The 173,914-nt window shown below is 62.0% G+C and carries 169 protein-coding genes, 6 tRNA genes, 1 rRNA gene and 2 pseudogenes; 120 read left to right on the top strand and 58 right to left on the bottom strand.

Translation table 11 applies throughout. The annotated features are described in order from the left end of the window. The 4 genes and pseudogenes from HMPREF1219_RS07310 to HMPREF1219_RS07295 form a co-directional block, all read left to right on the top strand. Positions 1-759 (top strand): annotated as a pseudogene (locus HMPREF1219_RS07310) (Rib/alpha-like domain-containing protein); the annotation flags it as partial. 640 nt (positions 760-1,399) lie between these two features. After that, positions 1,400-4,924 carry a Rib/alpha-like domain-containing protein gene (locus HMPREF1219_RS07305; RefSeq protein WP_016458254.1) on the top strand — a complete coding sequence of 1,175 codons (3,525 nt, stop codon included), beginning with the start codon at positions 1,400-1,402 and terminating at the stop codon, positions 4,922-4,924. A 71-nt stretch (positions 4,925-4,995) separates the two neighbouring features. Beyond that, positions 4,996-5,721: a hypothetical protein gene (locus HMPREF1219_RS07300; protein ID WP_016458253.1), complete on the top strand. Its 726-nt coding sequence runs from the start codon at positions 4,996-4,998 to the stop codon at positions 5,719-5,721. A 491-nt stretch (positions 5,722-6,212) separates the two neighbouring features. After that, positions 6,213-9,614, top strand: coding sequence for a Rib/alpha-like domain-containing protein (locus HMPREF1219_RS07295; protein WP_016458252.1), 3,402 nt, complete (start codon positions 6,213-6,215; stop codon positions 9,612-9,614). A gap of 146 nt (positions 9,615-9,760) precedes the next feature. Here HMPREF1219_RS07295 and HMPREF1219_RS07290 read toward each other — a convergent pair whose 3' ends face one another. From HMPREF1219_RS07290 to HMPREF1219_RS07280, 3 genes are read right to left on the bottom strand one after another with little or no spacing between them, the layout of a single operon-like run. After that, on the bottom strand, positions 9,761-12,082 hold the full coding sequence (locus HMPREF1219_RS07290) for a serine/threonine protein kinase (RefSeq protein ID WP_016458251.1): 2,322 nt from the start codon (positions 12,080-12,082) through the stop codon (positions 9,761-9,763). Further along, positions 12,075-13,136 carry a transporter substrate-binding domain-containing protein gene (locus tag HMPREF1219_RS07285; protein ID WP_016458250.1) on the bottom strand — a complete coding sequence of 354 codons (1,062 nt, stop codon included), beginning with the start codon at positions 13,134-13,136 and terminating at the stop codon, positions 12,075-12,077. Before HMPREF1219_RS07285 ends, HMPREF1219_RS07290 begins: the two co-directional genes overlap by 8 nt. Next, on the bottom strand, positions 13,136-14,503 hold the full coding sequence (locus tag HMPREF1219_RS07280; protein WP_040427430.1) for a hypothetical protein: 1,368 nt from the start codon (positions 14,501-14,503) through the stop codon (positions 13,136-13,138). The genes HMPREF1219_RS07285 and HMPREF1219_RS07280 overlap by 1 nt, the downstream gene beginning before the upstream one ends. A 360-nt stretch (positions 14,504-14,863) precedes the next feature. On the opposite strand from HMPREF1219_RS07280, the gene HMPREF1219_RS07275 reads away from it, so the two are divergent. The 6 genes from HMPREF1219_RS07275 to HMPREF1219_RS07250 all read left to right on the top strand — a co-directional run bounded on the left by HMPREF1219_RS07275 (position 14,864) and on the right by HMPREF1219_RS07250 (position 18,491). Continuing rightward, the gene (locus HMPREF1219_RS07275; RefSeq protein ID WP_016458247.1) at positions 14,864-15,166 is read left to right on the top strand and encodes a type II toxin-antitoxin system RelE/ParE family toxin; all 303 of its coding nucleotides are present in this window, start codon (positions 14,864-14,866) and stop codon (positions 15,164-15,166) included. An 82-nt stretch (positions 15,167-15,248) separates the two neighbouring features. Beyond that, positions 15,249-15,692, top strand: a complete 444-nt coding sequence (locus HMPREF1219_RS12220) for a helix-turn-helix domain-containing protein (protein WP_016458246.1) — start codon at positions 15,249-15,251, stop codon at positions 15,690-15,692. A 26-nt stretch (positions 15,693-15,718) separates the two neighbouring features. Beyond that, positions 15,719-16,207 carry a protein-export chaperone SecB gene (locus HMPREF1219_RS07265; protein WP_016458245.1) on the top strand — a complete coding sequence of 163 codons (489 nt, stop codon included), beginning with the start codon at positions 15,719-15,721 and terminating at the stop codon, positions 16,205-16,207. 84 nt (positions 16,208-16,291) lie between these two features. Continuing rightward, positions 16,292-16,750, top strand: a complete 459-nt coding sequence (locus tag HMPREF1219_RS07260) for an NUDIX domain-containing protein (protein ID WP_016458244.1) — start codon at positions 16,292-16,294, stop codon at positions 16,748-16,750. Positions 16,751-16,762: 12 nt separating this feature from the next. Continuing rightward, positions 16,763-17,710 carry an ABC transporter ATP-binding protein gene (locus tag HMPREF1219_RS07255; protein WP_016458243.1) on the top strand — a complete coding sequence of 316 codons (948 nt, stop codon included), beginning with the start codon at positions 16,763-16,765 and terminating at the stop codon, positions 17,708-17,710. Positions 17,711-17,714: 4 nt separating this feature from the next. Continuing rightward, positions 17,715-18,491, top strand: a complete 777-nt coding sequence (locus tag HMPREF1219_RS07250; RefSeq protein WP_016458242.1) for an ABC transporter permease — start codon at positions 17,715-17,717, stop codon at positions 18,489-18,491. Between the two features lie 61 nt (positions 18,492-18,552). Here the strand turns inward: HMPREF1219_RS07250 and HMPREF1219_RS07245 are convergent, their stop codons facing one another. From HMPREF1219_RS07245 to HMPREF1219_RS07220, 6 genes are all read right to left on the bottom strand, one after another. Further along, a complete protein-coding gene (locus HMPREF1219_RS07245) occupies positions 18,553-19,386 on the bottom strand; it encodes a hypothetical protein (protein ID WP_016458241.1) in 834 nt (277 codons plus the stop codon). 4 nt (positions 19,387-19,390) lie between these two features. Continuing rightward, positions 19,391-19,735 carry a hypothetical protein gene (locus HMPREF1219_RS12215; protein ID WP_016458240.1) on the bottom strand — a complete coding sequence of 115 codons (345 nt, stop codon included), beginning with the start codon at positions 19,733-19,735 and terminating at the stop codon, positions 19,391-19,393. A gap of 13 nt (positions 19,736-19,748) precedes the next feature. Then, entirely contained in the window at positions 19,749-20,669 is a 921-nt protein-coding gene (locus tag HMPREF1219_RS07235; protein WP_016458239.1) for a Na/Pi cotransporter family protein, read from the bottom strand. A 21-nt stretch (positions 20,670-20,690) separates the two neighbouring features. After that, positions 20,691-22,163, bottom strand: a complete 1,473-nt coding sequence (locus HMPREF1219_RS07230) for a phospholipase D-like domain-containing protein (RefSeq protein WP_016458238.1) — start codon at positions 22,161-22,163, stop codon at positions 20,691-20,693. 116 nt (positions 22,164-22,279) lie between these two features. Further along, entirely contained in the window at positions 22,280-22,981 is a 702-nt protein-coding gene (locus HMPREF1219_RS07225; protein WP_016458237.1) for an exodeoxyribonuclease III, read from the bottom strand. A 17-nt stretch (positions 22,982-22,998) separates the two neighbouring features. After that, positions 22,999-23,535, bottom strand: a complete 537-nt coding sequence (locus HMPREF1219_RS07220; RefSeq protein WP_016458236.1) for a peptide deformylase — start codon at positions 23,533-23,535, stop codon at positions 22,999-23,001. A 40-nt stretch (positions 23,536-23,575) separates the two neighbouring features. Between HMPREF1219_RS07220 and HMPREF1219_RS07215 the strand changes: the two genes are divergently transcribed. The 3 genes from HMPREF1219_RS07215 to HMPREF1219_RS07205 are packed head-to-tail and all read left to right on the top strand — an operon-like array spanning position 23,576 to position 25,658. Next, entirely contained in the window at positions 23,576-23,818 is a 243-nt protein-coding gene (locus tag HMPREF1219_RS07215; RefSeq protein ID WP_016458235.1) for a DUF3263 domain-containing protein, read from the top strand. A gap of 3 nt (positions 23,819-23,821) precedes the next feature. Beyond that, positions 23,822-24,580 carry a LytR C-terminal domain-containing protein gene (locus HMPREF1219_RS07210; RefSeq protein ID WP_016458234.1) on the top strand — a complete coding sequence of 253 codons (759 nt, stop codon included), beginning with the start codon at positions 23,822-23,824 and terminating at the stop codon, positions 24,578-24,580. A gap of 7 nt (positions 24,581-24,587) precedes the next feature. Further along, complete coding sequence (locus HMPREF1219_RS07205; RefSeq protein ID WP_016458233.1) at positions 24,588-25,658, top strand: glutamate--cysteine ligase; 1,071 nt, start codon at positions 24,588-24,590, stop codon at positions 25,656-25,658. A 278-nt stretch (positions 25,659-25,936) separates the two neighbouring features. Here the strand turns inward: HMPREF1219_RS07205 and HMPREF1219_RS07200 are convergent, their stop codons facing one another. The 8 genes from HMPREF1219_RS07200 to HMPREF1219_RS07165 form a co-directional block, all read right to left on the bottom strand. Further along, positions 25,937-27,133, bottom strand: a complete 1,197-nt coding sequence (locus tag HMPREF1219_RS07200) for an amidohydrolase (RefSeq protein WP_016458232.1) — start codon at positions 27,131-27,133, stop codon at positions 25,937-25,939. 86 nt (positions 27,134-27,219) lie between these two features. Further along, a complete protein-coding gene (locus tag HMPREF1219_RS07195; RefSeq protein ID WP_156823263.1) occupies positions 27,220-28,080 on the bottom strand; it encodes a hypothetical protein in 861 nt (286 codons plus the stop codon). 512 nt (positions 28,081-28,592) lie between these two features. After that, positions 28,593-29,147 (bottom strand): monovalent cation/H(+) antiporter subunit G, encoded by a 555-nt coding sequence (locus tag HMPREF1219_RS12210; protein ID WP_016458230.1) that lies wholly within the window; start codon positions 29,145-29,147, stop codon positions 28,593-28,595. After that, complete coding sequence (locus HMPREF1219_RS07185) at positions 29,147-29,410, bottom strand: monovalent cation/H+ antiporter complex subunit F (RefSeq protein ID WP_016458229.1); 264 nt, start codon at positions 29,408-29,410, stop codon at positions 29,147-29,149. Before HMPREF1219_RS07185 ends, HMPREF1219_RS12210 begins: the two co-directional genes overlap by 1 nt. Further along, a complete protein-coding gene (locus HMPREF1219_RS07180; protein WP_016458228.1) occupies positions 29,407-30,000 on the bottom strand; it encodes a Na+/H+ antiporter subunit E in 594 nt (197 codons plus the stop codon). The genes HMPREF1219_RS07185 and HMPREF1219_RS07180 overlap by 4 nt, the downstream gene beginning before the upstream one ends. Then, positions 29,997-31,697, bottom strand: a complete 1,701-nt coding sequence (locus HMPREF1219_RS07175) for a Na+/H+ antiporter subunit D (protein WP_016458227.1) — start codon at positions 31,695-31,697, stop codon at positions 29,997-29,999. The genes HMPREF1219_RS07180 and HMPREF1219_RS07175 overlap by 4 nt, the downstream gene beginning before the upstream one ends. Next, on the bottom strand, positions 31,694-32,224 hold the full coding sequence (locus tag HMPREF1219_RS07170) for a Na(+)/H(+) antiporter subunit C (RefSeq protein ID WP_016458226.1): 531 nt from the start codon (positions 32,222-32,224) through the stop codon (positions 31,694-31,696). The genes HMPREF1219_RS07175 and HMPREF1219_RS07170 overlap by 4 nt, the downstream gene beginning before the upstream one ends. Further along, a complete protein-coding gene (locus HMPREF1219_RS07165; protein ID WP_016458225.1) occupies positions 32,224-35,190 on the bottom strand; it encodes a Na+/H+ antiporter subunit A in 2,967 nt (988 codons plus the stop codon). The genes HMPREF1219_RS07170 and HMPREF1219_RS07165 overlap by 1 nt, the downstream gene beginning before the upstream one ends. A gap of 334 nt (positions 35,191-35,524) precedes the next feature. Between HMPREF1219_RS07165 and HMPREF1219_RS07160 the strand changes: the two genes are divergently transcribed. Next, on the top strand, positions 35,525-36,142 hold the full coding sequence (locus HMPREF1219_RS07160; RefSeq protein ID WP_016458224.1) for an Ltp family lipoprotein: 618 nt from the start codon (positions 35,525-35,527) through the stop codon (positions 36,140-36,142). A 123-nt stretch (positions 36,143-36,265) separates the two neighbouring features. Here HMPREF1219_RS07160 and HMPREF1219_RS07155 read toward each other — a convergent pair whose 3' ends face one another. Next, entirely contained in the window at positions 36,266-37,612 is a 1,347-nt protein-coding gene (locus HMPREF1219_RS07155) for a M20/M25/M40 family metallo-hydrolase (protein ID WP_040427426.1), read from the bottom strand. A 238-nt stretch (positions 37,613-37,850) separates the two neighbouring features. On the opposite strand from HMPREF1219_RS07155, the gene groL reads away from it, so the two are divergent. The 4 genes from groL (at position 37,851) to ppk2 (ending at position 41,452) form a co-directional block, all read left to right on the top strand. Continuing rightward, the gene (groL, locus tag HMPREF1219_RS07150; RefSeq protein ID WP_016458222.1) at positions 37,851-39,497 is read left to right on the top strand and encodes a chaperonin GroEL; all 1,647 of its coding nucleotides are present in this window, start codon (positions 37,851-37,853) and stop codon (positions 39,495-39,497) included. A gap of 495 nt (positions 39,498-39,992) precedes the next feature. Further along, on the top strand, positions 39,993-40,202 hold the full coding sequence (locus HMPREF1219_RS07145) for a hypothetical protein (RefSeq protein WP_016458221.1): 210 nt from the start codon (positions 39,993-39,995) through the stop codon (positions 40,200-40,202). Between the two features lie 42 nt (positions 40,203-40,244). Further along, positions 40,245-40,430 (top strand): hypothetical protein, encoded by a 186-nt coding sequence (locus tag HMPREF1219_RS07140; RefSeq protein ID WP_016458220.1) that lies wholly within the window; start codon positions 40,245-40,247, stop codon positions 40,428-40,430. Between the two features lie 125 nt (positions 40,431-40,555). Further along, positions 40,556-41,452, top strand: coding sequence for a polyphosphate kinase 2 (gene ppk2, locus HMPREF1219_RS07135; protein ID WP_016458219.1), 897 nt, complete (start codon positions 40,556-40,558; stop codon positions 41,450-41,452). A gap of 20 nt (positions 41,453-41,472) precedes the next feature. On the opposite strand, the gene HMPREF1219_RS07130 is transcribed toward ppk2, so the two are convergent. Further along, positions 41,473-41,895, bottom strand: a complete 423-nt coding sequence (locus HMPREF1219_RS07130) for a MarR family winged helix-turn-helix transcriptional regulator (RefSeq protein WP_016458218.1) — start codon at positions 41,893-41,895, stop codon at positions 41,473-41,475. Positions 41,896-41,993: 98 nt separating this feature from the next. Next, positions 41,994-42,476 carry an inorganic diphosphatase gene (locus HMPREF1219_RS07125; RefSeq protein WP_016458217.1) on the bottom strand — a complete coding sequence of 161 codons (483 nt, stop codon included), beginning with the start codon at positions 42,474-42,476 and terminating at the stop codon, positions 41,994-41,996. 130 nt (positions 42,477-42,606) lie between these two features. Between HMPREF1219_RS07125 and dacB the strand changes: the two genes are divergently transcribed. The 9 genes and pseudogenes from dacB to HMPREF1219_RS07085 all read left to right on the top strand — a co-directional run bounded on the left by dacB (position 42,607) and on the right by HMPREF1219_RS07085 (position 50,595). After that, positions 42,607-43,851 (top strand): D-alanyl-D-alanine carboxypeptidase/D-alanyl-D-alanine endopeptidase, encoded by a 1,245-nt coding sequence (gene dacB / locus HMPREF1219_RS07120; RefSeq protein WP_040427424.1) that lies wholly within the window; start codon positions 42,607-42,609, stop codon positions 43,849-43,851. A gap of 129 nt (positions 43,852-43,980) precedes the next feature. Then, on the top strand, positions 43,981-44,889 hold the full coding sequence (gene tilS, locus HMPREF1219_RS07115; protein ID WP_016458215.1) for a tRNA lysidine(34) synthetase TilS: 909 nt from the start codon (positions 43,981-43,983) through the stop codon (positions 44,887-44,889). Further along, positions 44,882-45,454 carry a hypoxanthine phosphoribosyltransferase gene (gene hpt / locus HMPREF1219_RS07110; RefSeq protein WP_016458214.1) on the top strand — a complete coding sequence of 191 codons (573 nt, stop codon included), beginning with the start codon at positions 44,882-44,884 and terminating at the stop codon, positions 45,452-45,454. Before tilS ends, hpt begins: the two co-directional genes overlap by 8 nt. A gap of 53 nt (positions 45,455-45,507) precedes the next feature. Further along, entirely contained in the window at positions 45,508-47,946 is a 2,439-nt protein-coding gene (ftsH, locus tag HMPREF1219_RS07105; RefSeq protein ID WP_425387095.1) for an ATP-dependent zinc metalloprotease FtsH, read from the top strand. 3 nt (positions 47,947-47,949) lie between these two features. Further along, a complete protein-coding gene (gene folE / locus HMPREF1219_RS07100; protein ID WP_016458212.1) occupies positions 47,950-48,519 on the top strand; it encodes a GTP cyclohydrolase I FolE in 570 nt (189 codons plus the stop codon). Between the two features lie 3 nt (positions 48,520-48,522). Then, positions 48,523-49,362: a dihydropteroate synthase gene (gene folP / locus HMPREF1219_RS07095; RefSeq protein WP_016458211.1), complete on the top strand. Its 840-nt coding sequence runs from the start codon at positions 48,523-48,525 to the stop codon at positions 49,360-49,362. Further along, positions 49,355-49,708 (top strand): annotated as a pseudogene (gene folB, locus HMPREF1219_RS13225) (dihydroneopterin aldolase); the annotation flags it as partial. The gene folP and the pseudogene folB, both read left to right, overlap by 8 nt. 15 nt (positions 49,709-49,723) lie before the next feature. Beyond that, entirely contained in the window at positions 49,724-50,134 is a 411-nt protein-coding gene (folK, locus tag HMPREF1219_RS13220; protein WP_245554447.1) for a 2-amino-4-hydroxy-6-hydroxymethyldihydropteridine diphosphokinase, read from the top strand. Beyond that, positions 50,131-50,595 (top strand): DUF3180 domain-containing protein, encoded by a 465-nt coding sequence (locus HMPREF1219_RS07085; RefSeq protein WP_016458209.1) that lies wholly within the window; start codon positions 50,131-50,133, stop codon positions 50,593-50,595. Before folK ends, HMPREF1219_RS07085 begins: the two co-directional genes overlap by 4 nt. A gap of 22 nt (positions 50,596-50,617) precedes the next feature. On the opposite strand, the gene HMPREF1219_RS07080 is transcribed toward HMPREF1219_RS07085, so the two are convergent. Beyond that, the gene (locus tag HMPREF1219_RS07080; protein WP_016458208.1) at positions 50,618-51,286 is read right to left on the bottom strand and encodes a pantoate--beta-alanine ligase; all 669 of its coding nucleotides are present in this window, start codon (positions 51,284-51,286) and stop codon (positions 50,618-50,620) included. A gap of 81 nt (positions 51,287-51,367) precedes the next feature. Between HMPREF1219_RS07080 and HMPREF1219_RS07075 the strand changes: the two genes are divergently transcribed. The 3 genes from HMPREF1219_RS07075 (at position 51,368) to HMPREF1219_RS07065 (ending at position 53,978) form a co-directional block, all read left to right on the top strand. After that, on the top strand, positions 51,368-52,291 hold the full coding sequence (locus tag HMPREF1219_RS07075; RefSeq protein WP_016458207.1) for a DUF6779 domain-containing protein: 924 nt from the start codon (positions 51,368-51,370) through the stop codon (positions 52,289-52,291). Positions 52,292-52,295: 4 nt separating this feature from the next. Continuing rightward, positions 52,296-52,838 (top strand): enolase-like domain-containing protein, encoded by a 543-nt coding sequence (locus HMPREF1219_RS07070; protein ID WP_016458206.1) that lies wholly within the window; start codon positions 52,296-52,298, stop codon positions 52,836-52,838. A gap of 123 nt (positions 52,839-52,961) precedes the next feature. Continuing rightward, positions 52,962-53,978, top strand: a complete 1,017-nt coding sequence (locus HMPREF1219_RS07065; protein ID WP_016458205.1) for an HNH endonuclease signature motif containing protein — start codon at positions 52,962-52,964, stop codon at positions 53,976-53,978. A gap of 96 nt (positions 53,979-54,074) precedes the next feature. Here the strand turns inward: HMPREF1219_RS07065 and HMPREF1219_RS07060 are convergent, their stop codons facing one another. Together HMPREF1219_RS07060 and HMPREF1219_RS07055 are read right to left on the bottom strand one after the other, a co-directional pair. Beyond that, positions 54,075-54,272: a type II toxin-antitoxin system antitoxin gene (locus HMPREF1219_RS07060; protein WP_016458204.1), complete on the bottom strand. Its 198-nt coding sequence runs from the start codon at positions 54,270-54,272 to the stop codon at positions 54,075-54,077. Next, positions 54,272-55,156: an SPFH domain-containing protein gene (locus tag HMPREF1219_RS07055; protein ID WP_016458203.1), complete on the bottom strand. Its 885-nt coding sequence runs from the start codon at positions 55,154-55,156 to the stop codon at positions 54,272-54,274. Before HMPREF1219_RS07055 ends, HMPREF1219_RS07060 begins: the two co-directional genes overlap by 1 nt. 141 nt (positions 55,157-55,297) lie before the next feature. Between HMPREF1219_RS07055 and lysS the strand changes: the two genes are divergently transcribed. Genes lysS through HMPREF1219_RS07040 form a run of 3 tightly spaced genes read left to right on the top strand, consistent with a single transcriptional unit; the run spans position 55,298 to position 57,657 of the window. Further along, positions 55,298-56,842, top strand: a complete 1,545-nt coding sequence (gene lysS / locus HMPREF1219_RS07050; protein ID WP_016458202.1) for a lysine--tRNA ligase — start codon at positions 55,298-55,300, stop codon at positions 56,840-56,842. A 42-nt stretch (positions 56,843-56,884) separates the two neighbouring features. After that, on the top strand, positions 56,885-57,451 hold the full coding sequence (locus HMPREF1219_RS07045) for a hypothetical protein (protein WP_040427421.1): 567 nt from the start codon (positions 56,885-56,887) through the stop codon (positions 57,449-57,451). Continuing rightward, positions 57,448-57,657, top strand: a complete 210-nt coding sequence (locus tag HMPREF1219_RS07040) for a type II toxin-antitoxin system Y4mF family antitoxin (RefSeq protein WP_016458200.1) — start codon at positions 57,448-57,450, stop codon at positions 57,655-57,657. The genes HMPREF1219_RS07045 and HMPREF1219_RS07040 overlap by 4 nt, the downstream gene beginning before the upstream one ends. Here the strand turns inward: HMPREF1219_RS07040 and HMPREF1219_RS07035 are convergent. Continuing rightward, positions 57,629-58,576, bottom strand: a complete 948-nt coding sequence (locus HMPREF1219_RS07035) for a Sir2 family NAD-dependent protein deacetylase (protein ID WP_016458199.1) — start codon at positions 58,574-58,576, stop codon at positions 57,629-57,631. The genes HMPREF1219_RS07040 and HMPREF1219_RS07035 overlap by 29 nt on opposite strands. A gap of 33 nt (positions 58,577-58,609) precedes the next feature. Here HMPREF1219_RS07035 and HMPREF1219_RS07030 point away from each other — a divergent pair, with 33 nt between their 5' ends. The 23 genes from HMPREF1219_RS07030 to HMPREF1219_RS06910 all read left to right on the top strand — a co-directional run bounded on the left by HMPREF1219_RS07030 (position 58,610) and on the right by HMPREF1219_RS06910 (position 88,279). Then, a complete protein-coding gene (locus HMPREF1219_RS07030) occupies positions 58,610-59,521 on the top strand; it encodes a nucleoside hydrolase (protein ID WP_016458198.1) in 912 nt (303 codons plus the stop codon). 39 nt (positions 59,522-59,560) lie between these two features. After that, a complete protein-coding gene (locus HMPREF1219_RS07025) occupies positions 59,561-60,292 on the top strand; it encodes a hypothetical protein (protein ID WP_016458197.1) in 732 nt (243 codons plus the stop codon). Then, positions 60,289-60,930, top strand: coding sequence for an energy-coupling factor transporter transmembrane component T family protein (locus HMPREF1219_RS07020; RefSeq protein WP_040427419.1), 642 nt, complete (start codon positions 60,289-60,291; stop codon positions 60,928-60,930). Before HMPREF1219_RS07025 ends, HMPREF1219_RS07020 begins: the two co-directional genes overlap by 4 nt. Beyond that, a complete protein-coding gene (locus tag HMPREF1219_RS07015; RefSeq protein WP_016458195.1) occupies positions 60,927-61,784 on the top strand; it encodes a P-loop NTPase family protein in 858 nt (285 codons plus the stop codon). Before HMPREF1219_RS07020 ends, HMPREF1219_RS07015 begins: the two co-directional genes overlap by 4 nt. A gap of 82 nt (positions 61,785-61,866) precedes the next feature. Further along, entirely contained in the window at positions 61,867-62,817 is a 951-nt protein-coding gene (locus HMPREF1219_RS07010) for an L-lactate dehydrogenase (RefSeq protein ID WP_016458194.1), read from the top strand. Between the two features lie 85 nt (positions 62,818-62,902). Further along, positions 62,903-63,568 carry a mismatch-specific DNA-glycosylase gene (locus tag HMPREF1219_RS07005; RefSeq protein ID WP_016458193.1) on the top strand — a complete coding sequence of 222 codons (666 nt, stop codon included), beginning with the start codon at positions 62,903-62,905 and terminating at the stop codon, positions 63,566-63,568. A gap of 119 nt (positions 63,569-63,687) precedes the next feature. Continuing rightward, positions 63,688-65,364 carry an LGFP repeat-containing protein gene (locus HMPREF1219_RS12205; RefSeq protein ID WP_051120521.1) on the top strand — a complete coding sequence of 559 codons (1,677 nt, stop codon included), beginning with the start codon at positions 63,688-63,690 and terminating at the stop codon, positions 65,362-65,364. Positions 65,365-65,484: 120 nt separating this feature from the next. Continuing rightward, positions 65,485-66,114: a hypothetical protein gene (locus HMPREF1219_RS06995; RefSeq protein ID WP_245554426.1), complete on the top strand. Its 630-nt coding sequence runs from the start codon at positions 65,485-65,487 to the stop codon at positions 66,112-66,114. Positions 66,115-66,355: 241 nt separating this feature from the next. Next, positions 66,356-68,461: a glucose PTS transporter subunit IIA gene (locus HMPREF1219_RS06990; protein ID WP_245554425.1), complete on the top strand. Its 2,106-nt coding sequence runs from the start codon at positions 66,356-66,358 to the stop codon at positions 68,459-68,461. Between the two features lie 38 nt (positions 68,462-68,499). After that, positions 68,500-69,348, top strand: coding sequence for a PRD domain-containing protein (locus tag HMPREF1219_RS06985; RefSeq protein ID WP_016458189.1), 849 nt, complete (start codon positions 68,500-68,502; stop codon positions 69,346-69,348). Beyond that, on the top strand, positions 69,341-71,026 hold the full coding sequence (gene ptsP, locus HMPREF1219_RS06980; protein ID WP_016458188.1) for a phosphoenolpyruvate--protein phosphotransferase: 1,686 nt from the start codon (positions 69,341-69,343) through the stop codon (positions 71,024-71,026). Before HMPREF1219_RS06985 ends, ptsP begins: the two co-directional genes overlap by 8 nt. Positions 71,027-71,821: 795 nt before the next feature. Next, positions 71,822-71,959, top strand: a complete 138-nt coding sequence (locus HMPREF1219_RS12815; protein WP_156823261.1) for a hypothetical protein — start codon at positions 71,822-71,824, stop codon at positions 71,957-71,959. 237 nt (positions 71,960-72,196) lie between these two features. Further along, a complete protein-coding gene (locus HMPREF1219_RS06965) occupies positions 72,197-72,589 on the top strand; it encodes a hypothetical protein (protein WP_016458186.1) in 393 nt (130 codons plus the stop codon). A 124-nt stretch (positions 72,590-72,713) separates the two neighbouring features. After that, a complete protein-coding gene (locus HMPREF1219_RS06960) occupies positions 72,714-73,298 on the top strand; it encodes a hypothetical protein (protein WP_016458185.1) in 585 nt (194 codons plus the stop codon). A gap of 179 nt (positions 73,299-73,477) precedes the next feature. Then, positions 73,478-76,096: an ATP-dependent Clp protease ATP-binding subunit gene (locus tag HMPREF1219_RS06955; protein WP_016458184.1), complete on the top strand. Its 2,619-nt coding sequence runs from the start codon at positions 73,478-73,480 to the stop codon at positions 76,094-76,096. 756 nt (positions 76,097-76,852) lie between these two features. Then, the gene (locus tag HMPREF1219_RS06945) at positions 76,853-77,449 is read left to right on the top strand and encodes a peroxiredoxin (protein ID WP_016458182.1); all 597 of its coding nucleotides are present in this window, start codon (positions 76,853-76,855) and stop codon (positions 77,447-77,449) included. Between the two features lie 4 nt (positions 77,450-77,453). Next, positions 77,454-77,978, top strand: coding sequence for an alkylhydroperoxidase, AhpD family (gene ahpD, locus HMPREF1219_RS06940; RefSeq protein WP_016458181.1), 525 nt, complete (start codon positions 77,454-77,456; stop codon positions 77,976-77,978). 165 nt (positions 77,979-78,143) lie between these two features. Further along, entirely contained in the window at positions 78,144-81,086 is a 2,943-nt protein-coding gene (locus HMPREF1219_RS06935) for a DNA methyltransferase (RefSeq protein WP_016458180.1), read from the top strand. Positions 81,087-81,185: 99 nt separating this feature from the next. Further along, on the top strand, positions 81,186-81,467 hold the full coding sequence (locus HMPREF1219_RS06930) for a hypothetical protein (protein ID WP_245554424.1): 282 nt from the start codon (positions 81,186-81,188) through the stop codon (positions 81,465-81,467). 251 nt (positions 81,468-81,718) lie between these two features. Next, positions 81,719-83,224, top strand: a complete 1,506-nt coding sequence (locus HMPREF1219_RS06925) for a DUF3375 domain-containing protein (RefSeq protein ID WP_156823260.1) — start codon at positions 81,719-81,721, stop codon at positions 83,222-83,224. Then, positions 83,217-83,819, top strand: a complete 603-nt coding sequence (locus HMPREF1219_RS06920; RefSeq protein WP_016458177.1) for a DUF4194 domain-containing protein — start codon at positions 83,217-83,219, stop codon at positions 83,817-83,819. The genes HMPREF1219_RS06925 and HMPREF1219_RS06920 overlap by 8 nt, the downstream gene beginning before the upstream one ends. Next, entirely contained in the window at positions 83,812-87,165 is a 3,354-nt protein-coding gene (locus HMPREF1219_RS06915) for an ATP-binding protein (RefSeq protein ID WP_016458176.1), read from the top strand. The genes HMPREF1219_RS06920 and HMPREF1219_RS06915 overlap by 8 nt, the downstream gene beginning before the upstream one ends. After that, positions 87,158-88,279, top strand: a complete 1,122-nt coding sequence (locus HMPREF1219_RS06910) for a Wadjet anti-phage system protein JetD domain-containing protein (protein ID WP_016458175.1) — start codon at positions 87,158-87,160, stop codon at positions 88,277-88,279. Before HMPREF1219_RS06915 ends, HMPREF1219_RS06910 begins: the two co-directional genes overlap by 8 nt. A gap of 170 nt (positions 88,280-88,449) precedes the next feature. On the opposite strand, the gene HMPREF1219_RS06905 is transcribed toward HMPREF1219_RS06910, so the two are convergent. Next, positions 88,450-88,662 (bottom strand): toxin, encoded by a 213-nt coding sequence (locus HMPREF1219_RS06905; protein ID WP_425387094.1) that lies wholly within the window; start codon positions 88,660-88,662, stop codon positions 88,450-88,452. Positions 88,663-88,724: 62 nt separating this feature from the next. Then, entirely contained in the window at positions 88,725-88,973 is a 249-nt protein-coding gene (locus HMPREF1219_RS06900) for a ribbon-helix-helix domain-containing protein (protein WP_016458173.1), read from the bottom strand. Between the two features lie 243 nt (positions 88,974-89,216). Between HMPREF1219_RS06900 and HMPREF1219_RS06895 the strand changes: the two genes are divergently transcribed. Both HMPREF1219_RS06895 and HMPREF1219_RS12520 read left to right on the top strand, forming a co-directional pair. After that, entirely contained in the window at positions 89,217-89,642 is a 426-nt protein-coding gene (locus tag HMPREF1219_RS06895) for a pyrimidine dimer DNA glycosylase/endonuclease V (protein ID WP_016458172.1), read from the top strand. A 10-nt stretch (positions 89,643-89,652) separates the two neighbouring features. Next, entirely contained in the window at positions 89,653-89,826 is a 174-nt protein-coding gene (locus HMPREF1219_RS12520; RefSeq protein WP_016458171.1) for a DUF4236 domain-containing protein, read from the top strand. Positions 89,827-89,830: 4 nt separating this feature from the next. On the opposite strand, the gene HMPREF1219_RS06890 is transcribed toward HMPREF1219_RS12520, so the two are convergent. Continuing rightward, positions 89,831-90,676: an HhH-GPD family protein gene (locus tag HMPREF1219_RS06890; RefSeq protein WP_016458170.1), complete on the bottom strand. Its 846-nt coding sequence runs from the start codon at positions 90,674-90,676 to the stop codon at positions 89,831-89,833. 24 nt (positions 90,677-90,700) lie between these two features. Here HMPREF1219_RS06890 and HMPREF1219_RS06885 point away from each other — a divergent pair, with 24 nt between their 5' ends. Both HMPREF1219_RS06885 and HMPREF1219_RS06880 read left to right on the top strand, forming a co-directional pair. Next, entirely contained in the window at positions 90,701-91,285 is a 585-nt protein-coding gene (locus HMPREF1219_RS06885) for a carbonic anhydrase (protein ID WP_016458169.1), read from the top strand. A 57-nt stretch (positions 91,286-91,342) separates the two neighbouring features. Beyond that, positions 91,343-92,014, top strand: a complete 672-nt coding sequence (locus tag HMPREF1219_RS06880; RefSeq protein ID WP_016458168.1) for a hypothetical protein — start codon at positions 91,343-91,345, stop codon at positions 92,012-92,014. Here HMPREF1219_RS06880 and HMPREF1219_RS06875 read toward each other — a convergent pair. The 3 genes from HMPREF1219_RS06875 to HMPREF1219_RS06865 form a co-directional block, all read right to left on the bottom strand. Then, positions 92,001-92,567, bottom strand: coding sequence for a hypothetical protein (locus HMPREF1219_RS06875; protein WP_016458167.1), 567 nt, complete (start codon positions 92,565-92,567; stop codon positions 92,001-92,003). The two genes, HMPREF1219_RS06880 and HMPREF1219_RS06875, sit on opposite strands and share 14 nt — an antisense overlap. 210 nt (positions 92,568-92,777) lie before the next feature. Beyond that, positions 92,778-94,154: a DNA repair protein RadA gene (gene radA, locus HMPREF1219_RS06870; protein WP_016458166.1), complete on the bottom strand. Its 1,377-nt coding sequence runs from the start codon at positions 94,152-94,154 to the stop codon at positions 92,778-92,780. A gap of 148 nt (positions 94,155-94,302) precedes the next feature. After that, positions 94,303-94,806, bottom strand: a complete 504-nt coding sequence (locus HMPREF1219_RS06865) for a hypothetical protein (RefSeq protein ID WP_016458165.1) — start codon at positions 94,804-94,806, stop codon at positions 94,303-94,305. Between the two features lie 187 nt (positions 94,807-94,993). On the opposite strand from HMPREF1219_RS06865, the gene HMPREF1219_RS06860 reads away from it, so the two are divergent. Genes HMPREF1219_RS06860 through rlmB form a run of 5 tightly spaced genes read left to right on the top strand, consistent with a single transcriptional unit; the run spans position 94,994 to position 99,001 of the window. Further along, positions 94,994-95,578 carry a CarD family transcriptional regulator gene (locus HMPREF1219_RS06860; RefSeq protein WP_016458164.1) on the top strand — a complete coding sequence of 195 codons (585 nt, stop codon included), beginning with the start codon at positions 94,994-94,996 and terminating at the stop codon, positions 95,576-95,578. A 6-nt stretch (positions 95,579-95,584) separates the two neighbouring features. Continuing rightward, entirely contained in the window at positions 95,585-96,292 is a 708-nt protein-coding gene (gene ispD, locus HMPREF1219_RS06855; RefSeq protein ID WP_016458163.1) for a 2-C-methyl-D-erythritol 4-phosphate cytidylyltransferase, read from the top strand. After that, the gene (gene ispF / locus HMPREF1219_RS06850; RefSeq protein ID WP_016458162.1) at positions 96,279-96,746 is read left to right on the top strand and encodes a 2-C-methyl-D-erythritol 2,4-cyclodiphosphate synthase; all 468 of its coding nucleotides are present in this window, start codon (positions 96,279-96,281) and stop codon (positions 96,744-96,746) included. Before ispD ends, ispF begins: the two co-directional genes overlap by 14 nt. Positions 96,747-96,756: 10 nt before the next feature. Further along, entirely contained in the window at positions 96,757-98,115 is a 1,359-nt protein-coding gene (gene cysS, locus HMPREF1219_RS06845; protein WP_016458161.1) for a cysteine--tRNA ligase, read from the top strand. After that, positions 98,108-99,001 (top strand): 23S rRNA (guanosine(2251)-2'-O)-methyltransferase RlmB, encoded by an 894-nt coding sequence (rlmB, locus tag HMPREF1219_RS06840; RefSeq protein WP_016458160.1) that lies wholly within the window; start codon positions 98,108-98,110, stop codon positions 98,999-99,001. Before cysS ends, rlmB begins: the two co-directional genes overlap by 8 nt. A 44-nt stretch (positions 99,002-99,045) precedes the next feature. Here the strand turns inward: rlmB and HMPREF1219_RS06835 are convergent, their stop codons facing one another. From HMPREF1219_RS06835 to HMPREF1219_RS06825, 3 genes are read right to left on the bottom strand one after another with little or no spacing between them, the layout of a single operon-like run. Further along, positions 99,046-99,879 carry a metal ABC transporter permease gene (locus HMPREF1219_RS06835; RefSeq protein WP_016458159.1) on the bottom strand — a complete coding sequence of 278 codons (834 nt, stop codon included), beginning with the start codon at positions 99,877-99,879 and terminating at the stop codon, positions 99,046-99,048. Beyond that, a complete protein-coding gene (locus tag HMPREF1219_RS06830) occupies positions 99,876-100,535 on the bottom strand; it encodes a metal ABC transporter ATP-binding protein (protein WP_016458158.1) in 660 nt (219 codons plus the stop codon). The genes HMPREF1219_RS06835 and HMPREF1219_RS06830 overlap by 4 nt, the downstream gene beginning before the upstream one ends. A gap of 1 nt (position 100,536) precedes the next feature. Next, positions 100,537-101,436 (bottom strand): metal ABC transporter solute-binding protein, Zn/Mn family, encoded by a 900-nt coding sequence (locus tag HMPREF1219_RS06825; RefSeq protein WP_016458157.1) that lies wholly within the window; start codon positions 101,434-101,436, stop codon positions 100,537-100,539. Between the two features lie 69 nt (positions 101,437-101,505). Between HMPREF1219_RS06825 and HMPREF1219_RS06820 the strand changes: the two genes are divergently transcribed. Then, positions 101,506-102,528 carry a LacI family DNA-binding transcriptional regulator gene (locus HMPREF1219_RS06820; RefSeq protein ID WP_040427405.1) on the top strand — a complete coding sequence of 341 codons (1,023 nt, stop codon included), beginning with the start codon at positions 101,506-101,508 and terminating at the stop codon, positions 102,526-102,528. Here HMPREF1219_RS06820 and otsB read toward each other — a convergent pair. From otsB to thrE, 5 genes are read right to left on the bottom strand one after another with little or no spacing between them, the layout of a single operon-like run. Further along, positions 102,488-103,171, bottom strand: coding sequence for a trehalose-phosphatase (gene otsB, locus HMPREF1219_RS06815; RefSeq protein WP_016458155.1), 684 nt, complete (start codon positions 103,169-103,171; stop codon positions 102,488-102,490). The genes HMPREF1219_RS06820 and otsB overlap by 41 nt on opposite strands. Beyond that, entirely contained in the window at positions 103,171-103,581 is a 411-nt protein-coding gene (locus HMPREF1219_RS06810; protein ID WP_016458154.1) for an META domain-containing protein, read from the bottom strand. The genes otsB and HMPREF1219_RS06810 overlap by 1 nt, the downstream gene beginning before the upstream one ends. Then, a complete protein-coding gene (locus HMPREF1219_RS06805; RefSeq protein WP_016458153.1) occupies positions 103,575-104,900 on the bottom strand; it encodes an alpha,alpha-trehalose-phosphate synthase (UDP-forming) in 1,326 nt (441 codons plus the stop codon). The genes HMPREF1219_RS06810 and HMPREF1219_RS06805 overlap by 7 nt, the downstream gene beginning before the upstream one ends. Before the next feature lie 14 nt (positions 104,901-104,914). After that, complete coding sequence (locus HMPREF1219_RS12810; RefSeq protein ID WP_211212636.1) at positions 104,915-105,307, bottom strand: histone; 393 nt, start codon at positions 105,305-105,307, stop codon at positions 104,915-104,917. A gap of 39 nt (positions 105,308-105,346) precedes the next feature. After that, positions 105,347-106,819, bottom strand: coding sequence for a threonine/serine exporter ThrE (gene thrE, locus HMPREF1219_RS06795; protein ID WP_016458151.1), 1,473 nt, complete (start codon positions 106,817-106,819; stop codon positions 105,347-105,349). Between the two features lie 38 nt (positions 106,820-106,857). Between thrE and HMPREF1219_RS06790 the strand changes: the two genes are divergently transcribed. The 7 genes from HMPREF1219_RS06790 to HMPREF1219_RS06760 all read left to right on the top strand — a co-directional run bounded on the left by HMPREF1219_RS06790 (position 106,858) and on the right by HMPREF1219_RS06760 (position 114,203). Beyond that, positions 106,858-106,930 (top strand) — tRNA-Thr (locus HMPREF1219_RS06790). Positions 106,931-107,135: 205 nt separating this feature from the next. Further along, entirely contained in the window at positions 107,136-108,350 is a 1,215-nt protein-coding gene (locus tag HMPREF1219_RS06785; protein WP_016458150.1) for an ABC transporter substrate-binding protein, read from the top strand. Positions 108,351-108,353: 3 nt separating this feature from the next. Further along, positions 108,354-109,400 carry a FecCD family ABC transporter permease gene (locus HMPREF1219_RS06780; protein ID WP_016458149.1) on the top strand — a complete coding sequence of 349 codons (1,047 nt, stop codon included), beginning with the start codon at positions 108,354-108,356 and terminating at the stop codon, positions 109,398-109,400. After that, positions 109,391-110,191, top strand: a complete 801-nt coding sequence (locus tag HMPREF1219_RS06775) for an ABC transporter ATP-binding protein (RefSeq protein WP_016458148.1) — start codon at positions 109,391-109,393, stop codon at positions 110,189-110,191. Before HMPREF1219_RS06780 ends, HMPREF1219_RS06775 begins: the two co-directional genes overlap by 10 nt. Further along, entirely contained in the window at positions 110,191-111,942 is a 1,752-nt protein-coding gene (locus tag HMPREF1219_RS06770; protein ID WP_016458147.1) for a pyruvate dehydrogenase, read from the top strand. The genes HMPREF1219_RS06775 and HMPREF1219_RS06770 overlap by 1 nt, the downstream gene beginning before the upstream one ends. 173 nt (positions 111,943-112,115) lie before the next feature. Continuing rightward, a complete protein-coding gene (locus HMPREF1219_RS06765) occupies positions 112,116-112,817 on the top strand; it encodes a response regulator transcription factor (protein WP_016458146.1) in 702 nt (233 codons plus the stop codon). A 6-nt stretch (positions 112,818-112,823) separates the two neighbouring features. Next, positions 112,824-114,203 carry a sensor histidine kinase gene (locus HMPREF1219_RS06760; protein ID WP_016458145.1) on the top strand — a complete coding sequence of 460 codons (1,380 nt, stop codon included), beginning with the start codon at positions 112,824-112,826 and terminating at the stop codon, positions 114,201-114,203. Here the strand turns inward: HMPREF1219_RS06760 and HMPREF1219_RS06755 are convergent. Together HMPREF1219_RS06755 and HMPREF1219_RS06750 are read right to left on the bottom strand one after the other, a co-directional pair. Beyond that, the gene (locus HMPREF1219_RS06755; RefSeq protein WP_016458144.1) at positions 114,200-114,460 is read right to left on the bottom strand and encodes a 2Fe-2S iron-sulfur cluster-binding protein; all 261 of its coding nucleotides are present in this window, start codon (positions 114,458-114,460) and stop codon (positions 114,200-114,202) included. The two genes, HMPREF1219_RS06760 and HMPREF1219_RS06755, sit on opposite strands and share 4 nt — an antisense overlap. After that, positions 114,442-114,840, bottom strand: a complete 399-nt coding sequence (locus tag HMPREF1219_RS06750) for an HIT family protein (protein WP_016458143.1) — start codon at positions 114,838-114,840, stop codon at positions 114,442-114,444. Before HMPREF1219_RS06750 ends, HMPREF1219_RS06755 begins: the two co-directional genes overlap by 19 nt. A gap of 27 nt (positions 114,841-114,867) precedes the next feature. Between HMPREF1219_RS06750 and purD the strand changes: the two genes are divergently transcribed. Continuing rightward, on the top strand, positions 114,868-116,103 hold the full coding sequence (purD, locus tag HMPREF1219_RS06745) for a phosphoribosylamine--glycine ligase (RefSeq protein ID WP_040427538.1): 1,236 nt from the start codon (positions 114,868-114,870) through the stop codon (positions 116,101-116,103). Further along, positions 116,103-117,530 carry an adenylosuccinate lyase gene (gene purB, locus HMPREF1219_RS06740; RefSeq protein ID WP_016458141.1) on the top strand — a complete coding sequence of 476 codons (1,428 nt, stop codon included), beginning with the start codon at positions 116,103-116,105 and terminating at the stop codon, positions 117,528-117,530. The genes purD and purB overlap by 1 nt, the downstream gene beginning before the upstream one ends. A gap of 36 nt (positions 117,531-117,566) precedes the next feature. On the opposite strand, the gene HMPREF1219_RS06735 is transcribed toward purB, so the two are convergent. Together HMPREF1219_RS06735 and HMPREF1219_RS06730 are read right to left on the bottom strand one after the other, a co-directional pair. Next, a complete protein-coding gene (locus tag HMPREF1219_RS06735) occupies positions 117,567-117,929 on the bottom strand; it encodes a hypothetical protein (protein ID WP_016458140.1) in 363 nt (120 codons plus the stop codon). Further along, positions 117,926-118,741, bottom strand: coding sequence for a hypothetical protein (locus HMPREF1219_RS06730; RefSeq protein ID WP_016458139.1), 816 nt, complete (start codon positions 118,739-118,741; stop codon positions 117,926-117,928). The genes HMPREF1219_RS06735 and HMPREF1219_RS06730 overlap by 4 nt, the downstream gene beginning before the upstream one ends. A gap of 93 nt (positions 118,742-118,834) precedes the next feature. Here HMPREF1219_RS06730 and HMPREF1219_RS06725 point away from each other — a divergent pair, with 93 nt between their 5' ends. The 10 genes from HMPREF1219_RS06725 (at position 118,835) to HMPREF1219_RS06680 (ending at position 129,325) form a co-directional block, all read left to right on the top strand. After that, positions 118,835-119,728, top strand: a complete 894-nt coding sequence (locus tag HMPREF1219_RS06725) for a phosphoribosylaminoimidazolesuccinocarboxamide synthase (protein ID WP_016458138.1) — start codon at positions 118,835-118,837, stop codon at positions 119,726-119,728. 160 nt (positions 119,729-119,888) lie between these two features. Beyond that, positions 119,889-121,967, top strand: coding sequence for a S9 family peptidase (locus tag HMPREF1219_RS06720; RefSeq protein ID WP_016458137.1), 2,079 nt, complete (start codon positions 119,889-119,891; stop codon positions 121,965-121,967). 46 nt (positions 121,968-122,013) lie between these two features. Then, the gene (locus HMPREF1219_RS06715) at positions 122,014-122,691 is read left to right on the top strand and encodes a DUF2334 domain-containing protein (RefSeq protein WP_016458136.1); all 678 of its coding nucleotides are present in this window, start codon (positions 122,014-122,016) and stop codon (positions 122,689-122,691) included. Further along, positions 122,691-122,933, top strand: a complete 243-nt coding sequence (locus HMPREF1219_RS06710) for a hypothetical protein (RefSeq protein WP_016458135.1) — start codon at positions 122,691-122,693, stop codon at positions 122,931-122,933. The genes HMPREF1219_RS06715 and HMPREF1219_RS06710 overlap by 1 nt, the downstream gene beginning before the upstream one ends. A 152-nt stretch (positions 122,934-123,085) precedes the next feature. Further along, positions 123,086-124,204: an ABC transporter ATP-binding protein gene (locus tag HMPREF1219_RS06705; protein ID WP_016458134.1), complete on the top strand. Its 1,119-nt coding sequence runs from the start codon at positions 123,086-123,088 to the stop codon at positions 124,202-124,204. A gap of 5 nt (positions 124,205-124,209) precedes the next feature. Continuing rightward, positions 124,210-125,430: a DUF4032 domain-containing protein gene (locus HMPREF1219_RS06700; RefSeq protein WP_016458133.1), complete on the top strand. Its 1,221-nt coding sequence runs from the start codon at positions 124,210-124,212 to the stop codon at positions 125,428-125,430. Between the two features lie 198 nt (positions 125,431-125,628). Then, complete coding sequence (locus tag HMPREF1219_RS06695; protein ID WP_016458132.1) at positions 125,629-126,966, top strand: ABC transporter substrate-binding protein; 1,338 nt, start codon at positions 125,629-125,631, stop codon at positions 126,964-126,966. Positions 126,967-127,021: 55 nt separating this feature from the next. After that, complete coding sequence (locus tag HMPREF1219_RS06690) at positions 127,022-127,867, top strand: carbohydrate ABC transporter permease (RefSeq protein WP_016458131.1); 846 nt, start codon at positions 127,022-127,024, stop codon at positions 127,865-127,867. Beyond that, positions 127,868-128,743, top strand: a complete 876-nt coding sequence (locus tag HMPREF1219_RS06685; protein ID WP_016458130.1) for a carbohydrate ABC transporter permease — start codon at positions 127,868-127,870, stop codon at positions 128,741-128,743. Further along, on the top strand, positions 128,744-129,325 hold the full coding sequence (locus tag HMPREF1219_RS06680; protein ID WP_016458129.1) for a MusI family membrane protein: 582 nt from the start codon (positions 128,744-128,746) through the stop codon (positions 129,323-129,325). A 41-nt stretch (positions 129,326-129,366) separates the two neighbouring features. Here the strand turns inward: HMPREF1219_RS06680 and trpD are convergent, their stop codons facing one another. Beyond that, a complete protein-coding gene (gene trpD / locus HMPREF1219_RS06675) occupies positions 129,367-130,395 on the bottom strand; it encodes an anthranilate phosphoribosyltransferase (protein WP_040427402.1) in 1,029 nt (342 codons plus the stop codon). Positions 130,396-130,505: 110 nt separating this feature from the next. Continuing rightward, a complete protein-coding gene (locus HMPREF1219_RS06670; protein ID WP_016458127.1) occupies positions 130,506-131,153 on the bottom strand; it encodes a TetR/AcrR family transcriptional regulator in 648 nt (215 codons plus the stop codon). A 219-nt stretch (positions 131,154-131,372) separates the two neighbouring features. On the opposite strand from HMPREF1219_RS06670, the gene HMPREF1219_RS06665 reads away from it, so the two are divergent. From HMPREF1219_RS06665 to purM, 7 genes are all read left to right on the top strand, one after another. Then, positions 131,373-132,500, top strand: a complete 1,128-nt coding sequence (locus HMPREF1219_RS06665) for an alpha/beta hydrolase (RefSeq protein ID WP_016458126.1) — start codon at positions 131,373-131,375, stop codon at positions 132,498-132,500. Further along, positions 132,493-134,754, top strand: a complete 2,262-nt coding sequence (locus HMPREF1219_RS06660; RefSeq protein WP_016458125.1) for a bifunctional lysylphosphatidylglycerol flippase/synthetase MprF — start codon at positions 132,493-132,495, stop codon at positions 134,752-134,754. The genes HMPREF1219_RS06665 and HMPREF1219_RS06660 overlap by 8 nt, the downstream gene beginning before the upstream one ends. A gap of 108 nt (positions 134,755-134,862) precedes the next feature. Further along, the gene (locus HMPREF1219_RS06655) at positions 134,863-135,990 is read left to right on the top strand and encodes an HNH endonuclease signature motif containing protein (protein WP_051120520.1); all 1,128 of its coding nucleotides are present in this window, start codon (positions 134,863-134,865) and stop codon (positions 135,988-135,990) included. Positions 135,991-136,030: 40 nt separating this feature from the next. Beyond that, positions 136,031-136,399 (top strand): sterol carrier family protein, encoded by a 369-nt coding sequence (locus HMPREF1219_RS06650; protein WP_016458123.1) that lies wholly within the window; start codon positions 136,031-136,033, stop codon positions 136,397-136,399. Positions 136,400-136,451: 52 nt separating this feature from the next. Then, positions 136,452-137,141 (top strand): VIT1/CCC1 transporter family protein, encoded by a 690-nt coding sequence (locus HMPREF1219_RS06645; protein WP_016458122.1) that lies wholly within the window; start codon positions 136,452-136,454, stop codon positions 137,139-137,141. A gap of 17 nt (positions 137,142-137,158) precedes the next feature. After that, complete coding sequence (gene purF, locus HMPREF1219_RS06640) at positions 137,159-138,667, top strand: amidophosphoribosyltransferase (protein ID WP_016458121.1); 1,509 nt, start codon at positions 137,159-137,161, stop codon at positions 138,665-138,667. 17 nt (positions 138,668-138,684) lie between these two features. Further along, positions 138,685-139,731 carry a phosphoribosylformylglycinamidine cyclo-ligase gene (purM, locus tag HMPREF1219_RS06635; RefSeq protein ID WP_016458120.1) on the top strand — a complete coding sequence of 349 codons (1,047 nt, stop codon included), beginning with the start codon at positions 138,685-138,687 and terminating at the stop codon, positions 139,729-139,731. A 100-nt stretch (positions 139,732-139,831) separates the two neighbouring features. Here purM and HMPREF1219_RS06630 read toward each other — a convergent pair whose 3' ends face one another. Together HMPREF1219_RS06630 and ygfZ are read right to left on the bottom strand one after the other, a co-directional pair. Then, positions 139,832-140,017: a DUF3073 domain-containing protein gene (locus HMPREF1219_RS06630; protein ID WP_016458119.1), complete on the bottom strand. Its 186-nt coding sequence runs from the start codon at positions 140,015-140,017 to the stop codon at positions 139,832-139,834. A gap of 127 nt (positions 140,018-140,144) precedes the next feature. Further along, positions 140,145-141,179 carry a CAF17-like 4Fe-4S cluster assembly/insertion protein YgfZ gene (gene ygfZ / locus HMPREF1219_RS06625; protein WP_169455911.1) on the bottom strand — a complete coding sequence of 345 codons (1,035 nt, stop codon included), beginning with the start codon at positions 141,177-141,179 and terminating at the stop codon, positions 140,145-140,147. A 33-nt stretch (positions 141,180-141,212) separates the two neighbouring features. On the opposite strand from ygfZ, the gene HMPREF1219_RS06620 reads away from it, so the two are divergent. Further along, the gene (locus HMPREF1219_RS06620) at positions 141,213-142,085 is read left to right on the top strand and encodes an aminodeoxychorismate lyase (protein ID WP_084594751.1); all 873 of its coding nucleotides are present in this window, start codon (positions 141,213-141,215) and stop codon (positions 142,083-142,085) included. Here the strand turns inward: HMPREF1219_RS06620 and HMPREF1219_RS06615 are convergent. Together HMPREF1219_RS06615 and HMPREF1219_RS06610 are read right to left on the bottom strand one after the other, a co-directional pair. After that, positions 142,082-142,708 carry a heme-binding beta-barrel domain-containing protein gene (locus tag HMPREF1219_RS06615; protein WP_016458116.1) on the bottom strand — a complete coding sequence of 209 codons (627 nt, stop codon included), beginning with the start codon at positions 142,706-142,708 and terminating at the stop codon, positions 142,082-142,084. The genes HMPREF1219_RS06620 and HMPREF1219_RS06615 overlap by 4 nt on opposite strands. Before the next feature lie 11 nt (positions 142,709-142,719). Next, positions 142,720-143,418, bottom strand: a complete 699-nt coding sequence (locus tag HMPREF1219_RS06610; RefSeq protein ID WP_016458115.1) for an LmeA family phospholipid-binding protein — start codon at positions 143,416-143,418, stop codon at positions 142,720-142,722. A 16-nt stretch (positions 143,419-143,434) separates the two neighbouring features. On the opposite strand from HMPREF1219_RS06610, the gene mshD reads away from it, so the two are divergent. The 5 genes from mshD to pstB all read left to right on the top strand — a co-directional run bounded on the left by mshD (position 143,435) and on the right by pstB (position 148,665). Next, on the top strand, positions 143,435-144,220 hold the full coding sequence (mshD, locus tag HMPREF1219_RS06605; RefSeq protein ID WP_016458114.1) for a mycothiol synthase: 786 nt from the start codon (positions 143,435-143,437) through the stop codon (positions 144,218-144,220). A gap of 302 nt (positions 144,221-144,522) precedes the next feature. After that, entirely contained in the window at positions 144,523-145,659 is a 1,137-nt protein-coding gene (gene pstS, locus HMPREF1219_RS06600; protein ID WP_016458113.1) for a phosphate ABC transporter substrate-binding protein PstS, read from the top strand. Between the two features lie 156 nt (positions 145,660-145,815). After that, positions 145,816-146,946 (top strand): phosphate ABC transporter permease subunit PstC, encoded by a 1,131-nt coding sequence (pstC, locus tag HMPREF1219_RS06595; RefSeq protein WP_016458112.1) that lies wholly within the window; start codon positions 145,816-145,818, stop codon positions 146,944-146,946. A 15-nt stretch (positions 146,947-146,961) separates the two neighbouring features. After that, positions 146,962-147,873, top strand: a complete 912-nt coding sequence (pstA, locus tag HMPREF1219_RS13060) for a phosphate ABC transporter permease PstA (RefSeq protein WP_016458111.1) — start codon at positions 146,962-146,964, stop codon at positions 147,871-147,873. 15 nt (positions 147,874-147,888) lie between these two features. After that, entirely contained in the window at positions 147,889-148,665 is a 777-nt protein-coding gene (gene pstB, locus HMPREF1219_RS13055; RefSeq protein ID WP_016458110.1) for a phosphate ABC transporter ATP-binding protein PstB, read from the top strand. Positions 148,666-148,719: 54 nt separating this feature from the next. Here pstB and phoU read toward each other — a convergent pair whose 3' ends face one another. Both phoU and dusB read right to left on the bottom strand, forming a co-directional pair. Further along, the gene (phoU, locus tag HMPREF1219_RS06580; RefSeq protein WP_016458109.1) at positions 148,720-149,448 is read right to left on the bottom strand and encodes a phosphate signaling complex protein PhoU; all 729 of its coding nucleotides are present in this window, start codon (positions 149,446-149,448) and stop codon (positions 148,720-148,722) included. A 55-nt stretch (positions 149,449-149,503) separates the two neighbouring features. Then, complete coding sequence (gene dusB, locus HMPREF1219_RS06575; protein ID WP_040427532.1) at positions 149,504-150,616, bottom strand: tRNA dihydrouridine synthase DusB; 1,113 nt, start codon at positions 150,614-150,616, stop codon at positions 149,504-149,506. A 184-nt stretch (positions 150,617-150,800) separates the two neighbouring features. Between dusB and scpC the strand changes: the two genes are divergently transcribed. Next, positions 150,801-152,309 carry a succinyl-CoA:acetate CoA-transferase ScpC gene (gene scpC / locus HMPREF1219_RS06570; RefSeq protein WP_016458107.1) on the top strand — a complete coding sequence of 503 codons (1,509 nt, stop codon included), beginning with the start codon at positions 150,801-150,803 and terminating at the stop codon, positions 152,307-152,309. Positions 152,310-152,362: 53 nt separating this feature from the next. Here scpC and HMPREF1219_RS06565 read toward each other — a convergent pair. Then, a tRNA-Lys gene (locus HMPREF1219_RS06565) sits at positions 152,363-152,435 on the bottom strand. A gap of 74 nt (positions 152,436-152,509) precedes the next feature. Between HMPREF1219_RS06565 and HMPREF1219_RS06560 the strand changes: the two genes are divergently transcribed. The 6 genes from HMPREF1219_RS06560 to HMPREF1219_RS06535 all read left to right on the top strand — a co-directional run bounded on the left by HMPREF1219_RS06560 (position 152,510) and on the right by HMPREF1219_RS06535 (position 153,987). Then, positions 152,510-153,070, top strand: a complete 561-nt coding sequence (locus HMPREF1219_RS06560; RefSeq protein ID WP_016458106.1) for a GNAT family N-acetyltransferase — start codon at positions 152,510-152,512, stop codon at positions 153,068-153,070. Between the two features lie 43 nt (positions 153,071-153,113). Beyond that, positions 153,114-153,189, top strand: a tRNA-Glu gene (locus HMPREF1219_RS06555). A 22-nt stretch (positions 153,190-153,211) separates the two neighbouring features. Further along, positions 153,212-153,288, top strand: a tRNA-Asp gene (locus HMPREF1219_RS06550). Positions 153,289-153,451: 163 nt separating this feature from the next. Next, positions 153,452-153,525, top strand: a tRNA-Asp gene (locus HMPREF1219_RS06545). Between the two features lies 1 nt (position 153,526). After that, positions 153,527-153,599: transfer RNA gene (locus HMPREF1219_RS06540), tRNA-Phe, on the top strand. Between the two features lie 79 nt (positions 153,600-153,678). Then, on the top strand, positions 153,679-153,987 hold the full coding sequence (locus HMPREF1219_RS06535) for a GNAT family N-acetyltransferase (RefSeq protein WP_016458105.1): 309 nt from the start codon (positions 153,679-153,681) through the stop codon (positions 153,985-153,987). Between the two features lie 99 nt (positions 153,988-154,086). Here the strand turns inward: HMPREF1219_RS06535 and epsC are convergent, their stop codons facing one another. Further along, on the bottom strand, positions 154,087-154,680 hold the full coding sequence (gene epsC, locus HMPREF1219_RS06530; protein WP_040427394.1) for a serine O-acetyltransferase EpsC: 594 nt from the start codon (positions 154,678-154,680) through the stop codon (positions 154,087-154,089). Between the two features lie 89 nt (positions 154,681-154,769). After that, complete coding sequence (gene cysK, locus HMPREF1219_RS06525; RefSeq protein ID WP_016458103.1) at positions 154,770-155,711, bottom strand: cysteine synthase A; 942 nt, start codon at positions 155,709-155,711, stop codon at positions 154,770-154,772. Between the two features lie 158 nt (positions 155,712-155,869). On the opposite strand from cysK, the gene HMPREF1219_RS06520 reads away from it, so the two are divergent. Both HMPREF1219_RS06520 and ramA read left to right on the top strand, forming a co-directional pair. Continuing rightward, positions 155,870-156,328 (top strand): hypothetical protein, encoded by a 459-nt coding sequence (locus tag HMPREF1219_RS06520; RefSeq protein WP_016458102.1) that lies wholly within the window; start codon positions 155,870-155,872, stop codon positions 156,326-156,328. A gap of 107 nt (positions 156,329-156,435) precedes the next feature. Further along, positions 156,436-157,278 carry an acetate metabolism transcriptional regulator RamA gene (gene ramA / locus HMPREF1219_RS06515; protein WP_016458101.1) on the top strand — a complete coding sequence of 281 codons (843 nt, stop codon included), beginning with the start codon at positions 156,436-156,438 and terminating at the stop codon, positions 157,276-157,278. A gap of 331 nt (positions 157,279-157,609) precedes the next feature. On the opposite strand, the gene HMPREF1219_RS06510 is transcribed toward ramA, so the two are convergent. Both HMPREF1219_RS06510 and mscL read right to left on the bottom strand, forming a co-directional pair. Beyond that, complete coding sequence (locus HMPREF1219_RS06510; protein WP_016458100.1) at positions 157,610-158,182, bottom strand: cob(I)yrinic acid a,c-diamide adenosyltransferase; 573 nt, start codon at positions 158,180-158,182, stop codon at positions 157,610-157,612. Positions 158,183-158,241: 59 nt separating this feature from the next. After that, on the bottom strand, positions 158,242-158,625 hold the full coding sequence (mscL, locus tag HMPREF1219_RS06505; protein WP_040427530.1) for a large conductance mechanosensitive channel protein MscL: 384 nt from the start codon (positions 158,623-158,625) through the stop codon (positions 158,242-158,244). Positions 158,626-158,801: 176 nt separating this feature from the next. Here mscL and murA point away from each other — a divergent pair, with 176 nt between their 5' ends. From murA to hypE, 4 genes are read left to right on the top strand one after another with little or no spacing between them, the layout of a single operon-like run. After that, a complete protein-coding gene (gene murA / locus HMPREF1219_RS06500; RefSeq protein WP_040427392.1) occupies positions 158,802-160,058 on the top strand; it encodes a UDP-N-acetylglucosamine 1-carboxyvinyltransferase in 1,257 nt (418 codons plus the stop codon). A gap of 5 nt (positions 160,059-160,063) precedes the next feature. Continuing rightward, positions 160,064-160,330, top strand: coding sequence for a HypC/HybG/HupF family hydrogenase formation chaperone (locus tag HMPREF1219_RS06495; RefSeq protein WP_016458097.1), 267 nt, complete (start codon positions 160,064-160,066; stop codon positions 160,328-160,330). Continuing rightward, on the top strand, positions 160,327-161,469 hold the full coding sequence (gene hypD, locus HMPREF1219_RS06490) for a hydrogenase formation protein HypD (RefSeq protein ID WP_016458096.1): 1,143 nt from the start codon (positions 160,327-160,329) through the stop codon (positions 161,467-161,469). The genes HMPREF1219_RS06495 and hypD overlap by 4 nt, the downstream gene beginning before the upstream one ends. A gap of 1 nt (position 161,470) precedes the next feature. Beyond that, positions 161,471-162,538, top strand: a complete 1,068-nt coding sequence (hypE, locus tag HMPREF1219_RS06485; RefSeq protein ID WP_016458095.1) for a hydrogenase expression/formation protein HypE — start codon at positions 161,471-161,473, stop codon at positions 162,536-162,538. Between the two features lie 49 nt (positions 162,539-162,587). Here the strand turns inward: hypE and HMPREF1219_RS06480 are convergent, their stop codons facing one another. Together HMPREF1219_RS06480 and HMPREF1219_RS06475 are read right to left on the bottom strand one after the other, a co-directional pair. Further along, complete coding sequence (locus HMPREF1219_RS06480; RefSeq protein ID WP_016458094.1) at positions 162,588-162,929, bottom strand: hypothetical protein; 342 nt, start codon at positions 162,927-162,929, stop codon at positions 162,588-162,590. A gap of 109 nt (positions 162,930-163,038) precedes the next feature. Further along, positions 163,039-165,378, bottom strand: coding sequence for a carbamoyltransferase HypF (locus HMPREF1219_RS06475; protein ID WP_016458093.1), 2,340 nt, complete (start codon positions 165,376-165,378; stop codon positions 163,039-163,041). An 89-nt stretch (positions 165,379-165,467) separates the two neighbouring features. Here HMPREF1219_RS06475 and HMPREF1219_RS12510 point away from each other — a divergent pair, with 89 nt between their 5' ends. From HMPREF1219_RS12510 to HMPREF1219_RS06450, 6 genes are read left to right on the top strand one after another with little or no spacing between them, the layout of a single operon-like run. Next, positions 165,468-165,800 carry a hydrogenase maturation nickel metallochaperone HypA gene (locus HMPREF1219_RS12510; protein WP_084594712.1) on the top strand — a complete coding sequence of 111 codons (333 nt, stop codon included), beginning with the start codon at positions 165,468-165,470 and terminating at the stop codon, positions 165,798-165,800. Between the two features lie 24 nt (positions 165,801-165,824). Next, positions 165,825-166,694 (top strand): hydrogenase nickel incorporation protein HypB, encoded by an 870-nt coding sequence (hypB, locus tag HMPREF1219_RS06470; protein WP_051120517.1) that lies wholly within the window; start codon positions 165,825-165,827, stop codon positions 166,692-166,694. Continuing rightward, entirely contained in the window at positions 166,691-167,911 is a 1,221-nt protein-coding gene (locus HMPREF1219_RS06465; RefSeq protein WP_016458089.1) for a hydrogenase small subunit, read from the top strand. Before hypB ends, HMPREF1219_RS06465 begins: the two co-directional genes overlap by 4 nt. After that, complete coding sequence (locus HMPREF1219_RS06460; protein ID WP_016458088.1) at positions 167,912-169,666, top strand: nickel-dependent hydrogenase large subunit; 1,755 nt, start codon at positions 167,912-167,914, stop codon at positions 169,664-169,666. Further along, positions 169,666-170,571, top strand: coding sequence for a Ni/Fe-hydrogenase, b-type cytochrome subunit (gene cybH, locus HMPREF1219_RS06455; RefSeq protein ID WP_016458087.1), 906 nt, complete (start codon positions 169,666-169,668; stop codon positions 170,569-170,571). The genes HMPREF1219_RS06460 and cybH overlap by 1 nt, the downstream gene beginning before the upstream one ends. Beyond that, positions 170,568-171,071, top strand: coding sequence for a HyaD/HybD family hydrogenase maturation endopeptidase (locus tag HMPREF1219_RS06450; RefSeq protein WP_040427390.1), 504 nt, complete (start codon positions 170,568-170,570; stop codon positions 171,069-171,071). Before cybH ends, HMPREF1219_RS06450 begins: the two co-directional genes overlap by 4 nt. Here HMPREF1219_RS06450 and HMPREF1219_RS06445 read toward each other — a convergent pair. Then, positions 171,052-171,390, bottom strand: coding sequence for a hydrogenase maturation nickel metallochaperone HypA/HybF (locus HMPREF1219_RS06445; protein WP_016458085.1), 339 nt, complete (start codon positions 171,388-171,390; stop codon positions 171,052-171,054). The two genes, HMPREF1219_RS06450 and HMPREF1219_RS06445, sit on opposite strands and share 20 nt — an antisense overlap. 43 nt (positions 171,391-171,433) lie before the next feature. On the opposite strand from HMPREF1219_RS06445, the gene HMPREF1219_RS06440 reads away from it, so the two are divergent. The 3 genes from HMPREF1219_RS06440 to HMPREF1219_RS06430 all read left to right on the top strand — a co-directional run. Further along, positions 171,434-172,546 carry a hypothetical protein gene (locus HMPREF1219_RS06440; RefSeq protein ID WP_016458084.1) on the top strand — a complete coding sequence of 371 codons (1,113 nt, stop codon included), beginning with the start codon at positions 171,434-171,436 and terminating at the stop codon, positions 172,544-172,546. 3 nt (positions 172,547-172,549) lie between these two features. Beyond that, on the top strand, positions 172,550-172,801 hold the full coding sequence (locus HMPREF1219_RS06435; RefSeq protein WP_016458083.1) for a HypC/HybG/HupF family hydrogenase formation chaperone: 252 nt from the start codon (positions 172,550-172,552) through the stop codon (positions 172,799-172,801). 537 nt (positions 172,802-173,338) lie between these two features. Beyond that, a 16S ribosomal RNA gene (locus tag HMPREF1219_RS06430) occupies positions 173,339-173,914 on the top strand; the annotation flags it as partial.

Genomic DNA, 173,914 nt, shown 5'->3' with positions numbered 1-173,914 from the left:
ACTCCTGGTACCAAGGTTGATGGTCCGATTACGGTGACTGTGACGGATCCGGATCTTAAGGATGGTTCGCAGACGTTCACGGTTCCGGTGAAGGGCCATGAGGCTGGTAAGGATGACAACAATTCTGATACCTCCACCTCCAAGGTTCCTGCGGACAACAAGGATCACGGCATCGATGGTCAGGTCACTGGAGACACCACTGGTGTGACAGGTAAGGTCGTCGATGGGAATGGCAACACTGTTCCTGGCACCGTCAAGATCGACAAGGACGGCAAGGTCACGGTTAAGGTCCCTGAAACGACTAAGCCTGGCAAATACGACGTAGTCATCGAGAAGGGCGGCAAGGAAATCGACCGGTTCCCGATCGAGGTCACCAAGCCTGGTACCGCAGAGGGCTCCATCCCGGGTCTCACCGAAGAGCAGGCTCAGGTCTGTGTCGGTGCGTCTGCTGCCTCGGCTGTGCCGCTGCTGCTCCTCACCCCGATTGCCCTTGGTCTGGCCATGGACAACCAGCAGGTGAAGGATCTCACGGCTGGCTTCGGTAAGACGCTCGAGGATATCAACACTGGTATCCAGAAGACTCTGGGTATCTACAACCCGGCTCTTGCTCAGCAGTTCAAGGTTCAGGTTGCACCGCACCTGCAGAACCTCGCTCTCGCGGCAGGGTTCATCGCAGCCATCGGCCTGCTGGCTGGTGTCGCGGCAACGCAGTGCACCCCGAACGGTGGCAGCTCCAACGGCTCCACCACCAACAAGTAAAAACTTCCTCTTTGGAGGAGAAATAGGCTCCTTTCCTTGGGAGAACAGTCGCTAGATCTTCTGCGAAGAAGCTAGAGACTACCGTCAAGGATGGCCTCACGTGGCAACGCGTGGGGCCATCTTGGTGTCTGTGGGGGTGATGTTCATGTCCTGGCGTGCAGCGGTCCGCTTCATGAGTGGCTATCAGTCTTGCTGCGGTGTGTGTTCGGGTTTGGACTCCGTGTGCAGGCAGCGCTCGTATTCTCCTTGTTTTGTGGGGCGTGGTTGCTCGTTGTGAAGTGGGGGAGGAACTCATGAATATGGGGATTCAATTAGTGCCGAGTGTGTGCAATTCCCTCGATGTGGGGTAGTAGTCTGGCTGATACTGAGGAACTCTGAGAGGGATGGGGATCTGGGGTGCTGTTTAATTTTTAGGTGTGACCTCGGATGATGCGGTCCAGTGCGTCGCCGCTGGAGTGCTATTGCGTGGAAAAGTAAATAATTTACTGAGTAGAAGATAGACAAAAGGGTAAGAAAACCTTAGAATTAAGTACATACAAATCAAGAGGGCTGGTAAAATGCACGTGAATCGCGGGTTGTCTTAACAGGCTCTTAGGGTTTGAAAAACTCCACAGATAAGTCATTTGAAAGGACCAGACTAATGGCTACCATCCGTACCCGTCACGGGCGTATTCGCCGTGGCATCTCCATCGCTGCGGCCGCATTTTCCCTCGCCGTCGTAGCCCCCACCATTCAGCCCGTCGTAGCACCCCAGTTCGCCGCCGTCGCCAATGCTGAAACCACCCTCACCTACGACGAGGCCGTGAAGATCAAGGACGAGGCCATCGAGGCCGACGGCATCGCCAGCGGCAAGATCACCAGCGCCGCCCAGCTCGGATACGGGCTCAAGTACGCAGGCCAAATCAACGGTCACATCTACGAGGCACACCCGAACGGCAACCCGGGCGCCACTTACGATAACGGCAACATCCCGGTCACCGGCCAGACCGTGTACCTGCAGCTGCGGGAGAAGGATGCGGGCGGAGAGCTCTCCGAGTCGCCGTGGTTCAAGGCTAAGACCCATGACCTCAAGGACGTTGTTGCCGGCAACGGCGGCAAGGGTACCTTCTCCTTCAATAACCCCGACGGCGGCCGGCTGAGCTGGGTGGATAAACTCGGCGATAAGCACGAGTACCGTGCCCACCGCGGCCAGGAGTACCGCCTGTGGATCGATAACTACACCAACCCCGCCACGGGCAACACCATGATCCCCATGCGTCAGGCCGGCGGCCTCACCGTGGGTGAGTGGGTCAAGTCGGGCGACCAGCTCCTCGGCTCGTTCCAGTACGCGGGCGTGTCCATGCAGAAGGTGGCCCTGTTCATGTACGAGGCCCCGCACGATAAATTCGTGGCCAAGAATGTGTCCAAGAGCGCAGGCGAGGCGTTCAACCGCTCCCAGGCGCAGACGACGGGCGAGAACGATTTCATCGCCGGCCGCGTGTGGTTGGAAAACGGCGCGGGTGACCAGAACCTGTCCGCCGCCAACGGCCCCCGCTATGACGGCGTGACCAAGGGTGGCGAGGTGCTCGCCAACGGCTACAAGGTGTGGGCTACCACCCTCAACAACGAGGGCTACACCCGCCTGTCGCAGCTCATAGAATCCGAGCCGAAGGAAACCCAGGTCGCAGAGACGCAGAAGATTCTCAAAGATCACCCCGAGTACCTGCAGCAGACGAAGGTCGCCACCGTCAACGCGGACGGCTTCTACACCCTCCGCTTTGATGAGGTCAACGGCCAGCGCCCCAACATGGAGCGCGTGTACATGTGGGTGACGGACCCGGACGGCAACATCGTTCCTGCCTACTCCAACTTTGTTAAGCCGATTTTCGTTGCGCCGAACAACGTCGTCATCGGCTCGTGGCGCACCTCCTCCCTCGAGGCGCAGTGGCGCGATGAGCGCAAGGCCTGGGCTGCCATCGACTTCGCGGTTGCACCGCAGGACATCAAGAGCGAGCTTCCCGCGATGGACACCAAGGTAGGGGAGACCGAGGCGGATAAGCACGCACCGGAATCTACCCCGCAGACCGTCCGCGTGGGCGAGACCCCGGATGCGGCGAAGTCCATCAAGAATGCTGCATCCCTGCTCGAGGGCACCACGATCGCCTACGCCACGGATGTGGATACCTCCACTCCTGGTGTCAAGGATGTCACCGTCGTGGTGACCTACCCGGATGGTTCCACCGACAGGGTTCCGGCCACGGTCACCGTCGCTGACAGCGACGCCGCCACGTACGCCCCCGGGTACTCCCCGGCATCCGGCGAGGCCGGCCAGCCAGTGGAGGTTTCCCCGAACGGTGCCGAGGACCTGCCGGAGGGCACCGTGTACTCCATCGATCAGTCCAAGGTTCCGGCTGGTTTCACCGCCAAGGTGGATCCCACCACCGGTGTGGTCACCGTGACCCCGGGGCCGGATGTTGCGAACAACACGACGGTGGAGATTCCGGTCACCGTCACCTACCCGGATGGGTCCACCGACGCTGCCCCGCTGAAGTTCACCGTGGGCACGGACAGTGACAACGACGGTGTCACCGACGCCGACGAGGCTTCCGGTGCGCTCAACGCCCATTTTGGTAACAAGCCCACCGACCCTGCGAAGGCTGACACTGACGGTGATGGGCTTTCCGACGGTGAGGAGCTGGCCGGTAACCCCCAGGTTCCCTCCCCCACCGTGACTGATAAGGACGGCAACGTCAAGGTCGTTGCCGGCCCGTTCTTCACGGACCCGAACAAGGCTGATACCGACGGCGACGGCGTGTCCGATGCCGATGAGCTTGCCCAGGGCACCGACCCCACCAACGAGGACACCGACGGTGACGGCGTGAAAGACGGCGACGATGCAAACCCCGCCGATGCCACCAATGGTAAGGCCACCGTGGCTAAGGATTCCGATGGTGACGGCTTGACCGATAACCAGGAAAAGTCCGGCAACCCGCAGGTACCGTCGATCTCGTTCGTGGATAAGAACGGCAACGAGGTGGAAAAGCAGGGACCGTTCGCGACCGAACCGAACAAGTCGGACACCGACGGCGACGGCCTCGACGATGGCTACGAGCTCTCCAAGGGCCTCGATCCCACCAACCCGGACACTGACGGCGACGGCGTGCCGGACAGCGAGGATGCTTTCCCGCTGGACGGAACCAAGACCAGTACCTCCGACGGTGAAAACGACCCGCGCCTCATGGATTCCGATAACGACGGCTTGTCGGACGCCGAGGAGACCGGCGGCAACGCCGGCTACCCATCCATCACCATCACGGATACCAACGGCAACAAGAAGGTCATCTCCGGGCCGTTCAAGACCGACCCGAACAATGCTGACACCGACGGCGACGGCCTGTCCGATGCCTACGAGCTTCAGCTCGGCTACAACCCGACTGTGAAGGACACCGATGGCGACGGCGTCAACGACGGTGATGATGCCTACCCGGCGGACGGCACCCGCACCACCTTCGAGGGTGATGAGATTGCCTCGGATGCTCCCAGCTGGGACAACTCAACGGTGAAGGAGGGTGGCTCCGTCGAGGTGAAGAACAACGGCGGTAAGCTCCCCGCAGGTTACACGGTTACCGTGACCAAGGGCGGCAAGGCCGTGGACAAGCCAGGCGATTACGTCACCTTTGATAAGGACGGCAATATGACCGTCAAGGCCGGCGATTCCAAGGCCGGCGAGACCATCACCGTGACGGTGAAGGGCAAGGACGGTAAGACCATTGGTAACCCCGTGGAAATCTCCGTGGGCCTCTCCGAGCAGCAGGAAGGCGTGTGCATCGGCGCCTCCGCCGCCTCGGCTGTGCCGCTGTTGCTTCTCATCCCGCTGGCGCTCGGCATCGGCCTGGCCGGCCAGAGCCCCGAGGCGCGCGCTGTGGCCGACGGCTTCAACAAGCAAATCGAGCAGATCAACGTCGGCATCCAAAAGTCCCTCGGGATCTTCAACCCGGAGCTTGCCGCGACATTCCGCAATTACATCGCACCGCACCTGGGCAACCTCGCCCTCGGTGCAGGCTTCATCGCCGCCATTGCGCTCCTGGCTGGCCTCGCCACCACGCAGTGCATTCCCGGTGCTAACACGAGCTCGGAGCTTCCGTCCAAGGACGCTTCCACCACAACCCCGAACAAGGAGGCGTAACGCTGGGATTCACACTGTAATTTCATAACTCTCTCGCTTCGGCCCGCACGTTCGCGTGCGGGCCGTTCGCGTTGTGTGAGCACTGCACTACCGAGGGCAACCCGGCCTGGGACGACACCACTGCGTCTGAGGGTGGCAAGTCCGATCCGATCAAGAACGTCGGCGAGAAGGTTCCGGATGGTGCGAAGTTCTTCGTTGAGAAGAACGGCACGAAGGTTCCGGGTCTGGCAGGTGATGTCAAGGACTTCGCTACCAAGGACGGCAAGATTTACTTCGACCCGGCTACCGGCGATATCACCTTGGACACCAAGGATTTCAAGTACGGTGACACCATCAAGGTGACGGTGACTGACAAGGACGGCAACAAGCTCGACGATGTCACGATCACGATCGGCATGTCCGACGATCACCTCGGCATCTGCATCGGCGCTTCCGCTGCCTCCGCCATCCCATTGCTGCTCCTGTTCCCGGTTGCTCTCGGCCTGGCCGGCAACAACCCGCAGGTAAAGCAGATCGCCGATGGCTTTGCTAAGCAGGTTGAGGATATCAACACCGGTATCCAGAAGACTCTGGGCACTTACAACCCTGAGCTTGCTCTCGCCTTCAAGCAGAACGTTGCTCCACACATGCAGAACCTGGCTCTGGCCGCCGCGTTCATCGCATCGCTCGGCCTGCTTGCCGGCGTTGCCGCGACGCGGTGCGCACCTGGTGGAGATCAGTTGAGCTCCAACCTGTCGAGCGACAAGGGCACGACGAATACGACGAGAACTACGCGGAATGAGAATTCCGGTACGTAGTACATCGAGTCGCTGGACTTGGTAACAACTAAATAGCAAGTGCCCCGTCCTCCTTAGAGGAGACGGGGAACTTCTTGTTGTGTGGTACCTCACTCGTGGTCACGCGAAGGGAACCTGATAGAAGCATGAGAAGAGCTACGGCTTTGGTCATCTCCAATAAAATCTTGCAGAGTCGATGCACCCCCGCACGGGGGTAGCTGAAGGTCTTATGTAAGAATGCAATTTAGGCCCCTGACCTAATTATGTTGCATATAAACGTACGTTATTCCCGCAGGGAGTTCAACAATTTTGAGACTTATTGGGGTGTGAATAACCTATGGAAGGGTAACTTAATCATTAATGTATTTTGGTCTTTTGCTTAGGGAACTTTAAGATAGGTGCCGTTGCGAACTTTGTGTTCCGATTTTGGGACTCGAAGGTGTGGTTTTGAAGGTGAAAACTCAACCGTCGTAATGAACGAAAATCTCTTTCAAGCTGAGAGGACCAGTTACATGGCTATCCACATGAAGAACGGAAAGATCCGCCGCGGCGTTTCGCTCGCCGCTGCCGCTCTTTCCCTGGCGCTCGTTGCGCCGACTATCCAGCCCGTTGTTGCGCCGCAGTTCGCTGCGACTGCAGCTGCAGATGAGGCTACCAATGTAAACCTTGACAAGAAGCACTTCTACGGCAGCGTAGACAAGCCGGGCCTGACGCAGCCGAAGCTGCAGGCCGATGGCTCCTACAATGTCGATGCGATTGCATCTGGCCAGATCGCTAAGGCTGTTGATCTCACCAGCGCTCAGACCGCCGGTAAGGACGTAGTTTCCGGCCGTGCGCAAATTCTCACCCCTAAGGGTGGCGCCCTGTTGACGGCGAACTGGGGTGGATTCGATTCCATTCCAGCTGGCACCCCGGTTTACATGCAGTGGATGGATAGCGATGGAGCTGTTTCTCCCGTGTACTCCACCAAGACGTCCGATACCATTGCTGAGGAAAGCGATGGAAAGGGCGGTACCGTCGGTGGCAAGGGTACTTACGCGTTCGCTCTTCCCCAGTGGGTAGATGCCGCTGGCAAGACGCACCGTTTTAAGACTCAAGGAGACCAGCGCTACCGCATCTGGGTCGAGCCGACCCAGAACCCGCAGACCGGAAATACCCTGGTTCCGCTGCGCACCGCTCCTGGCATGGTTCCGTTCGCTTACGATCGTGGCAACGGTGGCGGCATCGGCGAATTCCCGGGTGGCGTTGAGACCAATGGCAACATGGCCAAGACCGGTGTGTGGATGTTCGAGATTCCGGATGCCGACGGTGTCAACTACATGAAAGCAACGGGCGACAAGCTTGTCGAGGATCCGGCCCACGGCGACTACAACGCTGATGTCCCCGGTTACCTGACTCGTACCGTTTCCGGCAACGTGTGGCTGGAGACGGGCAATGAGCGTCAACTGCTCAATGGTGCTACGGCTGTCGCTGACCCGAAGGCTCAGGGCTACACCGTGTACGCCTCTGCGCTCACCCCGGATGCCATCCAGAAGTACGAACGCGATGTGCGTTCCCTGCCGGCTGAGAAGCAGGCGGCTGCCACCAAGAAGTTCCTTGCTGAAAACCCGGATGCCATCGCCGGTACCGTGTACGGCAAGACCGATAAGGATGGCAACTACAAGCTCCGCTTCTCCGACAAGATGTTTACCCATGAGAAGACCCTGGGTGCTGCAGACAGCTTCCAGAAGAACCTCTACATGTGGGTCGAGGATCCGCAGGGTAACGTCGTTCCCTCCTACTCCACTTACCTGCAGCCTGTTTTCCAGGCTTACGATCAGGTGAACCAGTGGCGTCCTTCCCCGATCAGCGCAATTAACAACGCTTGGTCAGCTGGTGCAGGTAGCACCCGCATGAGCCGTCTGTACAACGTGCGCTTCGCTGGTGTTCCTTACACTCAGGTGAAGCTGGACATCACCAACTTTGACGCGACTGAGCACCCCGCAGCTCCTGGTGATATTGCTGAGGCTAAGCTCACCGGTGAGCTCCCCGTTACCGGTGCCACCATGGAGTGGCGCGATGGTAGCGGCAAGGTGCTGAAGTCTTGCAAGATTACCTCCATCTCCAACCTCACCGATGGTGACAAGGACTGCTCCAAGTTCGAGGTTCCTGCCGATGCTAAGGACGGCGACTTCTTCTACGCTGTTGTGAATAATGGCTACAACGACATCGCTTCTGACTCCTTCATCGTCACCTCCACCCCGAGGATCGCAGACGTTGCAGATCAGGAAGGCACCGTTGGCAAGACCATCGATCCGGTCAAGGTCAACACCACCAACCTCCCTGAGGGTGGCAAGGTTGTTGCAGAGGGCTTGCCTGAGGGCCTCAAGCTCGTCGAGTCCAAGGATGAGAACGGCAAGCCGGTGTACACCATCGAGGGCACCCCGACGAAGGCTGGTAACTACGATGTCACACTGAAGGCTGTGGACAAGGACGGCAAGCCGATCACCGATAAGGACGGCAAGCCGGTCGAGCAGTCCTTCAAGTACACCATCTCCGATAAGGAGACGGACGCCTCCAAGTACGAGCCTCAGGGCAAGGATCAGACCGTCAACAAGGGTGAGACCCCGAAGGCTGACGACTCCATCGCTAACCTTAACGAGCTCCCCGAGGGCACCAAGACCGAGTTCAAGGAGCCGGTTGACACCACAAGCGAGGGTGACAAGGATGCCACCGTCGTTGTGACCTACCCGGATGGCTCCAAGGATGAGGTTCCGGTTGTTGTCCACGTTGGCACCGATTCCGATAAGGACGGCATCACCGACAAGGACGAAGAGAGCGGCGCAAAGAACCCGTTCAACAACGACCCCACCGATCCGAACAAGGCCGACACCGATGGCGACGGCATCAAGGACGGCGACGAGGTTGACGGTTCCAAGAACGTTCACTTTGGCAACAAGCCGACCAACCCCAACAAGGCTGACACCGATGACGATGGCCTCACCGACGGCGAGGAAATCAACGGTAACCCGCAGGTTCCGTCCATCACCGTCAAGGACAAGGACGGCAACACCAAGGTCATCTCTGGCCCCTTCTACACCGATCCGAACAACGCTGACACCGATGGCGACGGCATCTCCGACGGTGACGAGCTGAAGAACGGCACCGACCCGACCAACAAGGACACCGATGGAGACGGTATCCCGGATGGCCAGGACAAGTACCCGACCGATGCCACCAACGGCGGCAACATCAACCCGAACCCGATCGCTGAGGGCACCCCGGATTGGGACAACGGCTCCACCCCTGCTGGCAAGGACATCACCCTGCCTAACAAGGGCGACAAGTACGATCCGAACGCCGGCTACACGGTTGACGTGAAGAACAGCAACCCGGCCAACGGTGGCGCAACCGCGTCCATCGATAAGGACGGCAACCTCACGGTTAAGCCCGGTAGCGCCAAGTACGGCGATACCATCACCGTGACTGTTAAGGACAAGACCGGCAAGGTCATCGACACGGTGACCATCAAGGTTGGTATGTCTGACGATCAGCTCGGCGTGTGCGTCGGCGCTTCCGCCGCCTCCGCAGTGCCGCTGCTGCTCCTCCTCCCGGTCGCTCTCGGCCTGGTTGGAAACGTCCCCGAGGTTCGCGATATTGCCGGCGCCTTTGGCAAGAAGGTTGAGGAGATCAACACCGGTATCCAGAAGACCCTGGGTATCTACAACCCTGAGCTGGCCACCCAGTTCAAGTACAACGTTGCTCCGCACATGCAGAACGCCGCTCTCGCAGCTGCCTTCCTCGCATCGCTCGGCCTGCTCGCAGGCGTTGCCGCAACGCAGTGCGCTCCCGGTGGGGATCAGCTGAGCTCCAACCTGTCCAGCGACAAGGATGCGTCCGGCACCACTACCACTACGACCACTTCCAACAAGTAGTCACAGGTAGTAGTTAGGAAACATAACTTCATCTGGTTTACCGAACCCCCAGCCACCTCCGTGGAGGTAGGCTGGGGGTTCGGTTTGTCGGTGGGGTCGGTGCGTGTGCGCCGATGGGCCTGGATCGGCGGGGAGTGCAAACCTTCCTAAAACGTGGTGGAGGGGCGCACCGCGTTGGCAAGGTCAACGAGGGTGTAGCGGTGGCGGGCGAACGGGGCGGTGCGGGCCAGGGCGCGGAGGGTGGTGGACAAGCCAGTGCGAATGCCGGTTTGGGTGAACGGGTACTCAAAGAGGGGATTGGTGCTCGCCGCGGCGTCGAGGCCGTGGTTGCGCAGGAACAGGAGAGCAGCGGAGAGAACCGCCACTTTCACCTGCATGAGCCGGGGCTCGTTGGTGGGGATCTCCTCTAGCCGACGGGCGGCGCGGCGGATGCGGGACTCGGTGGGATCGTCGGAAATAAGCGTGACGATGGTGGTGAGTTTGCTCATCCGGTGGTGCCGGGAGCTGGCGTTGAGCCTGTCGAGCACGCGGACGGCGAGCTCCACCTGGTTTTCCACCACCAGCAGACGGGAAAGCCCAAAGGCGCTGGACACGGTCGTGGGGTTGGTCATCCACACGAGTGCGTACAGGCGCATGGTGTGGAACCGGAGGGCGGCGGGGTCTGTGGTGATGTGCGACCATGTGTCGCTCATGATCTCCAGCTTGAGGTCGTTCATCTGCTGGTTGAGGACGGCGGCCGCGCGGGTGATCGTGTCGTTGAGCAGCGGAGTGCGCGCCATCCCCATGCGTTGGAGGATAAGCTCATCGGTGGCCGCGAGCGCCAGTTTCGGTGCGGCCTCTCCGGGGAGAATGGCGAGTACGGTGTCGAAGTGACGCTGGGCGGCCGGGAGGTTATCAAGAAGCAAACTGGTGATGCCGGACAACCAGGCGATCTGCCAGTTGGTGCCGAGCTCCGCCTCGAGTGCGGTGAGCCATGTCTGTGCCTCGCCGGTGAGCCCCATATCGAGGAGGATGCGGACGATGTTGTACGGGATCTCCCGTGAGGAGCGGTATTCTTCCACCTGGAGGGCCTGCTGCATAGATTCAAGTTCTTCGGCGGGTTCGGAGTACACGGCCGAGTTGATGATGGGCGCGCCGATGTCAGAGGAGTCGATGTTGGGGATGGGGAGCGCGGACACGATCTCCTGGGGTGTGAGGTAGACGGTGCGGTTGATGCCGTCGATAAGCTGATCGGTGCGAAAGATTCGATGCTTGGTGCCGAAGGTGGCGCGCTGGGGGGAGAACATCGAGTGCTGCGCGGGAAAGAAGGTGTGATCGCGGACGGCGCGAATTTCGCGCAGCACCCCGTAGAGCTGGGTGGATAGTTCGTCCACGCTTGCCATCCGTTTGCTGGGGTCCGGGTTGGTGGCCCGCTGCAGCAATCGGTAGAGGGAGAGGTGGCGCCGGAAGAGGGGCTCGTTCTTGGGGGAGGGGATGCCGGGAAGGTAGCGGCCGTCGTAGCCCTTGGGCATGTCCACGATGAGGCTGGCGAGCGTGCGGCCGATGGAGTAAATGTCGCTGGCGATACTTGGTCCCTCGGTGGGGACCTCAGGGGCTGCGAAGCCCTTGGTGCCGTAGATGTAGCCGTACGCGCCGATGCCGGAGACGGCACCCAGGTCAATGAGCTTGACCTGGTCCTCGGTCAAAATGATGTTGGAGGGCTTGACATCGTTGTACACCACCCCGCGGGAGTGCAGGTAGTCAAGGGCGGGGAGGAGTTCGAGGATATAGCCGATGGCGAGGTCGGCGGGGTAGAGCCGGTTCTCGTACGTTTTGCGCCGCTCCTTCAAAGAGGGACCACCGACGTACTCCATGACGATAAAGCCGTCCTCCACCCGCGGATCATCGACGAAGTTGTAAATCCGCACGATCTCGGGGTGGGTGATATCGGCGAGGAACTCGCGCTCGGCAACGGCGGCGCCCTTGTCCTCGGCCTTGGCGTCCCCGCGCATGCCCTTGAGCACTACCCAGCGGCCGGACACGTTGCGGTCTTGGGCGAGGTAGATCCATCCCAGCCCGCCGTGGGCGAGCACCCCTTTGACATCGTACTGGCCGGCAACCACGTCGCCCTTGTGCAAAGTCGGTGGTTCCACACCGGTGAAGGTGGTGGGGTCCACGCACGCGGTGAGTGGGTCCGTGAGCGGCACGAAGGGGAGGGTGACCATGCCGTCGGCGACGATCCGGCCCGACCTGCTATCGGTGCGCCGCTTCCGAAATTCTTCGAGCGCGATCTTGCGGTACTTGGCGGAGGGATCGGCGGTGGCACCGGGCGCGTCGTCGGCGTTGGGCTGCGCCATGGTAGCCATGGTGGCGGGGTAATCGATGCCGGCGAGGTTATCTATGAGCGCCTGTAGCTCGGTGCCGCCGTATTCGTCCTCGTCGTCATCATCGTCAAACGGGTTGAAGGCGATTGCTTCGGTTTCAGCCACGGTGTTCCTCCTTTGTGCCCGCCTCGTTGTGTTGGTCCTCGGCGTAGAGCGGTGCGGGCGGGCCGGGGGTGGCAAGGTACTGCCCGAACCAGCGGTTGAACATGGTGCGCCACGTGCCGTCGGCGATGATCCGCTGCACGGTCTTGTTCACCTGCCGGGTGAGGTTATCGTTGCCCTGCTTGATACCAATGCCGTAGTAATCACTGTCGCCGTTCACGGCGGTGATCCGCGTGTACGCGTCCTGGGCGGCCATGCCCGCGAGCAGTGCGGTATCGCTGAACACGGCATCCACCTGTTGTTTCTGCAGCGCCATGAGGCAATCGGACCAGCTGAGCGTGGTGACGAGCGTGGAGTCAGGTGCGAGCCGGGCGACCCGGTACTGGTTGATGGACCCCTGCGCCACGCACACGGTGGCGTGGTCGAGCTCCTCCACCGTATCGATGATGGAATCCCGGTCGGTGATGAAACCGGCGGAGGTGGAAAAATAGGGGGCGGAGAAGTCGATGTTGTCCGCGCGCGAGCGTGTCATCGTCATGGCGCGGATGACCATGTCCACCCGGGCGCCAGCCGGTGCGCTGAGCGCCGCCTCGCGTCCGGCGGCATCCACGTACCGGAACGCCACCTTGGAGGGGTCACCGAAGATATCGCGGGCGATTTCGTGCGCGAGGTCGATCTCGAACCCGATGAGTTCGCCGGTGGTGAGGTCGCGGTAGCTCATGAGGTTTTGTGATTGCTCCACGCCGACGATGATGTAGCCGCGCTCGTAGATCTCGGGGATGAGCTCGGCCGGCGGGGTGGGCACGGGCCGAAGCGATGGTTCGAGGAGGCCGGCGGGGGTGTCTACCTGGTCCACGTCCCGCGCGGAGAGGATCTCCGCCCCCTGGGGGAGGCCCTCGTTGTGGGTGAGTTCCTCGTTGTTCCACAGGGGCTCGGCGGGTTGGGGCTCGTTGGCGCACCCGGCGGCGAGGAGCGCGAGCGCGATAACAGGTGGCGCGCACACTGTGCGTGCCGCGCGTACGAAACGTTCCGCGCGCATGAAACGTGCCGCGCGCATCACAGATACTCCTGCAACCGGGGGCGGATGCCGAGCCACACGGCGACGATGGCGAGGAGCGAAAGGCTGAGCACGCCCAGCCCGGTGCCGGTGGTGGACCGAAAGCCCTGGGAAATGTAGGAGCGGGTGCCGGCGCGGGAGGCGTCGATAAGCGTGGTGAGAGAGCTATCGAGCGCGGTGAACGCCTCGCCGGTGGAGTTCCCGGGCGCCAGCGCCAGCCGGGTCGATGCCTCGTAATCGCCGCGCTCAAGGGCAGCAACAAAATCGTCGTGCACGCTCTCCCAGTAGTACAGCGCCGCCCGCGCGGCGGCCGCCTCGTCGCGCCCCGGGGTGTTGAGCCGCGAGTGGTCGAACTGAGTGATCGCCGCGTCCACCTGGTCCGTTGCCTCTGTGAAGCTTATCGACGCCTCGTTCCCGGCCCCCCTTCTCACTAGCGCGAGCGTCTCAGCCGTGCGGGCCTGCTGCGCCTCAATCCGCGCATCCGTCAGGGCCGTGTACGGCGCCGCCGCCTCCTGCGCGCCCACGCTCGCCGCGCGCCAGGCCACCACGTTGCCACCGCCGAGCCACACGAGCGCGAGCGCGACGAGCACGTTGGCAGTGAGGAACCCGGCGTTGAGACGGCGCCGGGTGCGCCGGGCGAGCCACAGCTGCACGAGGACAAGCCCCACAAACGAGAGCCCGAGCAGGCCGATGGACCACCACTGCGGCTTGGTGAGGTCCGTGAGCTGCCGCTGCACGCGCTGCGTGGAGGAGGTGAATACTTCGCCGGCGGCGGGCAGCAGCTGCTCCCGCATGAGGGAGTTGGCCTGCGCCATGTACGCCGAGCCGATGGGGTTGCCGGCGCGCACGTTCATCCGCGCCGTCATGACGAGCCCGGCGTAGGTGGGCAGGTTCTGGTTGACGCGCGCCACGGCGGCGAGTTCGCCGGGGCCGGTGGCGTTGGCGGCGGTCTCCGTCCCGGCGAGCGTCGCCTTGTTGAGAGGATCCACGTAGGCCGTCTTCACGTCGCGGGAGCTGGAGGAGAACTCCGCCAGACCCGTCACGGCGAGCGTATCGGTGAGCGCCAGCGAGGTGTACATGTTGTGGGCGGAGTAGCTGGCGGGCTCCGCCGTCTGCGCGAGCTCCTGGTAGGCGGCCCGCCGGTCGGTGGTGGAGTTGAGGGTGACCACCCCGCCGAGCAGCACCAAGATTGAGATGAGGAGCGTGGCCACCACCATGATGCCTGGGGTGGTGCGGGAGAATTCCGCCGCCGAGGAGAACCACTGGATCGGCTGCCCGATCCATGCAAGGATTTTGTCGCGCCGTCGCACGGCGGCTGTGCGTGGCACATCCAGCCAGCTATCGTCGGCACCCTCAATCCTTGCCATTCTTTTTAGTGTAGTGGCTGGAAAGGATCTGGGGTAGGGGTGCACAGTTCTCCGCAATCAACTTTGAAGAAGATACCTTTTCTAGAGGAGTTCTTCACCTATGAGACCACAGGTTGGCGAGAGATTTAAGAACTACCTTCCCGAGGATAACTGGTATAGGTGCACCGAAAGACACCAGAGTAAAGGTTCGAATTGAAATAGAGAACCTCACAATGAGTAAATGCGGAGCCAATGAGCAAGTAGAAAATTGCTACAAGAGCTGGTGTGGGGGTGGTAACGTCGAGAAAAAGAAATGGAGCGAATCGGAGGGGAAAGTTGCCGCACAATCAAATCCGATGGTTTCGCCCCGGAGGGGAGGGGATGGCTGTAACGAAGCGTGAGTTTTACGATTTAGAAAAAGAGGGACAAGCTGCGCTTGCGGTGCAACTGAAGCAGCTAGAGCGTGCTGAAATAACTACTCGCGAAATGCGAAGTCTAGGCGATGGCGTGTACGAGATTCGGGCGTCGGTTCGGGGGAATCAGTATCGGATAGCGCTCTTTCAGGATTCTCCCGTCCATTACATTATTCTCGCCTGCTTTTTTAAGAATCAGAATCGCGCAATGAACGAGGTAAAAAAGGCTAAGAAGCGGGCGAAGGAATGGCGAGCGGCGAAACCGGGTTAGGTGATCACTTGCACATCTGTAGGTTTAATTCTATGCTTCAGTGGAGATATCGGTTAATACCGATAAGTGAGATGAGGTAAAGATGACAGAGCAGCACTTGACTGAGGATTTTGATCTCGATGAGTTTCTCGTGGATGACGAGTTTCGCGAGGCATTCGAGGACGCAGAGTTCCGCGCTACTGTCTTATCCGCACTGCGCTCCGTTCGTAAGGGGCAAAAACTTACTCAGCGTGACGTTGCGCAGGCGATGGGCACGTCACAGTCTGCTGTGTCAGATCTGGAAAATGGTGGAGATCCTTATTTTTCCACCCTCCAGAGGTATGCGCGCGCAGTGGGAGCGCAGCTGCGGATCGTTGTCGACAGCACGAGCTCTAATGTAACTTCGCTGACCAGCACGTTGCCCTATGCGAACAGGGCACCATCCTCGGTGAAGTTTCAGCCCAAAGAACAACGGTCTACTCCGTTGCACTCTGTGGAACGGGCAGCGCGAACTGCTAGCGAGATGACCTTTGTGCGGGCAAGTTAAAACAATTTTCCAGAAGGGGAGAGCAGGTGTCTGAAAAGAAATCCGTTGAAGTTCCGGAGGAATTCAGATTACGTGCCGCTAAAATCGCGGCGGGTGCAAGTCTACGAGATCTGAGGCTAGTTCAATCTGACTTTCAACTAGTTAACGTAGTTGAACCGAGCGATGAGCTTTCTATTCAAATGAATATTGAGCTTTCAGCCGGAGAAACAGAGGAACCAAACGTTCTGGTAGTTTCTGCCAAGTTCGGCGTTGTCATATTCGTCGCCGACGAATCCGAACATACTTCAGACAAATCGAGTGACTCTGAACAACCTAGTAATGTGGCGACAATCAACTTCGCTTACAACACTGCGTTCGTGGTGAACGATGACTGCGAATGGAATGAGGAGTCGTTGGAAGCTTTTGCAAAGACGACGGGTATTTTTGCGATTTACCCCTATGCACGAGAGTTTGTGACAGATGTGACTACTCGTGCCGGACTGCCTCCTTTGATTCTCGATTTCCTAAAAGCGTAGATAGCCGAAAAGCGTTCTCGAATATCGGAGCAGATAGACGCGCCCGACACGCCACCTGTACCGCCGATTCACTAGTCTGGGGGTATGCGTGGTGATGGCAACGGTTTTGTGAGCGGCTCCGATGGCGTGCGGCGGTGGGGAAAATTCGGCTCGGCGGGGCTCTTCTTGGTCAGCCGCGCGGGCACCGTCCTCATGCAGCACCGGGCGGCGTGGACCAACGCGGGCGGCACGTGGGCGCTGCCCGGCGGGGCGCGTGATTCCCACGAAACGGCCCGGGAGGCGGCGCTGCGGGAGGCGCAGGAAGAGACGGGGATCGACGTGGATCAGGTGCGCATCGTCTCTGAGGTGGTCACCACCCGCGTGGACGGGTGGACGTACACCACCGTCATCGGCCACTGCGACGATGAGCTTGAGGTCACACCCAACGCAGAAAGTGAGGAACTTGCCTGGGTGAATGTGAACAACCTGAAAAAGCTCCCGTTATTGTCACCATTTGCTAACAGTCTGCCCATACTTATACAACGAGGTATGCACGAAGGTTAGCAACGTGTAAAGATGGTTGACATGATCGAAGTCAACGGATTGACAAAAGTCTACGGGTCCACCGTTGCTGTCGATGACCTGACCTTTACCGTCAAGCCCGGTGTTGTCACCGGCTTCCTCGGGCCTAACGGGGCGGGTAAATCGACCACCATGCGGATGATCCTCGGGCTTGATAATCCCACGAAGGGCTACGCCACCATCAACGGCGTGCCCTACCACAAGATTAAGAACCCCCTGCGCACGGTGGGTGCCCTCCTGGACGCCAAGGCCGTGCACCGCAAGCGCTCCGCCAAGGCGCATCTGACGTGGATCGCCGATAGTAACGGTATCCCCCGCTCCCGTGTGGACGAGGTCCTCGCGCTTGTGGGGCTGACGGAGGTGGCCAAGCGCCCGGCTGGGAAGTTCTCCCTCGGTATGGGGCAGCGCCTGGGGCTCGCCGTCGCGATGCTCGGGGACCCGGAGGTGTTGCTTTTCGACGAGCCGGTTAACGGCCTTGACCCCGAAGGCATCCGGTGGGTGCGCGGGTTCCTGCGCAACCTCGCCGCCGAGGGGCGCACCGTGCTGGTGAGCTCCCACCTGCTCAGCGAGATGGCGCAAACCGCCGATCGCCTCATCGTCATCGGCCAGGGCAAGCTCGTGGCTGATACCACCACGCATGACTTCCTCAAGCAGTCCTCCACCGTCTCCGTCCGCGTACGTTCCCCGTACCTGGAGCAGTTCAAGAGCGCGCTGGCCATGGAGTCGATCCCGTTTACCGACGGCACCGACGAGGACGAGCGCCCGTTCGTCATGGTGAAGGACAAAACCTCCGACGAGGTGGGCGCGCTCGCTTTCTCCACCGGCGTGCTCATCAGCGAGCTCACCGAGGTACACGATTCGCTGGAAGACGTCTTTATGAAGGCTACCTCCACTGCCGTGCAGTACCACGGTGAGGAGCTTGAGCAGGAAAAGGAGCACTAGGAAAATGTTTCTCCAAACAATGAAATCCGAGTGGTCCAAGCTGTGGTCCACCTCGTCCATCTACTGGACCACCGGCATCTACCTCGTGCTGTGCGTGGGCTTCTCCTCGCTCACCGCACTTCTGGTGCGCATGGACCCCAACGCCGTCATGCAGTTCTCCGTTGACAGCCTGCTCGCTCTCGTGGGTCAGGCCGGCTACCTCGTCCTCGCCATCCAGGCGGTGCTCGTGGTGACCAACGAGTACGGCAACCGCTACCAGTCCGCCACGTTCCTCGCCACGCCCAACCGGCCACTCGTGGCGCTGGCCAAGTGGCTCATCTACGCGCTGCTGGCAGCACTCCTCACCTTTGTGACGGTGCTGTTGTGCCTGTACCTGGCCAAGTTCATCGTCGGCGGGCCGATCGGCCAGTCCCTCGACGTGTGGGGCGACGAGCGCTCACAGCGCTTCATGTGGCTCTACCCGTTCCAGGCCATCGTGTACGTCACCGTCGGCCAGGCGCTGGGGTGGCTCACCCGCTCGACGGCGGGTTCCATTGCCATCGTGCTGCTCACCTCCATGATCGAGGGCCTGCTCGGTCTGCTGCCCAAGATCGGCGAGCACATCTTCTACCTCATGCCGTTTACCAACTTCAACGCCTTCATGTCGAGGCACGACGTGACCCACATGATGACGGGCAAGACGGCCCCGTGGGGCTGGGAAGGCTCCCTGTGGTACTTCCTCGCGCTGCTGTCAGTTCTGGTCATCTGCTCGATGATCTCCCTGGAAAAGCGGGACGTCTAGAGGGTGACCTAAAGGTCACCCTGCAGCTAATGGTCACCCTGCAGCTAATGGTCACCGGCGTTTAGGTGGCAGGCCGATCGGCCTGCCACTTTTTCTTTGTCTCCTCCGAGCGGCGGTAGTTGCGCAGCGCGATAATCCCCACGCCGATGCCGATGACGATGGGAAGCCACATCTTGCGGTATTCCATGACGGTGTCCACCCACGCCGGGAGCTCCGGAAGCGGCGGCACATTGAGGTGGGGGACGGGGAGATAAAGATCCGGGTAGGAAGGCACCGGCAGGTACAGGTCCGGCAGCGGGGGAATAGTGAAGTCCGGGAAGAGGCGGGCAAGCCACTCAATCACCGGTTGCAACAGTCGTCCGAGGATAGGCGCAAGGATGAACACAGCGATCGCCCAGCCGGCCTTCCCCAACCCGGAGAGCATGGGGAAGAGCGCGCGCTTGACGGGCGATGATTCGAGCGAGGCGGCGCGCTTGGCGGCCCGGGACCCTGCCGGGGGTTCGAACTGCACAACGGTGTCCTCGTCCCTGTAGGTCACGTGGATGACCTCGCGTAGTGTGTTGGAATCCACCGTGACGCGTGGTTGCGTGCGCGACACCGTCCCCATCAATTGGAATTTGTGGGGGTCTTCCGCTTTCTTGAGCGGGATGGCCTTCTCGTCTGCGTCCCCGTATCGCGACAGGCTCTCACCGTCCAGGCTTAGCTGGAGCCGCACCGTGTTGCCGGAAAAACGCCAGCGGGCCCGCTCCAGTATCGTGGCCTCTCTCGTGGGCGGGGGCGTGGTGAGTTGTTCCTCGCCCGGCCAATCGGGGTAGAGATCGCGAAACTCGTCGTCGTAGCCGCACTCGAGGGTGATGGTTCCGTGTTCCGGGTGCTCCAGGCTCCACGTTTCCATGCGCCTAGTCCTTCGTTTCCTTGGCGGATGGAAGGCGCCCGCCAAGCCAGGCGAGAACGCCCATGCCCACGGCGTAAATCCACGTGCCATCGTTGAAGTACATGGCCGTGGAAATCCACATGAACACCGTGCACATGATGGGGAACGATGCGGTGGGGCGGAAGAGGTGAACGTCGACAAGCCCAAGAGCCAGCGACCCCAAGGGCAGAACAACGAGGAGCACGGTGGTGCGGGCGGAGGTTGAACTGACGGCGACGGCCACCAGCAGCGGTACCAGCAGGTACAACGCGGCGGCGACCACAAGGGAGAGGTACTGGCGGCCTCGACGGCCGGTAGGTTCGTCGGACATAGGCCTAGGGTACCTACACAATGAAGATGGACGCGAGGGGAAGAGCGAAGAAGAACACGGCGAGGAACACGCCCAGGCGCAGCGGGGTGGAGTAGCGGGCGCACACGCAGGCCAGCGCGAGGAACAGCTCGGGGAACAGGAACACGCACACAGCCGTGACCAGGTTGAACACCAGGTGCAGGGTGGCGCCCTCCGTGTTGCCCGTGCTGCCCAAAAACAGCAGCGCCGTGGTGCACGTGCCCAGGTTCGCCCCTGAGATGAAGCGCAGCAGCCGATGGGCGGACACCGCCCGCACCGCCGCCACCGGGATCGCGGCCGCTGTGATCGCCGTGGACGATTGCAAAACCGCCGCCAGCGCAAACCCCACCCAGAAGCCCACGTGGCCCGTCTGCCCTGCGGAGATGAGCACCCTCAGCTGCACCGTGATCACACGGATGGCCACGTAGAGCATCACCAGGCCCACAATCGACCACGCCCAGTGGATGCTCGGCACCGGGTGAAGATCCGAGGTGGGCAGCGAGGAGATGAACGGGATGAACAGCAACACGCCGATCACGTTCACCCAAAAGTGCAGGAAGAACGCCGTGGCCGCGCGCCGAAACGAGTGCCTGAACACCACCGCCACCGCGCCCGCGGTGAAGCACGTGCCGATGTTTGCCCCCAGCACCACAGCGCCCGAGCCCATGAGCGTGACAAAGGAGGAGGATTGAGTGATCGCCGCGGCGATGATGCCCGTGCCGAGCGTGCCCGCGGAGAGGAGGTCCTCGCCCACGGAAGCGAGCCCCATAGCCATCAAGGAGATTGCGCCGATGAGCACGCATGTTGCCACAAAAATGATGAACCAGCGCACGGCGGCACCGGCGCGCGTGAACAGCACATCACGGCCAGTGCTGCGGCGCTGGACCGTGCCGATGGGGGCGTACGAGGTGGGCATACCTATAACCTTAACCGGCGGTTATTGCAGCGCCGACGTCAGGCGCAGCGCGTTGTCCAGCCACCGCCGAGGGAACGAGCGGGTGGACCATTCCTCCTGCGTGAGCTGCTTGGATACGCTGAGGTATTCGTCGGTGAGGCGCTCCAGATCCGTGCACAGCTGGCCCGTGGCGAACAGCGACACCTCGTAGTTCAAGCCGAAGGAGCGCATGTCCATGTTGGACGAGCCGAATACGCACGTGGTGGGGGTGCTACCTGTCGTAGCGCCCGGGGTAGTCGGTTCAGCGTCAGCTGAGCCCGGGTCCACGAGAACGTACTTAGTGTGCAGCACGTAGGGCATGGGGTACTGGTAGATCTCGATGCCGGCGTCGAGAAGGTTCTGGTAGTACGAGCACTGGGTGTGGTGCACCATGAACTGATCGGCCTTCTCGTTGACGAGCAGCTGGACGCGCACGCCACGGTAGGCGGCCGAGGTGACGGCGTCGAGAAGCGAGGTGTCCGGGATGAAGTACGGAGAGCAGAGAACCACGCGCTCCTTGGCGCTGTGAACCACTGAGTTGAACAGGCGGAGGTTCGGATCCGCAGTGAAGCCCGGGCCGGAGGGAACGAGCTGCATGACATCCTCGCCGGCGGGGATCTGGTGCTCGGTGTACTCCACGATCTCTTCGGTCTCGCTGTACCAGTCGATGGCGAACACCATGGTCAAAGTGGAGACGATGGGGCCGGTGAGCTCCACCATGGCGTCCACCCACGCACGGTCGGAGTGGCGCTGGAAAGCGGTGCGGTAGCTGCGCTCGATCATGTTCTGCGAACCCATGAACGCCACCTGGTTGTCCACGACCACGAGCTTGCGGTGGTTGCGCAGATCCGGCCTGCGGAAGCGCCACTTGAACGGCTGCAGCGGCAGCATCGGCCGCCAGTCCACACCGATAGAATCGAGGCGCTCACCCAGCTTCAGGTACTTGGGGTACTTGAACGTGCCGATGTGGTCGAAGAGCAGCTTCACCGTCACCCCGCGGGCGGTGGCCCGGGCCAGCGCCTTAAAGAACGGGTCGGTGGTCTCGTCCCAGGCGATGGTGTAAATCTCCACGTAGACGTACTTATCCGCGGTGTCGATGGCGCGGGCCATGGCGTCGATGGACTCCTCGTAACCGGGGTGGAACCCCTCCACAGTGGAACCCAGCGCGGGGATGTGGGTGAGGGTGCGGTTTTGCCTCATGATGGAATCCACCTCCGGGCCGACGGAGGGGTTCTCCCAGTAATCAAACACCTCGGAGATGGAATCGTTGGCGCGTTTTTGCCGCTGGTGGCGGCGTCGGTCCACGTAGTTGGAGCCCATGAGCAGGTAGAGGGGGAGACCGACGGCCGGCAGGAAAAGGATGAGCAGGAGCCACGCGTTGGCAGAGCCGGGCTTGCGCCCATCGGGTACGAGGCCGACAGCGAGAATTTTGATGAGGTACTCCGCAACAAGTACCGCAATCTCCCAGTTGGACACGCCCGACCTCCTCTAACTCACACGCCGGTGCCCTGCGCGGGCACTGCTTCTGACGCAGATGACGTTAGTCTATAAGTGTACGAGCCCGGAGTGATACACCCACACAGCAGCGATAGTTAGGCGAAGTCGCAGACGACGGGCGCGTGGTCGGAGCTCTTGCCAGCCCTCTCGGCGCGGTCCACAAACCCCTGCGTGGCGGGGGTGCGGGAAAGCTGGAAATCGATGCGCATGCCCTGGTCGCGGTCGAACCTGCGCGCCTGGTAATCCCAATATGTGTACTCGTCCGGGGAGACCACGGGCAGCACGTCGGTCAAGTATTCAAACGCCTGGCGCTCCGGCTCGGTGACGTGGGTAGTGAGCGCCTCCTCGTCGTACACATCCTGCGGGCGGGGTACCACGTTGAAATCGCCCATGGCGAGGTCGGCGTGCGGTGCCGCGTAGCGCGCGAAGTTGTACAGAAACCGCAGCTTGTAGTCGTAGTGCGGGTGGTCGATGTCGCGCCCGTTGGGCACGTAGAGGCTCCAGATACGCTTGCCGCCGCACACCGCGGAGACCGCCCGGCCTTCTGGTTTGCCCTCGTAATCGGGCTGGCCCACAAACGAGGTGCGGACATCCTCGAGCCCCACGCGGGAGAGGATCGCCACCCCGTTCCACTGGTTGTACCCCACGTGGGCCACCTCGTAGCCCTCCACCGGCGGAAACTCCTTCATCTTGGTTTCCTGCAGGGCGAGGACATCGATATCGTGGCGCGCGAGCAGCTCGGTGATGCGGTCGAAGCGCGCCCGCGCCGAGTTCACATTCCACGTGGCTATCCTCATGGTGACCAGCCTAGCGTCTACTCGTCCTCACCGCCCGGCTCGGGCGTCCACGTCTGCCCCGGGGTCTTCCAGCCGTTGTCGCGGATGGCTCGCTTGGCTTCCCGGCGGAACCTGCCGATGGTCACATCGGTGTACACCTGGCCCTTGAGGTGGCCGCATTCGTGCTGGAAGCAGCGGGCCAAGAAATCGGTGCCCTCGAATTCCACGGGGTTGCCATCCTCGTCGGTGCCGGTTACCTTCGCCCACGAGGCGCGGCCGGTGGGGAAGTACTCCCCAGGCAGGCTGAGGCAGCCCTCGAGGTCGTCCTCCTCGTCGGGCATGGTCTCGGGGACCTCGCTTGTCTCCAGCACGGGGTTGACCACCACGCCCTTGACACCCTCGCAGTCGAAGACGAAGAAGGACTGGTCGAGCCCCACCTGGTTGGCCGCGAGGCCGACGCCTTGGGCTGCGTACATGGTTTCGAACATGTCCGCGATAAGCTGCTTATCGACGGGTGTGGTCACTGGTTTCGTAGGTGTGTGGAGAACCGGGTCGCCACAAATCACAATAGGCATAATCACAGTACGATTACGTTACCAGGGAAAGGAGACAAGTATGGACGATGATCAGGCTGAGGCCGACGCCGCTGACGGTGGCATCGTCTTTGACGACGCCGCCCTCCTCGCCTTTGAAAAGGCCCATCCCCGGCCCTCGGGGAAGAAGGATGACTTGATCCGCGAGCGTGGCCTCACCCCGGTGAGCTACTACCAACGCCTGAATAAGCTCATCGATACCGCGTGGGCCAGGGAAAAGTACCCGGTCATGCTTGCTCAGCTAGAACGATTGCGTAAAATCTAACCCATGGAACGCAACGATAGGTACGAGTCCGAATCCGCCGAGACCGAAGTCTTTGATTCTCACGAATCTCACGGCGCGCACGCTGCCCGCCCGGGTGCTGCACAGGCCACCACCGGCGTTCCGCTCCGCGGCATCGGCATGATCGCCATCGCCGTCGCCGTCCTCATCCTCCTGTGGGCCGTGTTCTTCCTGGGTAAGGGCGACGACGGCGCCACCAACACGGCAGCTGACTCCACCGCCACCTCGGCGGCCGCGGCACCCGCCAAGGACGGCAAGCACAAGGCGTCCAGCGAGGGTGCGACGGCAATGTCGGCGACGGAGGAATCCGCAATGCCCTCGACGCTGTCGATCACCGCCTCCCAGTCGAGTGAGGCCGACCGCCCGCAAGGGAAGACCCCGGCAGCAGAACCTGATCAGCCCGCCCCGGGCCAGCCAGGCGCACCCGCCACCCCGGCACCTGCCGTGCCGTCGGCAGCCCCAGCACCAGATACCCGGCCGGTAGTCAACGTGCTCAACAACTCCACCGTGCAGGGGCTCGCGGCGGACGTGGCAGGAAGGCTCACCGCGGCCGGCAACTCCACGGGAACAGTAGGAAACCTGCCGGACGTGGCGACCCCACAGTCCATGGTGTACTACGGACCGGGCGATGAAACCGCAGCTAAGCGCGTTGCTACCGAACTAGGAATCAAATACGCGCCGAAGATCCCCTCCGTGGAGCACTATCCCGGGCTCGTCGTCGTAGTGACGCAAGATCTCCAGTAAGAGGCTCATGGAATTTTTCAAACGCTCTCCCCAACCCACCCTCGGCGTGGAATGGGAGATCGCCTGTGTCAACCCGTCCACCGGCGCGCTCGTGCGCACCCCGAAGGAATGCTTCGACGTAGACGGGGTGGTGCCGGAATTCTTCACCAACACCCTTGAGCTCGTCAGCGGGGTCCACACCTCTTCCCCCGGAGCAGTGAGTGACCTGAGGGGAAAGCTGGAGGCGGTGCGACCGATCGTCGACAAGCAAGGGGCGAAGCTGTGGGCCTCCGGAACCCACCCGCTCGCGCACTGGCAGGACCAGGAACTATCGAGCAAATCCCACTACTCGGAGATCATTGAGCGCACCCAATTCTGGGGCATGCAAATGCTCATCTGGGGCCTCCACGTGCACGTAGGCATCCGCCACGAGGACCGCGTGTGGCCCATCATCAACGCGCTCATGGCGCACTACCCGCAACTCCTCGCCGTGGCGTGCTCCTCGCCCGGTTGGGACGGGATGGATACCGGCTACGCCTCCACCCGCACCATGCTCTACCAGCAGCTTCCCACCGCCGGCATGCCCTACCAGTTCCACAGCTGGGAGGAATGGTCCAACTTCCAAATCGATCAGCAGCGCTCCGGCGTGGTCAGCCACATCGGCTACATGCACTTCGACATCCGCCCCTCCGGCAAATTCGGCACCATCGAGGTGCGCATCGCCGATTCCCCCACCAACCTCGCGGAACTGCGCGCCGTGGTCGCGCTCACCCACATGATGGTGGTCTACTTCGATCGGCTTCTCGACGACGGCCCGCTACCCACCCTCCAGCCCTGGCACGTGTCCGAAAACAAATGGCGCGCCGCCCGCTACGGCCTCGACGCCGAGATCATCACCGACCGTGACACCCACGAGGCATGGGTCCGCGACGAGCTCGCCGCCTGGGTGGAACGCCTCACGCCGCTCGCCCGCGAATTCTGCTGCGAGGACGATCTGCGGCAGGTGCTTGTGGTCATTGAAAAGGGCGCCTACGAGCGACAGCGCGAGCTGCATGAGGCCGGCAGCTGGATAGACGCGATCGAGTCCGCGTACCTGTAGGTTTCGGGCGGGGCTTGGACTTATTCTCGGCTTTTGCTTGGGCTTTTGCCTGGCTTTTGGTTCCTTGCTTGGGCTTGCTGGGATTTTGCGTGGCTTTTGCCCTGGCTTGGCCGGCCGTGATCCGCGGGTCCGAAACTTTCGGACCCAATTTCCGCAAAAATTTCTATTTTCCCAGTTGGTCAAGTGTGCTACCTAAAATAGGGTCCGAAAGTTTCGGACCCTATTTTTTGACGGTGGCTGCTGATGAGGAAGCAGGCTGACTTTTGAGGTTTTCCTCGTTATTCACCAACGAGCCATGCGGATGCGGCAACCACCGCTGCCTCTGCACCACGGTCTAGCGTGGGCTGCAGGTCCGGCGCGAAGCCAGGATTGTGGTTGCCGGGCGCGTTTTCTTGGTCGGCGAATCCGCCGAGACCCCAGTACATGTACGGTGCGTCTACTGCGTCGGGGATGTAGGAGAAATCCTCGGATGCGGATTGCGGGGTGATGTCGATGGAATCCTCACCGAAGTAGCTATCGAAGGCGACGCGGACCTTGTCGTATGGCTCCTCGGCGTTGTTGGTGAGCGGGTAGACGTCGTAATACTCGATCTCCGGCTCCTTGGGGCTGCGTGCCGCCTCGCACTCGGCCTTGACGATGCGCTCGATGGCCTCGTGTACGTGCTTTTCCACCTCGTGGTCAAAGGCGCGGGTGTTGATGAGCAGGGTTGCGTCGTCGGGGATGATGTTGGACTTTTGACCCGCCTGGACGGAGCCGACGGTGACGACGGCCATGTCGCGGGCGGCTACTTCGCGGGAGACGATCGTCTGCAAGCGGAGCACGATGGAGGAGGCGAGCACAACCGGGTCGACGCCGAGCTCCGGCATGGAGCCGTGGGAACCCTTGCCAAACACCTTGATGCGGATGGAGGAGGCGGCCGTGAACATGGGGCCAGGCTTGGAGCTCACGGTGCTGCCGGGGATAGAGGCGAGCACGTGCTGGCCGAGGTACACGTCGAGCTTAGGCAGCACATCGGCAATGCCGTTATCCACCACGTCCTTGGCGCCCTGCGCGGTTTCCTCACCGGGCTGGAAAACGCCGATGTACGTGCCGTGCCACTGATCCTTGTGGTTGTTGAAGAGTTGCAGGGCGGTAAGAACGCTCATGATGTGGAAATCGTGCCCGCAGGCGTGGCTTACGCCTTCCTTCGCGGTGGCGTAATCCTTGCCCGATTGTTCAGGGACGGGCAGCGCATCGATATCGCCACGCATGGCCACGGTGGGGCCGTCGCCGTTGGCGATGATCGCCACGATGCCGGTCTTTCCTACGCGGTGGTACTCGATGCCGGATTCGTCCAGCACATCGGCGATGCGCTGGGATGTCCATTCCTCTTCCATCGACAGTTCGGGGTTCTGGTGAAACTCCACGTACAGCTTTTCCCTTGCCTCTCTGGTTTCTTCCAGATCAGAAAGAATGGTGTGGATAGCGTCTGCCATGCTTCGAGCTCCTTTCGCAGTGGGTATTTTCGCATGTCAAAACATACGTTACCCCTCGAGCCTCTATTATGTGCGGAAAGGTAATATTAATTAGCTATCCGGATGGAAGCGGGTCGCCACTGGCTGGCAGGGAACACGTTGCCCTGGTTAGCCTGCATGATGCGTGCCAAGCTGGCGATCCACTCGTTGTCCTGCCACATTTCTGCTGTCACGCGGACGATGCGCACCCCTTCGTCGAGAAGCAACTTCTCGCGGTACCGTTCGCTATTGAGAGCAACGTCGGGACGGACACCGAACTCACCGTTCGTCTTACCTTTACCGTCGTACTCCACCGCAACGGAATAGTCAGGGAAGAAGAAATCGACCCGGCCCAGGAAAAGACCCAGCGTGGAAACGATTTCCGCCTGCTGCACGAACCCGGTGAAACCTGCCTTATGCAGCGCAACCTTCACGTCGCTTTCGCGGATGCTCTCCGAGCGGTTATTGATGAGCCCCGCGGCCTCCACCGCCAGGTTTTGGTTGTTTGCCTTGCCACGCAACGCGGCGCACGCCCGTATCTCATCCGCAGTGGTCTTGCCCGCTCTGACCAGGAGATCTCCCATTTCGACGGCTTCCGTCAGGCCGTGCCAACGGGCAATATCAACCACGGCCATAGCGGGTGAAGCCACGGTGATGGCGTGCTCACGCCACGTTGCGTCATGAATTTCAGCGCTGGATACCTTATGCATGCAGACGTTAATGCAGGGTGCACGCTTCTTTCCGCGAACTTCCGGCATGAATGCCCTGCGGATGTCAATGTCTGGCAACCGCCACCACAGTGCAGCAGACCTGCCCATCAGCGGATATCCTGCCACCGCCAAGCCGAGGGAGAGTACTGCTGATTTCTCTCCCGGCGGCAAACTTTGAAATTCGTGGCGCGAAAAGTACACGCCTTTGGCAATCCTCATGAGCTTCCCGGAACCGTGATCCCGGGATACTTTTTGCCGGTCCCAGGATGACATTCCGCGTGTGACAATAAATTCCCCCCAAGTCATAGGGACATTGTGACACGGATTCGGCTTGCTCGCCACCGGAGCGTGAAAAAAATTTTGTGCTGCTGGGCGCGATTTCGATCGAGTCCGAAAGTTTCGGACCCAATTTTTGGTAGCACACTTGACCACCTGGGCAGATGGAAATTTTTGTGGGAATTGGGTCCGAAAGTTTCGTACCCGCGGGTTGCAGCCGGTTAAGCTGGGGCAAAACCCCAGCACGGCCTCAGCAGAAACCGGAATACTTCGAAAGTCAGCTCGCTTCTCCCATCGGCAGTCGCTGGTAAAAAATAGGGTCCGAAACTTTCGGACCCGCGGGTTGCAGCCGGTTAAGCTGGGGCAAAAGACCAGCTCAAGCAGTAATAACCGCAGACCAGCCGAAGCTGAAAAACCACAGATCAGGCAAGGATCCCCCAAGACCCGCAGCACCCCTACGAATCGTTGGAAACGATATCCGCTTCGCCCTTCTCGTTGTGGTGCAGCTGAATCTCCTTGTGCGCCTCCTCCGCGGCGGCGCGGCGGCGGCGCTTTTCTTCCTCGGCGCGTGCCTTCTTGCGCTCCTGGAGCTTGGCCGGATCGTCCTTGGAGGGATCGACCTTTTTCTTGGGGGCCTTTTCCTTGAGGTCGTTGCGGGAGAGGTGATCGGGGGAGTAGAGCTTTTCGCGCTTGGCTATGCGGCCCTGGCGCTGGCCCACGGTGGCGGCGGTGAGCAGAGTGAACATGATGATGAGGGCGCAGACGCCGAGGTCACCGCGTTCGGCGGGGCCGAAGTTGGGGCTCGCCGTCACGCGGAGTGCTACGCCGAGCATGGTGAACACGATGCCGAGGGATTGCGGCTTGGTGATGGCGTGGAGCCTGGCCATGGTGTCGTGGAAGCGGACGAGGCCGAGGGCGGCGGAGAGGCAGAGGAAGGCGCCGAGGAGGATGAGGCCGATGGAAAGGGCGTCGAAAAGCCCGCGCCAGGGCAGTGACTGGAGCAGTGACATTAGTTATCCCTCTTCCTAAAGCGGGTGACGGCGACGGAGCTGATGAAGCCGAGGAGCGCGAGCACGAGCATGGCGTTGACCACGGTGGTGTCGAGCGACCAACAGATGTAGGCGCCGAGGGCGCACTGGAGGACGGCGACGGTGGTGTCGAGCGCCTGCACCCGATCCATGGAGTTGGGCCCCACGAGCATGCGGTAGCCCACGAGGAGGAAGGCGGCCGCGAACATCATGGCAGCCACCAGGAGGAGTGCGTGGTAAATCACTGGTTATCCGCCTTTCTCACGGAGGCGAGTTGTTCGGCGCGCTTGCCGCTCAAAGTCCGGTCCTCCGGGGCCCCAGCGGGCCGGCCCTTCGTTTCGAAGGTGGCGATGAGGTGGCGTTCGAGTTCTGCGATATCAGCAAGCCCCTGCTCAATCTTGGCGGGGGTGGAGGCGTCGAGGAGGTGGACAGTCCACGTGTGGGTGGCGAGGTCGAGGTCGAGCACGGTGCCACCAGGCTGCAGGTTGTACAGGCTCACCCCGGTGACCATGGCGAAGTCGCTCTCTACGCGCATGGGTGCGGTGAGGATGGCGGACTTCGGCGGGGCCGCCGGGCGGATCGCCAGCCAGGAGACGCTGATGGCACCGGAGATGAGGCCGGTGACAAACATCCACAGCAGTTTGATGAGCTCACCCCAATCCACGTTGACGGCCTGCAGGGGCAGGGCCGGCAGCGGGAACACGAGCTGGATGACGATAGCGATGGCCAGGCCCGCGGCGATGTTGGCCACAGTGATCTCCCCGTAGAGGAGGCACCACATGGCGGTGAGCCACAGGAGGCCGAGCGGGCGGAATCTGCGGTTGAGCGAGGTCATTTGTTAGCCCCCTGACTGGTCTCGATGACGCGAACTTCGAGCTGATCGTCGTGGCCCTGCAGGTTCATCTCCGGGGTGCGGCCGGGTTTGACGGCCGCGTCGTTTTCAGTGGATTGCTCGCCGAGCACGGCCGTGCGGTAGCGCGACACGTCCTGGGCGGCTTCCGCGGAGCGGGTGGTGATGGTGGAGATGGGGCCGGCGAGAACGGTGACGGCGATGGAGGCCGCCACGAGGAGTGCGGTGGAGGCGACCATGCCAAACGGCATGCGGCCCACGTCCTTGCGCTCCTTCAGGTCCACGTGGACGGTGACTTCCGTCAGCGGCGTGGGGCGGATCTCCACGCGGGAGCCCTCGGGGGCGTCCTTGCGGTCGCGCCAAAACGCCTTGGACCACACGTTCATCATGGTGTACAGGGTGAGCAGCGAGGTCACCACGGCGCCGGCGACGAGCAGCCAATCCAGGCCGGTGCCGGAGTCGGCGGCGGCCTCGATGAGGATGATCTTGCCCAGGAACCCGGAGAACGGCGGGATGCCGCCGAGGTTGAGGGCGGGCACAATGTACAGCACCGCCAGCAGCGTGGAGCCGCTGGCAAGCGAGCCGAGGGAGCGCAGCGAGGTAGATCCCGCCTGGCGCTCGATGAGGCCGACGACGAGGAACAACGCGGTCTGCACGAGGATGTGGTGGACAACGTAGAAGATGGCACCGGATAGCCCCTGCGGGGTGCCGATGGCGATGCCCATGATCATGTAGCCGATGTGGCTGACGAGTGTGAACGAGAGGAGGCGCTTGATATCGTTTTGCGCCATCGCGCCCAAAATGCCCACGAGCATGGTGAGCAGCGCCGCCCACATGAGCATGGTGTCGAGGCTGCCGTCGGTAAACATGACGGTGCGGGCGCGGATGATGGAGTACACGCCCACCTTGGTCAAAAGCCCCGCGAACACGGCGGTGATGAGCGCCGCGGCGGTGGGGTAGGAGTCCGGCAGCCACGAGTACAGCGGGAACACTGCGGCCTTGATGCCAAAGGCGATGAGCAGCACGGCGAACATGGCGGTGCGGGTGCCGCTGGGCACCTGTTCCATCCGCTCGCCAATCTGCGCCATGTTGACCGTCCCCACGGAGGCGTAGATCATGCCGAGGGCGAAGAGGAACACCATGGAGCTCACCATGGACACCATGACGTAGGAGATGCCGGCGCTCACGCGCTTGGCGCTGGCACCGAGGGTGAGCAGCACGTAGCTGGCCACCAGGAACACCTCAAAGCCGACGTACAGGTTGAACAGGTCGCCGGCCAAAAAGGCGATGTTGACGCCCATGGATAGCAGCAGGTAGGACGGCAGGAAGATGGCCACGGGCTCTTCTTCCGCGCCGTCGCGCCGGGCCTGTCCCATGGCGAACCACATGACGGAGAACAGCACGAGGGAGCTCACGGAGAGCATGAGGGTGGACAGCCTGTCGGCCACGAGCGTGATGCCGATGGGCGCGTCCCAGCCGCCGATCTGCACGGTTTGGATGCCGTAGTGATCGACGAGGTACACGAGCGTGAAGCACAAGATGATGAGCAGCACGTAGGAGACCATCGTCAGTCCCCGCTGCACGCGCTTCAAGCGGGTGAAGAATAGCACGAGCGCCGCGGTGAGCGCGGGCAGGAGGATGGGCATGGGGACGAGGTAGGGCAGGAGTTCGTGCAGTGTCATTGCTTGTCCTCCTTGTCGTCCTTGTCGTTCTTGTCTTCCTTCGCGTCGGGCTCCTCGGTGACGGGTGCCTCAAAGGACTTCGGCCCGAAGGCGTCGCCCTCGCTCGTGGCGCGGCCCGTGGTGGGGTCGTCGGAGGCGTCGTGGTCGGGCGCTGCGGCGGCCGTGGGCGGGCGCATGGCGATGGCTGCGTCCTCGGCGTCGTTTTCGATGTGATCAGCGCTGCGGTAGCGGTACTGCCTAAACGCGAGCGCGAGGATGAACGCCGTCATGGCCATGGAGATGACGATGGCGGTCAGGATCATGCCTTGGGCGAGCGGGTCGGCCACTTTCTCGGTGAGGTCGCTGCCACGGCCGTCGATGGGGGGCTGGCCGGAGCGGCCGCCGGAGAGTAGGAGTAGCAGGTTGGCGCCGTTGCCCATGAGCATGATGCCCATGAGCATCTTCGTCATGGCGCGCTCGAGCAGGAGGTAGGTGCCTGCGGAGATGAGAACGCCCGCTGTGATGAGCAGGAATAGGTTCGATGCCATTAGCTGTCCTCCTCTCCTGGTACGTGGTATTTGGCATGCTGGGCCGCTGCGTGTTGCTTGGCCCTGAGTTTCGCTTTTCGACGCTCCATTCTGCGTCTCCTGTCCCTCGCGCGTTGCTTACGCATTTCTTCGTCGCGATCCAGTTGGGAGCCGAGGGATTCGATGATGTGCAGCACAAGCCCGATGACGATGAGGAACACGCCTGCATCGAAAGCAAGTGCGCTGACCACCGTCACGTCGCCAATCCACGGCACGGGGATCTCCCGGTAGTGGGAGGTCAGTGGCGTTTTGCCAAAGAACATGGGGATAAGTGCCGTGCCGGCCGAAAGCAGCAGGCCGGTGCCCAGGACCCGGTTCGCGTCGATGGGGAAGGCCACCTCGAACTCCTCACGGCCGCCGGCGAGGTAGCGCAGCGCGATGGCGAGGGCGGCCACGAGACCCCCGGCGAACCCACCGCCGGGCGCGTTGTGGCCGGCGAAGAAGAAGTACGCCGCCAGCACCATCATCGAGGGGAAGAGGAGGCGGGTGGTGACATCCACCATGAGGGAGCGGGAGCGCTGAATGTCCGTGTGCGGCAGGGAGGCGAGCCACTGCGAGCCGTTGTCCCGCAGCACGGGGCGGACGGTGTCGCGCGTAAAGTCGCGGTTGCGGAACACGATGCTGGCCACGCCGGTGGCCACGATGACGAGCACGGAAATCTCGCCCAGGGTGTCCCAGCCGCGCAGGTCAACAAGCAGTACGTTGACGGCGTTGGCGCCGTGGCCGATTTCCTTGGCCAGCTCGGGGATGTACACGCTGATCGGCGTGGCGGAGCGGGCGTTGGAGGCGAAGGTGGACAGCACGACGATGACCACGCCGAGCCCCACCGAGAGCCACGCCCGGGGGCGCACGAGCTTCTTATCGGTGGGCACAACGGTCTCCACTGGCAGCTTGCGCAGCACGAGCATGAAGATGACCATGGAGATCGTCTCCACGAGCACCTGCGTGAGCGCGAGGTCGGGCGCCCCGTACAGCGCGAAGATCATGGACAGCCCGTAGCCCGTCATGCCCACCATGATGAGCGCCGAAAGGCGGTTGTTGAACCTCGTGGCAGCGATGGCGGCGATGATCATGATGAGGGCGATGATGCCCTGCAGCGGCGTATCCCACAGCACCATGCGCACGTCGGTGCGCTCGCCGGCCAAGAGGGCCACGAGCGGCACGAGCATGAGCGTTAAGAAAATAACCGACTGGTTCAGCGGCAGGGAGCCCCGCTGCGTGGACGCCGTCGTTTTGAGGGACAACCTGCGCAGTCCGTCGAGCACCGCGTCGTAGGCGTAGTCGGCGCTGCCGAGCGCGGGCTGCTCGAACTGCAGCTGCGAGACCACACCACGTTGCCAGTGCATGATCGCGCCGGCGAGGATGATGAACGCGCTGAGCGCCAGCGCGGGGGTGAGGCCGTGCCACAGCTCGAGGTGCACACCCTCGGCATCCGCCCCCCACATCTGCTCCAGGTCTGCCTGGATCGGAACGTCGAGAAGCCTGGGGAACACACCGAACACAATCGTGGTGAGGGTGAGCACAGTGGGGGAGATGATGAGTTGCGGAACCATTCGATCCATGGTGAGGATCGGCTCCGAGATGCCGCCACCCGAAGGGTGCGAGGCGGGTTTGGTGGCGAACGCCTCGTACAAAAAGCGTAGCGAGTACGCCATCGTCAGCACCGAGCCGGCGACAAGCCCCACGAGCATGATCTTGCCGGGCATACCCGTGAGCAGCTCCTCGTGGAGCACCGCCGTGAGCGCCGCCTCCTTGGCTACAAAACCGAATAGCGGGGGGATACCTGCCATTGACGCGGCTACCACGGTGGCGAGAACCGCCAGGTACGGGTGCTTTCTGCCGAGCCCCGAGATCTTGCGCACGTCGCGCGTGCCACTCGTGTGGTCAATCGCGCCCACAATCATGAACAGCGTCGCCTTGAACATGGAGTGCGCAAACGTGAGCGCGAGCCCCGCCATGAGCGCCTCGCGGGAGCCAATCGCCACCACGGAAATGATAAAGCCCAGCTGGGACACGGTGCTGTAGGCCAAAATGAGCTTGAGATCCACCTGGCGCAGCGCCATCCAGCCGCCCATGAGCATGGTGAACACGCCAAGCGTGATGGTGACAAGGTGCCAGCTGCCGATCTCGTGGAACGTGGGCGAGAGCCTGGCCACCAGGTAAATACCGGCCTTGACCATCGCCGCGGAGTGCAGGTAGGCGGACACCGGGGTGGGGGCGGCCATCGCGCCGGGCAGCCAGAAGTGGGTGGGGGCGATGGCGGACTTGCTCAAAGCGCCGGCGAGAACGAGAACGACGGCAACCCGCGCGGCCGTGGAATCGAGCAGCACGCCCGATCCGGTCAGCTCCGAGAGCGTCCACATGCCGGTGTCGAACCCGAGGAGGACGATGCCCACGAGCATGGCCAGGCCTCCCAAGGTGGTGACCATGAGTGCCTGACCGGCGGCCCGCCTCGACGACGCGCGCTCCCGGTAGTAGCCCACCAGCATGAACGAGAGTACCGAGGTGATCTCCCAGAACACGTACATCTGCAACATGTTGTCCGAGATCACGAGGCCGTACATCGCCAGCGAGAAGCACGTCATCTCCCCGGCGAACTCGCGCAGCCTCTTAGGCGCGGAATCGAAGTACCCCCAGCAGTACAGGAGCACGAGCGCGCCCACCCCCAGGATGATGAGGGAGAAGATCGCGGCGAGCGCGTCGAGGCGGAACACGAGGTTCAAGTGGGCTGCGGGCATCCACTCAATGGTGGTGGTCAGTGGCTCTTTGCCGGCGCCGAAGCGGCCGCGTGCGAAGAGTGAGACCACCCAGGCGAAGCCGGCGGCGGGGACAAGAGCAAGAATGCCAAACGCGGCCCTACCCACAACCTGGACAAGCAGTGGCGCGAGCGCGGTTGCTATGAGGAGTGCGAGAAAAACTATTAACACGTGGGCTCAATCATTTGTCGTTTGTGCATTTTCAATTGGCTAAACAATTCCCCCACATAAGGGGTAAACCGTTTCAATTGTACCGGGAAAGATCCACGCTCGCCGAGGCCGGGAGGTGCGACGTGGGGAGACGGCCGTGCGCAGGAGGTTCTTCCCAAACGTTAAAGAAATCTGTTCGAAAGCTGTTCTAATTCTGCCTGTTTGGTGTGACTGCCGCTTTATATCGTGATGGCATGAGCTTCGGCAGGGACCATTTTCCCGGCAGGAGGCCGGGAGACCGCGAGGCTCGTGCCCGCCCTCGGGCGGGCGCGCATATAAAAGGGAATAGTGAAATATGTCGACGCAACTACCAAGTTTCGATAACGGCAATCAGGCGGTACCGCAGGGCTGGCAGCAGCCGGAGGTGAAGCCCACCAAGCCGTGGTACAAGAAGTGGTGGGCGTGGCTCATCGGGATTATCGTCGTCGTGGCGCTCGCCGGAAGCTGTGGCGGTGGTGAGTCCTCCGATAGCACCACGGGGACTGATCCAGTGACATCCACCACCACCCAGACGGCCAGCGAAACCGAAGCTTCGTCCGAGGCTGAGGAGGCTGCCACCTCCTCGGCCCCCGCAAAGGAAACAAAACAGAATAAGGAATCCGAGGCAGATGTGCCCAAGGAGTATAAGAACGCCCTGCGCAGCGCCAAGACGTACTCGGACATGATGCACATGTCCAAGCAGGGCATTTATGACCAGCTGACAAGCGAATACGCCGACCAGTTCAGCCCCGAGGCCGCCCAGTACGCGGTGGATAACCTCAAGGCGGATTACAACAAGAACGCCCTGGAAAGCGCGCGCACGTACGAGGACACCATGGCTATGTCCCCCGATGCGATTTACGACCAGCTCATCAGCGAGTACGGGGATAAGTTCACCGCCGAGGAGGCGCAGTACGCGGTAGATAATCTGTAACCGGCAAACTACATCCCGCAGCTCTCGGTCAACGGGGCTGCGGGTTTTTCGCGCCTGGCGGAAGCATTAACCCGCCCGCGCAGCTGCGGCAACGCGGGCGAGTAGGGCTGAAAACGCTAGTGGTTACAGCGAGAGGAGCAGTAGCGCCTCGGCGGTGGCGATGGCGTAAATCTCCTCGGGGTCAACGGACTCGTTGGGGGAGTGGATGTTGGCGGCGGGCTCCTCCACGCCGTACAGCGCGATCTCGGAGTCGGGGTAGAGTTCCTGCAGCTTGGTGGTGAGCGGAATGGAGCCGCCCATGCCCACCTTGACCACCTCGGTGCCGTTGTAGGCGGCGGAGAGGGATTCCTCAAGAAGCGTGATGGCGGGGCCGTCGAGCTTGGCGCTGAACGGCTGGGAGACCTCGGACATCTCAATCTCGCACTGGGCGTTGAACGGCACGTGGGCGCGCACGTGGGCCTCGAGCTTCTCGGCCACCTCCTGGGCGTCCATCTTCTCCGGCACGCGGAAGTTAACGCGGGCGCGGGCGATGTTCGGCACGGCGTTGACGGCGTCTTCCACGGGAGTGGAGGAAAAGCCGGTGACGCTCACGGCGACGCGGGACCACAGCTGGTCAGAGACGGTGCCCTTGTCGCCGGCGATGATGTCCACGCCCTCAAGCACGCTGGCATCCTTGGCAAAGTCCTCGGCGGAGTACTGCAGGCCCTCCCATGTGACGGTGTTGTCCAGGCCGTCGATGGTGACAAAGCCGTCCTCGTCGCGCAGGGAATTGAGGGTGCGGATGAGGGCGAAGGTGGCGTCGGGGGCCGGGCCGCCGAACTCGCCGGAGTGGGCGGGGGAGGCCATCGTCTTGATGGTGATGTCCATCTGGCCGCCGCCGCGCAGGCTGGAGGTCAGCGTGGGCACGCCCACCTTGGAGTTACCGGCGTCGACGATGCAGATGATGTCGGCCTTGAACAGCTCGGGGTGGGCGTCGATGAGGGAGTCGAGCCCCTCACCGCCGACCTCCTCGGAGCCCTCGATGACGATGCGGAGGTTGCACCGGGTTCCTCCGAGCTTCTCGACGGCCTGTAGTACAGCAAGGTGTGCGGCAACGTTGCCCTTGCAATCCGCTGCGCCGCGGCCGTACCAGCGGCCGTCACGCTCAGTGAGGGTGAAGGGGTCGGAATCCCACTTCTCAGGGTCACCGGCGGGGACCACGTCGTAGTGGGAGTAGAGGAGCACCTCGGGGGCGCCCTCCTCGCCGGCGCGGGTGCCCACGAGGGCGAGCGTGCCGTCGGAGGTTTCGTGGGCGGTCATGTCCACGCCGAACTTCTCAAATGCTTCCTTAACCCAGGCTGCGGCCTCGCGGTTACCGGCCTCGCCGCGCGGGCTGTTGAAGGAGACGAGCTCCTTCAGGTTGGCAAAGATGCCGTCTTTTTGCTCGTCGATGGCATCGCGAACTGTCTGTGCTTCTACTTTCAGTGTCATGCTGTTAATCGTAGTCAGCTCCACCACGTGCTGCTACTAAAGGCGCAGCGCAACGTCCATAGTCTCCGCCAATGTTTTGCACTCGGGGCTAAGGAGTGCTAAAAATGGTTGTTAGCACTTCTAAGTTGAGAGTGCTAAAACAAACGAGCTTGTGTAGGTGGGCTTGAAGTCCATCGCCGTCGCGGGCGCCTACACGGCGGAACAAAAACGAACTGATTATAAGGAGTAGCACTTCCACATGGCTAAGATGATTGCCTTTGATGAAGAAGCACGCCGCGGTTTGGAGCGGGGCCTTAACACCCTTGCCGACGCCGTCAAGGTCACCCTCGGGCCCAAGGGACGCAACGTCGTTCTGGAGAAGTCCTGGGGCGCCCCGACCATTACCAACGATGGTGTCACCATCGCCCGCGATATCGATCTCGAGGATCCGTACGAGAAGATCGGTGCGGAGCTAGTTAAAGAGGTAGCCAAGAAGACCGACGACGTCGCCGGCGACGGCACCACCACCGCCACCGTCCTGGCCCAGGCACTCGTCCGAGAGGGCCTGCGCAACGTGGCAGCTGGCTCCAACCCGATGAGCATCAAGCGCGGCATCGAGGCTGCGGTGAAGAAGGTCACCGAGTCCCTCCTCGCCAGCGCCAAGGAGATTGACACCAAGGAAGAGATCGCCGCAACCGCCGGCATTTCTGCCGCTGACCCGGCCATCGGCGAGAAGATCGCCGAGGCAATGTACGCCGTGGGTGGCGGGGAGCTCAACAAGGACTCCGTCATCACCGTGGAGGAGTCCAACACCTTCGGTGTGGAGCTCGAGGTCACCGAGGGTCTGCGCTTTGATAAGGGCTACATCTCTGGTTACTTCGCCACCGACATGGAGCGCCTGGAGGCCGTCCTCGAGGATCCCTACATCCTCCTCGTCGGCTCCAAGATTTCCAACGTCAAGGATCTCCTCCCGCTGCTGGAGAAGGTCATGCAGTCTGGCAAGCCGCTGCTCATCATCGCTGAGGATGTCGAGGGCGAGGCACTGTCCACCCTCGTGGTGAACAAGCTGCGTGGCACCTTCAAGTCCGTTGCCGTCAAGGCCCCGGGCTTCGGCGATCGCCGCAAGGCTCAGCTGCAGGATATGGCCATCCTCACCGGTGGCCAGGTGATCTCCGAGGAGGTCGGCCTGTCGCTGGAGACCGCCGGCATCGAGCACCTCGGCACCGCCCGCAAGGTTGTTGTGACAAAGGATGACACCACCATCGTCGATGGTGCTGGCTCCGCTGACCAGATCAAGGGCCGCGAGCAGCAGATCCGCGCCGAGATTGAGAACTCCGATTCCGATTATGACCGCGAGAAGCTCCAGGAGCGCCTGGCCAAGCTCGCCGGCGGCGTCGCAGTGCTCAAGGTTGGCGCTGCCACCGAGGTGGAGCTCAAGGAGCGCAAGCACCGCATCGAGGATGCCGTCCGCAACGCCAAGGCTGCTGCGGAAGAGGGTATCGTCTCCGGCGGTGGCGTGGCGCTGCTGCAGGCTGCCGAGGTTCTCGAGGATAACCTCGGCCTCGAGGGTGACGAGGCAACCGGCGTTGCCATCGTCCGTGAGGCGCTGTCCGCACCGCTCAAGCAGATCGCAGCCAACGCTGGCTACGAACCCGGCGTTGTTGCCGCCAAGGTTGCGGACCTCCCGGCCGGCCAGGGCCTCAACGCCGCCACCGGCGAGTACGAGGACCTCATGGCTGCGGGTGTCAATGACCCGGTGAAGGTCACCCGTTCCGCCCTGCAGAACGCCGCTTCCATCGCGGCCCTGTTCCTCACCACCGAGGCAGTGGTTGCCGATAAGCCGGAGCCCAAGACCCCGGCAGCACCGGCTGGCGCCGACGAGATGGGTGGCATGGGCGGCTTCTAAGCCCCTGTAGCACCACGTGCCTTTCTAGCGGGCACCAACACGCATACACGCGGTTGGTGCCCGTTTTTGCGTCATGGGAGGCCTCCCCGGTGAGTGGTTGTGATTGTTTCATGATTGTTTGCGGTGGTTCCCCACCGCCCCGGGTGACCCCAAACGGGGGTGAGGAGGAAAAGTGAATGTGTGGTGTCAGCGCTTTATCGGTTGCTGGGGTGGAAAGTGTTACGCCGCCTCAGCCGTAACGGGCTATTCTCAGCCATTTTTCATAGTACGAAATATTCTGCAAGCAAATGACCTGCGCAAATCAAAAAATGAGGAAAAGTTAACAACAGGTTACGGTTAAATTGCCACTGCCTGAAAGTGGCAAAGGTCGTGCGAAATTCCTGAAAAACGCTTGACCCTAACGTGCCGAGGGCCTAGATTTAATTCACGACGGTCGAGAGACGTTATGAACTTGTAATCCCAGCCCCTTGGGGCTGGCCAACCCAAGGAGAAATTATGGATATTTCCGCAATCAAGGATGCACTGGACTTCTTCGTCGATCTCGTCGAGGGCATCACCAAGGTCTTCCAGGGCCTGCCCAAGTTCTTCGAGTCCTTCAAGGGCTTCGAGACGGTTCAGGAGAACGGCAAGGACGTCATCAAGCACGGTGGCAAGGACTTCATGGGCTTCCACTTCCAGGATATTGTCCCTGCCGATAAGAAGTAACTAACCCGCCCCACATCCAGAACTTGTAATTAGGAGATTTTCATGGAAAACATCGTTTACTTCGCAGACGAGGCCACCAAGCCCGACACCGCTGCTCAGTACGCCACCGCTGTTGATAACTGGGTACTCCTGTCCAACAGCGAGGACGGCTTCGGCTTCCTCTTCAAGATTTTCGGCCAGCTCAAGGATATTGCTGACGGCATCTCCAAGCTGCTCGGCCTTGTCTAAGCAAGACTTAGAGTTGAAACTCGCAACGCCTTGGCGTTGAGCATTGATCCCCCGCCGTGTGCGGGGGATTTTTTGTGCCTGCGTTCGCCGGGCGGGCGGGATGAAACCTGACTATTATTGTTCCCATGGCCGACGATAATGAGGAAATCCCCGTACTTGACTTAGCTAAGCTCCACGGATACCACGTCGATGACAGCGACGAGGACGATCCCGTCCTGGTCAAACCCAACGGCGAACGCGTGGACACGTGGCGCGAAAACTACCCGTACGACGAGCAAATGAAACGGCCCGAGTACGAGCACATCAAGCGTGCCCTGCAAATCGAGCTCCTCAAGTGGCAGAACTGGACCAAGGCCACGGGCCAGCGCCACATCATCCTCTTCGAGGGGCGCGATGCCGCCGGCAAGGGCGGCACCATCAAGCGCTTCAACGAGCACCTCAACCCCCGTGGCGCACGCATCGTGGCGCTGGAGAAGCCGTCGCCGCGCGAGTCCACCTCGTGGTACTTCCAGCGCTACATTGAGCACTTCCCGTCGGCAGGGGAGATCGTGTTCTTTGACCGCTCGTGGTACAACCGCTCCGGGGTGGAGCGCGTCATGGGCTTCTGCACGGAATCCCAGCACGCCGAGTTCCTCCGCGAGGTGCCGATGCTGGAGAACATGCTCTTGGGCTCCGGGATTTCGCTCACCAAGTTCTGGTTCTCCGTCACGCAGAAGGAGCAACGCACGCGCTTTGCCATCCGCCAGGTGGACCCTGTGCGCCGCTGGAAGCTGTCGCCCATGGACCTGGCCTCCCTGGACAAGTGGGATGACTACACCCGCGCCAAGGAGGAGCAGTTCCGGTACACGGACACAGATGAGTCCCCGTGGATCACCATTAAATCCAACGATAAAAAGCGCGCCCGGCTCAACGCGATGCGCTACATCCTGAGCAAGTTTGAATACACCGGCAAGGACCACGAGGTTGTCGGCGAGCCGGACCCGCTGCTGGTGAAGCGGGGCAGAGACCAAATCGGCGATTAACCCGCCGCGTCGTTGGCCCGTTACAGCACGGCCTTGGACATCTTCCGCAGCTGCTTGAGCTGCTTTTTGGAGGAATCGTCCAAGGCCGTTTGTTCTGCCGTAGCCACCGTGTCGGCCGCTTTCTTCTGCAGCTTTTTGCCTTCGACGGTGAGGGCGACGATCTGCCGGCGCCGATCCTGAGGATCCCTGTCGCGGGTGACCAGCTGCATTTTGAACAGTCCCGTCAGTATTCGTACTACCTCGGAGGGATCGAGTGCGAGCGCCTCGCAGATCTCCGCCTGTTGGGTGGTGGGGCCTTCGGCGAGCATGGTGAGCACCCAGTATTCCCGCACGGTGATGCCGGTCTGACTGAGCGCTGCCTCGACGGCATCGCGGGTCAGCTTCCGCAGCCTCTCCAGCTGGAAGAGCGGGGACTTGTGTAGTTGTTTTGGCACCTTACCCATATCCCCAGTGTAAGGACCGCGCGGGTCCCGTGGGCGGTAAAGCAAAGAAACGCCGCCACCCCGTAGGCGGGGAGGCGGCGAATCCGGAAGTAAAAAAATTAGCCCTCGTTCTTCAGGCGCTCAATGGCCTCGTGGTAGATGCGCTCGGCATCGTCCTTGCCGGCCCAACCGGAACCGGAGACTTCCTTGTTCGGCTCGAGATCCTTGTAGTGGACAAAGAAGTGCTCGATCTCGTCCTTGAGGTGCTGCGGGACATCGTCGATGTCCTTGTAGTTCTCGTAGCGGACGTCATCGACAACGCACAGCAGCTTGTCGTCGCCACCGGCCTCGTCGGTCATCTTGAACACGCCGAGCGGGCGGGCCTCAACGATAACTCCGGGGAACACGGATTCTGGCAGGATAACGAGCGCGTCGAGCGGGTCGCCGTCCTCGCCGAGGGTGCCGTCGATGAAGCCGTAGTCCAGCGGGTAGCCCATGGGGGTGAACAGGTAACGGTCGAGGTGGACCTTGCCAGTCTCGTGATCGATCTCGTACTTGTTGCGGGAACCCGCGGGGATTTCGATAGTGACGTCGAAGCTCATGAAAATCCTTTCCTAGCCTAAGTTTTACTTGCCCACCTATCCTAGTCTGTTTCCCGTCCCACCGGCGCGATGCGTGGCCTTTCCCCCCGTGGGTTAAGGCTCAGGCTAACCCACGGGCTACAGTGTGGGGGTGCGCAGAAAAGGACTATTTATAGGTGCCATCGTGGCGGTGCTGGCGGTTGTCGCCGCCGTTGTGGTTGTCGCGGTGGTCGCCGCCACCCGTGCGACCACGGTGGAACCAGGGCTTGTCGCCCCCACGGCCCGCGAGGTTGCCGTGCCCGCCCACCGCGAGGGCCCGGTTAATCCCGCGCAGGCAGAGGAGCTCGAGGCCTTGTCCGCCGATCCCGCCCTGGGGGAGTTCTTTGGCATCGTCACCGACGTGCAGACGGGCGAGACGGTGTGGGAGAAGAACGCTGATACTCCTGGTCGCCCGGCGTCTGTGACGAAGATCCTCACCGCGACGGCCGCCGTCAACGCGCTGCCCGCCGATCACCGGGTTGTGACGGAGGTGTTCCGCTCGGGCGACACCTCCTACATCAAGGCTGGTGGGGACGTGTGGCTTGCCGACGCCTCCCTCGACGCCCTTGCACACCTCATCGAGACTCCGGTGGTCGCTCTGGACACGAGTGTGTGGGACGGGTTCGAGACGATTGTGCCCTCGTGGGATCCCGCCGATGTGGATGGCGGGTTTGTGGCCCCCATGGAGCCCGCAATGATTAACGGGGCCCGGATCGGCGCGGAGACCGGCGACGTGCCGCGCTCCCACACGCCGGCCGCAGACGTGCTTGGTGCCGTCGCCGCCCGTGCGGGTGCCGAGCCCGCAGGTATCGCTCATGTTCCGGAGGGCGCCACCAAGGTGGGGGAGGTCCACTCCCCGCGCCTCGACGATCGTCTGGCCACCATGATGGACCACTCCGATAACGTCATGGCCGAGGCCATCGGCCGTGAGCTCGCCGTGGCGACCGGTGCGAAAACCCCCGTCGCGGCCGTCGAAAAGCAGCTGGATGCGCTGGAGATCCCCACCGAGGGGCTCATCCTCAACGATTGCTCGGGGCTGAGCAAAGACAACCGCATCGCTCCCCGCACCATCGACGTGGCCCTTTACCAGGCCGCCACCCACCCCGAGCTGCTGCCGGTGCTGCGCTCCCTGCCCGTCGCCTACGGCTCGGGGACGCTTGCCGAGCGCTTCGGCGGTAAGGACGGTCAGGGCTGGGTGCGGGCCAAGACGGGCACGCTCGATGCCACCTCGGGGCTTGCCGGCACCGTGACGGGGGAGGACGGCAGCGTGTACACCTTCGCCTTCATCTCCAACGGTTCGGATATCCTCGCCGCCCGCGAGTCGCTCGATACCCTCGCCTCGGCGTTACGGAAGTAGCCCGGGAACAAGATGGGTGCCACGGCCGTTTCCTCTAGGCCAGATCGCTAAAAGGAGGTCTCAGAAATTTACCTGTTTCCTGATGTCAGCCCCCATTTCCTCGCGGTTCGTAGGGCCGTACGAGAGTGCGTGCGCGACGGCATCCTCGCCGGCGGTGAACCCGTTGGTGTGGGGCTGTCGGGCGGGCCCGATTCTTTGGCGTTAACCGCGGCGATGGTGGCCGAAGGCCTGACGGTGACGGCTATCTGCGTGGACCACGGCCTGCAGGAGGGGTCGCGCGAAATCTCCGAGCGGGCGGCGGCGACCGCCCGCCGGTGGGGTGCCGAGGCGGTCGTTGTCCCCGTGGAGGTGCCTGCAGGCAACTCCCTGGAGGCCGCCGCCCGTGCCGCCCGCTACCAGGCGTTTGCCCGTTGGGCGGCCCCTGGCAACGGTGTGAGCATCCCTTCCCGCGGCGAGCGTGTGAGCTTCGCGAACACGGTCGCCGTCGCCCACACGATGGATGACCTGGCGGAGTCGTTTGTGCTGGCTGGGCTGCGGGGAAACCCGGCGGCGATGGCGCGGGAGGCGGTGATCGAGGGCTGCAGGATTGTGCGGCCGCTTCTTGGCGTGCGTCGCGCGGACACGGTGGGGGCCTGCGAGGAGATCGGCGTCACCCCGTGGAACGATCCCCAAAATGCGGACCCGGCGTTTCGGCGGGTGCGGGTGCGCCGCGAGGTGCTGCCGCTGCTCGGCGACATCGTCGGCGGGGACGCGGTGCCGGCCCTGGCCAGGGCCGCCGGGCGCGTGCAGGTGGAGGCCACCCGCATGGAATCGACCACAGTGCCACTAGCCACCAAGGACCTGCCGCAGGCCACCCGGCACGACATCATTGCCGGCGCCCTGCGCGCAGCGGGTGCGAAGGTGAGCAAAGCGCACGTGGAGGGTGTGGACAAGCTAATCACACAGTGGCACGGACAGGGGCCGCGAGACGTGGGGCAGGGGTTGGTAGCATTGCGTGTATCCGGAGAGATAAAGATAGAGGAGAAAATCTATGAGTGAGCAGTACGCAGATCCCCGTTACGGCGACGAGGTCAAAACCGTTCTCATCAGCGAGGACCGGCTGCAGCAACGCGTGCAGGAGCTGGCGGACAAGGTGAGCGAGGAATACAAGGACATCGAGGATGACCTCATCCTCGTGTGCGTGCTCAAGGGCGCGGTGTACTTCCTCACCGATTTCTCCCGCAAGCTCTCCATCCCCTCGCAGATGGAATTTATGGCCGTGTCCAGCTACGGCAACTCCACCTCGTCATCGGGCGTGGTGCGGATTCTCAAGGATCTCGACCGCGAGATTGAGAACCGCCACGTCCTCATCGTAGAAGACATCATCGATTCGGGCCTTACCCTTTCCTGGCTCGTGCGCAACCTGAAGTCCCGCCACCCCGCCTCGCTGCAGGTGATCACGCTGCTGCGCAAGCCCGAGGCGCAGAAGGCCAAGGTTGAGCTTCTCGACGTAGGATTCGAAATCCCCGACGAGTTCGTCATCGGCTACGGTCTCGACTACGCCGAACGCTACCGTGACCTGCCGTTTGTTGGAACACTTCACCCTAGGATGTACGAGAGCTAAAAGTGCCAGAAAACTCGAAGAACACGCGTCCCGCGGACGATAAGAACAAGCGCATCATCCGCTGGGCCACCATCGCCACCATCATCCTCATCGCGCTGTTCAGCGTCTCGGTGCTGACCGACGACACGCGTGGCTTTGCCAAGGTGGACACCTCCGTCGCCATGGCGGAGCTGCACAACGGCAACGTCGCCGAGGCGCGCATCGATGATCGCGAGCAGCAGCTACGGCTCAAGCTCAAGAACCCGATCACCGTGAAGGAACGCGAAGGGGTAGAGGAGATCATCGCCCAGTACCCGGCTCGCGCCACCGGCCAGGTGTTCGACGCGGTAAACGCCGCCCAGGTGAACTCCTACGATACGAAGGTGACCAAGGACTCGGTCCTCGGCTCCATGCTCATGATGATCCTCCCCATGCTCATCATGTTCGGGCTGCTCATTTTCTTCTTCTCTCGGATGCAGGGTGGGGCCGGCATGTTCGGCATCGGCGGCTCCCGGGCCAAGGAGCTCACCAAGGACATGCCCACCAACTCCTTCGCCGACGTGGCCGGTGCCGACGACGCGCTGGACGAGCTGCAAGAGATCAAGGACTTCCTCCAGGATCCGTCCATCTACGAAAAGCTTGGCGCGAAGATTCCGCGTGGCGTTCTCCTCTACGGCCCGCCCGGCACAGGTAAAACGCTTATGGCGCGCGCCGTCGCCGGCGAGGCAGGCGTGCCGTTCTACTCCATCTCCGGTTCTGACTTTGTGGAAATGTTCGTCGGCGTCGGTGCCTCCCGCGTGCGCGACCTGTTCAAGCAGGCCCGCGAGAACAGCCCGTGCATCATCTTCATCGATGAGATCGATGCCGTCGGTCGCCAGCGCGGCTCCGGCATGGGCGGCGGCCACGACGAGCGCGAGCAAACCTTGAACCAGCTGCTCGTGGAGATGGACGGCTTTGGCGACCGTGAGGGCGTCATCCTCATCGCCGCCACCAACCGGCCCGACATCCTCGACCCAGCGCTGTTGCGCCCCGGCCGCTTCGACCGGCAGATCCCCGTGGTTAACCCCGACCTCAAGGGCCGCGAGAAGATCCTCGAGGTGCACGCCAAGGGCAAGCCGTTCGCGCCCGACGCGGACATCAAGTCACTGGCCAAGCGCACCGCCGGCATGAGCGGCGCGGACCTCGCCAACGTGCTCAACGAGGCGGCACTGTTGACGGCCCGCATCGGCGGCAACGTCATCACCGCCGATGCCCTGGAGGAGGCGACCGATCGCGTCGTCGGCGGTCCGCGCCGCAGCTCCCGCGTCATCTCCGAGCACGAGAAGAAGATGACCGCCTACCACGAGGGTGGCCACACGCTGGCCGCCTGGGTGATGACGGACATCGAGCCCGTGTACAAGGTGACCATCCTCGCCCGCGGCCGCACTGGCGGCCACGCCCGCCTCTCGCAGGAGGACGATAAGGGCATGAACACCCGCGCCGAGCTGTTCGCGCACCTCGTGTTCGCCATGGGCGGTCGCTCCGCCGAGGAACTCGTCTTTGGCACCCCCACCACCGGTGCCTCCGCCGACATCGAGCAGGCCACCAAGATCGCCCGCGCCATGGTCACCGAGTACGGCATGTCGCCCGACCTCGGCCCCGTGAAGTACGGCGAGGAGCAGGGCGACCCGTTCGCCGGCCGTGGCTCGGACGGCACCCTCGAGTACTCCCCGGAGGTGGCCGCCCGCATCGACGAGCAGGTGAAGTACCTCCTGGACAAGGCCCACGAGACCGCCTACGACGTGCTTTCCCGTAACCGCGACTACCTGGACAAACTGGCCTCCAAGCTGCTGGAGAAGGAAACCCTGCGCAGGCCGGATCTGGAGGAGATCTTCTCCGGCATCGAGAAGGTACCCTCCGGCGACGTGTTCCCCGGCGAGAGCTACCGTTTTGGCAAGCAGCTCGGCCGCGAGCCCGTGCAGACCCCGGTGGAGATTGCCGAGGAGCGTGGCGAGGAGCCGCCGAAGCGGTTCAGCATCCTCGAGGCGTCACGCGCCGCCCGCGCCCGCCGCGAACAGGAGCGCGCGGAAAAGGAGAAGCGCGAGCTCGAGCGTGGCCCCATCACCCCGCGTGGCGAGAAGACTACCCCGGCCCCGGTTTACGGTGGCACCCCGCCGCCGAAGGATTGGGTTGTTCCCGGCTTCACCGGCGAGGCGCAGCCGAAGGAGAAGGACGAAACGCCCGCGACCGGTTCGACGCCCGCGACGCCCCAGGCGCCACGCGCCGGGGAGCAGGACACCGAGCGGACGCAGACGATGCGCCTGTGGCCGCGCGACCACCGCAACGGGCACGGCTCCACTAGGGTTCCGTCTCAGCCACGCACCAACGAGCCGAGCGAGCCACACAGCCACGCGAAGCCGGACCGCACCGATCCCCACATGCACCCCGGGTGGCAGTCCTACGGGGCCGGGCCCGGCGGCGAGGAACAAATCGGCTTCCGGTTGCCCGAAAAAGACAATGAAAAAGAGGACTAACTAGTGTCAGAATTCGATTTCGACAGGGCTGAAAAAGCGGTCCGCGAGCTGCTCATCGCCATCGGCGAGGACCCCGACCGCCCCGGGCTCAAGGAAACGCCGCGCCGGGTGGCCAAGGCGTTTGAGGAGAACACGGGCGGGCTTCACATTGATCCGGCCGATCACCTGGAAAAAACGTTCCCGGAGAACCACACCGAGCTCGTTATTGTGCGCGATATTCCCATCTACTCCATGTGCGAGCACCATCTCCTTCCGTTCTACGGCCTCGCCCACATCGGTTACATTCCCGGTGGTCACGGCTCCGTCACCGGTCTGTCCAAGCTCGCCAGGCTTGCCGACGGCTACGCCCGGCGTCCTCAGGTTCAGGAACGGTTGACCTCGCAAATCGCCGACGCCATCGTGGACCGTCTGGACACGCAGGCCGTCGCCGTCGTCCTCGAATGCGAGCACATGTGCATGACCATGCGCGGCATCCGCAAACCCGGCTCTAAGACCACCACCTCCGCAATGCGTGGCGGGTTCAAAACATCGGCCGCCTCGCGGGCCGAATTCCTCACACTGATTAGGGGTTAACCAATGGAACTGTTGAACGCCGACCGCTGCCTCGTCATGGGCGTACTCAACGTCACCGATGATTCGTTTTCCGACGGCGGCAAATGGAACACGCTGGACAAGGCGCTAAATCACGCCCACGACCTGGTGGACCAGGGGGCCGACATCATCGACGTGGGTGGCGAATCCACCCGCCCCGGCGCCACCCGCGTGAGCGAAGAGCAGGAAATCTCCCGCGTCGTGCCCGTCATCGAGGCGCTGCACAAGGAGGGCATCGTCACCTCCGTGGACACGATGCGCGCCTCCACCGCCCGCGCCTGCGCCGAGGCCGGCGTCACCATCCTCAACGACGTCTCCGGTGGCCTTGCGGATCCCGACATGTTCCAGACCATGGCCGATACGGACCTGCCCGTCATCCTGCAGCACTGGGATGCCACGAGCTTCGGCGACGCCGCCGGCGACACGCTCGCCGGTAAGGAGGTCGTGCCCGAAGTGCTGCGCCTTCTGGACGAACTCGTCCACCGCGCCCAGGACGCCGGGGTGAAGAAGCACAACATCATCATCGACCCGGGCCTCGGCTTTGGTAAGTCGCGTCTGGCGGATTGGCAGCTCCTGGGCGCGCTGCCCAAGCTCGTGGAGACCGGCTACCCGGTGCTCATCGGGCAATCCCGCAAGCGGTTCCTCGGCGATATGCGCGCCGAGTACGCCCATGACGAGAACACCGCCGTCGACCGCGACGACGCCACCCACGCCGTCTCCGCGCTGTCGGCCTACCACGGCGCGTGGGCCGTGCGCGTCCACAGCGTCCGCGGTTCCCGCGACGCCGTCGAGGTGGCGGCCCGGTGGAGGAACCCCCGTGGCTGACCGGATTGAGCTCACCGGGCTGACGGCGACGGGTTACCACGGAGTTTTCGACCACGAAAAGCGCGATGGCCAGGAGTTCTCCGTGGACATCACGTGTTGGTTGCCGTTTCCTGATACCGACCGTGTGGAAGACACGGTGCACTACGGTGAGCTCGCCGAGATTGCCTACCGCACTCTCACAGGCCCCGCCTACGACCTCATCGAGACGGTCGCAGGCCTCATCGCCGACGAGGCGATGCTCGCGTTCCCCCTGCTCCACGCCATCGAGGTGACGGTGCACAAGCCGCACGCCCCAATCCCGCACGACTTTGCCGATGTCGCCGTCGTCCGCCGCCGCAACCGCAAGGGCGCTTTCCGCGCCATCCTGTCGCTCGGCAGCAACATCGGCGACTCGGAGGCGATCCTGGCAGAAGCCGTCGAGCGCCTGCACCCCATCAGGGTCTCCAGCGTCCACCGCACCGCCCCGTGGGGAGGGGTGGAGCAGCCCGACTTTTTCAACCTCGCCCTGGAGCTCACGTGGTGCGGCACGCCCTTAAGCCTTCTGCGCTACTGCCAGCACCTGGAAAAATGCGCCCACAGGGAGCGCAAGGTGCACTGGGGTCCGCGTACCCTGGACGTAGACGTGGTGCAGATGTACGGGGCCACCTCGGATTCCCCGGAGCTCGTGGTCCCGCACCCGCACGCCCACGAGCGCGACTTTGTGCTTCGCCCGTGGGAGGAAATTGAACCCGCTGCTCAGCTGAACGGAACGCCGATAACGGAGCTGCCATGACATTGACCGATGTGCGCACCCTTGCCGCCACCGCCGGATTCTTCGCCGCCGCCGCGGCGATCCTCGTGTGGCGGTTCTACGGCGCCATCGGCGGTTTTTCGGCCACAGCCAGCGTCACCCTGTGGGCCATCGCGGCGTTGTGCGCCTACCTTGGCTGGCGGGTTCGCCGCGCGATGAAGGACGACAACATCGGCCAGGATCGCTCGCAGCTCAACCCGGTGACCGCCGCGCAGTGGCTCGTCGTGGGCAAGACGTCGGCGTGGGCCGGGGCGATCGTCGGCGGGGCATATATCGGCATCCTCGTTGTGCTGCTGTTCCACCTCTATCTCGCCTCCGCCGTGGAGGATCTGCCCAGCGTCATCGCCTCCGCGCTCGGCGGAGTGTGCGCGTGCGTTGCCGGTCTTTATCTCGAGCGCGGGTGCCACATTCCGCCGTCCTCGTCGGCCGAGGGGGCTGTTTAGACAACTACGCTTCCGGTGCCGACTACCCCTCGCTCACGCGGATATCGATGGAATCGGTGAGCTCATGCGTGCCCACGGTGGCCTTGGCCAGCAGGCGGCCGGAAATGATCTCCAGGCGTGTAAGGGTGATACCCGGGGCAACATCGAACACGGCGCGGGCCGCGGCGAGAACCGCGTCGTCGCCCTTGACCGCCTCGTGGGCACCGGCGGTGAGCGCCGCCGAAATCGCCAGCGCGGCCTGACGCTCCTCACCCGTGAGCTCGGCGTTGACGCGCGCAAGAGCCAGCCCATCCGCCTCCCGCAGCGTGGGTAGGGTGTGGACGGTGACCTCGTAGGCGAGCTCGGTGATGGCGCGCTGGAGGCGCATCACCTCATCAAAGTGCAGCTCGCTTACCATGATGTCCGAGCAGTGGGTGAGCCCCACGAGCCGTAAGGTGCGGGTGAGGGAGGGGGAGGCGTCGACAAGCAACGTGGGCTCGGGGGTGGAATCAACAAACGTCACGTCGGGGGCCACCTGCAAAGGCGCGCCGGAGGACACCGCAACCACCACCGCGCGTGGGATGCGCCGGGCAGCCTGAATGAGGACGAGCTGGCCGGCGTCGGAATCAGGGACGAGCACCACGGGGCGTGCCGTCTTGCGCATCGCGCGCGTGTGCATGGCCAGGCGCGCCGGGTCGGTGATGGTTTCCACGGCTGACAGTGTACTCACGCGGCGCGGGCACGCCCGGGAGCCTACCCAAGGTAGCGGAGCCGAGAAGGTACCATTAGCACCATGAATCTCAAGGGCAGTGAACTTTTCCTGTGGGTGCTCATCGGGCTTGCCATCGTCGCCAGCGTGCTGATGATGTTCTCGAGCTCGGACGCCTGGCAAAAGATCGCTGTCCTCGCCGCCCTGTGGGCCGCGGCCGTCGGCGCGTTCCTCGTCATGCGGATGCGTGGCCAGGCCACCGCCGATTCCGAGCGCATGGCGGAGCTGGAAGATGAGCTTGATTACCAGCGCGCCATCAGTGAGGACGAGCGCGCCAAGCGGGAGGAGGCCATCGCCCGCTCCGAGGAGGCCGACGAAACACTGGCCGCCATCCACGAGCAGCTCGAGGCGATGCGCGCCCAGCTGGAGGAGCTCACGGGGCGTTCTTACGAGTACGAGCCGAACTCGATTACGGCCTCGGCGACGCGGTTGCGCGAAATCGGCGGTTCTTCTACCGGCTCGTCCGCGTGGACGCCGGAGCCGGAGCCAGAACCTGAACCTGAACCGGAGGAGCGGCCCGCCGACGTGGAGGTAATCCCCACCACCGAGGACTCGTACGGATCCCACACGGCTGCGGCTGTGGAGGATGAGCCCACGTGGCAGTGGACGCCGCCGGAGGATTCTTCCTACGTGGAGCCCGCGGAGACCCGCGACGAGTACCACGGCCGGCGCCGCAAGGAGGAAGAGCCGGAGCCGTTCGCCTTCGATTTCTTGGGCTCCTACGATGCGCCCGAGGAGTCCGGCTACCACGGCCGGCGCCGCAAGGATGACCGCGAACCGACCGGCGGGTGGACGCCCACGACGCCGCCGGAGCCGGAGCACGAGGGCCGTTACACCGCGCAGATCCCGGTGGTGAAAGAGGAACCGGTGACCGGTGGCCGCCGTCGCGCGGATCGCTCCGAGGGCGGCGTGTCCGTGGCTGAGCTGCTCAAAAACCTGAAGAAGTAGCCCCGTGGGAACCTCCCCCGTCCAGCGCATCTGCCTCATCGGGCGCGACCGGCACGTCGCCGACGCCCTCGCGCGCACCCACCACGAGCTCGTCGGCACCCCCGCCGAGGCCTCCGTCATCGTCATTTCTCTCCGTGGTGATGAGCTTCTCGACGTCCTCCCCTCGCTCGAGCCCCTCGTCCGTCCCGGTCAGGTGGTGGTGCACACCGACCCCAGGATGGGGGCCCAGGTGCTCGACCCGCTCGAGGTCCGTGGCGCCCTGTGCGTCGCCCTGGCCGCGCTGGGGGACATGTGGTGCGTCTCGGCCGTCGACGAGCTGGGAACCACCGTCGGCACGCTGCTCGCCAGCGAGATGGGCGGCGTCTCCATCGTCGTGGACGATTCTGACCGCCCCCTCATCGGGCATGTTGCCGAGTCCCTCGACGGCGCCCGCGACTCCTACGCGGAGGCGCTGCGGGTGCTTCGCGAGGTCACCGGCGACGAGGACGTGGCCTCCCGCGTGGTGCGCGAGCACCTGGAACTGGTGGCCAGGCAACTGGGGGTGTAGTGCTACCCCCGGTATGTGGTGCGGGGCCGGGTGTGGGGTATGGAAGAACTTGAAATGTTTTGTTCTTCCCTTTCTCGCACGATGGTTTTGCTCGGGGGAGCCCAGTCTTGAAGTGTGAAACAGATGGTTGCGATGGGGGCGGACAGGAAAACAGCGAAGAAGATTAAGACCTTGTCCAACGTGTACTACGGGCGCACTATCGCACCTGTAAAACAGGAGAAGGCCCGGTCCACGGCGACGAACCTGCACCTGACCTTGCAGAACTTGTTGGATATTGAAACCCAGGTGAGAAAGCTGGACAACAAGTGCCACGCCTGGCAGGTGCGTGTAGTGCTAGCCCGCACGCTGCCGAAGGATTTGCAACGGGTGGCCAGGAGATTGCTGCGGCAGTTCAACACCCGCCACGCGCACAAGCTACCCACGTCCCTGTGGGCAAAGGATGTCAAGGGCACCACGCTCATGGATCTGCATGTGCGAGGCCCTGCCTACATGGTGCAGCAGGTGCTGGATGCCGCCCACAGTGAGGCGGAGGCCACCGGCAAGGACCCGGCTATTGCCGCCCTGACGCAGATGGGTGGCGTGCCCAAGGTACGGCCGGCCGTGGTGATCCCTGTGGATTCCCGGGTGACGGGTGTCACCCAGGAGGAGCGCAACAGTTTCCGGTTGTCGCTGACTGATGGGTCGACAATGACATCCCTGGAGTTTGCCCAGGCGGAGTTGGATCGCTTCGGCTGGGTGATCGTTGTCGATCCGGTCACCGGTGAGGACTTCGGGATGTACAAGTTCGATGTGGATGAAAACGCCCGGTTTGCCGATCCGTTTGAGCGCCAGAAGCAGGCGCTGAAAACCCCGGTGTGTGTGGTCGATGGGTGCGGGTGTGGTGCCGACAAGTGCCAGATGCATCACGTGCAGGGCTACGCGCAGGGTGGGAAAACAACATCGAGCAATCTGACCATGTTGTGCCCGTTTCATAACGGGCGAAACGATGATGATCCCACCAAGCCGAGACATGGGCGGATAGAAAAAATCGACGGGTTGGACTATTTCGTCCCACTGTTTGGCGGCGAACCCCGGCTCAACATGCACCCCGCCGCCCAAGGCGGTGCCATCCGCCTCGCCCGAGAAATGATGGCCATCTAAACTCCGCCCACGAGGCGAGCCGTGCACCATTGCATCGCGCGGCCATAAAAAACCAGGCGCTTGTAGTCGAGCGTCTGGTTTTCGTGTCTTTTTTAATTAGGTTTTCTTCGGCGGCCTGCCCGGTCGCCTGATCGGGCTTACGTCCTTGGGGAGGCGGCCGGCGTCGCGAAGCGCCTTGCGTAACAGTTGCTCCATCTTCGCGTTGGCGCTGACCAAATCGTCGGCCGCCCAGCGCGCGAGCGCCTCGTACACTGCCGGGTCGAGGCGCAGGGGGACGGTCTTGCGTTTGGCCATTAGTACAACGAACCTGCGTTCACCACGGGTTGGGTGTGGTTATCGGAGCACAGCACCACGAGCAGGTTGGACACCATCTGCGCGCGCCGCTCGGGGTCGAGATCCACAATGTCCTTTTCTTCCAGTTGGTCCAGTGCGGATTCCACCATGGAGACTGCGCCTTCGACGATGGTTTCGCGCGCGTCCACGATGGCGGCGGCTTGCTGGCGCTGGAGCATGGATTGGGCGATTTCGGGGGCGTAGGCGAGGGTGGAGATCCGGGCCTCGATAATTTCTACGCCGGCGAGTGTGGCGCGGGCGGCCACCTCGTTGGCGATCTCGCTGGAGATCTGGTCGGTGGAGCTGGATAGCTGCGTGTAGCTGTAGTTGGTGGTGACGTGGCGCAGCGCGGATTCGGACTGGGAGTGGATGAATTCCTCTACTTCCTCCACGGCGAAGCTGGCCTTGGCGGTGTCGGCCACCTGCCACACGACGATGGCACCGATGTTGAGCGGGTTGCCGTTGGCATCGTTTACTTTCAGTTCGGCGGTTTCAAAGTTGCGCACGCGCACGGAGACGTTCTTGCTGGTGCACAGCGGCGGGATGATGCTCAGTCCGCTGGTGCGGTTGGTGCCCACGTAGCGGCCGAAGAATTGGTTCACCTGCGTGTGCCCGGGGGAGATGACGCGGAACATGGTGATGAGTACCAAGACGATGATGCCGAAGGGGATCCATAGCAAGAACGTGGTGAACGCCGGGATGACGAGCAGCGCGATGATGAGGACGAGGAGCCCCACGGCGGCGCCGGCGCCTTGCGCCCAGCCGGGTTTTTCGGAGATGGCGACTTTGGTGCCGTCGTGGCCGACGGGTTTTTCGGAGATGACGGGGGTTTCGGTGGAGGGCATGGTGTTCATCCTTTCGCCAACACAAGGAATGTGATATCAGAATTGCAATGTGATATCACAATAACTCGGTTTGGGCGATCCTGCAACCGGAGAGGTAGCTCAAACTGGAAACGCGAGCGTGGTGGGGTACTCTATAGTGCCATGACAGACGTGAAGAATGATTTGCCCGAACAGGTGCGCATCCGCCACGAGAAGCGCGAGCGCCTTCTCTCCGAGGGGCGCGATCCGTACCCCGTCGAGGTGCCCCGCACCATCTCCATCGAGGAGCTTGTAGCCACGTACCACGTGGTGAAGGACGATTCCCCGGCCGTCGAGGGCGCGACCAACCTCGAGGTGGGCGAGGAGACGGATACCGTGGTCTCCATCGCCGGGCGCGTTATCTTCTTTCGTAACACCGGCAAGCTGTGCTTTGCCAAGCTGCAGGCCGGCTCCGGCGCCTCCGTGCAGGCGATGATTTCGCTTGCGGAGGTGGGCGAGGAGCAGCTGAAGAACTGGAAGGCCGATGTCGATCTCGGCGATATTATTTCCGTCACCGGCCGGGTGATTTCTTCCAAGCGCGGCGAGCTGTCCGTGCTCGCCACCGAGTGGCAGATGGCCTCCAAGGCGCTGCGCCCGCTGCCGGTGGCACACAAGGAAATGAGCGAGGACCAGCGGATCCGCCACCGTTACACGGACCTCATCATGCGCGAGGAGGCCCGCAAGAACGCGATGACTCGCATCAAGGTGATGCGCGCGCTGCGGAACTTCCTGGAATCGGAGGGCTTCCTCGAGGTGGAAACCCCGATGCTGCAGACACTCCACGGGGGTGCCGCCGCCCGCCCGTTTGTCACCCACTCCAACGCCATGGATATGGACCTCTACCTGCGCATCGCGCCGGAGCTGTTCCTCAAGCGCTGCGTGGTCGGCGGCATTGAGCGCGTGTTTGAGGTGAACCGTAACTTCCGCAACGAGGGCGTGGATTCCTCGCACTCCCCGGAGTTCGCCATGCTGGAGACGTATCAGGCGTGGGGTGATTACAACACGGGCGCGGACCTCATCAAGCGCCTCATCCAGTCGGTGGCCACCGAGGTGTTCGGTTCCACCACGGTGACTCTTGTTGATGGCACCGAGTACGACTTCGGCGGCGAGTGGAAGACCCTGGAGATGTACCCCTCCCTGAACGAGGCCCTCCAGCGTAAGTTCCCCGGCCAGCCCGAGGTGACCATTGACTCAACCGTCGAGGAGCTAGAAGCCATCGCCGACCACATCGGTCTGGAGAAGGGCAAGGGCTGGGGTCACGGAAAGTTCGTCGAGGAGATCTGGGAGTTCCTGTGTGAGGATCAGCTGTACGGCCCGGTCTTCGTCCGTGATTTCCCGGTGGAGACCTCGCCGCTGACGCGCTCGCACCGCACCAAGCAGGGGGTCACCGAGAAGTGGGACCTCTACGTCCGCGGTTTCGAGCTGGCCACCGGCTACTCCGAGCTCGTCGATCCGGTCATTCAGCGCGAGCGTTTCGAGGATCAGGCACGGCTCGCCGCCGGGGGCGACGATGAAGCGATGGAGCTGGACGAGGACTTCCTCTTCGCCATGGAGCAGGGCATGCCGCCCACCTCCGGCAATGGTATGGGCATTGATCGCCTGCTCATGGCCCTTACCGGCCTCGGCATCCGCGAGACGGTGCTGTTCCCCATTGTGAAGCCGGAGTAGTTCACCAAGCGAACTTTCGCGGGGCAGTCCATAATGACAGGTATGGCACCTCTTCTTACCCACCTTCCCGCGCGGGGCTGGGTCAGCGTCGGGCCATGGGTTGGATTTTCCCGCACCCTGGCGCAGCCTCCCCAGTTCCGCCACGGCGTCACCACGTACGTCGTGGTGCGCGAGGGGTGCGTGCTGGTGGAGGATTCGTCCGGGTTTTCCGCCGACGTTCCGCAGGGGTCGGTCGCCGCGGTGTCCAGTGGCGTCACGGTGTCGCTTAACCCGTACGGCGCGTCCCGTGGTGCCCAGCTCCTCGCGGCCACAACCGAGCTCACCTCGAGTTGGGTCAACCCTCCGTCGGTCCCCGGTTTCCTTGGGGGAACGCTTGTCGACGCCCCGGAGTGGGCGATCGCGGATTCTTCCGGTCTCCACATCGGCCCGGACGGGCCGGTTGATGCCGAGCCGGGGGCTATAGTTTTTGGCGGGGAGCCCATCACCACGCCGTTCATCCTGTGGCAAGGTATTCTTGCGCACAGCTTCGACGAGCTCGGGTGCTTCGACGTTGAGTTGCCACCTACACCCCTACACCCCCGATTGAACCATCCGTGGAGGACACAATGAGTATTGACAATCTCGGCGAGACCGTCCGCAAGCGTCGCCGCGAACTGGGCATCAACCAGCTTGACCTGGCGGAACGCTCCGGTGTCTCCGATCGCTTCATTCGCGACTTGGAGCACGGGAAAACCTCCCTGCGCCTGGATAAACTTGTCGATCTCCTCACCGCCCTGGGGCTGGAGCTTACGATTGACGAGCTAAAGCGGCGGTAATCTCCTTAAATGCGTGGGCCACGTCGGTGCGCCACACCACAGCGGCCTTGGCATCGGCCCGGCCGGGCCCGCCGTTGATCACGGCGACGGGTTTGCCCTGCGCCTTGGCGTCGAGGACGAACTTGTACCCGCTCATGACGGCGAGCGAACTGCCCACAATGAGAAGGGACCTCGAGGCATCTAACAGCGCGCGCCCCTGCGCCTTGCGCTCGGCGGGCACGGGCTCGCCAAAGTACACCACATCCGGCTTGAGCTTCATGGAGCCGCAGTTCACGCAGTGCGCCATGTGGAAGCGGGCCACGTCCTCCTCTTTTAGTGCCACGTCGCCGTCGGGGTTGACCATCGATTTGTCCACCCGGATCGACTCCTCGTAGCCGGGGTTCGCGGTGGCGAGCCGGGCATCGAATTGTTTCCTGTCCTCCCGGTGCCCACACGCAAGGCACACGACGGTGGCGAGATCCCCGTGGAGCGGGATGACAGTGTGGGAGCCCGCCTCCATGTGGAGGCCGTCGACGTTTTGGGTGATGACGCCGCAGACGTACCCCTCCCGCTCCAGCGCGGCGATCGCGCGGTGCACCTCGTTGGGTTCGGCCTCGTCCATGTGCCGCCAGCCGATGAAGCTGCGGGCCCAGTACCGGCGCAGCGCCTCCGGATCGTGTTGGAACTCCTGGTACGTCATGGGGCGGTGGCGGGTGAGCGACCCGTTGGGGCCGCGGTAATCGGGAATCCCCGAATCGGTGGACACCCCGGCGCCGGTAAGAATGAGGCAGTTTTTTGCGCGAAGCTGCTGGACAATGGCGGAAAGTGCTTCGTGGGGTGGGGTGGGGGTCACCGTCTCGTTAACCACCCGCGCGATGGATTTCAGCGCAGATTCGTGGGCGAGCTGGACCGCAGGATCAGTGAAGCGTTGGTTTTCCACAGTGCCATTGTATGGACGAATTACAGTGGAACCATGAGCCTGCACGATCACTCCTTACTTGTTCTCGATTGCGACCCCGGCATCGACGATGCCTTCGCCCTCATCTACATGCACAAGGCGGGGCTCCTGGGCGCCGTGACCACGACGGGCGGAAACGTCGGCACCCAGCAGACGGCCATCAATGCCCGGTGGGTGTTGGATCGCGTGGGTGGGGCGAGCGTCCCCGTCGCGCCGGGGGAGCCGAAGCCCATTGCCAGGGAGCTCATCACCACGCCGGAAACCCACGGGGAATTCGGGCTGGGCTACGTTGATCCTGGCCCAGAAGTCTGGGCCAGCGAAAAGGAATGGCCGCAGCTGTGGGGGAAGCGTCTCATCGTCACCGGGCCGCTGACCAACGTGGCCCGGTTTAGGCAGCGCTACCCGCAGCGTTACGCAGAGATCGAGGAGCTCACCATCATGGGCGGGGCCATCGACTACCCGGGCAACACCACCGACCACGCCGAATGGAACATCTGGGTGGACCCCGAGGCCGCCGACGACGTGTTCCGCCACCTGCCGCCCCGGGCGCAGGTGACGCTGTGCCCCCTAGGCGTCACCGAGGGGTTCCGCATCGATCCGGAGCGGCTCGCCCCCATCGCCGCGGCCCTCGGCGGGGAGCTGGGGGAGAAGCTGCCGGAGATCATGCGGTTCTACTGGGAGTTCCACCGGGATCACGGGATTGGGTACACCGCGCAGATCCACGATCTCCTCACCTGCCTCATCGCTACGGATGCGGTGGACTATGACGTCGAAAAGCGAGCACTGACGGTGGACACGGGGGAGGACCGGGGGGCGGTGACCACGGTGACCGACCCGCAACCGGGCCACCTACCGGTTCGGGTGCTCACCGGCGTGGACTACGAGGCGGCGCATGCGGTATTCTTCCAAACGATTGCCCCGAGGTGACATAGGGGCCTCATAGTTTCAGTTAGAGAAAGAGGCCACATGTCTACCCGTAATCGTCTTGTGCTCACCTGGGTGGGAGCCCTCCTCATCGCCGCCACCTGGCTGTACCTCGTTTTGGTGCGGCCCACGCAGTGGGATTCCATCGGCGGCTCCTCCGAGGCGCTCATCACCCTCATCGGCTACGTCGGTGGCGCCGTGCTGCTTATTGCCGGTATTGTGCCCAGGCTCACCGCGCGTGATCTGGGGCTCATCCCCGTGGCGCTCGTCATCAACATTGTCGTGGGGCAGATCGTGGGGTCGACGGGTCTGCCCCTGTACCTTGACTCGGTGGGGACGATGCTCGTCGCGGCGCTTGCCGGCCCGGTGGCGGGACTTGCCACCGGCGCGCTGTCCAGCGTGGTGTGGGGCGTGTTCAACCCGATGGCGCTGCCGTTCGCCGCGGGCTCGGGGCTTACGGGCCTGCTCGCGGGCTACGCCATCCACAAATTCAAGTCGTTTGAGCACCCGTGGCGGATTATCCCCGCGGGCGCCATCATGGGCGTGATCGTGGGCATGCTGTCCGCACCGGTGGCGGCGTTCGTGTACGGCGGCACCGCGGGCGTGGGCACCGGCGCGCTTGTGTCCGCCTTCCGGGCGATGGGCAACTCCTTGCTGGAGTCCGTTACCCTCCAGTCGCTGGCAAGCGACCCGCTGGACAAGATCGTTGTGTTGTTCATCGTGTGGGGGATTATCAAGGTGTTGCCGGCCTCTATTGTGAAGCCCCAGCAGTGAGTCCGCTGACGGTGGCGGCGGTGGCCGCGTGCGTGTGGATCGTGGTGCTCGGCATCAACCAGTGGTGGTTGTCCCTGGCACTCGCCCTCGGCGCGATGGCAGTGGGGCGGTGCTGGGGGAAAACGCTCGCGGTCACCCTCCCCATGGCGCTGTCGCTCATCATCATCCACGCGCCGCACGGCACCACGCGCGTCGTACCGCTCGTCACCGCCGAGGGGCTGCAGGTGACGGGTGAACTCACCGCCCGGTTCGCGGCGCTTGTCGCCGTCGTGTTCGCGGCAACCCGGTTTGTGCGCCTCGACGCGATGGTGAAGGCCATCCAACAGGCCGGAGCCCCGCGTCTCGCCTACCTCGTGGGCTCCGCCTTTGCCGTGCTCCCGGAGGGTAAGCGCGCCATCGGTGAGGTGCGGGAGGCGGCGGCGCTCACCGGCACGAAGGTACCCAAGCGGACGCTTGTGCCCGCCGTCATCACGCTGCTGCTCGTGCGGGCCACGGACCGCACCAATGCGCTGGCGCACGTGGGGGTGGACAAAGCCGGCCCGCGCACGATCTACGCCCCGGTGCCCAGCCCCGCGTGGTGGACGTTGCCGCTCCTTGCCGTCACCGTTGTCGCAGTCGGGCTGGCGGTGATCTGGTGATCGAGTACGTGTGGTGCGACGGCGACCTCACAGGGCCACCGGTCCCCTCGGTGAGTGCGCGCCCGGTGCTCAGCGGGCTGCGGGCGACCGTCGCCGAGGAGATTGCCCTGCCCATGGAGCAGCGCGGTGTGCCGAGGGACGAGATGGTGCGCCGGGTGACCGGTATCGCCCGGGCGCTGGGTATCTCGCACCTCCTCGCGCGCGACCCGGCCCGGCTCTCCGGCGGTGAGACCAGGCTCACCGCGATCGCCAGCCTCATCGCCTCCGACGAACCGGAAATCGGATTGATCGCACCGACTGCGGGGCTTGCGAAGCACGCCGTTGACAGGGTCACCGTGCTGTGTGAAAGCATCCCGCAGACGGTGTACTGGGTAGATTTCACCGACCGCCCGCGCGCGCTTCCCTGCCCGGTTCGCCCCACCGCCCCGCGCACTGTGTGCGACGGCGTGCCACTGACCCCCGGCGGCGTGACGCGCCTTGCCGGGCCCAACGGTGTGGGAAAGTCCACAGCGCTTCGCAAGCTCGCAGCGGGACTTCAGGCCCCGCTGTCCATGCAGTTCCCGGAGGCGCAGCTCATCCTCGCCCGTCGCGCCGGGGCCCCGCACCCGCTCGACCTCTCGCTCGGTGACCAGCGGGTGCTCTCCGTCAAGCTCGCCTCCACGCCCTCCTTCTTGCTTGTCGACGAGCCCGACGCGGGCCTGGGTCCCGCCCACTGGGAGGAGCTCCACGCCCACTTCGCCGGGGCGCTCGCCGCTGGCGCGGCGATTGTGATGGCGTGCCACGACGAGCGGTTTGCCACAGATGTTGCCACGTACGCATGTGTGGAAACCGTCACACTTTCGCGGCGGTCCTAGCGAGACCACCGGGAACGCTGTAGGATGGTGCCCGACCGGGCAAGACCGGAAACAAACAAAAATTGGAGAGCAAGGAGAGCTCGTGGGAAAGCAAGTAACGAACAAGGTTGTCCTCGTCGGCTGCGGTGATGTGGGACTCGCGTACGCTTACGCATTGGTCAACCAGGGCACCATCGATCACCTGGCCATGATCGACATCGATGAGAAGAAGCTCAAGGGCAACGTCATGGACTTGAACCACGGCGCGGTGTGGGCCGGTGGTTCCACCAAGGTGACCGTTGGTAGCTACGAGGATTGCTCTGACGCTGACCTCCTCGTTATCTGCGCCGGTGCCGCCCAGAAGCCGGGCGAAACCCGCCTGCAGCTCGTGGATAAGAACCTGAAGATTTTGAAGTCCATTATTGAGCCGGCCATGGCCAACGACTTCGACGGCATCATCCTCGTTGCCTCCAACCCCGTCGATATCCTCTCCTACGGCGCCTGGAAGATGTCCGGCCTGCCCGCCAAGCGCGTGTTCGGCTCCGGCACTATCCTTGATACCGCCCGCTATCGCTGGATGCTCGGCGAGATGCACAACGTTTCCCCCACCTCCATCCACGCGTACATTGCCGGTGAGCACGGCGATTCCGAGCTGCCCGTTGTTTCCACCGCGAACATCGCCGGTGTGCCGCTGCGTGCCTACGCCGACCGCCAGGACGGCTACGCGGAGAAGATTGAGAAGGTCTTCCACGAGACCCGCGACGCCGCCTACGACATCATCGACGCCAAGGGTTCCACCTCGTACGGCATCGGCATGGGTCTGGCCCGCCTGACCAAGGCCATCTTCAAGAACCAGTACGTGGCACTTCCTGTGTCCACCCTGCTCAAGGGCGAGTACGGCCTCAACGATATTTACATCGGCACCCCCGCGATCATCAACCGCGGCGGCATCAACCGCGTTGTCGAGCTCGACCTCGACGAGCACGAGAAGGAGCTCTTTGACAAGTCCGCAGCCCAGCTGCGTGAGGTTATGGACGAAGAGTTTAAGAACTAACACAATTCCTGTTAGGAGGGCCCGTTATTGCGGGCCCTCCTTTTTGTTCGCGGCGGGCCCTGAAACGACGGGTACGGTCGTAGTTATGCGCTTTCAAAAACGTCGCCCCTCGCCATTGGCCGGGGAAAAACCCACCCGTGACATTCTGCCCCGGTTCCAGGGCGAGCCTGTCGACGATCTCCTCCCCGTCCCCGGGGAGTGTGAGCGGCTCTCGCTGCTCATCGTGGGTGTCAACCCCAGCCCGTGGACGGCGGCGGTTAACGCGCCGTTCGCCCACCCCGGCAACAGGTTTTGGCCCTCGCTCTACCGCGGTGGCGTGATCCCCAACGAGGTGGATTGCTCGTGCGGGCTGAAAGACGAGGACTTCCACATGCTGGAAGAACGCCGCATCGGGATCACCAACTTCGTCTCCGGCGTGGCCACGTCGAAGGCGTCGGAGCTCACTGCCGAACAACTACGTGGGGGCGCGCAGGGGGTGCTCCGACTCGTCGAAAAGCTACAACCCGAAAAGGTGGCCATCGTCGGCATCACCGCCCACCGGCAGGCCTTCCGCAAACCAAAGGCGAAGCTAGGAAGGCAGGAAGGGGAGTTTATCCCCGAGGGATGGCCCGCCACCGTGGAGTTGTGGGTGGTGCCGCAACCGAGTGGCCTCAACGCGCACGAGACGATCGATTCGTTGGCCGAGAAGTGGCAGGACGTAGTGCAGCGGGGCGAGGCGAAACGCACTACACAAAGACCCCCTGGGGTTTGAGGGGGTACAGAATACTGATCAGTTCATCGCTTGAGGAGAGTGTATTGTGCTTTGGCAGATATTAGTGATATTCCCCACTTTCTAGTGGGGGCGCTGTAGATTCCTCGTAAAATTGGTTTATGAACAAAACCACGCTTCCTGTTTCTTTCGTTTCCGTTTTGGTTCTTGTTGTTGGGTTGTTTTGTGCGCCGGTTGTGAACGTGGCTGCTGCGGATTTAGGGGCGGGGCAGATGCCACCGTTTCCTGTGGGGTTGCGGGATGACTCGGGGGTGAAGGCGGCGTTGCATATGGGGGAGGCTAATGCTGAGGTTGACGGTGCGGGCGGGTTGACTCCTGCAGAGATTGATTCTTTGCGGGAGCTTGCGCGTGAGACTGTGGATGATGCGCATCCGCATTCCTCGGTGGTGGAAGGGCAAATGTGGTCTGATCGGATCGGTATTCCGGAAGGGGTGGATAAGCGTGTGGCGGATGAGGCGGAGGTTGCTATTGCTCATCAGCAGGTAGAAGAGTCGATGGCGGTGCGTTCTGTCACGTTGGCTTCGGGGTGTGTGCGGTATCCGTGGACTGCTTTTGATGTGTGTGGTGCGATTCGTGGGGAATATGATCGGCTTGGTGGTTTGACGAGTTGGCTTTTGGATCCGCAGGAGCCGGAGATGCGGAATCCGGATGGTGTGGGGTTCCACCAACGTTTTCGGAATGGGTTTATTTATTGGCATCCGGATACGGGTGCGTTTGCTGTTCAGCCTGATGTTGCTGCGGCGTGGCAACGGAATGGTTGGGAGGCGGGCTATCTTGGTTATCCTACGGCTTCTGAGGTTCCTGTTAGCGGTACGACAGCTGTTGACGGAACAGTTGGTGGCTGGATGCAGCAATTCCAGGGGGGCAGGATTTACCGTATGGGGGGTGTGAACTGGCGTATTAGTGCTGCTATTACCGGTGAGATTTTGCAGCGGTGGCTCGCAATTGGGGGGCCTGATAGTGATCTTGGTTTTCCTGTTAGTGATGAGCAGGCGACTAAAGATGGTGCTGGTCGGTGGTCTGGGTTTGAAGATGGTGTTCTTACGTGGCATCCGTCGTTTGGGGCCTTTGAAGTCACGGGTGTGACCTACATTTATTGGCAGAAGCACGGTGGTACTGATTCTCGGTGGGGTTATCCTGTGGGGCCGGCATCGAGGGTTGATCAGGTGCCTGAGATTCAGAGGTTTAGTAAGAAAGATTTTGATGTTGTTCAAGAGAGTGCTGATGCGGGAACCGTGACGGTTAAGGGGCAGGTTGTGAGCCGGTTTTTTTGGGAAGTCATCTCGGCGATGTCCAGCCGTTACGGGATTAACGTCGATGCCATGTTTGCGCCTGAAGTAAGTCTCTTACGGTTGGATACCAGGCAGGCAACCCCTCCTGCGTTACCGCATCCAGCAACACCATTTGATGGCGGGGTTCATATCCCACAAAATTACATCTTCTGGGGTTACCTTGCGGGTTACCGTTATAAAGAGATAGGCGGACGGTTGCATGACTTCTGTACTAATTCGCCTGAATCTGTCATTTTTGACTCGCCAAGCAAGGTTTTTCAGCTTCATGGATCGTGCGCAAGACACGATATGTGCTATGAAAAGTTAGCGGGAAAAAACAAAAACGATGAGGCAGTGAAACAAGAGTATCGTAACTGCGATAGCAGCTTCATCTTTAACAATGCATCGGTCTGCAAGAAAACTCACCCAATTTCAGGCCAGTGTTATTTAATTTCGATTGCCTACTATTCAGCGGTGCGACGCGCTCATCCCGAAAATTACCAGTGATTCAATGGCGGTTAGAGGTATAACAACAAGCCGGAAAAGTTTCATGAAATGGGTCTGAACTTGAAGAGAGTTGATAAGCGACAGCGAATAGAGGCTATTTTCAGTCGCGCTATTTTTTCTATGATGGCGGCAATATTAGTTATTGGAACAATGTACGTGTTCATCTGGGCGGGAATCCCCTTCAACCACGGTTACAGTTTCCTTGTCTACACTCCTGGAACGATCGAAGGCCGGGTGGGAATCGCTCGTGCAGGCGACGGTGCGACGGAACTGCTATACCAGCCGTGCGGTACCGATGCCCACAAACTCGTGGTCACGAACTTCGAAGGGCCGGCCACAGGGGTGGAAGCGAAGCAGCCCCTCGGCTCAAACGCTCAGGTGTGGGTGCGAACGGGCGACGCAAACAAGCCCTTTACCGCGCGGCTATTTCCGCCCACTCTGCCACCGGGGTGGTCTCTCGAATCCAACACATACCCGTCAAGCGGCAGTAACGGGCCATCGCAACCATTGGCCGCTTACACCTACACCGATGGTGAGGGCAGGAGTCTGACCGGCATGCCGGTACGGGTGACAGCACAATCGACAATTACGCACCTGGGGCCCGACGAGGTGCTCGTCAATGAGTACAAGCCCCTGGTAATGACACGGGAGGACTTCTTTAACTGCAAAGTCATCACCCCAGAGCTTCTCGAGCCCCTTGTCTCCATCTACGGCGGGTTGTGGCTCCTTTCCGGCGTGTACACACACTAAATGCCCCGTATGAGCTTTTACGTTCACCCGATGTGACAAAGCGGACTTTTCAAACTCCGATGTGACGTGTAGAGTTACCAATTGAAAAGAACAACGCATCAGGGTTGTTACTTGAACGGTAAAACGTATTGAGGCAAGACCTGAGGTTTAACAAAAACGCGCACCGTATTGTGCGCGCGGTTTTGTTACACCTCGGGTCTTTTTTCATGCGTCCACATTAATTAGTCACGATCGAAGGAGAATGTTAGTGGCTACAACAATGAAGAACGCGGCGGCGGATATCCTCGCTGGCGTGGGTGGTGCGGACAATATCCGCGCCGTCACGCACTGCGCGACGCGCCTGCGCTTCGAACTTAACGATGCCTCCATCGTCGATAAGGATCGTTTGGAAAAGAACGAAAAGGTCCTCGGTGCTGTCCCCCAAAGTGGTGGCCGATACCAGGTCATCGTCGGTGGCGACGTTCCGAACGTGTACAACGCGCTCACCGCCCTGCCGGAGATGCAGAACCGCTCCACCAGCGGGAACAGCGGAAAGAGTGGGGAGCGTTCCAACGACGACGTCAAGGCCGAGGCCCGTGCCAAGTCCAAGGGCCGCTTCCCGTGGCTGGACAACTTCTTCGAGTTCCTTTCTGATTCATTCCGCCCCATCATCGGCGTTCTGCTCGGCGCCTCGCTCGTCATCGCCTTTACCGCGGTGATGGAGGCCTTCGGCGTGGTCGATACGCGCGCCGACGATAAGGCTCCGATCTGGTTCTTCCTCGACGCCATGTGGCGGTCGGTGTTCTACTTCCTGCCCGTCATGGTGGCCTACAACGCCGGCAAGCGGCTGAAGATCGACCCGTGGGTGTCCGCGGCGATCATGCTCGCGCTCATGACGCCGGAGTTCATGGGGCTCAAGGACAACCCCGCCACCACGTGCGTGGTCAACGATGCCCTGGGCACGGAGACCTGCTCCATCCCGATCCTCGGCATGAAGCTGTTGCTCAATGATTACGGCGGAAACGTCTTTGTTCCGCTCATGATGGCTGCTGTGGCCGCACTCGTGTACCGCGGTTTCCAAAAGATCATCCCCTCCTCCGTGCACATCGTGTTCCTGCCGTTCCTCACTCTCGTCATTGTCATGCCGATCACGGCGTTCCTCATCGGCCCGTTCGGCATCTGGCTGGGCAACATCCTCGGTGTGGGCCTGGCATGGCTCAACACCAACGCACCGTTCGTGTTCGCCATCTTGATCCCGATGCTGTACCCGTTCCTCGTGCCGTTGGGCCTCCACTGGCCGCTTAACGCCCTCATGCTGGTGAACATCGATACGCTGGGCTACGACTTCATTCAGGGCCCGATGGGTGCCTGGAACTTCGCCTGCTTCGGCGCCACCGCCGGTGTGCTCGCGCTCTCGCTGCGTGATCACGATAAGAACATGACGCAGACCGCGGGTTCCGCCCTTGCCGCCGGCCTCATGGGTGGTATTTCTGAGCCGTCCCTGTACGGCATTCACCTCCGCTTTAAGAGGATTTACCCGCGCATGCTCCTCGGTTGCTTCTCCGGTGGCCTTGTCATCGCCATCCTCGGCCTTGCCACTAGCGGCGTGACCACCAACGCGTTCGTGTTCACCTCACTTCTCACCATCCCGGTGTTCAAGCCGATGGGCGTGTACGCCATCGCTGTGCTCGTCGCCTTCGCGGTTGCGTTCCTCGCCATCTACTTCACCGATTACCGCACCCCGGAAGAGAAGGAAGAAATCCTCGCCCGCATCGCGGCCGAGAATGCCGATGCTTCCGTGCCTGCTGGCGCAGCAGCGCCAGCATCCGCTCCTGCCGCTGCTGCTGAAGCTGCTCCCGCAGAGGCGGGAGCCGCGGATGACGAATCCGACAACACCACGTCCGCAGCGGGCGTGACGATGGCCGTCGCCGCTCCGGTTTCGGGCACTGTTGTACCCCAAAAGGACATCAAGGATCCGGCGTTTGCGGCCGGCGCACTCGGCACCGGCGTGGGGGTAACCCCCACCGGAAATGCTGTGTTCTCCCCGGTGGAAGGCAAGATCATATCCGTGGCCAAGACGGGCCACGCCTACGGCATCAAAACTGACGATGGTGTGGAGATTCTCGTCCACATCGGCATCGATACCGTGAAGATGGAAGGGGAGGGCTTCACCCCCGCAGTGCAGAAGAAGAACCGCGTCACTGTTGGTCAGAAGCTCGCCGACGTCAACTTCCAGGCCATCGCCGATGCCGGATACGACAGCACCGTCATCGTCACGGTTGTAAACTCGAAGTCGCTGGAAAATGTGACGGAGAACGCATCCGGCACTGTTCAGGCGGGCGAACCTGTACTCTCAGTAACGATGTAGGCGAAAAGGTACGTGTCCCTCAAGGAAGGTGTGAGCCAGTGAAAATACTGCGTGTGTTTAACAACAACGTTGCGCTGGCCAAATCTTCCTCGGGGGAAGTCATCGTTACCGGCCGTGGAATCGGTTTTCAGGCGCATCGGGGGGACGAGATCCCGGAAGAGAAGATCCAGCGGGTGTTCGTCCCCACCGATGGTCGCGACCCCGATCACCTGGCGCAGATGCTGGCCTTCATCCCGGCGCGCCACATCGCGGTGGTGTCCGAGGCGCTCGACGAGGTTGACGCCTCGGGGCAGCTGAAGGACAAGATCACGCTCGTCACGGCGATCGCGGACCACCTGGGGTTCGCAATCCAGCGGGCGAAGGATCACCAGCCGATGGTCTATCCGCTCAAAGGCGAGGTGCGCAACCTCTACCCGGACGAGTACCGGATGGCGCAGGCGTTCATTGCCGCGATCAATAGCAAGATCGAGGTAGAGCTCCCGGAGACCGAGTCGGTGGCCATTGCCCTGCACCTGGTCAATGCCGGGTTTGCCAGCGGTGACTTGTCCTATACCTACCAGATGACGGGTGTCATCCAGCAGATGTTGGAGGTCATCGGCTCTCATTACGGTGTGTCCCTTGACTCGTCCACGATGAGTGTCGCCCGTTTCATCACTCACCTGCGCTATTTGTTCGTCCGGTTGGCTCGTGGTGACCAGCTTGTCGACGAAAAATCGCAGTTAGCAGACCATATCTTTACCCTCTATCCGGAGGCCGCCGCGTGTGTGGAACAGATCGTGTCCATCATTGAACTCCGGTTTGACACTGAACTAACAATGGAAGAAATCGCGTACCTCACCCTGCACGTCGCGAGGCTGGGTACGACGGAAAGGATTCGACATGAATGATCGCGTAGTACTTCACGGTATCGGCGTTTCGTCGGGCACCGCCTCCGGGCTCGCTGTACGCATTACTCCCGCCGCCGGCGTAGACACGTCCGAGCCGGCATCGACGGATGTGGAGGCCGACGGCCAGCGCGTCCGCGAGGCGTTTAGCCAGGTTTCCGAGGGCCTTCTGGCCCGTGCGGAGAAGGCACCGGAGGCCTCCAAGGCGATTCTTTCCGCCACCGCCGGCCTGGCCAAGGATAAGGCCTTGGTCAAGGGCGTGGATAAGCAGCTGAAGAAGGGGCTCGGCGTCACCGCCGCTGTTCACGAGGCCGTGGAGGTGTACGCAGGCAAGCTGCGCAAGCTCGGCGGCTACATGGCCGAGCGCGTGACGGACCTCTACGATATCCGCGACCGCACCATCGCCCGCCTGCGTGGCCTGCCGGAGCCCGGCGTGCCGGACTTTGATGAGCCCGCCATCCTCGTCGCTCACGATCTCGCCCCCGCGGAGACCGCCACCCTCGACCCGGAGCGCGTCCTCGGCATCGTCACCGCCGCCGGTGGCCCCACCTCGCACACCGCGATCCTCGCCGCTCAGCTCGGCATTCCCGCCGCCGTCCAGGTTGCCGGCGTGGAGGAACACCTCACCGAGGGCACCACGATCGCCCTCGACGGTGGCGTGGGCGAGGTTATCGTCAACCCGTCCGAGACTGATACCAACGAGCTGCGGGAGCGCTCCCGCCGTCGCGCCCACGCGCTGGCCGGGTCCTCCGGTGAGGGTTCCACCCGCGATGGCCACAAGGTGAAGCTTCTGGCCAACATCGGCACCGCCGACGACGCCCGCAAGGCCGCCACCTTTGACCTCGAGGGTTCCGGCTTGTTCCGCACCGAGTTCCTCTTCCTCGATCGCGATTCCGCCCCCACGGTGGAGGAGCAGACCGAGACCTACACCGAGGTGCTCAAGGCCTTTGGTGACCGCCGTGTGGTGGTCCGTACCATCGATGCCGGCGCCGATAAGCCGCTGAGCTTTGCCAACCTCGGTGAGGAGGAGAACCCCGCACTGGGTCGCCGTGGCATCCGGCTCACCCAGGCCAAGGAGGAGCTTCTCGACGACCAGTTGGAGGCGCTTGCTCTTGCCCACCGGCAGACGGACGCTGAGCTGTGGGTAATGGCCCCGATGGTGGCCACCGTGGACGAGGCGAAGTGGTTTGCCTCCAAGGCCCGCGGTTACGGCCTGCCCAAGGTGGGCATCATGGTGGAGACCCCGGCGGCGGCCATCCGTTCCCGCCAGGTGCTGTCCATCGTGGACTTCGCCTCCATCGGCACCAACGACCTGTCGCAGTACACCATGGCTGCCGACCGCATGCAGGGTGAGCTGGCTCACCTGCTCACCCCGTGGCAGCCGGCCGTGCTCTCCATGATCAAGGCCACCTGCACCGGTGGCGCGGAGACCGGCAAGTACATCGGCGTGTGCGGTGAGGCCGCAGGCGACCCGCTCCTCGCCCTCGTCCTCGTGGGCCTGGGCGTGTCCAGCCTGTCCATGGCACCCAAGAAGGTCAACGCCGTGCGCGCCGCCCTGCGCCTGCATGATATGTCCACCTGCCAGCAGATGGCGGCCTACGCCATCGATTCCTGGACGGCGGTGGACGCCCGTGAGGCGGCCCTCAACGTTGCCGATCCGATCATGAAGGACCTGCTCTAGTTTTCTTGTGGCCTCACCGCCCAATCCCGTCTTCCCCATTCGTGGCGAGGGCGGGATTTTTTACGCCGAAGGCATGCCGGGAAAGGGCAAAATCCGCAAATCCGGAAATAGGAGCCCCACAAATCCGGAACTAGAGGCCCCACAAATCCGGAACTAGGTATTGTTTACGCACTAAAAAGTAGGTATATCAGCATATGCCAGGTGATGGTGGTCCGGTTTGTCGGGCGCGAGAAGGAGTAGCGGGGTTCAATATCGGCGTTTCTTGCAAGGGCACGCGTCGCGGAGAGGGGTACGCGGCGCGAAAAAAGGAGCGCCCTGCGGGGGAGGATGTTGGTGCCGAAATTTTCGGCACCAAAATCCGTAAAAATTTTCATTTGCCCAGGTGGGCAGGTTTGCTACCAAATGTTGATGCCGAAAATTTCGGCACCAAGATTTGCCGGGCAGCGTATGTCAAGTGGTTGTGAACCATTTGGTTTATCTTAACGGTGAGGAGGGTGGTGATGGTGGTTTTGTGGGACTGGAGTGGTGACAGTAATGGTAGGTTGATGTAGAAATATCCAGCCATGCCAGCACTTTATTCTTCCTCCAGCCGACAACCACAAGCTGGTCTACTAGGCCTGCTTCTGCCGTAATCCTTAGGTCAAATCTGCGCTGCTGCCGACCCTGTCGCTGTCGCCAACCCGGCAAGTAAAACTAGGTCGGTGAAAACATGGTGCTATCCGCAGGGTTAGCGTCTGCGGTGAGCAGCTGTGCAAGGATTGCCGTGGCTCGTCTGATAGGCAGATCGAGGCGAAATTGGGCACTATCAAGGGCGAAATCGGTTCCAACGGATCCTCTGTCCCTGGTGACTTCCCCACCGACTGCTTCTTCAGGGTAGCACTGGTTGATGACCACTCGAGCGTTGTCACCGCGGCCTGGCGCATCCGTTCCTAACCCAATAAACGCAGAAAAATAAGGTGGCCTGGATCTCCCGGGCCATCTTTCCTATTCATCCGGGGGTAATGAATTGGGGGACCAAAAAAAGGGTGCTGAACAGCAAACATGTAAAACGCCCAAAAAAATAACCGCAAGCTGTCAAAACGCTGGACAAAAAGGAAGTTTTTTACACTCATTGCAAGGGATTAGTAATCATGCTTCCCGGTTCATATTCGTCTTAGAAGGAGACTCTCCATGAAGAACCGTGTCGTCGCCTCCGGCGTCGCCGTATCCGTTGCCCTCGCAGGTGGCGCTGTCGCTGCACCGGCTGCTAGTGCTACCGCTTGGACCGATGGATTCAATACGTGTTTGGCCGGGGCAAAGTTGCTCACTGAAACCTATAAGGATGATCCAAACTTTGCAAAAGAGTGGGAGCAAGGTAAGGCCCTCGCCGGGAACGCGGGTTCCTCTGCGCCTGGTGACGCATTCAGTTTCTGCATGGAATCCGCTCTGAAACATGTAGATAGCCCTGCAGTTGCTGGCCCCGCCGTGGGTATCCTCCTCGCCATCATCGTCGGAGCGCTTGGCCTCGCCGGTGGCGCTGCCTGGTTGCTCGACCGGCAGGGGATTGTTGACCTACCGCTGTAAGCAGTAGAAGCATCGAAGGGACTCCTTTCGGAGTCCGTGATTTAGAGCCCGGATGCGGTATCGCATCCGGGCTTTTGGCGCTAATCTGAGGGGTGTATGGCTAAGGCGGCTGAGGAGGAACACCATGGACGATCGGTTGGTGAAAATTGGCTGCGCTGTTGTTTTGTTCGTGGCGTTCTCGGCAATCCTGGCGCTGCTGTGGAGAGTACTCTTCGCCCACAAGGTGGAGCCCGCTTGGATGAGGCGGCCGCGGGGGATTTCGCTCGGGGCGGCCTACGCCCTCACAGGGGCGGTAGGCTTCGCCTATGCCATCTCCATCGACTTCTTCGACCCGGCGTGCTCCGGGCCGTTCCCCTACGGCGAGCCGCCGGAATGCGCGTGGAACCCCAACCTGCCCGAACCGCTCGACATCGCCGTGCTTTCGCTCCTCGTCACGCTTCCCGTCTTGCTGTCCAAGCGGTTCGTCCTGGCGGCGCTTGCCTGCCCGCTGAGTGCGGTGTGCGCCTTCGGCTTCATGGGGGCCGCCTCCTTCGGGGCGGCGGCGGACAACGCCTTCACAGTGGTGTTCAGCTTTGTCAACACCGCCATCCTCTTCCCCTACGGCTTTGCCGTGGGGGTATTCGTGGGTGGTATCTTCCTTCTTGGCGGGGCATTCCTCTACGTCGCGTGGATCCTCGCGTGGCGGCGGATCACCCGCGCCCTACGGTGAGAAGCGAGGAAACGTGGGGGAGGGGCGTCGACAAGCAAAAGAATCGTTCGCTACCGGCGTACAGTGTGGTGACCAGGGGAAATAGGGAAATCGGGGCGGAAAGGGAAATGAACGCGGGGCGCGAGCGGTTAAGGTGGGTAGCAGTTAGATAAAAGTAGACACGCGAAGGGGAAAATAAGGTGTTCGAGAGGTTTACGGACCGCGCCCGGCGAGTGATCGTGCTCGCGCAGGAAGAAGCGCGGATGCTTAACCACAATTACATCGGTACCGAGCACATCCTGCTCGGCCTCATCCACGAGGGTGAGGGGGTAGCAGCCAAGGCTCTGGAATCCATGGGCATTTCGTTGGAAGATGTGCGCAAGGAAGTAGAGGAGCTCATCGGGCCCGGCTCCCAGCCGCCGAGTGGGCACATTCCGTTTACACCCCGTGCCAAGAAGGTGCTTGAGCTTTCTCTGCGCGAGGGGCTCCAGATGGGGCACAAGTACATCGGTACCGAGTTCCTGCTCCTCGGTCTCGTCCGTGAGGGCGAGGGCGTGGCAGCCCGCGTGCTGGTGAAACTCGGCGCTGACCTGCCGCGTGTGCGCCAGACCGTCATCCAGCTGCTCTCCGGTTATGAGGGGCAGCAGGGCGGCGAGGCCCCCGGCGGAGAAGGCCTTGCCGGAGCAGGAGCTGCCCCCGGTGGTGTTGCGGGCGCGTTCGGCGGACGCCCGATGGGTGGCGCAGGCGAGCGCTCCAACTCGCTCACGCTGGATAAGTTCGGCCGCAACCTCACGCAGCTGGCCAAGGACGGCAAGCTCGATCCCGTGGTGGGGCGTGAGAAGGAAATCGAGCGCATTATGCAGGTGCTGTCCCGCCGCACCAAGAACAACCCGGTGCTCATCGGCGAGCCCGGCGTGGGCAAAACCGCAGTGGTGGAGGGCCTGGCGCTCGACATTGTCAATGGCCGGGTGCCGGAGACCCTGCGCGATAAGCAGCTGTACTCCCTCGACCTCGGGTCGCTGGTGGCGGGCTCCCGCTACCGCGGTGATTTCGAGGAGCGCCTGAAGAAGGTGCTCAAGGAGATCAACCAGCGTGGCGATATCATCCTGTTCATCGACGAGATCCACACCATTGTGGGGGCCGGCGCCGCCGAGGGTGCCATCGACGCCGCCTCGCTGCTGAAGCCAAAACTCGCCCGCGGCGAACTGCAGACCATTGGCGCGACCACGCTCGATGAGTACCGCAAGCACATTGAGAAGGATGCTGCCCTGGAGCGTCGTTTCCAGCCGGTTACCGTGCCGGAGCCGTCCGTGGAGGACACCATCCAGATCTTGAAGGGTCTGCGCGACCGCTACGAGGCTCACCACCGCGTATCCATCACCGATGGGGCGCTCGCGGCGGCGGCCAGCCTGTCGGACCGCTACATCAATGACAGGTTCCTGCCGGATAAGGCCGTGGACCTCATCGACGAGGCCGGTGCCCGCATGCGCATCAAGCGGATGACCGCCCCCGAGGGGCTGCGCGAGATTGACGAGCGCATTGCCAAGGTGCGCGGTGAGAAGGAAGCCGCCATCGACGCGCAGGACTTTGAAAAGGCCGCAGGGCTGCGCGATAACGAGCGCAAGCTGAACGAGGAGCGCGCCGAGAAGGAAAAGCAGTGGCGCAACGGTGAGCTGCAGGAGATCGCCGAGGTAGGCGAAGAGCAGATCGCCGAGGTGTTGGCCAACTGGACCGGCATCCCCGTGTTCAAGCTCACCGAGGAGGAATCCTCCCGCCTGCTGCACATGGAGGACGAGCTGCACAAGCGCATCATCGGCCAGGAGGACGCAGTCAAGGCCGTCTCCCGCGCCATCAGGCGCACGCGCGCAGGACTTAAGGATCCGAACCGCCCGTCCGGTTCCTTCATCTTCGCCGGCCCGTCCGGTGTGGGTAAGACGGAGCTGTCCAAGGCGCTGGCGGAGTTCCTGTTCGGTGACGATGACTCGCTCATCCAGATTGATATGGGTGAGTTCCACGATAAGTTCACTGCCTCGCGCCTCTTCGGTGCTCCCCCCGGATACGTCGGCTACGACGAGGGCGGTCAGCTGACCGAGAAGGTTCGTCGCAAGCCCTTCTCTGTGGTGCTTTTCGACGAAATTGAGAAGGCCCACAAGGAGATCTACAACACCTTGCTGCAGGTCCTCGAAGAGGGCAGGCTGACCGACGGCCAGGGACGCGTGGTGGACTTCAAGAACACCGTCTTGATCTTCACCTCCAACCTCGGAACGCAGGACATCTCCAAGGCTGTGGGCATGGGCTTCACCGCCAACAACGAGACGGACGACGACGCCAAGTACGAGCGGATGAAGGACAAGGTCACCGACGAGCTGAAGAAGCACTTCCGCCCCGAGTTCCTGAACCGCATCGACGAGATCGTCGTGTTCAAGCAGCTCACCCGCGAGCAGATCGTCCAGATGGTGGACCTCCTCACCGCACGCGTGGCCAAGATGCTGCGGGACAAGGACATGGGCTTGGAGATCACTGAGAAGGCCAAGAACCTTCTGGCCAAGCGCGGTTTCGACCCGGTGCTCGGTGCCCGCCCGCTGCGTCGCACCATCCAGCGCGAGATCGAGGATGCGCTCTCCGAGAAGATCCTCTTTGGCGAGGTTGGTGCCGGCGAGATCGTCACCGTCGACGTGGACGGCTGGGACGGCGAGTCCGAGGATACGGACAAGGCAACCTTCACCTTCACCCCGAAGCCGAAGCCGCTGCCGGGCGTCGAGGATGAGGCCCCCGCCGAGTTGGGCGACCACGCTCAGGCAAGCGAGGGCGACGAGTAGTTCGCCTCCGCCTGTTACGTGCTCCTACCTTCTAAGGTGGGAGCACCTTTTTATGTCTCGGCTACGATGATGGGCGTTAAAAGGATTCCTTGGCCTGTAGTCATCTTCCTCGGCGGGCTCACTCTGTTTGTTATTTTGCGTTGTATGGCTGTGGAACGCGAATCCTCTGAAGCAAGCTCTGACTCGGGCGTCGGCCGAGAGCTCACCGGTGACCGTGAACATCGCGGAGATCTATCACGTTAATGCGACCGAATTCGCCGTGCAGTGCGGGTACCAGAGCAACTCCGATGCTTCGCGGCCGCTCGGTATCTCCGCGCGACAGGCCCGCGACCTAAAAAATAACGATGCCGACGAGGCAGTCTATTTCAGAGACGAGAATTCTTTACTGCTCAAGGTTGTCACCCTCCCAGCAATGCCAAGATCTGCGATGGCATAACAAACCTCACGTGGATTCCCAACACTCCGGTGTGTTTCACTCCGGACGAGCGCTACACCGGACTGAGGCGGGGGAGTCTGTGTGGGCTCTAGCCCGTGTTGAAACGTCGGCAAGCACGAGCAGTGAGGAGACGAAGAACGGTTGAGCGAGCGGTGAGTCAGGCGGGTGGTTGGGGCACCGCCTTACAAATAGCTAAAAACAATGAAAAGCACATTAGTAATACCTGCTACCTCTTGACGGTGGTCAAATTTGTGTGTATAAAGGGTTGTGGCGGAGAAAACACTCTCCGCAGGTCTAGTTTCTAACAAAGGAGACAAATCATGGCACTTCTGACCATCGGCGATAAGTTCCCAGAGTTCAAGCTCACTGCGCTTAAGGGTGGCGACCTGCATGACGTCAACGCCCAGAAGCCGGAGGATTACTTTGAGGAGATTTCCAACGACTCCTTCCGTGGAAAGTGGCTTGTATTCTTCTTCTACCCTAAGGACTTCACCTTCGTCTGCCCCACCGAGATCGCAGCCTTCGGTGAGCTGGATGAGGAGTTCCAGGACCGCGACGCGCAGATCATCGGTGGCTCCATCGATAACGAGTTCGCCCACTTCCAGTGGCGCGCCACCCACAAGGACCTCAAGTCCATCCCGTTCCCCATGGTCTCCGATATCAAGCACGAGCTCATCAGGGCCCTCGGTGTGGAGAACGCCGACGGTGTTGCTGACCGCGCAACCTTCATTATTGATCCGGACGGAGTGATCCAGTTCGTATCCGCCACCCCGGACGCTGTGGGCCGCAACGTCGACGAGGTTCTCCGTGTCCTCGACGCCCTCCAGTCCGAAGAGGTCTGCGCCTGCAACTGGGAGGCCAACGATCCCACCAAGAACATTGACAAGATGGATGTGCTGAAGGAAGAGCTGAAGTAACACAATGGCAATCGATAACCTCAAGAACGCGCTGCCCGAGTACGCGAAGGATCTCAAGCTGAACCTCAGCTCGTTGACCCGTTCGAAGGAGCTGAGCGAGCAGCAGCTGTGGGGTGCCATGCTGGCGGCCGCTGCGGCAACGCGCAACGCCCAGGTGCTCAAGGAAATCCGCGAGGAAGCAGCGGACCACCTGTCCGAGGAGGCTATGAACGCCGCCTCCATGTCCGCCTCCATCATGGGGATGAACAACGTGGCCTACCGCGCCCAGGAGTTTCTCCCGGACGAGTACGCCACCATCCGCATGGGCCTTCGCCAAAACGGCATGGCCAAGCCCGGCGTGGACAAGGTTGACTTTGAGCTGTGGAACATCGCCGTCTCTGTGATTAACGGCTGCGGCCGCTGCACCGCCGCCCACGAGCACACCGTGCGCGAGGAGGGCCTCAAAGAAGCCCAGGTGTGGGAGGCCGTCAAGGTGGCCGCCACCCTCCAGGGCGTTGCCCAAGCACTCTTCATTGAGTCTGCGAAGTAACCCTTAGGGCATATAGCAACATACAAATTCCGGATCCCAGTGAGGGATCCGGAATTTTTTCATTTGTCTTTTTCCCGGGGCTGGCGATGGGTTAGCTTGTTGCGGTGTATTTCCGGCACCGTGCCAATTGGAAGTACACAGTCGGGTTGAGGATTTGAGAAACTGATGTCCGTGGCTCGGGCAGCTTTTGAGGCTTGTCGACGCTTTGTGGTCGCCGAAATCTTTCAATTCCGCTGTAGTTCGGTGGGTACGGTCGGTACCATAAGCGCTATGGCAGCCACCAGAAATAGCAAAGTTAAGAGCACAGTTGAACAAAGACTGGAACCCGCGGATGCCGCGCGGTCATTTGTAGCAACGTGGTCAGGGCGTGGCTATGAAAAAGGGGATACAGCTTCCTTCTGGATTCAACTCCTATCACAGGTAGTAGGTCTAGAAGATGTCGTCACGGCGGTGCATTTCGAAGAGCGGGTGAGCAATGGAGGCTTTATCGATGCCCATATCCCTTCAGCGAAAACGCTGATTGAGCAGAAGGCTCTGGGGGTTAATCTGGATAAGCCAGAAATGCGCCAGGGGCGCTTGGTAACCCCTTTCGAACAGGCTAAGGCATATGCAGATGAGATGAAGAACTCGAACCGGCCTGACTACATCATTGTTTCGAACTTCTCCCATTTCCGAATCCATGATCTAGACCGAGAGCGGTCAGCAGAGAACTATGTTGAGTTTTCGTTGGAAGAGTTGCCAGAGCAGTTTCATCTCCTAGATTTCATTGTGACCGGACAAAAGGCCCGCAGGGCAAAAGAACAGCAAGTTTCCATGCATGCAGGTGAACTCGTTGGCAAACTGTACAGGAATTTGTCTGCCCAATACATAGATCCGGAGAGCGAACGTAGTCGACACTCTCTCAACGTATTATGTGTTCGGCTCGTATTTTGCTTATTCGCGGAAGATGCGGGACTTTTTGGTAAGGATTCGTTGTACCGCTATCTCTCTGGGGTACCTACTGAATACGTGCGGGGAAAGATGATCGAGCTCTTTCGTGTGCTGGATACTCCCTATGATGATCGTGATGTATATATCTCGGACGAGCTATCGCAGTTCCCCTATGTGAACGGCGGATTATTCCGCGAGGAAGACATTGAGATTCCGCAATTCACTGAAGACATTGTCTCTTTACTGGCAAACGAGATCTCACGTGACACCGACTGGTCAAAAATCTCCCCAACCATCTTTGGTGGGGTATTTGAGTCCACACTAAACCCGGAGACCCGTGCCAAGGGCGGGATGCACTATACGAGCCCAGAAAACATCCACAAGGTTATCGACCCTCTTTTCTTTGACAGTTTGAAGCAGGAGCTGGAATTGATCCTGACGGATCCAGAGATGACTCCGCTCAAAAAGACAAGGCGGCTGAAAAAATACCATAATAAGCTTTCCTCGCTCACGTTTTTCGATCCGGCCTGCGGTTCGGGTAACTTTCTTACTGAAACGTATCTTTCGCTACGGCGTCTGGAAAACCGCGTGATCGGGATGCTAGCAAAGGATTCCCAGATCTCTCTGGGGTTCGAAAACGTTACTCCGATCAAGGTGTCTTTGGGGCAGTTCTATGGACTGGAAATCAATGATTTTGCCGTCTCTGTAGCCACTACTGCTCTATGGATCGCCAAGCTTCAGGCAAATATCGAAACACAAGAATTGGTTGATCAAGCTACCGACGATTTTCCTCTGCGTGGCGCAGCGAATATCCACCGGGGGAATGCTTTGACCAAGGAGTGGTCGGAGATTATCAATGCTGGTGACTGCGATTACATCATCGGCAATCCACCTTTTCTCGGCGCACGCAACCAGTCCAAAGAACAAAAAGCTGAATTGAAGGCTGTCTTTCCTAAGGGAACAAAGAACGTAGGCAACATTGACTACGTTGCTGGATGGTTTATTAAAGCTGCACAGTTCGTTGGTGACCACAAAACCCGCATCGGTTTCGTCGCCACAAACTCCGTCGTCCAGGGTGAACAGGTGGCCAACATCTGGTTACCGATCATCTCCCTTGGATTCCACATTGACTTCGCCCATGACACGTTCCGTTGGGTCAACGAATCATCGGACAAAGCACACGTATTCTGCGTGATCGTCGGTTTTTCAAAGCAAAAATCCCAAAAAGTCCTCTATCACTACCCGACCCCCGATTCTCCGCCGGAAGTTCAATACAAGCAGAGGCTCAATCCGTACCTCGTTGATGCTCCTGATGCTTTCGTCTGGAATCGCAAAACGCCCATCTGTGATGTACCCAAGATGGTTATCGGGAGCCAGCCGATTGACGGTGGAAATTATCTTTTCACTGATGACGAGTTTCACGAATTTATTGCCCGCGATCCAGAGGCCAGGCAGTACTTCCACCCGTGGATTGGCTCCAAAGAATTCCTTCACGGGTATCACAGATGGGTTCTGTGGACGGGGGAAATGTCCCCTGCTGAGCTAAAAGCTCACCCACTTATCGCGGAACGAGTAAGGGCTGTGCGAGATTTTAGATCGCAGAGCAAGCGCACTTCCACGTTGAAATTGGCAGGCACGCCACAGAGATTCCAAGTTGAAACTATGCCGGATGGAAAATCAATTGTGGTGCCCAAGGTCTCTTCGGAGCGGAGGAGATACCTTCCTTTGGGGATGATTGGGCCCGAAACCTTCGCTTCGGATTTGGTGTTCCTTGTCCCGAATGCGTCGTTGTTCCTCTTTGGGGTACTGCACTCGGAGATTCATAACGTGTGGATGAGGGCGGTCGCGGGGCGGCTGAAAAGCGATTACCGCTACTCTGCAGGAGTTGTCTACAACAACTTTGTCTTCCCCGAGGCTACGGATAAGCAACGAAAAGACGTGGAGGAGGCAGCAAAGCGGGTTCTGAATGCGCGTGAGAATTACAAAGACGTGACGCTTGCGGATATGTACGACCCGGATGATGAATGGATGTATCCGGAGCTCTTCGCAGCGCATTCCGAACTCGACAGCGCAGTGGCGCAATGTTACGGCTTCGCACTGGACGGTTTAGAACACGATGAAACGGAACAGTTCATTCTCTCAGAGCTTCTAACACGCCACGCCAAGAAGGTCTCCTAGGAGCCGTTCTCACACCTTGTACGGCTGTTTTAACATATTCGCGGTGGATGTGAAGCCGAAGACTTTGACCCGAGCTCCGTGGACTCGTGGGTGCAAGGCGTGGTCACTATCCTTGTGCACAACGATGAAATCCAGGATCAGGTCAAGGCGAACACTAAGGAGCAATTCCGGGAGTCGCAAACAATCGAGAATGCTGTCACTAACGCCGTGTTGGACCATCAAGACGCCCAGAGCCTAATCATGGACAAGTTCTTCGAAAGCGCCCACAGGAAAGACCAGATTATCAAGGAGATATCCGATCTTGTTTACCTTGAACTCCGTTATCAGGCTAAAAAGAATCAAATTGATATTGAAGTAGAATCAGAATCCCAACTTCTATAGCAGTTTGCATCTCCGGAAAGCGGATGTCGAAAGCTAGGTATTGGTAAATCAGCCCTTAAGCTCTGTGGTAAGTTCTCGTGTGACCGGTTGGTAGCTAAATCAGGGTGATGATTTGGTGGTGATCACTGGGCTATGTACTTGTTGCCGGAGTTTAGCTCTTCAGGATTATCTCATCAGATAATGGGAGGGGAGTTGCGCTCGTCTTTCTTAACTCCGCTCCCTGCATGCCTACGTCTTGCTAAGTTGAAATCATGAGTCGTGTGATGGCGGTGGCCGATGCTTTGACGCTGGGGCGGGTGCGGGAAGAATCCCCGGCCTGGTCGCTGCTGGCGGCAACCAACGCGCCGGCGATACTTGCGGTGCTCGAAGAGGCGTTCCATGGCGATAACCGCACGTTGGCGGGAAGTGAGCTTTTGATGCAGGTCGATTCCATGCTGGTGGAGATCCGCGAACAGACGAAGATGGAACTTCCCAAATCAGCCGCAGCCTATGTGGGCGACTGGGTGAAGGCCGGCTACCTCGTGCGACGCAGCCCGCAGGGCGAGACGGAAGAATTTTACGAGCTCTCCTCCGACGCGCACGTCGCCCTTGAGTACGTGGAGGAACTTGTCGAGCCACAGCGGGTGGTCACGGGCTCACGGCTGGGGATTGTGTACTCCAGCCTCACCGATCTCGCTGCGGATACCGACCCCGACGAGCAAGCTGCGATCGCCCGCCTGGAGGCGCAACGGGAAAGAATCGATGCCCGCATCGCCACCATCAGGGAGCGCGGCGTCACCGTCGCTTCTGAGAACGAGGCGCTGGAACGGGCGCGGGAAGTCTTGACCCTGGCACGGGGACTGCCCACGGACTTCGCGCGTATGCGCACCGACGTGGAGAAGGTGGATAGCGAGCTGCGGGAATCCATCGTGGAATCTGAAGTCAACGCTGGTGATGTGCTGAACAGTGTGTTCCGTGGGGTGGACCTCATCGAGGATTCGGAAGCAGGTCGCGCCTTCCGCGGGTTCTACGAGGTGTTCCTCAATAGCGAGCGTTCCGCGCAGATTGACGCGGTCATCGATGCCATCATGTCCCGTGATTTTGCGGCCAGGTTGTCTATGGAAGAACGTGAGGAGCTGCGTGGGCTCATGCGCACCCTCGATGAATCTTCCGGCCAGGTACATGACTCGATGACTGGGTTGTCACGTTCCCTGCGCAGGTTCGTGCAGTCGCGGGAGGCAGAGTCACAGCAGGCGCTCATCACCGCCATCAACGAGGCGCAGACGCTCGCCATGAAAGTGGGTAAACAGGGCATCGCCGGCAGCGCGAGAATCGGTGTGGAGCTGGAGCTCACGGCCCGGCAACCGCAGTCGATCTCCTCGTGGCAGCTGTATGACCCGGCAGATTATCGGATCGAGGAGGACCTTGTCACGGCCGAGTCCGGGTCCATCGACGTGGAGGCTCTGCTCGCGCGTATCCGAGAGACGGAGATTGATTGGCAGGAGCTCACCGCTAACGTCAACGCCGTGGTGGGGGAGCGCGGTGTTGCGACCATCGGGGAGGTGCTCGAGGCTCGTCCCGCTACGCAAGGCCTCGCCAGCGTGGTGGGGCTCATCAAGCTGGGCGCGCGCCACGGGGAGCGTGCCAATGGAACCGAGCTTGTTCGGTGGAAGTCCGGCACCGGCAAAGCGAGGCAAGCCCGCCTAAATCGGTGCGTTTTCACCGATCAGATTTCAGATACGTACCGTTCCCGCATTTTTGGAGGAAGCCATGGCTGACGATACCAAGCTCAGCGATTTTGACACGGGCACTCTCACCCTGGCGCAGCGTCGGGCGCTGGTGAAGCTCATCAAGGGGCCGTTTGTCTCCGCGTCCAATTCCGCAGACGCGGAGGATTTTCACGTAATCAGCGAGTCCCGCAAAGAAATAGCCTCTCAGCTGGACAACCTGTTTCTCACGCTCATCGTGGATGACACGGCGGGCATCGCCTACACCAAGGTGTGGGACACAGATCTGGAAGGAATGCGCAAGCTCCTGCGCGCGAAGCCACTCAACTTTGTGGAGACCATCACGATTCTCCACCTGCGCAGGCAGCTAGCAAAGGCGAACCCCAACGAGCGAACGATCGTCGATAAGACCGAGGTGTTCGAGGCCACCGCGCCCTACCAAACAGCGCAGGGCACCGACCACACCAAACAGGCAAGGAATTTCGATTCTGCCTGGAATAACCTGGTGAAATCAAAAGTCGTGGTGCCCACACCTACGCCCAACCGCTTCGAGGTGTCGCAGGTGTTGCGCGTCGTGTTCTCCAGCGACGAGATCAAGGCCGTCACGAGGAGCTTCGAAGAAATGCTAGAGGATACCGATGAGTAAACAGCCGATCGTCCCAGGTCAATTGCGCCTCACCACCCTCCAGGTGCACAATTGGGGCACCTTCAGCGGCCTCCACACGGTCCACGTTGCCCGCGAGGGGTTCCTCGTCTTTGGTCCCTCTGGTTCCGGCAAGTCCACGCTTATCGACGCAGTGAGCACCATCCTAGGTCCCTCCGGACGTCCCCGTTTCAACGCCGCAGCAACCGAATCCGGGAAGAAATCCGGCCGCGACCTCGTCACCTATTGTCGTGGCGCATGGCAAAAGGAACACGATGCAGAACTCGATGATGTTACCCGCTCCTACCTGCGCCCCGGTGCCATCTGGAGTGGCGTGGGTCTGCACTTCAGCGACGCTAACGGCACGGAGTTCACGGCAATCCGCATCATGTGCCTGTCTGCCAAAGTGGCCACGCCCGCAGACATCAAGAACCGCTTCCTCCTCCTGCCCGGGTTTGTGGACCTCAAGGAGTGCGAACCACTGGGCCACGACCAGGCACAGGAGGCGACAGCGAAGAAACTGTTCCCCGAGTGCATTGCCATGAACCGCAACCACGCTCCGTTCACCGCGGCGCTGCGAAGGCAGCTGGGAATCGCCGACGATAAGGCTCTCGAGCTCCTGCACCGCACCCAATCGGCCAAAACGCTAGGGGACCTCAACCAGCTCATCCGCGAATTCATGCTGCCGGAGCCACCCACCTTCGGTATCGCCGATTCGGCAGCCGAGAACTTCGTGCAACTCAAAACCGCCTACGCCACCGTGGTGAAGGCCCGCGAGCAGATCGAGGCCTTGCGTCCGCTCCGAGCAAACGCGGCAAAGCGCGACGAGCTTCTCGCTACCATCGACGCTCTCAATCTAGAGTTCGCTGCCATTCCCACCTACACCGCCAAGCGCCGGCTGCAATTCGAGCAGTCTGCTTTGCAAGAAAGCCAATCCATCTTCGATGAAGCCACCTCCACACTCGCGCAGGTGAAGAACCGCATAGAGGAACTAGGTGCCCGGGAACAGGGACTCAACTTGGCTATCAACGGGCAGCAGGGTGCAGGAATCGCGCAGGCGAAACTCCGGGTGAAGGAACTGAAGGCAGAGCTGGGGCGAGTACAAAAGAACTCGGCGCAATTCCACGCCTTCCTCTCGGATCTCACCACGGTGCGGCCCGCGAATAACGAGGATTTCATCAACCTGCGTGGCCAATTGCAAGACGAAATTGCCGTCCTAACAGACCACAAAGCTACCAACGCCAAGCGCTACGATGAAATACTTTCGCGGCTGCTCGAACTTAGAAAGACACTCGAGCAGACCAAGAAGGAGCTAGACACCGCGCAAAAATACGCCTCATCCATGGATGCGCGTCTCCTCGCGGCGCGCAGGCTGATCTGTGACATCACGGGGATCGATGAGAAAGCGTTGCCCTTCGTCGCCGATCTAATCCACATCGATCCCGCCGAGGTGAGGTGGCAGCCTGCTGCAGAGCGTGTCATGGGTGGATTTGCTCGCACGTTGCTTGTTCCCGACGAATACTACGGTGAGGTCGTCCGCGCGGTGGATGCCACGCACCTGGGAACCAAGCTCACCTACATTCATTTCGACACCGTGCTGGAAGGGTACTCCCCGTCGCGATTTACAGCACGAACATTGGGTTCCAAGATCATCGTCGAGCCCGGTCGTTTTGAGGGGTGGATCCAGTATCGCCTGTCCTCGGGGTTCGATCACCTGTGTGCGGAGAACGCAGAGGAATTCCGTCGCGCCGACCGTGCGGTGACGATGGCTGGCCAGATCCATGATAAGCAGCGGCACGTCAAGGACGATCGTTCCCGTATCGACGACCGCTCCCGCTGGGTGCTGTACGAGAATAACGAGGAGCGCATCGAGCTTCTCATCGAGCGCCAAAAGCGCACCCGCACCAAGCTGGAGGCGGAGGAGAGCGCGAGAAATCAGCTGCAGGAAAAGGAAGCTCGCGAGGCCGAGCAGATGGCCAGCGCCAAGCGTGTGCTGGAAACCGAAAGCTTCACCGAGATCGATGAAGCCGGCGCGCAGAAAAACCTTGACACCGCGCAGGGGGACCTCGATCGACTCGTCGATTCCAACAAGGAGCTCGCCCGATTGGAAAGTGAGCTGCGGTCGGTTCACGCGGAGAAGAAGAAAGCAGAAAAGGAGAAGGAGGCACTTACCGAGAAAATCGGCGTGGCGCGCAAGGACGTGAAGGTTGCCTCAGATCAGATAAAGTTGCTTCGCATCGCACTCGAGGGCTTGGAACCATTAAGTCCTGAGGTGGAAAGTCGCGTGAAGGCTAGACTTCTAAGTTTCTCCCACTCCGTTCGTCGCGACAACATCGACCAGATCACTCGCGATGCCGAGAATCAGATCAACAAGGAGCGAAAACAGGCAGTAGATCGGTGCGCTTCCACCGAAACAAACATTCGCGACGCTATGGACCGCTACCTGGTTCGGTGGCCGGAGCGCCAGGGTGACCTCGTGGCGGAAATGGTTGCGGTGGGCGATTTTCTCACGGAACTAGACCGTTTGGAAAGAGATGATTTGCCTGCCTTTGAAAGTAACTTCCGCAAGAAGCTCTTTGGGGATACCAACCACCATCTGCAGCGGCTCCGCAAGGAGATCACCTCAGCTGCGAAAGCCATCCGCACCGAGATAGACAAGCTCAACCAGTCGCTTGCCGTGGTGGATTTCTACCCCGGGCGCACCCTCAGGATCGAGGTCCGTGAATCAATGACGGCCTTGGCCCGGGACTTTTCGGACAAGCTCGCCCGCGCAGTTGATGGCACCCTGGAAAACGATGAGTCCCGCGCGCAGGAACGTTTCGAGGCCCTGTCCGCCGTCATCGATCACATCGTCGTGTCCGACCGCACCACCGCCAACCAGCGGAAGATGCGGCTCGATACGCGTTTCCATGTGGCGTTTTATGGTGTTGAGGTTGATGCGACTGGCAACCGTGGCGCGGTGTATGACTCCGCCGAAGGCCTCTCCGGCGGGCAGGCACAAAAGCTCTCCAGCTTCTGCCTCGCGGCGGCCCTCCGCTTCCGTCTTACCGGGATGGGGGAATCCGCAAGCAAGGCGCGCAAGTCCCGCGTCGAGGTGGATGGCAAAGTTTATCCACGTTACGGCACGATCATCCTAGATGAGGCGTTCGACCGTGCCGACGCGGACTTCACCCGCACGTCAATGGAGGTCTTCGATCAGTTTGGTTTCCACATGATCCTCGCTACGCCGGAAAAGCTACTGCAACCGGTGGAGGATTACATCGGCGGTGTCCTCATGGTGGAGTGCAAGGATCGGCGCACATCAACCACATCGTCCCTCACCATCGAGGAGGCTGAGCCCCTTGCGTGATGTTGCCTGGGCCCGTAAACGCGCGCTCACGTTTTATAACAACAACTTTCAATCCTGGTTGGCTGGTGATTTCTCGCCGCTTTCGCTTAACCTGCAGCCGCCGACGGTGAAGGACGTCGAGGCAGACGGTGGCGCGGCTTTCCGCGAGTGGAAAGCCGGTTGGGATGCGCATTGGGCGGAGCCGACGTACGTGGACAAGCGGCTGGGGCTCTACGGTACGTACTCGGTTCCCTTCCGGTTGGATATCGCCAGCGCTGACAAGGCAGCCCGACTGGCCGGGAAAACTGCTCACTGGCGGCACCTGAACGAGATTGCCAGCGCGATTGCCTGTGGCACTGGAATCCCAGATGCCATCCCCATTCTCGCCCGCAAGGTGAGTTCCTGGGAAGACTGGGCCGATCTCACAGTCACCCAGTTCAACGGTGTGGTGCGGTGGCTGCAGGTCCATGATGCGTCTGACTACTTTCAGCGTGAGCTGCCGATTCCGGGTGTAGACACCAAGTGGTTGGAGAAACACGGCGGGCTAGTATCAGCCATTGTTGGAAAGCCAACTTTCCGCCCGCGCCCAACGATGGTGGAGCTCAAGAGCCTTGACGAGGCTGTGCCTGTTCTCGGTGGTGTCCGTCACCTCTCGGTGGAAAGCGATGATTTAGAGCGCGTCCCCGCAGGCTTTGAGCTTGTCATCGTGGTGGAAAACTACACCACGTTCATTGCCTTGCCCTCCCTGCCCCGCACCCTTGCCGTCTACGGTGGTGGATTCTCCGTGACGGACAAACTCGACTTCATTGGGGCGAATACCCCTGTGTTGTACTGGAGCGACCTCGATAGCGCCGGGTTCGCCATGCTCGCCCGCGTGCGGGCCCACCTCCCCCAGGCGCGTTCCGTCCTCATGGACCTGGACACGGCGCGTGAACACCTGCCCTTTGCCGTGGAGGAACCCCAACCTACCACTGCGCCAAGCCAGTTGCTCACCTCCGACGAGCTAGCGACGTTTGAGTTCCTCCGCGAGCACTCCGCCGGTACGTGCGCCCGCATCGAGCAGGAGCGGATCGGGTACCCGTGGGTCTGTGATCGCCTGAACCTTGCAATGGAAGGCTTCCGTGACCTGCGGTAGCTCGGAAATGTGTAGTTGGTTTTTGTCTCAAGCGGTTAATATGGCCCCAAGTGGTGGCGGGAAACTCGAGGCTTCGGAAAAACAAAGATTAGCGTTACTCTGTGTGGAGTGTGATGTACGGCTGGGCTGGGGGCTCGAATCAGAAGATGTGAGGGGTTAAAGTCCGGACTTTATTTGGGATAGAGAGGTGGATTTCTGAGTAGACGTAAGTATTGCTGCCTCGCTTTCATCGCATGGATAACCAATTCGTTGCCGCTGTCGAAAATGAGAACGACGATTTCAAGCAGTCGACCATTGGGGTCGAATCCCAGCCGCAGTTCCCGATGTGGGTCTTCTTCGTCCAAGGGTTCAATCCACTGTGGCCAGGCGGTGGCGTAGAGAATGTCGTCATCGGTCAAGTTCTGACGCACGGCATGCTTCCTGGCGGAAGAGTGGAGAGAGATTGTCACGCCAGAACAGCTTCGCGTATTAGTTCAGAACGGGTCACGCCAAGCTTCTTCGCTCGGATATCGATGGCTTCAATTTCTTCGGGTGTGAAGCGCACTGCGACCACTTGGCTTGGGGCGGCACCGCGCCCGGGGCGCCCTCGTCCGCGTTTGATAAGGGCATCGACGTCGTAGCCGATTTCAGCCTCTGCGGCCCATTTATCAATTTCTTCTTCGGTCACAGGCGAACCGTTGATGGTCTCAGACATGTTTTTATTGTATTACGAAAAGCGGAAAACTGTCTATTACTTGTTCGGTCGGAGAAATGTATTTGTGGGGGAAAGGAGGGAAGTAAGGGTGTGTGGTTGCTCTTTACCTGATGAGCCTTCGACGCTCAAGGGATGTGCGAGCGCTTGTCCTTGCAGTGGAAAACTACTGTGACCAGCGTTAGTGTGAAAATTCTGGCCGGAGACTGTGCCTGTAGGGTGGGGAATCGCTGTTACCATGGCCCCATGCGTTTGTGGTCCCTTCACCCCGTGCACCTTGATAGGCAGGGTTTGCTCGCTTGCTGGCGGGAGGCACTCCTCGCGCAGAAAGTGCTGGCGGGACAGACTCGGGGTTACCGCAACCATCCACAGCTCATCCGGTTTAAGGAGCACCCGGACCCGCTGGCCGCCATCGGCTGCTACCTTGGTGGGGTACAGAAAGAGGCGACGGCGCGCGGCTACAATTTCGATGCCACCAAGATCCTCGTCCCCGATGCTGGCGCGGTGGAAAAGATTCCGGTTACAGATGGGCAGCTTGCCTACGAGTGGGAGCACCTGGGTGCGAAGCTGGCTCTTAGATCCCCAGAATTTGTGCGAGCGCCCCAGCCCACGGCCCATTTCCTCTTCGTGGTTGTGAGTGGCGGTATAGCCCCGTGGGAAGTGACGGGATAAAATACCAGCCATGGGTTTGAATTATCGCCAGCGGAAGAAGACTGGCAAAGATAGCTGGATCAACATCTCCGGTTCGGGCGCGTCCTTTTCCAAGCGCGTTGGTCCCATTACCTTCAACTCGCGCGGCGGGTTCTACATCAACCTGCCCGGCGGCATGAACTACCGGGGTCGCTGGAAGAAGTAGTTTCCTAGCGCGGGAGGCTGAATCGTCCGTCGGGCAGCTGTTCGGCGAGGCCATCTTCGAGGAGGCTGTAGAGCGCCCGGGAGCGCTGTGCGGCATCGGGCCAGGCGGTGTCGATGCTAGTCAGGGGCTCGTCGGTGTCGCGAAGGAGTGCCATGATCTTGCCGCGGACCTGGCGGTCGGTGCCCTCGAATTTCTGCACGCGCTTCTTCTTTTGGTGCATCTCCTCCTCGCTGGGCATGGGTTTTCCCGCTTCTACCCAGGCACATTGCGGCTGGAGCGGGCACTCGTCACACGTGGGGTTTGTTGCAGTGCACACGAGCGCGCCGAGCTCCATGAGGGCGACGGAAAGCTCGGGGGAGGGGGCGGGGATGCGGTTGAGGTCGGACTTTTTGGCAGGTGGGGTGAGGAAAAGGGCGTCGAAAAGCCGGTAGTGGACGCGCCGGACGTTGACATCCACCACGGGCACCGACTGCCCGAACGCGAAGCTCGCCACGGCCCGGGCGGTGTAATCACCGATTCCCGGGAGCGTGAGAAGTTCATCCACTTCCCGGGGAAACGGCGAGCCTGCGAGCTTGCGTGCGGCCTCCTGGAGGCGCAGCGCGCGCCGGGGATAACCAAGTCGGCCCCACGCGCGGAGCACGTCGGCGGTATCGGCTTGTGCCAAGTCCTTTGGGGTGGGCCACTTCTCCATCCACATCTTCCAGGCGGGGATGACGCGGTTCACCGGGGTTTGCTGACTCATCACCTCGCTGACGAGCACCGCCCACGGGCTCGTGCCGGGCTCGCGCCACGGCAGGGAACGGCCATTCTCGCGGTACCACGAATTAAGGGGTGAAGGGTCGAATTCCATGCAACCAACTGTAACAATAGGAGTATGACACCCAATGAAGCATGGTTGAAGCTCGTCGAAGGAAACAAACGATTCGTGGACGGTGCGGTTGAAGGACCGCATCGCGACGCGGCCAGGAGAGAGGAGCTGAAGGCGGGCCAAAAGCCGTTCGCCTGCGTGTTTGCCTGCGGCGATTCGCGTGTGCCCGTGGAGCTGCTGTTCGACCAGGGGCTTGGCGACGTCTTCGTGGTCCGCACCGCCGGTCACACCGTGGACACCGCGGTGCTCGCATCGCTGGAATTCGCCGTCGTGGGGCTCGGCGTTGACGTTCTGGTGGTGCTTGGCCACGAATCCTGCGGCGCGGTGGGTGCCACCAAGGCGGCGCTCGACGGCAACGGGATTCCGGATTCTTACCAGCGCTTCCTTGTGGAAAACATCGCCCCCGCCGCCATTCTCTCCAGTGGCGAGGGCAAGGCGACGCGGAAAGATATGGAGGAACGGCACGTGAAAGAGACCGTGAACCAGATCCTTGCGGAATGCTCGAAGATCAAGGAAGCCACCGAAAATGACAGCTGTGCGGTGCTAGGTGCTCGGTATGAGCTTGGCGGCCTGGTCACCCGCCTGGTGTAGGACACGCGGGGCCCGATAAGCGCAGGGCAGGGGTGATAACCGCATAAGGTAGACACCATGAGCAACAAGAGGCCCCTGCCGGACGTCATCTACACCCGCCGCCGAGTCGCCGCCGTGGTGATCCTGATCGTCGTCATCGCCCTCATCGTGCTGCTATTCAGGGCACTCGGTGGGCCGAAAGACACCGCAAACCCGGCGGCCACCTCCGAGGTGACCACGAGCGCGGAAACCACCACGCAGACCTCCACCGCCACCACCGTGACGGAGACGACAACGCCGACCAGCGGAGCGTCGACAAGCCCAACAACCACCACCACCAACGCGGCGGCGAACAAGAAAACCTGCGAGCTCAAAGACCTGGAAATCACCGCCACCAGCGACCAGCTGAACTACACCGGCGACCAGAAGCCACGCTTCTACGCCACCGTGCACAACCCCACCGGTGCGGACTGCGAGATCGACCTCAACAAGAACACCATCGCCTTTGAGGTGTACAACCTCGCCACCAACGAGCGCGTGTGGAGCGACATTGACTGCAGCGACTCCGTGGGCACCGGCACCGAGACCTTTAAGAAGGGCGAGGACCGCAAGTACGAGATCCCGTGGTCACGCACCGGCTCCGCGCCGGACAAGTGCGATAACCGGCAGCCCGTCGCCGCGGGCAGCTACTACCTGCACGCCCTCGTGGGTGACAACCACTCCGACGCGTGGACCTTTAATATCCGGTAACCACCCACATGAACTCCCGCGCCTTAGTCAGCGGGTGCTCCGGGAAAAGCATGTCATACTGAATCTGCTCCCCGCGGCTCAACGCAAAACCTCCTGTTTCCCCCGTGTACGGATCCTCCGTCCACGGGGTAACGTTGTCAAACCCGGTGTTGGCGTACATGGCCTTATCTCGGTAGCCCACGTCTCCTATCTCCGAGAATAACGCCTGCAGCTCCATCATTTCCTCATCCAGGAGTTGGATGGTGAGCATGTAATCGGTGCCCTGCGTCTCCTCGTTTTTCAGCTTCGCGATGACGGCCACGCACCGGGTGTTGCCCGCCGTGTAGCCGGGGGAGGCGTAAATAAGGGCCCCGTTTTCTGGGAGTTCTGCCTGCACACGGGGGATAAGCGTGTGAAGGTCCGTGGGGAGAACGTCGTTAGCGGCAAGCGGGCTGAAGACGGCGAAACCCTCGAAGTGCTCCTCGTGGAAAATGTACGTCTCGCTGTTTTCTGGGGCACCGCCCAGGTGAGCATCGGTTTTCTCCATGTAGGTGGGGAGTTGCATCTTCTTCATAGGTGTAACTGTAACGGGGCGGGGGAGTGAGTGGGGGAAGCGGCTTTGGTGCTGGGGTTTTGTGTGGCTGGGGTTTGGTGCTGGGGCTTGGCGCTGGGCACTGAACGCGTGTGCGGTTTTTATTCCCGCAGGTGGGCAAGTTTGCTACCTGGTTCAGTGCCCAGTTTTGGTACGCCGGGTTTTGGTACGCCGGGTTTGGCGCGCAGCGCTCTAACGCAGGATCTTCAGCGCCTCGGTGAGCGTTGCCACCTGCTTGATCCGCATGCCTGTGACGCGGGGGCGGTCGCCTGCGGGGATGATCGCCATCTCGTAGCCGAGGCGGGCGGCCTCCTGGAGGCGGCGGGACACGTTGGGGATGCGGCGGATCTCGCCGGCGAGACCCACCTCGCCGAGGACCACGAGCTTGGGAGGTAGGCTCGTCTTCTTCATGGCGGAGGCGGTGGCGAGCGCAACGGCGAGGTCGGTGGCGGGCTCCTTGATCTTCATGCCGCCGACGGTTGCCACGTAGGCATCCTTGTCGGAGGTTTTCACGCCCGCGCGGGACTGCAGCACGGCGAGCACCATGGGAACGCGGTTGTAGTCCAAGCCGGTGACCTGGCGGCGCGGGTTCTTGGTCTGCGTCTCCACCATGAGGGCCTGCACCTCAGCGAGCATGGGGCGCACCCCGTCCATGGCGACGGTGACGGCGGTGCCGTCCGGGGTCTGGTCGCGGTGGGAGAGGAACAGGCCACTGGGGTCTTCCACCTCCTTGATGCCGTCGGATTGCTGCTCAAAGCAGCCGACCTCGTCGGTGGCGCCGAACCGGTTCTTAATGCCGCGCAGCATTCTGAGGTTGGAGTTGGTGTCGCCCTCAAAGTTGAGGACAACGTCCACGAGGTGTTCGAGCACGCGGGGGCCGGCGACGTTGCCGTCCTTGGTCACGTGGCCGACGAGAAGCAGCGGAATCCCGGTGGTTTTGGCAAGCGCGGTGAGCTGCGCGGTGACGGCGCGGGATTGCGCCACGCCACCGGCGACGCCCTCCACGCCGGGGGCGTGCATCGTCTGCACCGAGTCGACGATGACGAGCGAGGGCTTGACCTGGTTCACGTGGCCTGCCACCACGTCGAGGTTGGATTCGGCGGCGAGGAAGAGAGTATCGTGCAGCGCGCCCGTGCGTTCCGCGCGCATGCGCACCTGGCCTGCGGATTCCTCGGCGGTGACGTAGAGGGCGGTGCGGCCGAGCGAAGCCCAGCGGCTGGCGACCTCGAGCAGCAGGGTGGACTTGCCCACTCCGGGCTCGCCGGCGAGGAGCACCACGGAGCCCTTGACAATCCCTGAGCCCAAGACCCGGTCGAGCTCCCCGATGCCGGTGGGTACGGCCTTCGCCGTCGCGCCGCGCACCGTGGTGATCGGCTGGGCGGGGGAGGTGGGGGTGAGCGCCTGGATGGTACGGGCGGCACCGCGGCCCGCCGAGCCGGCGGACGTGGATGCCACGGCCTGTTCTTCCAGCGTGCCCCACGCGCCGCACTCGGGGCAGCGCCCCAGCCACTTCGGCGTGGAGTATCCGCACTCGGTGCACACGTGCACGCTCTTCTGTTTCCTTGCCACGGCTGTGGTTCCCCTTCCTTGTCTTTTTACACTGTAGTGCACAGCGGTGGCATCCACGGGGGCGGCGCTGGAATCCGCCGACCGTGGGCGCGCGAAAAAGCACCCCGCGAACGATTCGGCGGGGTGCTTGATCGAAAAGGAGGTGTATTTAGAGTTCCTTCGACACCGGGGCGTTGACGGTGACGTCGCCGTTGGAGAAGGAGAAGGTCACCTCGCGCTGCTGGCCGGGGACTGCGCCCGGATCCGCGATGGTGGCGATGCCGTACTCGGCGCACATGTGGGCACGATCGGCGGAGGGCTGGACCTCGTTTTGACGCGGGGTGTTGACAATGAGGCTGCAGCCGGAACCGATGTTCGGGTTGGCTGCCAGCTGGACGGGGGTGCCGTCAACCGTGACGCTGTTGAGGTTGACTGCCTCGCCGCCGACCTTTTCGTCGTTCACCGCAGTGAACTTGAGGGAGGCCTGGCTGGAATCGGTGACCAGAATGGTGACATCGCGGACGTTCACAGCGGTGTCTTCGGTCTGCCCGGAAGCCCCGTCGACAGCTGCGACCTGGTCAGCGGTTTGGGAAATTTGGCCTGCGCCACAGGCGGTGAGGCCGAGGGATGCAGCGCCAATCACTGCGATGGCAAGAGCGGAGCGGGTCTTCACTAAAGTATCCTCCAACTGAGAAGTTCTTTATAATCGTCTACCCACTCACCTTAATCTTTTCGTGCAGGCTTTACCTACCAGGTAGGGGATAGCGGGGGCAATCGAATAGGTGACATCGTCGTACAAAAGGGTGTAATGAAGGATCTGGTAAAATGCCGGGGAGCTAGCAATATTTGGAGGAGAGGCTATGGAATTCAACGTCGGGGATATTGTTGTCTACCCGCACCACGGTGCTGCTGAGGTGCAAAAGACCGAGCAGCGCGAGCACAAGGGGGAGATGACTGATTTCCTGGTTTTGAAGATTCTGCACTCTGACCTCGTTGTTCGTGTCCCCGTCGCCAACGCTGAGTACGTCGGCGTGCGTGATGTCGTGGGCAAGGAAGGCCTGGAGAAGGTCTTTGGGATGCTCCGCGAGACGGACGTGGAGGAGGCCGGCAACTGGTCCCGGCGGTACAAGGCCAACCAGGAGCGCCTCGCGTCCGGCGATGTGAATAAGGTTGCCGAGGTCGTCCGTGACCTGTGGCGTCGCGATCAGGACCGGGGCTTGTCCGCCGGTGAGAAGCGCATGTTGGCCAAGGCCCGGCAGATCCTGGTGGGTGAGCTTGCGCTTGCCGGTCCCGTGGACGATAAGCTTGCCGACGACTTTGAGGCCCGCATTACCGAAGAGGTCACCCGTCAGCGTGAGGTCCGCGCCCCCAAGCCGAAGGCCGAGCTGGGCGAGGACGAAGAGCTGGACATCGACCTCGACGATATCGATTTCGACGACGAGTAAGCCCCGATGAGGGTTTTCGCACTCGTCGCCGCCGCGGGCAAGGGCACCCGTCTCGGTGCCGACCTGCCCAAGGCGTACGTCACCCTGCGGGGGCGCACGCTCATGGAGCGGTCCGTCACGGCCATTGAGACCGCCGAGATTGCAGACGGCATCTTCGTTGTCGTCCACCCCGATATGGAGGCCCACGCCCGTAAGGTCCTCGCGGGCCACGAGGTGACCTTTGTCCACGGCGGCAAGGAACGCTTCGATTCGGTGGCCGCCGGTCTGCGCGCGATCCCCGATGCGGATGGGGTGGTCCTCATCCACGACGCCGCCCGCGCGCTCACCCCGCCGGGGCTCTTCGCCCGCGTTTCCCGCGCCGTGCTCGAGGGCCACGAGGCCGTCATCCCCACGGTCCCCGTAGCGGACACGATCAAGGTGGTTGAGGATAACGTGGTCAAGGCAACCCCGGACCGGGCGAGCCTGAGGGCGGTGCAGACCCCGCAGGGCTTTGATCTGCGCGCCTTGCGCGAGGCTAACCGCGAGTTTTTCGCCCACCCCTTCGATGCCACCGACGATGCCTCCATCATGGAGCACGCGGGCCACACGGTGACCACGGTCGCCGGCGACCCGATGGCATTCAAGATCACCACTCCCATCGACCTCCTGCTCGCCGAGCACATCGCGGGCGAGGCGGAGGAGACAGTATTTGAGGTGCCCAGTGAAACTTCCTAGAACCGGCATCGGCGTGGACGCACACCGCATCGAGCCCGGTAAGCCCTGCATGATCGCCTGCCTCCACTTCCCGGATGCCGACGGCTGTGAGGGCCATTCCGACGGGGATCTCGTTGCTCATGCGCTTGTCGACGCCCTCCTCTCCGCCTCCCACTTAGGAGACCTCGGCTCGTTTGTTGGAGTCGACCTCCCGGAGACGAAGGGCATCTCCGGTGCGGCCCTGCTTCAGGCTGCTCGAGCAAAGCTCGAGCAGGAGGGGTTCACCCTCGGTAACGTCGCCTGTCAGCTCGTCGGCCAGTCACCCAAGATGGGCCCGCGCCGGGCCGAGGCAGAACAAAAGATTGAGGAGATCCTCGGCTGCCCGGTGTCTATCTCCGCCACCACGACGGACAAGATGGGTTTTACCGGCTCCGGTGAGGGACGAGCTGCGGTAGCCACGGCGCTCGTCTACTAGACTGTGGTGCGTGACTTTCCGCATATTTGATTCCAAAACACGCACGCTTCAGGATTTCGTCCCGGTCCGCCCCGGGCACGCCTCGGTGTACCTGTGTGGTGCCACCGTTCAATCGATCCCGCACATCGGGCACGTCCGCAGCGGTGTGGCCTTTGACATTTTGCGGAACTGGCTGGAGGCCAAGGGGCTGGATACGGCCTTTGTACGCAACGTGACCAATATTGATGACAAGATCCTCACCAAGGCGAAGGAAAACGGTCGTCCCTGGTGGGAGTGGGCCGCCACGCACGAGCGCGCCTTCCAGGAGGCGTACCGCATCCTCGGTGTCACCCCGCCATCCATCGAGCCGCGCGCCACCGGCCACATCACCGAGATCATCGAGTACATGCAGCGCATCATCGATAACGGCCACGGTTACGCGGCCGACGGCAACGTGTACGCCACCCCCGCCACCATCGAAGGCTACGGGGAGCTGTCCGGCCAGAAGATCGACGAGTTGGACCAGGGCGAATCCCAGGGCACCGGCAAGCGGGACCCGCGCGATTTCACCCTGTGGAAGGCCGCCAAGCCAGGCGAGCCGAGCTGGCCCACCCCGTGGGGTTCGGGCCGCCCCGGCTGGCACATCGAGTGCACGGCGATGTCCACCAAGTACCTGGGCAGCGAGTTTGATATCCACTGCGGCGGGCTGGACCTCAAGTTCCCGCACCACGAGAACGAGATCGCCCAGGCCACGGCCGCCGGCGACAAGTTCGCCCGGTACTGGATGCACAACGGCTGGGTGACTATGTCCGGCGAGAAGATGAGCAAGTCGCTGGGCAACGTGCTTTCCGTGCCCAACGTGGTGGAGCTTGTGCGCCCGGTGGAGCTGCGCTACTACCTCGGCTCCGCCCACTACCGTTCCATGCTCGAGTACTCGGAGAAGGCACTCCACGAGGCAGCTGCCGGTTACCGCCGCATCGAGGATTTTGTCAACGGTCAGGGCCCGGTCAGCCCCGGCACTCTCCCCGCCGCGTTTGTCAACGCGCTTGACGACGATCTCTCCGTCCCCGCCGCCCTCGCCGTTGTCCACACCACCGTCCGTGAGGGCAACGCCCACCCGGACAAGGCCTATGAGCTCGCCGGCCAGGTCCGCGCCATGACGGCGATCCTCGGCGTCGACCCACAGTCCGAGACGTGGGCGAAGAGCGCCGATTCGGATTCTTCCGACGCGTTGGCTAAGCTCGTCGAGGTTCAATTGGAGCGTCGCCACAAGGCCCGCGAGGATAAGGACTGGGCCACGGCCGATGCCGTGCGCGACGAACTCACCGCCGCCGGAATCGAATTAAAGGATGGCGCCGACGGCACGACCTGGAAGGTTATCAATGGTTAAGAAGATCAAGGGCTCCGGCGGCCAGCGTCGCCGCGGTCTGCGCGGCAAGGGCCCCACCCCCAAGGCCGTCGACCGCGTCTACCATAAGGCCCACAAGCAGGCTGAGGCGAAGAAGCGCTCCGATTCCGGCCGCCACTACAAGCCAAATATGTCCGATGAACTGGTTGTCGGCCGCAATCCCGTGGTGGAGTGCCTACACGCCAAGGTGCCCGCCGTGGCGATGTTCGTCGCGCTTGGCACCAAGGCAGATGAGCGCCTCGTGGAGTGCGTCGGCATCGCCAAGTCGCGCTCCATCCCCATCGTCGAGGTGTCCAAGCAAAAGCTCGACGAGATGACGGGCAACGGGCTCCACCAGGGCATCGGCCTGCAGATCCCCGAGTATCACTACGCGGATCTGGAAGACCTCATCACCCACGACGGCATGGTCGTGTTCCTCGATAACATTACCGACCCCCGCAACCTCGGCGCCGTCATCCGTTCCGTGGCGGCCTTTGGTGCTGATGGCGTTGTCATCCCCGAGCGTCGTTCCGCCTCCGTCACGGCCGTCACGTGGCGCAGCTCCGCCGGAACTGCGGCCCGCGTCCCGGTGGCCAAGGTGACTAACATGACCCGCGCCCTCAAGCAGTTCCAGGAGGCCGGCTACCAGGCCATCGGACTTGATGCCGGCGGGGAGCACACCCACGATTCCTACGACGGCACCGGCCCTGTGGTCATCGTCGTCGGCAGTGAGGGCAAGGGCATTTCCCGATTGGTCAAGGAGACGTGTGACACGATCGTGACGATCCCCATGGAGAACTGGGTGGAGTCCCTCAACGCCTCCGTCGCCGCCGGTGTGGTCCTTGCCGAGTTCGCCCGCCAGCGCCGCAACGCCACCTCCGGCGACTAAACCGTGGGCTCCGGCGAACTCGCCGGAGCAGCGCTCGCCTTGAGCTATTCAGCCTTGGCGAGCGCTTTCTTTTGTTGCCAGCCGATCAGCCTGCACACGAGGTAGATGACGAAGCTTACGGTGGTGACGAACACGCTCACCGGCAGCCCCGGTGCCAGCGACAGGACGAACCCGCCCACGGCCGCCGTGAGCGCGAACACGGTGGACAGCGCCACGGTGACGTACGGGTTGCTCGTCACCGCGCACGCCGCCGCCCCCGGCGTGATGAGGAGCGCCATGACGAGCAGCGCCCCGACGATCTGCACCGACTGCGCGGCCGTGAGCCCCACGATGATGGCGAAGAGCACCGAGTAGCCCTTGAGGTTGAGCCCCGTGGCCGCTGCCATGACGGGGTCGACGGTGGTGAACAGTAGCTGCCGGAATAAGACGAGCACTGTCCCGATCACCACCACCGCAATCGCCCCCAAAATCCACGTAGAGTTGCTGCTCACGCCCACAATCTGCCCGGTGAGGAGGGAGAAGGCCGCCTTCGAATTCCCCGGGTACAGGTAGATGAACAGCACCGACAAGCCGAGCCCGAAGCTCATGATGACGCCGACGACGCTGTCGTGGTGGGACGATGAATCGTCGAAAAGCGCCAGCAGAATGGCGGCGAGGATGGAGCCGATGACGGCCCCGGCATTGACATTGAAGCCGAGGAGGAGCGCGGCGGAGGCACCCATGAGTGCCAGTTCGCTTGTGCCGTGGACGGCGAAGCTCATGCGCCGCATGACGATGAGGGGCGCGATGATGCCACTCATGAGGCCGAGAATGGCGGCGGCGACCAAACCTGTTTGCACGAATCCTACGCTGAGCAGGTCAAGTGTTTGAGAAATCATGCGATAACGAGCCTGCCTCCGATGGTTGTGACGTCAACACGGTGGCCGTTGAGGCGGGTGAGTGTGTCGCTGGTGAGTACCTCGGCGGGGGTGCCGAGGGCGTGCCCGTGTGGGCCGATGTAGAGGATCCGGTCGACGTGGTCGATGATGGGGGCGACGGCGTGGGTGACCATGACGATGGCTGCCGGGTGGCTCACGAGTCTGTCCACGCTCGCTCGTTGCGCCTCGGCGTCGAGGGAGAGAAGCGGTTCGTCGGCGAGGATGAGCTCTGGTTCCTGCGCGAAGGCCTGCGCCTGCCTGATGAGTTGTTGCTGCCCGCCGCTCATGGTGCCGACGCGCAGGTTGGCCAGGTGAGATGCTCCCACCTGGGCGAGGTATTTTTCTGCCTGCCCCCGCTTGGCGGAGAGGTTCACCAGGTCCTTGCCGCGCAGCGGCAGGTCGCGGGGGAACATCTGCTGCTGGGGGATATAGCCCACCCGCGCATCGCAGGTGCAGGAGCCGCCGGTGAGGCGTTGCTGGCCGAGGAGGACGCGCACGAGCGTGGACTTTCCCACGCCGTTGGGGCCGAGGATGGCGATGAATTCGCCGGGGTGGACCTCGAGGCTGAGGTCGTGCCACAGGGGGCCGGCGGTGGCGTGGGTTAGGCAAACATGCACGTTACGAGAGTGCTTCCTTCAGTTCGGTGAGGCGGGAATCAAAGTAGTCGAGGAAGTTCGTGTCCGTGGGCGGAACCTCCGCGATTTCCACTATCTTAACGTTTGCTTCTTCAGCCGCCGCACGGATTCTCTTGGTGGTGTCCGTTGCCGTCGACGGGTTGAAGATGAGGACATCGATGCCGCCGCCCTTGAGTGTGGTGAGGAAGTCGTCCAAGGCTGCCGCGGAGGGCTCGGATTCCTTGAGGGTGGCTTCGCGGAAGGCCTGCGGGGTGGCGTCGGTGAGGGCCGAGTCCTCGATGATGGAGTCCGCGATCGGTTCAGTTTGCATGACGGTGCCTGCCGGTAGTTCCTGCACCTTCTTTTCCAGGGCTTCGGCCTTGGCGTTGGCCTCGTCCACGGTGGCGGTGCCGCCGAGTTCGGTGATCTTGTCGGCCACCTTGCCAATGACTTCTTCGATGGCGTGGGTGTCGTACCACACGTGCTCGGAGCCGTGCTCGTGGTGGTGCTCAGAATTTTCGTTCCCGTGCTGGTCACCGTCGGTTTCCTCTTCGTGGGGGGTGAGCGGCAGCGGGGACACCACCGCGTCTTTCTTCTCCTCGTCGAGGTTGGCGTATGCCCACGCGTCGTACCCGCCGCCGTTGGCGACGATGATGTCGGCGCGTTCGAGCTTGGCCATGTCCCCGGCGACGGGCTCGAAGGAGTGGGGGTCGACGTCTCCCTTTGAGATAATGGGTGTGACTGTGGCGTCGTTGCCGGCGACGGCGGAGGCGACATCGGCCCACACGGAGGTGGTGGCGACGATGTCGATGTGCGCGTCTGGTGTTTCCGTGGTGTCATTGGTGGCGGAGCAGCCGGCGAGTGCGAGCGCTGCCGCCGCACATACTATTGGAAAGCGTTTCATGTTGGCTATGATAAGAGATTGAAAACGGGTGTCAACTTGAGAGGAGTCCCCGTGGCACACAGGGTGACAATGGCGGAGGTCGCCGCCGCCGTCGGCGTGTCCGTGGCGACGGTGTCCAACGCCTACAACCAGCCGACGCAGCTGTCCCCAGCCACCCGCCGCAGGATCCTTTCCACCGCCACCCGGCTTGGCTACCGCGGCCCCAACGCCACCGCCCGCAGCCTGCGCACGCAGCGCACCGGCGCCGTCGGGGTCCTCTTCACCGACGACCTCACCTACGCCTTTGAGGACCGCGCCTCGGTCGACTTCCTCGCCGGCATGGCCGAGGCGAGCTACGGCACGAGCTTCTCGCTCACCCTCGTCCCCGCGTTTGGGGAGACGCTCAGCCCCGCCGAGCTCATCGGGCGCACCGCCGTCGACGGGTTCGCCGTCTACTCGGTGGGGGAGAACGACCCCTACCTGGAGGAGGTTCGCGCCCGGGGCCTTCCGCTTGTGGTGTGCGACCAGCCCTACATCGACCCGGCCGTCGCCTTCGTGGGCATCGACGACCGCGCCGCCATCCGCCCCTGTGCCGAGGCGGTGGTCGCCGCCGGTCACACGCGCCCGGGAATCCTGTGCATCCGCCTCGATCGCTCCCGTAACGATGGTCCGGTCACCCCCGCCCGTCTCGACGCCGCCACGCACCATGTGCAACGTTCGCGCGTGCAGGGCGCCCTCGACGTTTTTCATTCCGCCGGGCTTGTCGACGTTCCGATCATCGAACGCTACATCAACAACTCCCGCACCGCCGTCTCTGCGGCGAGGGAAATGCTCGAGCGCTACCCCGACCGGGATGCCCTCGTGTGCACTACGGACTCGCTGGCGCTCGGCGTCCACGCCCTTACCGGCGGGAAACTGGCGGTGACCGGGTTCGATGGCATAGAAATGGCGGTCCGCCTGGGCATCACCACGGTGGACCAGCACAACAAGCGCAAGGGTGCCACCGCGGGCAAGGTGCTCTACCAGGTCATCGAGGGGATGGCCCCCACCCACACGATCCTGCCCACCGAGTTTATTCCCGGCCACTCCGCAGGGATTGAACGAGGCTGGTGAGGTAGTCGCCAACGGCGGTGACGTCGGCAAGCCGGACGGTCGCCAGCGTCTCGCCGGGGCCCACCTTGACGCCCGTGTCGCCCTCGGCGAGGACGGCGAAGCCCGTCTCGTCGGTGACATCGTCGCCCAAGAAGATGACGTGCTCCCCGGGCCTGCGGTTGGCGGTAATCCACTCCCCCTTGGTGGCATCCGAGACGGAGAACTCCACCACGGCCTTGCCCTCCTGAATCCGGCCCCCAAACTCAATCGCGCGGGCCCGCTTTTGCAGCTCCTCCGCCCCGGAGGTCATCTTTCGTGTGTGCAGCACCCGCCCGAACGGCTTGATCTCCACCCAGGCACCGCCGTGAACAAGCCCGTCCAGGGCCGCGTCGAGGGTGGCGAGCTGACTGCTCTGCTCCTGTGTGGGGCCCGTCGGCTGGCCGAGCGCCTCGGCGCCGTGGGACCCGGCAAGGATGACCTCGTCGCGGACGTCGACAAGCTGAGTGAGGTGTTCAAGCGAGCGACCAGACAGGATCGCCACCCGCACGCCCGGGAGCGTGGAAAGCTCGTCCAGCGCGCGCATCGCCTCCTCATTAATCGGAACGTTCATCGGATCCGTGCTGAACTCCGCCAGCGTGCCATCGAAATCAGAAACAATAAACATCAATACACCAAATGGATAGACTCGTCTGCTTCGTTACGCAACGTCAACTCGCTGCCATCGCGCTCCACCCGCAGCGTACCAGCGAAGAACCGGACAAACTCCTCGTGGTAAAAAAGCGCCGCCCCCTCACACGCCGGCTCCTTCGGCGTGCGCACCCGCGACACCGTCACCGATGCCCCATCCTTCGCCGTCCGCGACGCACCCTTCACCGGGCCACACCCCGTATCGCCAGCAAACGAGTGCTCACCCAACACCACATACATTGCATTCGGTGGCGTCGGCGTCGCACCCGAATTCCAATACACCTCCGTCACCTGCCACAAGCGATCCTGCTCCGGATCCTTCGCACACCCCTGCGCGCCCACGGCCACAGCCACAGCAGCCACACACGCCACAACCCGCCTCAGCATGCGCGCGCCTCCCGCAACGCCGACAAGAAATCATTCGCCCAACGATGCACGTCATAGGCATAAACCCGCTGGTACATGGAGAGCATCCGCCCACGCGGATCCCCCTCGCCGCTCACCGCCGCCGCAATCGCCTGTGCAATGGACTCCACGTCAAACGGATTGCAGATATATGCCTGCGTCAACTCCTCCGCCGCGCCCGCGAACTCGCTCAACACCAGCGCGCCGGAGCCATCCGGGTGGCACGCCACGTACTCCTTGGCCACCAGGTTCATGCCATCCTTGAACGGGGTGACGAGCATGGTGTCGGCGGCGGCGTAGAGGTGGTAGAGGGTGGCGGCATCGACGGTGCGGTGCACGTACACCACCACCGAGCGGAAGAGGCCGCCGTACAGGCCGTTTATCCGAGAAACGTGGTGCTCCACCTCGGCGCGAGTCTTTTCGTAGTGTTCGACGCGTTCCCGGGAGGGAGTGGCGATTTGGACGAAGGTCGTGGTGGCGGGGTCGAGGATGCCGCGCTCGAAGCATCTTTCTACGGCGAGGAGGCGCGGGAGGATCCCCTTGGTGTAGTCGAGGCGGTCGACGCCGAGGAGGAAATGCTCGGGATTGCCCAGTTTTTCACGAATCGTCCCAGGTCGGGCCATGGAAGTGATTTTAGGGGTGTCGATGGAGATGGGTAGCGCCACCGTGTGGGGCGTGGTGCCGGCGAAGCGGAGGGCGGCGTCTTCGAAATTGCGGGCGGAGCGCTGCGTGTGGAAGCCGACGAGGTCGGCCCGGGCCAGCCCGCGGATGAGTTCTTCGCGCCAGGGCAGTTGGGCGATGAGGTCGGGGGAGGGGAAGGGGATGTGGAGGAAGAAGCCGACGGTGACATCGGGGCGCAGCTCTTTGACCATGCCGGGCACGAGGTGGAGTTGGTAGTCCTGTACCCATACTGTGGCGCCGGGGGCAGCAAGCCTAGCGATTTTTTCAGCAAATCGCCTGTTCACGGTGACAAACCGTTTCCACCATTGCGCGTTGTATACGGGTGGGACGATGAGATCGTGGAACAGGGGCCACAGGGTGGCGTTGGAGAAGCCCTCGTAAAACTCGGCGTAGTCATCCTCGTCGAGTGCGATGGGGGCGAGTGAGATACCGGAGTCGGTGGTGAACGGTTCCGGGGCATCGCCGGGGGTGCCGGCCCAGCCGATCCACGTGCCGTGGTGCTCGGCGAGGATGGGGGTGAGTGCGGTGACGAGTCCGCCGGGGCTGACCCGCCAAGAATCGCCGCGTCGCTCCACGGGGAGGCGATTCGCGGCGACGATGAATGAGGCGGTGGACGTCACAATGGAGGTGCTGCCTACTTAGCGGTTTTCTTGGTGGCCTTCTTGGCCGTCTTCTTGGTGGTCTTCTTTGTTGACTTCTTGGTGGTTTTCTTCGTCGTCTTCTTGGCCGTCTTCTTGGTGGTTTTCTTCGTCGACTTCTTTGTCGTCTTCTTGGACGACTTCTTCGACGACTTCTTCTTCGGGTCAGTGGTGGGCATCTCGACGCCCTCGGCCTCGGCGAACTGGGAGTACACGAAGCCGCCCGGGGTGATCCCCAGCATGGACGCGAGCATGACCGCGTCGTGGTAATCCTCGGAGTACGAGGCGACAACCCGGCGCGCAGCCGTAGCGGTCTCTTCCTCTAACTGCTGTTGCGCTTCTGCTTCCGCTTCGCGATCCCGGGAACTCCTAAAAGCCACGAAAATCAAACCTCCGATAGATAACTAGTTTCTCGGCGCTATTGTACGCTACCGGGAACTCCGTTTAAAGCTATACCGCCTGCGAATAATGTTCTGGTACGGCTTGAACGGCTTCGGGCGGCGCAGCCTGCGGGCGATCCACTCGCCCAACACGATGCCGGCGGCCAGCGCCACGGCGGTGCCGAGGGCGATCGCCATGGAGGAGATGCCCACGAGGAGCTGCTCGTGGATGATGGCGTAGATGGAGCGGTAGATGCGCAGGCCGGGCAGCAGCGGGGTGACGCCGGCGATGGCGATGATGAGTGGCGGGATGAGGAACCGGCGGGCGAGGAGACCGCCGATGAGGCCGATGAGGGTGGCGGCGAGCCCGGCGGAGAACGTTCCGCCCAGCCCCATGGGGAGAAAGAGGAGGTAGAACGCTGCTGAGCCGATCATGGTGGTGAGCCCCGAAACCCAGATGGAGGTCCACTCCGAGTAACAGGCGAGCGAGTAGCCGGCGGCGGCGATCCCGCCGAGGATGATCTTCACCGCGTTGTGTTGGAAATCGGGTGCCGTCTGCGTTTCGATGGCGGGCAGCATGATGCCCAGGGTGAGAGAGGCCTTCACACCGAGGGAGACCCCGGCGATGATGGCGCCGGTGTTGAGCATGGATTCAAAGAACCGGGCGGAGGCCGTCACCGGGGCACCCATGATGGCATCCTCCAGTGACTGCACCAGGGTGAGTCCGGCCACCAGGACGACGATCCCGGAGGCGATGATGAGCGACGCGTTGATGGAGGTTCCGGAGTTTTGGGCGAGCCAGAACGCGCCCGCGGCCGGGATGACGGCGATGAAGCCGCCGGCCATGAGGGAGAAGAAATCGCCGAGCCCCATCTTGCCAATGACCTTGTACACCGCCATGATGACCATCGCGGTGATGAGGGCGACGATGCCTACGATGGGTGTGCCGCCGAGCACCATGGCGAAGCCGCCGGCCAGCGCGCCCCAGCCGAGGAGTTCGAGCCCGACGCCGTAGGGGGATTGGGAGTTCCACAGGGACGTCAGCTGTGCGTCGGCGGTGGCGGGGTTGATGGCACCGGCGCGGATGGAACGGATGAGCCGGTCGAGGCGGGACAGCTTGGAAAAGTCCATCGCGCCGCGGCGGACGACGCGCAGTACGGTGACTGGTGTGGTGTCGCCGTCTTCGTTGCCGATGTGGGTGGATAGCTGGATGGTGTTGAGGGTGACGTCGATGTGGACGTCGTAAAGCCCATACGCGTTGATGACGCTGCGCATCTGGGCCTGCACGTCGCGGTTCGCCGTCCCCGCAGAAATGAGTAGCTCGCCTACGCGCGCGCCGATCAAGAGCACGCCGGCTACCTGGTGCTCGTTGGTGAGCTCAACGGGCTGCAGCGGCGAGGGTGGCGGGGATGCCTTGGCTGCGTCGATGGTGGCAATGCGGTCGCTGGTGTTGGCCCGTAAACGTAAGGCACGCAGGATGTTTGCCATGATTTCAGCCTGCCACGCGTGGGTCGAATTCATGTAAAACGGTCACACCTGGTACGATACAACCTCAGCTTGCTGGAGTGGCGCAATCGGTAGCGCAACGGTCTTGTAAACCGTAGGTTGCGAGTTCAAGTCTCGTCTCCAGCTCTCTCACCCCCGCCTCGTGCGGGGGTTTTTGCTTGTCGACGCTTTCTCGTACTGTGGTCTGCAACACTTCCGGCCGCCACCATGTAATCCATCATTCCCCACGTGCACAGCCTGCGCAAACGCTTTCCCCATTTTTATGTTGGTTAGGCTTACCTAAGATGCTATGCTCTAGGTGTAACAATTAGGTATCACCAAGGAGACGCGTATGTCCTTTTCCAGATCCCGACGCCGCCTCGCCGGCCTCATCGCCGTCGCAGCGCTTGCCGTCAGCGGACTGACCGCCTGCAGCACGGAAACTGCCGAGACCACCTCCGAGCAGTCCACCTCCACCACCCAGGCCGCAGCCCTCACCTTCACCGACATCACCGGCCGAAAAATTTCCCTTCCCGCAGCTCCCGAGCGCATTCTGCTCGGTGAGGGGAGGAGCGTCTTCGCCACCGGCATCCTCGACAAGTCCAACCCCCTGGACAAGGTCGTCGGCATCGGCACGGATCTGAAGGACAACGTCCCGGACTACATGGCCCAGCTGGAGCAGACGAACCCCGAGGTGAAGGACCTGCCGGAGGTCGGCGGTTTTATGAAGGGCGATGTGACGGTGGAAAACCTGCTGTCCCTGAAGCCGGATATCATCCTGCTGTCGCTTGACGAATACCAGGCCAGCGAGAAAACCGGCCTCATCGAGTCGATGGACAAGGCGGGGCTGACCTACGCGGTGACGGATTTCCGCGCCAAACCCCTGGAGAACACGACGCGCTCGATGGAGATCTTCGGCACGGTCTTTGGCAAGGAGAAGGAAGCGGCCGCGTTCAATAAGGATTGGCAGGAGACGGTGGACCTGGTGAAAGGCCGCTCCGCCAAGTTGAAAGACGAGGACAAGCCGACGGCGTTCGTGTGGCGTGCGGCGGGGCTGTCCGATTGCTGCCAGACCTGGAACGATTCCAACATTTCCCAGCTGGTTAACGTCGCCGGCGGTAAGAACATTGGCGATGCCGTCATCGAGGGTGAATCCGGTGCCATGACCCCGGAGAAGGTCATCAGCGATAACCCGGATGAGATTTTCGCCACCGGTGGCGAGTGGTCGGCAAAGCGTAATAAGGAAGGAAACCCAGTGGGCTACGCGGCCCTCGGCTACCGCATTTCTGATGAAGATGCCCAGGTCAGCGTGAATAACCTTCCCAAGGGGCAGAAGGGCTTCGATACGTTGTCCGCAGTGAAGGACGGCCAGCTGCACGGTCTGTGGCACCAGTTCTACAACTCCCCATTCAACTACCTCGCGCTCCTGCAGATCGCCGCGTGGCTGCACCCGGAGGACTACTCGGATATCGATGTCCCGGCGGAGTGGATGAAGGCACAGGAAAAGTACTCGCCGGTCTCCGGCGAGGGCGTGTTCTTCTCTACGTCGACTCCGGCAGGCGAGTAGGGCGTGAACGAGGTCGATCTTGTCCACGAACACCGGCGCCTGACAGCGCGCCGGGTGGCGATCGTCGTGGGGCTGTGCGTTGTCGCGGCCGCCGCGTTCGTCATGAGCAACATGGTGGGTGCGATTTCTCTGACCCCCTCGCAGGTCATCGGTGGAATCATGGTTCCCTCCTCCCTCGATGAGCAAACGCATACGGTTCTGTGGGACCTCCGCTTGCCGATGGCCGTCATGGCGCTCCTCATCGGTGTGTCCCTGTCGCTCGCCGGCGCTGAGATGCAGACCATTCTGGGGAACCCCCTCGCCGAGCCGTTCACCCTGGGGATCTCCGCTGGCGCTGCCTTCGGCGGTGCGACGGCGATCGTCCTCGGCTGGCAGGTGGTCACCAATCCTCAGCTAAACCTCGCGGTCATCGCCTGGATCTCCTCCGTGGGGGCGACAGCTGTCATCGTCATCGCCGCCATCCTCCGCGGCGCCCGCGCTGAGACGATGGTGCTTCTCGGCATCGGCCTGGTGTTCTTCTTCCAGGCATTGCTGGCGCTCATCCAGTATCGGGCGAGTGCGGAGGCACTGTCGCAGATTGTGTTCTGGTCGTTGGGGTCGATGACGCGTGCGACGTGGGTGGCCAATGGGCTGTTGGCTGTGGTGCTTGTCGTGGTGTGTCCGCTGCTTGCGTCGCAGTCGTGGAAGTTGACGGCGTTGCGTTTGGGTGATGCGCGGGCGCAGTCGATGGGTGTGAATACGTCTCGGTTGCGGATTGTCGTATTGGTGTTGTCGTCGCTGTTGGCGTCGACGACGGTGGCCTTTGCCGGCATTATCGGGTTTGTGGGGCTTGTTGGTCCGCACATTGCCCGCATGTTGGTGGGGGAGGACCAGCGCTATTTCATCCCCGCGTCGATGGCGTCGGGGGCGGCACTTATGTGCTGTGCGCATGCGGTGAGTCTCATGGCGAAGCCGGGGTTGGCGATTCCGATCGGCATTGTGACCTCGCTTCTCGGTGTCCCGTTCTTCCTGGGGATTGTGCTGACGAGGAGGCGTGCGCTGTGGAGTTAGCGATTCGCGATCTGGTTGCGGGTTATGGCCACCACCGGGTGCTGGACGGCGTGACGGTTGCGCCACTTACCGGCGGCCGGGTGGTCGGTGTCCTCGGCCCGAATGGGTCGGGCAAATCGACGTTCATGCAGACGGTCGCTGGCCTGCATCCGGTTCGTTCGGGTGAGGTTTCTTTGCTTGTCGACGCCCACGTGGTTCCTCCCCGCGCTCGTCTCAAGGCGATCGGGTACGTGCCCCAGGGCCTTCCCGAGTCCGCAGCCTTGCGGGCCTTTGAAGCGGTGCTGATTACCAGCCGTCGAGAAGCGGTAGCCAACCCCGTCGAGCACACAGCGGAGGTCATGCACCGCCTGGGGATGGATGCCTACGCCCACCGCTACCTGTCAGAACTGTCCGGTGGCCAGCGACAACTCGTCGCTTTGGCGCAGATGATGGTGGGGACACCGGCGCTCATGCTTCTCGACGAGCCGACCTCCGCCCTCGACCTCCACCACCAGCTTTTCGTGCTGGGCACGGTGCGGAAGAAAGCGCTTGAGGACGACAGTCTTGCCCTTGTTGCCATTCACGACATCAACCTGGCCTGCCGCATGTGCGACGAGCTCATCGTCTTGCACCGCGGCGAGATCCTCGCGCAGGGTGTTCCCAGCGAGGTCATCACCCCGGAACTCATTGAGCAGGTGTACGCCGTGGAGGCCGATATCTTGCAGCACTGTGGGGTACCGATCGTCGCCGCGCATGCGGTGACGAAAACGCCTACCATGGGAGAAAAAGATAGAAAGGGGATACGTCACTAATGGCGGATACGCTCGCAGACATCATCATCAAAAAATTGGAAGAAGTAGGGGTCACCCGCATTTTCGGCTTGGTGGGGGATTCGCTCAACCCGATCGTCGACGCCGTGCGCCGCAGCGACCAGATTGAGTGGATCCACGTCCGCAACGAGGAGGCCGCGGCCTTCGCCGCCGGTTCCTACTCGCTCGCCACCGGCGAGCTCGGCGTGTGCGCCGCCTCGTGTGGCCCGGGCAACACCCACCTTATCCAGGGCCTCTACGATTCCCACCGCAACGGTGCCAAGGTGCTGGCGCTGGCCTCGCACATCCCGTCGCGGCAGATCGGTTCCCATTACTTCCAGGAGACCCACCCCGAGCAGATCTTTGCCGAGTGCTCCGGCTACTGCGAGATGGCCAACTCGGCCGAGCAGGGTGCCGTCATCCTCCACCACGCACTCCAGTCCACCCTCGGTGGCCACGGCGTCTCCGTCCTCGTCCTCCCCGGCGATGTCACCATGGAGAAGACCGACTACGAGGGGATCATCACCTCCGAGCTCGCCACCGAGGCCCCGGTGGTGGTGCCCCCGCAAAGCCAGGTGGAGGACCTGGCCAAGGCCATCAACGAGGCGAAGACGGTGGCCCTCTTCTGTGGCCGCGGCGTCAAGGACGCCCGCGCCGAGGTGCTCGAGCTGGCCGGAAAAATCAAGTCCCCCATCGGCCACGCCCTGGGCGGCAAGATGTTTATCCAGCACGATAACCCCTACGACGTGGGCATGAGTGGCCTCTTGGGCTACGGCTCCTGCCACGAGGCCTGCACCTCCGCCGACCTCCTCATCATGCTCGGCACCGACTTCCCCTACAGCGACTTCCTCCCGGATAAAAACGTCGCCCAGGTGGACATCAACTCGCAGGCCATCGGCCGCCGCACCAAGGTCACCCACCCCGTCGTCGGCGACGTGGGAGCCACCATCCGCGCGCTCATTCCGCTCATCGAGGAGAAGACGGACCGCAGCTTCCTGGATAAGATGCTCAAGAAGCACGCCTCCCTCCTGGAGAAGATCGTCGAGGCGTACACCAACGGCGTGGAGGAGCACACGCCCATCCACCCGGAGTACGCGGCGGATATCCTCGACGATCTTGCGGCCGACGACGCCATCTTCACCGTCGACACGGGCATGAACAACGTGTGGGCCGCCCGGTACATCACCAACATGAGTGGCAAGCGCACCCTCCTTGGCTCGTTCCGGCACGGCACCATGGCGAACTCCTTGCCACATGCGATGGGTGCCGCCTACTCCGGCCGCCAGACCATCGCCATCTGCGGTGACGGCGGCCTGGGTATGCTGCTCGGCGAGCTGCTCACCGTCAAACTCCACCAGATCCCGGTGAAGATCATCGTGTTCAATAACTCCTCGCTCGGCATGGTCAAGCTCGAGATGCTCGTCGCCGGTTTGCAGGAGTTTCAGACGGACCACGCCCCAGTTGACTTCGCCGCCATCGGCAACGCCGTGGGAATACCGTCGACACGCATCACCGACCCCAAGCTGGTCCGCGACGGACTCACCCACGCGCTCCACGCGCCGGGCCCCCAGCTGGTCGATATCGTCACCGACCCCAACGCCCTGTCCGTCCCGCCGGACATCACCATGAGCATGCTCTTCGGTTTTGGTAAGGCCGCCGCCGCGACGGTTCTCGACGGTGGCGTGGGCAAGATGCTGACGATGGCGAAGTCCAACCTTCGTAACATCCCCGCATCGCTGACCGAGCTCACCTAAAACGGCTGCCGAGGAGCCACCACATAGACCGCCGCGTGAAAACTTTTCACGTGGCGGTTTGCCCATTTTCTCACCACAATCCCAGGTCATGGCCCAAATCTGCTTGGTGGTTGGGCGGAAACACGGAGCACTCTTTCAGCCACCCCGGAGAAATTAATGGAACAATAGGCACTATGAGTGATACACAAACGAAAGTTCTAGTAGTTGATGACGAGCCGAATATCGTCGAGCTCCTGCAGGTGTCGCTGCGCTTCCAGGGATTCGACGTCGTGACCGCCGGAAACGGCAAGGATGCGTTGGCTGTAGCGGAAGAGGCGAAGCCGGATGCCTTCATTCTCGATGTGATGATGCCGGGGATGGATGGCTTTGAGCTGTTGAGTAAGTTGCGCGAAGCTGGTCACGATGGCCCGGTGTTGTTCCTCACGGCGAAGGATGCAGTGGAAGACCGGATCCATGGTCTGACTATCGGGGCGGATGATTATGTGGTGAAGCCGTTCTCGTTGGAGGAGGTGATCACCCGTCTGCGGGTGATTCTGCGCCGCGGGAATAAAGAGGAGCAGGAGAAGGAGTCCGGCGTGCTCACGTACGCGGACCTCACCTTGAATGACGAGACCCACGAGGTGTCCAAGGCGGGCGAGATCGTGGACCTGTCGCCCACGGAGTTCAACCTGCTGCGTTACCTCATGCTCAACGCCGAGGTGGTGGTGTCGAAGTCGAAGATTTTGGATAACGTGTGGCACTACGATTTCGGTGGCGATGGCAACGTGGTGGAGAGCTACATCTCGTACCTGCGTCGCAAGATTGATACGCAGGAGCCGCAGTTGATTCAGACGGTGCGTGGCGTGGGTTACGTGTTGCGCAAGCCACGCAAGTAATCGCGCATGCGCGTTCCTAGGTCGAAGGATCCCACCTCGCGGATCTCTCTCAATGTGTCGCTGGTGTTCATTGTGTTGGTGCTGGCGACGGTGGCGATTGCCGGCACTGGTGTGGTGGTGACGGCGATTATGCGTGATTTCACGTACTCGCGCGTGGACGAGCGGCTGTACGGGGCTTTTAACGGGTGGGCGAGGGATATTACCCCCATGCAGCAACCGCAGGATAATCGGCGTCCCCCGTCGAATTTCTATGTGCAAAAACAGCTGCCCAACGGCGATTCGCTCATCGTCAACGACCGCAACTCCGCCCCCGATCTCACCATGATTGTGGCCAATGGCGAGCCGTATACGGTCGCCGCGCTCGAGGGGTCGGAGTCTGAGGCGAAGTGGCGGGTGCTGGCCGTGAGCCAGGATGGCGCGACCACTGTTGTGGCGCAGTCGTTGGAGGAGGAACAGTCCACGGTTAACAACCTGGTGCGCACGCAGGCGAGTATCGGGTTGAGTTCGCTGCTTCTGGTGGGGCTTATTGCCATGCTCGTCATCTACCGAGCGCTGCGGCCGTTGCGCACGGTGGAAAGTGTGGCGCAGGCGATCACCAGAGGGGATATGAACCGTCGTGTGCCGGCGTGGCCGGAGACGACGGAGGTGGGCAAGCTGTCGCGGGCGATCAATACGATGCTTTCCCAGCTGCAGGCATCGCTGACAAAGTCGCAGCGGCAGGAGAAGGAGATGCGGCAGTTCGTGGGCGATGCCTCCCACGAGCTACGTACGCCGCTGACCAGCGTAAAGGGGTTTGCGGAGCTGTATAAGGCGGGTGCCACCGATGATGCGGACTGGGTGATCACCAAGATCCAGGAGGAAGCCGGTCGCATGTCCACTCTTGTGGACGACCTGTTGGCGCTCACCCGCGCCGAGGGGAACCCGCTGGACCGTCGGCCGGTGGACATGAAGGAGGTTATCGATTCCATCGCCACGTCTCTGCGGGTGGCGTACCCGGACCGGGAGATCACCATCTGTGACTCTGGTGCGTTGCCGGTGAGCGCCGACGCGGAGAAGATCCGTCGCGTGCTCACCAACCTCATGGTCAACGGGCTTGTGCACGGCGGCAAGGACATCATGGTGCGCGGCACGGCCGATGATTCCGATGTCATTATCGATGTCCGGGATAACGGCCAGGGAATGTCGCCGGAGGACCTCGAGCACATCTTCGACCGCTTCTACCGCACCGATGAGTCACGCTCCCGCCAGTCCGGTGGTTCCGGTCTCGGGTTGTCCATCGCCAAGTCCCTGACGGAGGCCCACGGTGGGTCGCTGTCGGTCACCTCAACGAAGGGGGAGGGTTCCACCTTCACCGTCCGGCTCCCCAGGCTTCTCGACGACGATTAGAACACGCTCTCCACATCGAACGGCCCCTCGTCATCCCGCAGCGTCTGGCACGCCAGCGTGATGCCCTCCCCGGGCTCGTAGTCGTGGGGACGCATGTGCGAGGCTCCGCCCTCGATGTACACCTGGCACGAGCCACACTCACCCTTCCGGCACGAGTAGTTGGCGGGGATCCCCGCCGCCTCCATCGCCTCGAGGAGGACCATATCCTTGGGCCAGGCGAACTCGTACTCGGTGCCGTTTACATACGCTTGATGCACGCGGCGAGCCTTTCTGCGATCTGATCCTGCTCCTCGTCGGTGACCTCCACCTTGTGGCCCAGGTCGTAGGCCGTCATGTCGTTGGCGGGGAAGACGTGGATGTGCGTGTGCGGCACGTCGAAGCCAGCGATGATGAAGCTCGCCCGCTCGGAGCCGAACACCTCGATGACCGCTTTACCCACCTTCTGCGCCACCTCGGTGAGGTGCGCCCACGTCTGCGGATCGAGGTCCGTCCAGCGGTTGACTTCCTGCACGGGAACCACGAGGGTGTGGCCTTTTTGCTGGGGGGCGACGTCGAGGAAGGCGACAACCGTGTCATCGCGGTAGACAAAGCGTCCGGGGATCTCCCCGCCGATAATTTTGGAGAAAATGCTGCTCATGGTTTAAATCCTAGTACGCTTATGCGCATGCGTATTTTGGTCATTGGTTCGGGCGCCCGCGAACACGCCCTTGTTAACGCTCTTGCAACCCCCGGAAACGAGGTGTTCGCCGCCCCCGGCAACGTCGGCATGGAGAAGGCGACGTGTTTCCCAAGTATCCACACTACCGAGCAGATTGCGGACCTGTGCAGGCAAGAGGTTGTAGATTTGGTCGTTGTTGGGCCGGAGGTCCCGCTCGTCGAGGGGCTTGCCGACGGTCTCCGCGCCGAAGGCATCGACGTCTTCGGCCCCTCCAAGCGCGCCGCCCGCATCGAGGGTTCCAAGGCCTTTGCCAAGGACGTCATGGCGAAGGCGGGCGTGAAGACTGCCCGCGCCGAGCAGATCACCGACGCTGCCGACATCGACACCGTCCTCAGCCTCTTCGAGGCCCCCTACGTGGTCAAGGACGATGGACTGGCCGCCGGCAAGGGTGTCGTTGTCACCGAGGACCTCGAGGCGGCCAAGGCCCACGCCCGCGACGTCATCGAGGCCGGCAACCCCGTGCTCGTGGAAAGCTTCCTCGACGGCCCGGAAATTTCGCTATTCTGCCTGGTCGCCGGCGAAACCGTTGTACCCCTCCTGCCCGCCCAGGATCACAAGCGCGTGGGTGACAATGACGAGGGCCCCAACACCGGTGGCATGGGCGCCTACTCCCCGCTTCCCTGGCTTTCCGACGCGCAGGTGAACCGCATCGTTGACGAGGTGGTCCGCCCCGTCGCCAAGCAACTGGACAAGCAGGGTGACACGTACAACGGCCTCCTCTACGCGGGGCTCGCGTGGGGTCAGGACGGTCCCGCGGTGGTGGAGTTCAACTGCCGCTTCGGTGACCCAGAAACCCAGGCCGTCCTCGCCCTCTTCGGTTCCAATTTGAGCGAATACCTCCTGGCCACGGCCACAAACCAGTTGGTAGATATGCCGCCAATCACCTGGAAGCCCGGTTACGCCGTCACCGTCGTCCTCGCCGCCGAGGGCTACCCGGCCCACCCCGTCAAGGGCGACACCATCAGCGGCGCCGAGGGCGCGCTGCACGCCGGTACCGCCTTGCAGGATGGCGAGCTTGTGTCCGCCGGTGGCCGCGTGCTGTCCGTCGTGGGCACCGGTGAGACGCTGGAAGAGGCGAGGGACGCGGCGTACGAGAAGATGTCGCACATCTCCATGCGCGGCGGGCACTACCGCACGGACATCGGCAAGAAGGCCGCCGAGGGAAAGTTGAGCGTGCAATAATGAGCGCTGTGAATATCCCCAATGTGTTAGCAAGCCGGTACGCCTCCGAGCAGATGAAGAAGCTGTGGAGCGCGAAACATAAGATCGTCATGGAGCGCCAGTTGTGGATCGCCGTCATGAAGGCCCAAAAGGACCTCGGCGTGGACATTCCCGACGAGGCGATCGCCGCCTACGAGGCGCATGTGGACGAGGTGGACCTCGATTCCATCGCCGAGCGGGAAAAAGTCACCCGCCACGATGTCAAGGCCCGCATCGAGGAGTTCAACGCGCTCGCCGGCTACGAGCACATCCACAAGGGGATGACCTCCCGCGACCTGACAGAGAACGTGGAGCAGGTGCAGATGTACCGCTCGCTCGAGCTCATCCGTGACAAGGCGATCACCGTGTTGGCCCGCCTGGCGGAGAAGGCCGTGCAGTACCAGGACCTGGTCATGGCCGGCCGTTCCCACAACGTCGCCGCCCAGGCGACCACCTTGGGTAAGCGCTTCGCATCGGCTGCCGACGAGCTACTCGTCGCCGTCGAAAAGCTCAACAACCTGTTGGAGAGGTACCCCCTGCGGGGAATCAAGGGACCGATGGGAACCTCCCAGGACATGCTCGACCTCATGGGCGGCGACGAGGACAAGCTCGCCGAGCTCGAGCGTCGCATCGCCAACCACCTGGGCATCTCCCGGGTTCTCGATTCGGTGGGCCAGGTCTACCCCCGCTCCCTCGACCTCGACGTTGTCTCCACCCTCGTCCAGCTCGGCGCCGGCCCGTCGAGCTTCGCCCACACCATCCGCCTCATGGCCGGCAACGAGACCGTCACCGAGGGCTTCAAAAAGGGCCAGGTAGGCTCCTCGGCGATGCCCCACAAGATGAACGCCCGCTCCTGCGAGCGCGTCTGCGGTTTCCAGGTCATCCTCCGCGGGTACAACACCATGGTTGCAGACCTCGCCGGCCAGCAGTGGAACGAGGGCGACGTGTTCTGCTCCGTTGTCCGCAGGGTCGCGCTTCCCGACGCTTTCTTTGCTCTCGACGGCCAATTCGAAACGTTCCTCACCGTCCTCAAAGAATTTGGCGCCTTCCCCGCCATGATCAACCGGGAGCTCGAACGCTACCTGCCGTTCCTCGCCACCACCCGCATCCTCATGGCCGCCGTGCGCGCCGGCGTGGGCCGCGAAACCGCCCACGAAATCATCAAGGAAAACGCCGTCGCCGTCGCCCTCAACATGCGCGAAAACGGGGGCGACCAGGACCTCGTGGATCGCCTTGCCAGCGACCCCCGCCTCCCCCTCGACCGTGCCGCCCTCGATGCCGCCCTCGCCGATAAGCACGCCTTCATCGGCGCCGCCGGTTCCCAAATAAACCGCGTGGTAGACCAGGTAAACCGCCTGGTGGAGGAGCACCCCGACGCCGCCACCTACACCCCCGGCGACATCCTGTAAAAAAGCTCCCCGCCTGCGCCGGCAGACGGGGACTTTTTACGCCTTTTCTCCCTCCGGCTGCCGGGCAAAATTCCCCACAAACAGCGCCAACTGAGTCACAATCCCCATGACAAACGTCACCGTCCGCGCAATATCCGTCGGCGTCGCCACCGACAGCTGCAGCCCAACAAGCCGCAGCAGATCCCCCACCGACCCTTCGCTTGTCGACGACCCCTCGTCCGCCCTATTCGGCACAATCTGCACCGGCCCAGTGAAATCATCTGACGCTTTGCCCCCGTCGATGGTGGAATCCTCCCCCACGGTCACCTGCACATCCGCGCCGGCAACCGGCGGAACGCTGACAAGCGAGGCAACAAGTGAGCCGGTGACAATGAGCGTGCGGGCAGTGCGCGGGGTCATGGCAGGATCCTCCTGAAATCGAAATCTTTGGCAATAGTGTACAGCCACGCAGCTATTCCCGTGAGCGCTACCGCGCCGATCACAATCCCCGCAATCTCGATGGGGCGAAACTCCACCCCTGCCGGCTCCCGCACCACCGAGCCCGCGGACGTGCCACGACGCTTCTCGATGCCCGCCCGGCACGTGCGCAACGCGGCCGCGTAATTATTTTCGGAGAACCGCAGGTCGGCCGCCGAATCCTGAAAACCCGCCGCGAACGATTTCAGCGCCTCGGAGGAATCCTCAGGCACGAGGAAGGACTCCTGCGTCAGCGCGGCGGAAAATTCTTCGCCTAGATCCGCCGCCGTGACGTAGTCGAGGTCGGCTGCGGAGTAGGTGGCGCCGACAGTGACGTCATACACCCCACCGAGAGGAATGGTGGTGCTAACTGGGGGGATAGATGACAAAAAGAAGCTCAGCTCGGACGGTTTGAACCCCTCGGCGGCGATGACGGTGGCGAGCTCGTTGGCGCGCCGGTTGAGCGCTTCGTCGGCGTCAGTTGACTGCCCGAACTTGTTGGCGGTGGCGATGTCCTTGTCCAGCGCGATGATGTCACCCTTCACGTTTTTGAAACGATCGAGCAGCTCAGCACGCAATTCCTCCCGGTGGGTAGAGAGGCGGGCGAAGAACTTTTCACCCGCCTTGTCTGTGGGCGTGATGCGGCACAGCCATTCCTGCTGTTGCCCGTCGAGGGGGATGTTGGTGTCGGGGACGTAGTCGACGGTGTAGGTCATGGCGGTGGTGGCTGCGAGTGCGAGGGCGGCGAGCTTCATGGTAGGTAACGCTACCGCAGGGGACGCGGGGGTTACGTGGTTGTGTGGGGGCTGCGTGGAAAATTGGAATCTTTGGGTCTAAGGTTATGATTCATGCGACCTGAACTTTCCGCATATGAGCATTTTTCTGCAGGTAAAGTGCGAGAAATCTACGAGGTGGATGACTCGACACTGCTGCTTGTGACGAGCGACCGTATTTCCGCTTTCGATTACATTTTGGATTCGGAGATTCCCGATAAGGGTCGCGTGCTCACCGCGATGAGTAATTTCTTCTTTGAGAATCTTGAGTTCCCCAACCACCTGGCGGGTCCGATTGATGATGAGCGGATCCCTGAGGAGGTGTTGGGCCGCGCGATGGTGTGCAACAAGCTGAATATGTTGCCGTTCGAGTGTGTGGCTAGGGGGTACCTCACTGGTTCCGCCCTCGCTGAGTACGAACGGTCGGGTTCGGTGTGCGGTATTTCGCTTCCCGACGGTTTGAAGGAGGCCTCGCGCCTGCCGGAGCCGATTTTCACGCCGGCCACGAAGGCCGACTACGGTGACCATGACGAGAACGTCTCGTTTGAGGTGGTCGTCGAAAAGCTGGGTGAAAAGCTGGCCACGCAGCTCCGCGACGCAACCCTCGACCTGTACACCCAGGGCGCCGAGATCGCCATCGCCAAGGGTGTCATCGTTGCGGACACGAAGTTCGAGTTCGGTCTCGACGCGGACGGCACGCTGACGCTTGCCGACGAGGTCCTCACCCCCGACTCCTCCCGCTACTGGGACGCCAACACCTACGTCGAGGGCAAGGTCCAGCCCAGCTTTGACAAGCAGTACCTGCGCAACTGGCTCACGGGCCCCGACTCCGGCTGGAACCGCGCCTCCGGCGACACCCCGCCGAGCCTGCCCGGCTCCATCGTCGAGGCGACCCGCGAGCGCTACATCGAAGCCTACGAGCGCATCACCGGAGCCAAGTTCAAGGATTGGATCGGCCACTGCGCCTAGTAACCCCCACGGCCACGAGACACCTCGTGGCCTTTTTCATGCCCAAAACGCCACGTCACAGGGGATAAAAACGGTTCTGCCCCGCCACCTGTGCAGATTTCAAAATTTCCGCGAACCCGCACGTCACCAAGCACTTCTGCCCGGTGTAGAGTGAGGGACCATGATTGCGCCACTAGCCAAGAAGATCCCCACCGTCCGCTCCTTCCACGGCCACGATTTTGTGGATGACTACGAGTGGATGCGCGATAAGGATGCGGCGATGGAGTTTCTTACCGCCTCCAACACCCACGCGGAGGAAAGCATGGCTCACCTGGGCACTTTGTCAAAAAACTTGTACGATGAGGTGCTCAGCCGGATCCATGAGACGCATATGTCGTTGCCAAGTAGGGCGCGGGGCTATTGGTACTTTTCCCGCATCGAGAAGGGGCAGAACTACGGCAGAATGTGCCGCGTCACCGCAGGTGATGAGTGGATTCCTCCTCGTGTGAGGAGGGAGGAGGAGCTGCCCGGCGAGGAGATCGTCTTCGATATGGAGAAGGCGTCGGAGGGCAAGGAGTTTTTTGCGCTGGGGGCGTTGGCTGTCACGGATTCGGGCCGTTACCTGGCGTATTCGTTGGATTCTCGGGGTGATGAGCGTTACACGTTGCGGATTCGGGATCTTGCGACGGGGGAGGATTTGCCGGATGTGGTGGATAATGTTTCGTCGGGGTGCACGTGGGTGGGGGAGGAGTACATCTTTTACGAGACGGTAGATGAGGCGTGGCGGCCGGATTCGGTGTGGCGTCATAAGGTGGGGACACCGCGCAGCGAGGATGTGCGGGTGTTCCATGAGCCGGATGAGAAGTTTTGGGTGGGATCGGGGCTCACGGTTTCTGATAAGTATGTGCTTATCGGTAGTTCGTCGAAGCTGACGAGTGAGTACTGGTATTTGCCTGCCGACGACCCGGAGGGTGAGTTCACCCTCATCCGCGCACGGGAGGGTGGGGTGGACTACGACCTCACCCATGGGGTGGTGGACGGGGTGGACCAGTGGGTGGTCACGCACAATGCGGTGAGCCCGAATTATTCGGCGTGCGTGTCGCCCGTCGGCAAGCCTGTGGAGCTGACGGAGAACCTGGTCAAGCACAGTGACGACGCGAGGATCACTAGTGTGGCGGCCTACCGTGACTTCCTCCTGTTGGGGAGGATGGAACGTGGGCTGGGCAAGAGCTACCTCAAGCGTGGCGACGGTGACTTTGAGCTGGTGCAGATGGGGGACGACGAGCTGTCGTCGACAAGCATCTCGGGCGGCGGACTGTGGGAGGCCCCGGTGGTGCGGGCCTACTACACCACCTACACCAACACGCCCGCGATCTACGCGCTCGACGTGAAAACCGACGAAAAGACGCTGCTCAAGCAGGAAAAGGTGCTAGGGGGGTACGACCCTAGCCAGTACGAGGCACACCGGCTGTGGGTGCCCACCCCCGACGGCAAAGAGATCCCCGTGTCCATCGTCCAGCGCCGCGACCTCGACACCTCCAGGCCGCAGCCGACGCACATGTACGGCTACGGCGCCTACGAGTCAAGCTCCGGGCCAGGCTTCAGTTCTGCACGGGTTTCCCTGCTAGACCGGGGAATCCGCTTCGTGGAGGTGCACGTGCGCGGCGGCGGCGAAATGGGCCGCTCCTGGTACGACGACGGCAAGGGCTTGACCAAGAAACACACGTTTGAGGATTTCATCACCGTGGCCGATTACCTCATCGCCCACGGCTACACCACCCCCGCGATGCTTGGAGCCTCCGGTGGCAGCGCTGGTGGCCTTCTCATGGGTGCGGTGGCGAACATGGGCGGCGACCGCTTCAAGGCGATTCGCGCCGATGTGCCCTTCGTCGACCCGCTCACCTCCATGCTCAAGCCGGACCTGCCGCTGACGGTGACGGAGTGGGACGAGTGGGGCGACCCGTTGCACGATCCTAAGGTGTACGAGTACATGGCGTCCTACGCGCCGTACGAGAACGTGGAGGCGAAGGCGTACCCCAACATTTTGGCCACCACGAGCCTGAACGATACCCGCGTGTTGTACGTGGAGCCCGCCAAGTGGATCGCAAAATTGAGAGAAACCGCCACGTCAGGGGAATTTCTTCTGCGTACGGAGATGGTCGCCGGCCACGGTGGCATCTCCGGCCGCTACGACGCTATTCGACGTTCCCGTGAGGACGCCGCCTGGCTCGTCAACCAAATCACAGGGCTAGAGCAGTAAAAAAGTTGCGCTGCGAAGTGCGTCCCCCGGTGCGATACTGAGGGGCGTGCCTGCAACGCTTCTCGTGTCTATTTCCTCCATCTTCACCGATACCCGCGTGCCCGCCGACCAGCTGATCCGCGAGCTGGAGGCGATGGGGGTTCCCGTCAGTCTCCTCATCGCGCCGCACATCGACGGCAACTGGCACCTGGCCAAGGATCGGGACACGAGGCGCTTTTTTGACAAGAAACTCGCAGCTGGCCACGCTTTTGTGTTGAACGGGTTCGACCAGCCGGTGCAGGGCCGCCGCGCGGAGTTCGCCACGTTGCCGGCTCATGAGGCGCGCCTGCGGCTGGCCGGCGCCACCAAGCAGATGCGCAAGTTGGGCTTCACCACAACGGCGTTCGGCCCGCCCCGCTGGCGCTTGTCGGAGGGCACGCTGGAGGTGCTGCCGGAGTTTGGCTTCACCCGGGCGATGTCCACGTGGGGGATCCACATTTTTGACACAGACTCGCTGGTCCAGGCACGAAACCTCTCGGTGGGGGAGGGGTACGGCGCCTCCTCCTGGTGGCGCCTCGCCATCCGTCGCGCCGTGGAGCGCACGGCCCGCCGCGGCGGTGTGGTGCGGCTGAGCGTGTCGGCGCGGAATCTGGCGAAGCGGAAGGTCGCGCGGGACGTGGCCGCGATGGCGGAGGCGGCGCTAGAGTTGGGGGCACGTCCTGCCACCTACCTAGAGGAGTTCTGATGGTCCTGTTCCCCGAGTACCTGAGCCATGTTGTCATGGTCTATACCGATGATGAGTTTTCTGAGCTTATCGACGAGTTCACCCCCCGTGGTTTCTTCGCCGTCAAGGATACGGAGGGCTCCTATACCGAGCTTCTCGACGGCTTTCCCTGCGCAGTTTTGAACACGCAAGGCCAGCTCGCGGGGCGTTTCCGTGATATCGATGACGCTGCCGATGCCATCGACCCGTTGCTGCCCCTGTAAGAAACATCACACTGAACTTACCGGTTATGACCTCCGATTGTGGCTAGCCTGGGTAGGTGAGCGTGGCGCGCCCACCAGGGGGTTGCCACTCCTCTTTCACTCGGATCGTTTGGCACGTACCTGCCAATGAAAGTAAAGGAAACAATAAGGTCATGGCTGAAGTTCGCTTCGTGAATGCGACACGTGTCTACCCCGGCGCCACCACGCCGTCGGTGGACAGCATCAATCTCGATATTGCCGACGGGGAGTTCCTCGTTCTCGTGGGTCCGTCGGGCTGCGGCAAGTCGACAACCCTGCGCATGCTCGCGGGCCTGGAGGATGTGAGCTCCGGGCAGATTTTCATCGGGGACCGCGACGTGACCACGGTGCCGCCGAAGGATCGCGATATTGCGATGGTGTTCCAGAACTACGCCCTGTACCCGCACATGACGGTGCGTGAAAACATGGGTTTCGCGTTGAAGATTGCTGGCCTGGATAAGGACAAGATCAACGAGCGCGTGGAGGAGGCGGCGCGGACCCTCGATCTGACGGAGTTCCTCGACCGCAAGCCGAAGGCGCTGTCGGGCGGTCAGCGTCAGCGTGTGGCGATGGGGCGTGCGATTGTGCGCAAGCCGCAGGTGTTCTTGATGGACGAGCCGCTGAGTAACTTGGATGCGAAGCTGCGTGTGCAGACGCGTACGCAGATCGCGTCGTTGCAGCGCGAGTTGGGGGTCACCACCTTGTACGTGACGCACGATCAGACGGAGGCCCTCACCATGGGCGACCGCATCGCCGTGCTGAACAAGGGCGTGCTGCAGCAGGTGGGTACGCCTCGCGACCTGTACGAGCACCCGCAGAATGAGTTCGTAGCCGGGTTTATTGGTTCGCCGGCGATGAATCTGGGCACATTCACTGTCGACGGTTCGGTGGCGTCGTTGGGTGAGGCTCGTGTGAACCTGCCGGAGAACGTCGTCAAGCAACTGGACAGCCGGGAGGTAGTGCTCGGGTTCCGTCCGGAAGCCCTCGAGGTGGATCCGAACGGGGCTATTCCTCTCAAGGTGGAGTTTGTGGAGGAGCTCGGCAGCGATTCCTACCTGTACGGTCAGCTCGTCGGTGGCGGGAACCTGTCCAGTGGGACGGAGACGAACCCGGACGCCGATACGTCCAACAACATTGTGGTGCGCACGGCCCCGCATGCGGCACCGCGCCCGGGTGAGACGGTGCGACTTTCTATCAAGAATGGCATGTTGCACGCCTTTTCTGCTTCGTCGGGGGAGAGGATCGGCGACTAGCCGCCATGCCGGAGAAAATGGAAATCTCCGGCACTGCCCTGGCCCCCGCGCTGCTGCAGTTGCCGTGGGAGCTGCCGTTGGACGAGTGGCCGGAGAACGTGCTCACTGCGCTGCCGCGCGGGATTAGTAGGCACACGGTGCGGTTTGTGTCGATTCCCGATGGTTCGTCGACGCGGGTGATCGCGGTGAAGGAGATCGGCGAGCGGGTTGCTCACCACGAATACCAGATGTTGCGGGAGCTGAATCGGCTTGGTGCACCGTCGGTGACACCGCTGGCGGTGATCACGGGGCGCAGGGATCGGCAGGGGGAGGAGTTGACGGCGTGTCTGGTCACCTCCCACCTACCGTTTTCGCTGCCTTACCGGGCGGTTTTCTCGCAAAAGTTGCGTCCGGAGGTGGCGGGCAAGCTCATTGATTCGTTGGCGGTGCTGCTGGTGCGGCTGCACCTGCTGGGCTTCTTCTGGGGCGACGTGAGCCTGTCTAACACACTGTTTCGCAGGGATGCGGACGCGTTTAGCGGTTACCTGGTGGACGCCGAGACGGGTGAACTGGCGGCCACGTTGTCGGAGACGCGGCGGATGTATGACGTGGACGTGGCGCGGGTGAACATCATCGGCGAGCTCATGGATCTGGAGGCCGGCGGCCTCATGGATGAGTCGATGGATCCGATCGCCATCGGCAGCGCGATTACGCAGCGGTATGGGCAGTTGTGGGAGGAGTTGACGGGCGAGGAGGCGATCGCCGCGGATGAGACGTGGCGGGTGAGCGACCGCATTCGCCGGCTCAACAAGCTGGGGTTCGACGTCGGGGAGCTGAAGGTGGTCAAGGACGAGGCGGGCGAGACGGTGACGATCCGCCCCCAGGTGGTTGATTCCGGTCACCACAACCGGCTGCTCATGCGCCTGACTGGGCTCGACGTGCAGGAGAAGCAGGCCCGACGGATGCTCAATTCGATGCACACGTTCCAGGCCCTCCGGTTCCCCGATCTCCCGCTCGAGCAGGTGGCTCACAAGTGGCTTCTCGACGTCTTTCTCCCGACCGTTCGTTCGGTTCCTCCCGCGTTAGCTCGCAAGCTGGAGCCGGCACAGATCTTCCACGAGATATTGGAGCACCGGTGGTACATGACGGAGGAACGGGAAGGGGACGTGTCGCTGGAGGAGGCGACCCAGTCATACATCAAATCCATCCTGCCGTCCCACCGGGATGAAGAAACCCTCCTGGAGTAGCCCCCCGAAAGGGGGACTGTTACGTAGGTAACAAAATGTCCACGGGTATGGCGTAATTCCCACGTGCAGCTATGTGTGAGGCCTACATAGTTACTCTCTAAACGTAAGATGTTTAACATTTTTCAAGCGGTAGGACTGTACACTGGCTATGACATTAGGTTGATATAACCGGTAGCCAATCGCATGAAAGGTTAGAACGTGAAAAAGCTGACACGTTTCGCCGCAGTGGTGTCCGCTGCGGCCATCGCCACCGCAGGACTAGTCGGTTGCTCCGATTCCGGAAGCAACGCAGACGGCCCCTCCGTTTACTTCCTTAACTTTAAGCCGGAGCAGGATACCGCCTACCAAGAGATTGCCAAGAAGTACACCGAGGAAACCGGTGTGAACGTCAAGGTCGTCACCGCCGCCTCCGGCTCGTACGAGCAGACCCTTAAATCTGAGGTAGGCAAAAAGGATGCCCCCACGCTGTTCCAGGTCAATGGGCCTGCAGGTCAGCTGACCTGGGAATCCTACATGGCGGATCTCAGCGACACAGAGTTTGCCAAGCAGCTCAATGAGGACACCCCGCCGCTGAAGAATGCTGATGGCAAGATCGTGGCCGTACCGATTGCTGTGGAAGGCTACGGCATCATTGTCAACGAGGAGATCTTTGACAAGTACTTCGCTCTCCCTGATTCCAAGGCGAAGTCCCTGGATGAGATCACAAGCTTTGACAAGCTGAAGGAAGTCTCCGACGATATGCAGGCGCGCAAGGGTGAGCTCGGCATCGACGGCGCCTTTGCCGCCGCATCGCTGGCATCCGGCGAAGAGTGGCGTTACCAAACCCACCTGTTGAACCCGGCGATGGACCAGGAGTACAACGACGCGGGTGTCACTGACATGGATGAGATGCAGTTCACCTACAACAAGGAGTTCAAGAACCTCTTTGACCTGTACCTCGAGGATTCCACCGTCGCCCCGTCGCTCACCCCGTCCAAGGCAGTCTCCGATTCCATGGCAGACTTCGCACTGGGTAAGGCCGCCATGGTGCAAAACGGCAACTGGGCTTGGAGCCAGATCTCCGATGTCGACGGCAACGTGGTGAAGGAAGACAAGATCAAGTTCATCCCAATGTACATGGGGCTTCCTGACGAATCAAGCCGCGGCATCTCCGTGGGAACGGAAAACTACCTCGCCGTCAACTCCAAGGCCAGCGAGGAGGATCAGAGGGCCTCCATCGACTTTGCCAACTGGCTCTACACCGGCGCGGGCATGCAGTACGTGGTCAATGACCTCGGTCTGATTTCTCCGTTCGAAGGATTTAAGGATCTTGGCACTCCCGAGGACCCGCTGGGCAAGCAGGTGGCTGAGTACATGCAGGATTCCTCGCTGAAGACGTACCCATGGACGTTCCAGTACATGCCGTCCCAGCAGTTCAAGGACGACTTTGGCGCCGATCTCGCCCAGTATGCCTCCGGCAACCTGGAGTGGGATGAAGTGGTTACGGCCTTCAAGGAAAACTGGGCGGCTGAAAAAGCCGCGAACTGGAAAAAGTAAATAGAACGTGATGTCCCCGGCCTCGGCCGGGGACGTTCATTGTAGGAGATAACTCATGCAGTCCAGCCTGAAAAAATATTTCCCCATATTCGTCCTCCCCACGTTGCTAGCGTTTCTCATCGCATTCCTGGTGCCTTTTGTCATCGGTTTTTTCTTGTCTTTCGCAGACTTCACCACGATTACGGACGCCTCATTTGTGGGACTCGATAATTACAAGCAGGCCTTTACCCAGCGCGAAGGTTTCATAGATTCGTTTGTGTTCACCACGCTCGTGGTCATAGTTTCTATCGTGACGGTCAACCTTTTTGCGTTCGCCATCGCCTGGACCCTCACCCGCAAGCTTAAAGGCACAAACTTCTTCCGCACCGTGTTCTTTATGCCTAACCTCATCGGTGGCATCGTGCTCGGGTACACGTGGCAATCCATGATAAACGCGGTTTTGGCAAAGTACGGAACCACGATCGTCGCGGATTGGAAGTACGGCTACCTGGGACTCATCGTGCTTATCAACTGGCAGTTGGTGGGGTACATGATGATCATTTACATAGCTGGGCTGCAAAACGTCCCACCGGAACTCATCGAGGCAGCGGAGATCGACGGTGCCGGTCGCGGGGAGATCCTGCGACACGTGACCATCCCCATGGTCATGCCGTCCATCACCATCTGCTTGTTCCTCACGCTCAGCAACACGTTTAAACTATTCGATCAAAACTTAGCGCTCACCAACGGTGCCCCGCGAAGCCAAACCGAGATGGTCGCCCTCAACATTGTGAATACGATGTTCAACCGTGTCGGAGTTGAGGGAGTAGGCCAGGCCAAGGCCGTTATCTTCGTGGTGGTCGTTGTGGTTATCGCCATGTTCCAGCTCCGCGCCACGCGCTCCAGGGAGGTTGAGGCATAAATGTCCACCAAAACCAAAACGTCGAAAAGCGAAGAAGCGCGGGTGGGCACCGGAACCAAGGTGACTCTCTACGTGGTGCTCGCCTTCCTCACCGTGGTGTTCCTCGGTCCCATCTTCTTCATCATCGTTAACTCGTTCAAAAACAAGCTCTCCATCGCCAACAATCCGTTTGCGCTCCCCACCGGTGAGCTGTGGGCAGGGGTGGAAAACTACGCCGTCGGACTCATGAAGGAAGGGTTCCTGTGGGCGATCCTGTGGTCGTTCGTCATCACCATCCTCTCCGTCGCGGCGATCGTCTTCTTCTCGGCCATGACCGCCTACTACATCACCCGCGTGAAAACGTGGTGGACCTCGGCGCTGTACTACCTGTTCGTGTTCAGCATGGTCATCCCCTTCCAGATGGTCATGTTCCCGACGGTGAAAATCGCCGACATGTTGAACCTCAACAACCCCATCGGCATCGTCGTCTTGTACCTGGGCTTCGGCTCCGGACTGTCAGTCTTCATGTTCGCCGGATTCGTCAAATCGATCCCCCTCGACATTGAGGAAGCCGCCGTCATCGACGGCTGCAGCCCCCTGCAGAACTACTTCCGTGTGGTCCTGCCTATGCTCAAGCCCACCGCCGTCACCGTCGCCATCCTCAACGCCATGTGGGTATGGAACGATTACCTCCTCCCGTACCTCGTCATCGGCTTGTCGACGAAATACAAGACCATCCCCGTGGTCGTCCAATCCTTCGTCGGCTCCAACGGCAACCGCGACATGGGCGCCATGATGGCCATGCTTGTCCTGGCAATCATCCCCATCGTCATCTTCTACGTCTCCACGCAGAAGTACATCATCGAAGGTGTTGCCGCCGGCGCGGTCAAGGGCTAGATGTTCAACCCCAATTCCAGGTTCTACGCCGCCTTTTCTTTGGCGGCGGACCTGGTCATCGTCAATTTCTGCATGATCGTTGCGGCCCTGCCCATCATCACCGCCGATGCCTCCATCCGCGCCGGTGCCCACGTCGCTGCGCAGCTCGCGCGCGACGAGGGGTCCAAGCCGGCGATCACATTCGCCAAGCACGTGCGCAACCACCCCCTCCCCACCCGCTACTTTGTGGGTCTGACCTGCCTATCTGTTCTAGGAATCTACGAGCTTATCGTCATCCGAAGGGCAGAGGGGGCCGTGATCGGCTCCACGCTGGCGTTTATTTTGGAGGCGGGACTGTTGTCTGGTCTCATCGTTCTGGCAGGCATCACCGTGTGGTTCTACCCCGAGTGCAACCTAACAGAGGCGGCCTATAATGCGCTCGTACACCTGCCGCGCACGCTTCTCGGTGTGGTGATCCTTCTCGCTTTCCCTGCGGCGGTGATTTTCACGCCCGTGGGGATTGGGGCGGCGGTGACGTACGTGGTCCTCTTCGGCTTCTCGTTGCCGTGGTACCTCATAGCGTTGGTTGTAAAAAAGCGTTAAAAAAGCGGTGACCAAGCGCTGGTCACCGCTAATTTCTGTGTTTATGCTAGCTCGTTGGAGGCCTTGATAAAGGCGTTGAGCTTCTCGGTGGCCTTACCGGAATCGATGAGCTCGGCGGCAAGGGCGACGCCGTCGGCAAGCGTGGCGGCCTTGTCACCGGTGAACAGTGCGGCGCCGCCGTTGAGGAGGACGGCGGTGCGGTGCGGGCCCCGGTCCTTACCGGCCAGAACATCGCGGGTGATCTCGGCGTTCTCGTCGGGATCGCTGCCCACGAGGTCCTCCTTCTTGCAGCGCTCCAGCCCGAAGTCCTCGGGCTTGATCACGGACGTGCGGAAGTAACCGTCGCGAATCTCGCAGATGGTGGACGGCGCCGAGGCGGAAATCTCGTCCATAACATCCTGGCCGAACACGACGAGCCCGCGGCGCACCCCCTGGTGGGAGAGAACTTTGGCCAGCGGCTCGACGAGGTATTCGGAGTACACGCCGAGGACGAAACGCTCCGGCTTCGCGGGGCTCGTGAGTGGCCCGAGGATGTTAAAAACTGTGCGGAAGCCCAGCTCCTTGCGCAATTGTGCCACGTGCTTCATGGACTGGTGGTACTGCTGCGCGTAGAGGAATGCAATCCCCACCTCTTTGAGGAGCTTGCGCACGAGCTCCGGGTCCTGGTGGATGTTGACGCCCAGCGCCTGCAGCACGTCGGAGGCACCGGACTTGCTGGTGGCGGCCGCGTTGCCGTGCTTACACACGACGACTCCGCCGGCGGCGGCGACCATCGCGGAGGTGGTGGAGATGTTGAACGTGTGGGCGTTGTCGCCGCCGGTGCCGACGATCTCAAGTACCTCGATGCCGGGGTGGTCTACCTGGGTGGCGTGGGCGCGCATGGCTTCGGCGGAGCCCATGATCTCGTCGATGGTCTCCGCGTTGGAGGACTTGGTCGACAGCGCAGCAAGGTAGGCGGCGTTTTGAGTGGGGGTGGACTGCCCGCTCATGATCTCGTCCATGACGGCGTAGGCCTCGTCGTAGGAGAGGTCTTCTTTGATTACCAGTTTTTTCAATGCTTCGCTGATCACGGGGGACTTCTTTCTTGTAGAAAATTTGGTGTCCCTCATTGTACGGTCGCCCACCCCGCAATTACGGTCATGCGGGGGGTGGAGCGGGGGTGAAATGTAGAACGGGTGTTCTACTTCCGGGCGGCGAGTGCGGATCGTAGGAACTTCTTCGTGTCCTCCAACACCTCAGAAATTGGGCGTTCCCCCACGTACATCTGCCTTCTCTCCTCGTAGTAGTCGGTGGCGAGCGAATACTGCAGCGAGATGAACTGGTTATCCAGCAGCAGCGCGAGCGACGTGGCCCAAATATCGTCGCGCACCTCCCCAGCCGCCTGCCCCCTCTTGAGCACGTCGACGTACCGTTCTAGAGTGTACCGCTCCAGCTCAGCGGCTGTTTCCTTGGCAAAGGTCCGGTCCCCCGGCGCGGTCATCGCCTGGTACATCTGGACGGTTTCCCGCTCGGTTACGCACGTTTTCCCGATGAGGTCCACTAGCTTGTCGACGATCTCCAGCACCGGCTCGTCCGATTCGAGAATCGTCGCCGTCTTCGCTTCGATGATCTCCGCGCCGCGCCTCGCCACGAAGAGGAAAATGTCCGCTTTCGTGGGAAAGTACTTAAAAAGCGCCCCCACGGAGATCCCCGCTTCCCGCGCGATCCGGTTGGTGTTCGCCTGCTCGTAGCCGTGCCGCGCGAACTCCCGCGTCGCCGCCTCGGTGATTCTCTCCCTCTTTTCCCTGGCCAGGTTGCTAAACCGGGTGGTGACTGTCGGGGTGGACATGGCTCTCCTTGGAGGTTGACGCGGTGTCGCCGGGCGAGCGACCCGTGGTTGGTACACAGGAAACGTTAGCAGCCGGTGCGGGATTTCGGGCCGTTTTGGCCACCGTTCGACCAGGCCAGGTTGCATTTGTGTGTCAAGGGGTCGGTAGTTTGCTGTGGAGTTGCTAGAAACGCCGGTTTCGTCTTGTTCCCCACTTTCCGATGGGAATATATTGTTTCCATGCTTGAGTCCGTGGAGCTGACCGGCACCCTCCAGTCGGTCGCCTTTTGGGCTGCGCTCCTGTCGCCTGCCCTCTACCTCCTTACCCGCCAGAAATGGCACCTGACCGCGGTGTTTGTTCTGATTTTCGGGTCGATCGCCGCGGCGGCCTACGCTGTCCACGCCCCGCTGTCCCTCGTCGTCGGCGGTGCGGTCCTCCTCCTGTTGTTGTCCGCTTGTCGACGCCCCGGGCACGCCCTCCTCGTCGCCGTCGCCCTCGTCGGTTCCCTCGGTATCATCAACACCCAGTTTCAGATGGTGCCCACCGTCGGCGCCATCACCAACCGCGTGGAGAAGGTCCCCTACGACAAGCTCGACTCGGTGACACCGGGCAAGAGCGTGCGTACCTCGGTCGTGCTCGGCCGGGGCCGACCCGCCGAGGTGTACCTCCCGCCGGCCTACTTCCAGGGCGCGACGCTGCCCGTCCTCGTCCTCATGCACGGCAACCCGGGCGCGCCCGCGATGTGGATGGAGGAGGGGCAGGCCCCGCAAATTTTCGACGAGTACCAGGACGCCCACGGAGGCGTCGCCCCCATCGTCGTCTCCGTCGACGCCACCGGCTCCTTCACCGGCAACCCCCTGTGCGTCGGCTGGGCCCACGACTACATTTCTGACGAACTTCCCCAGGCCATCAAGCAATTCTTCCGCGTAGATGAGGAGCAGAGCCACTGGGTCCTCGGCGGGCTGAGTTACGGCGGCACGTGTGCTCTGCAGATCGCCACCACCGCCACCGACTCGTACGGCGGCTACATCGACATGTCGGGGCAACGGGAACCGCTGGCGGGCACGAAACAGCAGACCGTGGACAAGTACTTCGACGGCGACGCCACCGCCTACGCGTCCAACAACCCCCTCGAACTCATGGGTGAGCCGGGGAGCTACCCGGGGGTGAAGGTGCGATTCGTCGTCGGCAAGCAAGACAAGGACTACCGCACCGGGATGGAGGAGCTGTACCGGGCGGCGAGGAGGGCCGGGATGGACGCGACCCTGACGGAGCTGCCCGGCGGCCACGATTACCGCGTGTGGCGCGAGGGGCTCATCCGCAACATCGACTTCATCACCCGGATCGGAGGAATCAACCATGACTAAGCTCCGTTTCCTCAGGGCCGCCAGCGGGCAGGCCCCTGTCACCTGGACGCTTGTGGCCCTGAGCTGGTTACTCTTCGCAATTTTTCGGCCCGGCGGGAACCTCCACCTGCTCAGCCTTGGCGACCCGGTCACGCCCCTGCAGGTGTTCTCCTCCGGGTTGACGTTCGTGTCGATCCCGTCGGGGGTGGTGTGTACGGCGCTGGCGTTGACGGGCGCCTCCTACACCGAGAAGAAACTGGGGTCTACCTGGTATGCGGCAATAATTTTGCTCATTCAGGCGGTGGGTGGGGCGTTTGGTGCCTTCATCGCCTGGGGGGTGGTGGATCCGTCGACGGCGTGGGGCGAGGGGCTCCACGGCCAGGAGGTGCTCACGCCACTGACGTGGATCCTCGGCGCGGCAGCGATGGGCTCGGCGCGGTTTGCAGTGCTGTGGCGCAGGCGCGTGCGCACGGTGCTCCTGGTGGGGGTTGTCACCGTCGTACTGTATTCGGGCACCCTGACGCAGTTATGTGTGGCCGTTTCTACGCTTGTGGGCTGTGGCCTGGGGATTGTCCTGTGGAATCGGCCGGTTTCGCTGCGCCCCCGCGCGGTGAGCGTGTCCGAGGGGCGGGTCCTCGTAGGTTTGACGGTGGCGGCCATCGGCCTGGGGCCCCTGTTCGCGGCGCTGAGCCCGTACTCGGTGGGGCTGCTGTCGGGGATCGCGCGGCTGACTCGCGTCGCCTGGTGGGATTCCTCGTGCGCGGAGGGAATCTGCCAGCCGGAGGAGGCGACGAACACGTTGGCGATGGCCATTCTTCCGGCGATCATCGTGGTCATCCTCGTTATCGGTCTCACCCGTGGGCGGCGGCTCGCCTGGTGGGGGAGCCTCGCGGCGTTCGCGGTCACCCTCCCCATCGTCGTGCTGGAAACCGACCTGTACCTGTCGGTGCCGGAGGGGGAGGCGTGGTTCTACGGGCTGAGCGTCACCTCCGTCGCCGTGCCGTGGCTGGTGGGGCTTGCCGTACTGGTGCTCACGGGGAGGCTGTTTACCGTCCGCGGCGGCGAGCTCCGGTTCGTCCAAGTCGCCGGTTTTGGAACCATCGCCGCTGCTCTCACCTGGTTTCTGCTTGGTGAGGGGTGGGGGTTCCTCCCCTTCGTCTACCTCCCGCCCATGATCCGCGAGATCGTCCTCGGCACCACCCCCTCGTGGCGGTTCCTTGTCTCGTCGACGCTGTTTTGGGTGCTGTTCGCCGTGGGCCTGTGGTGGGCGCTCCACACCCCGCCGCGGGTCGCTGGCCGGGAGTCGCGGGACCGGGCGGTCGCTTTCCTCGACGCCGGCTTGGGCGATCACCTGTCGCACATGACCCTGTGGCCTGGCAATGAGTACTTCTTCACCGAGGACGGTTACGTCGCCTACCAGGTTCACAACCTGGTTGCGGTCACCGTCGGCTCCCCGGTTTCCTCAACTCCCACACGGCTTGCCGACGCCTTCGAAGACCATTGCGCACGCCTCGGCCTCACCTGTGCCTGGTATTCGGTTCCCACGTCGTTTGCCGAGTCTCGCTCCGGCCAGCGCGTCCAGGTGGCGGAGGAATCCGTCATCGACGTCACCGACGTCTCCTTCAAAGGCAAGAAGTTCCAAGACGTCAGAACCGCCACAAACCGCGCGGTCAAGGAGCATATCCGCTCGGTATGGACGACGTGGGCTGCGCTTGACGCCGTCACCCGGGAGCGCATCCGCGCCCTCTCCGAGGAGTGGGTGGCGGAGAAGGCGCTGCCGGAGATGGGGTTCACCCTAGGTGGGCTTGAGTCGCTTGACGACGAGCGCGTCCGCCTCATGATCGCCGTCGACGAGTCCGGCCACGTCCACGGGGTGACGAGTTGGCTACCGGCCGCCGGCGGGTGGGTTTTGGACTTCATGCGCCGGGATAGGGAGGGTTTCCGCCCGGTAGTGGAGTTCCTCATCGCCGAGACCGCCAGGCGGGCGCACGAGGATGGGCTTACGTGGATTAGTTTGTCGGGGGCGCCGCTGGCGCATTCGACAAGCGGGGAGCCTACGGCGGTGGATAACCTTTTGTCACGGCTCGGGGAAATCCTGGAGCCGTGGTACGGATTTAGGTCGCTAGCTGCGTTTAAGAAAAAATTCCAGCCCTCCCACGAGGCGTGGTGGTTGTGCTACAAGGATGTCGGCGACCTGCCCACCATCGGGCTCGCGGTGAGTGCCTGCTACGTAGACGTGGTCGATGTGGCCAAGGGAGCGCTCCTGCGGAAATAGGGGCCTGTGGATAAATTTTCCGGAGAAAAACTTCCGGGAATGGGGGTTATCCACAGGTTTGGAAGGGGCCCCTCGCAACGGGGCGGAAATGGCCCTAGCCTGCCGGGCATGAAGATTTTTAAAAAAATTGCGCAGGCGCTTCAGGGCGTCGAATTCTTCCGTGAGGTGTGGCATGAACGCACCCTCCACCCGGATCTTGTCCGCGAGTGGTCGAGGCTGTACGGGTTTTCCGAGCCCGCCGTGGCCGAATGGGTGCACGCAGCCAAAAACTGGGGCCGCTATTCTGACAGGGAAGTGCTGGCCAAGGCGGAAAAGCTGTCGGTGGCGAAGCTGGTGCTCATCTCGAAGGCGATGAACAACGTGGCCAAGCCGGAGCGGGAGAAGCTGCGTGTGGCGCTCGTCGACATCGCCGATACCCTCACCTGGCAGGAGCTCAAGGCACGCGCCGGGATCATGGCCAAGGAGCTGCGGAAACCGAAAACCAATTCGACGGTGACAGTGTCGAAGGTCGCCGACGCGCAGGGGGTGAAACACGCGCACGTCCGGTTGAAGGAGGAGGCGATGGACGCGTTCGTCGACAAGCTAAAGAGGGTGAGCCCCGCACCACCGGGGGCCGATGAAGCAGCCGTGTTGGGGGCGGGACTGGAGAAACTCATCGCGGAGGGTTGCGGACCGGGGGAGAAGCGGGCGCTCGAGCCGGCGTTTATCACCGCACTGCCCGGCACCAGATACGTGGGGGACGGCAAGTACGCGACCACGGACGGACGGATCATCGACGGGGCCGACATCATCAAGGAACAGCTCTCCTCGCTCGGGTGGGTCGTGATCTACGACGGCACCAACCACATCGGCGACTGCTACCGGCTCGAAAACGAACGGTTCGCCTCAGACACGCTGCGCAAAGCCATCGACATTGACCAGATCTACTGCGCCCACCCCGGCTGCACACAGCCCGCCACCCACTTCGAATACCACCACACCATCGCCTACAAGGACGGCGGCAAAACCAACGCCCTCACCATCATCGGGCTGTGCGTCAACCACAACCGACAAAACGACGACGACCCGGGGCACGTAAAAAACGGGCGACACATCCGCGACGACCACGGCCGCGCCGGGTGGATCCCGCCCGAAGGAGGGCCGATCCTCTACAACCAGCTGCCAGCCACCGACTACAACGGGCACGCCATCGCCGCAAAAATACTCGCCGCCGAAGCCGCAGCCACAGCCGCGTAGCCACACGCGCCACCACGGTTGCGGGACCTACACTAAAACAATGACCACAACCGACCTCGCCGCCGCCCTCGAACCCGTCCGCGGCTACGCCACCGACCCCAAAAACACCGCCAAACCTGAGCGAAAAGTGCTGAAAGAGGCCGTAAAACGCTCGGTGGGGGAAGTCGGGGTGCGCGCCCCCGGCCACTCCGTCGAACTGCGCGTGCCACCCTACGCGGCGGTGCAATGCATTGAGGGGCCCCGCCACACCCGCGGCACACCACCCAACGTGGTGGAAATGAGCCCCGTGACGTGGCTGCGTGTGGCATTAGGGCTGGACACGTTCGACACGGCGTGCGCGAGGGGCGATATTTCCGTCAGTGGGAACCGGGCTGCCGAGGTAGGAAAGCATCTGCCGCTTGTTCCCTAGGTTAGCTTAACCTACGGTGAAATGGCCTTTGAACTGCGATAATGTTGCCGCTATGGAAGAAAAAACCTCGATCGCAGCAAAACTCAACTGGCTGCGCGCCGGTGTTCTTGGCGCCAACGACGGCATCATCTCCACCGCCGGTGTTGTCATGGGTGTCGCCGCAACGGGCGCGGCACTAGGGGAAATCGCCACCGCCGGCATGGCGGCCGTCACCGCAGGTGCGGTGTCGATGGCGCTTGGTGAGTACGTGTCAGTCTCCGCCCAGCGCGACACGGAGCGCGCCATGATTTCCCAGCACGCCGAGGAAGTCCGCGACACCCCCGACGACCTCGAAGCCGACATCGTCAGCACGCTGGAGAAGCGCGGCCTCAACCCGGAGACCGCCCGCGTCGCCGCGCAGGAACTCGCCGCCGGCGACCTGCTCCACGCACACCTCATGGTGCACCACAACGTGGACTCGAAAGAACTCACCAACCCGTGGGCTGCAGCCCTTAGTTCTGCGGTTGCGTTCCTGCTCGGAAGCATATTCCCCTTGGTGGCGGTGGTGGTTGCCCCCGCCGGCTCCCGCGGCCTCGTCACCCTCATCGCCACCGTCGTTGCCCTGTGCGTCACCGGCGGGATTTCGGCAATGTTGTCGGAGGGGTCGACTGCGCGTTCCGTCACCCGCCTGGTGGTGGGTGGCGCGCTGGCGATGGCGATTACCTACGGACTGGGTTACCTCTTTGGTGAGGTGGCCTTGTAGCTACTACGCTGGTGGTCGTGGTATCGACTAACCCTGTTCTCGACGATCAGCCCCACGACGAATGCGGAGTCTTCGGTGTGTGGGCGCCGGGCGAAGACGTTGCAAAAATCACCTACTACGGGCTTTTCGCACTGCAGCATCGTGGCCAGGAGGCCGCTGGCATTGCGGTTGGCGACGGCGAGCAGATCGTCGTTTTCAAAGACTTGGGGCTGGTCAGCCAGGTTTTCGATGAACAGTCCCTGCAGGCTTTGCAGGGCCACCTGGCTATCGGCCACACCCGTTACTCCACCGCCGGGGGTGTGAGTTGGGAGAATTCCCAGCCTATTTTCCGCACCACGCCGTCGGACACGGATGTGGCGCTCGCCCACAACGGCAACCTCATCAACCACCTGCAGCTCATGAAGGAGGCGCGGGCGAAGGGGTTGGTTTCTACCGAGGGGTTTCCTTCCGATTCCGAGGTCACCTGTGCTTTGCTTGCCGACGCTGCGGGTAACGGCACCACCGTCCTCCAGTCCGCTTTGCGCCTCCTCCCCCAGCTAGAGGGTGCATTCTGCCTGGTGTTTACCGACGGCCACAACGTGTTCGCCGCCCGCGATCCGCACGGAGTGCGGCCCCTGTGCCTCGGTCGTCTCGAGCGGGGATGGGTGGTGTCGTCGGAGACGTGCGCCCTGGATATTGTGGGTGCCTCCTTCGTGAGGGAGATTGATCCGGGCGAGCTCGTCGTCATCAACGATTCGGGTGTGTCGTCGATGCGGTTTGCCGAGGGCAAGCGCAAGGGGTGCATCTTTGAGTACGTGTACTTGGCGCGCCCGGATTCGGATTTGCGCGGCCGTTCGGTGAACACGACGCGTGTGGAGATTGGTCGTCGACTAGCCAAGGAGTGCCCAGCCGACGGTGACCTGGTGATTCCGGTGCCGGACTCGGGGACACCGGCGGCCGTGGGGTATGCGCAAGGGTCGGGACTACCGTACGGCACGGGCCTGGTGAAGAACGCGTACGTGGGGCGGACGTTCATCCAGCCGACGCAGATGCTGCGGCAGCTGGGCATCAGGCTCAAGCTAAATCCGCTGAAAGACCAGATCAGGGGTAAAAAGCTCGTGGTGGTGGATGACTCCATCGTGCGCGGCAACACCCAGCGCGCTCTCATCCGGATGCTGCGCGAGGCCGGCGCCGCGGAGGTACACGTCCGCATTGCCAGCCCGCCGGTGAAGTGGCCGTGCTTCTACGGCATCGATTTTGCGTCGCCGGGCGAGCTCATCGCGAACGCGGTGGATTCTGGGAAGCCGGAGGCGATGGTGGAGGCGGTGCGCCAGGCAATTGGCGCGGATAGTCTTGGCTACATTTCGGTGGATGCGATGGTGGATGCTACGGAGCAGGATAAGGCGACGATGTGTTGCGCATGCTTTGATGGTGATTACCCGCTTGGCCTGCCGGAAGGTAATAATAATGCGGATCTTGTGCGTGCCATGAAGCAAGGCACGTACCCGCTGCCGCTTGTCGGCACCGATTACGAATCAGCTCACTAATCATATAAAGGATCACTATGACTGACAATACGTATGCTGCCGCTGGCGTCGATATCGAGGCCGGGGATCGGGCGGTGGAATTGTTTGCGCCGCACGCGAAGCGGGCGTCGCGGCCCGAGGTGCGTGGCGGCCTTGGCGGGTTTGCCGGGCTGTTTGCGCTTGGTAGGTATGAAAAGCCGTTGCTTGCTGCCGGATCCGATGGCGTGGGGACGAAGCTCGTCATCGCCCAGAAGATGGGCATTCATAACACCATTGGTATTGACCTCGTCGCTATGTGCGTCGACGACCTCGTCGTCTGCGGCGCCGAGCCGCTGTTCCTCCAGGACTACATCGCCATCGGCAAGGTGGTGCCGGAACACGTGGCGAGCATCGTCGAGGGCATCGCCGAGGGCTGCGTGCGCGCCGGCTGCGCGCTCCTTGGTGGGGAGACGGCCGAGCATCCCGGTGTCATGCCGGAGGGTGAGTACGACGTCTCGGCGACTGCCGTCGGTGTTGTTGAGGAAGACGAGGTGCTTGGTCCGCAGCGTGTCCGCGAGGGCGACGTGGTGATCGGTATGGCCTCGTCGGGGCTGCATTCCAACGGGTATTCGCTGGCACGCTACGTGCTGTTGGAACAGGCGCAGCTGCCCCTTACCTCCCACGTGGAGGAATTGGGCCGTAGCCTGGGAGAAGAGCTTCTGGAGCCGACCAGGATTTACACCAAGGATTGCCTGGAGCTGATCTCCGAGTGCGAGATCCACACGTTCTGCCACGTCACCGGCGGCGGCCTCGCGGGCAACCTGTCCCGCGTGATCCCGGAGGGGCTGACGGCGCGCCTGTCGCGTGCTACGTGGAAGCCGCTGCCGGTCTTCCGCTATATCCAGTCGGTGGGGAAGATTGCCCGCTCCGAGATGGAGAAAACGTTCAACATGGGTGTGGGGATGGTCGCTGTTCTGCCTGCGGCGGAGAAGGAGCGCGCGTTGGCGATCCTCGCGGCCCGTCATATTGATGCGTGGGAGCTCGGGATGGTGGAGGAGTCCGCTGGTTCCGAGCGGGTGGTTCTCGAGGATGAGTACGCCGAGTAGGTGGCTGGTGGGGCCCGCCGCGTGGTGGGCCCCGGCTTTGTGAGTTCAGAAATTTGAAAGGGAGCCCTGGTGGGGCTCCCTTTTTGGTGTATAGATTTAGTTACTTGTCCTCGTCAGGATCGTAGTTGGCCCACGCGGCGTACGGATCGTCCTCTTCCTCGTGGCGCTTGTCCTCCACTTGTCCGGAGAGCTCGCGCTGGAGAGATTCCAAGTCCATTTCCGGTGAGTTGTACTTGAGCCGACGAGCGACTTTCGTTTGCTTAGCCTTGGCACGGCCGCGACCCATGGCCTGACCCCCTTGGAGTTCCAAGAGACACCCGGGTATTTTTGGTGCCCCATAATCGTGCAGTTACTAAATATAAATACCTGTGTACACTTTAGCCGGTTTGCCGCGAAAATGCTGTATTTACCCCCTAGGCTTGGGGTTTGGGGTCCTTCAACTGGTTGATTGCCTGCCGTCCCGCCCCCGACGACGGCCTTGGCAGGCTGTGCTTGTCGACGCTCATCGCGCACTCCCCAGCCATAAACTCACCCGAGCGTTCCAGGGCGCTCGACTTGATGGTCGCCAGGGCGATGGGTCCGAGCTCGAAGTGGTGGACGACGGTGCCGAGCGTGCCAACCTTCCGCCCGTCGAGTGTGACAGGGGCGCCGAGGCGGGGAAGGTCGGGGACGGAGCCGTCGAGAAGCAAGAGAGCAAGCCCGCGGGGCGCGCGACCGAGGTTCTCCACCCGGGCGACGGTCTCCTGGCCGCGGTAACAGCCCTTTTCTAGGTCGACGGCCTGGTCAAGCCACAGACCCACCTCGTGGGGGATGGTGCGCGCGTCGCAGTCGGCGGGGTGGTCGGGTTCGGCACGGGCGACGCGGTAGGCCTCAAAACACATAAGGCCCGCGAGCTGGCCGTTTTGGGAAATAATCGCCTCGGTGGCGGCGGCTACGTCCGTGACGCCGTAGTCGGTGCGCAGCGGCTGTCCCTCCACCACCCGGCGGAATGCGGCCGTGAGCGGGGCGTGTTCGCCGAAAACGGTGACGAGCTTGAGAGGGGAGACCTCGATTTTGACCTTGGACCAAAAAATCATGGAAACCAGGTAGTCACGTAGGGTTTCTGCTTCGTGGGGGGAGACGATGAGGTAGACGGCATCGTCGGTGACGGCCACGTCCATGGCGTGCTGGACGCGCCCGTTGGCGTCGAGGTCGAGGGCCATGAGGGCGCCGGGGGTGATGATCTTGGAAAGGAGCGTGGTGAGGAACGTTTCGCGGTCGTCGCCGGTGACGGTGAGGATGGTGCGGTTGGAGCGGTCGACAAGCGTGAGCGCGGCGCGCTGCTCGCCGAAGGGGTTGCCGTAGTGCCAGGCGACGCCGTCGGTGGCCTGGCGGGTGGGGTCGGCCTGGTCCGGGGGTGCCGGCTGGGCGCCGTGGGTATTCATGAGGGGCGAAACGTATGGAGACATGACAACCATCGTAGTGGTGGCATAATCGGGGGTATGGGACATGCGCCAGTGATCGTTGTTGTTGAGCCGTTCGGTGGGTCGTCGCGCAGGCAAAACCCGCAGCTTCCCCACATCTTCTGGGATGATCTGGGCCTCACCCGTGCGGACGGGATCTTCGAGTCCCTCCTCGTCCACGAGGGGCGGGCCTGCAACGTCGAGCGCCACGTGGAGCGGTTTTTGGCCGGCGCGAAGAAGCTTGACCTCCCGGAGCTCGGCAGGGACGCGGTGCTCAAGGCGACAGGGGAGGCCGTCGCCGGGTGGGTGGACGAATGCGGCGACGAGCTAGTCGACGGCAAACTGGTGTGGACCTTCACCCGGGGACGTGCGAGCACCGGGATCCCCTCGGTGTGGATGACCGTCACCGACGTGCCTGCGGGCAACGCCAAGCTGCGGGAGAAAGGCGTCAAGGTGAAGCTGTGCGAAAAGGGCATCACGCTACACCCGGAGAAGGCACCCTGGATCGCCTCCGGCGCGAAATCGCTCGGCTACTCCGCCACGATGGCGGCGCTGAGGGCTGCCAAGGCCGAGGGTATGGATGATGTCATCTGGGTGGACGGCGACCGGGTGCTCGAGGGGGCGACGAGCACGGTGATCTCCATCAAAGGCAAGAAGGTCCGCACCCCACCCAGCGGAACTGACGTGCTAGCAGGGACGACACAGCAGGCTGTGTTTGAAACCTTGACGGCAGCGGGCTACGCGTGCAAGGAGAAAGCGTTGAGCGTCGACAAGCTTAAAGAAGCCGACGGTGTGTGGCTCGTGTCGTCCGTCCGCGGGGCGGTGCCAGTGCGGTCCCTCGACGGGGAGAAACTCAACCGGAACACCCCCGACGACGTCGCGCGCCTTCTCGCGGAGGCGATGTTCAGCTAGCCCACCACGCGGGTGAGCTCTGCGGAGCGCTGCTCCTCGGCGCGCTCATCCACCCACCCGAGGTGGTTGTTCGGCATGAGCCCATACATGCGCTTGCCAGGGCCCAGGGCCTGTGGGCCCGTCTCCGTCACCATCGTCGATGCGGACTGCAACGTCCAGGAACGCTCGTTGTACGGCTCGCCGTAGAAAATCTCCACCACTCCATCGGCGCGCACGGAGATGAGCTCAATCTGATCCTTTTCATCGATCCGCCAGAACCCATACGCATTCGTGTCCGGATCTGCGTATTCGCCTTCAGAATCGAGCTTCCATGTGCGCGAGTGGTAGCTCAAATAGTTCTCTCCATTGTGCGCGATGACGAGCTCCTGGCCGAACGCGAACTCGCCCTCATCCGTGGCAGCCTGGCCCTCGCCGCGCCACACGCCCACGAGCGGAAGAAGCGCCAGGAGGCCGTCGTGAAGATTGGGGCCCTGCCTCAAATTCGCGGTATCCACCGGGTGCGGCGTGGCCTCCAAATCGGCAATGTCCGCCGTATCAAAGATATTCTTGTCGGCCGTCGCTTTAGCCGCCTCGGCAGCCTTGGTAATAGCCTCATTTCCATCCAACGATGCAGACTCACTCATGGTCACACAGCCTACACGTCCGACGACAAATCCTCGGTGTCGAACCGGACGTCCCGCTGCTCCGACTCAATATAGATAGAGCCCCCGCCACAAAACACCCGCGAAGCCTGACCCTCCAAAGGTAAGTTTTCTGAGGTAACACTCCAGCTAAACGCATCATTCTGGTCGGTGGGGATGAGGTGGACCACCCCATCAACAATCCGCAGCTTCACCAACGACTGCTGCTTCTCCGTGGCACCTGGCGGCGTCCCCGTCAACAGGGCCTCCGCCGAGGGGGAGGCCGAGGGCGAAATGTCGTCGGGGTTAGAGATATCCAAGTCCGAGATGCCTAGCTGCTCGCCGAGGGCGACGCCGTCGAGCCTTACCGTATACACCAAGCGTTTTGCGGTCACATCCTTGAGGTTTCCGCTCAAAATCTGGCCCGGCGGCACCGTCAGGTCGAAGGCTTCCGATTTCTTGTTCACAAGCCCGAAGCCCGGCTCCTGCACGTCGACCATTTCGGCACGCAGCGAGTCGATCTCACCGCCCAGGGCGGAGACGATAAATGGTGTGCCGCTGATGGTCACGGCTGGTTTCTGTGGCAGCCCCTCGAGGCTTTGGAGCTCGGTGGAGATGACGCGTTCGGTGTTGGTGGCGACCACCCCATCCACGAGGAGGAAACCGCCCGCCACCACGGCAGCACCGATAAAAACTGGGATTAACTTGGCCACACTATATTTGTAGCTTATGGAGATTCTTTCGCGTGCATTTGCTGTCGACGGCGTGGAGCCTTTCAGTGAGCAGTTCGTCCGGGGGCTCACGGAGCCGATGGGCCATACCCGCCACCAAATTGAGCAGGATGGGCAGGTCATTGCCCTGATCTCTGGTGACGGTTCCACTGCTGAGCTCGTCGTCGACCCCGCTTATCGACGCCGCGGCCTCGGTTCCCAGCTCTACGAGCGCGCCGGGCTCCCGCCCGTGTGGGCCCACGGGGATCTCCCCGCCGCCCGCGCGTTTGCGGCACACCATGGCCTGGTGGCGACGCGAATCCTCCTGGTGATGGGGAAGGAGGGGTACACGCCGCAGGAGGTCAGAGTGCCGGAGGGGTTTAGGATCGTGACCGCTGCCGAGGAATGCGACGATGAGCAGTGGGTTCGTGTGAATAATGAGGCGTTTTCGTGGCATCCGGAGCAAGGGGGATGGGACGTCGACAAGCTAACAGAAGCGAGGGCGACCCAGTGGTATGACCCACGGGGGGTGTTCTTCCTTTACGAGGGTGACCGACTGGCGGGGTTCCATTGGACGAAACGTGTGGATTCAGTGGGGGAGGTGTACGTCATCGGGCTGGGTGACGGGTACCGGGGGCGGGGGCTCGGCGGCCCACTGTTGACCGCGGGTTTGAACGCGATGGCCGAGGACAAGCGGATAATCCTCTACGTGGAGGGGGATAACGAGCAGGCCGTGGCGATGTACAGGAAGGCGGGCTTTACAGAGCGGGAGCGTCACGTGGTGTACGAGCGACCCGAGGAGTAAGAGGGCGTCGGGGCCGTCGTAAGCGTCGGGGCCGTTGTAAGCGTCGGGGGTGATGCGGGGGTGGTGGTGTGTGAGGGCGAGGTCGTGGGGGAGCGACGGGTTGGGCTGTGTGTGGAAAAGGGGTGTGACGTGGGAGTTTAGGGGGAGTGCTGGAAAAAGTTTCGGAATTAACCCTCTGTTTACCTGGATTCTTATTGTTGGACATTTAGGGCCGTTAGGGTGTTCACGAGAAGCGAGGTGATGTGCTGTGAGCACGTCATTCGTGACTACAGCATGAATTGAAACTACCGGAGGTAATACCCGTGAAAAGCACTCTTAGGCGCTCCCTCGCCATTCTTGGCGTTGCAGCAGTAGGCGCATTTGGCCTGGTTGGTTGCTCCGACTCGGCATCGGACACAGCATCGGACGCATCGTCTGCCGTGACCTCGGCAGCCCAGGACGCTAAGGAAAGCATCCAGGGCCTCAGCGGTCAGTCCGGCACCCTCAACGGTGAGGGCGCATCCTCCCAGCAGAACGCCATGGAGTACTTCAAGGTGAAGTACGGCGAGGCAGTCGACGGCGCAAGCCTCAACTACACGGCCTCCGGCTCCGGTTCCGGCCAGAAGCAGTTCATCGCCGGCCAGGTCGACTTCGGTGGCTCTGACTCCCCGCTCAAGGAGGATCAGATCGAGCCCGCCAAGGAGCGTTGCGGTGGCAACGATGCCTGGCACCTCCCGCTGGTTATCGGACCGGTGGCCGTGGCCTACCACCTGGAGGGCGTGGACAGCGTCGTCCTCACCCCTGAGGTCATCGCCAAGATCTTCAACGGCAAGATCACCAAGTGGAACGACGAAGCTATCGCCGCCCTCAACAGCGGCGCATCCCTGCCGGACAAGGACATCAAGGTCATCTTCCGTTCCGAGGAGTCCGGCACGTCCGACAACTTCCAGAAGTTCCTCAAGGCCACCGCTCCTGCCGAGTGGGACACCACCGGCAAGGCGTTCCCCTCCAAGGTTGGCTCCGGCGCTAACTCCTCCACCGGCGTTGTCGGCGAGGTGAAGAAGACCGACGGTGCTATCACCTACGTGGAGAGCGGCTTCGCTAAGAACGAAGGCCTCAGCATCGCCCAGATCGACTTCGGCAATGGCCCGGTCGAGCTGAACAAGGACTCCGTCAACAAGGCTCTGGCCAAGATTGACTTCGCAGGCGAGGGCCACGATCTTGTGGTCGATGCTGAGTCCCTGTTCCAGATCAACGACGCTGGCGCATACCCGCTCGTCCTCACCACCTACGAAATTGTCTGCTCCGCTGGTTACAACACTGAGACCAGCGCCCGTGTCAAGGACTTCCTCACCGTTGCCCTCAACAACCAGGATTCCAACCTTGAGCAGATCGGCTATGTCCCGGTCGATGGCGGTTACAAGGCCGCCCTCGAAGAGGCCGTCAACGCTATTCAGTAGCATCCCGTGGCGCGTCCCCCACGGGGGTGCGGTCACATCCTGACACTTCCGTGGCCTCCTCGTGCCAACATGTGCAAGAGCATTAGGCACCGGGGGCCATTGGCGAGTCGGACACAGTAATTCTTATTAGTAAATTTCTACCTAAGGATAAAGCCTATGGTCAGCAATAAACCGTCGGTAGGCACGGACTCGCCGGCGCCCCAGTCGGATGGTTCCACCCGCGTGGCCACGCGTGTCATCGCCGATTCGGCTGCCGCGGACACCCAGGCAACCCCCGCAACGCAGGGTGCCGGTGGCGCACATGAGGCAGCCGATGACAAGGACGTGAAAATTCAAGCGAAGGGCGGTTCCGTCAAGAGGGTCGGCGACCGCGTTTTCGAGACCCTGTCCACAGTGTCGGCTGCCACCATCACGGTGATCATTGCGGCCATCGGCGCGTTCCTCCTGTGGCGGGCGATTCCGGCTCTCACCCGCAACGCCGAGGGCATCACCGGCTTCTTCACCTACGCCGGTGACTGGAATACTGGGGACACCGAAGCCATGTACTTCGGCATCCCCAACCTGTTTTTCTCCACCGTCCTCATTTCACTCGTCGCCCTCGCGCTGGCCATGCCGGTGGCGCTCGGTGTGGCGATCTTCCTGTCCAACTACGCCCCCAAGAAGCTGGTCAAGCCGCTCGGCTTCCTCGTCGACCTGCTGGCCGCCGTGCCGTCCATCGTGTACGGCCTGTGGGGCGTCACGGTGCTTGGCCCCACGGTCGGCCCCCTGTACGAGAAGATCGCCAACTCCTTCCTGGGGCACTTCTTCCTCTTTGAGGTGTACCCCAACTCCCCGTCGTTCGCCACGTCGCGCAACATGCTCACCGGTGGCATCGTGCTCGCGATCATGATCCTCCCGGTCATCGCTGCGACGGCCCGCGAGGTCTTCGTCCAAACCCCGAAGGGATACATTGAGGCCGCCCTGGCACTCGGCGCGACCCGCTGGGAAGTGGTGAAACTCACCGTCATTCCGTTCGGTCTGTCCGGTTACGTCTCCGGTTCCATGCTCGGCCTCGGCCGCGCACTCGGTGAGACGATGGCTCTGTACCTGGTTGTCTCTCCGTCCTCCGCATTCCGAGGTTCGCTTTTCGACGGTGGTACGACGTTCGCGACGGCGATCGCCAACGCCGCCCCAGAATTCAACGACGACATCAAGGCCGGTGCCTACATCGCCGCCGGCCTGGTCCTGTTCCTCCTCACCTTCGTGGTCAACGCCGCGGCGCGTGCGATCGTGAACAAGAAGAAGTAAGTGGGAGATTCGCTCATGACTAACACAGCTACCAAGCAGAATTCCCCCGCGACCACGACGTTTACGCCAATTTCCGGTGGCCGTAAGGCGGCAAACTCGGCCGCCACCGTCATCATCGGGTTGGCTATGTTGCTTGCCATGGTCCCGCTGGTCTGGGTGCTTTTCGACGTCTTCCGTTACGGTTTGCCCGTCATTTTGCAGGCAGACTGGTGGACGAAGGACATGTCCCAGTCCATGGCCATCCTTCCCGGCGGTGGCGCCAAGCACGCAATCATTGGCACGTTCGTTCAGGTGGCGATCACCTCGGCGCTGTCCATCCCGATCGGCATCTTCACCGCTATTTACCTGGTGGAGTACTCCCGGGGCGGCAGGCTCGGTAGGGTCACCACGTTCATGGTGGACATCTTGACCGGTGTGCCCTCCATCGTTGCCGCGCTGTTCATTTACTCCTTCTGGGTGGTGCTCTTCGGCTTCGACCGCTCGGGCATGGCCGTGTCGCTGGCGCTTGTCATCCTCATGGTGCCGGTCATCATCCGCAACACCGAGGAGATGCTGCGGGTCGTCCCGCAGGGCCTGCGTGAGGCCTCCTACGCCCTCGGTGTGCCCAAGTGGAAGACGATCGCCAAGATCGTTCTCCCCACCGCGTTGTCCGGCATCGTCACCGGTGTCATGCTTGCCGTCGCCCGCGTCATGGGCGAGTCCGCGCCAGTGCTCATCTTGGTGGGCATGACCTCGGCGGTGAACTGGAACGCTTTCGACGGCAACCAGTCCTCCCTGCCGCTGTTCATGCTCGAAATGTACAAGTCCGGGTCTTCCGGGCCGATGATGGACCGCATGTGGGGCGCAGCCCTCACGCTCATCATCCTGATCGGTGTGCTGTACCTGGCAGCCCGCCTCATCTCTGCCCGCTACTCAGTGAAGAAGTAAAAGGAAATCCCGCAAATGGCTAAGCAACTTGATCTCAAAGATCTCAATATCTACTACGGCGATTTCCACGCCGTTCAGGACGTTAACCTTCACGTCCCGTCGCGCTCGGTGACGGCCTTCATTGGCCCGTCCGGCTGCGGCAAGTCCACGGTGCTGCGCACCCTCAACCGTATGCATGAGGTCACCCCCGGTGCGTACTGCAAGGGGCAGGTGCTTCTCGACGGTGAGGACATCTACGGCCCCAAGGTTGACCCCGTGGCTGTGCGCAACACCATCGGCATGGTGTTCCAGCAGGCCAACCCGTTCCCCACGATGTCCATCGAGGACAACGTGGTCGCCGGCCTCAAGCTGTCTGGCGAGAAGAACAAGAAAAAGCTCAAGGAGGTGGCCGAAAAGTCGCTTCGTGGCGCAAACCTGTGGGACGAGGTGAAGGACCGCCTGGACAAGCCGGGTGGTGGCCTCTCCGGTGGGCAGCAGCAGCGTCTGTGCATCGCCCGCGCCATCGCCGTGGAGCCCGAGGTGCTGCTCATGGACGAGCCGTGCTCCGCCTTGGACCCGATCTCCACGCTCGCCGTGGAGGACCTCATCAATGAGCTGAAGGAAGAGTTCACCATCGTCATCGTGACGCACAACATGCAGCAGGCTGCCCGCGTGTCCGACCAGACGGCCTTCTACTCCCTCGAGGCCACCGGTAAGCCCGGCCGCCTGGTGGAGGTTGGTCCGACGAAGAAGATCTTCGAGAACCCGGACGAGAAGGAAACCGAAGATTACATTTCCGGCCGCTTTGGCTAGAAAATGTGAGAAAAGATCCAGCTTACGGGCTGGATCTTTTTTTATGCCCTCCCCCTAGCTTCTGAAGCGGCGCTCCAACTCCTGGAACTTCTCGGCGATCTCCGCCTCCGCCCGTTCTTCCTCTCGCTTCTCCAGGTACTCGTCTCGGCGCAGCCCGGTGACGAGGTAAACAACCTGGGTTGCCACGTTGACGCAGTGGTCCGCGCAGCGCTCGTAGTAGCGCGACAGGAGCGTCACGTCGACGGCGGCGCGGGTGCAGTGCTCCCACGGCCGGTTGGCGACGAGCGAGTTCAAGTGCGCGTTGATATCGTCCACGGCGTCATCTTCAGCGTCCATGGTGATGGCCTTCTCCTCGTCGGGAACAACAAGGATGTCGCGTACCTCGGCCAGCATGTGGGCGCACAGGCGCGCCATTTCATCAAAGAACCCCTGGATATCGGCCGGAACTGCCCGGTGGGGGTGGCGGCGGCGCGCGAGCTTCGCGATGTGGCAGGACAGCTTAAACATGCGGTCGAAATCCTGCACGATGTAAATCGAGGTGACCACCTGGCGCAGATCCCTGGCCATCGGGTTTTCTAGGGCTAAAAGCTCCACGGCGCGGTCCTCGCAGCGCTGACGCAGTTCTTCTGCTTGGTCGCTGAGGGTGAGGACATCCTCTGCCTTCTGCAGGTTGGCGTCGCGAAGCGCCTCGGAGGCCATGGCGAGTGCCTGGTCAACGGTGTCGCAGTAGACGATGAGGTCGTGGGCAAAGGTATCTAGAAGCTGCCGGTAGACAGTACGCATACGGACACCTTAACTCGCTTGCGCACTCTTCGCACGGCAAGCGAGTTCCGATTTTTTAGGAATCGTGGACGAGGGGGAGATCGTCGGTGTCGTCGAGCCAGCCGTCGGGAAGCGCGACCTTCTTCGCGGAGCCCTGGCGCCCACGGGGGCCGTCGGCGTCGTCGGGGCGGGCGGAGGAATGAGCAAACGGTTCCAGGAGGGCGTCGAGAAGCTTGAGGGAGGTGACGGAGGAGAGGGAGGCACGGAAGGCGCCACCGACGGGGTATCCTCGGAAGTACCAGCCGACGTGTTTGCGGATATCGCGGCAAGCGTGGGATTCTCCCATGTGAATGGCCAAAAGCTCTGCGTGGCGGCGGATGATCGTACACACCTCCCCGAGCGTGGGCGGCGGGGGCACGGGGCGGCCGGACAGGGCCAGTGACAGGTCGGAGAAAAGCCACGGGCGACCGAGGCAGCCGCGACCGATCTCGATACCGTCGCACCCCGTCTGCTCGAACATCGCCAATCCGTCGGCGGCGGAGAAAATATCCCCGTTGCCAAACACAGGAATGTCCAGGGTCTGCTTGAGTTCGGCGATGCGCTCCCAGTGCGCGTGGCCCGAATAGCGTTCCGCCGCGGTGCGGGCGTGGAGGGTGACGGCGGCCGCGCCCTCCTCCTGGGCGATGCGGCCCGCGTCGAGCATTGTCTCGTGTTCCGCGTCGATTCCTATCCTAAACTTCACGGTCACGGGGATTTCCGTATCAGCGACCCCGCGCACCGCCGCGTCGACGATCTGTCCGAACAGCTTGCGCTTGTACGGCAGTGCCGCGCCGCCGCCCTTGCGCGTCACCTTGGGCACGGGGCAGCCGAAGTTGATGTCCAGGTGGTTGGCAAGGTTCTCCGTGGCGATCATCCGCGCCGCCTTGAAGGTGTACTCGGGGTCGGTGGTGTAGAGCTGCAGGCTGCGTGGCTCCTCCACCGAGGAGAAAGCGGCCATGTGCAGGGTCTTTTCGTTTCTTTCTACCAGGGCGCGGGCGGTGACCATTTCGCACACATAGAGGCCGGACACGCTGCCCGCCTTGTCCAGCTCTTGCTCGCGGCAGAGCAGGCGGAAGGCGACGTTGGTCACCCCGGCCATGGGGGCGAGGACGACAGGGGAGGTGAGCTCAATGTTTCCGATTCTGACCACGAAGAGGATTGTGCCATTGACGTGGGATTCATCGCAAAAAATGGATGGGTGGGGGAAAAATTGGTGGGAAAGGTCGCACGATTGGTAATTTTCGGGGCGCGGACGGAGAATTGTCACTAAGGTGGTGGGAAGAACGGAAGCCTTGTGTCGTTGGCACGGGTGGACCCACTACCGAGGAGGAATAATGTCTGATCGAATTCATCATGCTGGGCTGAGGGCCAAGGTCATGAGCGCGGAGGATGCTACGCAGTTCATCCACAACGGTGATCGTGTTGGTGTGTCGGGTTTCACGGGGTCCGGTTACCCCAAGGCGATGCCGACGGCCATTGCTGAGCGTTCCAAGGCGGAGCGCGAGAAGGGCAACGAGTACAAGATTTCGCTGTTCACCGGCGCGTCCACGGCCCCCGATTGTGACGGCGTGCTGGCCGAGGCGGGCGCGCTGAATATGCGTTCCCCGTACCAGTCGGATCCGACGATGCGCAAGGCGATCAATAACGATGAGTTGCAGTACGTCGACGTGCACCTGTCACACTCGGCGCAGCAGATTCAGGCCGGCTTCTTTGGCAACCTCGATGTGGCGATCGTGGAGGCCTGCTCCATCGACGCGGAGGGCAACATTGTGCCGTCGTCGTCGGTGGGCAACAGTGTGGAGTATCTCGATTCCGCGGACCGCATCATCATTGAGGTGAATGAGTGGCAGTCTGAGGAGCTCAACGGCATGGCCGATATTTGGCGGATGCCGCAGGCTCCCAACCGTGTGGCGATTCCGATTCAGGATCCGGGCGACCGCATCGGTAAGACCTACATCGACATTGACCTGGACAAGGTGGTTGCCGTTGTGGAGACCAACGCCCCCGACCGCAACGCCCCGTTCAAGCCTCTCGACGAGACGTCGAAGAAGATCGCCGGGTACTTCCTTGACCTTCTGGAAAGCGAGGTGCGCGCCGGGCGCCTCTCGTACGACAAGTTCATCATGCAGTCCGGTGTGGGCAACGTCCCCAACGCCGTCATGGCGGGCCTTTTGGACTCCAAGTTTGAGAACATCAAGTCCTACACCGAGGTCATCCAGGACGGCATGATCAACCTCATCGATGCCGGCAAGATGTCCGTCGCCTCCGCCACCGCGTTCTCCCTGTCGCCCGAGTACGCCGCCAAGATGAACCGCGAGGCCGGCAACTACGCCAAGGAGATCGTCCTGCGTCCGCAGCAGATCTCCAACCACCCCGAGGTCATCCGTCGTACTGCACTCGTTGCCTCCAACGGCATGATCGAGGCCGACATCTACGGTCACATCAACTCCACCAACGTCTGTGGCTCCCGCATGATGAACGGCATCGGTGGTTCCGGTGACTTCGCCCGTAACGCTGGCTTGTCGACGTTTATCTCACCGTCTACCGCCAAGGGCGGCGCCATCTCCGCCATCGTGCCCTTCTGCTCCCACGTCGATCACACAGAGCACGACACCATGGTTGTCATCACCGAGTACGGCTACGCCGACCTGCGTGGCCTCTCGCCCAAGCAGCGCGCCAAGAAGATGATCTCCATCGCCCACCCGGACTACCGTCCGCTTTTGGAGGAGTACTTCGACCGCGCCGTATCCAAGTGTGGCAAGACGGCCCACGAGCCACACGACCTGTCCACTGCTCTCAGCTTCCACGAGCGGTTCCTTGAGACCAAGACGATGCTGAAGTAACACAACAACGCAAAAACCGGGATTCACGACGAGGTGAATCCCGGTTTTTGTTGTAGGCCCCGAGGGTCTCGAACCCTCCACCCACGGATTAAAAGTCCGTTGCTCTACCCGATGAGCTAGAGGCCCACACGGATTAAACCGTGGCTACAATCCTAACGCCCGATGTATAAAAGCGCCAAATTACGGCGTAATCTGTGGCAATGGAACTCAGCGGCAGATGGCCAGGTAAAGGCACCCTCATCACCGAGAGGAATGTGTCCCTGGCCTGGATAGATGATGAAATTTTGGGGCAGTTGGCGGTCCTTGCGGGTGAGGGGATATTCCCCCGGCCCTACCCCTCGTACGCGTTCCCGTGGGCGCAGGGGGACGCCGAGACCGTGAGGAAAAACGTCATCGAGTACCAGCGAGGGGTGCGGACGACGTGCGGGCCGGAGAAGTGGAGGCTCGAGCAAGCAGTGATCGTCGACAAGCAACCAGTGGGAGTTGTGGGCATCGGGGCGGAGGACTGGCGGGACCGCAAGGTGGGCGTGAGCGGGTCGTGGCTCGGGCGACGGTACCAGGGGAGGGGAATCGGGTCCACGGCCGCTGTAGCGCTTCTCAGGGTGTTTTTTGAGCGCCTCGGCGGCGAGGAGGCGCGGCGCATCGTCTACCCGGAAAACACGGCATCGCTGCGGGTAGGCGAAAAGCTCGGGTACACCCGCCTCGAAGGCAACGAGTTTTCGCTCACAAAAGACCAGTTTAGGGCCCGATTTTGTTCGTAAGGTGTTGTCACGTAATGTGTTAAGGGCTGCAGTTGAGCAGCGAGCTCCCATCGTCTAGGGGCCTAGGACTCCGCCCTTTCACGGCGGCAACACGGGTTCAAATCCCGTTGGGAGTACCACCTTCGGGTGACAATTAAAGATGGCCCTGTGGCGCAGTTGGTTAGCGCGCCGCCCTGTCACGGCGGAGGTCGCGGGTTCGAGTCCCGTCAGGGTCGCCATCGCAATCGCCTCGCGCTAAGCGAGGCGATTTTTTTATCCTTATCCCATCCCTCTGGTTATCCACCCATAAACCCTGGTTGTGCAGGTGATTTGCTCCGTATGGGGGCGTTGTATAGACTAACAACCCGTGCATACGACACCCCACAAGGTGTCAATGTATGTGGCCCTGTGGCGCAGTTGGTTAGCGCGCCGCCCTGTCACGGCGGAGGTCGCGGGTTCAAGTCCCGTCAGGGTCGCGGCACGGTAGCTCAGTCGGTAGAGCGTCCGCCTGAAAAGTGGAAGGTCGACAGTTCGATCCTGTCCCGCGCCACCTTTAATCAAAGATCCCCTGGCCTACGCTGGGGGATTTTTGGCATACTGGGGAGGTACACGATTAAGGAGGAAAGTTTATGGTTGAATCTGAGACCAATAAGGAAATCCGCCATGATCCTGATAACTCCCGCTACACCGTGCAGGTGAACCAGGACATCGCTGGCTACGCAGCCTACGAGGAGAAGGACGGTGTGCGTAACTTCAACCACACCGTTGTGGAAGAAGCCTACAGGGGCCAAGGGCTGTCCAAGGAGCTCATCGCTTTCGGGTTGGATGACACCCGCGAGGCGGGGTTGAAGATTGTTCCGACGTGCTCCGCGGTGGCTGATTTCATCGCTAAGAATGGCGAGTACGCTGACCTCATTGCTGGCGAGGACGAGCGCTAGGCACCCCTGTGAACTGGGGAAAATCAAGAATTTAAGAAAAAACGCAGGTCAGAGCACGAATCATTTTTATCGTGTCTGACCTGCGGTTTTGTGTGGGTGTTAGATGACCCAGGTGCCGAACTCTTGGGCGATGTAGACGTCTGGATCGACAAGTTTTTGTTGCTCGTGGTGCATGCGGGGGCGGTTCTTGGCGGGGATGCCGACGGCGATGTGGCACGGGGGGACATCCTTGGTGACGACGGCGTTGGCGCCGATGGCGGAGCCGTCGCCAATCGTGATGGGGCCGAGGACCTTGGCACCGGCACCGACGGTGATGTTGTTGCCCAGGGTGGGGTGGCGCTTGGTCTTGGTGAGGTCCTGACCACCAAGCGTGACACCGTGGTAGAGCATGACATCGTCGCCGATTTCTGTCGTTTCGCCGATGACGATCCCCATGCCGTGGTCGATGAAGAAGCGGCGGCCGATGGTGGCGCCGGGGTGGATCTCGATACCGGTGAAGAAGCGGTTGAGTTGGGAGAGGATACGTGCGGGGGCTTTGTGCCCGCGCGTCCACAACCAGTGGGCGATGCGGTGAACCCAGATGGCATGCAGGCCCGAGTAGACGACGGCGTTCTCGAGGTCGCCGCGGGCAGCCGGATCGTGCTCCCGGGCGGCCTTGAGATCCTCGCGGATCATGGAAATTACGCGAAACATGGGTACATGGTAACCAAGAACAGGTGGGGCGGTGGAGTGGGTACGCAAAAAAACACCGCGCCGAAGCGCGGTGTGGGGGTGGTTAGAGCTTAGGACCACTCGCTGCGGATGTCCTCGAAGAGGGCGGTGGAGACGTAGCGCTCGCCGTAGTCGGTGATGACGGTGACGATGGTCTTGCCCTTGTTCTCGGGCTTCTTGGCCTCCTCCAGTGCGACGAAGACGTTGCCGCCGGAGGAGATGCCGCCGAGGATGCCCTCGTCGGTGGCAAGCTTGCGGGCGGTGGAGATGGCGTCTTCGTTGGTGACGGTGCGGAACTCGTCGATCACCTTGCGGTCCATGACCTCGGGGATGAAGTTGGCACCGATGCCCTGGATCTTGTGGGAGCCGGCGCGGCCCTGGGAGAGGAGCGGGGAGTTTGCGGGCTCAACGGCGATCACCTGGGTGTCGGCGTTGACGTCCTTGAGTACCTCGCCCACGCCGGAGACGGTGCCTGCGGTGCCGAAGCCGGCGACGAAGATGTCGACCTTGTTGTCGGTGTCTGCGAGGATCTCCTTGGCGGTGGTTTCGCGGTGGATGGCCGGGTTGGCGGGGTTGCCAAACTGGTCGGCGGAGATGGCGTTGTCGGTGTTGGCGATAATCTCGTTGGCCTTATCCACGGCACCCTGCATTCCTGCTGCGCCCGGGGTCAGGACGATTTCTGCTCCGTAGGCGCGGAGCATCACGCGTCGCTCCATGGACATGGTCTCGGGCATGGTGAGGATGACCTTATAGCCGCGGGCGGCGCCGACCATGGCGAGTGCGATGCCGGTGTTGCCGGAGGTGGCCTCGACGATGGTGCCGCCGGGCTTGAGTTCGCCGGACTTCTCGGCGGCGTCGACAATTGCCTTGCCGATGCGGTCCTTGACGGAGTTGGCGGGGTTAAAAGACTCGACCTTGACGAGCACGTCGGCCTCAAGGCCCTCGGTGAGTTTGTGTAGGCGAACCAGGGGGGTGTTGCCAATGGTGTCGGTGATGTTCTCGTACAGTGCCATGATTTTTCTCCTTTGAGTAGCTATTTCTTCGTTGTGGTTGCCCACTGTACACCCGCACCCCCGGTTTGTCTAGACAAAATAGTCTCCGTATGGTAGACAAAGGGGTCTGTTGGGCGAATGTGGGTGCTTATCCGCCCCGGTGGCGGTACCGTAGAGACATGACTCAAAGGCGAGAAGTAACCAACACGATTCACGCGTCGTTGGAGGACATTCACAGTTGTCTCTTGCATCCGCAGTTCTATTCGTCGACAAGCGAGGAGAGTGAGGAGGAAAACACCGTAGAGGTGACGCAGACCTTTACGGGGAACTACCTCATCCATGTGCGCAACGTGGGGGCAGACTTCACATACACCGTTGAGCCGTTTAATACCACCGGGTTTACGGTGACGGGCGTGGGGAAAGCGGGGGCAAAGCTGGAGACAACGCGCACGCACACGTTCACCCCCGTTGACGAATCTACTACCGAGGAACACGTCGAAGCGGTGTACACCGTGGACATTCCCATCATTGGTCCGCTCGGCGAGGCGCGCTGGGCCGGCCTGCTTGACCAGGAGTTGGAGGGACGAATCTCCACCATGGAGGCGTACTCACAGTGGAGACGCGGGCAGGAAGAGTGAGGGTATTTCTTTTTACCCCCACGGGTGGTTTATACTTCACGTAGATAGCTGTAGAACAACCCCACTAGGGTGTCCCTAGTTGGGGGTATGACGCAGGAGGAAGTCTCGTGGAGATTCAGCGCATGAAGGATGACGACGATGCCATACGCGCGTCGCTGACGAACCTGAAAACAGCAACAGGGATACCGGTCACCATGTATTCCATGGTGGCCAACGACGGCTCCCTGCAGATCACCTCGTGGGTGGGGCTGCGCACCCCGGCCCTGCAAAACCTCACCATCTCGCCCGGCTGCGGCATCGGCGGGCGCGTGGTTAACACCCGCCGCCCCGTGGGTGTGACCGACTACATGCGCGCCGGCAACATCACCCACGAGCACGACCGGGCGATCCAGGACGAGGGGCTCCACTCCATCGTCGCCGTTCCCGTCATCGTCCAGCGGGACATCGTCGGTGTCCTCTACGTCGGTGTTCACTCGCCCGTGCGGTTGGGTGACAAGGTCATCGAGGAGGTCACCATGACGGCCCGCACCCTCGAACAAGACCTCGCCATCAATCACGCTTTTCGACGTTCAGATACCGCCCGCCCCGCCTCCCTCAAACACGGCCGCTCCCTCAACGGCGCGGAATGGGAACAGGTCCGCTCCACCCACTCCAAGCTGCGGATGCTGGCCAACCGCATCACCGACGAGGAAGTGCGCAACGAACTCGAGGTGCTGTGCGACCAGATGATCGCCCCCGTGCGCATCAAGCCCACCACCAAGCTGTCCGCCCGCGAGCTCGACGTGCTGAGCTGCGTGGCCCTCGGTCACACCAATGTGGAGGCCGCCAAGGAAATGGGCATCGGGGCCGAGACCGTGAAGAGCTACCTGCGCAGCGTCATGCGCAAGCTCGGCGCCCACACCCGCTACGAGGCGGTTAACGCCGCCCGCCGGATTGGCGCCCTGCCCTAACCCGAGTAAAACGAAGTCCCGCGACTGCGCTGTCGCGGGGTTTTGCTTATCTTGGAGGTGCCGCCGGAAAAACTGCACACGGATATGGTCTGACCACTTGCTCCGTAGCTGGTGGTCAGGTGTGCTACATCCGGTTGTGCCAACTTTTTCTTGGGGCTAGCCTAGTTCCCCGCCTTTTCTGCCTTTTTCGCTGTGGGGTGGGGCGGGGTTTTGCTTATCTTGGAGGTGCCGCCGGAAAAACTGCACACGGATATGGTCTGACCACTTGCTCCGTGGCTGGTGGTCAGGTGTGCTACATCCGGTTGTGCCAACTTTTTCTTGGGGCTAGCCGCTACCGGCTGCCGCCCGGCACCCATTTCACGTCGTCGCCGTCGGCCTCCATCCGGCCAATCACGAACAGCAAATCGGAGAGTCTGTTGAGGTACTTGGCAGTAAGCACGTTGGTGGTGTCCGGGTGCTCATCGATGGCGCGCCACGCGCAGCGCTCTGTACGCCGCGTGATAATCCGTGCGGAGTGAATGAGCGCCACCGTGGGCGAGCCTCCGGGGAGAATGAACGAATCCAGGTTGGGCACGTGCTCGTTGAGCTCGTCTATCTCCTTCTCCAGGCGCTCGATGTAGCTGGGCTCCACGCGCAACGGCGGGTACTTTGGATTGTCTTCCACGGGGGTGGCGAGGTCCGCGCCGCAGTCGAAGAGCTCGTTTTGCACGCGCCTAAGTATTGTGGCCGTTGCCTCGCTGGGCTCACCCAGGGAGAGGACTTGGCCGATCATGGCGTTGGCTTCCTCGCAGTCGGCGTAGGCCTCGAGGCGGGAATCGTACTTGGGTACGCGGTCGAAGTTGGATAGCCCCGTCGTTCCGTCGTCGCCGGTGCGTGTGTAGATCTTGGTGATGTGTACAGCCATACACCCCACCCTACAGAGAAGAAAGCCCCCGCGACCTGGGCGCGGGGGTGAAAAAGTGGCTAGTTTTCGCTCTTTTGTTGCTTGAGCATGATGTCGCGGATCTCCTTGAGGAGGACGACGTTTTCCGGAACTTCCTCGGCTTTGGGGTCGAGTCCGAGCTTGCGGGCGCGCACCTCCTTGTACTTGTTCATCGGGAGAACGAAGAGGAAGTACACCACGGAAGCGATGATGAGGAAGTTGATGGCGGCGGTGATGAGTGCGCCGAAGTCAATGAAAGTGGCATCGTTCCCGGAGATGATGTGGATGCCGAAGCCCTTTACCTCGGCGCCACCGAGCGCGGCGATGAGGGGTTTGATGATGTTGCTCGTGAATGCGTTGACGATGGATGTGAAAGCACCGCCGACGACGACGGCGACGGCGAGCTCAATAACGTTGCCGCGCATGATGAAGTTTTTGAAATCTTCAAGATTGTTTTTTACGGTGGGGGGAACGTTTACAGATGGGACGCGCACTTCAACTATTCCTTTCTTATGAGTTTTAGCCGGAGTTAGTGTAGTACTACACAGTCCAAACATTCCAAACTGTGCTACCCCCTCCTGTGCCACTAGGCTTAGAAGGCGTGAGTGAACGTTTTATTGTCCATGGTGGTGCCCGCCTCGAGGGCGTAGTTCGCGTCGATGGCGCCAAGAATTCTGTGCTCAAACTGATGGCGGCGTGCCTCCTCGCCGAGGGGGAGACAACCCTGACCAACTGCCCCGAGATCGGCGATGTCCCGCTCATGCGTGACGTGCTCGAGGGGCTGGGATGCACAGTCACAATCGACGGGTCGACGGTGACCGTCAACACGCCAAAAGAGGTCAATTTTCGCGCAGACTTCCAGGCAGTGCGCCAATTCCGTGCAAGCGTCTGCGTGCTCGGGCCGCTGACGAGCCGCTGCCACCGCGCCATGGTGGCGCTGCCCGGCGGCGATGCCATCGGTTCGCGTCCCCTGGATATGCACCAGTCCGGCCTGGAGAAGCTGGGAGCCACCACCCGCATCGAACACGGGTGCGTGGTGGCCGAGGCCGAAAAATTACACGGTGCCCAGATCAAGCTAGATTTCCCATCGGTGGGGGCGACGGAGAACATCCTCACCGCCGCGGTCCTCGCCGAGGGCACCACCACCCTGTACAACGCGGCTCGGGAGCCGGAGATCTCCGATATTTGCGCGATGCTCAACTCGATGGGGGCGCGGATCTCGGGGATTGGAACATCAACCTTAACCATTGAGGGCGTCGATAAGCTCCATTCCACGGTGCATGAAGTTGTGGGTGACCGGATCGTGGCGGGGACGTGGGCGTACGCGGCGGCGATGACCCGCGGCGACGTGACGGTGGGCGGGATTTCGCCCCAGCACCTGCACCTGGTGTTGCAGAAGCTGAAGATGGTAGGCGCGTCGGTGGAGACCTACGATAAAGGGTTCCGCGTGCGGCAAGAGGGCCGCCCCAAGGGCGTGGATTACCAAACGTTGCCGTTCCCGGGCTTCCCCACGGATATGCAGCCGATGGCGGTGGGCCTGGCGGCGATCTCGGAGGGCAACAGTATTATCACGGAGAACGTGTTCGAGGCGCGTTTCCGCTTCGTGGATGAGATGATGCGCCTGGGCGCCGACGCCACCATCGATGGCCACCATGTTCTCATCCGTGGTGTGGATCGGTTGAGTTCCACACCGGTGTGGGCATCGGATATTCGTGCGGGAGCGGGGCTGGTTCTGGCGGGGCTTGTTGCCGACGGTGACACCGAGGTCAATGACGTATATCACATTGATCGCGGGTACCCGCGGTTTGTGGAGAATCTCAACAGCCTCGGTGCGGATGTGAGGCGGGTTGTAGACTAGGTCACATGTGTCTAGGTGTTCCCGCGCAAGTCGTTGACGTAGTCAGCGACTCTCGCGCCCAAGTGTCCATGAGTGGTGTCACCCGGTTGATCGCCACTGATTTGCTTGCCGACGCCCCGCTCGCCCCTGGTGATTGGGTTCTGGTTCATGTGGGTTTCGCAATCTCCATGATCGATGACGAGGAGGCCCAGCTGACGCTGCAACAGATTAAGCAGCTGGGTGGCAATACCTATGAGGATGAGTTGGCGAGCTTCACGGGGTCAAAAATTTGAAATACGTAGACGAATTCCGCGACCCCAAGGCAGCCAAGGAGCTCATCAAGGTCATCAAGGAGGATGCGGCGAAGCTCCCGAAGCCGATCAACGTGATGGAGGTGTGCGGTGGACACACCCACACCATCTACCGCTACGGCCTGGAGAACCTCCTGCCGGATAACATCAACCTGATCCACGGCCCGGGCTGCCCTGTGTGCGTCATTCCCATGGGGCGTGTCGACGATGCGATGTGGCTCGCCCACCAGGAGGGCGTCATCCTCACCACGTTCGGTGACATGATGCGCGTGCCCGGCTCGGATGGCACCTCGCTGCTCCAGGCCCGCGCCGCGGGTTGCGACGTGCGGTTTGTGTACTCGCCCCTCGATGCCCTCCAGGTCGCCCGGGAGAACCCGGACAAGCACGTGGTGTTCTTCGCCGTCGGGTTCGAGACCACGGCGCCGTCGACGTGCGTGACGCTCATCAAGGCGAAGGAGGAGGACATTGATAACTTCTCCATCTTCTCCAACCACGTCACCATTCAGCCACCGCTGCAGAAGATCCTTGACGGCGGGGAGACCGCCGTCGACGGGTTCATCGGGCCCGGTCACGTGGCCACCATCGTGGGCACGGACGCGTTCGAGTTCCTGCCGCAGGATTATGACCGCCCCGTGGTGGTCACCGGCTTCGAACCCCTCGACGTGCTCGAGGCCATCCACATGCTCATCAAGCAGTTCCTCCGCGGCGAGGCGAAGGTGGAAAACGAGTACTCCCGCGTGGTCAAGCCCGAGGGCAACCTCGCCGCGCTCAAGATGATGGACAATACGTTCACCGTCCGTGACAAGTTCGAGTGGCGTGGCCTCGGCGAGCTCGACGATTCGGGCCTCGCCATCTCCGAGGAGTACGCCAAGTGGGATGCGGAAAAGCGGTTCGATCTTCCCGGCAACCGGGTGGCGGACCCCAAGGCGTGCGAGTGTGGCGCGGTGCTCTCGGGCCACATCAAGCCGTGGCAGTGCAAGGTGTTCGGCACGGCCTGCACCCCGGATACGCCCATCGGCACGTGCATGGTTTCCCCGGAGGGGGCGTGCGCCGCCTACTACAACTTCGGCCGCATCGACCGTGAACTGACGCTGAAAATCGCTGCGAAGGGTGGCAAGTAACATGCAACCGAAGAATCGGCTCAATGAGGATGAGTCCAAGGTCAACGCCAACATCGGGCGGGTACGTGCCCGGGGCTTTAGGCTTCGCGACGATCACGTCACCCTCTCCCACGGCGCCGGCGGGAAGGCCTCCGCCGCACTGACCGCCCACGTGTTCCAGGATGCCTTTGGCAACCCCGAGGGCGACGCCGCCATCGCCGAGGTGGCCGGCACCCGCGTCGCACTTTCCACTGACTCGTACGTGGTCAACCCCATTTTCTTCCCCGGCGGTTCGATCGGGGACCTGGCCGTGAACGGCACCGTCAACGATCTGGCAATGATGGGTGCCACCCACCCCTCCATCACAGCCTCTTTCATCCTTGAGGAGGGCCTGGAGATCGAAACGCTGAAGAAAGTCGTGGCCGACATGAAGGCCGCGGCTGAGGCCGCGGGCGTGAACATCGTCGCCGGCGATACCAAGGTGGTGCCCAAGGGCTCCGCCGATAAGCTCTACATCACCACGGCCGGGACTGGCGGCACCGATCTCACCCTGGGTTACCAGGAGGTTAAGGTGGGTGACCAGGTGATTTGCTCAGGTCCGATCGCCGATCACGGGATGGCTGTCATGATGGCGCGCGGGGATCTCGCGATCTCTGCGCCGATTGAGTCGGATACGCGGGCGCTCAACGGGGTTGTGGACAAGCTCACTGAAGCAGCGACGGTGCACTTCATGCGCGACGCGACGCGTGGTGGGGTGGCCACCGTCCTCAACGAGCTTGCGCACGGCTCGGGGCTAGGGCTCGTGCTTGACGACGATTCCATCCCCGTCCGCGACATGACTCGCGCGGCGTGCGACATGCTGGGCATCGACCCGCTGTACGTGGCCAACGAGGGCACATTCCTCGCCGTCGTCGACCCAGCGGACACCGAGGCCGCGGTCACGGCCCTCCACGAGGCGGGCTTTGAGGGTGCCACCCGCATCGGCGAGGTGGCGGAGGAGCCCGCCGGCGCCGTTGTGCTCGTCACCGGCTTCGGCGGCACCCGCATGGTGGACATGCTCGTGGGTGATCCGCTGCCGAGGATCTGCTAGCCAAGCAGCACAGAACGAAGGTGCCGCCTGCCTGCGCGGGCGGCACCTTTTATGTACCCTCGGCCTCCGTGTCCGCGGTCTTACCAGTGGTGTTGAGCCTGATTAACAGCCAGCTCAGAGCACACGAGACGAGGCCGAGAATGAACGCGGTGAGGTGGGTGAACGTGCCGAGGTAGGCGACGATGAGGAGCACGATCACTACGAGGATGCTGAGCGACTGTTTCAGGTCCACAGAACGACGGACCGTGGAGTGGGCGTATTCACTGTAGGCGAGGATGCAGAGCAGCGTCGCCGAGGCAATGATGAGTGGCGTGACGTGGAGCGCCGTGGCGTACACCGCAACACCGATGAGCACGCTGCACGCGCCTGCATAAAAGGAGGAACGAGTCATGGTGGGGCCCTTGATTAGACTGTAATACCAATTGCAATAATAGCGCGAACCTACGGGGGTAAGGGGAATCACGACGCCCGAGCGCCGGCAACCCCGCGGGACAGCCGGGTTAGGAGGGATCCGGGGTGAGCCTTCCGTACAGCGCCTGGCCCAGGCTCAAGCCGCCGTCGCCCGGTGGAACGATGTGATGTGTTAACAGGTTTTCCGCCCCGACCTCGTCTTTTATTGCAGAAACAAGAAGCTGGTTGGCGGCACACCCGCCGGACACGCCACACACGTCGGCCCCCGTCGCCTTCAATTCCTTCCCGATGATGTGGCCGATGGCGAGGTGGAAGCGGGCAGCCGCGCGGGCTGGGTCCGGGTCGGCCAGGAGCTCCTCGACGGCCATTTTTGGTGTGGTGGCGCAGGTAGTAAGCGGTTTCTTGTTGGTAAGGGCGAGGGCTTCGAACTCCATCGCTGCCTGCCCCTCATACGTCGCATGGTCCTGGACGAGGCCCACCAGGTAGGCGCAGGCGTCGAAAAGCCGTCCCAGCGAGGAGGTGCGAACGGTGCCGGTGTCGCGGTCGAGGGAGAGTTCTACCTGCGGGATCGGAGCGGGGGAGGCAAGCCCCCAATCGCGGCAGAGGCCAAGCGCGATGCGGTGCGGGCTTCTAACGGCGGCATCCCCGCCGACGAGCCGGAAGGTGGGCAGGTGCCAGGAGCGGGTGAACGTGGTGCGGTCCGGGCCGAGGAGAAGGATTTCCCCGCCCCAGATGGTGGCATTGGTGCCGTAGCCTGTGCCGTCGAGGGTAGCAACGGCGACGGTAGGGCGCGGCGTGCCCTCCTCGGTGGGGGTAGTGAGGAGTGCCGGGTTTTCGGCGAGGAGGGACAGCGCGTGGGCGTGGTGGTGTTGGACGGCGACGAGGGGAACGCGGAGGGAATCGGCGATGTCCGCGGCGATGTCGGCGGTGGCGAAGTCGGGGTGCATGTCGCACACGACGAGCTCCGGGTCGGCGCCGGTCAAGGTGCGCAGCTGGGCGAGCGAGGTGCGGAAGGCACGGCGGGCGGCGAGCGAGTGCATCTCCCCGATGTGCGGAGACACGTGGGCGTAGTGGCCGGTGGTGAGCGTGAACGTGTTCTTCATGTCGCCGCCGACGGCGAGGACGCGCCGGGTGCCCGGCAGGTGGACCGGAAGCGGCGCGAAGCCACGGGAGCGGCGGATGGGCAGCGACACTAACGTGTCGCTCCGTTTAAACGTGTCGCTGCGGTCTGTCGCGTCGGTCCGATTCATCGTGCCGCTTGGGTTCTCCGCTGCGGCTGCTTGAGTAGCCGGCGTGGAGAGTACGACGGAGTCTTCCACGGGGAGGTGGATGGGGCGGTTATGGAGGAGGAGGGCATCGGCAAGCGGGCGGGGTGCGGTGGGGCCGAGGTGGGCCCGGGCACCATCGTTGGTGGTGATAAGGGGCTCGCCGGAGATGTTGCCGGAGGTGGCCACGAGCGGACGGTCGCAGATGAGCTCGTGGAGCGGGGAGTAGGGAGAGAAAAGCCCCACGCGGGACAGGCGCGGGTTGACCGACGGGGCAAGCGTCGCATCGAAGCGGGCGATGCGGTCCTTGGCGATGGCGACAGGGAGAAGTTCGATGGGGGCGGCGGCAGTCTGGGGGATATCGGGGAGGCGCGGCACCATGACGGCAAAGGGTTTATCGGGACGATTCTTGCGTTGGCGAAGCGTTGCCACGGCCTCCTCGTTGGTGGCATCGCACATGAGGTGGAAACCCCCGATGCCCTTGACGGCGACGATGGCGCCGGTGTCGAACAGGGCCGTGACGTTTTCCCTGAGGCGCTCCGTTGTCGCCGGGGTGAGCGGGGCCGGGTTGGTGACGGGCGAGTTCTTTTCCAGCCACGCGGTGGGACCACAGTCATAGCAGCTGATCGGCTGGGCGTGGTAGCGGCGGTCGGCGGGGTCGGTGTACTCGTGGTTGCAGGCGGGGCACATGGGGAAATCCACCATCGTTGTGCGGGGCCTGTCGTAGGGGAGATCCCGGATGATCGTCAGCCGCGGGCCACAATTAGTGCACGTGATAAACGGGTAGTGGTAGCGCCGGTTGGTGGGGTCGTGGAATTCGCGGCGACAGTCCTCGCACATCGCGGTATCCGGGGGAAGAAGCGTCTTCGATGTGCCCTCGCGGTGGGAGGGGGCGACGACGAACCCGGACTCATCCTTAATGGGGGTAATACTTTGCGTGTTTGTGAAACTTATAAATGCCAGCGGAGGCACATCCGACGTGATGTCACGGGCGGTGGCGGCGAGCTCCTCGGGCGCGCCCTGGAGTTCCACAACAACGTTCGCGTCGGTGTTGGTAACCCAACCGGTTACTGCGTGTGAACGGGCAATTTTGACAACGTGTGGGCGAAAACCCACACCCTGTACCACTCCGAAAATGGTCAGCCTGATCCGCGCAACAGTCATGAAAATTAGCTTAGCCTCTCCCCATAGTCGGGTGATGATGATAGGTAGTGGGAGGCTGCGGAGGGGTAACCGTACTCTAATATTGGGGTGTGCATGAGGTAGCCTTAAGTGAGCAGTTGGCTCGAGTTGTGTCTCGTGCTGCGGCCGGGCGCACCGTCACCGCTATTCGGCTTGATGTAGGTGCGTTACGCCAGGTTGTGCCCGAGACACTTGTCCACGCGTGGACTTTCGTCAGTGCCCGCAGCGGGCTTGCCGGCAGCGAACTTGTTATCAATGAGATCGATGCTGAGGTGGAGTGCGACAACGGACACCGGAGGGTGCTTCGCGGGATTCCCGACGTCACCTGTCATCAGTGCGACGCCCCCACGAGAGTAATCGCGGGAAACGAGTTTCGTGTGGTGAGCATTGATGTGAAGAGCTAGAGACTTGAGAGGAACAGAACATTAATGGGACGTTTCCACCGACATGCTGACGGAACCGTGCACGTTCATGATCACGAACACCCGCACGACCATTCGCACCCACATGGTCACGAACACCACGATCACGGGGATGCCGAAAACCTCGTGAGCGAGTACGGGGATCATTCGGGGTATGACACCGGTGCCCAGCGCATCGACGTGCTGGAGGACATCTTCAGCGAAAACGACCGCAAGGCAGCAGCCAACAGGTCGGCGCTGGATGAGCATGGGGTGGTGGCCATCAACCTGATGAGCTCCCCCGGGGCAGGAAAGACCGAGTTTGTCCGTCGCGTGCTGGAGAAAACGGCAGGGGACGTGCGCTACGGAATCATCGAGGGGGATATTGAGACATCGCTCGACGCGGATCGGCTCGAGGGGTTCGGCGCACAGATTTCGCTCCTCAACACGGGGCACGGGTTCGGGGGCGAATGCCACCTCGACGCGCCGATGGTCACCCACGCGCTGGAGGGGCTCGACCTGCACACCCTCGACATAGTGCTCATTGAAAACGTCGGCAACCTCGTGTGCCCCGCCGAATTCGAGGTGGGCGAGCACGCCAAGGCGATGGTCTTTTCCATCACTGAGGGCGAGGACAAGCCGCTGAAGTACCCGGTGATGTTCCGGTCCGTGGGCGCCATCTTTGTGAACAAGATGGATCTCGCGCCGTACCTAGACTTCGACATGGAGCTGTTTAAGAAGAACGTCGCCACCGTCAATCCCGATTGCAAGCTGTTCTACATCTCGGCAAAGACCGGCGAGGGCATGGATGACGCCATCGAATGGCTGCGCAGCGCAGACGCGCTTGGCGCGTCTGTAGTTGTTGGTGAAGAAGAGAAGAAAGAGGATCGCTCATGAGCTTGACTACTGCCTGGCAGGAGCCAACACTGTGGGAAAACGTTGAACGCCACGGGTTTAGCAGGCGTGACTTCCTGGGGCTGTGCACGTCGATGGCGGGAATCTTCGCCTTCGGCTCGCCCGCAGTAGCCGCGGCCGATTCGCTGTACCCCAAGGCGGAAGAAATCGCCGATGCTCTCGGCGGCGTGCAAAAGCCCAACGTCGTGTGGCTGCAGCTGCAGGAATGCACCGGCTGCATGGAATCGGTGCTGCGCAGCGGTGGCACCACCATCGAAGAGCTCGTGCTCAACCTCCTTAGCGTCAACTACAACGAGCTCGTCATGGCCGCCGCCGGGCACCCGGCAGACAAGGCCATGACGGACACGTTCAACGAACCCCACATCCTCGTGGTCAACGGCTCCGTGCCCACCAAAGAAGACGGCGCGTACTGCACCATCGCCGGCCGGTCCGTGGAGGACATCCTCAAGGAGGCCGCCAAGAACGCGCAGGTGATCCTCGCCGTCGGCGCGTGCGCCGTGTACGGCTCCGTGCAGGCCGCCAAGCCGAACCCCACCGGGGCCGTCGGTGTGGACGAGATCATCAAAGACAAGCCCGTCATCAACGTCAGCGGCTGCCCGCCCATCGGCGAGGTCATCACCGCCACCATCACGTACATCCTCACGCACGGCAAGCCGCCGAAGGTGGACAACGAGGGTCGCCCGCTATTCGCCTACGACCAGCGCATCCACGATTCGTGCCCGCGCCGCGCACACTACGACGCCGGCCAGTTCGTCCACGCGTTTGATGATCAGGGCGCCCGCAACGGCTGGTGCCTCTACGACGTGGGCTGCAAGGGCCCGTCCACATTCAGCCCGTGCCCGATCATCCAGTGGAACCTCAAGTCCGGCTGGCCCATCGGCGCCGGCCACCCGTGCATCGGCTGCACCGAGAAGGACTTCTTTGACAAGTTCACGCCGTTCTATGAGACGCTGCCCGATATCAAGGGCTTCGGCGTGGAGACCACGGCCCGGAAGGTGGGCTGGGGCATGATCGGTGCCGCCACCGTGGGCGTTGCCGCGCACTTCGCCGGCACGATGATCAAAGAGGTGCGGATCAACACCAAGGATGGTGAGAACCGTGTCCTGGAAACCTACGACGGGGTGCGTAACCCCGAGTCCTCCGCAACCGCGACGGCGGTCGGGACGTCGACAAGCGACGAGAAGGGAAGCGAGAGCTAGATGGCAACAGAGCGAGTAGTCGTCGACCCGATCACGAGGATCGAGGGTCACCTCCGCATCGAGCTGGAGGCGGACGACCAGAAGATTTCCAAGGCCTGGGCGGAAACCACCCAGTACCGTGGCATTGAAACCATTGTCAAGGGGCACGACCCGCGCGACGTGTGGGCCTTCGTTGGCCGCATCTGTGGCGTGTGCACCGGCACCCACTCCATCGCCAGCGTCGCGGCAGTGGAGGATGCGCTCGAGATCGCGCTGCCCGACCAGGCACGCCGGATCCGCGAGCTCATCCTCGAATCGCAGGAGGTGCACGACCACGTCGTCCACTTCTACCACCTGCACGCGCTCGACTTTGTCAACGTCGTCTCCGCCGCGGAGGCCGACCCGCAAAAAGCCGTCGACTTTGCCAAGTCCATCGGTTCGACGTGGAGCGGCAACAACGTGGACAAGTTCGCCGAGGTGAAGAAGACCATCCAGTCCATCCTCGACTCCGGCCAGCTGTCCGTGTTTACCGGCGGGTACTGGGATCACCCCGATTACCGGCTGCCCCCGGAGGCCAACCTCATGGCGGTGTCCCACTACCTCGACGCACTCCAGTTCCAGCGCTCCATCATCCGCATCAACACCGTGTTCGGCGGCAAGAACCCTCACCCGAACTTCCTGGTCGGCGGCATGGCCTGCACCATCGACCCGGACAAATCCGAGACGGTCAACCAGGTCTCCCTCGACCAGATCCGGCAGTGGACGCGCGAGATCCACGAGTTCGTGCACAACTGCTACTACCCGGACGCCGTGGCCATCATGAGCGTGTACAAGGACTACTTCGATATCGGAGCAAGCTCCCCCAACTTCCTTGCCGTGGGCATGGCGGGCGCCACCTACTCCGGTGACCCCAACGAGTCCCGCACGGAGACGATCCACCCAGAGATCAAGCCCGGCGTCATCCTCGACGGAGACCTCACCACGGTGCATCCCTTCGAGCCGTGGAAGATCACCGAGGGCATCTCCTCGGCGTGGTACACCTACACCGACGGCGACGAGGCGCAGCTCACCCCCGACGTGGGTGAGACGAACCCGCAGTACACGGGCCCCACGCCCCCGTACGAATGGCTCGCCGACGACGAGAAGTACACGTGGTCCAAGGCCCCGCGCTACGACGGCCGCCCCATGCAGATGGGGCCCATCGCGCGCGTGCTTCTCGCTTACAACCAGGGCGAACCCACCACAGTCAAGCTTGTGGACGAGGCGCTGGACAAGCTCGGGCTGAAGCTCAAGCAGCTCAACTCCACCGGCGGGCGCACCCTCGCCCGCGCCGTGGAATCCATCACCACCGCCGATTACATGATTGAAAAGACGCTGCCCGAGTTCCTCGACGGCATCGCCCACGGCGATATCGACGTGTTCAACGGCACCAAGTGGGAGCCGTCGAGCTGGCCGAAGGAAACCAAGGGCATGGCCTTTGTGGAGGTCGCCCGTGGCATGCTCAGCCACTGGATCCACATCAAGGACAAGCAGGTGGAAAACTACCAGGCGGTGGTGCCCACCACGTGGCTTGCCTCCGGGCGCGACAAGGCCGGCCAGCTCGGGCCCTACGAGGAGTCCCTCGCCGGCGACGGCAAGCACCCGCTCGTGCGCAACGATGAGCCCCTCGAGGTATTGCGCACCATCCACTCCTTCGACCCGTGCATGGCGTGCGCAGTGCACATCATGGACCCGGAAGGTGAAGAATCCGGGCCGTTTACGGTGGTGACCGGATAATGAGCGGCTCGAGGAAATCCCGGAAACCGGCGAAACCCCGCGGGGACGCGTTCCTCATTGCGGAGACGAACAAAATCCACGCCCAAAACGAGCACCAGCTCGAGGTGGAGGAGGAGCGTCGTACCCGCCCGCGCCGCAAGCCGGAAGAGTACCATCACGCCACAGTGAAGAGTCAGGCGGACGAGAAGACCCGCCTCATGCGCGAGGACGACTTCATCGAGCTGCACCTGTGGCCCGCGGGGCTGCGCATCACCCACTGGCTTAACCTTTTTGCCGTGTGCTTGCTTACGGTCACCGGCTACTGCATCATGGATCCGTTCCTGTTCTCACCCAACACGGGTTCCACGGACACCGGGTTCCTTTTCGGATGGATTCGCTTCATCCATATCTGCTGTGGCTTCCTGTGGTGCGCTATCGGTCTGGTGCGGCTGTACCTCCTGTTTGTGTCCAGCGCAAAGCAGACCAGGTGGCGGGGGCTGTGGCCGTGGTGGAAGAAGGAAGACTTCATCAACACGGGGCGCATGGCCTTGTACTACATGTTCCTACGTAAGGATGCGCCCTTCTACGTGGCTCACAATCCCCTCCAGCAGCTGGCGTACACCGGCATCTACTTCCTGTGTGTCCTGGAGGTCATCAGCGGTTTCTCGCTGTACTCCCTCGCGCTGGTGAACGATAACTGGTTCTGGGCAACGCTCGCCCTGCCCGCGCAGTGGCTCGGCATCCCCACGATGCGCCTGCTTCATGCCTGCTTTATGTTCCTCATGTGGGTGTTCGTCATCATCCACGTCTACCTCGTGTTCCGCGCCGAGGTTGTCGAGCGCCACGGTTCGCTGTCCTCCATGGTGGGTGGCACGAGCTGGGTGTCCGGTCGCGTTCGCCCGGTGGATTTGGACGATATTTCTTGATCACGGTCATGTACGTGGGCAACCCGCTCATGGGCGATGACGGTATCGGCCCGGCCATCGCCCGCGCCCTCACCGGCGCCCCCGACGAGCCCGTCCCGCTGTCCTCCACCCACCGTGAGCCGCAGTCCTACGGTTTCCCCGGCATCGAGCTTGTCGACGGTGGAACCTCCGGCATGGAGCTCCTCCCGGCGATCCTCGACTCCGAGGAGCTCATCCTGCTCGACGCCGTGAGCATCGCCGGCGCGAAACCCGGCGACGTGGTCGTCCTCGAAGGCGACCAGATCCCCCGGCTGCGCAGCACGAAGCTCTCGCCCCACCAGGTGGGGTTGCTCGACCTCCTCTCGGCAGCCAAGCTCATGGGGTACGACCCCAGCTACCTCGCGGTGGTGGGCATCGTGCCCGAGAAGGCCGAGCTCGGCGTGGGCCTCACCCCGGTGGTGGAAGCGGCCATCGAGCCCGCCGCCGAAACACTCAAAAAGATTATTTCTCAACGTCAATAGATGTGAGCTGGAACTCCCGGCCGTGGCGCATGTCCGCGGTCGGGGTTCCGCATTCTGGGCACGTGAGCGCGTAAAACTCGTCGATCTCCCGCTCGCAATCACACGTGGGGCAAAATACCGTCGCCGGGATGATGGTGAGCTCCAGGCGTGCCCCGGCAAGTGGGGTGCCCTCGATCGCGATCGGCCACGTGTTCTCCAAGATCTCCGGCACCGCGCCGCTGAGCGTCCCCACGTTGAGGTTCACCTGGCGCACCTCCCTCCCGCCGGCGGCGCCCACCGCAGCATCGACGACACCGGACAACAAGCTAAGCTCATGCATAGTCACCATCCTAAAGGTGAAAGAAAGCTAGAAGGAACTACTCGTGACACAAACGCAAGCGATCGACCTCGATATCAACCCGTTTGAAGCGGTGGTGGTGGAAGAGCAAGACGGCACCCGCCACTTCGACCTCACCACCTTCCCCCGTGTGGAAAGCCTGCTCGTGGGTAAGCCCGTGGACGTGGTGGCGGAATCCGTGAAAATGCTGTGCGGAATCTGCCCCATCTCCCATCACTTGGCGGGGATGCGGGCGCTCGACTCCCTCTACGGAGCACTTTCTCTCACGGAAACGGCCACTGATGTGCGGCTTCTATTGCATTTTGCGTCAGTTTTGGACATGGTCTCCGGTCGCTTGCTGTTCACCGACCGTGAGATCGCCGTCGCCGCGAAGAAAGCGGCGCGTGAGGCGTGCGCCGCCGTGGGTATGACGGGGCACTTCCCGTCGGTGGCGATTCCCGGTGGTGTGACGCAGGCGGCCACCGCCTGGGACACGGAGCCTCTGAACCGGCTCGTGCGGGACCTCCAGGCGCGGCTCGACACCATGCCCGCTCACGTGCCCAGCGGTTTCACCGGCGCGAACGTGGCACTTGTCAGCCACCGCGGTGAGCTCAACCCTCTGGGCGATATCGTCGGTGTCATCGAGGGCGGGAAGTTCAGCCCCTTCCCGGTGGCCGAGTGGACGTCCCACGTGAAGGAGACCCAACCCGGGAGTGTTGCCCCCGCCCCGCGCATCGACGGCTCCGCTTACCGCGTCGGCCCCCGCGCCCGCGCCGCCTTCACCTCCGCGGAAGGTGACACGTTGGTTGAGCTTTTCGACGCCGCCCGCGCGCTCCTCGAGCTGTCCATGTCGCCCACGCTCTACGAAGGCGACCTGGTCACCGAGGTTTCCACCACCCCCGTCAATCGTGTGGGTACGGGGATCGTCGATTCGCCCCGCGGAATCCTCGTCCACCACTACGAGATCGACGAGGAGGGCACACTCGTCGCGGCGCAGATTCTCACGCCCACCGCGCAAAACGACCCGTGGCTCACCCAGATGCTGACCGCGGCCAAGAACGAGGAGGAGATGGAGCGCGCCATCCGGATCGCCGATCCCTGCGTGCCGTGCGTGTCTGCGCCCCCGGGAAAAATGACCATCAAGACGGAGAGGAAATAGCCCATGTGCTTTGGTGTTCCAGGAAAAATCATTGAGGTGACGGCGGGACCACTGCCTACGGGGAGGGTCCAATACAACGCCATCGCGAGCGAGCCTGTGAAAGAGTGCTCCCTCATGTACCTGCCTGAGGCGGAGGTGGGGGACTACGTGCTCGTGCAGAACAAAATCGCCGTGACCCTCATGAACGAGGACGAGGCGACCGAGTGCATTGAGGAGCTCCGCAAGAATAACCTCCTGGATGAACTCCCAAATTAACCCTTAACCAGGCAATTTGTGTGTTCTTTGGGGTGTGTGTATATTTTCTCTTCGTTGCACGGGCCGCTGAGGCGTTAGTCACAGTGGTTGTGAGTGGTTTGACTTTTGGTTGACTGTTCATCTAGTGTTAACAAAGCGCCTTGTGGGGTAACAAAAGTGATTGTTGTTTCTCTTGGTGTGCATGTTGTGTGAGAACTCGATAGTGTGTTGATGTACTACTTTTTTTGAAGTTTTGTTGTTGGCATGGTTTGTGTGCTGGGTTTGTGTTGGTTTTCTGGTTTTGTGGCTGGGGGATTTGGCACGGATTCTGTAGGTGGCGTTTTTGTCACCGGCGATTGTTAGATCGTTGTGCATGGATTGTGTTGGCAATGTGGGTGGTGGTTTTCTCGTTGAGGCCATTGCCTTTTTTTGTTTACATTTTCTTTACGCTTCTGGTTTTTTTAACTGGATTTTTTGATGCTCGTTTTTTTGAGTGTTGTTTTTTGGAGCACTGTTTTGGTGTTTTGTTGGGTTGGTTTTTTGCTTATTCGACGTTTTTTGTTGGAGAGTTTGATCCTGGCTCAGGATGAACGCTGGCGGCGTGCTTAACACATGCAAGTCGAACGGAAAGGCCTCAGCTTGCTGGGGTGCTCGAGTGGCGAACGGGTGAGTAACACGTAGGTGATCTGCCTTTCACTTCGGGATAAGCTTGGGAAACTGGGTCTAATACCGGATATTCACTATGCCGTGGTTGGTGTGGTGGAAAGCTTTTGCGGTGGGAGATGAGCTTGCGGCCTATCAGCTTGTTGGTGGGGTAATGGCCTACCAAGGCGGCGACGGGTAGCCGGCCTGAGAGGGTGTGCGGCCACATTGGGACTGAGATACGGCCCAGACTCCTACGGGAGGCAGCAGTGGGGAATTTTGCACAATGGGCGGAAGCCTGATGCAGCGACGCCGTGTGGGGGATGAAGGCCTTCGGGTTGTAAACTCCTTTCGTCAGGGACGAAGTTTGTTTGACGGTACCTGGATAAGAAGCACCGGCTAACTACGTGCCAGCAGCCGCGGTAATACGTAGGGTGCGAGCGTTGTCCGGATTTACTGGGCGTAAAGGGCTCGTAGGTGGTGTGTTGCGTC

The organism is Corynebacterium pyruviciproducens ATCC BAA-1742 (assembly GCF_000411375.1).
In the GTDB taxonomy this organism is placed as follows: Bacteria; Actinomycetota; Actinomycetes; order Mycobacteriales; family Mycobacteriaceae; genus Corynebacterium; species Corynebacterium pyruviciproducens.
Note: the sequence above shows the minus strand (reverse complement) of the source record. Positions and strands in the feature narration are given on the sequence as shown.

Bases quoted from the DNA above. Each gene is read 5' to 3' on its own strand.
- HMPREF1219_RS06760 (WP_016458145.1), top strand. From the start codon at position 112,824: ATGCGCGTTCCTAGGTCGAAGGATCCCACCTCGCGGATCTCTCTCAAT.
- lysS (WP_016458202.1), top strand. From the start codon at position 55,298: ATGACAGACGTGAAGAATGATTTGCCCGAACAGGTGCGCATCCGCCAC.
- HMPREF1219_RS07305 (WP_016458254.1), top strand. From the start codon at position 1,400: ATGGCTACCATCCGTACCCGTCACGGGCGTATTCGCCGTGGCATCTCC.
- HMPREF1219_RS07225 (WP_016458237.1), bottom strand. From the start codon at position 22,981: ATGAGGATAGCCACGTGGAATGTGAACTCGGCGCGGGCGCGCTTCGAC.
- HMPREF1219_RS06660 (WP_016458125.1), top strand. From the start codon at position 132,493: ATGACTAAGCTCCGTTTCCTCAGGGCCGCCAGCGGGCAGGCCCCTGTC.
- HMPREF1219_RS12220 (WP_016458246.1), top strand. From the start codon at position 15,249: ATGACAGAGCAGCACTTGACTGAGGATTTTGATCTCGATGAGTTTCTC.
- HMPREF1219_RS07170 (WP_016458226.1), bottom strand. From the start codon at position 32,224: ATGGCATCGAACCTATTCCTGCTCATCACAGCGGGCGTTCTCATCTCC.
- HMPREF1219_RS07125 (WP_016458217.1), bottom strand. From the start codon at position 42,476: ATGAGCTTCGACGTCACTATCGAAATCCCCGCGGGTTCCCGCAACAAG.
- HMPREF1219_RS06935 (WP_016458180.1), top strand. From the start codon at position 78,144: ATGTCCGTGGCTCGGGCAGCTTTTGAGGCTTGTCGACGCTTTGTGGTC.
- HMPREF1219_RS07055 (WP_016458203.1), bottom strand. From the start codon at position 55,156: ATGCCCTCCACCGAAACCCCCGTCATCTCCGAAAAACCCGTCGGCCAC.
- HMPREF1219_RS07200 (WP_016458232.1), bottom strand. From the start codon at position 27,133: ATGGCAGACGCTATCCACACCATTCTTTCTGATCTGGAAGAAACCAGA.
- HMPREF1219_RS12520 (WP_016458171.1), top strand. From the start codon at position 89,653: ATGGGTTTGAATTATCGCCAGCGGAAGAAGACTGGCAAAGATAGCTGG.
- ptsP (WP_016458188.1), top strand. From the start codon at position 69,341: ATGAATGATCGCGTAGTACTTCACGGTATCGGCGTTTCGTCGGGCACC.
- HMPREF1219_RS07030 (WP_016458198.1), top strand. From the start codon at position 58,610: ATGAGCCTGCACGATCACTCCTTACTTGTTCTCGATTGCGACCCCGGC.
- HMPREF1219_RS07260 (WP_016458244.1), top strand. From the start codon at position 16,292: ATGCGTGGTGATGGCAACGGTTTTGTGAGCGGCTCCGATGGCGTGCGG.
- HMPREF1219_RS06785 (WP_016458150.1), top strand. From the start codon at position 107,136: ATGTCCTTTTCCAGATCCCGACGCCGCCTCGCCGGCCTCATCGCCGTC.
- thrE (WP_016458151.1), bottom strand. From the start codon at position 106,819: ATGAATTCGACCCACGCGTGGCAGGCTGAAATCATGGCAAACATCCTG.
- HMPREF1219_RS06690 (WP_016458131.1), top strand. From the start codon at position 127,022: ATGCAGTCCAGCCTGAAAAAATATTTCCCCATATTCGTCCTCCCCACG.
- HMPREF1219_RS06710 (WP_016458135.1), top strand. From the start codon at position 122,691: ATGGTCCTGTTCCCCGAGTACCTGAGCCATGTTGTCATGGTCTATACC.
- ahpD (WP_016458181.1), top strand. From the start codon at position 77,454: ATGGCAATCGATAACCTCAAGAACGCGCTGCCCGAGTACGCGAAGGAT.
- HMPREF1219_RS06730 (WP_016458139.1), bottom strand. From the start codon at position 118,741: ATGAAGCTCGCCGCCCTCGCACTCGCAGCCACCACCGCCATGACCTAC.
- purD (WP_040427538.1), top strand. From the start codon at position 114,868: ATGCGTATTTTGGTCATTGGTTCGGGCGCCCGCGAACACGCCCTTGTT.
- HMPREF1219_RS07280 (WP_040427430.1), bottom strand. From the start codon at position 14,503: ATGGCAAGGATTGAGGGTGCCGACGATAGCTGGCTGGATGTGCCACGC.
- HMPREF1219_RS07075 (WP_016458207.1), top strand. From the start codon at position 51,368: ATGAATCTCAAGGGCAGTGAACTTTTCCTGTGGGTGCTCATCGGGCTT.
- HMPREF1219_RS06680 (WP_016458129.1), top strand. From the start codon at position 128,744: ATGTTCAACCCCAATTCCAGGTTCTACGCCGCCTTTTCTTTGGCGGCG.
- HMPREF1219_RS06560 (WP_016458106.1), top strand. From the start codon at position 152,510: ATGGAACTCAGCGGCAGATGGCCAGGTAAAGGCACCCTCATCACCGAG.
- HMPREF1219_RS06765 (WP_016458146.1), top strand. From the start codon at position 112,116: ATGAGTGATACACAAACGAAAGTTCTAGTAGTTGATGACGAGCCGAAT.
- HMPREF1219_RS07045 (WP_040427421.1), top strand. From the start codon at position 56,885: ATGGCACCTCTTCTTACCCACCTTCCCGCGCGGGGCTGGGTCAGCGTC.
- HMPREF1219_RS06915 (WP_016458176.1), top strand. From the start codon at position 83,812: ATGAGTAAACAGCCGATCGTCCCAGGTCAATTGCGCCTCACCACCCTC.
- epsC (WP_040427394.1), bottom strand. From the start codon at position 154,680: ATGTTTCGCGTAATTTCCATGATCCGCGAGGATCTCAAGGCCGCCCGG.
- HMPREF1219_RS06900 (WP_016458173.1), bottom strand. From the start codon at position 88,973: ATGTCTGAGACCATCAACGGTTCGCCTGTGACCGAAGAAGAAATTGAT.
- HMPREF1219_RS07220 (WP_016458236.1), bottom strand. From the start codon at position 23,535: ATGCCTATTGTGATTTGTGGCGACCCGGTTCTCCACACACCTACGAAA.
- HMPREF1219_RS06620 (WP_084594751.1), top strand. From the start codon at position 141,213: ATGGGACATGCGCCAGTGATCGTTGTTGTTGAGCCGTTCGGTGGGTCG.
- HMPREF1219_RS06510 (WP_016458100.1), bottom strand. From the start codon at position 158,182: ATGGCTGTACACATCACCAAGATCTACACACGCACCGGCGACGACGGA.
- purM (WP_016458120.1), top strand. From the start codon at position 138,685: ATGACTGACAATACGTATGCTGCCGCTGGCGTCGATATCGAGGCCGGG.
- HMPREF1219_RS06615 (WP_016458116.1), bottom strand. From the start codon at position 142,708: ATGAGTGAGTCTGCATCGTTGGATGGAAATGAGGCTATTACCAAGGCT.
- HMPREF1219_RS06820 (WP_040427405.1), top strand. From the start codon at position 101,506: ATGGCGGAGGTCGCCGCCGCCGTCGGCGTGTCCGTGGCGACGGTGTCC.
- otsB (WP_016458155.1), bottom strand. From the start codon at position 103,171: ATGTTTATTGTTTCTGATTTCGATGGCACGCTGGCGGAGTTCAGCACG.
- HMPREF1219_RS06720 (WP_016458137.1), top strand. From the start codon at position 119,889: ATGATTGCGCCACTAGCCAAGAAGATCCCCACCGTCCGCTCCTTCCAC.
- HMPREF1219_RS07215 (WP_016458235.1), top strand. From the start codon at position 23,576: ATGGACGATGATCAGGCTGAGGCCGACGCCGCTGACGGTGGCATCGTC.
- mshD (WP_016458114.1), top strand. From the start codon at position 143,435: ATGGAGATTCTTTCGCGTGCATTTGCTGTCGACGGCGTGGAGCCTTTC.
- phoU (WP_016458109.1), bottom strand. From the start codon at position 149,448: ATGCGTACTGTCTACCGGCAGCTTCTAGATACCTTTGCCCACGACCTC.
- scpC (WP_016458107.1), top strand. From the start codon at position 150,801: ATGTCTGATCGAATTCATCATGCTGGGCTGAGGGCCAAGGTCATGAGC.
- purB (WP_016458141.1), top strand. From the start codon at position 116,103: ATGAGCGCTGTGAATATCCCCAATGTGTTAGCAAGCCGGTACGCCTCC.
- HMPREF1219_RS06890 (WP_016458170.1), bottom strand. From the start codon at position 90,676: ATGGAATTCGACCCTTCACCCCTTAATTCGTGGTACCGCGAGAATGGC.
- HMPREF1219_RS06480 (WP_016458094.1), bottom strand. From the start codon at position 162,929: ATGACTCGTTCCTCCTTTTATGCAGGCGCGTGCAGCGTGCTCATCGGT.
- HMPREF1219_RS07245 (WP_016458241.1), bottom strand. From the start codon at position 19,386: ATGGAAACGTGGAGCCTGGAGCACCCGGAACACGGAACCATCACCCTC.
- HMPREF1219_RS06835 (WP_016458159.1), bottom strand. From the start codon at position 99,879: ATGATTTCTCAAACACTTGACCTGCTCAGCGTAGGATTCGTGCAAACA.
- ispD (WP_016458163.1), top strand. From the start codon at position 95,585: ATGAGGGTTTTCGCACTCGTCGCCGCCGCGGGCAAGGGCACCCGTCTC.
- HMPREF1219_RS07285 (WP_016458250.1), bottom strand. From the start codon at position 13,136: ATGCGCGCGGCACGTTTCATGCGCGCGGAACGTTTCGTACGCGCGGCA.
- pstA (WP_016458111.1), top strand. From the start codon at position 146,962: ATGACTAACACAGCTACCAAGCAGAATTCCCCCGCGACCACGACGTTT.
- HMPREF1219_RS06860 (WP_016458164.1), top strand. From the start codon at position 94,994: ATGGAATTCAACGTCGGGGATATTGTTGTCTACCCGCACCACGGTGCT.
- HMPREF1219_RS06435 (WP_016458083.1), top strand. From the start codon at position 172,550: ATGTGCTTTGGTGTTCCAGGAAAAATCATTGAGGTGACGGCGGGACCA.
- rlmB (WP_016458160.1), top strand. From the start codon at position 98,108: ATGGTTAAGAAGATCAAGGGCTCCGGCGGCCAGCGTCGCCGCGGTCTG.
- HMPREF1219_RS06875 (WP_016458167.1), bottom strand. From the start codon at position 92,567: ATGAAGAAGATGCAACTCCCCACCTACATGGAGAAAACCGATGCTCAC.
- HMPREF1219_RS06650 (WP_016458123.1), top strand. From the start codon at position 136,031: ATGACCACAACCGACCTCGCCGCCGCCCTCGAACCCGTCCGCGGCTAC.
- folP (WP_016458211.1), top strand. From the start codon at position 48,523: ATGGAACTGTTGAACGCCGACCGCTGCCTCGTCATGGGCGTACTCAAC.
- ygfZ (WP_169455911.1), bottom strand. From the start codon at position 141,179: ATGTCTCCATACGTTTCGCCCCTCATGAATACCCACGGCGCCCAGCCG.
- HMPREF1219_RS06630 (WP_016458119.1), bottom strand. From the start codon at position 140,017: ATGGGTCGCGGCCGTGCCAAGGCTAAGCAAACGAAAGTCGCTCGTCGG.
- HMPREF1219_RS07175 (WP_016458227.1), bottom strand. From the start codon at position 31,697: ATGACACTGCACGAACTCCTGCCCTACCTCGTCCCCATGCCCATCCTC.
- HMPREF1219_RS07195 (WP_156823263.1), bottom strand. From the start codon at position 28,080: ATGAGGATTGCCAAAGGCGTGTACTTTTCGCGCCACGAATTTCAAAGT.
- HMPREF1219_RS06885 (WP_016458169.1), top strand. From the start codon at position 90,701: ATGACACCCAATGAAGCATGGTTGAAGCTCGTCGAAGGAAACAAACGA.
- HMPREF1219_RS07160 (WP_016458224.1), top strand. From the start codon at position 35,525: ATGTCGACGCAACTACCAAGTTTCGATAACGGCAATCAGGCGGTACCG.
- HMPREF1219_RS06965 (WP_016458186.1), top strand. From the start codon at position 72,197: ATGAAGAACCGTGTCGTCGCCTCCGGCGTCGCCGTATCCGTTGCCCTC.
- HMPREF1219_RS07180 (WP_016458228.1), bottom strand. From the start codon at position 30,000: ATGACCTCGCTCAACCGCAGATTCCGCCCGCTCGGCCTCCTGTGGCTC.
- pstC (WP_016458112.1), top strand. From the start codon at position 145,816: ATGGTCAGCAATAAACCGTCGGTAGGCACGGACTCGCCGGCGCCCCAG.
- HMPREF1219_RS07130 (WP_016458218.1), bottom strand. From the start codon at position 41,895: ATGGGTAAGGTGCCAAAACAACTACACAAGTCCCCGCTCTTCCAGCTG.
- HMPREF1219_RS06895 (WP_016458172.1), top strand. From the start codon at position 89,217: ATGCGTTTGTGGTCCCTTCACCCCGTGCACCTTGATAGGCAGGGTTTG.
- HMPREF1219_RS06645 (WP_016458122.1), top strand. From the start codon at position 136,452: ATGGAAGAAAAAACCTCGATCGCAGCAAAACTCAACTGGCTGCGCGCC.
- ppk2 (WP_016458219.1), top strand. From the start codon at position 40,556: ATGGCCGACGATAATGAGGAAATCCCCGTACTTGACTTAGCTAAGCTC.
- HMPREF1219_RS06735 (WP_016458140.1), bottom strand. From the start codon at position 117,929: ATGACCCCGCGCACTGCCCGCACGCTCATTGTCACCGGCTCACTTGTT.
- groL (WP_016458222.1), top strand. From the start codon at position 37,851: ATGGCTAAGATGATTGCCTTTGATGAAGAAGCACGCCGCGGTTTGGAG.
- HMPREF1219_RS06685 (WP_016458130.1), top strand. From the start codon at position 127,868: ATGTCCACCAAAACCAAAACGTCGAAAAGCGAAGAAGCGCGGGTGGGC.
- HMPREF1219_RS06770 (WP_016458147.1), top strand. From the start codon at position 110,191: ATGGCGGATACGCTCGCAGACATCATCATCAAAAAATTGGAAGAAGTA.
- HMPREF1219_RS06880 (WP_016458168.1), top strand. From the start codon at position 91,343: ATGAGCAACAAGAGGCCCCTGCCGGACGTCATCTACACCCGCCGCCGA.
- HMPREF1219_RS06475 (WP_016458093.1), bottom strand. From the start codon at position 165,378: ATGACTGTTGCGCGGATCAGGCTGACCATTTTCGGAGTGGTACAGGGT.
- HMPREF1219_RS12210 (WP_016458230.1), bottom strand. From the start codon at position 29,147: ATGTCACTGCTCCAGTCACTGCCCTGGCGCGGGCTTTTCGACGCCCTT.
- cysK (WP_016458103.1), bottom strand. From the start codon at position 155,711: ATGGCACTGTACGAGAACATCACCGACACCATTGGCAACACCCCCCTG.
- HMPREF1219_RS07250 (WP_016458242.1), top strand. From the start codon at position 17,715: ATGTTTCTCCAAACAATGAAATCCGAGTGGTCCAAGCTGTGGTCCACC.
- HMPREF1219_RS07005 (WP_016458193.1), top strand. From the start codon at position 62,903: ATGCGCTTTCAAAAACGTCGCCCCTCGCCATTGGCCGGGGAAAAACCC.
- HMPREF1219_RS07210 (WP_016458234.1), top strand. From the start codon at position 23,822: ATGGAACGCAACGATAGGTACGAGTCCGAATCCGCCGAGACCGAAGTC.
- HMPREF1219_RS06990 (WP_245554425.1), top strand. From the start codon at position 66,356: ATGTTAGTGGCTACAACAATGAAGAACGCGGCGGCGGATATCCTCGCT.
- HMPREF1219_RS07295 (WP_016458252.1), top strand. From the start codon at position 6,213: ATGGCTATCCACATGAAGAACGGAAAGATCCGCCGCGGCGTTTCGCTC.
- HMPREF1219_RS07065 (WP_016458205.1), top strand. From the start codon at position 52,962: ATGGTTGCGATGGGGGCGGACAGGAAAACAGCGAAGAAGATTAAGACC.
- HMPREF1219_RS06465 (WP_016458089.1), top strand. From the start codon at position 166,691: ATGAGCTTGACTACTGCCTGGCAGGAGCCAACACTGTGGGAAAACGTT.
- HMPREF1219_RS06535 (WP_016458105.1), top strand. From the start codon at position 153,679: ATGGTTGAATCTGAGACCAATAAGGAAATCCGCCATGATCCTGATAAC.
- HMPREF1219_RS07235 (WP_016458239.1), bottom strand. From the start codon at position 20,669: ATGCCCACCTCGTACGCCCCCATCGGCACGGTCCAGCGCCGCAGCACT.
- pstB (WP_016458110.1), top strand. From the start codon at position 147,889: ATGGCTAAGCAACTTGATCTCAAAGATCTCAATATCTACTACGGCGAT.
- HMPREF1219_RS06945 (WP_016458182.1), top strand. From the start codon at position 76,853: ATGGCACTTCTGACCATCGGCGATAAGTTCCCAGAGTTCAAGCTCACT.
- HMPREF1219_RS06920 (WP_016458177.1), top strand. From the start codon at position 83,217: ATGGCTGACGATACCAAGCTCAGCGATTTTGACACGGGCACTCTCACC.
- HMPREF1219_RS06750 (WP_016458143.1), bottom strand. From the start codon at position 114,840: ATGAGCAGCATTTTCTCCAAAATTATCGGCGGGGAGATCCCCGGACGC.
- hypE (WP_016458095.1), top strand. From the start codon at position 161,471: ATGCAACCGAAGAATCGGCTCAATGAGGATGAGTCCAAGGTCAACGCC.
- HMPREF1219_RS06655 (WP_051120520.1), top strand. From the start codon at position 134,863: ATGAAGATTTTTAAAAAAATTGCGCAGGCGCTTCAGGGCGTCGAATTC.
- HMPREF1219_RS06670 (WP_016458127.1), bottom strand. From the start codon at position 131,153: ATGTCCACCCCGACAGTCACCACCCGGTTTAGCAACCTGGCCAGGGAA.
- HMPREF1219_RS07205 (WP_016458233.1), top strand. From the start codon at position 24,588: ATGGAATTTTTCAAACGCTCTCCCCAACCCACCCTCGGCGTGGAATGG.
- HMPREF1219_RS06700 (WP_016458133.1), top strand. From the start codon at position 124,210: ATGCCGGAGAAAATGGAAATCTCCGGCACTGCCCTGGCCCCCGCGCTG.
- HMPREF1219_RS06460 (WP_016458088.1), top strand. From the start codon at position 167,912: ATGGCAACAGAGCGAGTAGTCGTCGACCCGATCACGAGGATCGAGGGT.
- HMPREF1219_RS06520 (WP_016458102.1), top strand. From the start codon at position 155,870: ATGACTCAAAGGCGAGAAGTAACCAACACGATTCACGCGTCGTTGGAG.
- HMPREF1219_RS06825 (WP_016458157.1), bottom strand. From the start codon at position 101,436: ATGAAACGCTTTCCAATAGTATGTGCGGCGGCAGCGCTCGCACTCGCC.
- HMPREF1219_RS12215 (WP_016458240.1), bottom strand. From the start codon at position 19,735: ATGTCCGACGAACCTACCGGCCGTCGAGGCCGCCAGTACCTCTCCCTT.
- hpt (WP_016458214.1), top strand. From the start codon at position 44,882: ATGAGTGAGCAGTACGCAGATCCCCGTTACGGCGACGAGGTCAAAACC.
- HMPREF1219_RS06725 (WP_016458138.1), top strand. From the start codon at position 118,835: ATGCGACCTGAACTTTCCGCATATGAGCATTTTTCTGCAGGTAAAGTG.
- HMPREF1219_RS06445 (WP_016458085.1), bottom strand. From the start codon at position 171,390: ATGCATGAGCTTAGCTTGTTGTCCGGTGTCGTCGATGCTGCGGTGGGC.
- HMPREF1219_RS12205 (WP_051120521.1), top strand. From the start codon at position 63,688: ATGAACAAAACCACGCTTCCTGTTTCTTTCGTTTCCGTTTTGGTTCTT.
- HMPREF1219_RS06960 (WP_016458185.1), top strand. From the start codon at position 72,714: ATGGACGATCGGTTGGTGAAAATTGGCTGCGCTGTTGTTTTGTTCGTG.
- HMPREF1219_RS06665 (WP_016458126.1), top strand. From the start codon at position 131,373: ATGCTTGAGTCCGTGGAGCTGACCGGCACCCTCCAGTCGGTCGCCTTT.
- cybH (WP_016458087.1), top strand. From the start codon at position 169,666: ATGAGCGGCTCGAGGAAATCCCGGAAACCGGCGAAACCCCGCGGGGAC.
- HMPREF1219_RS07025 (WP_016458197.1), top strand. From the start codon at position 59,561: ATGTCTACCCGTAATCGTCTTGTGCTCACCTGGGTGGGAGCCCTCCTC.
- HMPREF1219_RS07140 (WP_016458220.1), top strand. From the start codon at position 40,245: ATGGAAAACATCGTTTACTTCGCAGACGAGGCCACCAAGCCCGACACC.
- HMPREF1219_RS07145 (WP_016458221.1), top strand. From the start codon at position 39,993: ATGGATATTTCCGCAATCAAGGATGCACTGGACTTCTTCGTCGATCTC.
- HMPREF1219_RS07040 (WP_016458200.1), top strand. From the start codon at position 57,448: ATGAGTATTGACAATCTCGGCGAGACCGTCCGCAAGCGTCGCCGCGAA.
- hypB (WP_051120517.1), top strand. From the start codon at position 165,825: ATGGGACGTTTCCACCGACATGCTGACGGAACCGTGCACGTTCATGAT.
- HMPREF1219_RS06495 (WP_016458097.1), top strand. From the start codon at position 160,064: ATGTGTCTAGGTGTTCCCGCGCAAGTCGTTGACGTAGTCAGCGACTCT.
- HMPREF1219_RS07275 (WP_016458247.1), top strand. From the start codon at position 14,864: ATGGCTGTAACGAAGCGTGAGTTTTACGATTTAGAAAAAGAGGGACAA.
- HMPREF1219_RS07060 (WP_016458204.1), bottom strand. From the start codon at position 54,272: ATGGCCAAACGCAAGACCGTCCCCCTGCGCCTCGACCCGGCAGTGTAC.
- HMPREF1219_RS06925 (WP_156823260.1), top strand. From the start codon at position 81,719: ATGAGTCGTGTGATGGCGGTGGCCGATGCTTTGACGCTGGGGCGGGTG.
- HMPREF1219_RS07255 (WP_016458243.1), top strand. From the start codon at position 16,763: ATGGTTGACATGATCGAAGTCAACGGATTGACAAAAGTCTACGGGTCC.
- HMPREF1219_RS06995 (WP_245554426.1), top strand. From the start codon at position 65,485: ATGATGGCGGCAATATTAGTTATTGGAACAATGTACGTGTTCATCTGG.
- HMPREF1219_RS07155 (WP_040427426.1), bottom strand. From the start codon at position 37,612: ATGACACTGAAAGTAGAAGCACAGACAGTTCGCGATGCCATCGACGAG.
- HMPREF1219_RS07085 (WP_016458209.1), top strand. From the start codon at position 50,131: ATGACATTGACCGATGTGCGCACCCTTGCCGCCACCGCCGGATTCTTC.
- HMPREF1219_RS06810 (WP_016458154.1), bottom strand. From the start codon at position 103,581: ATGCTGAGGCGGGTTGTGGCGTGTGTGGCTGCTGTGGCTGTGGCCGTG.
- HMPREF1219_RS06705 (WP_016458134.1), top strand. From the start codon at position 123,086: ATGGCTGAAGTTCGCTTCGTGAATGCGACACGTGTCTACCCCGGCGCC.
- mscL (WP_040427530.1), bottom strand. From the start codon at position 158,625: ATGCGCGGCAACGTTATTGAGCTCGCCGTCGCCGTCGTCGTCGGCGGT.